Here is a 230,686-nt window from a genome sequence, read left to right as displayed (position 1 = left end):
GGCGTGGGCGGCCTCGGCGGCGTCCCGCGCGCGCTGCAGCCCGTCGAGGTCGGGCTCGGGCCCGGCCGCGGCGGCGACCAGCTCCGGATCGGCCAGCACCGCGGCGACCGCGAGGCGCTCCTTGTCGAGCTCGCGGAGGCGGGCGGCCTTCTCCTCCTGTTCGGCAGGAGGGCGCAGCGCCGCGCGGGCGTCGTCGAGCCCGAGGAATCCCGCCTCCGCGGCGGCACCCTGTGCACGCGTCCGGGCCGCCGCGAGCTCGGCGGCGGTGATCTGCTCCTCCCGGGTGGCCTCGACCGCCTCCTTGAGCAGCTCGGCCTCGTCGGCCAGCCGCTCCAGCCTGGCGGCCAGGGTCGGGTCCTCGCCGCGGGCCCCGTCGATGCGTGCGACGAGCCGCTCGCCGTCGGCGGTGAGCGTGTCCACGTCCGAGCGGCGGGCGGCGAGCGTGACCGCGAGCGCGCGCGAGCGCTCCTCCAGCTCACCGAGTTCGGCCGCGGTCCGGTCCGCCTCCGCCGCCAGCGCCGGTTCGGCTCCGGCCGACTCCCGCAGCCGGGCCAGCTCCGTCTCGGCCTCCCGGAGCTCCCGCGCCGCGTGCTCCGCGGTGAACTCGGTCCTCTCGCTCGCCTCGCGGTGACCGGCCGCGAGGTCGGCGACGCGGACGGCCACGGTGAGGGCGGCACCGAGCAGGGCCGCCTCCTCGGCGAGGCGGCGGCGGCGGGCCTGGACGGTGGGGTCGGCGCCCCGGGCCTCCTCCAGGCGGGCGGTCAGCCGGTCGCGCTCGGCCTGCCACCCTGCCTGGCGGGCCCGCCCCTCGGCCAGCGTCCGGGCGATCTCCGCGGCCCGGGCCTGCGTGCCCTCCAGCTCGGCCGCCAGGCGGTCCGACTCCGCGCTGAGTGCCGTCTCGGCCCCGGCGGCCGCGGTCAGGGACTCCAGCTCCCGCCGGGCCCCGACGAGGATCTCCTGTGCCTGCTGGGCGTTCAGCCCGCCCGCCGCGGTGCGGGCCTCCTCCAGCCGCGAGGTCAGGGCCGTGACGGTGTTCTCGGCGGCCCGGCGCCGGTCCGTGGCGGCGTCGTAGGCGCTCTGGGCGGCGCGTTCGTCCTGCGCGGTGGGGGCCGCGGCGGCGGGGGCAGCCGGGGCCGGGTGGTCGGGTGAGCCGCAGACCGCGCAGGGTTCGCCGGGGGCGAGCTTGAGCGCGAGCTCGGCGGCCATGCCGTCGATCCTGGCCTGGCGGAGGTCCAGGTGACGCTCCCGGAGCCGCTGGGCCTGGTCGGTGGCTCCGGCCTGGGCCGCGCGCGCGGCCTCCAGCTCGGCGCCGAGGGCGTCACGCCGCCGGACGGCGTCGAGCCGGGCGGCGGCGGCGTCCGCCTCCGCCTGTGCGAGGGGGATCCTGGCCGTCCGGGCTCTGACCGCCGCCAGCCTCGCCGAGACCTCCGCCAGCGCGGCGGGCAGCCTCTCCTGACTCTCGCGGAGCGTGGACTCCTGCCCGGCCGCGTCGCGGAGCCCGGCGTGGAGCCCGGCGAGCAGCCCGGCCAGCTCGGCGAGTCTGGCCTCGTCGGCGCGGAGGCCCTCCAGCCCGGCGAGCTCCTCTCTGCGCTCGCGTTCCCAGGAGGCCAGCAGCTCACGGGCCACGGCCCCGTCCGGGACGGCGGGCGCGCCGGTGCCGCCCGTGGCGAAGGACAGGGCGCGGAACCTGGCCGCCAGCTCGTCGCGGGCGGCGGCCAGCGCGGCGGCGAGGCCGTCGCGGTGCTCGGCGGCCCGCAGGCGGCCGGCGGCGGCCTCCCTGGCCGTCTCGGCGGCCGGGATCCGGGCGGCGTCCAGGCGGGCGGCCGTGAGGCGGGCGTCCACGTCGCGGCGGAGGCCGGGCAGGAGCGCCAGGCGGGCGTCGGCCGCGGCCAGCGCTGCGGTCAGGCCGGTGATCTCGCGGGCGGCCGCCTCGCGTTCCTGGACGATCTTCGCCAGGCGCGGCTCCTCGGCCCGCAGCTCCCCCAGCCGGGTGATCTCCCGGTGCCGGTCGCGCTCCAGCTCGGCCAGCCGGTCCGGGGAGACCCGGTGCCCCGCGGCGGCCAGGCGGTCGGGAACAGCCAGGTGGCCCGGAGCAGCCGGATGATCGGGAGCGGCCAGGCGGTCGGGGGCCGCGTCCCGGTCGGTGTGGATCAGCGGGAGGGCGCGGGCCACCGCGTCGGCGGCCAGCCGGTGGGCCTTGGCCGCCGCCTCGGACCGCTGCTCGACCGCCTGGATCAGGGGCAGCACCCGGTCGGCCCGGACCGCCTCCGCCAGGATGGCCTCCAGGTCGGCCCGCTCCTCGGCGCTCTCCTCCAGCGCCCGGCTCCGCGTCAGCGCCTCGGCGTGGCGGCGCCGCCGCTCGGCCAGCGCGGCGCCCCGCTCCAGCTCCGCGCGTGCCTGCCGTACGGCCGCCTCACCTTCGCCGTGGCCCTGGCTCAGCCGGGCGACCGCGCCGGCGGCCAGTTCCTCCAGCGCCCCGGCCCAGCCCAGCGGATCGTCCTCCGCCGAGACCGCCGAGACCGCCACGGCCGGCGGTCCGCCGCCGTCCGCGAGCTGGTCGGACGGGCCGGGCGGGGCCGGTGGCCCGGCCTGCCCGGCGCCGGAGGCCGGCGGGGAGGCGGCGGCCATCGACGCGAGGAGGTCGGGGCCGGCGGCCTCCTCCAGGCGCTTGACGACGAAGTCCACCTCCCTGCGGAACGCCTGCTGCTCGCGGTGGGCCTCGGTCCGGCGCTCGGCGAGCCAGGACTCGGCGGCGGCGTAGATCCTGACGGAGAACAGGCGCTCCAGGACCCGGCGCCGGTCTTCGCCGTCGGCGCGCAGGAACTTGGCGAAATCCCCCTGCGGCAACATCGCGACCTGGAAGAACTGCTCGGCGTTCATGCCCAGCAGGGTGCCGATGAACTCCCCCGCCTCGTCGACCCGCGTGGTCAGCCCGGTCCACTCCCCCGAAGGGGTGAGCTCCTGCAGGAGGGCCTTCTCGTTCTCCCTGGTGGTGCCGGTCCCCCGGCGCTTGGGGCGCTGCCAGGCAGGCGACCGGCTGATCTTCAACCGCCGCCCCCTGACCGTGACCTCCAGCGCCACGGCGGGCCCCCGGTCCGGTGGCGCGTGGTCGCAGCGCAGGCTCTTGGCGCTGTCGCGCTTGCCGGGCACCCTGCCGTAGAGGGCGTAGCAGAGGGCGTCCAGCACGGTGGTCTTGCCCGCGCCGGTGGGACCGTGGATGAGGAACAGCCCGGCCTCGGCGAGGGCGTCGAAGTCGACCTCCTCCTCACCGGGGAAGGAGCCGAACGCGCTGATCCACAGACGGTGCGGGCGCATCTACGCCATCGCCTCCTTGGTACGGCTGGCCTCGACGGCTTCCTGGATCAACCGGATCTCCTCGGCGTCGGCGGCCTCGCCGCGCACCTCGCGGACGAAGTCGAGGGCGACCTCGATCTCGGGGCGCCCGGCCAGCTTCGGCCGCGCCACGGCCTCCCGGACGCCACCCTCGGGTTCGAAGGAGAGCGCGAGGGTGTGCCCGAAACGGGACCTGAGCCGCTCCATGGCGCCCTTCGGCCGGACCGGGTCGGTGAGCGTCACCTGCAGCCAGTGGTCCTCGTACGGGGCGTGCTCGGCCGAGGTCAGCAGGTCGTCGAGGCGGCCGCGGAGCCGGTGGACCGGCCGGGGCACCGGGGCCTCGACGAACTCCGCGCTCACCCGCCCCCCGGGGTCGAGGTCCACCAGCCAGGAGCCCTTCACCTGGCCGGCCTCGGAGAAGGAGTAGGCGATGGGGGATCCGGAGTAGCGGACGGTCTCGCTCATCTTCTGGCGCCCGTGGAGATGGCCCAGCGCCACGTAGTCGACGCCGTCGAAGGCCGAGACCGGGACGTGGGCCACTCCGCCGACGCTGATGTCGCGCTCGCTGTCGCTGGCCTGTCCTCCGGTCACGAACGCGTGGGCGAGGACCACCGACCGGGGACCCCGGCGGGCGAGGTCGGCGCGGATCAGGGACATGGCGTGGCCGATCGCCGCGGTGTGGGTGCGCTCGGGCAGCTCCCACGGCCCGCGCATCAGCTCCGGTTCCAGGTAGGGGATGCCGTAGAACGCCACGTCGCCGACGACCACGGGCTCGCCCACCCGCCCCGGGGCGGTGCGCAGGTGGACGCCCGCGGCGTCGATCAGGTCGGCGCCGAAGCCGAGACGGCGCGCCGAGTCGTGGTTGCCGCTGATCAGCACCGTGCGCACCCGCTCGGCGACCAGCCGCCGCAGGGCCTGGTCGCACAGGTCGACCGCGTCGACCGAGGGCAGCGCCCGGTCGTAGACGTCGCCGGAGACGACGACCACGTCGACCCGCTCCGCCCTGACCGTCTCGATCAGGTGGTCGACGAAGACCCCCTGGGCGGCCAGGAGGCTCTCGCGATGGAACGGACGGCCCAGATGCCAGTCCGATGTGTGCAGCACCCGCATGTCGCTTGAAGCTAACAGGCCCCAGTCACAAATGCGTCCACTCTGACCACACCGACCGCACCCCCTGTCAACCGCTCGCCCTCTGTCGTGAGATCGGGAAGGTGAGTACGCTTATTGATCAGAGGGAACGATACCGGCATACGGTCCTCACGGAGGCGGGCGACGATCGGGGAGCGGATCGGCATGCGGGTTGGCCGAGGCGTGTTGAGCGTGGCCGCGGGCTTGATCCTGGTGGCTCTCGCCACGGTGGGTTACGCTCTGCCGCCTCCCTTCGATCCGCCGCCGCTGACCGTGGACCCGGTCTTCCAGACGCTGCCCGCCCAGCCTGCCGCCGAGACCAGGCCTGTCGCGACGGCCGGGCAGATCGTCACGCAGGACATCACCGTCGACGCCGGTGACACCACCCTCGAAGCCACGATCCGCGCCCCGCTCACCCCCGGCAGGCACCCGGCCCTGGTCTTCGTGCAGGGCGCCGGGCCCGGCGTGCGGGGCGAGTTCACCACGCAGGCGGAGCTGCTGGCCAGGGCGGGCATCGTCACGCTCGTCTACGACAAGCGGACCGTCCGCTACGACTTCCGCAACCGCGACTTCGAGCTGCTGGCCGACGACGCGCTGCGGGTCCTGGCCCGGCTGCGCACGCGCGCCGACGTCGACCCGGCCCGGATCGGGCTCTGGGGGGTGAGCGAGGGGAGCTGGGTGGTCCCGATCGCGGCCGCCAAGAGCGACGACGTCGGCTTCACCGTGCTGGTCTCGGCCCCCAACGTCTCGCCCATGCGGCAGGTCACCTGGGCCATGGGCGAGCAGCTCGACCGGCTGTACGCGCCCAGGGGGGTCCGCGAGCTGATCATCCGGGCGATGAGCGCGGTCCACATGAACTTCCTGCGCTACGACGGCCTGCCCGCGCTGCGCGGAATCCACCAGCCGGTCCTGGCCCTGTACGGCACGCGTGACCCGTCGATCCCGTTCGTGGAGAGCAGCAAGGCGCTCACCGGCGCGCTCGCCGAGGGCGGCAACGCCGACTACACGATCCGCTACCTCGCCGGCGCCGACCACGGCATGCGCATCCACGGCGGGCCGTTCGCGCCCGGCTACCTGGAGACGCTGGCCAACTGGATCAAGGGCCTGCCCGGCACGGCCAGGCCGGTGGTGCACATCGCGGGCGCCACCCCGGTCCAGCGCTACGAGGCCAGCGAGGTCCCCACCGCTCCGTGGTACGCCGGGGGCACGGTCCTCGGGCTCACGCTCTGCCTGGCCGTGGTGGGTTACGTGGTCGGCCCGGTGGCCGAGATGGTGGTACGGCTGCGCGGCCGGCGGTTGTCGGCCGAGGCCAACGCCCTGATCTGGCAGCCCATCCGGCTCCGCTTCCGCCGGATGGCCTGGACCGGGCTCGGGCTGCTGGTCTCGGTGCTGGCCTTCATCACGCTGCTGGTGCTGTTCTCGGTCAACCAGGCCGGAGCCTGGCCGGCGGTGCTCGCCGGCTGGCTGGTCATCCGGATCCTGGCGGTGCTCATGCTGCTGCAGGAGGTCACCGCCGTGGCAGCCGTCGTCTCGGGGCTGCGGGACGGCTGGCAGCCCAGCCGCCCGCAGAGCGTCGCGATCGCCGGCGTGCTGGGCGGCACCGGCCTGCTGCTGGTCGCGGCGGCCTACTACAGCCTCTTCACGTTCCCGTGGTAGCAGGTGAGTTCCCGTGGTAGCAGGTGAGCCAGCGGTCCATCTCGGCGAACACCTGCTTGCGCGCGGGCCCGGGTGACAGCACCAGGTCATGTATGCCGCCCGGCACCCGCAGGCACGTCACGTGGGGGCCGATCCTGGTCGCCCAGTGCGCGATCTGCCCGGGGTCGAGCACGATGTCGGCCCCCTGCGCCTCGGGGGCGAAGTCGCGCAGCCGCAGGCCCTTCTCGGCGCAGAGCACCAGGATCGGGACGTCCGCCTGGAGACCGCCGTGCAGGCGCCGCTGGGCCCGGCGGATCGCGGCCAGCCAGACGGCGTGCACCGCGAACCCGCCGATCGGCTTCCACTCCAGGTCGAAGTCCCATTCCCCGTGGTGGTCGCGGTGCAGGCTCGTGCCGTAGGCGGTGGCCAGCCCGAGGGGCAGGACGGCGCGGGCCGGCATCCTGGACAACGGCCCCTTGAGCAGGTCGGCGGCGATCCGCAGGGGTGAGGGGACGTTGAGGTCGAGGAAGGGGCTGTTGAGCACCAGGCTCTGGATCAGCCCCCGGCCCCGGACCCGGTCGGCCCAGAGAGCGGCGACCAGGCCGCCGGTGGAGTGGCCGTTGAGGATCACCTCGCCGTGGCCGTCGTCCTCACGGATGATCCTGATCGCCTCGTCGATCTCCGGGAAGTACTCGGTGACGCTGCGCACGAACCCCCGCGTCTGGTGCGGCAGCAGCGAGCGACCGTACTTGCGCAGGTCCAGACCGTAGAAGTCGATTCCCTGGGCGACGAAGTGGTCGGCCAGATGGGTCTGGAAGAAGTAGTCGGTGAAGCCGTGGACGTAGAGAACGGCCCTGCCGGTGGGCTCGGAGGCGCGCCGCCGTACCAGCGAGGCGACCACCGCCCCCTCGTAGTCGTCGGCCATGGGCAGGACCGTGAGCTCGTAGTCGGGACCGAGAACGTCAAGCATGCGGTCAGGTTAGTCCGTAGGGGTTGACGGGCCAGGAGGGGACCGCGTCCGGAAGATCCTCGCTGACCTTCATCGGGAACTCCGCCGGGCGCTTCTCCAGGAAGGCCGTGACGCCTTCGGCCGCGTCGGGGGCGGCGCCGAGGGCGTTCATGAGGAAGGAGTCGGCGCGGTGGGCCTCCCACGGGGAGGCTGCCGACAGGCCGGACCACATGAGCCGCCGGATGGCGGCGACCGAGACCGCCGAGGTGTTGTCGGCGATCTCGCGGGCCAGCGCGTAGGCGGCCGGCAGGAGCTCCTCCGGGGTGTGGACCCTGGAGACCAGGCGGCCCTCGAGCGCCTCGGAGGCGGAGAAGACGCGGCCGGTGACCGCCCACTCCATGGCCTGGGCGATGCCGACGATCCGGGGCAGGAACCAGCTGGAGGCCGCCTCGGTCACGATCCCGCGCCGGGCGAAGACGAAGCCGAACCTGGCGGTGTCGGAGGCCAGCCTGACGTCCATGGGGAGCGTCATCGTCACCCCGACGCCCACGGCCGGACCGTTGACGGCGCCGATGACCGGTTTGAGGGAGCGGGCGATGCGGAGCGCGACCGTGCCGCCGCCGTCGCGGGGCGAGCCGTCGACGGTGTCCTCACCGCCGTACATCTCCTCGCTCCTGCGGTGGTTGAAGGTGTCACCGCCGCCACCGAGGTCGGCTCCGGCGCAGAAGGCCCGGCCCTGCCCGGTGACCACCACCGCGCGCACCTCGTCGTCGGCGTCCGCCCGGTCGAAGGCCTCGATCAGCTCGCCGCGCATGACGTAGGTGAAGGCGTTGAGGCGGTGGGGGCGGTTCAGCGTGATGGTGGCGATCCCGTCGGCCACGCCGTACTCGATCTCGGTGAAAGGCATGGCAGAACCTTATTCCAGTGGAAATGTCAGGATAAAGCCGGATTGCTTCTCATACTGTTCACCTATTCGCCGCCCACGGGCTCCGATCCCCGCCTTACCATCTCCCGTGCGACGCCCAAGTCGCGGAGGAATTGGGGAGCAGGTGCGGGACAGATCAAGGCCGTCCGGGGTCGGCGCGGTCATCGGATGGACGGCCCTGTCCGCCATCGCGCCGGGGGCCGCGCACCTGCGCGCCGGATGGCGCAGGACCGGGCTGGTGCTGCTGTCGGTCTACGCCGCGCTGCTGCTGGCCCTGCTGTGGGTGGCACTCACCGCCGACCTCGGCGACCTCGCCGGGAAGCTGGTCGCCTCCTCCTGGCTGACCGCCGTCACCGTGGCCTCCATCGCGCTCGGCGCCGCCTGGTCCGCGCTCGTCGTGCACTCCTTCGTGGTGCTGAACCCGGGCACGCTCCCCCGGGCCGGCCAGGCCGTCGCCGGGACCCTCGCGGGAGTGCTCGCGGTCGTCATGCTGGTGCCCTTCGGCCTGGTCGGGCAGTACGCCGCGGTCTCGCAGTCGGCGCTGGATGAGGTCTTCAGCGCCCCCACCACGGCGCCGCCCTCGACGGGTCCGGCCGGCGAGGAGGACCCGTGGGCGGGCCGGGACCGGGTGAACATCCTGCTGCTCGGCGGCGACGCCGACACCCATCGGGTGGGCGTGCGGACCGACAGCATCAACGTGGCCAGCATCGACGTCGAGACCGGCAACACCGTGCTGCTGAGCCTGCCGCGCAACCTGGAGAACGTCCGCTTCGTCCCGGGCTCGCCGATGGCCAGGCGCTTCCCCGACGGCTTCCGGCTGCCGGCCAACCCGGACGGCTCGCGCGAGGACCTGCTGTTCGCGGTCTGGGAATACTCCGACGCCCACCCGGAGATCTTCGGCGGGCGCAGGAACCAGGGCACCCGGACGCTCATGGAGACGATCGGCTACACCCTCGGCCTGAAGATCGACTGGTATGCCCTGGTGAACATGTGGGGCTTCGCCCGGCTGATCGACGCGATCGGGGGCGTGCGGCTGACGGTGCCGCAGGACGTGGTCTTCGGGAAGTACAACGAGGGCCTGGTCAAGGCGGGCACCCGCAAGCTCCGTGGGGCCGACGCGATGTGGTTCGCCCGCTCGCGCACCAACAGCAGCGACTTCGTCCGGATGGGACGCCAGCGCTGCGTGCTGGGCGCCCTGCTCGCCCAGGCCGACCCGGCGACCGTGCTGTCCCGGTTCAACCGGATCGCGCTGGCCACCAAGGAGCTCCTGCGGACCGACATCCCGCGTCCGATGCTGGAGCACCTGGTCCCGCTGGCCCTGAAGGTGAAGGGCGCCAAGGTGACCAGCGTGCAGTTCGTACCGCCGCTGATCAACACCGGCTACCCCGACTGGGCCAAGATCCGCACCGTCACCGCCAAGGCCGTCCGCGCCTCGGCCGCCACCCGCCGGCACCTCACCGCGACCGCCGGACCCGCCGCTCCGGCCGTCACGCCCGGCCCCGGCCCGGACGGGACCACGGCCACCACGCCCAGCCCCGGTTCCGGCGCCACCCCCACTCCCGCCCCCGGGTCCCGCGCCACCTCCGCCGTCACGCCCGGTCCGCAGTCCAGCGCCAGGACGCCGGACGCGGCCGAGCCCAAGGGGATCACCGACGGCTGCGGCTGACCCGGCCCACCACGCGGCAGATCTTCCGATGACACCCGGCAACGGAGAACCTCAGGCCAAGGTAGACGAGTGTCCCGCCAGCGGTGGTGAAGGGTACGGCGTTGCTCTGATCTCGGCTTGGACCGGCCACCGGGTCTGGACGGGCGGCTTCTCCTAACCGAGAGCAGATCAGCGGTCGAACTCGCCGGACTTGACGCCGCCGACGAACGCTCCCCACTCGGCGGGGGTGAAGAGCAGCTTGGGGCCGTCAGGGTCCTTGCTGTCACGGACCGCCACCACACCGGGCAGATTGGCAGCGACCTCGACACACTGGCCACCATTTCCCGAAGATCGCGACGACTTCCGCCAGATGGCGGCGCTCAGGTCCATTCGCGTCTCACTTCCTCGATCATCTTGAGGGATATGCGCTCAGGATAGGCCCACAGCCGTATCGCCTCATATCGTTCCTGAATGGAAGCTACGAATTCGCAGTCATTCGTGACATGCCCCTGAGCCGGTGAGTCTGCGTGGATGGTGATCGGCTGCCCGTTCGGAAGCTCAGCGATCATGAAAGCGCCCGCCAGGCCGGGGAGACATTCCGGGTCGACGACTTGAACGGAGACAGAGGGGCGCTCAGAAACTTCCAGCAGGTGATCGAGTTGTCCGCACATCACCTCGGCTTCACCGACCTTCCGGCGCAGCACGCCCGCGTCGATAAGCACAAGGACGAAGGGAGGGTTGTCCCGGTCGAGGATCTACTGCCGCCGCATCCGGGCCTCGACCCGTTCCTCCACCGCCTCGGGAGTTGCTCGGGGCTCCCGGTTGAAGATGTGTCGGGCGTAGGACTGCGTCTGCAGGAGGCCCGGCACCAGGAGGGGATCCCAGGAGCGCAGGACGAGGGCGCTGGGCTCGATCTCCTCGGCCCAGCTCCGGAACCAGACCGGGCCGCCAGGCTGGGCGATGATGCGCTGGTAGAGCCGGATGAAGGAGGCACTGTCGGCCGGCCCGAAAAGCCGATCCAGCCTCTCCGCGTCGGACTTCGACGGCGTCCGGGTGGCCTTCTCCAGGCGGCACACCTGGGTCTGGGTGCAGCCGAGTCGGGAGGCAACGGCAGTCTGCGAGAGCTGTGCAGCCTCCCGCAGTCGGCGCATCTCGGCGCCGAACAGCACGCGCGGGGATCCAGGGTCGAGAGAGGGTCCATCATCCATCGCATTTCCTCCCGAATTAGAAAAAACGGACTTAATAACCAGCCGACGACACCAAACTCGATCTGGGTAGACCAACGACTGTCATTATCCGCCCTACCCTGGATTGTCGATCCGATAGTCGACCTGCCATCGGCAAGGCATTCTAGGCACAGAAATTCTCTTCGCGACAGCACGAGAAAGAAAGCAGTTCGCCATCCTCCTTGACAGAAATAGACCAGGCCAAACATGGATACGACAGCGCTCTTTAACGTCTGGATCATAAACATCTGAATGCGCCCGGAAGGGGGGTCATGGCGACAGGCAAGCCGCCAGCCGGACGAATCGTAACTCTGGTCCGTGACGACAAGGCCGCCTTAAGATCGAGAGGCAAGGCCTGCCATCGCCTCAAAGACGGCCATCACCGACAAACGGATGCGGGAAGGGTGTGGCGGAAGCGCGCCGAGTGGGTGAAGATTGGTACGTCCCGGAGTCCGCTGCCCCCGGAGGTACTGAATGCGCGTCGTCCGCCTACTGGCCATCGGTTCAGCACTGATGATGGCGGCGTCTGGATGCACTTCCGAGCCTTCACTGAAGGAAGTAGCAGCGCAACTACAGAAAGACACCCAGCGACTGGAGGCCGACGACGTATTTAAGAACCCACTCAAGAAACTACGCATCCTGCAGCGTCCGGACAAGGACATTCCCTGCGCCAAGGACGGGTTTAGACGGGTACTGCGGGCAACGGCCGATTACCAGCGCAGCAAGGAAGAAGTACTGGACTCTCACCTGGACGGAGCCCAAAGGCTCATGGAAAACACCCTTTCCCAAACCCTGGGTTACCGGATGGAATATGACATAAGCCAGGCAGACGCCCCGGAAGGGCGGTTCATCCATGGCAGCAAGGAGATAGGGATCATCGTGAACGTGTATGTGGCACCAGAAGCCCCGACCTGGCGGCTGCACGCGCAGACCGCCTGTCTGCGACGCTGAGAGAATTGACCGCGTCAGTCACCGTCCCGGGCCTTCAGTAGGTTCTCAGCCAAATCGCTGGTCTGGACCCGTGAGGAGTTTTCAATTTTATCATCGAGCTTTTCATTGCCGTCCATCCAGGCCTCGTAAACGGCCAGCTTCTCCTGGAGCTTCTGCTCCCATTTCCCGTCACCGGCGACCTCACGCTTGGCTTCGGCGACGAACTCGCCATACGTCTTGAGGGCGCCGGTAGTCGTGCTGATGAGCTCCTTGGGAGGTTCGCTCGCCGGGTATCCGCCGTTATGGAGAAGATGCGCTATGTCGTACTTCAGGCGTTTAGCGAGGTCAGACCGTTTCTCGGTAGCCGCTTCGACCTGTGTCTCGAAGCTGTCGGCCCAGTCATCGGAGAGAGAGCTAACGATGTATGCCTGGGCGAGATCCCATCCGAGTTCGGCAAACTGGTCTACGACAGGAATCCCACCGAGGAAAAATCCGGCGGTGTTCTTGGTGAAGTCGCGCGCCAGGTCGGCAACGGCGTCCTCCTCACCGAGCACGTCTACCATCGTCCTGAAGGCGACGCTACCGAAGTCGCCGAACATCATCGAGATGTCACGGAAATAATTGTTGTCGCTCCGCGCGTCCAGACGGGCGGCGGTCAGCAAGGTGTCATGGCGGAACCTCGCCACCGTCGAGTTGAACTCGTCGGCGAGCTTCTTCTCGCCGACGAAGGTCTTCATGAATTGAGAGGTGTCGCCGGGACTGAGGTAGAACGCCGGGGTCACCCCAGGAAGAGGTTTCCAGTGCTCCGGGACTTTCAGCCCCGATGCCCGATCCACGGCCTTGTCGAAGCGCCCGCCCGAAACCAACTCATGCACATACGACTTCGCGATCACTCCCATGGAGTTCTTGGCAGTCGTCGGCAGGTCATCGCCGAAGGAGCCCGCTGCTCTGATCGCGTCCAGGGCGAAGGCTGCGGCGGCCGGGCTGTGCTGGCCGGCCTTCTCGGTCGTGGCCTCGGTGCCCGCCTCCACGACCCGGCCGAAGGCGTCGGCCACCTCGTCTCCGGTGTCGATCGTCTTGGCGTAGTCGAGGAGCTGTTTCATCTTGTCGACCTGGCTCAGCTTGACGTCCGTACCGCCCATCTTGGTGAACGCGTCCCGCACGGCCGCGCCGTCTCCGGCGAGCACCCCCAGTCCCATGGCGACCAGGTCGGAGGAGTATCCGTATGCCTTCGTCTCGGTGTGCCCGACGGCACGGCGGTCCTGGTGGGGATCCTCGGTGAAACCGTCCAGGGCCAGCCCACGGGCCGCCGCGCTGCGGACGCCGGAGGGGGCGTTCGCGCCCTTGAGCAGCGCGAGCCGGTTCCAGGCGGTGGTTTTGTCCGTCGGCTTCACCAGATCGCTTCTGACCTTGGCGAACGCCGGGACGAGGGCGGGGGCGCGCAGGGCGGCGCCGAGGGCCGTGCTGAAGGCGGCCAGGTCCTTCTTGGCGGTCTTGCTGCCGGTGCGCGCTATGCGACTCGCCAGGCTGTCACGGACCTTCGCCGGCAGCAGGGCGAAGAAGGCGGCGGCGGCCTGGGGGTTCTCCGCCAGTTTGGCGATCTCGTCGGCGTGCTCGTGGATGAGCGCGGCCTGGAGCTCGCCGCCGTGGTTGACGAGGATGTCATTGCCGTACATGTTTGCCAGGCCTCGGGCGGTCTCAAAGCCTTCCAGCTCGTCGGGCAGGCGGACGAGCGGCGACCGGTCGCCTCCGCCGCCCAGCTCCGGGGCGCCCTTGCCCAGGTCGTTGATCAGGTCGATCCGGCCGTGGAGCATGGAGACCTGTGTGCCGCCCCAGTCGGCGATGTCGGCGATCTCCCGCAGCGCGGGGGTGCTGATCCCGTGCCGGCGGAGCTTTCCCTCGAACTCCTTGCTGAACGCGGTCAGCCGGTCGGCCGCACCGCTCAAGGAGGTGGCGAGCTGCCCCATTCCCGCAGGATCGATGCCGCAGAACTCGGCGGTGGGTGCCATGGAGCGTTCCCCCTCACGGTCACGACGGTCATGTGCGCCCGGCCATCTCCCGGCGCGCGGCGTTCGCCTGGGACGCGGTCACCAGCGGAGGAGTGCGGCGCAGCTCCTCCTCGATCGCGTCCACCACACGCTGCGCGAGCCGTCCCAGCCGCTGGTGCCGGTCTTCCAGCTCGGTGGTCCACTTGGCGGCGGTCGGCCCCGTCCAGACCTTCCCCGACCGCATCGCCGAGGAGGCGCGCTGATAGGCCTGCCGTACCTCCTGAGTCCTGCCCTCGGCCTCCGCGAGAAGGCGCTGCAGCTCCGCGTGCCGGGGATTGGGCACCATCGGCTCGGCCACGCCGCCCCCGTCCTCTCCAGGACCCCGTGATGAAAGAAAAAAATTAATACCACAATAGGTATAGATCGTCTATGCCGACAAGGCCAAGACGCCACCGGCATCGCGCTTCTTTCGTTGGAGCCATAACCACGAGAGCGGATGGGTCTGATATTTCGGTCATTCCATCTCATGCCGAAACGACCATTCCGTCCGACAGCATCGGAGTAACGGATGCAACTGTTCGAAGAGCACATCGACGATATAGAAATCGCCGCCAAAACCGCGTCATGGGTGTGTTTCATCGCCATTTTCGCGCTGGTCCTCACCCGTCACGTGGGCACGCCTCTGGCCATCGCGGTCGTCATCATCTGGGTGTCCCGCATCACCCTGTACCAGATCAAGGAGACCCGGGTGCGCTGGGACGAGAGGGACGCCGAAGAACGGGAACTCCGTCGTGAGCAGCAGCGCGAGAACCGTGAACGAGAGCTGCGCCTCCAGATCCAGCGGCTACAGCGGCCGGACCGTTGACCACCCGCCGCCACTCCGATCATCCAAGGCCAGGGTGGGAAGGCGCCGTCGCATCACCGCTGAAGGTCTCATGGAGTACAGACGGCGCGATGATCTGAAACGACGGACTGCCGCTGACGATCTCACCACACTCGGCCAAGGGCTTGGCCTCTGAAAATGACCTTCGTTATGATCCATGACGCCGACGCCCTCTACGGCAACACGCTCCGAAACCTGTTCATCTGCGTCACCCAAGCAGGTGTCGCTGCGCAGAGGATCTTCCAGCTCTTCAGCTGCGCGTTCGCGCGTTCACCAGGACCACGGAGCTCGGCGTGGGAGCGGTTGGCCCGCCTTGGGGACTTGGGCTTGTTCTTGCCCTTGTACGGGGTGACGACCGGGTCCTGGGCTCTCTGGTACGCCTTGCCGGCCAGGGTGATGATCCCGGCCGTCTCCAGCTCGCGCAGGATGCCCCAGATCCGGGGGAGCTCAGGTCGTGGGCTTTGCCGGGCAGCGCTCTGGAGGTCCACAGGATCGGACCGTTCACCTTGCGGTGCCGGCGGATCATTCCGGCGACGTAGTTCAGTAAGGGAGCAAATCCGTCCAGCATGCGCTCAACTCAGTGTTTTCGAGGATTCACGCAAAGCGAGGACACCGGTTGCCAGCGACGAGTAGGCACTCTATCCACTTGAAGACCGTCGGCTGCGGCCAACAACACTTCGCACACCGGTCGGCGCCCCGCTGCCGGAGAGCGCCGGCGGCGCTCAGGCGGCGTAGGACTCCTTGGCCAGACGGCGGACGCGGGCCACGTCGACGGTGTGGCCGAGGCCCGGCTGGGTGAGCGGCACGGCCACGACGCCGCCGGAGGCGCCGACCGGCGGGGTGACGATCTGCGCGCTGCGCGGCGGCTCGGCCACGTCGCAGGGCAGGCCGCAGCCGGGCAGGCTGGCCGCGGCCACCGTGGCCGCCCGGGCCAGGCCGGTGCCCTGGCCGCCGGCGCAGGCGATCTCCCAGCCCGCCGCCAGGGCGCGGTCGTGGACCCGCCGCACCTCGCGCAGGGAGCCCAGGACGGCCGGGCGCAGCAGCAGCGCCCGGCCCGCCCCGACGAGGATGGCCTCGTCGAGCTCGGCCAGCGAGGACACCTCGAGCAGGACCGGGGCGGCGACCCGCTCCTGCAGGTCGGCGTGGTCGGCGAGGCCGGCGAACGGGCGCTCGATGGACGAGAGCGTGTAGGCGTCCAGCGCCTCCAGGGCGCCGACGTCGGTGTAGGCGCCACGGGCGTCCACACCGATACCCAGCGCCGGGTACGCCTGGCGGACGGCGCGCAGCGGCTCGATGTCCCAGCCGGGGTGGACGTCCAGGGTGATGTGGGCGTAGCCGGCGCAGACATGGCGGTTGACCCGCGCGACCAGGCTCTCCAGGTTGCGCTCGGCGCCGATCCTGACGGTGGCCATCAGCGAGGTGCGGCTGCCGCCCAGCGCGTGGGAGAGCGGCACCCCGCGCATCCTGGCCCACAGGTCCCAGCAGGCCATGTCGGCCGCGGGGCCGCCGGGGACGGCGCCCAGCTCGTCGGGGTGCTCCCAGTCGACGCCGATCAGCGCGTGGGCGAGCCCCTCCTCCAGGGAGGCCCAGGTCTTCGGGTCGGGGTCGACGACCTCTCCCCAACCGGTCATGCCCCCGTAGTCGGTGAGCCGGACGAGGATGCTCTCCGGCCGCCTGCCGTACGGCAGGACCAGGCGGAACATCTCAAGCTCGCGCACGCGCGGCATGAATTTCCCTCATCTCTGCTCGGAAAACGCGAATCCCGCCCGGAGGCGGGACTCCCCCTCAACGCGGAGGAGGGCGGCGTTCTTCCCATAGTGCCACGGGGTCAGTCCCTGAACCGGCCCGCGACCAGCACGCCCGTGCTCGCCATGAGCGCGGTCAGCGCGAAGCACACGAGGTAGACGGGCCCGGCCGTGCCGAAGGCCGCGACGATCGCGCCGACGACGGCGACCGTGACCACCGTGAAGACCGACTCCCCGATCCCCATCGAGGCGCTGTTCTCACCCTCCTCACCGGGGCGCGACAGCTCCAGGACGAGCACCGACAGCGTCGGGTAGACGATCCCGATGCCGAACCCGAGCACGGCCTCGCCGACGAAGGCCAGGGCCACGGGGACGTCCGCGAAGACGGTCAGGGCCATCAGCACGATGCCCGTGGCGATCAGGGCGGGGCCGGTCCGCAGGATCAGGACCCGGTCGTAGCGCTTGCGCCCGACGACCCACGAGCCGAAGGACCAGGCGAGCGCGCCACCGGTGAGCACCATCCCGGCCTGGGCGGGCGACAGACCGCGCTCCCCGGTGAGCATGAGCGGCAGGAACACCTCGCCGCCGAAGACGGTGCCGGCGGCGATCCCGCGCAGGGCGATCACCGAGGGCAGGCCCCGCGCGGCGCGCAGGGTGCCGGGCGGCAGCAGCCGGGGCAGCGTGAGCACCAGGACGAGCAGTCCGGCGGCCAGCAGGATCAGCCCGGCGCCGCGCGCCGCTCCGCCGTACTGCATGAGCGCGGCGCCCACGGCCGTCAGCGCCGCCCAGCCCAGCCGCCGCATGATGGAGGTGCGCTCGCCCACCTCGGGGCCGTCCCCGGCCGGCGTGGTGGACAGGCCCCGCCACAGCAGCAGGGCCGCGGGGGCGACGAGCAGCGGCACCCCCAGGAAGACCCAGCGCCAGCCCAACTGCTCCACCACGATGCCGGTGATCGCCGGCCCGACCATGGACGGCACCACCCAGGCTCCGGCGAAGACGGAGAAGACCTTGGGGTGCATGGCCGCCGGGTAGATCCGTGACACCAGCACGTACATCGAGACCTGGAAGATCCCTCCGCCGAAGCCCTGCACGAACCGGCCCAGGATGAACAGGTCCATGGTGGGCGCCACTCCCGCGATCACGAGCCCCACGGCGAAGGCGCCCACCCCCGCCCAGAGGGGGGCGACCGGTCCTCGGAGGTCGGCCCAGCGCCCGCCCAGCACGGTGGCGACCATCGCGGCGGCCAGTGACCCGCTGAAGGCCAGGGCGTACAGCGCGAGCCCGTCGAGCTCGCGGCCCACGACCGGCATGGCCGTCGCCACGGCGAGCGCCTCGAAGGCCACCAGGACGATCAATGCGACCATGCCGACCGTCAGGGCGCGGTAGCGCTGGGCGAATATCCCCTCGGATGGGGCGAGAACCGTCGTAGCAGTCATGATCAGACAGTACGGGCGCCACTCCGCCCCGGGCATCGGTCCCGCAGGTCAGCCCTTGGTCGTAGGACCCGCCGCCTCGACATGGGAGAGCAGGCCGCGCAGGATCAGGTCCAGGCCGAACTCGAAGCGCTCGACGCCGCGGGCGTCCACCAGGTTGCCGACCTGGGCGACGAGGTCGGGGAAGCGGTCGGCGGGCAGGCTGCGGCAGAACTCCTCGATCTGGCCGGAGAGCTCCCCCGTGAAACTCGCCGGGTCCTCGCCGCCGGCGCGCCGCGAGCCCTCGTAGGTGTCGGAGCAGACGTAGAGGCCGAGCCGGTCGACCATCAGGGCGGCGACCTTGGGCGGCACCCCTCCGGCGAGCATGATGGCCAGCTGTGCCTCGCCGACCCGCAGGGCGTTGGGCCCGGCCGGGATGGTGGACAGAGCGACCTTGGCGATGTCGGCGTGGGAGCCGAACACCCGGAACGTCTCCATGACCAGCTCCCTGAGCTGCTCCAGCCAGCGCTCCGGCTCGGGCTCGGAGGTCCGGATCTCACCCATGACCTCGTCGTAGACCAGACCGAGCAGCTCCTCCTTGTTCTCCACGTGGGCGTAGAGGGAGGCGGGGCCGGTGCCGAGCTCCTGGGCGACCCGGCGCATGCTCAGCGCGTCGAGCCCCTCGGCGTCGAGGATCCGCAGCCCGGCGGCGACGATGAGATCCCTGCTCAGGACGGGCCGCGGAGCGCTCACCCGGCGAGGCCTGCGCCACGGCGGAGCCGGATGTCGGTCATCCGCCGATCGTATATCGCGCCCACTCCCTCGCGAACGCCGTACGGAAAGGCGAACGGTGTGCATGGCGCGAATGCTGTTCGTCGCCACCGCGACATCGCCGCACGCCGGACGACGCCCATGACAACGCCGCATGCCGGACAGCGCCCACGACATCGCCGCACGCCGGACAGCGCCCGTCCGGCGCCGTCACGGCCCCGGACCGCCCTGGACCCCGCGGACGGCGTGGCGGGCAATCAGTACGGGCAGGACATATCCCGTTAACCGCGCGCACGGGTGGCCGTTCACCGGCGCTTCTAGCCTCGGGACGATCGGGGAACGGTCCTGTTGATCCTCACATGAGAGGTCCGTCAATGGAACGTCGTACATTCCTCCGCGCCTCGGCCCTCGGCGCCGGCACCTTGGCCTTCACCGGCAGCCTCTGGCAGGACGCCCTCGCGGCCCCCGCCCAGAACGCCCCCGGCCCCTACGGGCCCCTGCTGGCCGCCGACGGCAACGGCATCCAGCTCCCGGCGGGCTTCACCAGCCAGGTGATCGCCCGGTCCGGGCAGACGGTCCCCGGCACCTCCTACACCTGGCACAGCGCCCCCGACGGCGGCGCCTGCTTCGCCGACGACGGCGGATGGATCTACGTGTCCAACTCCGAGGTCAACCCCGGCGGCGGCGCCTCGGCGATCCGCTTCGACTCCGGCGGCGTCGTCGTCTCCGCGGTCTCGATCCTGTCGGGCACCCGGCAGAACTGCGCCGGCGGCGCGACGCCGTGGAACACCTGGCTGTCGTGCGAGGAGGTCAGCCGGGGCTACGTCTACGAGACCCACCCCTTCGGCGGCGCCGCGGTGCAGCGTCCGGCCCTGGGCCGCTTCAAGCACGAGGCGGCGGCGGCCGACCCGGTCCGCAAGGTCGTCTACCTGACCGAGGACGAGACCGACGGCCGGTTCTACCGGTTCGTCCCGGCGACCTGGGGCGACCTGTCGTCCGGCAGGCTGCAGGTGCTCCGCGCGGGCTCGACCACCTCCGGCGCCTTCACCTGGGCCGACGTCCCCGACCCCGGCGGCTCCCCGACCGCGACCCGCAGCCAGGTCTCCGGCTCCAAACCCTTCAACGGCGGCGAGGGTTGCTACTACGCCAACGACACCGTGTGGTTCACCACCAAGGGCGACAACCGGGTCTGGCAGGTCGACGTCGCCGCCGGCACCTACGAGCTCGCCTACGACGACAACCTCGTCAGCCCCGGTACGGCGCCGCTGACCGGGGTGGACAACCTCACCGGCTCGGCCTCCGGGGACCTCTACGTGGCCGAGGACGGCGGCAACATGGAGATCTGCCTGATCACCCCGGACGACAAGATCTCCCCCTTCCTGCGGATCAACGGCCAGGGCTCCTCGGAGATCACCGGCCCCGCCTTCAACCCCGCCGGCGACCGCCTTTACTTCTCCTCCCAGCGCGGCACCTCCGGATCCTCCTCCGGAGGGATCACCTACTGCGTCAGCGGCCCGTTCCGCACCTGACGCCCGCCCGGGCCGTACGGAGCCACCGGCCCGTACGGCCCGGGCCGGCCCGCGCGGGTCCGGGTCCAGGCCCGGGAGGAGGCCCGCCCCAAAATAAGTCCGACCGGTCGGTCATATTGTTTGCTAGAGTGACGGCGTGATCGACGGACGGCTCCAGCGCGGTGAGCGGACCCGCCAGGCGGTGCTCGACACCGCCGTCAGGCTGGCCTCGGTGGAAGGGCTCGACGGCCTGTCACTGGCCCGGCTCGCCCAGACTCTCGGCGTCAGCAAATCCGGACTTTTCACACATTGGCCGGATAAGCAGGCACTCCAGCTCGCGATCGTGGAGCAGGCCCGGCAGCAGTGGGTCGAGCAGATCATCGAGCCGGCCCTGCGCGCGCCCGGGAGGGTGCGCAAGCTGTGGGCCCTGCATGAGCACCGCCTGGCCTTCTACGCCTCCGCGCAGCTGCCCGGCGGCTGCTTCTTCCGCGCCGTCGACGGGGAGTTCGACGACCGGCCGGGCCCGGTCCACGACGCCATCGCCGCCGCCGTCGACAGCTGGATGGACCTGCTGACCCGGCTGGCCGGGCGGGCCGTCGAGCTCGGCGAGCTGCGGCCCGGCACCGACCCCGGCCTGCTCGCCTTCGAGATCGAGGCGCTCGGCGCGGCCGTGGTCGTCCACACCCACCTTCTCCACCACGAGCACAGCCACCGATACGCCCGCCGCGCCGTGCTCGACCGGCTCCGGGCGCTCGCGACCGACCCCAGCATCCTCCCGGAGGCCTGACATGACGACCGCCCTGCAGATCGGGCACATCCAGCCCGTGCAGATCCACTTCGAAGACCTCGACGCCATGGGCGTGGTGCACAACGCCCGCTACGTCCTGCTGCTGGAGCGGGCCCTGTCCGGCTACTGGGCGGAGCACGGCTGGGCCTTCGACCCGACCCGCCCCCACTTCGCCGAGATCTTCTTCGTGGTGCGCGAGTTCTCCATCACCTACCACGTGCCGATCAGCACCGTGGGCACGGCCGCGGTGCACTTCTGGGTGGAGCACCTCGGCACGACCAGCGTGGTGTACGGCTTCCGCGTGCTGTCGGCCGACCACGGCGTCGTGCACGCCGAGGGCCGCCGCGTCCAGGTCAGGCTGGACCCCGCCACGCTGCGGCCGAGCCCGATGAGCCCGGCCCTGCGCGAGTCCATCCAGCCGCTGGTCCTGACGGCGGGCCACCTCGGCTCCTGACCGCGACCGTAGGCCGGCGCGACTCCTGACCGCGACCGCGAGCCACCTCGGCTCCTGACCGTGGGCCGCCGCGACCGGGGCGGGAGCTCGGCCGATCATGAAGCGCTAGAGTCCACCCCAGTCCTGAAATTTCATGATTCGGGGAGACGGATATGCGGGGATCCGCACTGGAGCACCTCCTCCCGGCCGGCGGCGAGCTGGCCGAGCACCTGCGCAAGAGCATGGAGGAGGTGGAGACCCGGCTGCGCGCGGTCGCCGCCGACTCCCCCGACCCGCTCATCGCCGAGGCCGCGGGCTATCTCCTCGACGCGGGCGGCAAACGGTGGCGGCCGCTGCTCGTGCTGCTCGGCGCGCAGTTCGGCGACTACGAGACCGTGTCGGTGCTGGACGCGGCGGTGACCGTCGAGCTCATCCACGCCGCCTCCCTCTACCACGACGACGTCATGGACGAGGCGCCGCTGCGGCACAGCGTGCCCAGCGCCCAGGTCCGCTGGGGCAACACGATCGCGATCCTGGTCGGCGACCACCTGTTCGCGCGCGGCGCCACCGTCAGCCTCGACCTCGGCGAGCCCGCCAGGAGAGCGCAGGCGCACGCCTTCGAGCGGCTGGTCAGGGGCCAGGTCAGGGAGGTGGCGGGGCCCAGGCCCGGCGAGGACGCGGTCGAGCACTACCTCGACGTGGTCCGCGACAAGTCGGCCGCGCTGATCGCGCTCGCGGTGCGGCTCGGCGGCATCTGCGCCGGCGCGGACGACCGGGTCGTCGAGGCCCTGACGGAGTACGGCGAGGCCCTCGGCGTCGCCTTCCAGCTCTCCGACGATCTCATCGACATCCTGTCGCCGCCGGTCAGCTCGGGCAAGGCGCAGGGCACCGACCTGCGGGCCGGCCTGGTCACCCTGCCGATGCTGCACGCCCTGCGGGAGCCGGGAGCCGTACGGCTGCGCGAGATCCTGGGGTCCGGGCCCGTGGCGGACCCCGCGCTGCACGCCGAGGCGCTCGACCTGCTGCGGGCCTCGCCGGGCATGGACTCGGCCCGCCTGGAGGCCGAGCGCCACACCGCGCGGGCCAGGGCCGCCGCGGAGCGGCTCCCCGACTCGCCGGCGCGGCGGGTCCTGGAGTCGCTCTGCGACCTGGTGGGCGGGCGTTCCGCCTGACCTCGGAGGCCGAGCGGGATCTGCGTGCAGGAGCTGTCGATGTTGCCCGCATTGTCGATGGCGCGCACGTACAGCGTCCACGCGGAGGAGGAGTTCTCGGGCTTCATGTAGTGGAAGGGCAGGCCGTAGGTCGCGTACGCGGGCCGCTCGGCGGTGTCGCCGGGCTGGAGGGCCCACTCGACGCGCTCGACGCCCGCGCCTCCGGTGTCGTCGGCGCTCGCCATGATGCGGACACGCTTGCGGCCCTGGTACTCGTCGTAGGTGACGGTGGCGCTCCAGGATTCCCGGACGCCGCCCACGACCGCGGACGCCGACGGCGCGTACGCCCTGAACCTGCACCGCCGTGGGCGTGACGCCCACGGGCACCCTGCGCTTCTACGACCCGTTGAACCCCGACCGGTCGTGGGCGAGCCCGTTCTGGGCGTATCCGGACGGACCTGGTGGTCCACGACAGCTCCCCGGTGCTCACGGCGACGGTGGGCCAGGGAGCCGACCGGCGGTCCGTGGTCGAGTGGCGCAACGTCGGGTGTGGCGGCGGGGAGTGCGGGCGCGCGCTCTGCCGCCGAGACCCGTCCGGTGCGACGGCAGGCTCACCGCTCAGCGGCCGAGCGCCGCGCGGACGACCTCCCGGTCCTTCTCCTTCTCCAGCTCCGTCAGCTCCCGGTACGGCAGCCGCTGCTCGGCGGGGGCCCGTTCCCCGTTCCGCCTGAGCCACTCCTTGTGCACTTCCTCGCTGGCCTCCTCCATGAACTTCTCGCTCCCCAGGTCCGCTCCCCGCTTCTCGCCGTCGCGCACCAACCTGACCGCCACGTCCGCGGAGTCCCTGTTCTCCTGCTGCCAGTCGCGCGGCAGGTGCTTGTAGTCGGTGTTGGCGATGTCGACCCGGTCCGTGCCGTGTCTCTTCGCCCACGCCCGGTCCGTGGTCGTCTTGATGCGGGGTTCGTAGCCTCCGCCGTCCAGCCGGCGCGGAGCGCGCCAACGGTCGTGCAGACGGCCGGCCACGGTGTCGACCCTCTTGGCCCGGGGAGTCTTGAAGAGGCTTTCGAGGACGTGCCCGACGCTGCTCAGGACCTTGCGGAGCATGGCCATGAACTTCCCGGCCAGGTCGGCCGGACGGGGCAGCAGGTGCGGAGCGGCGGTGATCCCGTGGCGGCGGCGACCCCGGCGAGCAGCCCCCCGATCCGCTCGGTGGTGTGCTTGGAGACGGTGGTGTGCTTGGCGATCCACAGGCCGTTGGCCGCGGCGGTGAGCCGGTCGGCGGGCTCGGCCGCCTGGGGCGGGGGGCCTCCGTGACCGGTCACACAGGCGTGCGGCACGTCGATGACCGGCCCCTGGTCGGCGCCGGCCGGCCGGTAGGCGTGTCCGCCGTCGGCGGCCGGCTGCCGGTGACGGGCGATCTCGCCGGTCCCGCGGACGTCTCCGCTCCCGTCAGAGAGAGCCACCTGACACCTCCGAACCCCGTGTGCGCGATCTGGGGCAGACCCATTCGATCATGACGGCCCGCCAGGAGGATACCGAGCCCGGATCACGGTATCGATGATCATGGAATGGGATTCGGGACCGATCCCGCCCGGATTCCGGATCATTCCCGACGGCGCCTCCGCGGAACGGCCGGCCGCCCGGACATCCCACCGTCCGGACGGCCCACCGCAGAGCGGGCGTCGCCTGTCGTCCCCAGGCGCCCCCACCGGGCGGCCGGACGTGAGGGCATCGCCGCCGGCCATGGCGCTCTGACAGGGGCGGGCCTCCGTGCCACCCTTGTCAGAGCGAGATCATGTGCGTGCCCCCCCTGTCAGAGCGGGATCATCTGGCCGTGCGCTCCAGCTCCCGCTCGGCCCACTGGCCGATGTCACGTCGTTCGATCGCCGCGGCCATCAGGCCGGGGAAGGCGTCGGGGGTGCAGGCGAAGGCGGGCACCCCCAGCGCCGCCAGGGCGGCGGCGTTGTCACGGTCGTAGAAGGGCGCGCCCTCGTCCGACAGCGCGAGCAGCACGATGACCTGGACCCCGGCCGCGGTCATCTGGGCGACCCTGCGGAGCATCTCCTCCCGGACACCGCCCTCGTAGAGGTCGCTGATCAGAATGAAGATCGAGTCGGTGGGCCGGGTGATGAGGCCCTGGCTGTAGGCGATGGCCCGGTTGATGTCGGTGCCGCCGCCGAGCTGGGTGCCGAACAGCAGCTCCACCGGGTCGTGGAGCTGGTCGGTGAGGTCGACGACCGCGGTGTCGAAGACCACCAGCGACGTCCTGAGCGAGCGCATCGAGGCGAGCACCGCGCCGAAGACGCTCGAATAAACGACGGAGGCGGCCATCGATCCGCTCTGGTCGATGCAGAGCACGACCTCGCGCTGGACGGCCCGCTGCCGCCTGCCGTAGCCGACCAGCCTCGACGGCACCACGGTGTTCCGCTCGGGCAGGTAGTTCTTCAGGTTGGCCCGGATCGTGCGGTCCCAGTCGATGTCGGCGACCCGTTTGGGCCGGTGGGTCCGGGCCGAGCGGTCCAGCGCGCCGGTGACGGCCGCCTTCGTCTTCTGCACGAGCCGCCGCTCCAGCTCGGAGACGACCTTGCGGACCAGCGCACGGGCCGACTCGCGCGCCTTCTCCGGCATCACCCGGTTGAGCGACAGCAGCGTGCCGACCATGTGGACGTCGGGCTCGACCGCCTCCAGCATCTCCGGCTCCAGCAGCAGCCGGGTCAGGTTCAGCCGCTCGACGGCGTCCTTCTGCATGACCTGTACGACGGTCGAGGGGAAATAGGACCGGATGTCGCCCAGCCAGCGCGCCACCCTGGGCGCGGAGGCGCCGAGACCTCCGCTCCGCTCGTCCGCGCTCCCGCCGCCACCGCCGTTGTAGAGCGCGGCCAGGGCTCCGTCCATCTGGGCGTCGGTCCCGGTGAGCGCGCACCCCGTGCCGTCGGCGTCACCGCCGAGCACCAGCCGCCAGCGGCGCAGTCTTTCGTCCATCACTCGGCCTCCGCCTTCCCCAGGATCATCAGCACGGTCCGCACGGCCGCCGCCGCGCGCTCCTCGTCGAGCTCCGCCACCCCCTCCGCGCCGGGGACCGCCCCGGTCACGAGCGAGCGGACCCGCGAGCCGATCGAGCGCCGTTCCGGCGCGGCGAAGGCGCCGAACGTCCGGCGGAGCAGGGGCAGTACGTCCACGAACGTCTCGGGGGCGAGCCCGGTGAGCCAGCCGTCGATCAGCGCGAGCAGCCGGGCGTCATGGACGAGCAGCAGGCCGCCGCCCGACAGGAACCCCTCGATCCAGGCGGCCGCCCGGGCCGGCGGGTGCCCGGCCGACATGGCCCGCGACATCCGCGGGCCCACCTGGTCGGCGTCGAGGTCTCCGGCGTCCAGCAGGATCCTGGTGAGCCGGCCCTCGATCAGCCCGTGCAGGTCGGAGCGGCCGCAGGCACCGCGCAGCGCGGCCAGCCAGCGCGTCTGGGGCGATCCCGCTCCGGAGGCGCCGTCGAGCAGGGCCACGGCGGCCTGCACCCCGTCGATGTGGCGCAGCAGGTCGCGGGCGGCGTCGTCGTCCAGGCCGGTGACCGCCCCGCCCAGCCCGACGCAGACCCTGGTGAGCAGGGCGTCGACGATGGCGGCCAGGCCGGTGGCGGGGGTGCCGCGCACGTCGCCGTAGCGCTGGGCGCGGACCATCGCCGGGAGCGCGGCCATCAGGTGGGTGACGTCGCTGTCGAGCGCGGCCCGCGCCGACAGCGCGTCGAGCACGTACGGCAGCGCGTCCGGCAGGTCGGCCAGCAGACACCGCTCCACCAGCCCGGTGAGGCCGGCCAGCGAGGGCCCGGCGGGGGCGGCCGCCCGTCCGCCGGGCGCCCCGGGCACCGGTCCGGCCGGCCCCTGCCCGGCGGCCCCCTGCGACGTGGGGCCGGCGGGCTGCCCGCCGTCGGCGAGGTCGCGGACACGGGCGGCGGCCGCCGCCGGGACCGTGGTGCCCCAGGCGCCCGCCTCGATCAGGTCGACGTCGAACTCGGGGCGCCAGGCGAGCGTCCACGACTCGCGGAAGGTGCCCTTGCTCCGGCTCTCCTGGGGCGTGCCCCAGTCGACGCCGAGCAGGCGCAGCCGGTGCAGCAGCCTGCTGCGCTCCAGGTCGAGGGGCCTGCGCAGGTCGAGGTCGTGCTCACGGTCCAGGGCCTCGGGCTTGAGCCGCAGCCGGCGCTGCTCCTCGCGGAGGTGGCGCTGGAGGGGGACCATCGGGGTCGCGTCGGGGACGTGGCCGAGCCGCTCCCCCACGACCATGCGCCGCTGGATCAGCTCCACCGGCAGGTCGTCGCCCTCGCACAGGACGGCCCGGACCGCCTCGGTGACCTCCGCCAGCCCCGCCAGCGGCCGTCCCCGGAGCACGGCCAGGCTCTGCGTGAGCCGTACCGCCTCGATGACGTGGGCGGAGGAGACCGGCAGGTCCTCCTCGCGCAGCACCCCGGCGGCGGCGGTCAGCCACCGCTCCACCGGACGGTCGGCGGAGGCGAACAGGTGGTGGTACCAGCCCGGTGAGGTCACTCCCGCGCCGTATCCGCTCCAGGCGGCCAGCCGCCCGTAGGTCCACGGCACCCAGGTCATCTCGGCCTTGACCTTGGGCAGCCCCCGCAGCAGCTCGTCGTCGGCCTTCACCGTGGGCAGCCCCGCGCCCCAGCCGGCGCCCTCCTCCGCCGTCCCGGCCAGCGCGGGCACGTGCCAGGCGCCGCAGACGACGGCGATCCGCTCGAACCCGTCCTTGACCGCCCTGCGGATCGTGCGCCGCATGAAGGCCTCGCGCCTGGCTTCGTAGGCGTCGGCGACGTGCCCGTCGCGGACCGCCGCCATGGCCTCGGCGATCACCCGGAACGGCGTGTCGCCCCGGTGCTCGACCACGTCCTCCCACCAGCGCTCCGGATCGTCGTATCCGGCGGCGCGGGCGAGCGTCCCGATCGGGTCGGTCCGTACGGCCGGCATCCCGGCCTGCGGTCCCTCCCCCTCGGGCGGCTCCGTCCCCGGCGCGTGCCCGGCCGGTCCCCGCCGGTCCGCCGGCCGGCCGTCCTCCGGCCCCGCGTCCTCGGGTGCCGTGTCCGGTGCCCGCCCCTCTCCCGGCTCCTCCTCCGGGCGGGAGGCGAGGCTGTGGGCGGCGGGCAGGTCGCAGAAGCGGACCGGGACGCCCGCCTCCACCGCGTGACGGATCGCCTGCCACTCCGGGGAGAAGACCGCGAACGGCCAGAAGGCGGCCTTGGACGGCTCTCCCGGCACGTAGGCCAGCAGCGCCACCGGGGGTTCGAGACCGGGGTCCTTGGCCAGCTCGACCAGCCCGTCCGCCTCCGGCGGGCCCTCGATGAGCACGATGTCCGGCCTGAGCCGCTCCAGCTCGTCTCTCAGGGACCGCGCCGAACCCGGCCCGTGGTGCCGGATGCCCAGCACGGAGACGCTCACGGGCGGCCTCCGATCGCCGGGGGGCCGGCCGGTGACGGGCCGCGGCGGGCACCACGTGGTGCGGACGCCGCGGGACGGGACGGCCCCGCCCCGGCGCTCCGCGCCTCAGCCCGCGTCACGGCAGGCCCGGTAGAAGTCGCGCCAGTCCTGGCGCTCGCGCACGACGGTCTCGAGGTATTCCCGCCAGACGACCTGGTCGGAGACCGGGTCCTGGACCACGGCGCCGACGATCCCGGCGGCCACGTCGGAGGGGCGGAGCACGCCGTCGCCGAAGTGGGCCGCCAGCGCGATGCCGTTGGTGAGGACGGAGATGGCCTCAGCGGTGCTGAGGGTGCCGCTGGGGGACTTGACCTTGGTGCGGCCGTCCTCGGTGACGCCGGTGCGCAGCTCGCGGAAGACCGTGACGACGCGGCGGATCTCCTCCAGGCCGGTCGTGGTCCGGGGCAGCTCCAGGGAGCGGCCGAGCTGGCCGACGCGGCGGGAGACGATGTCCACCTCCTCCTCGGCGGTGGCCGGGACCGGCAGCACGACGGTGTTGAACCTGCGGCGCAGGGCGCTGGACAGGTCGTTGACCCCCCGGTCGCGGTCGTTGGCGGTGGCGATGACGTTGAACCCGCGCGTGGCCTGGACCTCCTCGTTGAGCTCGGGGATCGGCAGCGTCTTCTCCGACAGCACGGTGATCAGCGCGTCCTGGACGTCGGAGGGCATGCGGGTCAGCTCCTCCACCCGGGCGATGCGCCCCTCGGACATCGCGCGCATCACCGGGCTGGGCGTGAGCGCCTCCCGGGACGGGCCCTCGGCCAGCAGCCGCGCGTAGTTCCAGCCGTAGCGGATGGCCTCCTCGGCGGTGCCCGCGGTGCCCTGCACGAGCAGGGTGGAGTCGCCGCTGACCGCGGCCGCCAGGTGCTCCGACAGCCAGGTCTTGGCGGTGCCGGGCACCCCGAGCAGCAGCAGCGCGCGGTCGGTGGCGAGGGTCGCCACCGCCACCTCCACGATGCGGCGGGGCCCGATGTATTTCGGGGTGATCTGATCACCGTCGCCCAGGATGTAGCGGGTCACCGCCCAGGGGGACAGCTTCCAGCCCGGCGGCCGGACCCGGTCGTCGTCCTTCGCCAGGATCGCCAGCTCCTCGGCGTACTGGTCTTCGGCGTGGGCCCGCAGAACCGTTGTCACACAAGCTCCTTCAACATGTCGTCACGGAAACGCAGGAGGGCGGCGACCTCCTGGATGGGCGGTTCGGGCGAGAGGCGTTCGGCCACGCCGTACAGGGCGGGGTCGATGCGCTCACCGGCGAGCTTGGTCAGCTCGCCGAGGTTCCACGGCTGGGTGCCGGAGACCTCGAGGATCTTCTGCAGCACGGCCTTGGCCAGGCCTGGCCCCCAGGGGGCCGAGGCGCCGCCGAGGACCATGATGAGCTGGCCGTCCAGGCCGTGCCGGCGGACGAAGTCGGCCGCGACGCGCTCCTGCTCGGCGGGGGGCAGCGCGGCCAGCAGGTCGGCGAGCGGGTCCCAGGCGAACAGCTCCCTGGCCCATTCGGGGTCGCCCTGGAGCACGGTGGCCCTGACCCACCCCGCCATGACCTCCCGGCCCCAGTCGACGATCTTCATGCGGACCAGCTCGGCCGGCGGGCGGCCGAGCAGACGGGGCCAGACGGCGAGCGGGGTGCGCGCCACGGCCTGCTGGAGCCACCAGCTCCGCTCGCCCGTGCCCCGGGGCGGCTTGGCCCGGATCCCGTCGCGCTCCATCGCGCCGTCGCAGGCGGCGGGCGGGGTGACCTGGATCCTCCCGTCCTCGACGGAGAGGTAGCGGGCGCCCCGCTCGGCCATCCGCAGGCCCAGGCGGGAGCCGGGCAGGCGGGTGAGCAGGTCGGCGGCCTGGTGGCGGACCTCGCGGCGGCGGTCGTCGAGGGCGGACTCCAGGAACGGCTCGTCGTCGGGCGAGAGCCGCTCGGCGAGGACCTCCAGGAACGCCGCCCGATCGTCGGGGGTCTCCTTCTCCCACGTCGCCGCGAGCAGTTCCCTGGCCTCCGCCGGGTCCGCCGCCCGCAGCGCGGCCAGGTGGGCGCGGCGGTCGCCGGAGGTCCCCAGCTCCCAGACCTCCCGGGCGCCGTCGGCCCCGGTCACGGCGGCCGAGGTGACCTCCTCCAGCAGGAAGCCCCACTCGGGGTTGAGCCCGGCCAGCCAGCGGCCCCGGTTTCCGGCGAGGACTCCGAGGTGCGGGCGGATCGACCGGTCTCTGGCCCCCTGGTCGAGGAGCTCGGGCAGCAGGTGCGGCGAGATCCGGTAGCCGTGCCCGGCCGCGGTCTCCAGCCATTCGGTCAGCAGCCTCGGCCGCTCGCCGCCGAGGATCCGGGCGAGCCGGTCGGCGGCCGCGGGCGAGAGCGCGGGCTGCTCCTCGGGCGGCGCGACGCTCAGCGGCTCGCCCTTCTCCAGCCGGTGACCGGCCCGCATCCGCAGCGTGTGCACGGCGGCGCGTTCGAGGAGCTCCACCTCGCCCGGCGCGCCACCCGGGAGGGGGCGGCGGTCGGTGCCGACGAGCGCGGTGGAGACGAGGTCCTCCCATTCGGCCGAGGCGTTCACAGGACGATCACCCTGCCCTTCTCGTCCCAGGTCGTGAGGGGCCGCAGCCCCCTGGGGGTCCATTCGGCGGCGACGGTCAGCGGGTGGCCGCCGGAGGCCGCGAGCAGCCGCCACGGGGTGCCGGCCGACGGGTGCAGCGCCAGTCCCCCGGAGGGGCCGGCCAGCTGCCAGGAGGAGCCCCTGGCCGGGGTCACCCCGTCGAGGACGACGGGCCAGGAGTCCACCCAGGGGTCTCCCGCCAGCGCCCGGGCCACCTCCTCCAGCGCCCGTTCAGGGGTGGATCCGGGCGCGGGGCCGGCGGGTGCGGCGTCGTGGCGGGCGGCGACCAGGGCCCGCAGCGGTGACGGCCCCGGATAGAACGCCAGGTCGGCGTCGAGTGCCGTGCCGGTGACGAGCGAGGCGTCGAGGGCCTGGCCGACCGGGGCGAAGGAGAGCACGAGCGCCGGCCGGCCCGTGGCCCTGCCGCGGAGCCAGACCCGGCGCGCGATCAGCCGGTCCTGCTCCTCGTCGCGGCGGCCGAGCACGTCCCATACGTCCCTGACCGTCTCCCCCGCGAGCACCTCCTCCTTGGTGACCGGGAAACCGACCCGCTCGCGGACCCGCTGCAGCAGCCCGGCGGCCGCCGGGTGCGGTGCCCCGGCCCGCTCCGGGGCGTCCGCGCCGTCGCCGGAGGCCCGCACCATCTCGGGGAGGCGGCGGTGGGCCACCGACAGCAGGTGCAGGAGGGCGTATTCGCCCAGCAGCCGGGCGGGCCAGTCTTCGGTCGCCAGGACGGCGTTCAGGCGGGAGACGCTGCCGGCGACGGCCGGGGCCTGCGCGTCGATCAGACGTTTGGCGAGGCCGTCCCAGTGGTCGTGCCGCCGGGATCCGGCGATGCCCTGCCTGATCTGGTCGGCGAGCCAGCGCTCCAGCTCCGACAGGCCGGCCGCCACACGCTGCTCGCGCTGCTCGGCCCGGCGGCCGCCGCCCGGCGGGCCGGACTCCGCCGGATCCGCCGTCGCCGCCGCGCGGGTGGCCGCCTTCGCGGCGCGGTCACGCCGCTGGTCGAGCCACTCGGCCACCCAGTCGGCGGGCTCGTCGGCGGCCGGGACGCCGTCGGCCGACCAGAGCAGCAGCAGGCCGAGCGCGTGTTTGCAGGGGAACTTCCGGCTCGGGCAGCTGCACCGGTAGGCGGGCTCGGACAGGTCCACGCACGCCCGGTAGGGCTTGGAACCGCTGCCCTTGCACTCGCCCCACAGCGCGTCCGCCGTGACCCCGATTCCCGACCACTTGCCGGGGGAGGAGACCCCCTGGGCCGCTTTCTGGGATGGGGCGTCGGGCGCGAGCGCGAGCACCTGATCCCGGTTCCATCGTTCGATCACGGTCGGAACGCTAGCCAACCCCTCCGACAAAAGCCGTGGGAAATCGGTCTGGCACATAACCCAGGAAAGCGTCTACTGTATTCAAAACTCAGTATTCACCACGTGATATAGCACTGTTCATCGAGGAGCAACCATGGTGAAGAGGATCCACATCATCGCCGGAGTCGTGATCGTCGGCGGGCTCACGATGGGCGGTTGCGCTACCGGGGGCCTCCCCGCGAAGGACGCGCCGAAGATCTCGCAGAGCTCGGGCGGCACGCTCTCCGGAGAGATCAAGGTCTGGTCCTGGGATGTCGCGGCGAAGGCGCTGCAGCGTATGGCCCCCGAGTTCGAGAAGACCCACCCCGGGGTGAAGGTCCAGGTGGTGGACATCGGCTACGACAACGCCTACGACAAGATCACGGTCGGCCTCAAGTCGGGTTCCGGGCTGCCGGACGTGATCACCCTGGAGGACGACCGCATTTCCGGGTACGTCGAGAACTTCCCCAACGGCCTGGTGGATCTGAGCGGCGTCGCGAGCAAGTACAAGGCCGACTTCGACCAGGCCAAGTGGGCCGCGGCCACCTCGGGCAAGGGCCTGTTCGCATTGCCGTGGGACTCCGCGCCGGTGGGCCTGTTCTACCGCCGTGACTACTTCAAACAGGCGGGAGTCGACCCCGACTCCATCGTCACCTGGGACGACGCGATCAAGGCAGGCGAGAAGATCAAGCAGGTCACCGGGAAACGTCTGTTCGTCGCCGACCTCACGACCCCCGACATGTTCACGACCCTGCTCCAGCAGCTCGGTCAGGGCTACTTCAAGGACGGCAAGGTCGCGGTGAACAGCCCCGCGGCGGTCAGGGCGCTCACCCTGCTCAAGACCCTCAAGGACAAGGACCTGCTGCAGAACGAGAAGGGCTGGGACGGCCGGGTCACCGCGACCAAGCAGGGCAAGACCGCCACCCAGCCGACCGCCGCCTGGTGGAGCGGGACGCTGACCGGGGAGATGCCCGAGCTGTCGGGCAAGTTCGGGGTCGTCCCGCTGCCCGCCTTCGACGCCAACGGCGTCCGCACCTCCGCCAACGGCGGCTCGGCGCTGGCCGTCACCTCGCAGACGAAGAACCAGGAAGCGGCCTGGGCGTTCGTCCAGTGGCTGCTCGCGAGCAAGGACAACCAGGTCGCCATGATGAGGAACGAGGCCCTGTTCCCCGCCTACCTGCCCGCACTGACCGATCCGCTGTTCGACGAGGCGCAGCCGTACTTCGGCGGGCAGCGGGTCAACCGCCTGTTCGCCGACGAGGTCCGGAACATCCCGCCGATCGAGCTGACCGGGGACGACTCCCAGGCCCGGGAGATACTGAAGAAGGCCGTCTCCGGTTCGCTGCTGGACGGCGACGACCCCAAGGCCGCGCTCGACGAGGCCGCCACGCGGATCGCGTCCGCGACCAAGCGGCCCCTCGCGCAGTGACACCTCCGGTGACATCCCCCACGACAGGCATCGCGGCAGACCGTACGGCAGACCCGGCGACTCACCCGGCGACGCCCCTGGCGGCCCGGCGGAGCCGGATGATCCCGTGGTTCTTCGCGGGGCCGGCGGCGGCGCTGTTCCTGATCTTCTTCGCCTATCCGCTGGCCGCGTCGTTCGTGCAGAGCCTGCAGACGACGGACGGCGGAACCGTCGAGTGGGCCGGGGCCGGTCAGTACGCGCGCCTGCTGGCCGACCCGTCGTTCCTGCAGTCACTCGTCAACGTCGCGCTGATCCTCATCGTCCAGGTCCCCGTCATGATCGGCCTGGCCCTGGTGCTGGCCTACGTGCTCAACCAGTCGTGGCTCCGCTTCCGGGCCACGCTCCGGGCCGCCTACTTCCTGCCCGCGGTGACGACCCTGGTCGCCTACGCCGTGGTCTTCCGCGTGCTGCTCAAGACCGAGGGCGGCGCGGTCAACCAGGTCCTGGGCGTGCAGGTGGACTGGCTCAACGATCCGTTCTGGGCCCGGGTCGCACTGATCGCGTCGATCACCTGGCGCTGGGCGGGCTACAACGCGGTCATCCTGCTGGCCGGACTGCAGGCCGTCGGCCGCGAGCAGTACGAGGCGGCGGCGATCGACGGCGCCGGATCGCTGACCACGTTCCGGCGGGTGATCCTGCCGCAGTTGCGCCCTGTGGTGCTGTTCTGCTCGATCACCTCGACGATCGGCACGCTGCAGCTGTTCGACGAGCCGATGGTGCTGACCGGCGGCGGCCCCGGCGACGCCACGCTCACCCCGATCCTCTACCTCTACCAGGTAGGTTTCCGCCAGTTCGACTTCGGCTACGCGGCGGCCATCGCCTGGGTCGTGGTGGCGCTCATCGGCGGCCTTTCCTACCTGCAGTTCCGCTACTTCGGAAGGGAGCGGTCGTGAAGCGGGCCCTGGTGTGGCTGGCGGCGGCGGCGGGCGCGGTCGTCAGCGTGATCCCGTTCTACTGGATGATCGTGGCGGCCACCCACGACGGCGGCGAGCTGTTCGCCTCTCCCCCGCCGTTCCTGCCCGGCGGCGAGCTGATGGCCAACCTCGCCGACCTTGAGGAGACGATCCACTTCTCCCGGGTCATGGTCACCAGTGTCTGGACGGCGGTCGTCTACACGGTGCTCAGCGCGCTGGTATCGGCGATGTGCGGGTACGGCCTGGCGAAGTACCGGTTCAGGGGGCGGGGAGCGCTGCTCGGCGTGGTGCTGGCGACCATGATGATCCCGTTCCAGGTGCTGCTGGTCCCGCTGTTCCAGATGATGGCGAGCATCGGCTGGGTGGACACCTACCAGGCGATCATCGTGCCGTTCCTGGCCAACTCCTTCGGCATCTTCCTGATGCGTCAGGCCTTCATGGACTTCCCCGACGAGTTGCTGGAGAGCGGCCGCCTGGACGGCGCGGGCGACCTGCGGATCTTCTACCGGATCGTGCTGCCGTGCGTACGGCCCCAACTCGGCGCGTTGGTCATCTTCACCTTCATGGGCCAGTGGAACGCGTTCATCTGGCCCCTGCTGATGCTCAACTCCGAGGAGCGCTTCACCGTCCCGGTGGCGCTGAACCATCTGATCGGCCTGTCCCACGTGGACTACGCGGGGCTGATGCTGGGCGCCTTCCTCGCCACGCTCCCGCTGACGCTGATCTTCCTGCTGTTCCAGCGGCAGTTCGTCTCCGGCCTGCTCGGCGGAGCGCTCAAGGGGTGATCCCTCTCTAGTATCTGTGCAATGACGACACCTGCCCGCCCACCGCTCGCCGAGACCCTCGACCTGCTGCCGCACCCCGAGGGGGGCTGGTACCGGGAGACCTGGAAGACCTCCGTCGACCTCGCCCCGCCCGGATACGACGGGACGAGGGCCACGGCCACCGGGATCTACTTCCTGCTGGAGCCGGGCGAGGAGTCGCGCCCGCACGTGGTCCGCTCCGACGAGGTGTGGCTCTGGCACCGGGGCGGTCCGCTGACCCTGGTCCTCGGCGGCCACGAGGGCCAGCCGTCGAGCACGCTGACCCTCGGCCCCCTGGTCGAGCAGGGACAGCTCCCGCAGGCCCTGGTGCCCGCCGGGACCTGGCAGGCCGCCCGCCCGGCCGGGACCGAGGGCGTGCTCGTGAGCTGCGTCGTCTCCCCCGGCTTCGACTTCGCCGACTTCCGCATGGTGTGACGGCGTCCCCGTCTGCGGAGAGAATGCGGTTACACGACATACGAGGAGGTCAACGGTGATCCACGAGATCGTCTCCGTAATCGGGGGAAAGCAGACCGCCAACGGCACGACCTACGACTCGATCAACCCGGCCCGCGTGGACGAGGTGGTCGCGCGGGTCCGGCTGGCCGACGCGGAGACCTTCTCCTCCGCCTGCCGTACGGCCGCCGAGGCCCAGCGCGAGTGGGCCGGCGTGCCCGCTCCCGTCCGGGGGCGGGTGATCGCCTCGATCGGGCGGCTGGTCGAGGCCAACGCCGAGCCGCTGGCCCGCCTGGTCACCCGTGAGATCGGCAAGCCCTACGCCGAGGCGCTGGGCGAGGTCCGGGAGATCGTCGACACGTGCGACTTCTTCCTCGGCGAGGGGCGGCGCCTCTACGGGCAGACGGTGCCCTCGGAGATGCCGGACAAGAACCTGTTCACCTTCCGGGTCCCGGTCGGGGTGGCCGCGGTGATCACGGCGGGCAACTTCCCGGTCGCGGTGCCGTCCTGGTATCTCGTCCCGGCCCTGCTGGCCGGCAACGCGGTCGTCTGGAAGCCCGCCGAGTACGCCGCGGCCTCGGCGCACGCGCTCTACCGGCTTTTCGCCGCGGCCGGACTGCCCGAGGGCGTGCTGAACCTCGTGCTCGCCGACGGCCCCGCGACCTCCGAGGGCCTGGAGGCGGCGCTGGCCGAGGGCACGGTGCACAAGGTCGGCTTCACCGGCTCGACCGAGGTCGGCCGCAGGATCGGCGAGCTGTGCGGACGGCACCTGCAGTCACCCTGCCTGGAGCTCGGCGGCAAGAACCCGATGGTGGTCATGCCCGATGCCGACCTGGACCTGGCGGTGGAGGGCGCGCTGTTCGCCGGGTTCGGCACGGCGGGGCAGCGCTGCACCTCGCTCGGCACGGTGATCGTGCACGAGAGCGTCCACGCCGAGTTCCTCGACCGCTACACGCGCGCCGTGGCGGCCGCGACGATCGGCGACCCCGCGGGAGACGTGCTGTGCGGGCCGCTGCTCGACCACAAGTTCGCCTCCCGCTACGAGGAGTATCTGGGCTGGATCCAGCCGCACCACACGGTCGTCTCCGGGCCGACGGGCCGGATCACCGGTGACAACCCGCGCGGAGACTTCTCCGGCGACGGGGGGCTCTACTACCACCCCGTGGTCGTGGACGGCGTGCGCCCCGGCGACCGGCTGTTCCTGGAGGAGACCTTCGGCCCCATCGTGGGCGTGACCGCCTTCTCGACGCTGGAGGAGGCCGTCGAGCTGGCCAACCGGCCCGGTTACGGGCTCTCCTCCTCCATCTACACCACCGACCCCAAGTCGGCCTTCCGGTTCCGCGCGGGCATCGGCGCGGGCATGGTCAGCGTCAACAACTCCACCTCCGGAGCGGAGGCCCACCTGCCCTTCGGCGGCAACGGCAAGTCCGGCAACGGCAGCCGCCAGTCGGGGATGTGGGTGCTCGACCAGTTCACCCGCTGGCAGGCGATGAACTGGGACTACTCCGGCAGGCTCCAGAAGGCCCAGATGGATGTGGCCGAGATCATCCCAGACCTGGACTTCCGGCTCTGAATTTGCCATACCGGGGGGTTCTCCCCATCGTGATCGCGGCATGCCTCTCCTTGGAGAGGGTGCCGCGACCGCCCGTGTGATCACACGGGTGGCGCGGCCGTCATGGCCGGAGCCGGTCTTCTCGCGACCGGGACACCGGCCGCGCGGATCCCGGTCCGTCACCCCGTCCGCCGGCCCGCGCACCGTGCCCGAGGAGGATCGGCACGGCCCGCGCGAGGCCGCCACCCGCCGGGAAGGCCGTCAGGCCCTGCCGGACGCGTGAGGGGCCGCGTGCTGCGGCGCGGCCTCTCACGGATCCGGCGGCCCGGCGGGCTCAGTGGTGCATGACGACGCGTTCGACGAGTTCGAAGCCCACCAGGAGCAGGACCGCGATCCCGGCGAGGGCGTAGCGCAGGACGGGCGGCCTGCGGCGCCCGGACGCCGGGCCCCGGACGCACACGCGGACCCTCGCCACCCGTGCACGGACCCTCGTCACGCGCGCACGGGTCTTCTCCGCACGCACGGAAGCCCCTACGGGCACGGGGACCAGGTCCGGCACGGGGGCGGGGACCGGCGCCGGGACGGAGACGCCCGGAGGTGCGGAAGCCTCCGGCAGCGCGGGGTCCGGCGCCGGGACGGAGGCGCCCGGAGGCGCGGAGACCCCGCCGGACGCGGGGAGCGGCGCGGGGGTGGAGCCCGCGGCCGGGTCCGGCGCGGGGGCGCCCGGCGCGGCGGCGCGGTGCGAGCGGTCTCCCACGGGGAAGGCCTTCACGCTGCTGTCGCCGCAGCCGGGGCACCTCACCCCCGACCAGGGCGGCTGGACCAGGACCCCGGAGCGCGTCCAGACCACGACGTCGTGACCGTGCCCGTCGGTCAGGCGGCGGACGAGGTATTCCTCCCGCCAGACGTGCCGGCAGTGCAGGCATTCCAGTGGCCAGATCTCGCGAGTGCTGAACTCCTCGTGCACGAGGATCACCCCCATCGTGACACCGATACCGGCCTGAGTGTGAGCGCGGTTCCGGATGTCGGCAAGCGGCGCGGGGGTGCGGATCCACTGCCCCTTCACGACAACCTTCATCTCATGTAATGAGACGATCTTTCTTGATATGTGAGACCACTGCTACGGTTGGCCCATCCGACCGAAGGAGTGATCCGCCATGGCCGCCAAGGACGCCGTATACACCCACGGACATCACGAGTCCGTGCTCCGGTCCCACCGGTGGCGGACCGTGGAGAACTCGGCGGCCTACCTCCTGCCGCACCTGCGGCCGGGAACGTCGCTGCTGGACGTCGGCTGCGGCCCCGGCACCATCACCGCGGAGCTGGCCGGGCGGATCGCACCGGGGGTGGCCACCGCGGTCGAGGTCACCGAGGAGGCGCTCGCCCTGGCCCGCGCGGAGGCGGAGCGGCGCGGGCAGTCCAACATCGAGTTCTTCGTCGCCGACGTGCACGCGCTGGAGTTCCCCGACGACACCTTCGACGTCGTCCACGCCCACCAGGTGCTGCAGCATGTCGGCGACCCCGTCCAGGCGCTGCGGGAGATGCGGCGGGTCTGCAGGCCCGGCGGGATCGTCGCCGTCCGCGACAGCGACTACGCCGCCTTCGCCTGGTTCCCCCGGCTGCCCGCGCTGGAGGAGTGGATGGCCCTCTACCAGCGGATCGCCCGGGCCAACGGCGGCGAGCCCGACGCGGGGCGGCGGCTGCTGTCATGGGCCCGCGCGGCCGGCTTCGCCGACGTCTCCGCCACCTCCTCGACCTGGTGCTTCGCGACGCCGGAGGACCGCGCCTGGTGGGGCGGCATGTGGGCCGAGCGGATCCTGAAGTCCGACATGGCCCGCCAGGCGCTGGAGGCGGGCGCGGCCACCGAGGACGACCTGCGCCGCGTCTCCGACGGCTGGCGGGAGTGGGCCGCGGAGCCGGACGGCTGGCTGTCCCTGCTCCACGGCGAGCTGATCTGCCGGGCCTGACCCACGGCATCGGCCCCCTGGCCGTTCACCGTGCCGGCAGGGCCGTCGGGGCGCCCCGGGCGAGGCCGGGGCGCCCGCTGAGGTGTCAGGGCTGCTGGGTGATCTTGACGTCGTCGATTCCGGCCTCGACCAAGGAGGCGGTGGAGGCGTCGGCGGCTTCGATGAGGATGCGGACGCTCTGTCCGGCGAAGGCGGAGATGTCGGCCTCGGCGGTGGCCCAGGCGCCGTTGCGGTTGGTGGCGGCGCCGAGCTGCTGGAAGACCTGGGTGGTGGTGGAGCCGACGACCTTCACGCGCAGGTAGTCGGCGCTGGAGGCGTTGGAGCCGTGCGCGAGATACCAGGAGAAGCCCAGCTTGAGGGCGCCGGAGGCGGGCAGGGTGACGGCCGGCGACTGGATGGTGGTGGTGCCGCCGTCGACGTCGTGGTCGCCGGCGGAGGCGCCGGCCAGCCGTCCGGTGACCAGGTCGTTGGTGCCGCTGACGGTGGTGCCGAGCTGCTTGGCGCCGCTGGAGGTGGTGGCCTCGGGGTCGCCGCGCTCCCACCGGCCGAGGGTGGCGGTGTCGGTGCCGCCGGGGTCGGCGGTCCAGCCGGTCGCCGTCTCGAAGGTGTCCTGCCAGACGGTCACGGGCGGGGTGCCGGTGCCGCAGTACTGCGGCTCCTTGCCGATGATCCGGTAGACGCAGTCGGAGTACTCCAGGAAGCGGAGCACGGCCTCCCGGTTGCGGGTCGTCTGCGGGACGATCTGCTCGTCGGGCGGGTAGAAGCCCGGGGACCCGGTCGGATACATCTCGAAGGTGTAGCTGAAGATCTTGTGGGCGCCCCACATCCAGTCGTCGATCGAGCCGTCGGTGATGTAGAGGTCGCTGGCCTGCTCGGGGGTGTAGCCGTTGGTGGCGGCCATGTTCCGGCCCAGGGCCGCGAACGCGTCGTGGTCGTCCTGGGTCAGGCCGGGGGCGGTGTCGTCGTTGGTGTAGCCGTAGGGCCACAGGACGAGCTCGCCGTAGGTGTGCCAGTCGATGTGCGCCTTGATCTGCTGCGTGCCGCCGACCACCCGGCTGCGCACCCAGTCGGCGACCGCCCTGACCTCGGGCGCCGACTCGGCGGCCGGTCCCCGGTAGGTGTCGCTGGAGGTGGAGCCGGAGGAGCCGCCGCAGCAGCCCCACTGGTAGGCCCAGTTGCGGTTGAGGTCGGTGCCCACGGAGGAGGAACCGGAGTTGGGCTGCCGGTTCTTGCGCCAGGAGCGGTAGGACCCGGTGGCGATGTCGTACTCGCCGCCGTCGGGGTTGAGGTCCGGCATGATCCAGATCTCGCGCGAGTTCACCAGGCCGGTGATCCTGCTGTCGGTGCCGTAGCCGTCGGTGAGCAGGTTGAGGATGTAGAGCGCCATCTCGACGGTCAGGTGCTCCCGGGCGTGCTGGTGGTGGGTGAACAGCACCTCGGGCTCGTTCTCGTCCGTGCCGACGTTGTCGCTGATCTTGATGGCCATCAGGTCACGGCCCTCGTAGGAGGTGCCGTAGCTGGTCTTGCGGGCGATCGCGGGGTGGTCGGCGACGATCTGGTTGATCGCGGCGGTCATCTCGGCGTAGTTGTGGTAGCCGGAGTCGGCCGGCGGGAAGTCGAAGGTCCGCACGTCCGGGGACGGGGACCTGGGGATCTTCGTGACGGTGTAGCCCAGCTTCTTGATCGCGGCGACCTCGGCCTCGCTCGCGGTCACCACGACCGAGGCGGAGTCCACCTGGTCGATCGCCGCGCCGGTGGCCGCGACCGCGCTCCGCTGCCGGGAGTCACTGGGGCCCTGCACCTTGTACTGGCCGTTCGGCGCCGGTTCGGCCGATGCCCCTGCCCCGGTTGTGCCGAGACATGACAGCGCCAGGACCGCGAGCACCACGATCAGACGGCGTCTCACCTGCGTCCTCCTCAGGCGCGCGCTCTAGGGGGTTTGTCACGCGCCTGCACTGAGAGTCAGGCAAGGATGTCGATCGGCAAAGGCCCAAAATTTCTGGCTTGTACGGCTTCCGCCCCCAAGAAGGCAAAAGTCATCGGGGTCAGAACGAGACCTCGAACCAGAGGGTCCTGACCCCGCCGCAGTCGTCCCGGATCCCCCAGCGGGCCGCGAGCAGGTCCACCAGGAACATCCCCCGCCCGTTCTCGGCCGCGGGGTCGTTGCGCACGTGCGGGGCCGACACCCCCGAACCGGCGTCGGACACCTCCACGAACACCGCGCCGGAGCCCACCGCCACGGTCATCGCCACCCGGCCGCCGCCCCCCGACCCCGAGTGGACCACCGAGTTCGTCACCACCTCACTCACCAGCAGGACGACGTCGTCGGACGCGGGATGCCCCTCCCCCAGGAGCTCCCTGACCCGACGGCGGGCCACCGACACCGACTCCGGCACCCCCAGCAGGGTGACCGTCGATCGAGGCGGAACGGTCCGCTGCTCGAGCGTCATGATTGCCCTCACTCCCCGACATGCACATTCACATGCACATCGCGCTCCGAGATGGCACACTCACTCACGGTGAACTGTTCTATCAGGGACTTCAATAGCTCATATTGAAATTCCACAGTTTCCTCCCCCTGGACGGAGGTACGTGCATGGCTTCCCGGCGCAGCCCCACGGCCCGCCATCGCCGTCTCATGGCGGAACTGACCCGGCTCCGGGAGAGCAGCGGGCTGACGCGGGCGCAGGTGGCCGAGCGGATCGGCTCCACCGACACCACCGTCTGGAGATACGAGACGGGGCTGACCCGTCCCAGACCCTCCGACGTGTCGGCCCTCACCGAGGTGTACGGCGTGACCGGGGAGGCCCGGGCCTCCCTGGTCCAGATGGCCAGGGAGGCCCGCCAGCGAGGTTGGTGGCACCGGCACCGGCAGGCGCTCAAACCTGGTTTCGACTCCTACATCGGGCTGGAGGCGGAGGCGTCGGTGGTGCGCTCGTACGAGCCACAGGTCGTCCCCGGCCTGATGCAGACCGAACCGTACGCACGCGCGGTCATCGAGGCGACCGCTCTCACCCACGCCCCCTCAGCGGTTGACGAGAAGGTCTCCGTGCGCATCTCGCGCCAGCAGTTGCTGCACGGCACCGGTGACCCGATCCAGCTCGTCGCGGTGCTCGACGAGGCGGTGCTCCGGCGTCAGGTCGGCGGTCCGGGGGTGATGCGCGAGCAGCTGGAACACCTGCTCGATCTCGGCAGGCGGCCCAACGTGGAGATCCGGATCATCCCGTTCTCCGCCGGGGCGCACGCCGCGATGGACGGCAAGTTCTGCCTGCTCAGCTTCCCCGAGCCCGAGGATCCCGACCTCGTCTATCTGGAACAGGCCGCAAGCGGGCTCGTTCCGGAGGACCCGGAGGAGGTCCGCCGATACACCCTCATGTTCGGGAGCCTGTCGGCACTGGCTCTCGGCGCGGAGGCGTCGGCCGCCTTCATCGCCCAGGCCGCGGAGAGTTGTCCCACCCAACAGTAAGAACACAGCGGAAAGTAGGTAGAGAGTGCGGGGGTCCACGATGGATCTGTCCAGCGTCGTGTGGCGCAAGAGCAGTCGCAGCACCAACGGAGGCGACTGCGTCGAAGTGGCGGTCGTGCCCGGTGACCCGGCTCTGGCCGGGCACAAGGCCGACGCCGATGAGCTTTATCTCGTCCGTGACTCCAAAGACCCGGACGGCCCGGCGCTGGCGTTCACCCAGCGTGAGTGGGAGGCCTTCGTCGGCGGCGTGAAGGACGGCGAGTTCGGCTGAGCCGTGTCCCGGGGGGCCGGGCCGCCGGCCCCCCGGAAGCGCCGGCGCGCCCCGGGCCCTCAGCGGGCCCGAGGGCCGTCGGTGCCGTCGTAGCCGAGAATCCGCATCGCGACCTCGGGGTCCATCGCCGCGGCCAGGAACTGGGCCCGCTCCACGGCGCGGTCCCGCTGGGCCTCGGCCCTGAGCCGGGCCGCCCGGCCCGCGCGGATCACCGCCGAGACGACGCCGGCGCCCACGAGGGCCGCCACCACGGCACCCGACACCGCCAGGAGCGTGCCGGTCCCCGGCGTGATCGTCACCCCGTCCGCCATCATCGTCCTGCCGTCGAGCGCGTAGACGCCGAGCAGCGTGAACACCGTCAGCGCGGCCAGACTGGCCGCCACCACCGGCACCACCCGGGACCGCCGCCGCCCCGGCGGCGCCACGGCACCCGGCAGGGGCGGGACGGGTGGGAGCGCGGGCGCCCGACCGCCCTCACCCCCGTCGCCCCACGGCACGAAGTCCGGCCCGGCCACGGGCGCCGGCCCCACCGCGGTCGGCAGCGCGGAGCCGTGACCGTTGCCCGTCACGACCGCGCCTCGGACGAGCGACGCGACGGGTCCGGAGCGGGGCCCGTCCGGCGGGACGGGCAGGTCCCGCGCCACGTGGCTGTGCTCGCGGTGCGCCCGGGCGGCCTCCAGGTGATACTCCTCGATCTCGGCGTAGAACTCGTCCGAGGCATAGGACGAACCGTCCACCAGCGTCCCCCGCCGGTGCTCCAGGACGGCGATCACGTCATCGCCGTTGAGCGTCTTGTGGGTCTCCAGCGCGTGGGCCAGGCAGAGCACCTCCCGCCGATGCTCCCTCAGCAGGTCCCCGACCGCCTCCAGCAGGCGGACCAGGTTGTACTCGATCCGCTCGCCCAGCACGTCGGGGGCCAGGGGCTGCCGGCCGCCCGGCGCCCTGGTGAAGCCGGCCCCGCCGCCCCCGCCGGGCTTGGGCATCGACGTGCCGCCCGAGATCTCCAGCTCCTGCAGGGCGGGCACCGAGGTCACCCCGCGCCCCATCCCCCAGTGCGCCTCCATCAGCGCGGTGAGGTAGGTGGCCGAGTAGAGGTCACCCGAGACGCCGGAGGAGTTGTCCTCGGCGAAGAACATCCGCTCCCCGGCCAGCGAGGCGAGCGAGACCATGATGTCGGCCTCGTGCTCGGACTTCCACCGGGTGAACTGGTCCTCGGGCTTGATGCTGGCGACCATGCCGAGATAGTCGGCGCCCTTCTCGATCGTGGCGATGTCGATCTCGAGGTGGTAGCGGGTGCGGTAGGCGGCCACGGCGTGGCATGCCTCGTGCACGGCCACCGCGTGCCGCTCCCGCTCGATGTACTCCACGTCCTCGGGCGGCCCGAGCTGCTTGAGCCGCTTGGCCGTGGTCACGTCCGCCCAGGTGATGACGTTCCGGCCGGCCCGGATCGCGGTGATCAGCGACTCGTTCACCAGGTCCTTGATGGTGGCGCCGGTGGCGTAGGGCGTGATCGTGGCCAGCTTGTCCAGCTGCTCCTCGGTCAGCTCGTGGTCGACCTTGTCGAAGTAGCCCCGGTAGGTGCGGACCCGTCCCGCCTTGGAGGGGTAGCCCACCTTGTAGATGCGGTCGATACGGCCCGGCCGCAGCAGCGCCTCGTCCAGCGAGTTGGGCATGTTGGTCGCCATCATGACCAGGATCCGATACTTGGGCGGTGGCTTGGGCCGCATGCCGAGCAGCCTGCGGACGTGGCGGTTGACGACGCCGCGCGGCTTCTTCAGCCCCGACAGCTCGGTGAGCAGCGCCTGCAGCGTCCCCGGGTCGCCGCCTCCGCCGCCCATGTTGCCGCCCATGAAGAAGCGGCCGCGGCCGGTGCCGGGCTCCTGCCCCTCCCCCGCCCCCCTGCGGGTCAGCAGCCACCGGCTCTCCTCGGCCAGGTAGTCGAAGCCGTGGCAGCCCGCCGCGCGGGCGGAGAGACCCGGGCCGCCCCTGGGCCCCTGCTGCGCCAGCGAGCCACGGCGGCCGAGGGAGTCGGCCTCGTCGAAGAAGACGATCACGCCTCCGTACCGGAGGGAGAGCTTCCGGAGCTTCCTGAACAGTGACTTCACCTTCAGGATGCCCACGCCCATGAACATGTTGACGAACGCGCCGGGGTCCACGAAGACGTACGGCTTGCCCGTCTCCCCCGCCACGGCCTCGGCCATCAGGGTCTTGCCGGTGCCGGGCGGCCCCCACAGCAGCAGGCCGCTGGGCACGTAGCCGCCGCGCTCCTCGATCTCGTCGGGCCGTTCCAGGAAGACGATGTTCTCCTTGACCCGCTCGACCACGTGGTCCTGTCCCCAGACGTCGGTGAAGCGGGTCTTGATGTCGTCGGGGAAGTAGGTCTCCACACCGCCCCGTGACAGCAGCCAGAACAGGCCGACGAACTGGAAGGCGATGAAGAAGAACGCGAAGGCGAGCTGCGCCACGTACGGCAGAGCCTGCCAGAGCAGGGCCGGAGCCTGGAACAGCGCCAGGGCGGGCGAGGTCTCCAGCACCTCGCCGAGCACCAGGGCGAGCAGCGCGATCCAGAACAGCCACTTGACGGCCCGCGCCATCCTGAAGCGGTTCCAGTCCGAGAAGCGGCGGTGCGTCCAGCGCTCGAAGCCGCCGAACACCCCGCGCGTCCAGAACCGGTGGTATCCGGCGGAGCGCTCGCTGACGGAGAAGTGGATCTGCCGCAGGACCTCGGCCCCCAGCAGCCAGAAGATCCACGGTGCGGCGGTCGCGGCCCTGACCGTCGCGTCCCGGACGCTGATGATGCCCTCGTAGGAGGCCATCTCATTCCAGACCAGGATGAGGTAGACGGCCGTCAGGACGAGGACGAACTTGACCCGGTCCCACAGCGGCATCCGTTTACGGGTCCGGGGGTGGGGGTCGGTCGGGCCGGAACCGGGTGCGCGGAGGCCCTCGAAGCCGGGGGCCGGCGGGGGTGACTTCATGTGCGGGCCTCTCCTCACCCGGTGAGTCGCTTGACCTTGAAGGAGTGCGCGATCCTGTCGAACTCGGCGGCACGCCTGCGGTAGCAGCCGGCCGAGCAGCGGATCAGCAGGGTGGAGATCTGCCCGCCGTCTCCGGCCAGGTAGGAGGTGAGGTCGAAGGTCTGCGTGCCGGCGCCCCGGACCGCGTAGTTGAAGCGCACGTGCACCCCACGCAGGCCGTCGCCGGGCTGGAGCACCTCGTCGGCGAGCAGTTCGAAACCGGTCAGCGGGTAGCCGGGGACCTGCGCGTACTCCTTGCGCAGCGGCTCGGTGACGGGGATGACGGAGTTGCGCATGCCGTTCAGGGAGACCGCGTCCCGCGCCTCGGGCAGCAGCGTGGTGACCTTGGCGAAGACGAACGGCTCGTCCCCGGTGCCGTGACCGAGGAGGTGGCCGGCGGAGGGCTCGGCATGGGCGTCGTAGCCGATCGACCAGACGAGCCGCCTGCGCAGCCGGGCGGCCGCCGACTCGGGGTCCTCCCCCGTGGTCGCCCTGTCCAGTTCCTTCTGGTCAACCTTGCGCCAGGTCGCCGGGACCTTGAAGTAGGTGTGGCCGTCGTCGTGGCGGACGTAGGTGAACTCCGGACCCGCGCATCCGGTCAGCACGCCGCACAGGGCGGGGACGACCCCGGCCGAGACCGCGAGGGACCTGGCCCTTGATCTTTTCACCAGGGCTATACCTCCGCTTTACGGGCCAACAGGAGGGTTGTGCCCGTTTTTGGAGTATCTCTCTCCTCTCGCAGCCCAGCCATCCTGGAAATCTTGACCAAATCTTGGCGATAAGTTGGCTCCATCTGTTACGGATCATTCGGGTGAGGTCGCAGGACGGTCACCGCCTCCGGCCTCACCCGCCTGACCGGCGACGTCTAGGTCAGGCTGTCGCAACTCCTGGCGTCGGAGTCCTTGGCCGCCTTCGGCACCCACCGCACGTTGGCGAAGGAGGCGGAGAACGCGCCGTCGGTGTAGACGAGGAACGGCGTGTTGACCGCCTCCAGGTCGAGGCCCGTGGCCGCGAAGCACGCGATCGGGATCTTGACCGTCGCCTTCACCCCGGGCGTGAGCCCCTGGAACAGCGAGGTCGCGGCCACCTCGGAGAAGCACGGATAACCGCAGTGCACGCTGATCACGGTCCTGGCGGCCGGGGCCTGGTGGACGACCGTGTCGAAGACCAGGGCGCCGTCGGCGTTGAGATAGCCCCGCAGGTCGTGGCCGCCCGCCGGGTCCTGCATGTAGATCTGCGCCGGACCGGTGCCGTTCCAGGTCGCCTTGAGGCCGTCCTGCTGCACGTTGACGTCGGACTGCACCACGCCGATCGCCGAGTGCGCCGCCTCGCCGTCGACGCCGATCTCGGTGCCGCCCCAGTTGTCGGCCGAGCCGATGAAGCCCTTGTAGGGCGGGACGTCCATCCGGTTGAAGATCTCCAGGTCCTCGCTCGCCTCGCCGCCGCCGCCCGGCTGGCCGCAGCCCGCCGGAGGGGCGGTCTCGTCGAGGGTCCCGACGGATCCGCTCTGCCCGTGGCGCAGGCCGTAGCCGAGGGGGAAGAGCGGGTCGTAGCCCTCCTCGCCCGCGTTGAGCGGCGTCTGACAGGCGCTCTTCGGCCAGGAGTACGGCAGGGTGCCCGTGTAGCCGGCCCCCCTGCGCGGTCCCTGGACGAGCAGGTCCGCGACGCCGCCGCCCTCGGTGCCCGGCAGCCAGGCGACGACGAAGGCGTCGGAGCGGTTGAGCTCCTTGTTGACCCAGAGCGGGCGGCCGGTGACGTAGACGGTGACCACCGGCGCGCCCTTGCCGCTGACCTTGTCCAGGACGGCCAGGTCACCCGGGTGGAGCTTGGCCGCCTCAAGCGTCCGCCGGGCGAGGTCGCCGACCCCCTCGGCGTACGGCGTCTCGCCGATCACCGCGATGACCGCGTCGTAGGCCGAGGGGTCGACGCCGTCCGCCGTCTCGCTGAAGGTGACGTCCGCCTCGCCCAGCGCCTGCCGCAGGCCGCCGAGGATCGTCGTGCCGCCCGGGAAGTCGGCGTTGGTGTTGCCGGTGCCCTGCCAGGTGAGGGTCCAGCCGCCGGTCTGGTTCTGCATGCTGTCGGCGCTCTTGCCGACCACGAGCACCTTGGAGCCGCCGGCCAGCGGCAGCACCCCGCCCTTGTTCTTGAGCAGGACCTGCGACCTGCGGACGGCCTCGCGGGCGAGCCTCTTGGCCTCCAGTGCGTCGGCCGAGCCGGCCAGGGCGCGCTCGGACGGCTTGGGCGCGCCGAGGACGCCCGCGCGCAGCTTCACCCGCAGGATCCGCGTGACCGCGTCGTCGATGCGCGCCATCGGGATCTGGCCGGCTTCGACCTGCGCGATCGTGTTGGCGATGAACGCCTTCCAGTCGTTCGGCACCATCACGACGTCCAGACCCGCGTTGATGGCCCGCGCGCAGCTCGCGTTGGTGCATCCGGCGACCTGGCCGATGCCGTTCCAGTCGGAGACGACGACGCCGTCGAAGCCCATCTTCTGCTTGAGGATGCCGTTGAGGACGCGCTCGCTGCCGTGCAGCTTGCCCTCGTCGATGCCGAGGTCGGTGTTCGTCCAGCTGTTGAAGGAGGCCATCACGGTCTGGGCGCCGGCCGCGAGCGCGCCGTAGTAGCCCTGGGCGTGAATGTTGATCATCTCGGCCTCGGAGGAGGGGTTCACCCCCTGGTCCACTCCCTTGAGGGTGCCGCCGTCGCCGATGAAGTGTTTGGCGGTGGCGATGACGCCCCTGTCGCCGATGCCGCGCGGGTGCCGGCCCTGCAGGCCGTTGACGGCCTCGTAGCCGTAGGCCCGGGTGATGCGGGGGTCTTCGGAGAAGCCCTCGTAGGTGCGGCCCCACCGGTCGTCCCGGACGACGGCGAGCGTGGGCGCGAAGGCCCAGTCCTGGCCGGTCGCGCGGAGCTGCGCGGCGGTCGCCGAGCCGATGTCGCGGACGAGGCACGGGTCGTGCGCGGCGCCCAGGCCGATGTTGTGGGGGAAGACCGTCGCGCCGTAGACGTTGTTGTTGCCGTGGACGGCGTCGATGCCCCAGATCACCGGGATCTTCGTACGCGTGCCGGTGGACGCCTCCCAGTAGGCGTCGGCGAGGTCGAGCCAGGCCCGCGGCGAGGCGTGCTTGTCCCGGCCGGGCCACGAGCCGCCGCCGTTGAGCACCGAGCCGATGCCGTACCGCCCGACCTCCTCCGGGGTGATCGCGGAGATCTCCGGCTGCGTCATCTGGCCGACCTTCTCGGCCAGTGTCATGCCGGCGAGGATCTTCGCCACCCGCCTCTCGCCGGCCGGGTCGCGCTTGATCCGGCTCTTGACCTTGGGCCACTCGGAGAGCGTTTGCAGGCTCCTGTCGATGCGGGCGCAGCCGCGGGCGTCCAGGGGCGGTCTGCCGATCTCGGGCTGCCGGGCGCCCCCCGCCGCCCCCGCGCCCTCCGCGGCGGCGGTTCCCCCCGCCGTCCCGGCGCCCGCTCCCGGGGCGCCGACAGTGCCTCCGACCAGGAGTGTCAGGCTCGTCAGTGCCGCGAAGGCGCTCCGGCGGGCGCGTGATCGCGCGAGGGGTCCGATCATGGGCAGTCCGTTCTCGAGGCACGGCGGCGGCCCTGGCCGGACCGCATTGCGCAGATCTTGACCCTGTGAGGACGGTCCGGTCAATAGCTTCAAGAGAGCGCTCTCACGGGCGGCGAGGTTTCCGGCGGCGGGTCCGGAGCCCCCGCCCGGCCGTCCGGAATTTGGGTCTAGGCAAGGACCGGCCGCTGAATTACCTTCCGACAGGTGCCCGGCCAGGCGGCAGGCGTCCGGCCGCGGGACCGTCCATGCCCAGGAGCTCGGCGGAGCGGACCGGACAGCGAGGCCACCGGTCGCCGGCGCCCGGACCGGGGCCGTCCGGGGCCCGCCGGCCCCGCCGGCCCCGGCGGGCGCGAGCACCGCTGAGCCGCCGACCACGGAGGTCACATGCCCGGAGCCCTGCACCACCCCGAGCGGCGGCCGGTCCTGGTGACCGGGGCTTCCTCGGGGATCGGCTCGGCCGTGGCCGTCGGGCTGGCGGCGGCCGGGTATCCGGTGGCGCTGGGCGCGCGCCGGACCGCGATCTGCGAGGAGCTGGCGGCGAAGATCCGTGCCGACGGCGGGGAGGCGGTGGCGCTGGCGCTGGACGTCACCTCGGACGAGTCCGTCTCCTTTTTCGTCGCCGAGGCGGAGCGGGCGTTGGGGGAGGTCGAGGTGGTGGTGACGTGCGCGGGCGAGGTGACGCCGGAGAACGCCTACGAGACCGCCACCCCCGACTTCGAGGCGCAGCTCCAGCTCAACCTGGTCGGCACCCAGCGGTTCGTGGCCAAGGTGGCGCCCGCGATGGCGACGAGGCGGCGCGGCGACATCGTGTTCGTCAGCTCCGACGTCGTACGGCTGCCGCGCCCCCGGATGGGCGCCTACGTCGCGGCCAAGAACGGCGTCGAGGGCCTGGCCAGGGCGATGCAGATGGAGCTGGAGGGCACCGGGGTCCGGGCGTCGATCCTGCGGCCGGGGCCGACCCTGTCGGGGGTGGGCTCCACCTGGCCGGTGGAGGTCCTGCAGGCGGTGCTGGACGACTGGGTCAGGTACGGGCTGGCCAGGCACGACCATTTCCTCAACCCCCGCGACGTGGCGGCGGCCGTACTGGCCGTGATCTCCATGCCGCGCGGCGCGCACGTCACCCTGCTGGAGGTCGAGCCGGAGGCGCCCCTGCGCCCGGAGCGGCCGCAACGGCCGGGGCGGTGAACGGCGACGGCCGCAACGCCGGCGCAACCCCCGCCGTGTGACCTTCGGAGGGCGGCCGCATCTGTAACGCCCGGCGATCTTGATACGACATGTTGGTATATGTCAGGACTCTTGACGGGAAGGAGCTATCCCTGGCGGCGGAACCGGCCAAGGATGGAGGGGCCGAGACGCCCCTCACCGCGCTAGCCCCGGATCGGCAGGCTGACGGACTGGGAGTGCCCCATGAACGACCACGCGGACGACGCCGCCCCTGACCGCCGGGCCCGCGGATTGGAGATCATGAAGCGGGTCTACGGCCGCAACCACGTCGGTGACGGCCCCGGCGACTTCTTCGGCATGACCGTCGAGCATCTGTTCGCCGAAGTGTGGTCCAGAGACGGGCTGAGCACGCGGGACCGGCGGCTGCTCCTGCTCGGCCTCCTCGTCGGACAGGGCGCCGACGACATGATCGAGGTCCAGCTCGACGCGGCGCTGCGCACCGGGGAGCTCACCCCGGACGAGCTCCGCGAGATCGTCATCTTCCTCACCCACTACGCGGGCTGGCCACGCGGCGCCAAGCTCAACACCCAGGTCGAGGAGCTGATCGACCGCGTCATGAGGCCCTAGCCGTACTCGGTCATGACGCCCGCCCGGAGACACCCGGCGTCCGGCGCCCCGTGGCACCCGGGGCACCGGACGGGCGGGACGCCGGGCGGGCCGCTCAGAGGCGCTCGACGTTGGGACCCCGGCAGCGGTTGCGCGTGTCGAAGACGAAGGCGCCCATCTGCTCGACCAGCTCGTAGTCGAAGCAGTCGTGGTCGGTGAGGATCACGACCGCGTCGGCCAGGGCCAGCTCCCGGCCCGTGGGCCTGACGATCTCGATCCCCGGCGGGAGCAGGGAGTCGTCCACGTGCGGATCGGCGGCCCGCACGTCCGCGCCCAGCTTCCACAGGGCTCTGGCCACCTCGATGGCGGGCGACTCGCGGCAGTCGCCGGCGTTCTTCTTGTAGGCCAGTCCCAGCAGGAGCACCCGGCTCCCCTTGATCGACTTGGACCGCCGGTTCAGCCCGAGGATCAGCCGGTGCACGACGTGGTCGGGCATGTGGTCGTTGATGTCGTTGGCCAGCTCCACGAACCGGAAGTTGTGCCCCAGGCTGCGCTTGACCTTCCAGGACAGGTAGGACGGGTCGATCGGCAGGCAGTGACCGCCGACCCCGGGCCCCGGGGTGAAGCGCATGTAGCCGAACGGCTTGGTGGAGGCGGCGTCGATCGCCTCCCAGACGTCGATCCCGAGCTGCTGCGCGAAGATCGACAGCTCGTTCACCAGGGCGATGTTGACATGCCTGAAGGTGTTCTCAAGGAGCTTGCACAGCTCGGCCACCTGCAGCGAGGAGACGGGGACGACCTCCTGCACGATCCGCCCGTAGAACGCCCCGATCCGCTCCAGGGAGGCCCCGTCGAGCCCGGACACGACCTTCGGCGTGTTGTCCAGCCGCCATTGGGGGTTGCCCGGGTCGATCCGTTCCGGGCTGTAGCCGAGGAAGAAGTCCTCGGGTGCCTGCAGCCCGGAGCCCTCCTCCAGCAGGGGCCGTAGATACTCCTCGGTGGTCCCGGGATAGGTGGTGGACTCCAGGACCACCGTCGCGCCCCGCCGTACCAGCGGGGCGATGGACTCACCGGCCGAGCCGATGTGACGGAGGTCGGGGACGCCCTCGCGGAGCGGCGTCGGCACCGTTATCACGCATATGTCGAACCCCTCGGCGTCGGCGTAGTCGCCGCTGGCCAGATACCGCCCCGAACGGTGGGCCGCGGCCAGCAGGTCGTCGCCGACGTCTTCGACATAGGACTCGGCGGCGTTGAGCCGCTTGACCCGCCACTCGTCCAGGTCGATCCCCACGACGTCGAACCCGGCGTCGACCGCCCGCATCGCCAGCGGCAGGCCTACATACCCCTGGCCGACAACGACCAGCTTCTCTCTCATGTCAGGACCCCCGTCACTTCGAGTGATATATGACCTGACTTTAGGAGCCGAATGTTCTCACGACATTGATTTGGCGACCCCCTGGGCGTGTCGCCTCCGCGTTCGGCGGGTCCGCCGCATGTCGATTCAGGGCGGCGAGAACGGCAACAGTAAGATCGATTATCCGGGCGCATATTGATTTTGAGTTACCGGACAAAGGGACAATCTCATGATAAATAGCGGCCACCCTCGCGCTCTTCATCGAAACAGCCGTAGCCCCTGGCTGAACGCGGCTCTCGCGGCCGTCCTCACACTGGGCGCCCCCCTCGCGCTGCCGTCCAGCGCGAGCGCGAAGCCGCAGCCGGTGAGTCTCGGAGATGCCGACGACTGCGTGGTCATGGCCGGCAACGCGGTCACAAGCACGCATCTCACCATGATCACCGGTGCGGTCGCCTTGAGTCCGGGCACCACTCTGGTCGGCTTCCCACCGGGGGTGGTGCGCGGAGAGGTGCATCGGAACAACGCGGAGGCGAAGGAGGAGATGGCCGACGCGGTCGCCGCCTACAACGACGCGGCCGGGCGGACGCCCACCGCGACCATCCCCCCTGACCTCGGAGGAGGGGCGACCATCACACCGGGTGTCTACGACACTCCCGGAGGCGTCTTCGAGCTGGCCGGGACGCTCACGCTCGACGCCGAGGGCGACCCGGACGCGGTCTTCATCTTCCAGGCCGACTCCGCTCTCAACACGGCGAGGGTCAGCAACATCGACCTCGAGAACGGCGCCCAGGAGGACAACATCGTGTGGCAGGTCGGCGACTCGGCGACCCTGGGGACGCTCTCCACCTTCCGGGGGAACATCCTGGCACTGAACGGTGTCACGGTGATGAGGGGCGCGGCGGTGTACGGCCGCACCATGGCGCTGAACAACGTGGTCACCTTGAACGGCACGACCACCCTGCCGGCCACCCGTGTCACGCTGCCGAACAACCCGGCGACCGCCACGTCCCTCACCTCGTCGCCGAACCCGTCCCGGACGGGGGAGCCGGTCACCTTCGTCGCCAAGGTCAGCGGGGACTTCTTGGGGGTCAGTCCCACCAACACAGTGCTCTTCAAGGACGGCTCCGTCGTCATCGGCTCGGCCATGCTCGACAAGCTCGGCGTCGCGACGTTCACGACCACGGAACTCACCAGAGGCGTGCATCCCATCACCGCTGTCTACGTGGCCGGCGGCACCGCCGTCGGTGAGGCCTGGGTCGACTTCGCCCCGAGCGAGTCATCCGTGGTGAATCAGCAGGTGCTCCGCCGCAGGACGGCATAGACCAGCACCTTTCTCCCGGCTCCGGCGTTCGCACGTCGCGAGAACGAGGATGCCGGGCGGGACGGCGACCGGTGTCCCGTACCGCCATGTCCGGTGTCTCATCAGCCGAGCACTCCGAACCCTCGGCACGCGCCCGGACCTTGTCTCTCCCGGTAACCGGATAACGACATAACGGTGCGCGATCTCTAAATACGTGGAGATCACGAAAGATACCGACCAAACGGGCGCCTTTTATCTCGGAGTATCGTTTGTTTGCCCCAATCGTAACTTCGATCAAGCATCACCACTTCATGAATGGGCATCTCTCGTTTGCACCGCCATGCAATGCGGTGACTCGAAAATCCGATTTTCGCCGCAGGGAGAACCCATTGATTCCTCGCAGGAGCATGGCGGTCGCCGCATTGGCGATGGCCTGCGGAACACTGGGGTCGCCGGATCCGGGAGCGGCCGCGGCAAGCAGGATCACCAAACCGGCCAGAACCGCTCTCCTGGACCGGCAGACGGGTGGGGGCGCCGCCCTTCACCCGGCCTGCGGACATCGTCACTGGAATTCCTGTCGGTGCTGGTGTGATCGGTGCGGGCACCGGCATGACGGCTGCAGGCGGGGTCCTCGCGGACCGAGAGGACCGAGAGGACTGTCCGGCGAAAAAGGCTCTGACGGGAAACAGGGGCCACCCGGAGAAAGGGGGGCGAACGGACAGAATGGTCCACCCGGGTCGATTTCCAGCATCGACACGACGCTGATTTCACTTACATTTACGCCATTTGATACAAACTTCACGGCCAATGTCGTAGGTGGTACCACCTGGATCAGGGATCCTCGGACCGCCCCGCCGCAGGCATGGCACAGCCTGTCCGCGGTGCCGAACTACCCCACCGGCGTGATCGGCGTCTCTTTGACCGAGGCCGCCACCCCCCTCAGCAGCCTTCTGATCACGGTGTTGACTTCGGACGGCACCCTTGCCCAGACCAAGTGCATTCTCACCGCGCCTCCCCCGCCTCCGGGCCCGGCCTGGGGATCGACCTACTGCTCCCCGTTCACCGTCATCACCCCACCATCCGGCCTGTAGGTCCGCCGAAAACCCCGGCCCGGGTCTGTCGTGGGCGGGATGGACGCCTGTCACCGGGCGGTCAAGGCGGTGGCATCGACATCGAGGCCCGGTTGCCGTCGGCACCGGGCTCGGCCTGTCCCGCCAACGCCCCTGCCCGTTGCCGTGCGAGAGTGCGCCCCTGACCGCCTTGAAGGCCCCGGCCTGGACAGCGGACCCACCCAAGGCACTGGCATGGATGACGTCTGCAGGTAAGTCCTGTTCTGACCACGCGTTCGACCAGGCGCCTGCAGGACTCTCCCCGTGATTCACCATAGGCGTACACCGGGATCGTCAATGCCTTTCCGCTCGCGCGAGCCATGGCGCCTTCAACGGAAACCGCGATATCGGGCCGGCGTTTCTCGCCGCCGACATCTCTCATTTTTCATTAAAAACAGCGGCCGACCGGGCAGAAGTAAGCAGGGATCACGAGATTGATCCATGCCATACGGACTGCGCGCGAGGTCCCGCACCTGAGATCACCGGAGAGTTGGCTCCAATGTCCAAATCCCATTTCGATCCACCCGACCAATCGGCCGGTATGACCTCGCCGGCACAGCTGAAGTGTGAAACCGGTCACCGCGGCTCTCTCTGGCGGAGCGTCGGTCGCTCCTGGCTTGTAGCGCTGCTGACAGCCGTCCTGTCGATGGGCGTGGTCATCGGAACGCCACACAGCGCGAACGCAGATCCGGCACCGGTGAACCTCGGCGACGCCGCCTCCTTCGGCGTTCTGGCCGGGAGCGCCGTGACGAACACGAATCTCACGGCGATCACCGGAGACCTCGGAGTCAGTCCGGGCAACTCGGTGAGCGGCTTCCCGCCCGGCACGGTGAGCGGAACCGTCCACGCAGGCGACGCCACGGCGTCCGGTGCCAAAGCCGACCTGGTCGCCGCCTACAACGACATCACCGGGCGGACACCTGTCGTCACCATACCGACAGAGCTCGGTGGCACGACCAGGGCCCCGGGCATCTACAACTCCGCCAACGGCGTCTTCGGAATAACCGGGACGCTCACACTCGATGCCCAGGACGACCCGGACGCGGTCTTCATCTTCAAGGCGTCCACCCTCTCCACGGCGAACGTCAGCAACATCAACCTTGTGAACGGCGCCCAGGAGGACAACGTCTTCTGGCAGGTCAGCGGCTCCGCGACGCTCGGGACGTTCTCCACCTTCCGAGGAAACGTCCTGGCGCTGACGTCGGTGATGGTGGGCTCCGGCGCCACCCTCTACGGCCGTGCCTTCGCGCTCAACAACACGGTCACGCTCCAAGGCACCAGCAACCCACCGAAAACCCTTGTCATCGTGCCGAACAACCCGCCGACCACGACAACCCTGACCACGTCGGCCAACCCCTCCCAGCGGGGACAGTCGATCACCTTCACCGCCGTGGTGAGCCCGGTCACGGGCTCGCTCGTCCCTCAGGGCGAGGTGGTCTTCAAGGATGGCTCGACCGTCATCGGCTCAGGCTGGCACGACAACTCGGGCCCCGCCACCTTCACGACCTCGAGCCTGGCCGCCGGGCAGCATTCGATCACCGCCGTCTATCTCGGCGGCGACACCCACGACGGTGAGGCCATCGTCCATTTCGCCCCGAGCAGGTCGCCCGAACTGATCCAGACCGTGCGGACCAGCCTGTGGGACAACTCGGCGGTCCCGGCCATCCCGTCCCACATCGATCCCAATGCCAGTACGGCCGGCGTGAAGTTCAGGGCCACCACGGCCGGGACCGTCACCGGCATCCGCTTCTACAAGGGCTCGCAGAACACCGGGACACACGTCGGAGGCCTGTGGACCAGCAGTGGCCAACTGCTCGCGAGCGCGACCTTCACCAACGAGACCGCGTCCGGATGGCAGCAGGTGAACTTCCCCACCCCCGTGAGCATCGCCGCCAACACCACCTACGTCGCCTCGTACCACAGCACATCCGGGTTCTATTCGGTAACGAGACCCTACTTCAACACGCAATACACAAACAATCCGCTCCTCGCGCTCGCGAACGGCGCGGAAGGCGGGAACGGCGTATACAAATACGGCCCCACGAACGCCTTCCCGACCGACGCCTATCAGTCCAGCAACTACTGGGTGGATCTCGTGTTCACCCCTTCCGGCACTCCTTGAACGACGTGGCGGTCCGGCCGTCCGATGTGATCCCGTCTCCAAGGCCGTCACGCTCGGCGTCAAATTCAAGACGACCACGGTCCGTTCCGCCTTGGTCTCGACCTTTCCTGGTCGAAGGTGTGGTCGGCTGACGCCGTAGCCGATCACTGGTTCCGGCGTCCGGGCAGCGTGGTGGCCTGACTCACACCCGCTGGGCGAGGTTCCACGCGTCCGCAGATGTCCTTCTGATCGTCCTGGCGGCTTGCCGCCGGCACGCTGGTGCGGGCAGTGCCCGCAGCCCGCACGACGGCCATGGTGACCTACTCGGCCCAAGGCCGTCGTGCGGCGCGGGGCGGCACATCCGCTGGGGGCACGGCACCAGGGTCGGCCCAGCCGTCGGCGCGGACTGCCTTGACGCGGCCGTCAGGATTGCCCCCTTCAACAGAAGCTCGATAAAGATCCGGCAAGAACACCCCCTGACGGGAGCGTCCCTGGCCCCTTTCGGTCATCAGATCGTCAGGCTTTCAGTCGTCTAGTCATCTATTGCGACGCTTCGACTGAGAGGTTTAAGTGCCAGACGACAAGCAACAGTCCGGTCCGAGGCCGCGGCGGATTCTCCGGAGAATGATCACCTTCGGAGGCTGCGCGGTGGCCACGCTCAGCTTGCTGGGGGCGGCCTTACCTCCTCCCCCCACACCGGAGGCCGCATCGCCGACCATGATGGCGTCGGCAGGCCCGGTGGAGAACGGGATGGAATCCGCCGGGCCGGCGCCGAGCGGTTCCGAGCTCATCCCCTCCCCCTCCCCCTCCCCCTCCCCCGATTCCAAGCTCATCCCCTCCCCCTCCCCCTCCGACGAGATGTCGCCTGTCAAGGGCGCGGCTGACGGCGTACACGGCGCGAGGACCGGGAGCCGGCCTCCCCATGCCCTGAGACGCAGAGCCGACTGCCCTCCCACTTCTGTCATCTGTATAGAGAACAGTCTGCCGGGCAGTCCTCCCAGCGAGTGGGACGTACCGACCCAGAGCGCCAACATCGAGGGGTATGCCACTCAGATGAGCGTGAACAAGGGAGAGAACGCCCAGTTCAAGGTGAGAACCGATGCGACCAATTATCGTATAGATATCTATCGCATTGGATATTACGGCGGTATGGGCGCACGGCTGATAGCGACGATCGAGCCCTCCGTCACCCTGCCCCAGACGCAGCCGACCTGCTTGGGGGACACGACAACCGGCCTGATCGACTGCGGAAACTGGGCGCTGTCCGCCTCCTGGGCAGTACCGAGCAACGCCGTTTCCGGAGTCTACGCCGCGAATATCATACGGGAAGACGGCACACCCGGTGTCAGCCAGATCTTATTCGTCATCCGGGATGATTCCCGCAATTCGGATATCTTGCTTAAAACCTCCGACACCACCTGGCAGGCGTACAACGAATACGGCGGCAACAGCCTCTATGTCGGTAGTCCGGTGGGACGCGCCTACAAGGTCAGCTACAACCGTCCGCTTTTCACGCGCAGCAGTTTCTTCATGGCCGAGTATCCTCTGGTCAGATGGATCGAGGCCAACGGGTACGACGTCAGCTACACCAGCAGTGTCGACATGGCCAGCCAGGGGGCGGAGCTGCTCGAACACAAGATATTCGTCTCCTCCGGACATGACGAGTACTGGTCCAATGAAATGCGGAGCAGTATCCAGAACGCCCGGGACAACGGGGTCAATCTCATCTTCTTCTCCGGGAACGAGGTTTTCTGGAAAACCAGGTGGGAGAATTCTCTGGATGCGACGGGCACCCCTTTCCGGACGATGGTCTGCTACAAGGAGACTCACGCCAACGCCAAGATCGACCCGAGTCCGCAGTGGACAGGGACGTGGCGCGACCCCCGTTTCTCCCCTCCATCGGACGGCGGAAGACCCGAGAACGCCGTGACGGGAACGTTCTACATGGTGAACACCCCGGCGAACGACTCCATCACCGTTCCCGCCGAATACAGCGACATGCGACTGTGGCGCAACACGTCTATCGCCAACCTGCAACCCGGCGAGAGTGCGGTCTTCCCCGCCGGAACACTGGGATACGAGTGGAACGAAGCACCCGACAACGATTCCACACCGGCTGGGACGGTGAAGTTCTCCAGGACGAGCGTGGTCAAAACAACAACGTACCTGCTCAACTTCGGCAGCACCTACGGCGCCGGGGACCCGGTACACAGCCTTACGCTCTACAGGCACAGCAGTGGCGCGCTGGTCTTCGGCTCGGGGACCGTCCAGTGGTCCTGGGGACTCGATGACACCCATGATTTGAAACCCTCCGGCGGCGGCCGCCTGGGCGCTACACCCCCCACGGACATCCGGATGCAGCAGGCGACGGTCAACCTTCTGGCCGACATGAAGACCCAGCCGGCCAGCCTCCAGCCGGGTCTGGTTCCGGCGGTCGCGTCAACAGACACCGCTCCACCCACATCAGCGATTACTTTTCCGGCGAGTGGCAGCACCGTACCCGCTGGAACAGTCATCCCCGTTCAAGGGACGGCAGCTGACACCGGAGGCGGGGTCGTCGGCGGGGTCGAGGTCTCATTTGACGGCGGAACGAGATGGTTCCAGGCAACGGGCCGCACCGGTTGGCGGTACAACTGGCTGACGCCCACCCCTGGAACGGTGACGATCAGATCCCGAGCGGTCGATGACATCGGAAACATCCAGGGAACTCCGACGCAAATAACCGTCACCGTTGTCTCGGAGTGCCCCTCCTGCACCATTTGGCCGTCGTCGGCCGTGCCGGCCATCCAGTCGCAGAACGATCCCAATGCCAGTACGGCCGGCCTGAAATTCAGGACGGCCACGGCCGGGACCATCAACGGCATCCGCTTCTACAAGGGCACGCAGAACACCGGGACGCACGTCGGGAGTCTGTGGACCAGCGGTGGCCAGCTGCTCGCGAGCGCGACCTTCACCAACGAGACCGCGTCCGGATGGCAACAGGTGAACTTCCCCACCCCCGTGAGCATCGCCGCCAACACCACCTACGTCGCCTCATACCACAGCACATCCGGCTTCTATTCGGTAACAAGGCCCTACTTCACCACGCAATACACGAACAGTCCGCTCACCGCGCTCGCGAACGGCGCGGAAGGCGGAAACGGCGTATACAAATACGGCGCCACGAACGCCTTCCCGACCCAGACCTATCAAGCCAGCAACTACTGGGTCGATGTCGTGTTCACACCCTCGAACAGTCTGTGGGACAACACGGCGGTCCCGGCCATCCAATCGCAGCCCGATCCCACTGCCGGTACGGCCGGCGTGAAATTCAGGTCGGCCACGGCCGGGACCATCAACGGCATCCGCTTCTACAAGGGCTCGCAGAACACCGGGACGCACACCGGAAGTCTGTGGACCAGCAGTGGCCAGCTGCTCGCGAGCGCGACCTTCACCAACGAGACCGCGTCCGGATGGCAACAGGTGAACTTCCCCGAACCTGTGAACATCAACGCCAACACCACCTACGTCGCCTCGTACCACACCACATCCGGCTTCTATTCGATAACGAGACCCTACTTCACCACGCAATACACGAACAGTCCGCTCACCGCGCTCGCGAACGGCGCGGAAGGCGGAAACGGCGTATACAAATACGGCGCCACGAACGCCTTCCCGACCCAGACCTATCAAGCCAGCAACTACTGGGTCGATGTCGTGTTCACACCCTCGAACAGCCTGTGGGACAACACGGCGGTCCCGGCCATCCAGTCCCAGCCCGATTCCGCCCCCGTCACACTCGGCGTGAAATTCAAGACGACCACGGACGGGAGCATCACCGGCATCCGCTTCTACAAGGGCATACAGAACACCGGGACGCACACCGGAAGTCTGTGGACCAGCACTGGCGAGCTGCTCGCGAGCGCGATCTTCGCCAACGAGACGGCGTCCGGATGGCAACAGGTGAACTTCTCCACCCCCGTGAAAATCACCGCCAACACCACCTACGTCGCCTCCTACCACACCACATCCGGATTCTGGTCGCTAACGAGACCCTACTTCACCACGCAATACGCGAACGGCCCGCTCCTCGCGCTCGCGAACGGCACGGAAGGCGGAAACGGCGTATACAAATACGACGCCGTAAACTCCTTCCCGACCCAGACCTATCAAGCCAGCAACTACTGGGTCGATGTGGTGTTCACTTCGCCTTAGTAATCCGGCCGCAGATTCCGGCCTGGCCGGGTCCGAGCTTCCACGCGTCGCTCCGGGGGCTGAACCGCTCCGGCTCGTGATGTCGTGGAAGCTCGGGTGCCGTCTCCTCGACCTTGAGGAGGCAGAGGCTCTCCCGAAGTGACTCCGCCGGTGAATTCGCGCTCGCCGAAGACCTCCCGGCCGGTGTCCCGGCGAGCTGCCGGCTCCGTACCTCCTGGGGCGCGGCCAGGTTGTGGGCGCCGCGCCGGTGTTTCTCGGCCAGGGCGTGGGCGACGACGAATATCAGCCCTGGGCGACCGACCGTCGCCACCGGATCTGCGCCAGGGCCGTCCGTCCGGTACGGGAGTCCGCCGGGACGGCTCCACGGACTCGGGGCGGTTTCATGGTGAGCGGCGCCGACGACTGGCGCGGAGGTCCGCCTCCGCCCTCCCTCGGAACGGAAGGCCCCGGACACCGCCCGGCCGATCGCGACAGACCGCCGACGGCTGCCATCGGGGGTGGCTCTGTGTGGCGGTCTACCGGGTGAGGTGGCGTTCGACTCCGCTCGGGACCGAGCCGGCGCTCATCGCAATGCCCGCCCAGAAGCAGCGATCTTCAGGTGTTCGACGGCATTCGGCCCCGTGTTGAATATGAGATCAAGGACGCTCACCCGGTGGTCGAACGGCGGGTGGAGCTGTGGATATTCCGGGTAATTCGAGTAGTCGAACCAGCGCAACTCGATGCCCGCTCTCCGGAAGAGGCTCTCATCGAGGTAGGCCCGCGCAGCCGGACCGGTCAGATATTCATGGGCGCCCGCCTTCTGGCACAGATCGACGAGGCGCTCTGTCTTGGATCCCGTGGTGACGTAGTCGGTGGACCAGCGCAGATCGCCCCGGATACCGAGGACCGAACAGAGCCCTTCGAGGAAATGCCGGTTTATTTCGGAGAGCCGTTCACCCCGGCATCCGAGGTAAAGCCGCTCCAGGACCGGCGCGAACTCGTCGAAATAAGCGGCCCTCCGATAGGCGTGCGTGAGAGCTCGCCAGTGTACGACGTTCCAGTCCGGGTCGGCGATGACCGTTTCGTTGATCAGCTGACTCCGGGGGCCGCGCCTGAGCGGGATCGAGAGCCATCTAGGACCCGTCGCCGTCTTTATACGATTACGATTACGCCAGTCCCTGTCGGTGTATTGCACCTCGTCGAGGAGTATGAACTCGTCGACGTGGGCGATCAGGTCGAAATATCCTTTCCATGGAATATAATTCGACTGCACTATCGCAACCCGTTTCATACGCCTCACACTTTCGACTTGCTCGGGCTCCGTACGGGCCTTCCCGGAAGGCCCTCGGACCTGACTACCGTTCGTGAGCGCCGACTCCCGGGCGGACGAGGGTCTCCGCGTTCACGTCAGGCGTCGCCGAAAGGCGTGAGTCCCGACTTTCGGACCGTTCGCGAACGATGTACGTGGGACGCCCCATGCGCTCCACATGGATCCTGCCGAGATATTCCCCGATGATTCCAAGGGCGACCATCTGGGCAGAGGCGAACAGTGAAATCATGGACGCTATCGACGTGAACCCTTTGAGCGTGCTGTCCCCCCACCAATAATTCCAGAGAAAGACAGTGAGGAGGACCGCGCCGAGAGCCCCCACCAGCAGCCCGAAGTAGGTGACCAGGCGGAGCGGGATGGTGCTGTATCCGATCATCACATGGACCGCATGGCGGATGAGCATCGGAGCGGTGTAATTGGAGCGTCCGATGGGCCGGCGTTCCATGTTCACCGGCACGGTTCCGACCCGCATGGTCGCCCACGAGAACGAGATGTCGATCAGAGCGTGCGGGCCCGCGACTCCGTCCAATGATTCGCGTAAAAAGCTCCGGAAGGCGCGGAACGCGCAAATATCTTGACCCGTTGCCTCGCCGAATCTCCCAGAGAGTCCGATTTTGAGCGACTTGGAGGCGAGATCACGTATGAATCCGTGCGTCCCAGCGCGTGGGACCGCGTAGACGATGTCAAGGTCAGGCTTGAGGCCTGCCAGGAGTGCGGGGATCTCTTCCGGTGGATGCTGAAGGTCATCGTCCATGGTGACCACGGTGTCGTAGCGAGCAGAGCGGATGCCGGCGACGAGAGCGTTGTGCTGCCCGTAGTTCCGGGCCAGCAGCAGCGCGCGGACCGTTTCATGCCGATCGGCAAGCTGTTGGGCGACCTCCCATGTCCTGTCTGGTGAACCGTCGACGACGAGTATGACCTCGGACACGGGGGCGGCGGTTGACAAAACGGCAAGGAGGCGATCAACCAGCACCGGAAGCGTCTGCTCGGATCGATAACATGGAATTACGACGGATACGCTATTCATGGTGCCAGTCTCATGACTGCCAAGTCGGCCGGTCGGGCCCGCGGGCCGGATTTACACTATATTGATGAGACCGAGGACGAATACACGAGTTTCTACGCCCCCCTTGAATATTTCATGATCTTGGAATAATCGACTCGCATCGAGTTGATCTTCTGCGGGGACGGGGTTTGGGTTCGGTCATGCCCGCCGTTCGGTCATGCCCGCCGTTCGGTCATGCCCGCGGTCCGGTCAATGCCCCATGCGGGTCGGTGCCATGAAGCCGGCGCCCTTCCGACGATACGGCTCAGGACACGCCTCCCGCATGTTTGTCTCCGAGAGGTCACGATCCATAACATGGCCCGGTAACGGGAGCCCCGGCCGTGGAGTGGGCATCGGCCAACGCGTTTCGGCTCGCATTCCAGCATGCCGGTCTCACCTGACCGGCTCTGGAAGAGCCCCATGGATTCCTGTCCGGAACGATGTCCTGCGGCCCGCGTCCACCTGGCGCCCACCCGGACCGACCCGTCAGACCGGCCTCCTCCCGAGCCGGCACCGCTGGAACCGCTCGGAACCGCTCTGCCACCAGGCCTGCACAGGCCATACGGAAGGAAGGTCATGGAGGTCATCGAACTGAGGCCGGTCCGCGAGGAGGACCTGGACGTCTTCGAGGCGGAACGGGCCACCCCCGAGCTCAGAGGCGAGCTCCAGTGGTACGGACACCGCTCTTCTCACGGGCTCCGCCAGGAGTTCGCCGAGAACGGATTCCTCGGCACCGACTCCGGCCGCCTCACCATCGACGTCGACGGTGCCCCGGCCGGATGGGTGGTGTGGTGGAAGACCTCCTGGGGACCGGATTCCACGTGTTGGTGCTGGGCGATGGGCATCTGTGTCTTCTCCGACTTCCGCGGCCAAGGCATCGGGACACTGGCTCAGCGCCGGCTCGTGGACTACCTGTTCGCCCACACGCGAGCCGAGCGCATCCAGTCCTTCACCGACATCGCCAACTACGCCGAGCAACGCGCTCTGGAGAAGGCCGGGTTCGAACGCGAGGGAATCCTGCGCCGCGCCCAATGGCGGGACGGCGGCTGGCACGACCAGATCCTCTACTCGGTGCTGCGCCCATGAGGTCCGGCAGGCCCCACGGCGGCGGGTGCGGGTCCGTCCGTCAAGCCGGCTCCGCCGGACCCGGGGTCGTCAGAGTCTCCACCTGGGCCAGGGCGATTCGAACCGCGGCACTCCAGCGGTAGGTCTCGCCCGAGCCCTTGTCCAGCACCGTCACATGGGCATCCTCATGGCCGGGACATCCTCCCGACAGCAGTGATCGCACATAACGGGAGCCGATCACCTGGGACAGGGATTCTCATGCCCGCACCTGGATCCTGCTGTGGTCGCCGACCATGAGTTGATGCGTGTTGGGCACTCCTCTGGCCTGGACGACCTCGACGTTCCGGCCGATCAGGGAGTATGTGAGCCCTGAGACGCCTCTGATGACGGATTCTCCCAGAACTATGCTGTATTGCACCTCGGCGTCCTCCAGCACGCAGCCCTCGGCGATCGAGGTGTAGGGACCGATGTACGAGCCGTTTATCTTGCTGTGGGCACCGACGACCGCAGGCCCTCGGATCACCGAGTTCTCCACCACCGCCCCGGGCTCGATGACGACGCGCCCCGTTACCTCCGAGAACCCGTCAACGGTTCCCCGGATGTCTGGTTCGATCGCCTCCAGGACGATGCGATTGCATTCCAGCATGTCCTGCAGACGTCCGGTATCTCTCCAGTAGCCGCTCACGAAGTGCGAACGGACACGGCCACCGTTGTCGATGAGCCATTTGATGGCGTCCGTGATCTCCAACTCTCCGCGGGCGGAAGGTGTGATCGCGTTGACCGCCTCATGGATGGCCGGGGAGAACGTGTAGACCCCCACGATCGCGAGGTCACTACGCGGGTGCTCCGGTTTCTCCTCCAGCCCGATGATCCCGCCGTCCGGTCCCAGCTCGGCGATTCCGTAGAGTTGTGGCTCGGCGACACTGGTGAGCAGGATCTGGGCGTCGTTGTCAGCCTCGCAGAAGGCCTCCACCAGGTCCCTGATACCGCCCACCAGAAAGTTGTCGCCCAGATACATCACGAACGGCTCGTCGGCGAGGAACTCTCGAGCGATCAGGACACAATGCGCAAGCCCCAGAGGGGCCTCCTGGGGGATGTAGGTCACGTCGAGGCCGAACTTCGAGCCGTCCCCGACCGCTTCCCGGACCTCATGGGCCGTGTCGCCGACGATGATCCCGACGTTGCTGATGCCCGCGTCCCGTATCGCCTCAAGTCCGTAGTAGAGCACCGGTTTGTTGGCGACGGGGACCAGCTGCTTCGCCGAGGTGTGGGTCAGCGGGCGCAGCCTCGTCCCCTTGCCACCCGCTAGAACGAGTGCCTTCATGGTTGTTGGGTCCTTCCACCAAGAGCGCTTGGCCACAGCGACCATCTGCACGCTCAATTTACGCGGAACTCCAATTTAGTAACCCGCCGCCGTCCTTCGCTTTTGTCAAAGAACGTGTGGTAACTTGACAAGACTAGGATTTTTCCCGATTGGGAAACGTCCACATCCGGTGCGTCAGGTAGCTCAACGGCGGACTCACGGCTATCAGCAGGCCCTGTGCCACCATAATTGGAATACCGATGAATTCCACCAGAATCGGGACACCGACAACGGACGTCACCAGGAATCCCAATCCGACCGCGTAGAACCTCAGGTAACCCGCGAGCCATGATTCCCCGGAAACGCGGAAAACCACCAGCCTGTACCATGGATAGACGATCACCGAGGTGAGGAACTGGCAGGCCACAAGCAGGAAGACATAAGGAACCCGGCCTTTGACGGCAAGCAGCCCCAGCCCCAGGAGGGCGCAATAGACCACCGCCGTCATGGCGCTGGCCAGCAGATACGCGACACGCCGGCCCCAAAATGCCGAGACCAGAGCTCCCCACCCGGGGCGTGAATTCTTCTCGTGGGCGGTCCCGCTTTCGACTTCAACCATATGGCAGTCACTCCGGATCGTGATCGGGCGGCGGGATCGAATGAATTACGGTCGGCCACCGGAAATCAACCGGGGGTTGGCGTCAGGGACGGTTCCGGTCATCGCGCGTCACCGTCCGGACGGACTCTTCCGGCGCTCGTGACCCGGTTCGTGTCGCTCGTCGAGACCTGAGAGAACCGGCGAGCATCACGGTCCGGCCGGGCGCGATCGGCTTCACGGACCGTCAGTTCACCTCGTAGGTCCGGACGGCGTCGATCACGTGGTCGACGTCGGCCTCGGCCAGATCAGCGAACAGCGGCAGCCGTACAAGGCGGTCAGCGACCTCCTCGGTGACCGGGCATCCTTCTGGGGCCGCCCGCCCGTATCGCACCCCCGCGGGCGCGGAGTGCAGCGGCTGGTAGTGGAATGCCGCCTGCACATCCCTCTTCGAGAGGTGGGCGATCAACTCCTGCCGATTCACCAGGTCCGGAAGCAGGAGATAGTACAGGTGCGCCGGATGGGCGCAGCCGTCCGGGACCGTCGGCTGGGCGACCCCGTTCGCCGCACCCCAGTCCGCCAGTTCATCGTGATACCTGCGCCACACCGCATGACGCCGGGCCTGGACCGTGCCGAACGACTCCAGCTGGGCGGTCAGCTGTGCGGCGAGAACATCGGACGGAAGATAGCTCGATCCGATGTCGACCCATCTGTACTTGTCCACCTGCCTGCGGAAGAACCGGCTGCGATCGGTGCCCTTCTCCCGGATGATCTCGGCTCGCGCGACCAGATCCGCGTCGTTCAGAAGCAGCGCGCCCCCCTCCCCGCACTGCACGTTCTTGGTCGCGTGGAAGCTCTGGGCGGCCATGCTGCCGAACGAACCGAGAGGCCGGCCTCGATAGGACCCGCCCAGACCGTGGGCGTTGTCCTCGACGAGCGCGAGGTCATACCGTTCGCACAGTTCTCCGATCGCCTCCATCTCGCAGGCGACACCCGCGTAGTGCATGACCACGACGGCCCGGGTGCGATCGGTGATCGCGGCTTCGATCAGCCGCTCGTCCATGTTGAGGGTGTCGGGCCTGCAGTCGACGAAGACCGGCACCACCCCGCGGAGGGTATAGGCGTTGGCCATCGACATGAAGGTGAACGACGGCATGATCACCTCGTCGCCGGCCTGGAGGTCGAGCAGGATCGCCGACATCTCCAGCGCGTGCGTGCAGGAGGTGGTCAGCAGCGCCCGGCCCGCCCCGGTGATCTTCTCGAGAAGCTCGGAGGCCTGCCGGGTGAACGGCCCGTCTCCGCAGGTGGATCGCCGGCGTACGGCCTCGACGAGATAATCCAGCTCGTTCGGCGAGATATGCGTTCGGTTGAAGGGAATCGTCTCCCGATCGGTTACTTTCACAGCCGAAGTGAACAACGGAAGGATCAGCCGGCAGGCGTTGCGCTGCCGTCCATTGGTGATCCATTACGTAAGCCTTAGGTCACGCCGGTCAATCCGGCCGGGCCTCCGCCGGCTTCCGCGCCTCGATCACGAACCCACTGGCCGCCACCGTGGCGTTGGGGTGCCGCGCCAGCAGGACGTCGAGGAACTTGATGGGCGAGAGCAACCACATCAGGGGGGCCAGAACACGATAGAGCCGCCTGCTGCCGAACGAGAGCAGGAGGGCCAGCCACTCCTGAAACGTCCACAGCATGGCCGAGGTGGGACCCGCGCCTATCCGCACGTTCAGCACGTCGAAACGGCTGAAGAGGGTTCTCATCCCCGCCTCGGTGTAGCGCTGGTAGTCGTACGGTGACGCGTGGAACGGCTGCATGAAGGGCACGTAGCACAGCACCCGTCCTCCCGGCCTGAGCACGCGCCACATTTCCCGGATGTGGGCCTGCGGATCCGGCACGTGTTCGAGCACGGCGACGCTGACGATGCCGGCCAGGGCCCCGTCGCCGATCGGCAGCGTCCGCAGGTCGCCCACGATGTCGACGTTGGCGTAGGTCCCCCCGTCCACGCAGAGCACCCTCGGGTCGTAGCGGTTGGTGCCCGACCCGAGATCGGCGACCAGGTCGCGGTCGAGATCGAAGCTCGCCAGGAAGGGGCGGATGAAGCGCCTCAGCAGGACCGGTGAGACGAGCTGGATCGCCAGTGGATACACCGGCCCGAAGCGGCGCTTGACGCTCTCCTTGATCCGGTTGAGCGGGTCGTCCCGCAGCTCGGCGTCTCCGAAGCCGGCGAAACGCAACTGGTCGCCCACCCGGTGGCCTCCGGCGCCGCAGCGCGCGCACGTGTAGGACCCGTCGAGCGGGACGCGGCAGGAGGGGCAGACCAGTACGGCCGCCGCCCGGTCGACCGGGCAGCCCGTCGCCTCCGCCGTTCTCATCGCGTCCTCTCCTTCAGCGGCCGCCACCAGGTCTGGTTGTCCTGGTACCAGCGCACGACCTGGGCGAGTCCCTCGTCGAAGTCCACCTGCGGCCGGTAGCCGATCGAGCGGATCTTGCCGCTGTCGACGGCGTAGCGCCGGTCGTGGCCGAGCCTGTCCTCGGTGTGCTCGACCATCTCCCAGCCCACGCCGGAGGCGGCCAGCAGCCGTCCGGTCAGCTCCCGGTTGGTCAGCTCGACGCCGCCGCCGATGTTGTAGACCTCGCCGGCGGTCCCCTTGTCCAGCACGAGCTGGATGCCCCGGCAGTGGTCGTCGACGTGCAGCCACTCGCGGACGTTCTCACCGTCGCCGTAGAGGGGCACCGGGAGCCCGTCGATCAGGTTGGTGACGAACAGCGGGACGACCTTCTCGGGGTACTGGTACGGACCGTAGTTGTTGGAGCAGCGGGTCACCCGCACGTCGAGCCCGTAGGTCCGGTGGTAGGCCCTGCACAGCAGGTCGGCCCCCGCCTTGGCCGCCGAGTAGGGGGAGTTGGGCAGCAGCGGCTCCTCCTCGGTCCAGGCGCCCTCGGCGATGGACCCGTACACCTCGTCCGTGGAGACCTGGACGACGGTGCGCACGCCGGCTTCGAGCGCCGCCTGCAGGAGCCGCTGCGTGCCGTACACGTTGGTGACGACGAAGTCCCCCGCACCGGTTATCGACCGGTCGACGTGGGTCTCCGCCGCGAAGTTCACGATGACGTCGTGGCCCGGCACCACCTCGGCGAGCAGCCGGGCGTCGGTGATGTCCCCCCGGACGAAGGCGTAGCGGGGGTGCCCGGCGACCGGGCGCAGGTTCTCCGGGTTGCCGGCGTAGGTGAGCTTGTCCAGCACGGTCACGCGGGCGTCCTCGTAGCCGGGGTGACCGCCGGACAGCAGTGACCGCACGTAGTGCGAGCCGATGAACCCGGCGCCGCCGGGGATCAGGATCCTCATGCCCTCACCTGGATCTGGCTGTGGTCTCCGACCATGAGCTGGTTCATGTTGGGCACCCCCACCGCGCGCGTGGCCTCGACGTTCCGGCCGATGAGAGAGTATGTGAGCCCGGAGACCCCTCTGGCGGTGTCGTCTTCCAGGACGACGCGGTGCACTCCAACATGTCCTGCAGGCGCCCGGTGTCCCAGTGGCCTCCGACGCTCCGGCTTGTCGGCGACGGGGACCGGCTGTTCGGCCGATGTACGGGTCGGCGGGCACGACCTCGTCCCCCTGCCGCCCGCCAGAACGAGTGCCTTCACCGCTCTTTGAGCCTTTCCGCGAAGAACTCATGGCCGCAGCGGCCATCTGCCCGATTGAATTTATGCGGAACCCGGATCAGTGGCCCCGTGCCGTCTCCCCCTTTTGCCGAAGAACGGACCACAAGTTGCCGGGGCCATAGCTTTCCACCATGACGGAAGGCCCGTGCCCGGTGGACCGCATGACTGAGCGGCGGGCTCAGGACCATCACCACGCCCCGCGCCGCCATAATCGGAATTCCAGCGAATTCCATTATGTGATGCGATGACTCCCGAAAGCCGAGAGCAGGGTTCTCCATCCGAAAGCGGAGGCGGTCACATCACGTCCTCCGGTAGCTCGTAAACGGCATAGCCGCCGGAGCGGAAGCGGAGGTTCGCGAAGTCCCCGATCCTGGGACTCGAGCTGCCGTACCGCTCGTCGACGAACAGCCAGCGCACACCGTACCCCAGTCGCAGCCGCCGGACCGAAGCCGCCGAGGGTGCGTCGAAAATCTCGTCGTTCGCCCGGATCCGCTCCTCGTCCCAGAACGGGAGGGTCTCCGCCCGTTCGCCGGGATGCCAGCGGCTCATGTTGGTGGCGGTGTACGCCCATCCCTCGACCAGCACGCGCCGCTCCGTCAGAGCCGCCGCCCAGAATCGGCGGCTGTCACACGGATCCCCCGGTCCTCCCAGGCAGCGAGCGTTCGTGGCGACCACGTCGTCCGTGCCCGAGTGGGCGCGCAACCACCGCCCGGCAGCCAGCGCGCCGTCGGAGACCACCGGAGCGGCCACCGCGGATTCCACCCCGGTGCTGTCGCCCGCCGGAGTGTGGAAGGCCGCCGACAGGACACGTGTGCACCAGGCGGCGGGGAAGCCGACGGCCGCGATCATGGTGATCGTGAGGGCGCCGACGACGACGCGCCGCCGGTGGACGACCGCGAGGACGCCCGCCGCCAGGAGCGCGGTGACCGCCAGGACGAGGTAGGGCCGGTAGAGGACGGCGTCGGACTGGCCCGCTCCCAGCGGGACCTCGACGCCGCAGAGCTCGCGGATCAGACAGGCGGCCGCCACGCCGGCGGCGCCCGCGTACGCGAGCGCGCGCGGTGACAGCCGGGCCCGCCGTACGGCGACGGAGAGCCCGTAGGCCGCGACGATCACCAGGTAGGGGTAGGACGCGTCGAAGAAGTAGATCTGGCCCATGTGCGGGTGCCCGAGGAAGAGGACCGCGCCGACGCCCACCGTGCCCATGCCGAGCATCAGGACCACCGGCGGCCGCATGAGCAGCCGGGGCCGGCTGAGCAGCCCGATGATCCCGCACCACTCTATGGCCCAGCTCAGCACGTAGAGCAGCGCGATACCCAGCACCGAGACGAGCGACGGCTCGGCGCGCTCTCCCAGTCCGGTCAGTCCTCCCCAGATCTTCCGGAAAAGGGAGAGGTCATTGATGACCATCCCCAGATTCGCCTGCCTGAACAGCACGGTCTGGGCGAAGACGAAGCAGGCCGCGGTGAGTCCCAGCGCGGCGAGCGTGGGCCAGGACGGCCGGCGGCGCCTGACCAGCTCGACCGCGGCGACCGTCCCGAGTCCGGCGATCAGCAGGGGCAGGTAGGTGGCCTTGGCGCCCGTCACCGCGACGAGGAAGATCCCCAGCAGGAGCCAGCAGCCGGCGCTCGACCGCCGGCGCTCGAGTAGGTCGACCAGGAGCAGGATGACCGGCGCGAACAGGAGAGTCCCGAAGGTCTGGGTGGGGCTCAGCCACGAGATGGCGGCCCGCCAGGTGAAGATCCCGACGTTGATGCCCTGGTAGAGGTTGGGGGCGGCGATGAAGACGGTCCCCAGCAGGGCCAGCAGGGCCACCGCCCAGGAGCCCGTCACCCGCCGGGCGATCATCGCGAGGATGACGGCCAGGGCCGCCAGCATGGGGAGCACGCCCAGTCGGAACAGCAGCACGAGCGGTTCCACGCCGGTGACCCAGCTCGCCGCGGCCAGGTGGGCGTAGACGAACCAGTGGTAGAGCAGCGGCTCACCCGCCACCATCGGCACCGTGGGCGGCATGTGGTGCTTCAGCTCGCCGATCAGCGCCAGGTGGAAGGGCATGTCGACGTAGGAGGTGCCGAGGGCCGGCCAGGTGAGCAGGTTCTTCCTGAAGAAGTTGACGGCGCTCCAGGCGATCAGGTAGCCGATGATCAGGGCCAGGGACCACGACCACCACCGGGGCGTACTGGGCCGGACCCCGCCCCGCCAGTATCCGCGCAGCCGAGGAACGGCGGCGAAGACCGCATACGTGACCACCGGCCAGACCAGCACCAGCAGCGGCAGCCCCACCGCCCGCGCGGCGATGTAGGTCAGCACCTCCAGCGCGTACCCCAGCGCCAGTCCCAGCGCCAGCTCCTCGACCAGGGTCCGCCTGCGGCGGTACAGCACCCGCACCAGCAACACACCCGGAAACGCCAGCCCCGCCGCCACATAGACCCCGAACAAGGCCATGTCCACCGGCGAGACACCGTAGAAACCCAGCACCGCCACGGCGAAGACCGCCACCGGCACCGCCGGCAGCCACCGCCACCTCAGCAGCCGGCCCGGCCCCCGGCGCCACCCCGGACGCCCTCCCCCACCCGGCAGAGCACCGGCCCGCGCCGGCCCGCCACCCTCAGGGGAACCCTCCCGGAGGGAACCCGGCGAAGAACCTTGAAACTGCGGAATCCTGGCCATACGCGCGAGTCTGCCGACACAACGATCTTCACCCCGGCCGGACACCCGCGTTTTCCGATGTCCTTGCCAACCCTTCAGGCAGATCATGGGAGGGCCGCGCCCGGTCGTGCGGGAGCTCCGGCACCGGGACGCCGGCCGGGCCGGCGGGCCCCGCCGCGTGCAGCCGCGCGTGACAGAGCGCGGCCGCGATCACCAGTCCGAGGATGCCCCAGCCGGGCCCGGGGAAGGCGCCGGTGGTGTTGAACCACACCGCGACGCCGGCGAGGACGGCGCGGGTGAGCGGATCGGCCGCGCGCATGGCGAGCCAGAGCAGCAGGGCGAACAGCGCGATCCCCACGATGCCCAGGTAGGCCGCGATGTCCAGATAGACGTCATGGAGGCCCTCGTAGGGGGTGAGGGCGAAGGCGCTCCGGTCGACGGTGGCCCACCCCGAGCCCACCAGCGGGTCGGTCCTGGCGAACAGCTGCCCGAAGACCCCCGCCTGGGCCGCGTGGATGTCCACGGTGGTCGACAGGTCCGGACGGATGACCGGGACGAACGTGACGGCGAGGATGCCGAACAGGACGATCACGAGCGGGTGCACCCGCCTCAGGCGCATTCTCGCGAGCCAGCCGGACCGCGACACCCGGGTGAGCATGACGAGTCCGGCGATCAGGGCGACCGTCGCGGCGATCCCCCTGCTGCCGACGAGCCCTGTCAGCCCGGCCCCGATCAGGAGCAGCTTGACGGCCCGGTTCCGCTCCGCGGCGCCGAGCACCGTCACGACGGCGGAGACGAGCCCGATCTCGTTGGGGCCGCCGGGGAACCCCGCCCACCGGCCGTCGAAGTCGCTGACCAGGGGGACCGTCGCGATCATCAGCACGCAGATCCAGCGCGCGTCGCGCCAGAGGTCCGTGCCGGGCCGCAGGTACAGGCCCACCGCGACCCCCGCGATCAGCGGCTCGACCACGCGGAGGAAGGCCACCGCCCCGGAGAACTCACTCCGCGCCACTCCGAAGACGACGAAGAGGGCGATGACGGCGATGAGCACGTGGCGCGTGCCGGCCTTCGCCCGGACGAGGGCCGCCACGGCGGTGAGGAGCAGGAGGGCGTCCCCGGCGTTGACGTCCACACCTCCCACGGAGGTCAGCGTGGGCCACACCGCGGTCACGCTCAGGACGCAGAAGGCCATGACCCACACGATGAGCCGGGCCGGCGCGGCGAAGACGAACAGCGGGACGCCGACGAGCAGTGCGGCCCAGCCGAGGACCTCGGTCTGCTCCCGCGCGACCATGGCGCTGAGCAGGGCGGCCGACCCGGATATCGCCACGGCCAAGCAGAGGTTGCGCAATCCCCCCGGGACCGTCCAGCGGTGCGCGGTCACCGCCGCACCACCGGCCCTCGGACCACCGCGACCGCCTCGGCGGCCGCCAGCCGCGCCGGGATGATCTGGACCGGCCGTGAACTGCTCCCATCGGGCGCTATCACGAGCCCTCCCTCCTCGGCACCTGCTGTTCGATCAGCACCTCAGCGACTGTACAGAGAGCAATGGCCGTGTACTCTCTGTTTCCTTCGCGTGTCGCCACGGAAGAGACACTCAGGGCACACCCAACAGGGGAATCGCATATATGAATCCGGAACAATCGCATTGGGCCGGACCGGATATATGCCTCCGCGCCACTTGTCACCGGCGCCGGACCAGGCCGGCACCGGCCGGATCAATGACAGCGTAATGATCGCGCAATATCCCTGACAGACGGAGTGCCGTGCCGCTACGAGCATTCCTGATTGCGATGATGACGTCCGTGATCACGACAGATGCCGTGCACTCCCGCGCCCGGCCGAAAATCGTCTACGCCATTCCCCATCTCTCGGTCGACGCGACGGAACACTTCGCGCACCTTCCCGCCTTTCTCAAGGCGCTCGGGGAACGGGCCGACCTGGTCGCGCTGGTCGAGCGGGGCACGCCTCCCGAGAAACTGCCGGGCGTGCGCATGGTCGTCTCCGTGCTGGGCCGCACCCGGCCCGCCCGGCTGCTCAACTGCGTCCGCGCGATACGCACGTGCCACCGGGCCGGCTACCGGACCTACTTCCTGCGCTACTCGCGCCTGCTGCTCATCGTGCTCGTGCTGACCTACCCGATCTTCCGGCCCCGCATATTCCTGTGGCGGAGCGGCACGGCCGACCTGATCGAGCCGGGGCGCAGGAAGACCGTCCGGCGGCGGCTGGACGACGGGCTCAACTACGTCCTCGCGCGGTGCGTCCACGCCTTCGTCACGGGCCCGGAGACGATGGTCCCGGTCATGCGCGGGCGGTGGCGGGTGCCCGCCGGCAGGATGCGCCTGCTGTACAACGACATCGACAGCGATCGCTTCACCCCCCTGGCCCCCGCGCGGCGCTCCGAGGTCCGCCACCGGCACGGGTGGGACGACGGCGACTTCGTCATCCTCTTCGTCCACCGGCTCTCCTTCCGGCGCGGGACGCGGCTGCTGGCCCGGCTCCTCGACGCCGTCGACGCCGCGCTGCCGTACCGGGTGCGGCTGGTCGTGGTGGGGGACGGCCCCGACCGCCGTCACCTCGACCGGCTGGCCGCCGGACGTCCGAACATGCACGTCCTCGGTGCCGTCCCCAACCTCGACCTGCCCGACCTGTACGGCGCCGCGGACTGCTTCCTCATGCCGAGCTACGAGGAGGGCTTCCCCCGCGTGCTGCTGGAGGCGATGAGCTCGGCGCTGCCCGTCGTGACGACCAGCGCGGGCGGCTCGGTGGACGTGGTGGGCCGGGACTACCCCTTCGTCTGCGCCGTCGGAGACCTCGCCGCCCTGGTCGCGGGCGTGGTCGAGCTCGCCGGCCTGCCCCGGGCCGAGCGCGACGCCCTCGGCGGCCGGCTCCGGGACAGGGCCCGGGACAAGTTCTCCCCCCAGCGAGTCGCCCGGATGCTGGAGGACCTCCTGTGAAACCCGTCTCCGTCACCCTGGTCGGTTCCAGCCCCTGGGCCCACGACCTGCACGCCGACGACGTCAACCTACGCCCGGCGCTGGCGCTGGCCGAGCGTCTCGGCGCCCCGTACAACGTGATCGTCCCGGCCGGAGGGGCCGCCGCGGGCTTCGTCGACCTCGACCCCGTGCGCCTGTACCGCGTCCCGGACGGCTCGCGGCCGGTCCTCCTCCGCGAGGCGCGCCACGTGATCGACCACGGCCTGCGCGCCCGCGGTGACGTGCTGATGTCGAGTGACCCGCTGGCCGCCGTCGCGGCGGAGCTGTCGCGCACCCGGCGGACCACCCCGCACATCGTGCAGATCCAGGGGGACGTGCTGGATCCGGGCCCCGAGTACGGCGGGCCGCTCAAACGCGCGGCGCTCGCCGTGGTCTCGCGGGCGGCCGTGCGCCGCGCCTCCGCCGTACGCGTGGTGCGCCGGGGCCTGCGGGAGCGGGCCCAGCGGCTGACGCGGCGCCCGGTCATCCACGTGGCCAGCCGCGTGGACACCCGGATGTTCGTCCCCGCCCCGGCCCCCTGCCTGAAACCGATCCACACCGTCATGGTCGGCAGCCTGCTCCACCTCAAGAACCACGCGACCGTGCTGCGGGCCTGGCCGCGCGTCCTGGAGAACGTCCCCGACGCGCGGCTGGTGGTCCTCGGCGAGGGACCGGCCCGCTCCCAGCTGCTCGGACAGGCACGCGCCCTCGGCGTCGAGGACCACGTCGAGCTCCGCGGCGCCGTACCGCAGGCGGAGGTCGTCTCGGTGCTCCAGCACGCGCGCGTCCTCGCCCACCCCTCCTGGTCGGAGGGCCAGCCCCGGGCGGTGCTGGAGGCGATGGCCTGCGGCCTGCCGGTGCTCTGCTCCGACATACCGGCGCACCGGGAGATCGTCGGCCCCGAGGCCGGCCGGCTGCTGGCCCCGGCGCAGGCCCGCGACTGGGCGGAGGCGATCACCACGCTGCTGACGGACACCGAGCGCGCCCGGCAGATGGGCAACGGCGCGCGCCGCTACGTCAGCGAGCACCACGACTTCGAGCTCATGATCGACCGCTTCGCCGATTTCATCCAGGGCGTCGTCGCCGAAGACTCCCTCAGGAGGAGATGACATGAGGATCCTCCGTGTCGGATACCGGCTGCCGCCCGAGCCCGGTGGCAAGGAACGCCACATCGAGCGCCTGACGCGGGAGCAGATCCTCAACGGGCACCAGGTGGTCGTGGCCCACCGCCGGGGCGAGGCGCCACCGGGGGCCGAGCTGCTGCCGCCGGCCCCGTGCCTCCTCGGCCGGCTGGCCTCCAGGAGGTCCGACGTGGTGGCCTTCGCCGCCGAGTGCGCGCGTGCGCTCCGGCGCGCGCGGCCGGTCGACCTCGTCCACCTGCACGGCGACCACCGCGAGGCGCTCGCCCTCGGGCCCGCCGTACGGCGGCTCGGGGTCCCCTTCGTGGTCACCGTCCACGGCGCCCTCACCGTGCGCCACCGGCGCGTCATGCCCTGGGCCTTCCGCCACGTCGACGGGTTCATCGCCCTGGGCGTCCGCCCGCGGGACGACCTGCTCGCCGCCGGGATACCGGCCCGGCGGATCCGCACGATGTCCAGCGGCCTGGACATCCCCCACCTGGAGGGGTTCCGGGGACGGCACCCCGTCGAGCCGGGGCTGGTCGTGAGCGTCGGCTCCCTGGCGAAGGTGAAGAACCACGCGCTGCTGATCGAGGCGTTCCACGCGCTGCGCGCGGACCTGCCCGGCGCCCGCCTGGTCATCGCGGGAGACGGGGCCGAACGCGCCCGGCTCCGGCGGCTCGCGGGGACCGGCTCCGGGATCGAGTTCGCCGGGCCCCTCTCGGCCGACCAGATCTACGCGCTGGTGAGCCGCGCCCAGGCTTTCGTGCTGGCCTCCCGCCGGCTGCCCGCCGTCGGGGAGGGGATACCCACCGCGGCCCTGGAGGCGCTGGCGCTGGGCACCCCCGTCATCGTGTCGTCGGACGCCTCGCTGGGACCGGTCGTCGCCGACGACGGCGCCTACCTCACCTTCCCCAGCGGATCCACGCCGGAGCTGGTGGCGCTCTTGCGCTCGGTCCTCCAGGACGAGGGACTCCGGCTCCAGATGGTCGAACGTGGCAGGCGGGCGGTGGCGGCACTGGACTGGCCGCTGGTGACGGCGCGGGTCGAGGAATGGTACGGGGAGCTCATGAACGGTCGGAGACCGCGGCGTGCCGGGGCGGCGTCGTGAAAGGCCCGCACATCTGCGAAGTGATCAAGACGCTGGACGTGGGCGGCGCCGAGGTCCTGCTCGTCGAGCGGCTGCTCGCCGCGCCGTCCACCGGCAAGCGCTACACCGTCGTGTGCCGGCGGGCCACCACGCCGAACCTCACCGACCTGCTGCGGTCCGCCGGTGTGGACGTGGTCGACCTCAGCTCGTCGGCGCGCCCGTCCGACCTCGTCCGGACGGTCCGGCGGCTGGCGCCCGACGTGCTCAACTTCCACTCCCCGCTCCCCGCGGCGCTGCTGCGGCCGGCCTCCCGCCTGTGGAGACCCCGCCCCGCGCTGGTCACGACCGTGCACAACGTGCGCTACCGCACCACGACCCTGCTGCTCGACCGGGCGACGGGATGGCTGGACACCCGGACCGTCGCCGTCTCCCCCCAGGTCGCCCGCGCCCCCACGAGCTGGGGCGCCCGCGCGCTGTGCACCCGGGTGCACGGGGTCAGCGTGGACAGGCAGCGCCGCTGGGCCCTGGAGTCGGAGCGGGTCAGGCGGGAGTGGGACGTCCCAGAGGGCGCCTTCCTCATCGCGCACGTGGCCAACTTCCGGCCGGCCAAGAACCACGGGCTGCTCATCGAGGCCGCCGGCAAGGTCCTCGCCGAGGACCCGCGTGCCCTGTTCCTGCTGTCCGGGTCCGGTCCCCTGGGCGGGCAGGTGGCCGGACGCGTCGCCGCCCTGGGACTGGACGGCCTGCGCCTGATCGGGCACGTGCCGGACGCCGGGCGCCTGATCGCCTGCTCCGACCTCCTCGTGCTCAGCTCCTCCCACGAAGGGCTGCCCGTGGTCGTCATGGAGGCGCTCGCCGCCGGTGTGCCGGTGGTCTCCACGGACGTCGGGGGGGTGTCCGACCTGGTGGTCTCCGGCCGGAACGGACTGCTCACCACGCCCGGGGACTCCGGTGAACTCGCCGCGGCCATCCTGCGGGCGATGCGTCCCGAGACCCACGCCTCCCTCCGGCGAGCAGCGGCCGACAGCGCCGACCTCGTCGACGTCAGGCGGACCGCGGAGTGGTTCGACAGGCTGTACGACGAGGTCTGTCCCCGGTCATGACGGCTCTGCTCGAACGCGTGATCCACCACATGCGCTCGCCCGGCAGGCGGCACCTGCGGACCTTCACCTCGCTCACCGCCACCGGCCAGGGCGAGGCGGTGCTGTCCATGGTCAGCCTGGCCGTCCTGATCCGGCTGGGGGGGACCGAGCAGTCCGGTCAGGTCATCTTCGCCCAGGCGCTGTCGGGCGTCTGGTTCCTGCTGCTGGATCCTCGCCTGGAGGACGCCGCGCAACGGTTCGTCCCCATCGAGCAGCAGCGGAGCGGGCAGGGCTCGGCGCTGTTCACCCGGCTGCTGCGCTGGGATGTGGCGATCGGCGCGGCGGCGGGCTGCCTCGGCCTGCTGGCGGTGCTGGCGGCATGGCTGCTGGGGCTGGCCGGCGGCGACCTCGCGCTCATGCTCGCCCTCGCGGCCGTCTCCGGCGGGGCCGCGGCGTCGACCGGCGCGGCGGGGGCGGCCTTCGCCCTGGCCGACCGCCTGCGCGACCTCGGGGTCGTGCGCCTGCGGTGCGCGGTCCTGTCGTCGGCGCTGTCGCTGGGCGGCCTGCTCGCCGGCGGCCCGGCGGCCTACCTGGCCGGTCAGGCCGTGAGCGCCGTCGTGACGGCCGTGGTGCTCGGCAGGCTGTCCCTGCGGGCGGTCCTCACCCATGTGGGGCCGGCCGTGACCCGGGTCCCGCTGCCGGCCGGCCTCGTCGCCTTCACCGCGAAGGCGTCGGCGGGGACGTCGGTGGCGGCGGCCTCCGAGTCGGGCGTCCTCGCGCTGGCGGGTCTGCTCGGAGACCCCGCCCTCGTGACCGTTCTGAAGCTCGCATCGGCGCCCAGCCGCCTCTACACGACCCTGATCAGCCCGGTCGCCTCGATGCTCCACCCCCGGCTGGCCCAGGCCGCCGCGGTGGGAGACAGGGGGCTCATAAGACGGGACGTGGTGCGCGCGTCACTGCTGCTCGCCGCGGTGGGCGTGGTCGCGCTCACCGTCGCGGCCCCGGTCACCGGGGACGTGCTCGGCCTGGTCTACGGCGCCCAGTACGCCGGGGCCGGCGGTACGGCGGTGCTGCTGCTGGGCGTGGCGTGCGTGAAGGGCAGCATGTCGTGGTCGAAGGTGCTGCCCCTGGCACTGGGCCGGCCGGGCTGGCGGCTGACCTACCTCGCCGCCGAGGGCGTCCTCCTGCTCGTCCTGCTGTCGGCCGCCTGCTGGACGGCCACGGGCGCCGTCCAGATCTCGCTCGCCTTCGGGTGGGGGTCGCTGGCCCTCGCCGTCGCCGGCTCGGGCTGCTGGCTCGTCCTGCTGCGGAGGCTGGTGCCCGCCGACGGGTGAGCCCGCCGGCGCGGACCGGGAGATCCGCGCCGGCGGGCCGGGACGGCGGGCAGGACCGATGGGGACGGCGCGCCGCGCCCCGGAAGGGTCCCCGGGGCGCGGCGCGCCCGCGCCCCGCTGCCCGCGAGATCTCCGGGCCCTGTCCCCTCAGGCCGGGAGCGCCTCGTCCAGGAGCCGCGCGTATGCGTCGCCCAGGACGTCCCAGTCGACCTGGGCCGCCGCCGCCCGGGCTCTGGCCGACAGCCTCGCCCGCAGCGGCCCGTCGTCGAGCAGGCGCACCAGTGCCGCCGTGAAGTCGCCGGCCGAGTCCACCGTCAGGCCGCACTCCAGCCGGCTGATCATCTCTGTCGGGACCCCGCGGTATCCGACGACGGGCACGCCGCAGCCGACGGACTGGGCCACCTTGATCGACGAGCGCTCGTGCGCGATCCGGCGGGGGTATATCCCGACGTCGAAGGCTGCCATGCAGGCGGGCACCTGCTCGGCCGGCACGTGCCCGACGAGCTCGATGTCCTGCCTGTGCTCAAGCTTGCGCCCGAGGGCTCTGCCGACGCCGCCGACGAGCCAGAGCCGTGCCCGCGGGCAGGCGGCCACCACCGGGGGCCACAGCTCGTCGATGAGGTGGTCCACGTTGTAGAGGTCGTCGGAGCCCCGGTCCGTCCCGGTCAGATGCCAGGCGGCGACGTAGCCCACGGTCAGCTCGCCCGGCCGCTTCCGCTCGCGCATCTTCCGGGCGGCGACGGGGTCGGGCCCGGACGGGCGCAGCCCGTGGCCTATGACATGGATCGGGCAGGTCAGCCCGAGCTCCCGGTAGCGGTCGGCCGCCGCCTCGTTGGTCACCACCAGGGCGGCGACCTGCCTGGCGGAGCGGAGTGCCGAGACCTCCCGCTCGGTGAAGAACGGATCGTCCATGTCGACCACGACCGGGAAGTCGACATAGGGGAGGTGCCTGGTGTTGGTGACGAATCCATACCGGTAGGCCCGGGCGGCCATGCCGAACAGGGCACGGCCGTGGACGCCGATCGTGGAGTTCAGCGCACGGAACTGGAGGCCGCGCATGACACGCCGGTCGGAACAGACCAGCAGCAGGTTGTCCACGCGGCCGAGATAGGGCAGCAAGCTCTCATAGCGGGCATTATTCACGCTCTTGAACCAGATATTCGTATGGAATATCCGACCCTGCCCGACATTACCGTTTATCAGGTCGGTCACACTGACCTGGTTGAAATTCACAGGCGCCACGGTCCACCAACCGGCATGTCCTATCAAGGACGACACGCTGGATCACCGAGACGACCCACGGCTTACCAAGTGCCCCAAATAAGCTGACTCGATCATGAGCGGGTACGGAATATGGAAACATTTCGCCGCCACCGTGACGGCAGCGATGAAGCGGGGCGAATCCCGGGCTAGCTTCTCCGACGTACCTGGCCCAGTGTCGAGGAGCCCACATGAAGGCAGACGGCCGGATCCGCGTCATGGAGATCATCGCCCGGATGAACGTGGGCGGCCCCGCCACCCAGGTGATGGGGCTGTCCGAGCGGCTGAACCCCGAGGAGTTCGATCACCGCCTCTACACGGGCCACGTCGGCGCCGCCGAAGGCGACCACCTCGACCTGAAGGGGTCGGCGGTGCGCGTTCACCTGATCCCGGGTCTCGGCCGGTCGATCCGGCCCTCCAGCGACTACCTCGCCCTCATCCGGCTGATGAGCGCGATGCGCGAGTTCCGGCCGCACATCGTCCACACCCGGACGGCGAAGGCCGGCGCGCTCGGGCGCGTGGCCGCCTGCCTGTCCGACGTCGGCTCGGCCCGCGTCCACGTCTTCCACGGGCATCTCCTCAACGGATACTTCTCGCGTCCCAAGCGCGCGCTCTACGTCCAGTCGGAGCGGGTCCTGGCCTCCATGGCCGACCGGCTGGTGACGGTCGGCTCCCGGGTCCGCGACGAGCTTCTCGGAGCCGGCATCGGCCGGCCGGAGCAGTACGTCGTGATCGCCCCCGGTGTGCGGCTCGGCCCGGTCCCCGACCGCGGGGCCGCCCGGGCCGCGCTGGGCATCCCCCCGGACGCGCCCGTCGTGGCATACGTGGGCCGGCTGACCCAGGTGAAGCGGCCCGACCGGTTCGTCGACACGGCCCACGCCGTGCTGAGGCGGGTGCCCGGCTGCCACTTCGTCGTCTGCGGCGGGGGCGAGCTGCACGGGCAGGTCGAGCGGGACATCGGGCCGCTCCGGCACGCCTTCCACCTGCTCGGCTGGAGGAAGGACGTGGAGACGGTGTACGCCGCCGCCGACGTGGTCCTGCTGACCTCCGACAACGAGGGCACGCCTCTCACGCTCATCGAGGCGGGGATGGCCGGCACCCCGGCCGTCTCCACCCGGGTCGGGAGCATCGCCGAGATCGTCCGGGACGGGCAGACCGGCCTGCTGGCCGGCACCACCGCCGGCGAGCTGGCCGAGCACGTCGTGAGGTTGCTGTCCGACCCCGCGCTCGCCCGCCGGATGGGCGAGGCGGCCCGCCAGTGGACCAGGGCCTCCTTCACCGTGGAACGCCTCGTCGCGGACACCGAAGCCCTTTACCGATCGCTGGGCACGGGGCACCGCGATCGTCTCGGCACGACAAGGATCATGGGAGGGATGAACAGGTGAGAGTCCTGGTGACCGGTGGAGCGGGATTCATCGGCGCGAATCTGTGCCGGGCGCTCGCGGCCCGGCCCGAGGTCGAGAGCATCACGGTGCTGGACGACCTGAGCAGCGGAGACCTCGCCAACCTCGGCGAGGTCGGGGTGGACTTCGTGATGGGCAGCATCCTGGACCGGGAGCTGCTGGCGGAGGTCGTGGCCGGCGCCACCCACGTCGTCCATCTCGCCGCCCGGCCCTCCGTGCCCCGGTCCCTGCACGACCCGCTGGCCTCGCACTCCGTCAACGCCACGGGCACTCTCCACCTCCTGGAGGCCTGCCGCGCGAGCCGGCCGCACGTGATCCTCGCCTCGTCGTCCTCGGTGTACGGCGACTGCCGGGAGCAGCACAAGCACGAGGATCTCGCCACCCGGCCGCTCAGCCCGTACGGCGCCAGCAAGCTCGCGACCGAGGCGTACGGCCTGGCCTACGCGGAGAGCTTCGGCCTGCCGGTGCTGCCCTTCCGCTTCTTCAACGTCTACGGGCCGATGCAGGCCGCCGACCACGCCTACGCGGCCGTCATCCCGGCCTTCGTGTCCGCGGCCCTGCAGGGCCGGCCGGTGCCGATCCACGGTGACGGGAGCCAGGCGCGTGATTTCACCTACGTGGGATCGGTGGTCGACGTCCTGACCGACGCGGCCGTCCGCCGGGTGACGAGCGGGAGCCCGGTGAACCTCGCGTTCGGGACCTGCGTCTCCCTGCTGACCTTGAAAGACGCCCTCGCCTCGGTCCTCGGCCGGCCGGTCGAGGCGACCTTCCTGCCGCCCCGGACGGGCGACATCCACCAGTCACAGGCCGCTGCCCGCCTGCTGGCCGGCCTGTTCCCCGGCGTGCGCCCGGTGTCGCTGGACGACGGGCTCAGCATGACGGTCACCTGGTTCGAGAAGGCCATGAGCCAAGGCCCCGGCCGCCACGAGGGCTCAGCACGGGCGTCTGACGCCGTGCCCTCGTCATCCACAAGCACGTGTCACACATGAGATCGGAAGAGCCGATGAGCAACTCAGCAGGGAGCACCTACCTGATAACCGGGGGGAGCGGTTTCGTCGGGTCCCATCTGACCGACGCGTTGCTCGCCCGCGGTGACTCCGTCGTGATCCTGGACAACCTGTCGACCGGCCGGTCCGCCAACCTCGCCCACCTGGCCGGGCACCCCCGGCTGCGCGTCGTCCACGGCTCGGTCCTCGACGAGCTCATGGTCGACGAACTGGTCCACCGATGTGACGTGGTCGTCCACCTCGCTGCCGCCGTCGGGGTCAAGCTGATCGTCGAGCAGCCGCTGCGCTCCCTGACGACCAACATCCGCGGCTCGGAGATCGTCATCGAGGCCGCGCACCGCTACCGGCGCAAGATCCTCCTCACCAGCACGAGCGAGATCTACGGCAAGAACTCCGGCGGGCCGCTCACCGAGACCTCCGACCGCATCCTGGGCAGCCCGGCGGTGGTGCGGTGGGCCTACAGCACCGCCAAGGCCGTCGACGAGATCCTGGCCAACGCCTACCACAAGGAACGCGACCTGCCGACGATCGTCGTCAGGCTGTTCAACACGGTGGGGCCGCGCCAGAGCCCGGCCTACGGCATGGTCATCCCGCGTCTGGTCCGGCAGGCGGTCAGCGGTCTCCCGCTCACCGTCTTCGGCGACGGCACGCAGACCCGGTGCTTCGCCCACGTCGGGGACGTGGTCGAGGCGCTGGTGCGGCTGCTCGACCACGACGGCGCGGTCGGCCAGACCTTCAACGTCGGTTCGAGCGAGGAGGTGAGCATCCTGGAGCTCGCCAAACTGATCACCGAGCTCGCCGGGAGCACGTCCGGGGTCGATCTGATCCCCTACGCCGAGGCCTACGAGGAGGGGTTCGAGGACATGGCCCGCCGGGTCCCCGACACCAGGAAGCTCCGCGAACTCACCGGGTGGGTGCCCAAGCGGTCGCTCGACGACGTCCTCACCGAGACCATCGCGGAGGCCCGCGCCGATCTGGCGGCGTCCCAGCGGTGAACGGCGCCACTGTCGTCATCGTGAGCGCGACCGGCGGCCTGTTGGCCGCCGGGGCCACTCCGCTGCTGGGGCGCCTCGCGCTGCGCTGGGACTTCACCGACCGGCCGGGCGGCTACAAGGCGCACGAGCGGCCCATCCCCTACCTCGGCGGCGTCGCGGTCATGCTGGGAACGGTCATCCCGGCAGCCGCCGCGCTGGGCCTGACCGATCTCCGGACCACCGCGATCATGATCGCCGCCGTGGCGGTGGCCCTGCTCGGGCTGATCGACGATCTCTCGTCCCTGTCCCCGTTCACCCGGCTGGCGGTCGAGACGGTGGCGGCCGGCGGGGTCGTGCTGGGCGGGGTCCAGGCGCCGCTGACCGGGAGCTGGCTGGACACTCCGTTCACCCTCCTGTGGATCGTCGTGATCACCAACTCCTTCAACCTGCTCGACAACATGGACGGCGCGCTGGGCGCCATCACGACGGTCAGCGCCGCCTTCCTCGCCGGGACGGCCTTCGTGTACGCCCATCCGGCGATCGGACTGGTCCTGCTGACCCTGTCCCTGGCCAGCCTGGGCTTCCTGCTGCACAACTGGGCGCCCGCGAAGGTGTTCATGGGAGACACCGGGTCGCTGTTCATCGGATTCGTCCTCGCCTGCTCGGCGGCGCTCCTGATGACCGGGCAGGGCTCGGGCACGGTGGTCGCGGGACTGCTCCTGCCGACCTTCATCGCGACCGTCGACACCGGGGTCGTGTTCCTGTCGCGCAAGCGGGCCGGCCGCCCGCTGCTGCAGGGCGGCACCGACCACGTCTCCCACCGCATCCGCCGGCTCGGCCTCAGCACGCGGCTCACGGCCCTCACGCTCGCCGCCGTCGCGGCCGTCACCGGCGCTCTCAGCCTGATGACGGCCCTGGGCTGGGTCTCCCCGATCATCGCGACGATCGCCGCGATCGGGACGGCCCTCATCCTGATCGGTCTGCCGCAGAAAGTGCACGTCTATCCGTCAGGCCGTTCCAAGGCCCATGCGACAAACATCCGCGAAGGGCGGCGATGATCCAGTGGATCTGCTCTACTACATTAGGCTCGCGCGCAGGAACTGGCTGCTCATCGTCTTCTCCCTGCTCCTGGCGGTGGCCACGGCGTCCGTCGTGACCGCCGGCACGCCTCCCAAATACGTCGCGACGATCACTATGCTGGTCTCCGGCCACGACAGGGAGGGCAGCCTCTCCACCGCCTACCAGGCGGGGATGCTCTCCCAGCAGCGGGTGCAGTCCTACGCCGAGCTGCTGACCAGCCGCCGCATGATCAGCCAGATCGCGGCGGGCGAGGACGTCCAGCGCCTCCAGGAGAACATCACCGCGGAGTCCATCCCCTACACCGTGCTCATCCGGGCCACGGTCACCGACACCGACCCCGCGCGGGCGGCGCGGCTGGCCAATGCCCTGGGCGTCGAGTTCCCCAAGCTGATCGACCAGATCGAGCGGCCCACTCCCGCCGGCCGCGCCACCGTCAGGGTCACCATGGTGGACAAGGCAGACGTCCCCGTGGCGCCGGTCAGCCCCAGGCCGCTGGTCAACCTCGGGCTCGCCATGGTGATCGCGCTGTCGGTCGCCGTCGGCTCGCTGATCCTCCGCGACCGCCTGGACACGACCATCAAGTCGGACGAGGCGCTGCAGCAGGCGTCGAAGGCCTCGATCCTCGGGACCATCGGCTACGAGCGGGACGCGCGGCGCCTGCCGCTGATCGTCCGCAGCCGGGGCCGCTCCTCCAGGGCCGAGGCGTTCCGCTCGCTCCGCACCAACCTGCAGTTCATCGGCGTCGACCGGCACCCGAAATCGCTGGTGATCACCAGCTGCCTGCCGGGTGAGGGAAAGTCGTCGACCGCGGCCAACCTCGCGATCACGCTCGCGCAGGCCGGGTGGCGGGTGATCCTGGTGGACGGCGACCTCCGCCGCCCGCGCATCCCGCGCTACCTCGGGATCGAGGGCACCACGGGCCTCACGGACGTGCTGATCGAGCGGGCGCGGCTGCAGGACGTCATCCAGACCTGGGGAGACGCCGAGCTGGCGGTCCTGCCGAGCGGCCAGATCCCGCCGAACCCGAGCGAGCTGCTCGGCTCGCGCGGGATGCGCAACGTGCTCGCCCAGCTCACCGAGAGCTACGACATGGTGATCGTCGACGCGCCGCCGCTGCTGCCCATCACCGACGCCGCGACGCTGGCGGCGGTCTGCGACGGCACCCTGCTCATCGCGCGCTACGGCAAGACCCGGCGGGAGCACGTGGCCCGCGCCGTGGAGATGCTGTCGTCGATCAACGCCCGCGTGGTGGGGACCGTCCTGAACTTCGCTCCGGCCAGGAACAGCCAGTACTACGGCTACGGCTACGGTTACGGCTACGAGTCCGACGCCGAGGCGAAGGGCAGGGCCAAGGCCAAGGGCTCCGACGCCGAGGCCAAGGCGCCGGCTAACGCGTGAGCAGCCGGAGCGGGACGGCGAGCGACGTGGCGATCCTCCGTCCGGCGGCCCGGTAGGCCAGCCGGGAGCCGCCGTAGGGGTCGGGGATGTCGGGCTGGTCCACGTGGACCAGCCCGCGCAGTGCCCGCACCTCGGTGAGCAGCGCGCGGGCCCGCCGTACGGGATCCTCGTGGCAGGTGACCGCGGCGGCCGGCACGGCCCGGGTCAGCGCGCCGAACTCGGCGATGGTGAAGGCCCGGGCGGCCGCCGGCAGATGCTTGGCCACCGATCCGGCGCGATGCTCGGCGGTGGCCGTCAGCACGAGATCGGCGGCGGCCACCAGTTCGGAGGTCAGCGGCTGGGCGGCGAACCCGCTGGGGTCGCCGCCCAGCCGGACCAGCACGCGCTGCGCGCGCTCGGCCATCTGCCTGCCCGGCTCGGCGTGGGTGCCCGCGCTGACCACCTGGAGCGCCGGGCACGGGCCGAGGGCCGCCCGGGTCAGCCGTTCGGCCAGTGGAGAGCGGCAGATGTTGCCCGTGCAGACGTACAGGATGCGGAACCCGGCGTCCTCGGCCGGCGCGGGGAGGGCCTCCGGATCCCGGCGGCCGGAGCCGTCGGGTCCGGGCGGCGCGGGATCGACGGTCTCGGCGCTGTCCGGTGAACCCTGCATGAGGGTGACGGTAGATCGCGCCCGCCGGGCGCCCGCTCACGGCACGCCGCTGTTTACCCTTTGCTGCCTCCCGGCGGCGGGACGGTCCCGCGGCTTGCCGCCTCCCGGCGGCGGGGCGGCCCCGCGGCGGGGGTCCTTCGCGGCGGGGCCGCACCGCCGTCAGGGGGTGCAGCCCCGGGTGTCCGCGACGACCCGGGTGCGCTGGGGACGGACCAGCGGCTGCACCGGGACCAGCGGCGGCGCGCCGGAGGATGACTCCATCAGGTCGAACTCCAGCGTCCGCGACTGCCGGGGGGCGAACTCCAGCAGGGTGGAGTAGACGGGGTGGGACCGTTCGTCCTCCTCGATGACCGGGATCCGGTCGCCGTCGAGCCGGACCGCCCGCAGCTCCGCGCCGACCCCGGCGTACAGCGACACCCACAGCAGGTTGGAGCCGGGCGCGTGGGGGCGTTCGGGGGAGTCGAGCCTGCTGGTGACGTAGCCGGGCAGGCTCCCCCGCGGCACGTCGTTGGTGAGCCGGACCCGCACCGTCGCCGAGCGCAGGCCACCCCAGCACTGGTCCAGCTCGTAGTCGAGGGAGCGTTCCAGGTAGTAGTCGAGTTTGCCGCCGGCCGAGTTGTTGACCACCAGCCCCGCGAACGGCCCCGGCCGCCGCGGCAGCACTCCGCCGACGGCGGTCGCCGCCAGGCGCGACTGCTCGGCCGGCCGCCGGCTCCAGACCTGGATCCTGCGCTCGCCGACCATGCGGAGCAGGACGGGCAGCAGTTTCGAGGGCTCGGCGAAGGACTCCGGCAGCGCCTCGCTGACCGCGCCGGCGACCCTGATGAGGAAGCGCTTGCGCGCCACGGGGTCGGTGTAGCGGGCATAGGCGGTGCGTTCGGTGAGGTCGACGACGTTCTCGGCGGTCACCGTCTCCCCGCCGGGAAGGGTGATCGGGCCGATCACCTGCAGCAGGTAGGACAGGCCGACCGGGTCGGTGGCCAGAGCGCCGTCCAGCCGCCGGCCGGTGTTGTGCTCCCACAGCCCGGTCCAGGTGGCCGCGGCGTACGGGAAGTGCGGGGAGAGGTTGGAGTTGGACAGCAGCGTGACCGCGCTCGGCCCGTAGCGGGCCAGGAAGTCCGGGCCGTGGTCGGCGACGGGGGCGGGGCTCGGCGCGAGGCCGCTGTTGGCCGACAGCCGCTTGATGCCGATCTTCCCGTGGTCGGCCCGCAGGATGCCGAACGCGCCGACCAGGCCCCCGGTCCCCCGCGATTCGGCGTTGGTCTGGAAGGCCAGGAAGTAGTGGCGCGGGCCGTCGCGGCCCAGCATCGGAGGGAGCAGGGCACCGGCGGTCGCGGCGCCGGCGAGCCAGCCCCGCAGCCGGTCGACCTCGTGCAGCGCGGTGTCGCGCGCCTGGTCCAGCAGGTCGACGCCGGTCTCGGCCGGGGTGGCCGCCAGACGGGAGCCCGCCCGGGCGAGCCGGCCGGCCGCCTCGTCCAGTACCGGCGCGGCCGCGCCGAGCTCGGTCAGCAGCTCCGGCGTGCTGTCCGGGGAGTGCGCCTTGACCGTGACGAACGCCGCGGCGGCCCGCTGGACGGCGGTCAGCACATCGGTCAGCTCCGCGGCGGTCTCGGCCAGCCCGCGCACGGTCGTCGCGCCGGCCCCCACCAGCGGGGCGTGGGTCATCATCGTCCAGTAGGCGCCGGCGGTGAGCCGCCGCGCCTCGGCCGCGTGCCGCTGGGCGTCGGCGAGCGCCCGGCCCATCAGGGCGGGGTCGCGGGTGCTCGTCACCGCGCGCAGCTGGAGCAGCGCGCTCCTGGCGGCCTCCAGATGGTCTCGCACGCTCAGGCCGAGATGGGCCGACCAGCCCCCCGCCAGTGCTACCACGGCGACGGGGGCCAGCAGGCCGGTTATGACGACTCGGCGCCGTCCTCTAGAGGGCACTGGTGGATCGGCGGCGCCGTGCGGCGATCGCGGTGGTGGCGGTCCCCGCGGCCAGCAGGCCACCGCCCAGCGTGGCGACCGCCGCCACGGGGGCTCCTGTGAACGGCAGCTCCGGGCCCGTCTTCTCCACGGTCCCCCGGCAGCCGCCACCACCACAGCAGCTGCTGCTGTCGCAGCAGCCGCCGTCGTCGTCGCAGTCGAAGTTCGGATCCCACGGATCCGACGGATCCGACGGGTCTGCACCGTTGTTGTTGTTATTGTTGTTGACGGGTCCCGGCGGATAAGGCCCCGAGACAACGGCGAGCGCCGTCGGCATTTCGGTCTCGGCGGTTGCCATCGTGGCGGTTGCGAGCGCGAATCCACCCCCGATCGCCGCCGCTAGAAGAATAGACATCATCCGTTCTCTGGCCATTCCAGACTCCCCCGTGGCGATGATTCAGGCCGTGGAGAACACCGCTCGGAATACGAGCGACATGTCCACGGAACCCGTTATATCCACCTCGGCATGAGGCGCCCTGTTCAGCTCACCGCCCTTACCGAACGATCGCTGACTGTTCTCCGTCCATTGACGCTCGGTACCGCCGACCGGTGGCCATCCGGCCATATTGTCAGCTGATAATCCGAATTGCCGTAAATTTCCAGGCATGCGCCCCGGCCGGACTCAGCGCTCTCCGGCCTCAAGCCGGTAGACGGGGCCGGACAGGCTGAGCGCGTACAGCTCGCCGTCGTGGTCCTGGCCGAAGGACGACAGCTGCTCGACCCTGCCCACCTCCTGGGCCCGGCGGGGCCGGTCGGCGCGGGCCGCCTTGACCCAGCCCGCGCAGAAGTCGCCGTAGAGGAACCGGCCCCGCAGGCCCGGGATCCTCCTGCCCCGGTAGACGTAGCCGGCGATGACCGAGCAGGTGCCCTCGCGCCCCGTGGCGTACTCGATCACGGGGTCGACCAGCCTGCCCGGCCGGGGCCCGTCCTTGAAGGGGTGGCTGCCCTCCCTGAGGTTCCAGCCGTAGTTCAGGCCGCCCTTCTCCTCGGGCTGGAAGTCGACCTCCTCCCAGGCGTTCTGCCCGACGTCGCCGATCCACATGTCGCCGGTCTTCCGGTCGAAGGAGAACCGCCACGGGTTGCGCAGGCCGTAGGCCCATATCTCGGGTTTCGCGCCCGCCCGGCCGACGAACGGATTGTCCCGGGGGACCTTGTACGGGGTGCCGCGCGGGTCGATCCTGAGGATCTTCCCCAGCCAGGTGCCCAGGTTCTGCCCGTTGCCCTGCGGGTCTCCCCCGCTGCCGCCGTCGCCGAGCGCGATGTAGAGAAGCTCGTCGGGTCCGAAGGCGAGCTGGCCGCCGTTGTGGTTGGGGTACGGCTGCCGCTGGACGAGCACGTCCCGGCGGCCGGTGGCCTTCCCGCCGGTGAAGGCCCACTCCGTGATGTGGGTGTGCCCCTCGCGGTCGGTCCAGTTCAGGTAGAGGAAGTCACCGCGGGGATGGAATGCCACCCCGAGCAGCCCCTGCTCGTTGCCCCGGCTGACCTCCGACGAGAGGTCCACGACGGGATCCGGCACGACCTTGCCGTCGACTATCGCGCGCAGCCGTCCCGTCTGCTCGGCGACGTAGAGCGTCCGGTCGCCCTTGCGCAGGGCCATCGCCACCGGCATCTGCAGCTGGGCGATCTCGGTGAACCGGACACGCGGGACGGCTTCGGCGCTCTCCGGGGCGGTCCCGGTCGGCGGGGCCACGGGAGTGGAGACGGACGGCGCGGCGGAGGCGACGGGGTCGCCCGTGGAGCAGGCCATCAGGACCGCGCCGAGCACGGCCAGCCCAACCCCGCCACGGTAGGAGATCGGCACGGTTCTCACCCTTCATCGATTCATCGATCGGCGACGTACCTCATGATGTCCTGTGACACGGCTCCACCCCGGTTGTCGCCCTCGCCGGGCGCGTCGCCCTCGCGGGGCGCGAGCGTCGCGGGGCGGGAGGGCCGGGGGAACCACCGGGCCGGGCCGCGCGGTCTCTAGACTGCACGCATGCCCACCGCAATGATCACAGGCGCGACCGCCGGCATCGGCGCCGCGTTCGCCCGCCGCCTGGCCGCCGACGGTTTCTCCCTCGTCCTGGTCGCCCGCGACGCCGGCCGCCTGGCCGCCTCCGCCGAGGGACTGCGCCTGCGCTACGGGGTGAAAGCCGAAGTGCTCCCGGCCGACCTGGCCACCGAGGAGGGTCTGACGGCGGTCGAGGGACGGCTGCGCGAGGGGGTCGACCTGCTGGTCAACAACGCCGGCTTCGGCCATCCCGGCAACTTCTTCGACGTCCCGGTCGCCGACGAGCTGCGGATGCTGAAGGTGCACTGCGAGGCGGTGCTGCGGCTGACGCTGGCCGCGCTGCCGGGGATGCGGGAGCGCGACCGGGGGGCGGTGATCAACGTGGCGTCGGTGGCGGCGTTCTTCGCCCGCGGCACCTACAGCGCCTCCAAGGCGTGGGTCGTCAACTTCAGCGAGTCCACCGCCGCCGAGCTGACCGGCAGCCGCGTGCGGGTGATGGCCCTGTGCCCGGGGTTCGTCCGGACCGAGTTCCACGACCGCGCCGCGATGGACGTCTCCGGGATCCCCGGCTTCCTGTGGCTGTCGGCGGACAAGGTGGTGCGGGAGGCCATGCGCGACGTGGCCCTCGGCAGGCGGGTGAGCGTCCCGGACCTCCGCTACAAGGTCATCGTCGGGGTCGGCCGGCTGGTCCCCAAGAACCTCGCGGGTGAGATCTCCCGCCGCCTCGGCCGCCGGTAGGGCGGGCACCCCGCCGGAGGACGGCCGGAGACGACGGCGCCGTGCCCGGGAGATCCCGGGCACGGCGCGTCCGTGTCAGCTCACCGGCCCAGCGCCCGAGCTCAGAGCGGCGGCGTGAGGTTCTCGAAGTCGGTGCAGTTCCCCGGCCACGCCGGGTTGTTGCCGGTCCCCGGAGTGGGGTTCAGCGTGCACTGCGTCTGCCTGACCGCGCCATCGGCTCCCAGCACGGTGACGTGCAGGGTGTTGCCCATGACCGCCAGGGAGATGTCGATCGCCCCGGCGGGGAAGCCGGTCAGCGTCGAGATGTTGTTCCAGGGAGGCGTCGTCCGCGGGTCGCGGATCAGCGCCGTCCCGTTCACCAGCCGGCCGACGAACTTGTTGTTGCCCTGGAACGCCGTGTCGATGCCGGCATTACGTCCCGCCGCCCCCGGCGGGCCCTGCGGGCCCCGGGGCCCCTGGACTCCCTGGACTCCCTGCACGCCACGCCGGCCCCGCCGGCCGTCATGACAGTCGCAGTGGTGGTGGTGGTGATCGTGGCAGCAGTGGGGAGCGCAGGCGCCCCACCAGTAGGGCCCGCAGTGCCCGCCGCCTCCTCCGCAGAGGAGGAAGCCCCGGAACCCGACTCCGGCGAGGTGCCCGTAGGTCTGGACGGCCGCCGGTTTCGCCGTGATGGCGGTGGCCGGCGCCTGGTACGACAGAGCAAGACCCGCTCCGACCAGTGTCGTGACGGCGGCGGTGTTCAGGACGCGCTTTCCCGCGCGGAGGCTGGAAGCGAATTTTCTGATGTGCGAATTCATCTGATTCCCGTGTCGTTCGCGAGTCCGGGGGACCGGATTCTCCCTGCACCTCGCTATGGCGGAGGCATCGATCAGATACCCCGTCACTCGGAACGGCTACACGCTAACGAATTCAGTAAACAGTAACAACCGTCACTGTAAATCAGAAACCGTCGAATTTAATGGCAAATTGCCCGTTTATGGTGGATCTTCATATTAGATGCCACTAATAACAAAAAGCCCGGTCATTACTTATTGCGGCATACCGGAGTGTCGAGCCACACCGAAGGCGCCCACACACGGAAGGGCCCGTGCCACGGGAGGGGGTCGTGGCGCGGGCCCGTCCGGCTTACGGGGTTGGTCAGACGCGGGCGTTGGCCGGGTGGCCGATCGCCAGACCCGAGACCGGGTCGAAGAAGTGCAGGTTGTGGGTGTCGACGACCAGCTCGATGTTCTGGCCGGGACGGACGTGGCTGCGGGAGTTGACGCGGGCGGTCCACAGCGACTTGTCGCCGACCAGCGGGAGCGCCGCCTCCTCGTCGTCCCCGGCGTCGGCGGCGGCGACGGTGTCCTGGTGCTGGACGGGCGGGGCGTCGATCAGGAAGAGGACGTTGATCTCGGAGCCCAGCTCCTCGGTGACCTCCGCGCGGACCTGCAGGCGGGTCCAGCCGCCGGCGGAGCCGTTGGCGGCGACGGCGTCGTCGAAGTCGGAGGGGCGGATGCCCAGGATGAGCTTCTTGCCGAAGTGCTGGTCGAGGCCGGGCTTCTCGGTGAAGGTCTCGGCCGGCACCGGCAGCTTGAAGCCGGCGAAGGACACGTAGGCGCCGCCGTCGCCGCGCACCAGCTCGGCGTTGACGAAGTTCATCGACGGGGAGCCCATGAAGCCCGCGACGAAGAGGTTGACCGGGTTGTCGAAGAGGTTCTGCGGGGTGTCGACCTGCTGGAGCAGACCGTCACGCAGGACGCAGACGCGGTCGCCGAGGGTCATGGCCTCGACCTGGTCGTGGGTGACGTAGACCGTGGTCACGCCGAGGCGCTCGTGCAGGGTGTTGAGGGAGGCGCGCATGGAGACGCGGAGCTTGGCGTCCAGGTTGGACAGCGGCTCGTCCATGAGGAAGGCCTGCGGTTCACGGACGATGGCGCGGCCCATCGCGACACGCTGGCGCTGACCACCGGAGAGGGCGGCCGGCTTGCGCTTGAGGTACTGCTCGAGACCGAGCATCTTGGCGGCCTCGTTGACCCGCTTGGAGATCTCGGCCTTGGGCATCTTGCGGAGCTTCAGACCGAAGGCGAGGTTCTCCTCGACGGTCATGTGCGGGTAGAGCGCGTAGTTCTGGAAGACCATGGCGATGTCGCGGTCCTTCGGAGGCAGGTGGTTGACCACCCGGTCGCCGATGGCGATCTCGCCGCCGCTGATGTCCTCAAGGCCGGCGATCATACGCAGGGCGGTGGACTTGCCACAGCCGGACGGACCGACCAGCACCATGAACTCGCCGTCCTTGATCTCAAGGTTGAGGCCGTTCACGGCTTTTACGCCGCCCGCGTAGATCTTGTCGACGTTGCTGAGAACGATGGATGCCATGGACAGTCCTTAGCGCCTCGGGCCAACCCCGCGTTCACCCGATGTGGATACGTTTTCATGCATCTCACCGGAAACGGACATCCGTGTCAAGGGTCGATCTGGTTCTTCCTTGTCAGCCTGTAAGGGCCTGTCGCTCCGCACTGGATCGGATACGGAAAACATGATGGAATCGTTTCCATGAGCATGCGCCGTACGACCATCAAGGATGTCGCCGAGGCGGCGGGGGTCGGAGTCGCCACGGTGTCGCGGGTCCTGTCCGGCGGATCGGCGAGTCCGGAGACCAGGGAGCGGGTGCTGACCGTCGCCGCCCAGCTCGACTACCGGCCCAGCGCGCTCGGCCGCAACCTGCGCCAGCAGCGCTCGGGCGGGATCGGGCTGCTGCTGCCCGACATCACCGACACCTTCTACGGCCGGCTGGCCGACGGCGTGCTCGCCTGCGCGCGCTCGGCGGGCGAGCCGGTGATCCTGGGGACCACCGGCGACGACGCCGAGCGCGAGGCCGAGCTGATCGGCATGCTGCTGGAGCAGGGGGTGGACCGGGCGATCGCGGTCCCCGCCGGCGACGGGGAGAGCTGGGCGCCGACCCTGCGGGCCGGGCTCACCACGGTCTTCGCCCACCGGGTCGCGGCCGGGCGCGACGACGTGCCGGCGGTCCTGGCCGACGACCGCGCGGGCGTGCGGACCGCGGTGGACTACCTGACGGGGCTGGGCCACCGCCGCATCGCCTATCTCGGCGGCCCCGGGCAGCAGCAGCGCCGGTCCGTCTTCCGCCAGGCCCTGGGCGCTCTCGTGGACGAGGATCTCATCGTCTCCGCGCGGGGCAGCCGCGACTCCGCCTACGCGGCCGCCGCCGGGCTCTTCCAGCGCCGGCCCGACCTGACGGCCGTGCTGGCCGGGGGCAACCTGCTGGGCGAGGCGGCCGTGCTCGCCGCCCGGGAGCTGGACCTGCGGGTGCCCAGAGACCTGTCACTGATCATGTTCGATGACGTGCCCTGGGCCGAGCTGTGCTCCCCGCCGCTGACCGTGATCGCCCAGCCGGCGCAGGACATCGGCTACCGCGCGGCCGAGCTGGTGCTGCGCGCGGGCGGACGGCGCCCGCGCAGCGTGCTGCTGCCCACCGAGCTGATCGTCAGGGGCAGCTGCGCCCCTAGAGGGACTTCTCGATCGCCTCGATGACGGCGGGGTCGCCGGGCTCGACCGCCGGGCGGAACCGGGCCAGCACCTCCCCCTCGCGCGAGACCAGGAACTTCTCGAAGTTCCACTGGACGTCGCCGGCCTGGCCGTCGGCGTCGGCGGCCTGGGTGAGCGCGGCGTAGAGGGGGTGCCGGCCGTCACCGTTGACGTCCGTCTTGGCCAGCAGCGGGAAGTCCACACCGTAGGTGGTGGAACAGAACTCCTGGATCTCCTCGGCGCTGCCCGGCTCCTGGCCCATGAACTGGTTGCACGGCACGCCCACGACGGTGAGACCCCGGTCCGCGTAGTCGCGCTGGAGCTGGACCAGACCCGCGTACTGCGGGGTGAGGCCGCACCTGGAGGCGACGTTCACGATGAGGACGGCCCTGTCGCCGGCCAGCTCGGCCAGCGTGGTGGGGGTGCCGGCGAGGGTGCTCACGGAGATATCACGGATGCTCATGGGCTGCAGCCTAATCGTCTTGTCACGTTTGAGAGTTATGGCGTCCAAAAAGTGAAATGTGACAGACGCCATAGATGAGACGCCGAGCCCCTCACCAGGCGCTTGATCCTTTCTTTACCGATCATTGACACGGGCATTGACAAGCGTTGTCGACTGGCCCGCCAGGGAATCGCTGGGGCATCGTGGCGCCGTCCCCCGACCCCTGCGAAAGGCAATCCCCTATGCCGACGCTACGCCGTACCGGCGTGCTGCTGATCACTACGGCGCTCGCCGTCAGCACCACCGCCACGGTCGCCCAGGCATCCTCCGCCTCCTCCTCGGCCGCCGCCGCACGACAGGGCAACAGAGCCATCGCCGCGCCCATGGTCTCCGCGCGGGGCTGGGCGAAGGGCCAGTTCGGCTGCCTCAGCCGGCTCTGGACCCGGGAGAGCAACTGGGACCACCGGGCACGCAACCGCTCCTCCGGCGCCTACGGCATCCCCCAGGCGCTGCCCGGCGGGAAGATGGCCAGCGCCGGCAGCGACTGGCGCACCAACCCCAAGACACAGATCAAATGGGGGCTGACCTACATCAAGAAGCGCTACGGCTCACCGTGCGGAGCGTGGGCGCATTTCCAGTCACGCGGCTGGTACTAGATCCAAACCCCATGTCGGGGTGATTTTCACTTCCTCCCCCCCTCTAGGCGTCCCGCCCGTGGTAACCCGGTACCCGTCGAACCACCCGTAGACCACGAAGATCGGGCAAACACCTTTCCGCGGCATGTCGCAACCACCGTTCGACGCTCGCCCCGCGTACTAGAAAGCGCCTAGAGAAACCGTCGCGGTGTCTCATGCCGGAAACGGGCCGGCGAGACCACGCGGGCATTTCCACGTCCGAGCCACGGGCGCCGGACTGCCGGGCGCGCGAGCCGGGGCCATGGCCCCCTCGCGCGCCTCCCGCACGCGGCCAGCGGACAAGGATCAACATGAACGGACACCGCGTTCTGCGGAATACAGTCGTGAGCGTGCTCGCCACCTCGGCCATCATCGGATCCGCGGCGGTCGGGCGGGCCGAGGAGATCACCGGAATCGCGGAACCGGCCTGGAACACGCCGGTCAGAACGGTTCACCAGGGCGTCTGGTTCACCCAGGCCCGGCCCAAGGTCGTATTGACCACCAGGACCAGCAGGAGCAGGAACAAGGCGATCGCCTTCCGCCTCGTCTCCCGCCGCATGTGGTCCCACAGCCAGTTCCGCTGTCTGGACAGTCTCTGGACCAGGGAGAGCAACTGGAACCATCAGGCGCACAACCCGTACTCGGGAGCCTATGGCATCCCCCAGGCACTGCCGGGCTCGAAGATGCGCGGCAGCGGCGGGGACTGGCGCTCGAACCCGGCCACACAGATCAGCTGGGGGCTGCGCTACATCAAGAGCCGCTACGGGTCTCCGTGCGGCGCATGGGGTCACTTCCAGTCCAGCAACTGGTATTGACCGCGGGAGTGTCCAGGGGAAGGGAACACTCCTCGGACGTCCGGGGCTCGCGGGCCCCGGACGTCACCTTTTGAGCTGTACGGCTATCGCCTGGATCAGCAGCTCCAGGCCGAACTCGAACTCCGACTCGTGGTCACAGTCGGCCAGCATCGGGGCCAGCCCGCTCACCTGGGGGAACAGCAGGGGATCGACGCTCTCGACCGCGATGTCGGAGCGGTGGACCGGGGCGAACGTCGGGGTCACCCCGACCTCCCGCAGCAGCGAGCCCACGATGTAGGCGATGAACACCCGCAGGATGCGGACCGCCTCGTGGCCGCCGAACCCGGCGCTGCGCAGCGTGGCGAGCGCCCGCTCCACCGGCAGCAGCCCGGCGGTCGACTGGAGCTGACGGCTGACCACCACCATCGTGCAGCGGGGGTAGTGATGGGCGATCTGCCGGAAGGCGAGCGCCTGCATGCGCACCCGGTCGGTCCAGTCGGCGCCCGGGTCGTCGACGAACTCGATCTGCGAGAGCACGGTCTCGGCCACCGCGTCGAGCAGCGCCGACTTGTTGGGCACGTGGTTGTAGAGCGACATCACGCCCACGCCCAGCTCCGCGGCGATCCTGCGCATGGACACCGCGTCGGCTCCCTCGCGCTCGATCAGGGCGATGGCCGCGGCGACGATCCGCGGACGGGACAGCGGCTCTGCAGGCATATCGCCATTGTCTCCTCATCTTGACGCACGTACACCGTACGTGCGACTCTCGCTGGTGTACGTACGGTGTACGTCCCTGGAGGCCGCATGTCGACTCACGATCTCTACACGATCCCGGCCGAGCTCTCCACGTGGGATGTCGAGGCGGCCGGAGCCGCCCGCTTCACGTGGGAGTACGACGACGGCAGGGACCACATGCTCGCCCTGTACCAGAAGGGCAAGGACAAGCAGTGGGACTCCGTCAAGCGCATCGACTGGAGCATCGAGGTCGATCCGTACAACGTGCTCGGCATCCCGGACAACACCATCGCGATCCACGGCACGCCGCTGTGGGACCGGATGGACGCCAAGCAGCGGCAGGACGTCCGCCTGCACGGCGCGGCCTGGCAGTTCTCCCAGTTCCTGCACGGCGAGCAGGGCGCGATGATCTGCTCCGCCCGGATCGTCGAGTCGGTCCCCGAGCTCGACTCCAAGTTCTACGCCGCCACGCAGACCATGGACGAGGCCCGGCACGCCGAGACCTACGCCCGCTTCCTGCAGGAGAAGGTCGGCCTCGCCTACCCCATCAACGAGCATCTCAAGGCCCTGCTGGACAGCACCCTGAGCGACTCCCGCTGGGACATGCCCTATCTCGGCATGCAGGTGCTCATCGAGGGCCTGGCCCTGGCCGCCTTCGGGGTGATGCGCGACATCACCACCAAGCCGCTGCCCAAGCAGATCCTCGCCTACGTGATGCAGGACGAGGCCCGGCACGTGGCCTTCGGCCGGATGGCGCTGCGCGACTACTACAGGCAGCTCACCGAGGCCGAGCTGCGCGAGCGCGAGGACTTCGTCATCGAGGGCTGCTACCTGATGCGCGACCGGCTGCGCGGCCGGGAGACGTGGGAGACCATCGGCCTGAACAAGGCGGAGGTGGCCGAGGCCATGGAGGCCGTCGACCGCTCGGAGTACCTCAAGCTGTTCCGCTCCCTGCTGTTCAGCCGGATCGTCCCGTGCGTGAAGGACATCGGCCTGTGGAGCCCCCGCCTCCAGGCGGCCTACGCCGACATGGGGGTCCTGGACATGGCCGGCCAGAGCCTGGACGCGCTGATGAGGCAGGACGAGGACATCGCCGAGAAGCTGGACGCCGAGCGCTTCGCCGCCGAGGAGGCCGAGCGCCACGCCGAGGTCGCCGAGACCGTGGCCCTGGGCGCGGAGTCCTAGCCGGCGGCCCCGCCGCGGCCGGCTCTCAGGGCTGGTCGAGGACGCTCAGGCCGACCAGGAGGGTCTGCCGCTCCCGCGTGCTCAGGGTCTCGTACGGCAGGGCGGCGCGGCGGTCGGTGTCGGCCTCGACCCGGTCGCGGACCGGCCCCGAGGTGAGGGTGACGATCTGGGCGGCGGTGAGGCCGGCCGCCCGCCAGGCGGCGGCGTGGGCGTCGGCGCGGTGGTAGCGCAGCGCGGCCAGCCGGTTGAACAGCAGCACGCCCGCCGGGGTCCCCGCCGGCTCGTGGGGCGGCGCGGCCTGGGCGAAGGCCGTGCCGCCGCTGCCGGAGGCGGCCCGCAGGAGCCGGCCGGCGAGGTCGGCGAGCTCGGGCAGCCGGTCGGCGTGGGCCGCCCACATCCGGCCGGTCATCACCGCGTGCGCCCCGTACAGGTCCGCGATGAACGCCAGCGCCCTGTCCGTCGCGCGCAGCAGGCCGTCCTCGCCGAGGAGGAGGGCGCCCTGGGCGAGCTGGACCCCGACCTCGTCGTCGTCGAAGGGGTTGTAGCGGTAGAGGGCGGCCAGCCCCTCGGGGGTGAGCGGCCGGGCCGGGAGCACGTAACGCAGATCGATCAGCAGATCGGCGTGGAAGCCCGACCGCTCGACGAGCTCCCGGCTCAGTGGCCGGCTCGCGACATGCACGCCGAGGTGAACGGCGTCGATCAGGGGAGCGATCGACGCCGCGTAGCCGGGCAGATCATCGAAGCGTGACATGCTGCGATATCTTGCCGCATTTTTATCGGATCAGAAGAAAACAGCCCGTCTGTCGGCGGCCCAGCGGACGGAGATGTGTACGGAACTGAGTCATCCGCCCACCGGCCGCACCGCGCCGGGGACTAGCGGACGAGCACGAAGAGGACGGCCCCGGCGGCGACGGCCAGGGTGCCGAGCCAGGCGATGACGGCGTCGGCCCGCTCGTCGAGGGGGGCGCCTCCGTGCAGGGCGCGCTGCACGCGCTGGTAGCGGACGCCGGTGCGGGCCAGCAGGAGCGCGCCGCACAGGGCAGCCAGCGCGAAGGGGGCGACGATCACCGGGGGGACGCCGATGCGCAGCCCGGTCCCGGCGGCGCCCAGCCCGCTGACGGCGAGCACGGCGGCGGTCCGGACCCAGGCCAGCCGGGTCCGCTCGTTCTGCAGGCCCTCATCCCACAGGGGACTCATCGGCCCAACAGGATGAGGATCATGGCGAGCACGGCCACGGCCGCCACGCCGTATCCCAGCAGGGGGGCGATGGCGGGGGGCGGGAGCGGGGCGGCGCTGCGCAGGGCGCGCTGGACCCGGCGCCAGCGGGGGTAGGCCATCGCGGCCGACATCGCCGACAGGCACACCAGGGTGAGCGCGAGCAGGGTCCGCATCCAGGGCACGAAGACCTCCTCGGAGACCGCGGCCATGGCGACGCCGCCCGCGCTCAGCGCGAGCGACGTGCTCAGCCAGGTCAGGAAGGTGCGTTCGTTCGCGAGGGTGAATCGGGGGTCGGGTTCGTTGCCAGGGCTGTCCATGAGGACGACGCTATTTCAGCGACATTCCCCATCGAGAACCCGGGATTGAGCGGAGGCTCAGCCGCAGGCGCCGGTGAGCCGCTCGACCCACTTGACCGAGTCGGTCGCCACCTTCTGCCCCGCGTCGATGGCGTCGTTGGCGCTGGTGACGTTGAGGCCCTCCAGGTCCTTGGCGACCCCGTCGGCGGCCTCCTTGAGCGTGGTGTTGGCCGCCTTGTCGGCCAGGTCGCCGAGCTTGGCGGCCCCGTCGTTCAGCGCCTTCTCCATCGCGGCGGGGTCGTCCATCAGGCCGGTGATCTTCTGCACGGTCTCGGTGACGATGCCCGCGGCCTGCAGGCACTGCTGGGCCTTGTCCACCCCCTCGCTCACCTGCTGGAGCTCGGAGCATCCGGTGGTGATGAGCACAGCGGCCAGCGCGGAGGCGGCGAGGGCGGGAATTCGTCGCGGAAGGGGTCGCATGCCCCGACCCTACCCAACGGGCCGGTACGGCAGGCGCCGCTCATGCCTGTCCGGCCGGAAAACGCGCGGAGTAAGGTAGGGGTAGCTGATCCGTCCGTGCCAGGCGCGGCCCCGGGCGGAGCCGGCAGGCGCCGTGCGACGGCACCGCCGTGGACGGCCTCAGCCTCATCACACCATGATCCTGGCTCTACGACCGCCAGTGATGGCCATATAAGGGGAGAAATGCTTACCTGCGAGCACATCGCCGAGGCCCAGAACCAGCCCCCGCGCACACCTGAGGGATGCGAGGAGTGCCTCAGCGTCGGCATGCGCTGGGTCCACCTGCGCGAGTGCCTTTCGTGCGGGCATGTCGGCTGCTGCGATTCCTCACCCGGCAAGCACGCCACCGCCCACTACAAGGAGAGCGGCCACCCGGTCGTGGCCTCCTTCGAGCCGGGCGAGGACTGGCGGTGGTGCTACGTCGACAACGTCATCGGCTAGACGCGTTCGAGGGTGGCCTCCTCGAAGTCGAGCTCCTGCATGATCCGGTGGAGCACCTCGTCGTCCATCCGCCCCTGGTCGCGGAGCCGTACGAGCACCTCGCGCTCGGCCGCCAGCATCTCCCTGCGCAGCCGCCGGTAGACGGTGCTCGGCGTCTCCTCCCCCTCTGGGCCGGTGCCGCCGCCCAGGCGCTCCCAGGCGGTGAGCGCCCGGCGTTCGGACCGTGACCTGAGCTGCTCCACCACCTCTTCGTGGACGTCGATGACGCCCTCGGCCACCAGCGTCTCCAGCCGGGCCAGCCCGGCGGCGGCCGCCGCCTGCTGGGCGGCGGCCTCGGCGAGGTTGTCGGCGTAGACCTCCTGCTCGTTGGAGATCTTCAGCCGCCGGATGAGCGCCGGGAACGACAGCCCCTGGATCAGCAGCGTGCCGATCACCACCACGAAGGTGAGGAAGACCAGCGTGTCGCGGCCGGGGAAGCCCTGCGGCAGGGCGAAGGCCGCGGCCAGGGAGACCACCCCGCGCATGCCCGCCCAGCTCACGATGGCCACGTTCTGCCAGGACGGCGCGTGGGGCTCCCGCCGGCGGACTCTCCTGGACAGGATCCTGGGCAGGTAGATGCTGGGCACGACCCAGACGATCCGGGCGAGCACCGCGGCGGCGAAGACGGCCAGCGCCATCCCGGTGAGCCGCCACGGATCCTCGCCCCGTAGCTCCTGCGTGATCGGCCACAGCTGCAGGCCGATCAGCACGAAGACCACCGACTCCAGGAAGAAGTCCACGATCCGCCAGACGGCGTTGGACAGGATCCGGGTGCCGAACCCCGCGGTGGACGGCAGCCGGTGGCCGATGTAGAGGCCGACGATCACCACGGCGATCACACCGGAGACGTGCGCGCTCTCGGCCGCCAGGTAGACCGCGAACGGGATGAGCAGCATGACGGTGTTCTCGACCAGCGCGTCCCGCAGGTATACCAGCCCCCGGGCCAGGACCCACGCGAGCGCGACGCCGACGACGACGCCGCCCACCGCCGAGTAGAGCAGCTTGCCGGCCGCGTCCAGCCAGGTGACCCCGGCCCCCACCGCGGCGGCGATGGCCACCCGGTAGGCGGTGAGCGCGGTGGCGTCGTTGAACAGGCTCTCCCCCACCAGGATGGTGACCACCTTGCGGGGCAGCCCGAGCCTGCGGGCCACCGCGACCGCGGCGACCGCGTCGGGCGGCGCCACGATCGCGCCCAGCGCGAACGCGGCGGCCATCGGCAGACCGGGCATGAGCAGGTGGACGACCCAGCCGATGACCAGGGTGGTGAACAGCACCAGCCCGACCGACAGCAGCGCGACCGGCCTGAGCACCGCCTTGAGCCTCAGGTAGGAGCTGTCGATCGCGGCGGAGTAGAGCAGCGGCGGCAGGAACACCAGCAGGACCAGCTCGGCGTCCAGTTCGTACTCCGGCACCAGCGGCGACAGCACCAGCCCCGCCGACACCAGCAGCAGGGGCACCGGCCATCCCCTGCGCCTGGCCACGGCGGCCACCGCGATCGCGATGACCGGTACGACCAACATCTGCAGCACCGACGCCTGATTCATCCCACTCCCACCCGTTATGGGCGATCAGCGTACGGGACCCCTCACGGTGATGCGCACCCGGCACCGGTCACCAGTCGCGGCGCTCGTCCCTGTCGTCGGGGCGGCGCTCGTCATAACGCTGGTCGTCGTAGCGCGGCTCGGGGCGGAGCCGCTCGCCGGTGGAGTGCGGCGGGTCGACGTAGGGGCGCGGCATCCGCTGGTCGGCCTGCTGGCCACCGAGCCCGAGCGGGTCGGAGGGGTCCACGTCCTGCTGGTAGGAGGGCGGCGAGCCGTACAGGTCGCGCAGGTCCGCCGGATGGCCGGCCTGCGGGGCGGGCTGCTGGGCGCCGAAGGCGTAGGGGTCGGGCTGGGCCGGGGCGGGGTAGCCGTAGGCATCGGGCTGCGCGGAGCCGTAGGCGGACTGCTGCTGCTGTTGGGCCGCGAAGCCGAAGGGGTCGGTGGAGTGCTGCTGCTGGGCCGCGTAGGGGTCGGCGTGCGGCTGGCGGGCGGAGGAGGGGAACTGCTCGGCGTGCGGCGCGAAGGGGTCCACCGGCTGCTGCCGGCCGGCCGGAGGGGCGAAGGGATCCACCGGCTGCTGGGCGGGCGCGCCGTAGGAGTCGGGGCGCCGCTGGGCCTGCGTGGCGGCGTAGGGGTCCACCGGCTGCTGGGGCGGCACGCCGTAGGGGTCGGGCTGCTGGCTCGCGTAAGGGTCGGGCTGCTGGGACGGCACACCGTAGGCGTCGGGCTGCTGGGCCGCGTAAGGGTCGGCGGGCTGCTGGGCCGCGTAGGCGTCGGGCTGCTGGGACGGCATGCCGTAGGGGTCGGGCTGCTGGGCCGCGTAGGGGTCGCCGGACATCTGGTAGAGCGGCTCGCCGGGACCCGATCCGTGCGGTTCGACCGGCGCCGCCTGCCCGTAGGGCAGGGAGTCGCCCACGATCAGGTTCTCCCGCGGCACCACGTCGGCCGGGCCGTACCCGGCAGGCGGGCGCTCGTGGGACCGGTCCAACGGCGGTACGGCGCCCCGCGCCACCAGCACGTCGTTGGGTCCGAGGGCCGGGGCCGGGGCCGGGCGCGGCTCGTCGGGCGGAGGGGAGACCTGGGTGGCCGCCGGGTCGGCGTACTGCTGCTGGGCGTAGTCCTCCGGGCGCGGGCGGGCGTACTGGCCGGTGCCGGGGAACTCCCCGTGCTCCTGGTAGTCGCCGGCCGGGGGGTGCTGCTCGCCCACCTCGTCGGGATACTGGCCGCCGGCCTCGACGAAGCCCTCGTCGAGGGTGTCCACCAGGCGGCCCACGTCCTGCATGGGCATGCGGAAACTGGCGCTGCACATCTCCCCGCGCCACAGGCTCAGCACCAGCGTGCCTTCGTGCCAGGTGACCCGGAGCACCCGCTCCTGGCCACGCTCGTCAAAGAACACTTCGCCGAACGACGGCAACGGGACAACTTCCGACATGGAAGACATAGTGCTTTAACCAGCCTTTATTCGTCCACTCGACCTCGGGAAACTCTACCGAACCGGTCTTTCCGTCCCCATCTTCCGTCACTATGACACCAAAACGGGCGATCTTCTTGATCCCTGGAGGCCGGTAAGCCGGGTGATCCCGCCAGTCTGCCACGGGCGCCGGGCGCCGGGTCCCGGAATACCGGGATGCGCCCGGCCGGTGACTCACCGGAGACAGCCGCGATTGTCCGGGGGAGGAGGTACGGTTGGCTGTCGTGCCGACCGACTCCATCACCCCCGCCGAAGACGTCTCCCCGAAGGCGGACCTGCCGCCGGTGGAGGAGCTGCTGAGCACCGCCGTCGAGGCCGTCGGCGGGGTGGAGCGGCCCGGCCAGATCAAGATGGTCCAGGCGGTGCAGCACTCGATCCAGTCGGGTGACCACCTGGCCGTCCAGGCGGGCACCGGCACCGGCAAGTCCCTGGCGTATCTCATCCCCTCGATCCGCCACGCGATGACGGCCAAGGGCGCCGTGGTCGTCTCCACCGCCACCATCGCGCTCCAGCGCCAGCTCGTCGACCGCGACCTGCCCCGCCTCTCCGAGGCGCTCGCCCCGCAGCTCCCGCACGAGCCCACGTTCGCGATCCTCAAGGGCCGCCGCAACTACCTGTGCCGTTACAAGGCCAGCGCGGGATGGCCCGACGACGAGCAGGACCAGCTCTTCGACCCGCGCGAGGTCAGCCTCACCGGGCGGATGGTCCAGCGCATCCAGGAATGGGCCGAGGAGACCGAGACCGGCGACCGCGACGAGCTCGTCCCCGGCGTCAACGAGCAGGCCTGGCGGCAGTTCTCGGTGAGCGCCAGGGAGTGCCTGGGCGCCACGCGCTGCCCGAGCGGGATGGAGTGCTTCGCCGAGCTGGCCCGGGCCCGGGCCGGCGAGTCCGACATCGTCGTCACCAACCACGCGCTGCTGGCCATCGACGCGATGGAGGACTTCCCCCTCCTGCCCGAGCACGAGGTGGTCGTGGTGGACGAGGCCCACGAGCTGGTCGACCGGGTCACCTCGGTGGTGACCGGCGAGCTGTCGGAGACCATGGTCGCGCTGACCGTGCGCCGGGTCGGCAAGCTGATCGAGCAGCACCTCGCCGACCGGCTCATGGAGGCCGGCGAGGACCTGAAGGCCCTGCTCGCCGTCGCTCCCGCCGGCCGCCTCGACGACCTCCCCGAGGTGCTCGGCCTGACACTGGCCCTGATCCGCGACGCGGCCTGGGCGTGCATCACCGCCCTCGGCCCCCGGATGAGCTCCGACAAGGACGACCCCGAGAGCGCGGGGCTGCGCAAGGCCGCCTTCACCGCCCTGGACGAGGTCCACGACACCGCGCAGCGGATGCTGGAGGCGTTCGGCCACGCGGAGGAGGTCGACCGGGCCGAGGTGGTCTGGCTGGAGGCGGGCACCGAGCGCCGCCCTCCCCTGCTCCGGGTCGCCCCGCTGACCGTGGCGGGCATGCTCCGCGACAAGCTCTTCGGCGACCGCACGGTCATCCTGACCTCCGCCACCCTGGCGCTGGGCGGCGCCTTCGACGGGCTGGCCCGCCAGTGGGGCCTGGGCGCCAAGGAGGGGGGCAAGGAGCGCGCCGGGTGGACCGGGCTGGACGTCGGCTCGCCCTTCGACCACCCGCGCAGCGGCATCCTCTACGTCGCCAAGCACCTGCCCCAGCCGGGCCGTGACGGCCTGCCCGAGGCCTACCTGGAGGAGATCACCGAGCTGATCGAGGCCGCCGGCGGCCGGACCCTCGGCCTGTTCTCCTCGATGCGCGCCGCCAAGGCCGCCACCGAGGCCCTGCGGGAGCGGCTGAGCGTGCCGCTGCTCTGCCAGGGCGACGACTCCACGATGCTGCTGGTCAAGCAGTTCGCCGAGGACGAGCCGACGTGCCTGTTCGGCACCCTGTCCCTGTGGCAGGGGGTGGACGTGCCGGGGCCCTCCCTGCGGCTGGTCATCATCGACCGCATCCCCTTCCCGCGCCCGGACGACCCGCTGACCTCCGCCCGCCAGCGCCACGTCGCCGCCAAGGGCGGCAACGGCTTCATGGCGGTGGCCGCCACCCACGCCGCCCTGCTGCTCGCCCAGGGAGCGGGCCGCCTGCTGCGCAGCCAGCACGACAAGGGGGTGGTCGCGGTCCTGGACCCCCGCCTGGCCACGGCGCGCTACGCGGGTTTTCTGCGCGACTCCCTGCCGCCCTTCTGGCCCACCAACGACCCGGCGAAGGTCCGCGACGCCCTCAGGCGCCTGGCGGCCTCCTGAGGTCAGGGCCGTCGGCGCCCGCGGGCGCCGCTCCGGTCAGGAGAAGGCGTCCAGATCCGGGCGCTTGGGGTCGAGGAGGTCACCGGAGGAACGGCCTCGCAGGCGGCGGACGACCCAGGGGCCGAGGTGCCGGCGGACCCACTGGACGTCTTCGCGGCGCTTGACCGCGGGATCCACCCGCTCGCGGGGCGGCCAGACCTTGCGCCAGTCGTCGTCGCAGTCGACCCCGAGCACCTCGCACACCTTGGCGGCCACCATCCGGTGGCCCTCCTCGTTCATGTGCAGGCGGTCGTCGCTCCAGGCGCGCCAGTCGCGCAGGCCCTGCATCGACCACTGGTCGACCAGGCGGCAGCCGTGCAGCTCGGAGATGGACCTGACGTGCATGTAGAAGATCGCGACCGTGCCGCGGACGCGGCGCATGATCGGGGTGTCGCGCGGGTCCACGCCGGTGAACAGCAGAACCTCGGCGCCGGTGGCCCGCAGGTCGCGTACGGCTCCGGCCAGCTTCTTGGCCATCCGGTCGGGGTCGCTGCCCGGCCGGAGCAGGTCGTTGCCGCCGGCGCAGAGGCTGACCAGGTCGGGCCGCATCCCGATGGCCCGCGGGACCTGGTGCTCGACGATCTGGTCGATGAGCTTGCCGCGCACGGCGAGGTTGGCGTAGCGGAAGTCCGGGTCGAGCGCGGCCAGCCGCTCGGCGACCCGGTCGGCCCAGCCCCGGTAGCGTCCGGCCCGCGCCGGGTCCGCGCCGGGCCCGCCCGTCCCGGGGGCGTCCGGCCGGCCGGGGTCGTTCAGCCCTTCGGTGAAGCTGTCGCCGAGGGCGACGAAGGAACGGTAGCCGCTCACCGGGCGTCCTCGGCGATGGCGTGCAGCGCGAGCGCATAGGACCTCAGGCCGAAGCCGGCGATGGTGCCGGTGGCCACGGCGGCGACCACGGAGGTGTGCCGGAACCGCTCGCGGGCGGCCGGGTTGGAGATGTGCACCTCGACCAGGGGCGCGGTGCGCTGGGCGACGGCGTCGCGCAGCGCGTAGGAGTAGTGGGTGAAGGCGGCCGGGTTGAGGACCACCGGCACCCGGCCGTCGGCCGCCTCGTGCAGCCAGGCCACCATCTCGGCCTCGTCGTCGGTCTGCCGGACGTCCACCGACAGGCCCAGCTCCCGGCCGGTCTCGCGGCAGAGCGCGACCAGGTCGGAGAAGCTCTCCGCGCCGTAGACGTCGGGCTCGCGGGCGCCGAGCCGTGACAGGTTGGGGCCGTTGAGCACGTACACGGGTCTCATGGGGTCGATCACCGCTCTCCGCCGGCCGCGCGGCCGTGTCGGCCGGCGTGCCCGCGGCACGGCCGGCGCCCGCCTCCCCGCCTCACCGGGCGACCTCCTCGTAGGCGGCTTCGAGCAGGGCCTCGGGCGGGTCCTCCAGCGGGGACACCTTCGCCAGGCCGTCCAGGACGACGAAGCGCAGCTTGGCGCCGCGGCTCTTCTTGTCCAGGCGCATGTGGTCGCGGAGCTGGGGCCAGGCGTCACGGCGGTAGGAGACGGGCAGCCCGACCGAGGTCAGGATGGACCGGGTCCGGTCCACGACGTCGGCGCCGATCCGGCCGTCCAGGCGGGACAGCTCCGCGGCGTAGACCATGCCGATGGCCACCGCCTCGCCGTGGCGCATCCGGTAGTCCTCGACCCGCTCGATGGCGTGGGCCAGGGTGTGGCCGTAGTTGAGGATCTCGCGCACGCCGCCCTCGCGCAGGTCGGCGCCGACGACGGCGGCCTTGATCCGGACCTTCCGCTCGATCAGCTCGCGGGTGTGCCGTCCCTCGGGGAACCGGGCGCCCTCGGGGTCGTCCTCGATGAGCGCCAGGATCGCCGGGTCGGCGATGAAGCCGCCCTTGATGATCTCCGCGAGGCCGCCGACGTAGTCGTCGCGGGGCACCGAGGCCAGCGTGGTCAGGTCGCACAGCACCCCGGCCGGAGGATGGAAGGAACCGACCAGGTTCTTGCCCTCGGGGGTGTTGATCCCCGTCTTGCCGCCGACCGCGGCGTCGACCATGCCGAGCAGGGTGGTCGGCACCTGCACGACCTTGACCCCGCGCAGCCAGGTGGCGGCGGCGAACCCGGCCAGGTCAGTGGTGGCCCCCCCGCCGACGCCGACCACGGCGTCGGAGCGGGTGACCCCGTAGCGGCCGAAGGCCGACCAGAGCTGGGCGGCCACCTCGACCGTCTTGGCCTGCTCGGCGTCGGGCACCGGCAGCGGGACGACCTCGTGCCCGGCCGCCTCGATCGCGCCGCAGACCGGCCGCGCGATCTCCGGCAGGCTCGCCGGGTGGACCACGGCGACGGTGCGGACCCCCGGGCCGAGCAGGCCCGGGAGCTCACCGAGCACGTCGGCGCCGATCACCACGTCGTAGGGGGCCTCCCCCTCGACCCTGATCCTGGAGACCGTCACGCCGGCAGTCCCTTCACGATCTCCTCGACGACCTCGTCGGGCTTGCGCTCGTCGGTCGCCACGATGACGGTGGCCAGCCCCTCGTAGACCGGGCGGCGGGCGTCCATCAGCTTCTTGAGCTGGCTGCGCGGGTTGAGCACGAGCAGCGGTCGCGCCGAGGCCAGACCGACCCGCTGCACGGCCTGCGACAGGCCCACCTCCAGGTAGACCACCGGGTGGCCGGCCAGCAGCTCCCGGGTGGCCTCGGCCAGGACCGCGCCGCCGCCGAGGGAGAGCACGCCGTCGTGGTCGGCCAGCGCCAGCCGTACGGCCTCCGCCTCCAGCTCCCGGAAGCGCTCCTCGCCGTCCTCGACGAAGATGTCGCTCACCGGCTTGCCCGCCACGGTCTCCACGTCGGCGTCGGTGTCACGGAAGGCGGCCCCCAGGCGGTCGGCCAGCAGCCTGCCGACCGTCGACTTGCCCGATCCGGGAGGGCCGATCAGAACTACGCGGGGACTCACTGCGCCTCCTCCAGCGGCCGGCCGGGGCGGGAGCCGGTCCGGCCCCGCCCGTCGGCTCTCCCGCTCACTTGATCACCATCGACGAAAGGTAGCCGGACAGGTTGCGCGCGACCTCCTCGACGGAGTCGCCGCCGAACTTCTCGATCGCGGCGTCGGCCAGGACCAGCGCGACCATCGCCTCGGCGACGATCGCGGCGGCCGGGACCGCGCACACGTCGGAGCGCTCGTGGTGGGCCTTGGCCGCCTCGCCCGTCAGCACGTCGATGGTGGCCAGCGCCCGCGGCACGGTGGAGATCGGCTTCATCGCCGCGCTGACGCGCAGCGGCTCGCCGTTGGTCATCCCGCCCTCGACGCCGCCCGCCCGGTTGGTGATGCGGCGCACCCCGCCGGCGGTGTTCTCGATCTCGTCGTGGGCCTGGGAGCCGGGGCGGCGCGCGGTCTCGAAGCCGTCGCCGACGGCGACGCCCTTGATCGCCTGGATGCCCATCAGGGCGGCGGCGAGGCGGGCGTCGAGGCGGCGGTCCCAGTGGGTGTAGCTGCCCAGGCCGGGCGGCAGGCCGTAGGCGAGCACCTCGACGACGCCGCCGAGGGTGTCGCCCTCCTTGTGGGCCTTGTCGATCTCGGCGACCATCGCGGCGCTGCCGGCCGGGTCGGCGCAGCGCACCGGGTCGGCGTCGACCGCCTCCATGTCGCCGGGGCCGGGCAGGACGCCCTCCGTGGCCCGCGCCCCGCCGATCGAGACGACGTGGCTGACGATCTCGACGCCGAGCGCCTGCCTGAGGAAGTTTCTGGCGACCTGGCCGAGGGCGACGCGGGCGGCGGTCTCGCGGGCGCTGGCCCGGTCGAGCACCGGCCGGGCGTCGTCGAAGCCGTATTTCTGCATGCCGGCGAGGTCGGCGTGGCCCGGGCGGGGGCGCGAGCGCGGCGCGTTGCGGGCCTGGCCCTCCAGCAGCGCCGGGTCCACCGGGTCGGCGGCCATGACGGTCTCCCACTTGGGCCACTCGGTGTTGCCCACCCGGATGGCGACGGGGCTGCCGAGCGTGCGGCCGTGCCGCACGCCGCCCACGACGTTGACCACGTCCTGCTCGAACTTCATCCGGGCGCCGCGGCCGTAGCCCAGCCGTCGTCTGGCCAGCGCCCCGTCGATGTCGGCCGTGGTCACCTCCACCCCGGCGGGCAGGCCTTCCAGGATCGCGACGAGCTCAGGGCCGTGGGACTCTCCGGCAGTCAACCAGCGCAACATGATGACAAGTCTTCCATGTGCCGCCCACTGGAATGGCCGCAGCTCACCAGGTGAGACGCCGGCCGGTGAGCCCGGCGGTGACCTCGCGCCGGACCTCGGGGGATCCGCTACGAGTACGGCGAGCGGCTGGAGTCCTACGAGGTCGTCGGCCGGGAGGCCAAGGCCGCATGACCGCCCCGGCGATCAGAGGGCGGTGAGAAGGGCCGCGAAGGCCCCCGCGACCATGAAGGGGCCGAAGGGGATCTCGCTCTTGCGGCCCGCGCGGCGCAGGACCATCAGCGCGACCCCGTAGAGGCCGCCCGCGACGAAGCCCAGGAAGGCCCCGGCGACCAGCGTCTCCCAGCCCGCCCAGCCGAGCGCGGTGCCCAGCACCGCCGCGAGTTTGACGTCGCCCAGGCCCATGCCCGCCGGGTTGACCAGGAACAGCGCCAGGTAGAAGGCGGCCAGGGCGAGCCCGCCCAGCCCGGCTCTGAACAGGTCGTCGAAACGGCCTGCGAGCACGGCCGTCACCGTCAGCAGGGCGGCGGTCCCGAGATAGGCGGCGAGGGTGAGCCGGTCGGGCAGCCGGTGAACGGCGGCGTCGACGAAGACCAGCGCGACGGCGACCACGGCCAGCCATCCGTAGGCGGCCAGCTCGGTCCCCGAGGCGAGCTCCGGCAGCGGGCCGGACGGCCGTCCCGCGAGGACGGCGCCGGAGCGGGCGGACGGCGGTACGGCGCGCAGGGCGAGGGCGGCCAGCGCCAGGGCGGTGACGAGCTCCACCGCCAGCGGTGGCGGGCCGATCCGCCCGGAGCAGCCCGCGCAGCGCGCGGCCGGCAGCGGGCCGGCCCACGGCAGGCGCCTCCAACGCTCCGGCGAGGACGGCCGGCCGGTCCGCGCGGGACCGGCGCCCGGGGACTCCCCCGCCGGCCGCGGACCGGCGCCTCCGGTACGCCCCCGGCGCCCCGGGCCGGGCAGCGGGACGCCGCAGTGCGGGCAGTCGCGCCGCGGCGGCTCGCCCTCGGCCACCGAGTGCCGGACCACCAGGACCCGGGTCCAGAGCCCGGCCACCAGGCCGACGACAGCCGCCGCGACCGGCAGGAGGCTCACCGAGCCCCCTCGGCCGGGGCCGCCCACGGACCGCCGCCACCACCCGCTCGCCCACCGCGCTCGTCCACGGGCCGACCATAATCCGCGCGGAGCCTCGGCGTCTCGGGGAGGGCGGAGCCGGCCGGACCGGGTCGCCGCCTCGGCGCAGGACGGCCCGGGGCATGGGACCGGCCCGGGAGGTCAGCTCCGTCCGCGGAAGGGCCAGCCGAAGCGCCGCCGCCGGGCGGCCGGGGCGGCCTCCTCCATCCGCGCCACGGTGACCTCGGGACCCAGCTGGTCGATGGTGCCCGACTCGACCGCGGCGAACGCCCGCAGGACGCTCCCCTCGATCACGAAGGGCACCGGGCCCGCCACGTCGATCACGACGGCGGCCGCGTTCTCGTGCACCGCCGCCTGGCAGACCTGGAGGGTGGTGGCCTGGATCGGCCGGGCGTCGGGGCGCCAGAGCTTCAGCGACTCCGTCCCGGTGAAGGCGAGCACCGCCTCGCGCCCGTCGGCGCCGATGAGCTTCGGCAGGGCCATCTCGCTCTCCTTCTCCTGCCGCAGCCCGTGCTCGCCGACCTCCGACTCGGTCAGCAGGGCCACCACCGGGACGAGCAGCCGGGCTCCGCCCAGCGCGGATATCACCTCGCCGGCGTCCGCCGTACCGGCGGACAGGGCCGCGAGAGCGGACGCCACGGAGGCGTCGGCGCTTCCGTCGTCGTCGGGGACCAGGGGCTGGGGAATGCTCGGCACGGATCCGGAGCCTACCCGGGGCGGGCAGGGAGGAGGGAACGCCGGGACCGGGGTCCCGGGAAAGCCGGGACAACAGCCCCATGACCGCGGGCCGGTGGGCGGGCCACGATCGATCCGTCAGGAAATGCGATGGAAGGAGCGGGTCATGCCGGAGACGATCGAGCGTGGTCGGCAGGCCGGGGAGTCACGGACGGCGCGTACGGTCCGCTACGCGGTCGAGCTGCTGTTCTTCGCCGCGACCCTCGGGATCGTCTACACGCTGTGGGGCTGACCTGTCCGGCACGGGGCGCGCGGCCGTACGGGGGGGCACGGCCGCGCGGGGCGGGTCAGCCGAGGTCGGCGATGGCGGCGACCGGACCGCCGCCGCTGGGGCCCTGGTGGACCGCCGCGACCGAGACGAAGACGGCCGGGTCGCCGGTGACGCTGGCCGCGACGCCGCCGACGGTGGCCTTGATCTGACGGTGCCAGTGCACGTCGGAGTCGTCGAGCATGATGTTGCGGCGTCCCCGGACGCTGCCCGACGGGTCGGCCTCGCACTTCATGAAGACGTTGACCAGCCTGCCGCCCAGGTCCGTCGGGTGGGGCCGGTCGGGCAGGTCGATGCCGCTTCCGCGGATCGCCTCCCAGATGCCGTCGGCGTCCAGCGCGTCCTTCATGACCGAGTGACCGATCCGGTAGCGGCCGCCGATGCCGCGCACGTTGCCGACGACCACGATCTGCGCCCGGTCCAGCTCGACGCCCGAGGAGCAGGACGCGACGGAGGAGTACAGCGACAGGTCGCGGTGGATCTGCTCGGCCGCGGGCATCTCGATCTCGCCGAGCGCGACCGCGACGCCGAGCGCGGTGGTGGAGTTGGAGATGTCCATGGACGGGCCGGTGTCCTCGATGACGACGTCCTTGCCCCGGGACTTGGCGTCGTTGATCGTGGCCAGGGTCAGCAGGGGCGTCTTGGTCTGGACGTAGTGGACGTCGGCGGGGTCGTCGATCCCGGCGATCTTCATGGCCTCGCGCACCCCGGCGGCGACCTTCTCCACCATGGCGGGGCGGCCGATGTCCTCGGGCAGGATCACCTCGCTCATCGCGATGCCGACGCTGACGCGCGGCTCGTCACTCGGCTCCGCGTCCGCCGTGGTGGCGAAGATCGTCGCGTGCGGGCTCAGCACGCCGTCGGTGCCGCCGGACCACACCAGCGGGACGCTCTCGGGGGACGGATGGCCCTTGGCGGCGAGCACCTCGCGGAAGGCACGGTCGGCCAGGATCCGGGTGTAGTCGTTCACCCCGCCGTTGCCCTCGGTCTTGCCGATGACCGCCAGCACCCGGTGAGCCTCGATCACCCCGTCGTCGATGAGCCTGGCCAGCCCGGAGGCGTCGGTCACGCTCTCGATGGCCACCTTGCGCACTTCAATCGGTTCCGGCATTGCTGTCACCTTTCGATAGGTCGTGTCGACAGGTCATGGCGTCGTTTCACTCTTTCCGCACCACGGTGCCGGTCTGCCCGCCGACCGCCGCCCCGATGCCTTCGAGAGAAGTGATCACCGCCCGGCCGCCGCCCTCGACGAAGCGGAGCGCGGCCTCGACCTTCGGTCCCATGCTCCCTCCCGCGAAGTGCCCGGCCGCGTGCAACACGCGCAGCTCCGCCGCGGTGACGGGGCCGAGGGGCCGGGCGCGGGCCGTGCCGAACCCGACGACGGCCCCGGGCACGTCGGTGGCGATCACCAGGACCGTGGCGCCCACGGCGCGCGCCAGCACCGCGGCGGCCAGATCCTTGTCGATCACGGCCTCGACCCCGGTGAGCCGCCCGGCGGCGTCGCGGACCACCGGCACTCCCCCGCCGCCCGCCGCGACGACGGTGAATCCGGCGGCCGCCAGCGCGGCCACCGCGGGCGCGTCGAGGATCTCCAGCGGTTCCGGGGAGGCCACCACGCGGCGCCAGCCCCGGTCGAAGCGGCGCCAGGTCTGGCCGAACCTCTCCAGGCGCCGGGCCTCCGCCTCGGTGAAGTAGCGGCCGATCGGCTTGACCGGGTCGAGGAAGGCCGGGTCGCCGGGGTCGACGAGCGTCCGGGTCACCACGGCGGCGGCCCGGCCGTCGAGGGCGTTCAGCACCAACGTGCCGATCGTGGCCTGGGTCTGCGCGCCGCACCAGTCGAGCGGCACGGGGGGCACGACGTCGGCCGCGAGCTGGTTCTTCAGGATCAGGTTGCCGACCTGGGGGCCGTTGCCGTGGGTGAGGGTCACCTGGTGGCCGGCCGCGATCAGGGCGGTGACGTGACGCATCGCCCCCTCCACCGCCCGGCGCTGGTCGTCGGGCGAGGCGCTCCCGTCGGGAGCGGTCATCGCGTTGCCGCCGAGCGCGATCAGTACTCGTTCGCCCACACGGGCGACGCTAACGGCCTGCCCGGCCCGCCTCATGGGCACTCTTTGCCCAAGGCGGGGCCGTTCTTCGACAGAACTCCACGGTTAGCGGGCCAGGCCAGCCTGTGATCTAGGACACATCCGAAGATCCGACGAATTGGACAAATAGCTATTTATGAGAACGAGCCTGGATATTTCACGGCACAGAATCTCATTCAGTTAACGCGGTGTTTCATCACCCCTCACCCGCCACCTCGCACGGAACTGATAAGTTTGTTTACAGTTGGTTCCACAGACGGAAGTCATCCGTCCCGCGCAGCTGGGAAATCGGGGTCCTACGCATGCACGCACTACTGGAAAAACCTTCTGACGAGGCCGTGCGCCACCTTCCGCGGCCACCCTCGGACGGCGAGCTGAAACTCTATTTCGGCCCGCAAAGGCGTTGGGTATTACTCTGCACACCTCTTTCCCTGACATTAACCACGGGCACCGTTCTCCTTTTCTCGATGCGCCACCCAGCGCTGTGGCCGTTTTTCGCCGCGCTGGCGCTCAACCTGGCGGGCTGGGCGATGTCGTTCGTCGACGGCCAGCGCCAGCGCCTCACCACCTGGGAGTCGCACGACCTGCTGGTCCGGTCCTGGCGGCCGGCGGGGACGCCCGCCGTGGACGTGTTCCTGCCGACCCGCGGCGAGCCGCTGCCGATCCTGGACAACACCTTCCGCCACCTGTCCGCCCTGCGGTGGAACGGTCCGATCACCGTCTGGGTGCTCGACGACGCCGCGCGCGCCGAGGTGGCGGACCTGGCGGAGCGGTACGGCTTCCGCTACAGCTCCCGGGCCGACCGGGGGCACCTGAAGAAGGCGGGCAACCTCAACCACGGCCTGTCGATCAGCTCCGGCGACCTCGTCGCGGTCTTCGACGCCGACTTCTGCCCGCGCCCGGACTTCCTGGCCCACCTGGTCCCCTACCTGGAGGACCCGGAGATCGCCGTGGCCCAGTCTCCCCAGTATTTCGACACCGCACCGGACATGCCCTGGCTGCAGCGGACCGCCGGAGCGGCGCAGGAGATGTTCTACCGGTGGCTGCAGCCCTCCAGGGACGCCGACGGCGGCGCGATCTGCGTGGGCACGAACGTGGTCTACCGCCGGTCCACGCTGGAGGAGATCGGCGGCTTCCCCAGGATCGACCACAGCGAGGACATCCACACCAGCGTCGAGCTGATGCGGCGCGGCTACCGCACCAAGTACGTGCCGGTGCTGCTGGCCAAGGGGCTGTCCCCGGACAACGTCGCCTCCTACGTCGCCCAGCAGTACCGGTGGGCGATGGGCTGCATGAGCCTGCTGTTCGACCGCGACTTCCACCGCACGCCGATGCCCTGGCGGGTGCGGCTGTCCTACTACAGCGGCTTCCTGAGCTACTTCGTCTCGGCCGTCAACATCGCGGCGGTCCCGCTGCCCGGCCTCGTCATGCTCGCCTTCTACCCCGAGGACGTCCGGGCCTGGCACATGATCCCCTTCGTGGCGCCGCTCTGGGTGGCGCTGGTGCTGCTGCCGGCGGTCTCGGTGAGCCGCTGGCGCTTCGAGGTGGTCCGGGCGCAGACCCTCTACTCCTACTGCCACCTGCTCTCCATCGTGCACGCGGTGCGCGACCGGGCGGCGGCCTGGGTGCCGAGCGGGGCCGCCGCGGGCAGGAGCAGGCTGGTCTCCTCGATCAGCCGGACGGCTCTGGCCTGGCTGACCGTCACGACCGCCGCCACCTGGGCCGGCATCGCCCTGCGCGCCCCCGTCCACGGCTGGGACGACTACTGGGCGCTGACCCTCTTCGCCTGCGGCACCACCTACATCACCCTCCCCCTCATCCGCGACCTGTGGAGGACCCTCCGTTGAACCACCGGTTCCGCTGGCCCGAGGCCCTGGCGATCACCGCCCTGCTCCTGCTGGGCGTCCTGCTCGCCTCCGGCTCCGCCGCACTCCCGCCGCTTCTCCCCGCCTCCTAAGGAGCGACCGCCTTGACCCCGCGGTATCACCTCGGCTTCCGGCCCGACATCGAAGGGCTGCGGGCGGTGGCCGTCCTGGCCGTGCTGGCCTTCCACGCCACCGTCCCCGGCCTGGCCGGGGGGTTCGCCGGGGTGGACGTGTTCTTCGTCGTCTCCGGCTTCCTGATCACCGGCCTGCTGCTGCGCGACATCGCCGCCGGCGGGCGCTTCTCCCTGGCCGAGTTCTACGCCCGGCGGGCCCGGCGCCTGCTGCCGGCCGCCGGGACCGTGCTGCTCGCCACGGTGCTGGGAGCCTGGCTGCTGCTGCCGCCCCTGCGCGGCGGCGACATCGCCGGTGACGCGGTCGCCGCCGCCCTGTCGATCGCCAACTGGCGCGCCGTCGCCGCCCAGACCGACTACCTGGCCGCCGCGCGCGACCCCAGCCCCCTGCTGCACTACTGGTCGCTGGCCGTCGAGGAGCAGTTCTACCTCCTGTGGGCGCCGCTGCTGCTGGTGACGGCCCTGGCCGCCCGCCGCCTCGGCCGCGGCGCCGTCCCCGCCATCGCGGTCATCATCGTGACGCTGACCTGCGCCTCCTTCGGCCTGTCCCTGCGCTGGACGGCTCTCAGCGAGCCCCTGGCCTACCTCGCCTCGCCCTCGCGGGCATGGCAGTTCGGCGCCGGGGCCCTCGCCGCCCTGCTCATGCCGTACGGCTCCCGCCTGCGTCCCCCGCGCGGCGCGGTCCAGGACGGCCCGGACGCCGGCCGCGGGGCCGGACGGCGCCCCCGCCCGGCCGCCGGGGCGGTCTCGGCCGCGCTCGGCCTGGCCGGAGCCGCGGCGATCGCCTGGTCGGTCGCGGTGTTCGACTCGACGACCCGCTATCCCGGGACGGCCGCCCTGGCCCCCACGCTCGGCACGGTCGCCGTCATCCTGTTCCGCTCACCGGTCTCGGCCCTGCTGGCGCTGGCCCCCGTCCGGGCGGTCGGACGGCTGTCCTACACCTGGTACCTGTGGCACTGGCCGGTCCTCGTCCTCGCCGAGGCCGCGCTCGGCACCCAGCCCTGGCCGGTACGGCTGGCGCTGGTGCTGGCCTCGGCCGTCCCGGCGGCGCTGACCATGAGGCTGGTGGAGAACCCGCTGCGCACGTCGGAGGTGGTGACCGCGCTGCCCAGGCGCGGCCTGGCCCTGGGCAGCACCGCCGTGACGGTCCCCGTCGCCGCCGCGCTGCTGCTCAACGGCGGGGCCGTGCAGGGCGTGGCCACCACCCGGGTCACCGTGGCCGACGCCCCCGCCACGGCGCTCCAGCCGCCGCCCGCCCAGGCCCGGACCGACTTCCCCCGGTCGAAGGGGTGCGAGGTCGCGCTGACCGCGACGACCAGCCCGGCCTGCCTGTTCGGCGACCCGGCCGCGAAGGACAGGATCGTCCTCGTCGGCGACTCCCACGCCGGTCAGTGGTTCGCCGCCGCCGAGCGCGTCGCCGTGCGCCGGGGCTGGGCCCTTGAGGTCCTGACCAAGCCCGGCTGCCCGCTGCCCAGGCTCACGGTGGTCGACCCCCGCCTGGGCCGGGAGTACCACGAGTGCGACACCTGGCGCGAGTACGCGCTGAAGCGGCTCGCCGCCGGCCCCCCGCCCCGGCTGGTCCTGGTCGCCTCCCTCAACGCCTACGCGACCGACCGGGCCGCGCTGACCCGCGCCTGGGACTCCACCCTCGACCGGCTGACCCGGCTCGGCGCCCCGCTGGTCTACCTGCGCGACACCCCGCTGCCCGGTAAGGACGTGCCCGCCTGCCTTTCGGGCGGGCCGGCCGGCGACTGCGCCTTCCCCCGCGACCGCGGCCTCCGTCCCGACCCGCTGGCCGAGCAGATCACCGCGGGCGAACGCCCCGGTGTCCGCCTGCTGGACGTGACCCCCCTGCTCTGCCCGGCCACCGCCGCGACCTGTCCCGCCGCACTGGACGGCATCGTGCTCTACCGCGACGACGTGCACATCACCGACACCCTCGCGACGCGGCTCGCCCCCCGGATCGAACAGGACCTGGAGGGCCTCGACCTGATCCCCACCGTCCTGTGAGGACCGCCGCGCGGTCCCCCTCATGACCGCCCTCCTGGCCGGGTGCTCGGGGCCCGGCCGGGAGGGCCTGAACCGGAAGTTGTCGCGGGCTGCCAACTCCGCAGGTGGAACCGGCGCGGCCAGGTCATAGACCGCGAGCGGGTGACGGGGAAAGGCTCTTGTTCCGCGTCCTTTCCGGAGGAGTGATCGAGTGGGTCGGCTCCGTCTTGGCCACATCGTCGTGATCGTCCTGTGTGCCGCGGCCGGGCTCGCGGTCCTCACCTTCGCGGCCGGCACGCTGGTGAACCGGGAGACGGCACCTCCGGCGCCGGAGGTGGACCTGGTCGCCGAGGCCAGGAGAATGGCCTCCGACGGGCTGAAGGACGCCAACGACTTCGACTGCCGGCCCCGCGAGGGCTCGCCGTACCCGGTGATCCTGGTCCACGGCGCCAAGAGCACCGGGGCGGTGACCTGGCCGGTGGCGGCGCCGTACCTGAGCAAGCAGGGCTACTGCGTCTTCGCGCTCGACTACGGGTGGAGCAACTCGGTCGAGGTCTCCGCCCGGGCGCTGGGGATCTTCGTCGAGGGGGTGCTCCAGGCCACCGGGGCGGAGAAGGCGGCGATCGTCGGGCACAGCCTGGGCGGGATCGTGCCCCGGGCCTACATGCGGCTGGAGGGCGGGGCGCCCAGGGTGTCGGAGCTGATCACGATGGGCGCCCCGCACCACGAGCTGACCGGGGAGCTGCGCGAGAGCTGCGGGTGGGAGACGGTCTGCGACGAGCTCCGCACCGACTCGCCGCTGATGGAGCGGCTCAACGCCCCCTCCATGGTCGAAGCCGGGGTCGGCTACACCGCCCTCGGCCTGAAGGCCGAGCAGGAGGCGGCCTCGACCTTCATCGACGGGCCCCGGGAGCAGGTCACCAACCGGATGCTCCAGGACGACTGTCCGCTCAAGGGTCTCGTCGAGGGAGCGCTCGGACACAACCTGGAGACGCTGGACCCCGTGATGCTCTCCTACGTCAACAAGGCGCTGGAGTCTCCCGGACCGCTGCCCAAGGGCTACCGGCCCGACTGCTTCGCCCTCATCCTCTGAGCACCCGGAGAACGAACGGTCGCTCTCCGGGTGGCCGTTCTTTGCCGATTCGTCTCGGAGGGGTGGATCCGCCTGAAACTGTGAGCCGAACGGAGCCGGCTCGTCGAATCGTCGGCAACGGCCTTGAGGCCTGACCTGCGAGGCGTAGCATCCGGCACATGGAACTCCTGGAACGGGAGGACGCACTCGCCGTGTTGGCGGAGTGCCGCCGGGAACACGGCCGGGTCGCGTTGGTCTCCGGTGAGGCGGGGATCGGCAAGACAGCTCTGGTCACGGCTTTCGCCGCGCAGGTCGACGGTGGAGTGCTGTGGGGCGGATGCGACGCGCTGCGTACGCCGCGCCCGCTCGGACCGTTACGTGACATCGCGCGGGCGGCGGGTGGTGAGCTGGCCAGGGCGATGGCCGCCGAGTCGGTCCGGTACGACCGCTACGGCGCGTTCCTCGACGTGCTGGCCGCGGGACGGACCGTTGTGATCGAGGACGCGCACTGGGCCGACGAGGCCACCCTTGATCTGCTGGCTTTCGCCGGACGCCGGGTCGGGGGCACGGCAGGTCTGCTGATCATCACTTACCGCGATGACGAGCTGGGTTCCCACCATCCGCTCCTCGGCGTGCTCGGCCGGCTCGCCGGGGAACGGTCCACCCGCCGGATCCCGCTGCGACCGCTGTCGGCCGCCGCGGTCGCCCACCTCGCCGAGCCGTACGGCATGGACCCGCGTGAGGTTCACGCGCGGACCGCCGGCAATCCGTTCTTCGTCACGGAGGTGCTCGGCGAGCCCGGACCGGTGGTCCCCGTGACCGTACGGGACGCGGTGCTGGCCCGCGCGGCCAGACTCGACGCGGACGCCCGGGCAGTTCTCGACGCGGTCGCCGTGATTCCCGATCACGCGGAACTCTCCTTGTTCGACGGGTTCGGTGGAGGAGATGCGCGGACGGCCATCGACGCGTGTGTGCGCGCCGGGATGCTCGTCGGCGAAGGGACCGGCGTCCGCTTCCGGCACGAGCTGGCCAGACTCTCCATCGAGCAGACCATCGCGCCGGCCAGGCGGGGCACGCTGCACGCGGTGGTCCTGGCGTGGCTCGCGGCCAGGCCGGGGTCCGATCCGGCACGGCTCGCCTATCACGCGGAGGAGGCGGGGAACGGCCCGGCCGTGCTGGTGCACGCCCCGGCAGCGGCGGAGCGCGCGGCGGCGGCCGGAGCGCACCGGCAGGCCGCCGATCACTACACCCAGGCCTTGCGCTTCGTCCTGGATCCTCCCTCCGGTCAATCGGCCGGGCTCTCCCTCCGCGAACGGGCCGAACTGCTCGAACGGCACGCCGACGCGTGCGCGAGAGTGGACAGGGACACCGCGGCGATAGAGTCGTCCGGCGTGGCGCTGGAGCTGTGGCAGCGGATCGGCGACACCGACCGGCAGGCGGCGCTGCTCGCCCGACGCTCGCACTACCTGTGGATCTCAGGCCGGACCCATGCCGCCAACGACTCGGTCCGTACCGCGCTGGCGATGATCGACCCGGACCGGCCAGGGCCCGCGCTGGCGGCCGCGTCCACCTGGTCGGCGGCCCTGCTCATGCTCGCGCGGGACATTCCGGGCGCCATCGAAGTCGGCACCCAGGCCATCGCGCTCGCCGAGCAGGTGGGTGACACGACGCTGCTCGCTCGGGCGCTCAACACGGTCGGCTCCGCCCAGTGGTTCGCCGACCCCGAGCAGGCCGAGCCCGCCCTGCTGCGGAGTCTGGAGGTGGCCCGCCGTGCCGGGGACGACGCCGCGGCCGGGGGGGCGATGGCGAACCTCGGCGCGGGAGCGGGCGAGATCCGCCACTATGACCTGGCCGAGTGCTGGCTGCGTGAATGTATCGCGTGGTGCGAGCAGCGCGGTCTGGACCGCGACCATCGGTACGCGACCGCGTGGCTGGGCCGCGTGCTCTTCGAACGTGGCCGGTGGACCCAGGCGGCCGATCTGCTGACCGCGTCACCGCCGGGCCGGATGGCCGGCAGCAGGATCGTCACGCTGACCGTCCTCGGCCGGATCCGCGTACGGAGAGGCGAGCCCGACGGCGCCGCGGCCCTGGAGGAGGCGTGGGAACTGGCCGTGCCGACCATGGACCTGCAGCGCCTGTGGCCGGTCGCCGCGGGGCGGGCCGAGGCCGCGTACCTGATCGGCCGCACCGCCGACATCCCTGCGCTCGTGGCCGAGACCTACGGCCACGCCGTACGGCTCGGGCACCGTTGGGCCGCCGGTGAGCTGGGCTACTGGCTCCACCACGCCGGCATGGACACCGCCGGCGGCGATTCGCCGTACGCACTGGAGACGACAGGCGACTGGCGCGGCGCCGAACGCGCGTGGGAGCAGCTGGGCTGCCCCTACGAGGCGGCGGTCGCGCGCGCCGCGAGCCCGGATGCGGCCGATCTGGTGTCGGCGCTCGACCGGCTGCAACGGCTCGGGGCGCGGCCGATGGCCGAACTGATCGCCCAGCGGTTGCGTGCGCTCGGGGTGGACAGGAGACCGCGGCGGGCGACTTTCGCGCATCCGGCGGGACTGACATCGCGCGAGCTCGACGTGCTCGCCCTCCTGCGCGAGGGGCTGCGTAACGCCGACATCGCGGCCAGGCTGCACATCGCGGACAAGACCGTGGACCACCACGTGTCGGCGATCCTGGCCAAGCTCGGCGTCCGGAACAGGCAGGAAGCGGCCCGTTGGAAAGATGGGGAAGCCCCGCGGCAAAGCTAAGGGCCCGCTCCCGATGCCCGCGCCTTGCCGTCGATCGCAGACTCATCAGTGAAAGAAGCGCGTGACACGCGCGACGGGACGTGACCCGCGGCTCGGGGCCGCACGGCCCAGGGCGGCCGGGCGCGCCGTCGCGGTCCGTTCCCTTCCGACGCACATCGCGTCACACCGTGTCACGCCCTTCCGGCTGAGGCGCCGCCGTCCGATGGCGGCGCCCGGATCACGAGGAGACCCCCCATGTCCACCGGCAACCCCGAATCCCGCAACCGCACCCGTCGCCTCCTGCGCGTGCTGGGCGCCGTCATGGTGCCCGCCGTCGCGATCGTCGCGCTGGCGGTGCCCGCCTCGGCCGATCAGCAGTGCAGGAGCTTCAGCTCAGGCGTCGTGTGCCTGACCATCAATCGGCTCAGCGACGGGCAGTACGCCGTCGACCTCGGTATCGACGTCCACATGAGCCGGCAGGACGCCCAGGCGATCATCGACGCCCCCGGCGACCCGTTCACGGCCAAGGTGGTCGGAGCCGACACGTTTTTCGACAACGACCTCTTCGGCGTCCCCATGGTCGGGATAGGCGCCACGGACGAGTCGGGGCTCAGCGCCGACTTCCACCGTGTCGTCCTCCCGTCCAGTCTCAACGAGGACGACTCCCCCGGCGACCGCGTCGACGAGGTGTTCGGCCGGATCAGGTTCGTCGACCCCCGCACCAACCTGGGCCGCACCTTCGACACCCCTGAGATCCACGCCCTCTTCTAGGGCGTGTGTCGAGGTCCGCTGTGGCGCGGGGGTCGGCCTGACGGCACAGAGCCGGTCAGGGATCGACGAAGAGCGAGGTCTCCGGTAGGTGGTTGGTCGACCAAGACGGACCTGCCTACCGGAGACCTCGTGGCCGTCCTGGCGGTGACGAGGCGGTCCGACCTGACCGATGCGTAGAGGGCGGTGCTGGAACCGCTGCCGCCGACACTCAAGCGGTCAGGGGGTTGGGGCGGAGCCCCGATCGAACACAGCCCGAGCACGGGCCGCGCGGAGCGCGGAGATCCGGCGAGGTCCATGCACGGGCCGTGCTCAGTGGTCTAGGCGCTCATCCGCCGCGCGATCTCGGCGACCACCCGTGCCCGGTGCGGCTGCAGGTAGAAGTGGCCGCCGGGGAAGACCGTCAGGGAGAAGTCCGAGACCGTGTGCGCCTCCCAGGACTTGGCCTGGGCGGCGGTGACCACCGGGTCGGCGTCGCCGACGAGGGCGGAGATCGGGGTGCGCAGCGGGGGGCCCGGACGGTGGTGGTAGTTCTCCAGCAGCCGGTAGTCACCCCGGATGTAGGGGAAGATGAGCTCCCGCATCGCGGGATGGGAGAGGATCTCCAGATCGGTGCCGCCGAGCCGGGTCAGCTCGGCCAGGAGCCGCTCGTCGTCGTAGGCCGAGACCTGGCCTCTCCTCCTGGCCTCGTGCGGGGCCGTGGCCCCCGACACGAACAGCCTCGCCGGGCCGGTCCCCCGCGCCTCCAGCACCCGCGTGACCTCATAGGCGGTCACCGCGCCCATGCTGTGCCCGAACAGCGCGAAACGCCGGTCCAGCAGCGGGGGCATCGCCTCGGCGACCGCGCCGGCCAGCGCCTCCATGCGCTCCGGCAGCGGCTCGGTGTAGCGGTCGGCCCGGCCGGGCAACTGCACGCCGTACACCTCGACCGACTCGGGCAGCAGCGTGGACCAGTCCCGGTAGGCCGTGGCCGACCCGCCCGCGTGCGCGAAACAGATCAGCCTCGTGGTCGCTCTCGGGCGGGGATGGAAACAGCGCAGCCAGCTCACGCGTGCCCCGTGCCCTCGGCCCCGGGGCCGCGTCGGTGCGCGCGGCCCCGCCGGCCTCCGTGTCCGTCGAAGACCGTGCGGCTCATCGATCCATGGCTCTGATCAGGCTCTTGGGCCGCATGTCGGTCCAGTTCGCCTCGATGTGGTCAAGGCAGGCCTGCCGGGTGTCCTCGCCGAAGGCGACCGTCCAGCCCACCGGGATCTCCGCCCAGGACGGCCAGAGCGAATACTGGCCCTCGTCGTTGATCAGTGCCAGGTAGACGCCGTCGGGATTCTCGAACGGGTTGCTCATCCCAATTCCTTTCGGAGCAGTGCGGCGATCTCCGCGATCGGCCCGGGGTTCAACATGCTCTCGTGGTCGCAGGCGACCGTGTGGTCTTCGATCGTGCCGGTGACATAGGGCTTCCAGTCGGCGGCCGTGAGAATGTCGGGCTCCCGGCCGTGGGCGGCGATGACGAGGAGCACGTCGCCGTCGAAACGCCGCGGCACATGCTCCTGAGAGATCTTCACACCGTTACGGTAATTACGGTAGACCGCGAGCAATGTCTGTTCGTCGAGTGTGGCGTACCGCCCGCCCTGACCGCGTACGAACTCCATCACCTCCCCCATCTCCTCCGGCCCCCGGTAACCGGCCGCGGCGAGCAACCCGGGCAGCGCCTCGCCCTCGCCGGCGCCGATCCTCTCGCCGGGGTAGGCGTCCAGCAGGGCCAGCAGCGCCACCTCCTCGCCGTACCCGCGCAGCTCGACGGCCATCGCGTGGGCGATCAGGCCGCCCATGGACCAGCCCGCCAGCCGGTACGGCCCGCACGGCTGGACCTCGCGGAGGCGGCCGAGATAGTCCAGGGCCATCGCCTCGATCGACGGGGCCGTGTAGTCCGGCTCGGACAGGGCACGGGCCTGGAGGGCGTAGATCGGCTGGTCGGGGCCGAGGTGGCGGAGCAGGCCGGAGTACGGCCAGCCGAGCCCGGCGCCGGGGTGCACGCAGAACAGCGGCGGCCGGGAGCCGGCGGCGCGCAGCGGGAGCAGCACCTCCAGGCCGCCGCCCGCCTCCGGCCGTGTCTCCGGGCCGCCGGCACCGGCCAGCGCCTCGACCGTCTGGCGCGCGAACACCTCGCGCGGGGTGATCGTCAGTCCCTCCTGCCTGGCCCGGGAGACCAGCCGGATCACGCTGATGCTGTCGCCGCCCAGATCGAAGAAGCCGTCGTCGACGCCGACCCGCTCCAGGCCGAGCACCTGGGCGAACAGGCGGCACAGCACCTCCTCGGCGGGGGTGCGGGGGGCGCGCGAGGACACCGCGGCGTCCGGTCCGGGGAGAGCCGCGCGGTCCACCTTCCCGTTCGGGGTGAGCGGCAGCGCGGCCAGGGGCACCACCGTGGAGGGCACCATGTACTCGGGCAGCGCCCGCGCCGCGAACCGCCGCAGCTCCTGCGGGGTGACCGTGCCGACCACGTAGGCGACCAGCCGGTGATCCCGGGCGATCACCGACACCTGGGCGACCTCGGGATGCCGCGACAGCGTCGCCTCGATCTCGCCCGGCTCGATCCGGAACCCGCGGATCTTGACCTGGTCGTCGGCCCGCCCCAGATACTCCAGCTCCCCGCCGGCCGACCAGCTGACCAGGTCGCCGGTCCGGTACATCCGCCCGCCGTACGGGCAGGCGACGAACCGTTCGGCGGTCAGCCCGGGACGGCCCAGGTAGCCGCGGGCCAGGCCGGAACCGGCGAGATACAGCTCGCCCGGGGCGCCCGGGGGGACCGGCCGCAGCAGGCCGTCCAGCACGTAGGCCCGCGTGCCGTCCATGGGCCGGCCGATGGGGGGCGCGGCCGGGCCGACGTGGGAGACCCGGTGGTAGGTGGCGTAGGTGGTGGTCTCGGTGGGCCCGTAGACGTGGCCGAGCACGGTCTCCGGGCAGGCCGCCCGGACCCGGCGCATGGCCTCGGGCGAGGCCGCCTCCCCGCCGGTGAGGACCTCGCGGAGCGCCGCGAACGTGCCCGGAGCCTCCTCGGCCACCAGGTTGAACAGGGCGGTGGTGATGAACAGGGCGGTCAGCCGGTGCCGGGCGACGAGGTCGCCGATCCAGCCGGGGTCGAGGTCGCCGGGCGGCGCCACGACGACCGTGCCGCCGTTGAGCAGCGGCACCCAGATCTCGTAGGTGGAGGCGTCGAAGGCGTGCGGCGAGTGCATCAGCACGCGCCGGTGGCCGTCGGCCCATCGGCGGTCGGCGGCCAGGGCCAGGACGTCGCGGTGCCGTACGGCGACGCCCTTGGGCCGGCCCGTCGAGCCCGAGGTGTACATCACGTAGGCGAGCCGGTCGGGATGGGTCCTCACGTGCGGGTCGTACTGCGGCGCGTGGCCGGCCGCCCCGGGGGTCTCCGGCGGGTCCGCGTCGACCCGGACCACCGCGGCGGCGTGCCCGAAGCCGGGCTCGCGGTCGGTGACCAGGACGGCCGCGCCGGTGTCGGCCATCACCCAGCTCATCCGCCCGGCCGGGTAGCCGTGGTGCACCGGGACGTACACGCCTCCGGCCTTGGCGATCGCCAGGGTCGCCACGACCACCTCGGCCGAGCGTTCGAGCAGGACCGCGACGGGGGTCTCGGCCCGGACGCCCAGCCCGATCAGCCGGTGCGCCAGCCGGTTGGCCCGCCCGTTCAGCTCGGCGTAGGTGAGGGAGGTCGCGCCGCTCACGACGGCCTCGGCGTCCGGGGTCCGCTCAACCCGCTCGGCGAAGGCGGTCACGAGCGTCGCCGCGGCGGGGACCGCGGGGGAGTCCCCAGCCGGGGTGGACGTCCCGGTGGGAGGCGCCTCGGCCGGGGCGGGTGTCCCGATGGTGGGAGGCGCCTCGGCCGGGGTGGACGTCCCGGTGGCGGGTGTCCCGGCGGTGGCGGGTGTCCCGGCCGGAACGGGCGCGGCTCCGCCGTTCCAGCCGTGCAGGACCTGCCCGCGCTCGTCGGCGGACAGCAGGTCGAGCCGGGCCAGCGGCAGGTCGGGGTCGGCGGCGACGGCCTTGAGCAGGCGCGTCAGGCGGTTGAGGAGCCCGAGGGCGCCGGCGCGGGGGACGACGTCGGGCCGGTGGTCCAGGCGCAGGGAGAGCCGCCTGCCGGGGACGACGGCCAGGGCGAGCGGGTAGTGGGTGGCGTCGGTGCCCGACGCCCCGGCGAGCCGCAGGCTCCCCCCGTCCCCGGCGGTGCCGAGGGCGGCGGGGTCGAGGGGATAGTTCTCCAGCACGGTCATGGTGTCGAACAGCCGCCCCAGGCCGGGCAGGCGCTGGATCTCGGCGAGCCCGAGGTGGTGGTGGGCGAACAGCTCCGCCTGTTCGGACTGCACCCGCCCGAGCAGGTCCGCCAGGGTCTCGGCGGGATCGATCCGCACCCGCACCGGGAGCGTGTTGATGAACAGGCCGATCATGCGCTCGACGCCGGGCAGCTCGGGCGGCCGGCCGGAGACGGTGCCGCCGAAGACGACGTCGTCGCGGCCGGTGAGCAGGGCGAGCAGCAGCGCCCACGAGCCCTGGACCACCGTGTTGAGGGTGAGCGACCGGGCGCGCAGGGCGGCGGTGAGACGGCCGGTGAGATCCTCGCTGAGATGGGCGCGGACCCGGCCGGGGTCGACGGGCGCGCGGCCCGCAAGGTCGGGGGCGACCAGGGTGGGCCCGGCGATCCCGTCCAGGGCCCGTGCCCAGGCCCCGGCCGCCGCCGCCTGGTCCTGGCCGGCCAGCCAGGCCAGATACCCCTTGTACGGCGGGGCCGCGGGCGGTTCCGTCCCCCCGTAGAGCGCCAGCAGCTCGGCGGCCAGCAGCGGGGTGGACCAGCCGTCGAGCAGGATGTGGTGGTTGGTGAAGACCAGCCGGTGCCGGTCCGGCCCGAGCCGTACCAGGACGAAGCGCATCAGCGGGGGCCTGGTTAGATCGAAGCGGCGGGCCCGCTCCTCGGCGGCCACGCCCTCGGCGTCGGCGGTGGCGACCTCCCGCCAGGGCACCTCGACCCGGCGGTGCACGAGCTGGACGGGCTCGCCGCCGGCCCGCTGCCGGAACGAGACACGCAGGTTGGCGTGGCGGCGCGGCAGTGCCGCCACGGCGTTCCTCAGGGCGGGGACGTCGAGGGGGCCCGCCAGCTCCAGCACGAGCTGGGCGGTGTAGACGTCGGGCGCGGCCTCGTCGAACAGGGCGTGGAAGAACAGGCCCTGCTGCAGCGGCGACAACGGCAGGATGTCCTCAAGCTGACTCACGGGCACTCCACTCCGCGTCGAGTTCCGCCGCGAACGCGTCGATCTCTTCCTGGCTGATGGAGACCATCAGGTCCGAGGGGGTCAGGCCGCCTCCGGTGTGCCGGGACAGCCCGGTGAGGGCGGCGAACCACGCCTCGGCCAGCTCCCTGACCTCGGCCTCGGCGTACAGCCGTCCCGCCCATGACCAGGTCGCCCGGAGCCGGGGGCCGCCGGGCGTGTCCCGGGTGACGGCGTTGACCTCCAGCGCGTGCGGGAGCGCGAGGTCCGCCGCGTGACCGCCACCCACCGCGTCGGACTCGGGGGCCGGGGACCAGTCGGCTCCGGTGGCCGCCACGACCCGGCCGAGATAGTTGAAGGCCAGCTCGGGGACGGGGCTCCGGGCCAGCTCGGGGGCGGTGTCGGGGTTGAGGTGGCGGAGCAGGCCGTAGCCGATCCCGCCGTCGGGGACGGCGCGGAGCTGTTCCTTGACCCGTTTGATCGCCCGGGCCGCCGTGGGGCCCTGGAGGTCGGCCCAGTCCGCCCGCCCGGGGTCCAGCCGGACCGGGTGGAGGGCGGTGAACCAGCCGACGGCCCGGGACAGGTCGGTGCCAGGGAAGATCTCCTCCCGGCCGTGTCCCTCCAGGTCCAGCAGGACCGAGTCCTGACCGCTCCACCTGCTCACGGCCAGCGCCAGCCCGGCGAGCAGCACGTCGTTGACCCGGGCGTGGAAGGCCGCCGGGAGCCGGGTGAGCAGCGGCTCGGTGACCTCCGCGGGCAGTTCGAGCGTGAGATGGCCCTGGGTTCCGAAGGTGTCCAGGACCGGATCCAGCCGCCCGGTCCCGCCGCCGAGCATCCGGGTCCACAGGTCGAGTTCTCCGGCCCGGTCGCGGGCCTCGTCCTGGAGACGACGGGCCCAGGTACGGAAGGAGGTCGGCACCGGCGCCAACGCGACAGCCCCACCACGCACAGCCGCCTGCCAGGCCGCGAACAGATCCGGCAACAGAATCCGCCAGGACACCGCATCGACCGCCAGATGATGCACCACCACCACCAACCGCCCCGACACCCCCGGCCCGGCATCCACCCAGACCACCCCCACCATCCGGCCCGCCCCCGGATCCAACCCCGCCCGCAACAGCCCGGCCTGACCCGCGACCACCCCCGCCAGACCCCCACCGCCGAAGGCACCACCCGCGACGCCGTCGCCCGGAGCATCACCGGGGACGCCGCTGCCGAGGTCACCCCTGCCGGACTTCCCATTGCCGGGATCGCCACCGCTCTCGGCGCCACCACCCGCGACGCCGTCGCCCGGGACGCCCACCTCGACCCGGCGCACGCAGTCGGCCGCCCGGACCGCCCCGCGCGGCAGCACCTCCAGCTCCCGCAGGCTCGGCGCTTTCAGGCGCAGCGCGTCGTGATGGTCCAGTACGGCCTGCACCGCGTCGACAAGGGGATCCAGGCCCAGATCCGGCGGCACCTGAAGGACCACCGTCTGGCTGAAGTCATCGGTCGGGCCGGTGAGACCGTCCAGCCAGGCCATGATCGGGGTGGGCGGCAGCGGACCGACCCCCGCCCCCTCCGGCTCCCCCACCACCGACTCCTCGTCGGTGGCGACGGCGGCCAGCTCCCGCACACTCTGATGCCGGAACACATCCCGAGGACCGAACACCACCCCCACCTCACGCGCCCGCGCCACCAACTGGATCGCGACGATGCTGTCACCCCCCAGATCGAAGAACCCGTCCTCGACCCCGACCCGCTCCACCCCCAACACCTCCGCGAACAGCGCACACAACAGCACCTCCCGCGGCGTGGACGGCTCCCCCCCGGAACCGGTGACCTCCGGCACCGGCAACGCCCGCCGATCCAGCTTGCCGTTGACCGTCAACGGCAACGCCCCCAGCACCACCACCGCCGCCGGCACCATGTAATCCGGCAACACCCCCGCCGCGAACCGCCGCACCTCCCCCGCCTCCAGCACCGCCCCCGGCCCGGCACCCCGGGCGGGAGCAGGCGGCGCCACCCGGTCACCCGCGGAAGCATCCGGCGCCGCACGGTCATGTCCCACCACGGCGGAAGCATCCGGCGCCGCACGGTCATGTCCCGCGACTGACTCCGGGGAGCCCGGAGCGGGGACCACGTAGGCGACGAGGCGACGGTCGCCCGGCCGGTCCTCCCGCACCACCACCGCCACCTGCGACACCGCCGGATGCCGCACCAGCACGCTCTCGATCTCCCCCAACTCGATCCGGAACCCCCGCACCTTCACCTGCGCATCAGCCCGGCCCAGATACTCCAACCGCCCCGCACGATCCCACCGCGCCAGATCCCCCGACCGATACATCCGCCCACCCGCCCCACCGAACGGATCAGCCACGAACCGCTCCGCCGTCAGCGCAGCCCGCCCCACATACCCCCGCGCCAACCCCGCCCCCGCCACATACAACTCCCCCACCACCCCCGGCGGCACCGGACACAACCCCCCATCCAGCACATACACCCGCAAATCCGGGATCCCGGTCCCGATCAGACCGGCGGGGCTGTCCGGAGTCAGCAGCGCATGAGTGACATGCACCGTGGTCTCGGTGATCCCGTACATGTTCACCAGCGAGACGCCCCGGCCGTGCCAGTCGGCGAGCCGGGAGACCTCCAGCGCCTCACCGCCGAAGATCACATGACGGAGCGACAGCTCCATCCCCGGGTTGTCCCGCTCGGCCTGGGCGAACTGGTAGAACGCCGACGGCGTCTGATTGAGCACCGTCACCCCCCGATCGGCCACCAACCGCACGAACTCCCCCGGCGACCGACTCACCTCGAACGGCACCACCACCAACCGCCCGCCGTACAGCAACGCCCCCCACAACTCCCACACCGAGAAATCAAACGCATAGGAATGGAACAACGCCCACACATCGGTCTCATCGAAACCGAACCACCCCTCCGTCGAGGCCAGCAACCGCGTCACCGCCCCATGCGAGACCACCACCCCCTTCGGCCGCCCCGTCGACCCCGACGTGAAGATCACATACGCCGGATGAGCCGGAAGCAGCCGCCCCGCCCCGGCGACGCCCCGGCCGTCACCCGGGCCCGCCGCGCCGGCGCCGTCCCCGGCCGGTCCCTCCACGGCGGGCACCGCCTGCCGCTGCCGCCCGTCCTCCCCGTCGGGCGCCGCGACCGCCGCAGAAGCGTCGCGGGAGGAGACCCCGCGCAGCGAGAACACCGAGAACGGTGACGCGGCGTCCGGCAGCGGCACCCGCCGGCCGTACGGGGCCAGCACCCCTTCGGTGTCCGGGGTGGCCACCCCCAGCACCGGAGCCGCGTCCTCGACGATGCACCCCACCCGATCGGCCGGATAACCCGGATCCACCGGCACATAGGCGCCCCCCGCCTTCAGCACCGCCACCACCGCCACCACCAACTCCACCGACCGCGGCACCGCCAACGCCACACACCGCTCCGGCCCCACCCCCAACCCCACCAACACCTCCGCCAGCGCACCCGCCCGCGCGTCCAACTCCCCGTACGACACCTCCTCATCCACCCCCACCACCGCCACCGCATGCGGCGACCGCGCCACCTGCGCCTCGAAGCGGTCCACGATGGTGGACGGGACGGGGGCGGCGCCGGTGCCGGCCCAGTCGCCGAGAATCGTCAGGCGCTCGGCGGGGGTGAGGATCTCGATCCGGCCGATGGGGGCGCCGGGGTCGGCGACCACGGCTTCCAGGAGCAGGTGGAAGCGGGTGACGATGTCGTCGGCCGTCCGCCGGTCGAACAGGTCGAGGCTGAACTCCAGACCGCCCTCGATGCCCCCCTCGGGACGCTCGGCGAGGGTGAACTGGAGGTCGAACTTGGCGGTGGCCGGGGTGAACGGCTCCACGCCGATGGACAGACCGTCCACTTCCAGGACGGCGGGGGGATTGTTCTGGAAGGCGAGCATCACCTGGAACAGGGGGTGGCGGGCCATCGACCGGACCGGGTTGACGATCTCCACCAACCGCTCGAACGGCAGATCCTGATGCGCGTACGCCGCCAGATCCGTCTCCCGCACCCGGCCGACGAGCTCCCGGAAACTCGGATCCCCACCGGTGTCGGTCCGCAACACCAACGTGTTGACGAACATCCCCACCAGATCATCCAACGCCTCATCGGTCCGGCCCGCGACCACCGACCCGATCGGGATGTCATTCCCGGCACCCAGCCGGGTCAGCAGGGCCGCCAGCGCCGCCTGCACCACCATGAACAGGCTCGCCCCCGCCTCCCGCGCCACCCCGATCAGCCCCCGGTGCAGATCGGGCCCGATCTCGAAACGGACCGTCTCCCCTCGGTACGACGCCACCGCCGGGCGCGGACGGTCGGCCGGCAGCGTGATCTCCTCGGGCAGCCCCGCCAGCGCCGAACGCCAGAACGCCACCTGCGCGCTGACCAGACTCCCCGGATCCGACTCCTCCCCCAGCAACTCCCGCTGCCACAACGCGTAATCGGCATACTGCACCGGCAACGGCGCATACGACGGAGCCCGACCCCCGGAACGCGCCGCATAGGCCACGACCACGTCGCGGGCCAGCGGCGCCATCGACCAGCCGTCCGCCGCGATGTGGTGCAGCACGAGCAGCAGGACATGGGTCGAGGCGTCGACCTCGAACAGGCAGACCCGCAGGGGCGGCTCCACGGCCAGATCGAAGCCCCGCCCCACCGCCGCCATCAGAGCCGGGCCGAGCCGGTCGCCTCCGGCCTGGACCACTTCGACCGGGGGCGCGGCGGGGTCGAGGACCCGCTGACACGCCACCCCACCCACCTCGGGAAACACCGTCCGCAAACTCTCATGCCGCACCACCACATCCCCCAACGCCGCCCGCAACACCCCCACATCCACCCCACCCGACAACCGCAACACCACCGGCAAGTTATAAACCGCCGACCCCGGCTCCAACCGATTCAAAAACCACAACCGCCGCTGCCCCGACGACAACGGCACCCACCCCGACCGCCCCCCCGACCGCACCCCCGGCCGCACCCCCACCCCCGACACCCCCGCCACCCACACCGCCAACCCCGCCACCGACCCGGACTCGAACACCGCCCGCACCGGCACCTCCACCCCCAACACCGACCGCACCCGACTCACCAACCGCGTCGCCGACAACGAATCCCCACCCAACGCAAAAAACGACTCCTCCACCCCCACCCCCGACACCCCCAACACCTCCGCGAACACCCCACACAAAATCTCCTCCACCGGCGTCCGCGGCCCCCGCCCCGAACCCCCCACCTCCGGCACCGGCAACGCCGCCCGATCCAACTTCCCGTTCACCGTCACCGGCAACGCCCCCAACACCACCACCACCGACGGCACCATGAACTCCGGCAACACCCCCGCCACAAACCGCCGCACCCCCGCCACATCCACCTCCAAGGAGGGGGCCGACGAGGCCAGCAAGGCCGACGACGAGGACGACGACGGCGAGGACGAGAACGCCGCCGCTACCGGCGCGGAGACCGCCTCCTCCCGGACCGGACCCGCCGGAGCGGGGACCACGTAGGCGACCAGCCGCCGGTCCCCCGGCCGGTCCTCCCGCACCACCACCGCCACCTGCGACACCGCCGGATGCCGGGCCAGCACGCTCTCGATCTCACCCGGCTCGATCCGGACCCCCCGCACCTTCACCTGAAGATCGGACCGCCCCACATACTCCAGACACCCCTCCGGACGCCACCGCACCACATCACCCGTGCGATACATCCGCTCCCCCACCGCCCCGAACGGACACGCCACGAACCGCTCCGCCGTCAACCCCGCCCGCCCCAGATACCCCCGGGCCAGGCCGGGCCCGGCCAGATACAGCTCCCCGGCCACCCCCACCGGGACCGGCCGCAGCCACGCGTCCAGCACATACACCTGGGCGTCCCGGAGCGGGGAACCGATCGGCGGGGTCTCGCCCGGGGTCAGGGGACCGCTCATCGTCGCGGCGATCGTGGCCTCGGTGGGGCCGTACGCGTTGATCATCAGGCGGCCCGGAGCCCAGCGGTCGACCAGGCCGGCTCCGCAGGCCTCCCCGCCGACCGCCAGGGTCCGCAGCTCCGGCAGCGCCGTCTCCGGCACGCTCGCCAGGGTCGCGGGCGGGATCAGGGCATGGGTTATCCGCCCGCTCTCCAGCACCCCGGCCAGCCCCGCCCCGCCGTACACGCCGTGCGGGAGGATGACGAGCGCGGCCCCCGCGGCGAAGGCCATGAGCATCTCCATGACCGAGGCGTCGAAGCTGGGCGAGGCGGACTGGAGCACCCGGCTGTCCGGGCCGACCCGGAGCCGGTCGGTCTGCGCGGCCGCGAACGCGGCGATGCCCTCGTGGGTCACGACGACGCCCTTGGGGCGCCCGGTCGAACCCGAGGTGTAGATCACGTAGGCGGGGTTCTCCGGCGCGAGCCGTACGTCGAGGTTCTCCGCCGAATACCCGGACACATCTGCATCGGCCAGGAACGCCTCGTCGATCACCGAGGAAGGAGCGGCGTCGGCGAGCATGTGGGCGATCCGCTCCGCCGGATAGTCCGGGTCGACCGGCAGGTAGGCGGCACCCGCCTTGGCCACGGCCAGTGCCGCGACGACCAGGTCCGCGGATCGGGGCAGCACCAGCGCGACCAGACGCTCCGGCCCGGCCCCGCGCTCGGCCAGCAGCCGCGCCAGCCGGTTCGCCCGCCGGTTGAGCCGGGCATAGGTCAGGACCGTCTCGCCGTCCACGAGCGCGGTGGCGTCGGGGACCCGCGCGGCCGTGGTCTCGAAGAGCTCGGGCAGCGTACGGCGGGGCACCGGCGCGCCGGTGTCGTTCCACTCCTCGACGATCTGGCGGTGCTCGGCGGCGTCCAGGACGCCGAGCCGACCGACCGGCGTCTCCGGGGCGGTGACCAGCGTGGTGAGCAGCAGCCGCATGCGCTCCAGCAGCAGCCGGGCCTGGACCGCGGTGAACAGGTCGGGGCGGTGGTCCAGGCGCAGGGTGAGACGGTCACCGGGGATGGCCGCGAGGGCGAGGGGATAGTGGTGGGCGTCCACCGAGCCGAAACCGGTCAGCCGGACGTCGCCGAGGGCGGTGTCCGCGGCGGAGGCGTCGAACGGGTAGTTCTCCAGCACGGTGACCGTGTCGAACAGGACGCCGCGATAGATCTCGGTCAGTCCCAGATGGTGGTGGGGCAACAGCTCGGCCTGCTCGTCCTGGAGGCGTTCCAGCAGCTCCCCGACCGGCTCCTCCGGGCGGAGCCGTACCCGCACCGGCAGGGTGTTGATGAACAGGCCGATCATCCGCTCGACGCCGGGCAGCTCGGGCGGGCGCCCCGAGACGATCGCGCCGAAGACGACGTCGTCGCGTCCGGTCAGCCGGGACAGCAGCACCCCCCACAGCCCCTGCAGCACGGTGTTGACGGTGATCCCTCGGCGGCGGGCCAGCCTGGTCAGCGCGGCCGTCAAGGTGGTGTCCAGTTCGAGGCTCACCTTGTCCGGCGGGACGGGCGTGGCCGCGCCGGGCGCGATCAGCGTGGGCCCCTCGATCCCGTCGAGGGCGCGGTCCCAGGCCCGCCGGGCGGCGTCCCGGTCCTGGCGGGCCAGCCAGGCCAGATACCCCTTGTACGGCGGGGCCGCCGGGGCCGCCACCCCCAGGTAGAGCGCGAGCAGCTCGGCGACGAGGAGCGGGGTGGACCAGCCGTCGAGCAGGATGTGATGGTTGGTGAGGATCAGCCGGTGCCGGTCCGGCGCGAGCCGTACCAGGACGGAGCGGATCAGCGGCGGCGTGGCCAGGTCGAACGGGCGGGCCCGCTCCTCGGCGGCCACGCCCTCGGCGTCGGCCGAGGTGACCTCCCGCCATGACGGCTCCACCCGCTCCGGGATGACCTGGACGGGCCGGCTGAGATCCTGGTGCCAGAAGGCGGCGCGCAGGTTGGGGTGGCGTTCGAGCAGCCTGGCGGCGGCGCTCCGCAGGGCGGGGACGTCCAGCGGACCGTCGAGATCGAGGGTGACCTGGGCGGTGTAGACGTCGTGTTCGTCGTGGAGCGCGTGGAAGAACAGGCCCTGCTGCAGCGGCGAGAGCGGGAGGATGTCCTGAACCTGCGTCATCGCTTCTCCCAAGCGGCCTGGATGCGGTCGATCTCGTCCTGGTCCAGGTCGACCAGGAGGTCGCTCGGCGTGTAGCCGCCCGGACCGTGTGCGGCCAGCCCTTCCAGCGCCCCGGACCAGGTCTCGGCCAGCTCCCTGACCTCGGCCTCGGTGAGCACCCCTGCCGGCCAGGACCAGACGGCCTCGAGGTGGGGGCCGTCCGGCCGATCGTGGACGGTGACGTTGATCTCCAGGGCGTGGGCCACCGGCATGCCGGGGTCGTGCCCGCCGAGCGCGGCCGGGACCAGGTTCCAGTCCCCCTCGGCGACGGCGACCCGGCCGAGGTAGTTGAACACGATCTGCGGCCGGGGCAGCCCGGCCAGCTCGGGGGCGGTGCCAGGGTTGAGGTGGCGGAGCAGTCCGTAGCCCAGGGGGTCGGGCACCGCCCTGAGCTGCTCCTTGATCCTCTTGACCGCCTGCGCCACGGCCCGCTCGTCGGTCCAGCCGGTGACACCCGCGTCGAGCCGGACCGGGTAGAGGGCGGTGAACCAGCCGACGGTCCGGGACAGGTCGGTCCCGGAGGAGATCTCCTCCCGGCCGTGTCCCTCCAGGTCCAGCAGGACCGAGCTGCCCCGGCCGCCGCGTTTCCTGCGCCAGTGCGCCACGGCCAGGGCGAGCCCGGTGAGCAGCACGTCGTTGACGCGGCCGTGGAACGCGGCGGGGACGGTGGTCAGCAGGGGCTCGGTCCGCTCGGGGGGCAGGGTGAGGCGGAGGCTGCGCAGTGTCGCGACGGTGTCGACGCGCGGGTCGAGCGGCCTGCTGCCGACACGCGGGTCGGGCCCGTCGAGGATGTCGATCCACAGGTCGAGTTCTCCGGCCCGGTCGCGGGCCTCGTCCTGGAGACGACGGGCCCAGGTACGGAAGGAGGTCGGCACCGGCGCCAACGCGACAGCCCCACCACGCACAGCCGCCTGCCAGGCCGCGAACAGATCCGGCAACAGAATCCGCCAGGACACCGCATCGACCGCCAGATGATGCACCACCACCACCAACCGCCCCGACACCCCCGGCCCGGCATCCACCCAGACCACCCCCACCATCCGGCCCGCCCCCGGATCCAACCCCGCCCGCAACAGCCCGGCCTGACCCGCGACCACCCCCGCCAGACCCCCACCACCGAAGGCACCACCCGCGACGCCGTCGCCCGGGACGCCCACCTCGACCCGGCGCACGCAGTCGGCCGCCCGGACCGCCCCGCGCGGCAGCACCTCCAGCCCCCCGGGCCTGACGGCTGTCGCATCCGGTGCGGACCCCGGGCCGGACACCCTCAGCCGCAGCGCGTCGTGATGGTCCAGTACGGCCTGCACCGCGTCGACAAGGGGATCCAGGCCCAGATCCGGCGGCACCTGGAGGACCACCGTCTGGTTGAACCCGGCGATCGGCCCACCCCGCTCCGCCAGCCAGGCCATGATCGGGGTGGGCGGCAGCGGACCGACCCCCGCCCCCTCCGGCTCCCCCACCACCGACTCCTCGTCGGTGGCGACGGCGGCCAGCTCCCGCACACTCTGATGCCGGAACACATCCCGCGGACCGAACACCACCCCCACCTCACGCGCCCGCGCCACCAACTGGATCGCGACGATGCTGTCACCCCCCAGATCGAAGAACCCGTCCTCGACCCCGACCCGCTCCACCCCCAACACCTCCGCGAACAACGCACACAGCAACGCCTCCCGCGGCGTGGACGGCTCCCCCCCCGAACCGGTGACCTCCGGCACCGGCAACGCCCGCCGATCCAGCTTGCCGTTGACCGTCAACGGCAACGCCCCCAACACCACCACCACCGCCGGCACCATGTAATCCGGCAACACCCCCGCCGCGAACCGCCGCACCTCCCCCGCGTCCACCTCCGAGGAGCGGACGGTGCCGTGCCCGGGCCGGTCACCGGCCGGAGCCGAGATCCCGTCCCCGTCCCCGTCGCGCCCCGCGACCGACTCCGGGGAGCCCGGAGCGGGGACCACGTAGGCGACGAGGCGACGGTCGCCCGGCCGGTCCTCCCGCACCACCACCGCGACATCGGCCACCGCCGGATGCCGCACCAGCACGCTCTCGATCTCCCCCAACTCGATCCGGAACCCCCGCACCTTCACCTGCGCATCAGCCCGGCCCAGATACTCCAACCGCCCCGCACGATCCCACCGCGCCAGATCCCCCGACCGATACATCCGCCCACCCGCCCCACCGAACGGATCAGCCACGAACCGCTCCGCCGTCAGCGCAGCCCGCCCCACATACCCCCGCGCCAACCCCGCCCCCGCCACATACAACTCCCCCACCACCCCCGGCGGCACCGGACACAACCCCCCATCCAGCACATACACCCGCAAATCCGGAATGCCCGCGCCGATGACACTCCGGGCACCGGGCACCGCCATGCTCCGCTCCAGCGCGACATGAGTGACATGCACCGTGGTCTCGGTGATCCCGTACATGTTCACCAGCACCGGCGCGGTCTCGGGATGGCGGCCGTACCACTCCTCCAGCCGCCCCGGATCCAACGCCTCACCGCCGAAGATCACATGACGGAGCGCGAGGCCGTCACCCGGGTTGTCCCGCTCGGCCTGGGCGAACTGGTAGAACGCCGACGGCGTCTGATTGAGCACCGTCACCCCCCGATCGGCCACCAACCGCACGAACTCCCCCGGCGACCGACTCACCTCGAACGGCACCACCACCAACCGCCCGCCGTACAGCAACGCCCCCCACAACTCCCACACCGAGAAATCAAACGCATAGGAATGGAACAACGCCCACACATCGGTCTCATCGAAACCGAACCACCCCTCCGTCGAGGCCAGCAACCGCGTCACCGCCCCATGCGAGACCACCACCCCCTTCGGCCGCCCCGTCGACCCCGACGTGAAGATCACATACGCCGGATGAGCCGGAAGCAGCCGCCCCGCCGCAGCGGGGAGCGCGACCTCCCCGGGAGCCGGGACCGTCATGGCGCGGGGGCCGTCCAGCACGATCCTCGGCAGACCGGCGGGGAGCACCCCTTCGGTGTCCGGGGTGGCCACCCCCAGTACCGGAGCCGCGTCCTCGACGATGCACCCCACCCGATCGACCGGATAACCCGGATCCACCGGCACATAGGCACCCCCCGCCTTCAGCACCGCCACCACCGCCACCACCAACTCCACCGACCGCGGCATCGCCAACGCCACACACCGCTCCGGCCCCACCCCCAACCCCACCAACACCTCCGCCAGCGCACCCGCCCGCGCGTCCAACTCCCCGTACGACACCTCCTCATCCACCCCCACCACCGCCACCGCATGCGGCGACCGCGCCACCTGCGCCTCGAACTCCTCGACGATCGTCGAGAGGACGCCGGGGGGCGAGCCGGTCCCCGACCACTCGTGGAGGATGGTGTGGCGCTCGCGGGCGTCGAGGATGTCGATCGCGCTCAGGGGGGTGTCGGGGTCGGCGACCACGGCGTGGACGAGGCGGAGGAACCTCGACACGAGCTCCTCGGCGGTCTCCGGGTCGAACAGGTCGGCGGCGTATTCGAGGACGCCGGTCAGGCCGCCGTCCGTCTCGGTCAGGGACATCAGCAGGTCGAACTTGGCGACACCGGTCTCCAGTGCTTCCACCGCGACGGTCAGGCCGTCGAGCCCGAATCTCACCGGCGGGTTGTTCTGGAAGGTCAGCGCCACCTGGAACAGGGGGTGGCGGGCCATCGACCGGACCGGGTTGACGATCTCCACCAACCGCTCGAACGGCAGATCCTGATGCGCGTACGCCGCCAGATCCGTCTCCCGCACCCGGCCGACGAGCTCCCGGAAACTCGGATCCCCACCGGTGTCGGTCCGCAACACCAACGTGTTGGCGAACATCCCCACCAGATCATCCAACGCCTCGTCGGTCCGGCCCGCGATCGGTGCGCCGATCGGCACGTCGGTGCCCGCGCCCAGCCGGGTCAGCAGGGCCGCCAGCGCCGCCTGCACCACCATGAACAGGCTCGCCCCCGCCTCCCGCGCCAGTGCCACGAGCCCGCCGTGAAGCTCCTTTCCGATCTCCACCGGCGCCGTGGCGCCCCGGTACGACGCCACCGCCGGGCGCGGACGGTCGGCCGGCAGCGTGATCTCCTCGGGCAGCCCCGCCAGCGCCGAACGCCAGAACGCCACCTGCGCGCTGACCAGACTCCCCGGATCCGACTCCTCCCCCAGCAACTCCCGCTGCCACAACGCGTAATCGGCATACTGCACCGGCAACGGCGCATACGACGGAGCCCGACCCCCGGAACGCGCCACGTAGGCGGTGATCAGATCCTTGGCGAGCGGCGCCATCGACCAGCCGTCCGCCGCGATGTGGTGCAGCACGAGCAGCAGGACGTGCTCGCCGGAGCCCAGGGTGAACAGCTCCGCGCGCAGCGGCGGCTCCACGGCGAGGTCGAAGCCCCGGCTCGCGGAGAAGAGCAGCGCGTCGGCGAGGTCGGCCTCCCCGAGGGTCGTGTGCTCGACCGGGGGTGCGGCGGGGTCGAGGACCCGCTGACACGCCACCCCACCCACCTCGGGAAACACCGTCCGCAAACTCTCATGCCGCACCACCACATCCCCCAACGCCGCCCGCAACACCCCCACATCCACCCCACCCGACAACCGCAACACCACCGGCAAGTTATAAACCGCCGACCCCGGCTCCAACCGATTCAAAAACCACAACCGCCGCTGCCCCGACGACAACGGCACCCACCCCGACCGCCCCCCCGACCGCACCCCCGGCCGCACCCCCACCCCCGACACCCCCGCCACCCACACCGCCAACCCCGCCACCGACCCGGACTCGAACACCGCCCGCACCGGCACCTCCACCCCCAACACCGACCGCACCCGACTCACCAACCGCGTCGCCGACAACGAATCCCCACCCAACGCAAAAAACGACTCCTCCACCCCCACCCCCGACACCCCCAACACCTCCGCGAACACCCCACACAAAATCTCCTCCACCGGCGTCCGCGGCCCCCGCCCCGAACCCCCCACCTCCGGCACCGGCAACGCCGCCCGATCCAACTTCCCGTTCACCGTCACCGGCAACGCCCCCAACACCACCACCACCGACGGCACCATGAACTCCGGCAACACCCCCGCCACAAACCGCCGCACCCCCGCCACATCCACCTCCAAGGAGGGGGCCGACGAGGCCAGCAAGGCCGACGACGAGGACGACGACGGCGAGGACGAGAACGCCGCCGCTACCGGCGCGGAGACCGCCTCCTCCCGGACCGGACCCGCCGGAGCGGGGACCACGTAGGCGACCAGCCGCCGGTCCCCCGGCCGGTCCTCCCGCACCACCACCGCCACCTGCGACACCGCCGGATGCCGGGCCAGCACGCTCTCGATCTCACCCGGCTCGATCCGGACCCCCCGCACCTTCACCTGAAGATCGGACCGCCCCACATACTCCAGACACCCCTCCGGACGCCACCGCACCACATCACCCGTGCGATACATCCGCTCCCCCACCGCCCCGAACGGACACGCCACGAACCGCTCCGCCGTCAACCCCGCCCGCCCCAGATACCCCCGGGCGAGCTGGGCTCCGGTCAGATACAGCTCCCCGGCCACCCCCACCGGGACCGGCCGCAGCCACGCGTCCAGCACGTAGACGCCGGTGTTCCAGACCGGGCGGCCGATCGGGACGGTCGCGGCGCCCGGCTCGGGGCGGTGCTCCCAGAAGGTGACGTCCACCGCGGCCTCGGTCGGGCCGTAGAGGTTGTGGACCGGGACGCCCAGCCTCGCGACCGCCTGGTCGGCGAGTTCCGGCGGGAGCGCCTCACCGCTGCAGATGATCCGGCGCAGGGATGCCGGCACCGGGTCCCCGGCGAGGAAGGCGGCGAGCATGGAGGGGACGAAGTGGACGGTCGTGACGCGCTCGGTGTCGATCAGCTCGGCGAGACGGACCGGGTCCCGGTGCTCGCCCGGTCCGGCGATCACGAGGGTGGCACCGGCCTGCAGCGGCCAGAAGAACTCCCAGACCGACACGTCGAACCCGGCCGGGGTCTTCTGCAGGACCCGGTCGCCGGCGCGCAGGCCGTACTCGGACTGCGCCCACAGCAGGCGGTTGACGATCGAGCGGTGGGAGACCACGACGCCCTTGGGGCGCCCGGTCGAACCCGAGGTGTAGATCACGTAGGCGGGGTTCTCCGGCGCGGGCCGTACATCGAGGTTCTCCGCCGGATATCCGGACACGTCCGCGGCGGCCAGCCAGTCACGGTCGATGACCAGCACCGGGCGCGCGTCCTCAAGCGTCGAGGCGATCCGCTCCGCCGGATGGTCCGGGTCGACCGGCAGGTAGGCGGCGCCCGCCTTGACCACGGCGTACATCGCGACCAGCAGCTCCAGCGACCGGGGCAGCACCAGCGCGACCAGGCGCTCCGGCCCGGCCCCGCGCTCGGCCAGCAGCCGCGCCAGCCGGTTGGCCCGCGCGTTGAACGCGGCATAGCTCAGCTCCACCCCCTCGAACACCAGCGCCGTCGCGTCGGGGGTCCGCGCGACCTGGGCCTCGAACAGCCCGGCCAGCGTCACGTCGGGTACGGCCGCCGCCGGGCCGTTCCACCGGCGCAGGACGAGCTCCCGCTCGTCGTCGCCGAGCCCGCCGAGGCGCCCGACGGCGGTGTCTGGTGCGGCGGCCAGCTCGGCGAGCAGCCGCCGGAAGCGCTCCAGCAGCCCTCCGGCCTCCGCCCCGGTGAACACGTCGGGCCGGTACTGCAGCCGCAGGCGGAGCCGCTCCCCCGGGACGACCAGCAGCGTGATCGGATAGTGGGTCGCGTCGGCCACGTCCGCCGAGGTCAGCCGGAGGTCCCCGGCCGTGGTCCGCGGGTCGACGGGGTAGTTCTCCATCACCAGCAGCGTGTCGAACAGCGTGCCCCGCCGGATCTCGGTCAGCCCGAGGTGGTGGTGGGCCAGCAGCTCGGCCTGTCCGTCGCGGAGCCTGCGCAGCAGGTCTCCCACCGGCTCGGCCGGGTGGAGCCGCACCCTGACCGGCAGGGTGTTGACGAACAGGCCGATCATCCGCTCGACGCCGGGCAGCTCGGCCGGCCGACCGGAGACGGTGCCGCCGAAGACGACGTCGTCGCGGCCGGTGAGCTGGGCGAGCAGCAGGCCGAAGGCCGCCTGCATGACCGTGTTCAGGGTGGTGGAGTGGGTGCGGGCCAGGGCGGTGAGCGCCCGGGTCAGGTCGTCGCCGAGCTCGGCGGTGACGCGCTCCGGCATGACCGGGTCGGCGGGGGCGTGCGGGGCGAGGAGCGTGGGACCGTCCAGGCCGTCCAGGGCCCGCGTCCAGGCCGCGGCCGCCGCCGCCTGGTCCTGTCCGGCCAGCCAGGCCAGATACCCCTTGTACGGCGGGGCCGCGGGGGGCTGGGCCCCGCCGTAGAGGGCGAACAGCTCGGCGGCCAGCAGCGGGGTGGACCAGCCGTCGAGCAGGATGTGGTGGTTGGTGAGGATCAGCCGGTGCCTGCCGGGCGCGAGCCGTACCAGGGCGAACCGCAGGAGCGGGGGCCTGGCGAGGTCGAAGCGGTGGGCCCGCTCCTCGGCGGCCACGCCCTCGGCGTCGGCGGTGACGACCTCCCGCCAGGGCACCTCGACCCGGCGGTGCACGAGCTGGACGGGTTCCTCGCGGAGCTCGAAGGAGGCGCGCAGGTTGGGGTGCCTGCGGAGGAGGTGTTCGGCGGCGGCCCTGAGCCTGGCGGCGTCGAGGGGGCCGGTGAGGTCCAGCACGAGCTGGGCGGTGTAGACGTCGACGGCCAGCAGGGAGTGAAAGAACAGGCCCCGCTGGAGCGGGGCGAGCGGCCAGGCGTCCTGCAGGTCCGGCCCGAGCGCGTCGAGGTCGTCCTGTGTGAGCGGGGCGGTGACGTCGGAGGGGGTGAGGGCGCCGCCGGTGTGCCGGGAGATGCCGGTCAGGGCCTCCGACCAGGCGGCGGCCAGCTCGGCGATCCGGTCCTCGGCGTAGTGGCCCGGGTCCCAGGTCCAGGTGACGCGGAGGGTGTCGCCGAGAGCGACAGCGGTGATCTCGATGCCGTGCCTGAGCGGGGCGCCGGCGTCCTGGCCGCCGGACAGGCCACCGGACGGGCCGTCGATGTCGGGCTCCCAGTCCCGGCCCGAGGCCGTGATCCGGCCGAGGTAGTTGAAGCCGATCTCGGGCCGGGGCAGGGCCGCGAGGACGGGCGCCGTGCCGGGGTTGAGATAGCGCAGCAGGCCGTAGCCGAGGGAGTCGGGGAGGGCGCGGAGCTGCTCCTTGACCCGTTTGACGGCCTGGGCGGCGGCCGGCCCGCCGTTCCTGAGGTCGCTCCAGTCGACGGGGCCCGCGTCGATCCGCGCGGGGTGCATGGCGGTGAACCAGCCGACGGTCCGGGACAGGTCGACCCCCGGGAAGACGTCCTCCCTGCCGTGCCCTTCCAGGTCGATCAGGACCGGCCGGTGCCCGCTCCACCTGGCGACCGCCGCCGCGAGCCCGGCCAGCAGCACGTCGTCGGCCTTCCCGTGGAAGGCCGCGGCGACCCTGCCCAGCAGCGGTCCCGTCACCTCGGCGGGGAGCTCCACGACCCGCTCGCGCCGGTCCCCCCAGCTGCCCCACCGCCGGGCCGCCGGGCCCGCGCCGCCGCCCGGCCCGGGGTCCAGGAGCGCGGTCCAGATGGGGAGTTCGGCCAGGCGGGCGGGGGTGACGGCCTCGGCCTGGAGCCGCCGTGCCCAGGCGCGGAAGGAGGTGGTGGGCGCGGGGAGCGTATGGGGGGTGCCGGTGGCGGCGGCGGTCCAGGCGGTCAGGAGGTCGGGCAGCAGGATCCGCCAGGAGACGCCGTCGACGGCCAGGTGATGCAGGGTCAGCAGCAGCCGGCCCTGACGCTCGGGGCCCGCGTCGAGCCAGGCGACCGCGGCCATCCGCCCCGCGGCCGGGTCCAGCGCGGCGCGCAGCGGCCCGGCCTGCCCGGCGACCGCCTCGTCCAGGTCCCCGGTGACCTCGACGCGCCACACCTGGCCGGCCGCGTGGACCGCCCCGCGCGGCAGCACCTCCAGCCCTCCCGGAACGGTCCCGCTCAGCCGCAGCGCGTCGTGGTGGTCCAGTACGGCCTGCACGGCCTCGGTGAGGTGGTCCAGACCGAGGCCCGGGGGGACCCGGAGCACCACGCTCTGGGTCAGGCCGTCGGCCGGTCCCTCGCCCTCGGCGAGCCACGCGATGATCGGGGTGGCCGGGACGGCCCCCACGCCGTCGTCTCCCCCGTCGCCGGCGGCGGGCGCCTCCACCACCTCCTCCGCGGCGAGCGCCAGCGCCTGCGGGCTCTGGTGCTGGAAGACGTGCTTGGGGGTGAGTCCCAGCCCGGCCTCGCGGGCGCGGGCGACGAGCTGGATCGCCAGGATGCTGTCCCCGCCCAGGTCGAAGAAGCCGTCGTCGGCCCCTGCCCGGGGCAGCCCGAGCACCTCGGCGAACAGCCCGCACAGCAGCCGCTCCCGGTCCGTGGCGGGCTCCCGGCCGGAGGTCTCCGGCTCCGGCTCGGGCAGGGCGCGCCGGTCGAGCTTGCCGTTGGCGGTGAGCGGCATCTCCGCCAGCACCACGATCGCGGCCGGGACCATGTAGTCGGGCAGGGACAGCCTGGCGTGTGCGCGCAGCTCGTCGGCGCCCGCCGTACCGGTCACGTAGGCGACCAGCCGCCGGTCGCCGGGCCGGTCGGCGCGGGCGAGCACGGCCGCCTGGCCGACGCCGGGGTGGCCGGCGAGCACGCTCTCGATCTCTCCCAGCTCGATCCGGAAGCCACGGATCTTGACCTGCCGGTCCGCCCGGTCCAGGTAGTGGAGCCGGCCGTCGGCGTCCCAGCGGACCAGGTCTCCGGTGCGGTACATCCGGCCGCCGGGCCGGGACGGGTCGGCGACGAAGCGCTCGGCGGTCAGGCCGGGCCGGTTGAGGTAGCCCCGCGCCACGCTCGGACCGGCGACGTACAGCTCGCCGGCCGTGCCGGGCGGCACCGGGCGCAGACCGGGGTCCAGGACGTGGAGGCGGGTGCCGTGGACGGGGCGGCCGATCGGGGTGTCCTCGGGAGAGGTCAGCGGGTCGCTGACGGCGACCACGACGGTCGTCTCGGTCGGACCGTACACGTTGATCATCCGGCGGCCGGCGGACCAGCGGCGGACCAGTTCGGGGCGGCAGGTCTCGCCGCCGACCAGCAGCGTCCGCAGGTCGGGGAGCGGCCGCTCCGGGACCGTCGCCAGCGCGGCCGGGGTGACGAACGCGTGGGTGATCCGCGCCTCGGCCAGGAAGCGGCCGAGCGGCTCCCCGCCGTAGACCCCGGGAGGCGCCAGCACGAGCGCCGCACCCGAGGAGAAGGCCATCAGCCACTCCAGCACCGCCCCGTCGAACCCGATCGAGGCGAACTGGAGCACCCGGCTGTCCTCGGTCACCGCGTACCGTTCGATCCCGGTCCGCGCGTAGCTCGGCAGGCCGGCGTGGGTGACCAGCACGCCCTTGGGCAGGCCGGTCGAGCCGGAGGTGTAGACGACGTAGGCCGGGTGGCCGGGCAGCAGCCCGGTCACCGGGTCGCCGTCGGGCAGGCCGTCTCCGGTCCAGGTGTCCATCATCACGATCTCGGCGCCGGAGCGGCCGTCCCCGGCTCCGTCCCCATCCCCATCCCCGGCCCCGTCCCCGTCCCCGGCGCCGGGACCGGCCGGCGGGCGGAACCCCGCCTCCGCGCAGGTGACCACGATCGGCGGCGCGGCGTCGGCGAGCATCATCGCGAGGCGGTCCGGCGGATACTCCGGGTCCAGCGGCAGGTAGGCGGCGCCGGACTTCAGGATCGCCAGGAACGCCACGACCATGTCGAGCGAGCGGGGCATCGACAGCCCGACGTGGCGGTCGGGTCCGGCGCCCCGGGTGATGAGGTGGTGCGCCAGCCGGTTGGCCCGGGCGTTCAGCTCGGCGTAGGTGATCTCGGCGTCCCCGGCGACGACCGCCACGGCCTCGGGGCGCCGCCGTACCTGCTCCTCGAACAGGGTGACGGCGGTGCCGCCGGCCGTCGCGGGCGCCACCTCGCGCGACGCGCCGCCCCAGCCGGCGAGGAGCGCCCGCTCGGCCCCGTCGAGCAGCTCGACCTCGCCGACGCGCAGCTCCGGCCCGGCCTGGGCGATCTGGGCCAGGGAACGCAGGAACCGGTCGTGGTGGCCGGCCAGTTCGGCCTCGCCGTACAGCTCGGGGTGGCCGTCGAAGTCGATGCGGACGCCGCGCCCGTCGGATCCGTCGTAGAGGTTGATCGACAGGTCCTCGACCGGCCCGGTGGACAGCGCGTGCGCGGTGGCGGCGTGACCGGCGAACTTCAGGTCGTAGTCGAACCGCATGATGTTGACCACCGGCCCGAACAGCCGCCCGCCCACCTCCCGGCGCAGGTCCTCATACCGGTAGCGCTGGTGCACCAGCAGCCGCCCGACCTCCTTGGTGACCTGCCCGGCGAGCTCTCGGAAGGTCGTCTGCGGCGGTACGGCCAGGCGGAGCGGGAGCACGTTGGAGAGCATGCCGGGGGTGCGCCGGGCCGCCGCGGTGGTCCGGGCGGTGACCGCCAGCCCGAGGACCACCTCCTGGGCCCCGGTGAGCCGCCCGACGTAGGCCGCGGTGGCGGCGATCATGAGCCCGGACACGGCCGTCCCGTGGGACAGCGCCGCCTCCGTCAGCGCGGCGGCGTCGCCCTCCCCCAGCCTCGCGCTCCACCGGTGGAAGCGCGAGGTGGCGACGGCGGCACCGGAGGAGAGGACGGGGATGGCGGGCAGGTCGGCGAGCCGGTCCAGCCAGTAACGGCGGTCGGCTCCGAAGCGGCCGGAGGCGCGGTAGGCGGCGTCCTCTTCGAGCAGCGTGGTCAGCGATCCGAGCCCGCCGGGTCCGGGGTCGCGGCCCTCGGCCAGCGCGGTGTAGACCTCGGCCAGACGCTGGGCGATCATCGGCCCGCTGTAGCCGTCCATGATCACGTGATGGCAGCGGAGATACCAGAAGTAGCGGTCGTCGGCGATCCGCAGCAGGGCGGTGGCCAGCAGCGAGTCCCCGCCCAGGGGGGCCGACAGCTCAGCCCGCATCCAGTCGAGCGCGGCCCGCTCGTCCCCGAGGTCGAGGAAGGGGCAGTGCGGCTCCCAGCCCTCGGCGACCTGCCCGCCCTCGACGATCCGGACCTGGATCGCGTCCACCTCCCCGGCCGCCAGGCGGACGGCCGAGGCGAAGACCACCGGGTCCACCGGCCCCGAGATCTCGATGTACTGGGCGATATGGATCGGGTCATCGGGAGCGATCCGCTGGGCGTGCCAAATCCCGCTCTGCGCCGCGGACAATGGCATGAAAGAACGCGGAATAAGCACCATCGCCACGCTTTCCATCTTGGCCGGAGAATGCCTGATGGGTGCGTATCAGCACCTCAGCGGGGTAGAAACGCATTGTGTGCGACAATCTGCCCCACATTTGTTACCTGGCAGTAAACCATAGGTGTGATCTACATCGCAATAATTCAATTTGTCATTTGCCGCTAAACTCGCCCCTCATTTTTTCGCCTTTCCTCAAGACAACGCGACTGGATCTGAGCATGACGCGGGGCCGCACCAGCCCCCGGGGCCGGAGCATGACACGGGGCCGCACCCCGGGGTCCGGCCGCCGGACCGGCCGCCCCGCGCGGTGCCACCAGGACAGCCCCCTGGCCAGCCGGCTCGGCCACCAGACGGCCTCGCCGACGTCCAGGGTCAGCGCCGTCACGAGCACCGAGCGGACGATCATCGTGTCGAGCAGCACGCCCACGGCCACGGCGAAGGCGATCTGCACGGTCTGCGTCAGCGGGAGCACCACGAGCACCGCGAAGGTGCCCGCGAGCACGACCCCGGCCGAGGTGATCACGCCGCCGGTCGCGCCGAGACCGAGGATCGCGCTGTGCGCCGTGCTGTGCCGGTGCGCCTCCTCCCGCACCCGGTGCATCAGGAAGATGTTGTAGTCCACCCCCAGCGCCACCAGGAACACGAAGACCAGCAGGACGAACCCCTGGTCCACCCCGGCGAAGCCGAACAGGTGGGCGAAGGCCAGCGAGCTGATCCCCAGCGTCGCCAGGAACGACACCACGACGGTCGCCAGCAGCAGCAGCGGCGCGACGAGCGAGCGCAGCAGCAGGGCCAGCACCACGAAGACCACCAGCAGCACCAGCGGGATGATCACGGTGCGGTCCCGCTGCGCGCCCCGCTCCAGATCGGCGACCAGCGCCACGTTCCCGCCCACGTGGACGTCCGGGGCGGCCACCGCCCGCAGCCGGTCGCGCAGGGCGAGCACCTGGCGCTGCTCGGACTCCTCCCCGTTGCCGGCGCGCACGCTCACGTTGAGCAGGATGTCGCCGTTGCCCGCCGCGCCCAGCGAGATCGCGGTGACCTCGGGCCGCTGGGCGGTGTCGACGATCACGTCCCTGACGTACTGCTCGGTGGTGACCACCTGGACCGGGTCGGCCGCGCCGGCCGGGAAGTGCCTGGCGGCGGCCTCCTGCCCGACCACCGAGTCCGGCCTGCCGAGGAACACGTCGGCGTTGCTCAGCCCGCCCGCCTTGTAGGAGGCCAGCCCGGAGGCGCAGACGCCCAGCCCGATGACGGTGACAACCCACACCAGCCTTGGATTCTTCGCGATTTTCCGCCCTAAAGTGCCCCAGATGCCGGCGTCGGCGGGAAGACCCCCGGCCGCCCGCGCCGGCCCGCGCGGGCCCTCGCCTCCGGGGGGCCGGCAGCGCGGGACGAGCGGCCAGAACACCCACCGTCCGAAGACGACCATCACGGCCGGCAGCAGCGTCATCATGGCGAGCATCACGCTGGCCACACCGACCGCCGAGACCGGCCCGAGCCCCTTGGTGGAGTTCAGGTCGGCCACCAGCAGGCACAGCAGCCCGGCCACCACGGTCGCCGCGCTCGCCACCACCGCCGGACCGGCCCGGCGCAGCGCGACCGCCATCGCCTCGTGCCGGTCCTCGTGCCTGCCCAGCTCCTCCCGGTAGCGGGCGATGACCAGCAGCGCGTAGTCGGTGCCGGCCCCGATCACCAGGACCATCAGCAGCGACACCGCCACGCTGCTGACCGTGATCGCCTCCGCGGCGGCGAGCAGGTAGTTGACCCCCATCGCGACGACCAGCCCCACCAGCACGACGCCCAGCGGGAACAGCCAGAGGACCACGCTGCGGTAGGTGATCAGCAGCACCACCACCGCCACGCCCATCGCAGCCAGCAGCAGGTCGGTGTCCACGGTCGAGAACACCGCGAGCGCGTCGGCCTGGAAGCCGACCATGCCCGTGATGTGCGCGGCCAGCCCGGCGGGCCGGCCCGCGTCGACGACCCGGCGCACCCGCTCGACGACCTCGGCCGTCTCCCGGCCGCCCTGGTCCCTGACGACGACCACGACCTGGACGGCCTGACCGTCCTTGGACCGCTGCGAGGCGATCAGCTTGACCGTCTTGGCCGGCGCGGGCAGCCGGAGCTTCCGCTCGACCACCCGCAGCGGCTCCGGCAGCCTCCCCTCCGCGTCCCGGTACGGCTTGAGCTCCCGGTCGAACTCCGCCCGCCCGAAGGTCCTGCCGCCGGTCGGCGCGGGCAGTTCCGCCACCACCCCGGCGACCCCGGCGAAGGCCTTCATGTCCCGGGCGATCTCGTCCTCGTCGGCCCGGGTGAGGCCCTCGCGCCGCTCGTAGACGATCGTCGCCGGGGAGAGGCTCTCCCCCTGCATGCCGAGAATGCGCTTGACCGCCTGCGCGGAGTCGGCCTTCTCCGGGAGGTAGGCGGCGATGTCGTCCTTCTGCGCCGACTCCAGCCGCCCGGCGAAGGACCCGGCGATCCCGATGACGCCCAGCCAGATGACCAGCACCACCCACTTCGCGCGCCGGCCGCACAGCAGAGCGGTCATCAGCCCGCGCTCAGCCGTCCCCGGAGGTGGTCGGCCATGGCCGCGACCGTCGGATGCTCCCAGGCGAGGGTCGGCTCGACCTCCAGCCCGTACTCCGCCTCGATGTCACCGCAGAGGCTGAGCAGGTAGACCGAGTCCATGCCGTGCTGGGCGAAGGGCACCAGTGGATCGATCTCCTCCGGCGCGCGCGTCACGTACGAGGCCACCTGGGCCCGCAGCCAGCCCCGAATGCTGTCCAGGTCGGTGGCGATCCCGGCGTCGGCGGACATGCTCACACTCCTTCCGGTACGGCGTGCGCGGCCGGCACGGCTCCTGGTACGGCGTCCGCGGCCGGCACCGTGCCGCCGGCCGCCCCGGCGTCGTCCCCGGCCGGTACGGCGCCCCCGCCGGCGGCCGGGACGAGTCCGGCGACGGCCGGGGTGAGCTCGGCGTGGACGACGGGGAGCGTCCCGGTCAGCAGCAGGTCGCGGGTGCGGGAACGCTGGATCTTGCCGCTGGTGGTCTTGCCGACCCCGCCGCGTTCGACCAGCACGACGCTCATCGACGGCAGGCCGAAGGCGCGGGCGAGCTCTCCCTGGACCCGGCGGGCGACCTCCTCGGCGCCGGCGCCGTCCAGGCGCTGCCTGCGGACCTCCTGGACGAGCACCACGTGCTCCCCGGCCGCCTCGATCCCGAAGGCCGCCGCGGCGCCCAGCGACGGATGCGCCCGCCGGGCCGCCTCCTCCAGGTCCTGCGGGTAGAGGTTGCGCCCGTTGACGATGACGACGTCCTTGATCCGGCCGGTGACGTAGAGCTCGCCGTCGAGCAGGAAGCCGAGGTCACCGGTCCGCAGGAACGGCCCGTCGCCGTCGGCGGTGTGCCCGCCGAAGGCGTCGTGGCTGGCCTCCGCGCGCTGCCAGTAGCCCCTCGCGACGCTCCCGCCGCGCACCCAGATCTCGGCGACCCTCCCCTCCGGCAGAACCGCGCGGGTCCCGGGGTCGACGATCCGTACGGTCATGCTGATCGGCCGCCCGCAGCCGACCAGCTCCACGCCGTCCCGCGCGGGTACCGCCCGGTGCCGCTCCAGCGCGCCGGGGTCGAACCGGCGGATCAGCGGCCCGTGCCCCAGGGGGGTGGCGGTGACCACCAGGGTGGCCTCGGCCATGCCGTACGCCGGCGCCCATGCCTTCTCGCTGAAGCCGGCGGCCCCGAAGCGGTCGGCCATGGCGCGCAGCGTGCCGGTACGGACCGGTTCGGCTCCGTTGAGCGCGAACCGCAGGCTGGACAGGTCGAGGCCGGCGAGCTGCCCGTCGGTGACCCGGGCGGCGCACCACTCGTAGGCGAAGTTCGGCGCGACGGTGTATCCGGCCCGGTAACGGCTGATCATCTCCATCCAGAGCGCGGGGCGCATCACGAAGGCGATCGGCGAGGCGAAGTACAGGTCACCGCCCGCGTAGAGCGGCTGGAGCAGCATGCCGATCAGGCCCATGTCGTGGTAGTGCGGCAGCCAGCCGACCCCCACGCCCTCCTCCGGCGAGCCGATCGCCCGCCAGATCTCCTCCTCGTTGTGGAGCAGGTTGGCGTGGGTGAGCATGACGCCGCGCGGCTCGCTGGTGGAGCCGGAGGTGTACTGCATGTAGGCGAGGGTGTCCGGGCCGGTCTCCGGCATCGTCCAGGCCCCGGCGCCGGGCGGGCTCAGGGCGTCGGTGGCCACGCACTCGACCGTGCCGTCCAGGCCGACGTCGCGCAGCCACCGGGTGAGCATGGCCTGGTTGGCCGAGTCGGTGAGCACCATCCGCACGTCGGCGTCCTTGATGATGCCCTCCGCCCGCTCCAGCGCGCGCGGGTCGGTCTGCGGCAGCGGCGAGGGCACCGCGATCACACGGGAGTACAGGCAGCCGAGGAAGGCGGTCAGGAACTCCAGCCCGGCGGGGTAGAGCAGCAGGGCCGTCTGGTCCGTCATCCGCCGCCCGGCCAGCCACGCCCCCGTGGCCCCGGCCCGCTCGTCGATCTCGGCGAAGGTCAGGCGGGTCTCGGCGAGCTCGCCCCTGCGGTCCTCCACGAAGGTGTACGACCGCCCGTGCCCGTACCGGTCGGCCTGCGCGCGCACCCGCTGCACAAAGGACATCTGGTCATCTCCCGTGACGGCAAGACCACCCAACATAAGAGGAAAGATCAGCCGGTCCCAGGCCTGCGCCGCACAAGCTACCGCTCGGTTTTATGCGGAAATTTAGTATTTTGCCGCCAGCGAATTCTCCCTTCACCTCACGCCAGCGCAGACCGGGAGGTTGCCCTGTTAGGCTTACCTTGCTTAACATCTGAGCAACTGTTCAAGTGTTAGGGAATGGATCTTGCGATGGGTCACGGACACGGCCATGGGCACGGACACGGCGCGGACTCCGACCGCCGCTACCTGGCGGCGGCGCTCGCCCTGCTGGTCGTCTTCATGGCGGCCGAGGTCGTCATCGGCCTCGTCGCCAACTCCATCGCGCTGATCTCCGACGCCGGGCACATGCTGACCGACGCCGCCTCCATCGCGCTCGCCCTGATCGCGATGGGCATGGCCGCCCGTCCCGCCCGCGGCGCCTACACCTTCGGCTGGAAACGCGCGGAGATCCTGTCGGCGGCGATCAACGGGCTGACGTTCGTGCTGCTCGTCGTCTACTTCGTCTACGAGGGCGTGCGGCGGCTCGTCGAGCCGCCCGAGGTCAAGGGGGGCCTGGTCCTCGGCACGGCCCTGGCCGGGATCGCGGTCAACGCGGTCGCCGCCTGGCTCATCGCCAGAGCCGACCGGAGCAGCCTCAACGTGGAAGGCGCCTTCCAGCACATCCTCAACGACATGTACGCCTTCATCGCCACCGCGATCGCGGGCGCGGTCGTCTGGCTCACCGGCTGGGGCCGGGCCGACGCCATCGCCGCCCTGGTCGTGGCGGCCCTGATGGCCAAGTCCGCCTACGGCCTGCTGCGCGACGCCGGGCGCGTCCTGTTCGAGGCCGCGCCCACCGGCGTGCACCCGGCCGAGGTGAGCGCCGCGATCGCCGCCCACGCCGAGGTCACCGCCGTGGAGGACCTGCACGTGTGGACGGTGACCAGCGGCTTCCCCGCACTGTCCGCACACGTGATCGTCAGGCCCGGCGGCGACTGCCACCGGATCCGCCGCGAGCTCGCCGAGCTGCTGCACGAGCGCTTCCACATCGACCACACCACCCTGCAGGTCGACCATGTGCCGGGCACGGCCTGCCGGATCGCCAGAGCCGCCGACCGGCCCGCCGCCGGCCCGCCGCCCGCGGGCATCACCTCCTGAGGCGGGCGCCCCAGGCGGGCCTCGTCCCGGGCGGCCCACAGCCCGAGGCGGGTGCGGGCGCGGCTCACAGCCTGAGGCGGGTGCGGCTCACAGCCTGAGACACGCCTCGAAGACGGCCGTGAGCCGCCGGACCACCGTCTCCTCGTCGGGCGCGTCGATCGCGTCGGGGCCGTAGAGCTGGCTCAGCGTGCCGGAGCCGGTGATGAGGGCGGTGGCGACGGTCGCCCGGAAGAGCGGGTCCGGGCCCGGCAGCCGCTCGGCCAGCGGCTCCAGGATCGCCGAGGTGACCCGGTCACGGATGATCCCGTGGATCTCCGAGCAGGACGACGACCGGATGAGCGCCGCCATGATCGGGCTCCCCCGGTCCGACCGGAGCCGCTCGGCGACGTACTCCGCCAGGCGGCGGGGGAGCTGCTCCTCGGGGACCTCCAGCACGCCGGGGAAGCGCCCCTGCATGGCGAGCACCTCGGCGAACAGCTCCCGCTTGGTGCCGAAGTAACGGTTGATCAGCGAGATGTTGGCGTCCGCCTCCGCGGAGATCAGCCGCATCGTCACCTCGTCGTATCCGAGTTCGGTGAACAGCCGGCGGGCGGCGTCGAGAATGCGCCGCCGGGTGCCCGCCCGGTCGCGGTGCCGTACCTCATCCACCTGACCGATCCTTCCAGATTTGACCAGTAAACAAGCGTCTACTAACTTCATATGTATCGTACATACATTGGGGGATGGTTCATGCTGACCGAACAACAGGCCCAGGCCGAGGCCGCACCACGCTTCACACACAAGCAGGTGCTGGAGATCCTGGCCGGGCTGATGCTCGCCATGCTGACGTCGATGATCTCGACGTCCGTGGTGGGGACCGCGCTGCCGACGATCGTGGGCACGCTCGGCGGTCAGGACCAGCTCGCCTGGGTGGCCAGCGCGACGCTGCTCACCATGACGGCCTCCACCCCGCTCTGGGGCAAGCTGTCGGACCTCTACGGCCGCAAGCTCATGTTCCAGGCCGCCCTGCTGGTCTTCCTCCTCTCCTCCGTCGCCGCGGGCTTCTCCCAGGACATGGGCCAGCTCATCGCGGCCAGGGCCGTGCAGGGCATCGGCGCCGGCGGCCTCGCCGCGCTGCCGCAGATCATCCTGGGCGACGTGGTCGAGCCCCGCGAGCGCGGCCGCTACTCCGGTTACATCGGCGCGGTCTTCGGCGTCTCCACCGTGGCCGGGCCGCTGCTCGGCGGCTTCATCGTGGACAACATGTCCTGGCGCTGGACGTTCTGGATCTGCGTGCCGCTGGCCGTGATCGCCTTCGTCGTCATCCAGAAGGTGCTCAAGCTGCCGCTCATGCGCCGCGACACCAAGGTCGACTGGTGGGGCGCCACGTTCATCACCGGCGGCACCACCGCGCTGATGCTGCTGCTGTCCCTCGGCGGCAAGGAGTTCGGCTGGAACTCCGCGTGGACCTACGGGCTGGGCGCGCTCAGCCTGGCGCTGTTCGGCCTCGCCGTCGTCGCCGAGCGCAGGGCCGCCGACCCGATCCTGCCGCCGCGCCTGTTCCGCAACCACACCTTCATGCTCAGCAGCATCGCGTCCCTGCTCGTCGGCGCCTCGATGTTCGGCGCGCTGATGTTCCTCCCGCAGTACCTGCAGATCGTCAAGGGCATGAGCCCCACCGGCTCCGGCCTGATGACCCTGCCCATGGTGCTCGGGCTGCTGGTCTCCTCGATCCTGGTCGGCCGGTCCGTCAGCAGGACGGGCCGGTGGAAGGTCTTCCCCGTCGCGGGCATGCTGTTGGTCGCGGTCGGCCTGTTCCTGCTCTCCCGGCTGCACGTCGACAGCTCGCTGCTGGTCGTCGCCCTCGACATCGCGGTGCTCGGCGTCGGCCTCGGCGCCTCCATGCAGATCCTGATCCTGGCCGCGCAGAACGCCGTGACCCGCGCCGACCTGGCCTCCACCACCTCGGGCGTGACCTTCTTCCGCTCCCTCGGCGGCGCGGTCGGCGTGGCGGCCTTCGGCGCCATCCTGACCAACCGGCTCAGTGCGGAGCTGGTCTCCCTGGCCAAGGCCGCGCACCTGCCCCTCACCGGCGGCGCGACCCCCAGCCTCGGCTCCCCCGACGCCATCCGCCACCTGCCGGCGCCGGTGCTGGAGGTGATCCTGGAGGCCTTCACCCGGGCCATCCACATGGTCTTCCTGGTGGGCGTGCCCATCGCCGTCCTGGCCGCGCTGGCATCCCTGCTGCTGCGGGAGGTCCCGCTCCGCTCGGCCCAGACCGCCCCCGCCACCCCCGCCGACCCGACCGCTCCCCCGGCCCCGGCCGACTGACCTCCCGCACGACCACGGCGACGAGACGCCAGGGCCCGCCCCTGGCGTCTCGTCCCACGTATCCGGCTCCTCCCCGCGTACGGCGGGCGCTGCCGCCGATGGCTCCCCGCGTACGGCGGGCGCTGCCGCCGATGGCCGGGACGCACCGCGCTAAGCTGAACGGTGTCAGGGGCGCCTCGCCGGCAGGCGGACGCCCGCGGCGGTGGGGCCCGCCGTACCCGAACCGTGGCACCGCGCTGCCGCCAACGGTCCCTACTCGTGAAAGGTCGTGTCCGCGTCCACGGGCACCCGCCACGCGTAGGGAGGGACATGCGTTCGGATCGGATGAGGTCCACGACGGTGACCGAGCCCATCGACCCCGATGTCGATCTGGCCGACGCGCGCCAGCGCCGAGAGCTGCGCCGCTCGCACTACCGTGTGCTGGCGGTGATCGCCGCGGGCGGCTCGATCGGCGCGGGCGCCCGCTACGGCGCCGGCCTGCTGTGGCCGACCGCCGACGACTCCTTCCCCTGGACCACGCTGGGCGTCAACGCCTCCGGCTGCCTGGTGATCGGGGTCCTCATGGTGACGCTGAGCGAGGCGTGGGCGGCGCCGGTCTGGGTGCGGCCGTTCTTCGGCACCGGTGTGCTGGGCGGCTTCACCACCTTCTCCACCTACTGCGTGGACATCGACCGCCTGGCGTCCGCCGGCCGGGCCGAACTGGCGCTCGGCTATCTGGCCGCGACGGTCGTCGCGGCCATGGCCGCGGTGGCGGCCGGCGCGTGGATCACCCGCCGGTTCCTGGCGAGGAGAGGAGGGAGATCGCGATGACCCTGTCCGGACGGGCCCTGCGGCTGACGATCTTCGTCGACGACACCGACACCTGGCATCACCGCCCCATGTTCACCGAGATCGTGCACCGCGCCCACGCCGCCGGGCTGGCCGGGGCGTCGGTCTTCCGCGGCATGGAGGGCTTCGGCGCCACCCAGGTCGTGCACACCACCCGGCTGCTCTCGATGGCCGACGACCTGCCGGTGGCCGTCGTGATCGTCGACACCGAACAGCGGATCCGCGCCTTCCTGCCCCAGTTGGACGAGCTCCTCATCGAGGGGCTGGCCGTGCTGGACGAGGTCGAGGTCGTCCACTACCTCGGCCGCCAGGGGGCGCCGTGAACTGGCTGCTGGTGCTGCTGGGCGGCGCGGTCGGCGCGCCGCTGCGCTACCTGACCGACCGGGCCGTGCAGGCCCGCCACGACACGGTCTTCCCCTGGGGCACCTTCGCCGTCAACGTGACCGGCTCGATGGTCCTGGGCATGCTGACCGGTGCGGTGCTGGCCGGCGCGGTGGGCACCGAGGTGCGGCTGCTGCTGGGCACCGGGCTGTGCGGGGCGCTGACCACGTACTCGACGTTCTCCTACGAGACGTTGCGGCTGGCCGAGACCGGCGCGATGTTCTTCGCCGTCGCCAATGTCGTCGCCTCGATCGTCGCCGGCCTGGGCGCGGTGTCCGTCGGGCTCACGGTCGCTCAGGTGATCTTCGGATGATTCGGCGGGGCAGGACTCCCCGACGACGAGCCCTTCCGCGACGCCGTACGCGGGCATCCGGAGTCCGGCTCGCGGGTGGCCCGGCAGAACTCCCGCGCGGCCACCGACGAGGAGCTCCACCCGCTGCGCGAGGTGCCGCTGTGGACGTGGGAGGAGCCCGAGAGCCGGGCGGAGGACGTCGGTCGCAGGGCTGACGGGCGACGGGCGGGTGTTCCGTGGAACACCCGCCCGTCCGCCGGAGAGCCCGGACCCCGGGCCGGAGGCTCGGCCACGGACCGGGGAGACGGACCTCCGGCCGAGCACTCGGCCCCCGGCCGGAGGCTCAGACCATGGCCAGGGCGGCCTCGGACTCCAGGGTGGCGGCGGTGGCGTTGACGACCGCCGCGATCCGGAGGGCCTCCTGGATCTGCTCGCGGGGCAGGCCGGCCTGGCGCAGCACCTGCTCGTGGGACTCCAGGCAGCGGCCGCAGCCGTTGATCGCCGACACCGCGAGGCACCAGAGCTCGAAGTCGACCTTGTCGACCCCCGGGTTGCCGATGATCGTCATGCGGAGCTTGGCCGGCATGGTGGAGTATGTCTCGTCACCGATCAGGTGGACCGACCGGTAGTAGACGTTGTTCATCGCCATGACGGCGTTGGCGCCCTTGGCCGCCTGGAACGCCTCGGCCGACAGGTTGGCGGCCGCCTCGGCGGAGATCTCGGCGATCACGCGGGCCGACCTGGTGGCCAGCGCGCAGGCCAGGACCGCGCCCCAGAGCTGCTGGTCGGTCAGCGACGAGGTCGTCACGGCCGAGCCCAGGTTGAGCTTGATGTCCTTGGCGTAGGCCGGGAGAGCCTCCTTCAGGGCATCGACGCTCATCCGGCCATCAGCTTCTGCGCGTCCAGGCCCGCCTCGCCCTTGTTCCAGTTGCACGGACAGAGCTCGTCCGACTGGAGCGCGTCGAGGACGCGGAGGACTTCCTTGACGTTGCGGCCGACGGAACCGGCGGTCACCATGACGAACTGGATCTCGTTGTTGGGGTCGACGATGAAGGTGGCGCGCTGGGCGACGCCGTCGGCCCCGAGGATGCCCAGCTCGGTGCAGAGCTCGCGCTTGATGTCCGACAGCATCGGGAAGGGCAGGTCACGCAGGTCCGGGTGGTCCTTACGCCAGGCGTGGTGGACGAACTCCGAGTCGACGGAGAAACCCAGGACCTGAGCGTCGCGGTCGGCGAACTCGCCCTCCAGACGGCCGAACTCGGCGATCTCGGTGGGGCAGACGAAGGTGAAGTCCTTCGGCCACGCGAAGTAGATCTTCCACTTGCCGTCGTAGGACTTGTGGTTGATCTCGGCGAACGCGCTGTCCGCGTCCAGGGAGACGCAGGCGGTCAGTTCGAACTCAGGGAAGTGGTCACCGACGGTGAGCAAGTCCGGATCTCCTTTGCAGAAGGACGTCGTTGTCGGGGCCTACCCTGCCGCATCTAACATTGATCCGAGAAATCGAGCAGTCAGGCCAATGTGAAAAGCTTTTCCTATCAGTCGGCCTCTCCACCCCGAGTCCGACACTCACGGCTCGCCGTTCTGGCCGGAGATCAGACGTCAGGCCGCGCCACCCGGGCCGGGCCGGCCGACGCCTCCGCCCACCCAGCCGGGGGCCCGGAGCCTCCACCTCTCGGCTACCGGTACGCACCGAGCGTAACGCTCCGCGTTCAAGCCTGTCCTCCACTATTCGAAATGATCAAGCCATGACCCGCCGTCCCCCTTTCCCTCCCCGTCCCGAAGGGCCGGCCTCCACGCTGCAGCCGCCCCGCGAGCTCACCCCCACCCTGGCCCAGCTCCGGGCCTTCCTCGCGGTCGCCGAGCACCTGCACTTCAGGGAGGCGGCCACCGCTCTCCGGATGAGCCAGCCCGCGCTGTCGAGTGCGGTCTCGGCCCTGGAGGAGACTCTGCACACCCAGCTGCTGGAACGGACCACCAGGAAGGTCCTGCTGACCCCGGCGGGCGACCGGGTGGCGGTGCACGCCGCCCGGGTGCTCAAGGCGGTCGGGGATCTGATGGGCGAGGTGGCCCACACCAGGGAGCCCTTCCACGGCCCGGCGCACCTGGGGGTGATCCCCACCGTCGCCCCCTACGTGCTGCCCGCGCTGCTGCCGATGTTCGCGCGGAAGTTCCCGCGGCTCAAGCTGACCGTGCACGAGGCCAAGACCGAGACCATCCTGGAGGAGGTGCGCGAGGGCCGCCTGGACCTGGTGCTGCTGGCGCTTCCGACGGAGACGGCCGGCCTGGTCGAGGAGCCCCTCTACGAGGAGGACTTCCTGCTCGCCTGCCCCTCCGGTCATCCGCTGGCGGAGGCCGACGGGCCGCTGGAACGGGATGTGCTCAAGGGGCTCGACATCGTGCTGCTCAACCAGGGCCACTGCCTGCGCGAGCAGGCCATCGACGTCTGCCGCGAGGTCGGCGCCCGCGCCACCGCCGCCACCTACGCCACCAGCCTCCCCACCCTGGTGCAGCTCGTCGCGGGCGGTCTCGGCGTGACCCTGCTGCCGGAGTCGGCCGTCCCGGTGGAGACGGGCAGGCGCGCGCGGCTGACACTGCGCCGCTTCCAGCCCCCCGCCCCCGGCCGCACCATCGGCCTGGCCTACCGCGCCAGCTCCGCCCGGGCCCCCGAATACGCCCAGCTGGCCACGGCGGTCCGCGGCGCCGTCCGCGCCAGACGTCTGCCGGTCCGGATCATCCCGTGATCCAGCCGGTCCGGCCCCGCGGTCCGAGCGCCGCGGCGATCACCCCGAGATCGTCGGCGTCCCCGGCCGCCACGCCGGCGTAGGTCCCGGCCTCAGGTCCAGGTGGCCCGGACCGCCGCACAGATCAGGCCAGAAGGGACACCGCAACCGCGTGCGAGGCGTCGCTCCGGTGGCGGGCGGCGTCCGCCCGTCACCCGGGGCCGCCTCCCGTCCCGCCCAGCCGGGCCAGGCGGCTCACGGCCTCGTCGATGACCTCGTCCTTCTTGCAGAAGGCGAAGCGGACGAAGTGGCCGCCGCGCTCGGGGTGGGCGTAGAAGACCTGGGTGGGGATGGCGACCACGCCGGCCAGGGCGGGCAGCTCGCGGGTGAGGGCGAGGCCGTCGGTGAAGCCCAGGGGGCGGATGTCGGTCTGGACGAAGTAGGTGCCGGCGGGCCGGTAGACGTCGAAGCCCGCGGCCGAGAGCCCGGCCGTCAGGCGGTCGCGCTTGGCCTGCAGGCCGGCCCTGAGGGAGGAGACCCAGCCGAGCTCGTGGCGCAGGCCGTGGGCGACGGCGAGCTGCCAGGGCGCGGCGGCGGTGAAGGTGAGGAACTGCTTGACGGTCTGGACGGCGCGGACGAGCTCGGGCGGGGCGCAGACCCAGCCGGTCTTCCAGCCGGTCACCGAGAAGGTCTTGCCCGCCGAGGAGATCATCACGGTGCGGTCGCGCATGCCGGGGAGGGTGGCCAGCGGGATGTGCTCGACGCCGTCGAAGGTGAGGTGCTCGTAGACCTCGTCGGTGACGGCGACCAGGCTGTGCTCGTGGCACAGGAGGGCGATCTCCTCCAGCTCGGCGCGGGTGAGGACCGTGCCGGTGGGGTTGTGCGGGGAGTTGACCAGGATCACCCGGGTGCGCGGGCCGACGGCGGCGCGCAGCTCGGCGGGGTCGAAGGTGAACCGGCCCTCGACCGGGCGCAGCGTGACCGGCCGGAGCACGGCTCCGGCCAGGGCGACGGAGGCGGCGTAGGAGTCGTAGTAGGGCTCGAAGGCGATGACCTCGTCGCCCGGCTCGCACAGCGCCAGGATCGACGCGGCCACGGCCTCGGTGGCGCCGACGGTGACGAGGATCTCGCCGTCGGGGTCGTAGGCGAGGCCGTAGTGGTCCTTGCGGTGCTCGGAGACGGCCTGGCGCAGCTCGGGGACGCCGGGACCCGGCGGGTACTGGTTGAGGCCGCCGCGGACCGCCGACACCGCGCGTTCCAGCATCTCCGGGGGCCCGTCGGTGTCGGGGAAGCCCTGTCCCAGGTTGATCGAGCCGGTCCGTGCGGCGAGCGCCGACATCTCAGCGAAGATCGTCGTGCCGAACTCGCGCATCCGCGCCACCAGGGGATCGCTCACGCGCCCCAGCGTAACCGGCACGCCGCCCGGCGATCGACATCGGAGCGTCCCCGTGTCCGAGTACGGTTTTCATGACGGCAGGAGGGAGCGACAGTGCCGGTGATCCACGGGGCCTGGCTCGGTGAGAGGCTCGTGCTCTGGGCGGAGGATCCCACCTGCCCCGGCTCGGACGTCTCGCGTGCGAAGATCCGCTCGCACCCGTTCGCGGTCCCGGCGGCCGTCCTGGCCGACGGCCTGTCGCTCTGGGGAGACATCGCGACGACGGCCGCGGAGAAGGCCGTCGAGAAGGAGCTCGTCCTGCTCCTGCCGAGCTCCGCGCGGAGCCCGCTGCCCTCCCCCGAGTCAGGGACGGAGGTCACCGCGCGGCGGCCGAAGATCGGTCCCTGGCGGGTGCCCGCCCTGCTCGTCGAGCCGGGCGAAGCGTTGAACCTGCTCGACCACGTCGAGGAGCCGACCTGCCGTCCCGCCGGATCCGAGTCCCCGGGCGAGGATCCACGGGCGCCGGTCCCGGGAGCCTCCCTGCGATATCTCGCCGTCGTCGCCGTTTACGCCGGTGACCTGGTCCGCCGCGGTCGCGTGCTGCCCCAGCTCGTCACTGAGGACGGGGGTTACGCGGCGCGGTGGCGTCCCGTGCTGACCGGCCCCTACGCCTCCCGCTTCCGTGACCTCTCCGCCGCGATGCCTCCCGTCTGCCGTGCCGTCGCCGAGGAGCGGCCCTCCTCCCACGTGCTGATCGAGGCCCTGGCCGGTCTGGCCGACGCCGCGGTACGGCGGGCGCTTCCCGACCGCCTGCTCGGCGGACGCCGGCCAGGTCTCCGCAGCCCCGCGACGGACCGCTGGATGACCGCCCTCACCGGGGAGACCGCCACGCTTCCCGGTCTGACGCGGGCCGAGGCGGACCGGCTGTCCGGGCCGCTCCAGGAGTGGTTCAGATCCGCGCACCGGCTCGACGGCCCCGCCAGGGTGTGTTTCCGCCTGACCGAGCCCGGCGGCGGCCCCGGACCCGTTGCCTGGCCTGATGCCGGTCTCCTCGCGGAGTACGGCGACCCCCCGGCTCCGCGGGAGGACGGCTCCCGATGGCGGGTGGAGTTCGCCGTCCAGTCGTCGGAGGACCCGAGCCTCTACCTGCCCGCGCCGCTCGTCTGGGCGGGTGAGACCGCTCCCGGCTTCCCCGCCCGACTCGAGGAGACGCTCCTGGAGGGGCTCGGCCGCGCGGCACGGCTGTATCCCGAGGTGGAGGAGACGCTGCGGGGTCCCCGGCCGTCGGAGCTGGCCCTCGATACGGCGGGCGCGTTCGGCTTTCTCCGCCAGGCCGCGCCGCTGCTGCAGGCGGCCGGGTTCGGTGTGCAGCTGCCCGCCTGGGCCGGCAAGACGAGGCTGGGGCTCAAACTCACGGCCCGGTCGAAACAGGCCGGTCCGAGAGCGGCCGCCGGCCAGGGGTTCGGACTGCGCCAGCTCGTGGACTTCCGCATGGACCTGGCGATCGGCGACGAGACGATCAGCGAGGAGGAGCTGGCCGAGCTGGCTCGGCTCAAGGTGCCGCTGGTCCGGATGCGCGGCCGCTGGGTCGAGCTGGACGGTCGGCAGCTCAGCGCCGCACTGAAGGCGATCGAGAGACGCCGGGCGGGTGAGATGACGGTCGGCGAGGTGATCCAGGAGGTCGTCCACGGCCGCGACGGGCTGCCGGTCGTCGCGGTGGACGCCGACGGCCGCCTCGGGGACCTGCTGTCCGGCGAGGCCGACCGCCGCCTCGAACCGATCACCGATCCGGCCGGTTTCCACGGCGTGCTCCGCCCATACCAGCGGCGCGGGCTGTCCTGGCTCGCCTTCATGTCGGACATCGGGCTGGGTGGCGTCCTCGCCGACGACATGGGCCTGGGCAAGACCCCTCAGACCCTGGCCCTTCTCCTCAACGAGCGTGCGGCCGACACCCGGCCCGGACCGACCCTGCTGGTCTGCCCGGTGTCCCTGCTCGGCAACTGGCAGAAGGAGGCCGTCAGGTTCGCCCCCTCGCTACGGGTCCACGTCCACCACGGCACCACCAGGTTGCGCGGGCAGGAGCTGGCCGACCGGGTGGAACAGACGGATCTGACCCTCACCACGTACGGCACCGCCCTGCGGGACCGGGAGGTCCTGGCAGGCTTCACCTGGGCGAGAGTCGTCTGCGACGAGGCCCAGGCGATCAAGAACAGCGGGGCGCAGCAGTCGCGGGCGGTGCGGTCGATCCCGGCCCGCACCCGCCTGGCGCTGACCGGCACCCCGGTGGAGAATCATCTGGCGGAGCTCTGGTCGATCATGGAGTTCTGCAACCCCGGGCTGCTCGGCTCCGCCAAGGCGTTCCGGGAACGCTACCAGGAGCCGATCGAACGGGATGGTGACGGGACGGCGGCCGCCGCGCTCCGGCGGGCCACCGGGCCGTTCGTGCTGCGGCGCCTCAAGACCGACAAGACGATCATCTCCGACCTTCCCGACAAGCTGGAGATGAAGGTCTGGTGCAACCTCACCCCGGAGCAGGCCACCCTCTACCAGGCCGTGGTCGAGGACATGATCACCAGGATCGCCGACAGCGAGGGCATCGAGCGCCGGGGCAACGTGCTGGCCACGATGACCCGGCTCAAGCAGATCTGCAACCACCCCACCCACCTGCTCAAGGACGGCTCGCGGCTGGCCGGCCGGTCGGGGAAGCTGGCCCGCCTGGAGGAGCTGGCGGAGGAGATCGTCGAGGAGGGGGACAAGGCTCTGGTGTTCACCCAATACACCGAGTTCGGCTCCCTCCTGCAGCCCTACCTGGCCGCCCACCTGGACCGACCGGTGCTGTGGCTGCACGGCGGGCTGTCCAAGAACCGGCGGGAGGAGCTGGTGGAGCGCTTCCAGCGCGACGACGAGCCGATGCTGTTCCTGCTGTCGTTGAAGGCGGCCGGCACCGGCCTCAACCTGACGGCCGCCAACCACGTGATCCACGTGGACCGCTGGTGGAACCCCGCGGTGGAGGACCAGGCGACCGACCGGGCCTTCCGGATCGGCCAGACGAGGAATGTCCAGGTCAGGAAGTTCGTCTGCGTGGACACACTTGAGGAGCGGATCGACGAGATGATCGAACGGAAGAAGGCGCTCGCCGAGAGCGTGGTCGGCACCGGCGAAGACTGGATCGCCGACCTGTCCACCGAGCAACTGCGCGAGCTGTTCCAGCTCGGCCCCGGGGCCGTCACGTGAGCAGGCGAGTCCCGTTCCGCGGCGCGCCGGGCGAGGAGAAGACATGAGCAGGAGCGGCTGGTCCGAATACTCCCGGCCGATCCGGGTCGAGGGCGGCATCCGGGCGCGCAGCAGGCGGGGCTCGATCGGCGAGCGGTGGTGGTCGCGGCGGTTCATCGACATCCTTGAGCGGGTCTGCGACCGGGGCAGGCTCAGCCGGGGACGCTCGTACGCGCGCTCCGGCCAGGTCCTCGACCTGGAGCTCACCTCCGGTCGGGTCACAGCGCGAGTCCAGGGATCGAGGACGACTCCGTACAAGGTCAGGATCGAGATCGCGGCCTACGACGCGGAGCAGTGGCAGGCCCTCACCGGGGCTCTGGCCGCACAGGCCCTCTACCGCGCGAAACTACTCGCCGGGGAGATGCCGCCGGAGATCGAGGACGTCTTCCACCGGTGCGGTCTCCCCCTCTTCCCCGACCGGCACGACCTGGGCATGGACTGCTCGTGCCCCGACTGGGGCTTCCCCTGCAAACACCTGTCGGCCGCGCTGTACGTGCTGGCCGAGGCGTTCGACGACGACCCGTTCCTGGTGCTGGCCTGGCGGGGCATGGGCAAGGACGCCCTGCTCGGCGCCCTCCGCGGGACAGGTGACGCCGGCGGGGAGGAGACGGCCCGGCCGGGGCTGCTCGACGTGACCGACGTGCCGTTCACCGAGCGGCTGGCGGACTTCTACGTGCCCGGCGTCTCCCCCGCCCGTCTGCGAGACCGTACGGCGCTGCCCGCCGCCCCGCCCGACCTGTTGTTGCGCACCCTCGACCTGCCGCCGGTCACGATACGGCGGACCCCGATCCTGGACCTCCTCCGGCCCGCCTACCGGTCTTTCGCGGAGGGCGACGGCACCTGGGACGACGCCCCTGACCGCCCCGGACCGGGATCGGCCGCCCCCGGCCGCCGATGAAGTCGCGGTACCGGGTGGTAGCCGGCCTTGGGCGTGCGGACCCGGGTGGCGTGGTCAACAGAGTGCGGCGGCTCGGAGAAGGAGGAGAAGCTCACTTTTGTCAGGGGCCGTATATGCAGGGTGGATTGTGTGGTGGTACGTCTATTTCCTGTGACCCGAAGGCTTCATGAGCTGGACGCTCTCCGCGGCTTCGCGGTGTGCGGGATCATGCTGGTCAACACCTGGCAGCACACCCGCGAGAACCTCACGGCCCCCGAGGACACCGCGGTCGACTGGATGATCGACAACCTCCTGCAGAGCAGGTTCTATCCGATCTTCTCGTTCCTGTTCGGGCTGAGTTTCGTGCTGTTCCTGAGGTCCGCGGCCGGACGGACGGACCACCCCCGGGTGGTGCTGCTGCGCAGGCTGGCGGTGCTGGCCTGCTTCGGCCTGGTCCACCAGCTCGTGAACCCGGGCGAGGTGCTGCTGCCGTACGCGATCTTCGGGGCGCTGGTCCTGCTGCCCGTCTCCTGCCTCCCCCGGCCGGCCGCGCTCGCGCTGGGGGTGGCCGTCACGGCCTGGGCGGTGCACGAGGGGGGTGGGACCAAGCTCATCCCGGGGCTGTTCCTGCTGGGCATGGCCATGATGGAGTATCCGCCGCCCGAGTGGCTGCTGGCGCCCGTCTTCGCGGGCGCCTGCGTGCTGGCGGTGACGCTGGGCTACCTGTGGGCCCGCACCGCCGTCGATCACACGCTCTTCTACCGGGGCACCTATCCGGCCGCCGGGCTGGCCGCCGCGGTGGCGTACTGCACCGGGCTGCTGCTGCTCCTGCGGACCCGGGCGCGCGAGGCGCTGCTGGCCGCGCTGAGCCCGCTGGGCCGGATGGCGCTGACGAACTACCTGGTCAGCACCTTGGTCATCCTGGCGGCGCTGCCGCTGCTGACCGCCGACCCGACCCGGATCACCGGGGTGCTGCTCGCCGCCGCGGTGCTGGCGCTCCAGGTCGTGTTCAGCCGGGCCTGGCTGGCCAGGTTCAGATACGGCCCGCTGGAGTGGGCGTGGCGCTGCCTCACGTGGATGGAGCCCATGCCGAACCGCCGGATAAGGTCGGACGCGTGACACGCATCGCCCTGTGCCAGATCGCGGTCTCCGAGGAGCCCGCCGCCAACCTGCGCGGCGCCCGGGAGGCGCTGGAGCGGGCCGCCGCCGGCGGCGCCGACCTGGCGATCCTCCCCGAGGCCACGCTCACCCGCTACGGCAGGCGGATCACCGACCTGGCCGAGCCGCTGGACGGGCCCTTCGTCACCGGGCTGGCCGAGGCCGCCCGGGCGCACGGCCTGGCCGTGGTCGCCGGGGTCTTCGAGCCGGGAGAGGGCCGGGTCCACAACACCGCGGTGGCCATCGGCCCCGGGGGCGGGATCGAGGCGGCCTACCGGAAGATCCACCTGTTCGACTCCTTCGGCGCCCGCGAGTCGGAGCTGGTCGCGCCGGGCGACACCCCGGTCGTGGTGGAGCTGGCCGGACTCCGGGTCGGCCTGGTCACCTGCTACGACATCCGCTTCCCCGAGCTGACCCGGACACTGGTGGACCAGGGCGCCGAGCTGTTCGCGGTGATCGCCGCCTGGGGGTCGGGGCCGATGAAGGAGGAGCACTGGACGACCCTGGTCCGGGCCCGCGCGATCGAGAACACCACCTGGGTGGCCGCCGTGGGCCAGGCACCGAACCCGCAGGTCCGCGACGGCTTCGGGATCGGCCGGAGCATGCTGGTCGACCCGATGGGCGTGGTCCGCTCCGACCTGGGCCCGGCGCCCGCCGTGCAGACGTGCGAGCTGGACCCTCAGATCACGATTGCCACCCGGAATGCCCTACCGTGCCTGGAACACCGGCGGCTCCCTGTCGGCAGATCGTAAACTGCCACCGTGAGTGAGCCACCTGGTCGTAGAACGCAGATGCAGAAGGTCATCCCGCCCCGGCTGCTCGTGCCCTATCTGGCCGGCAGGCGGACCGTGATATCCGGATATGTCTACCGGGTGCAGGACTGCGCCCGCCTGACCACCCCGGCGCAGCTCTTCACCGGTCTCGACCTGGGCTTCGACGGCTCGGAGCTGACCGTCACGGTCCCGGAGATCTATCTCATGCGCTGGTTCGCCCGCGACATGGACAGCTACGTCGTGCCGTACGGCCCGCACATGGGCGGCGACTGGAACGATTCACCCCCGTTCGCCGGCAACGGCTTCACGACCTCGCGCGAGCACGTCGTGCCGCAGTTCCACACCACGCCGATGCCGATCCCCGCGGGGGCCGAGATCATCCACGTGACCGCCGACGAGGAGCGCCTCTTCGGCCTGTACGACGGACTCAGCTGGAGGCCGGCCGCATGAGCCCCGAGATCGAGCCGGTGGCCTCGGGCTTCGTCGCCCACTACGCCGATCGGACCTACGCGGCCGCCATCGGCCCGGGCGCCGACGAGGTCGTGCTGTTCAACGAGGAGGCCCAGGAGGGCTTCGAGGCCGCCGCCGGCTACTGGCGGACGGTGGTCTCCCGCGCCGACCTCGACTGGCTGGTGCTGGTCCGCACGGTCGGCGCGTTCGGCGGCGAGCCGTGCCTGGTCCTCGACGTCTCGGAGGAGAACGGCGAGGAGAGCCTGCACATCGCCTACACCGGGCACAGCGGGATGAAGGCCGAGGCGCTGGGCTACTGGATGGTCGACCACGGCGCCTACGAGGTCGTCGTCCCGCGCGAGGAGGTCTTCTCCCTCCGGATCGAGCGCCTGCCGGTCTCCCTCAGCCCGTCGGCGCCGGAGCCGTAGGAGCGCCGCGGCGTGCCCTGTCAACCAGCGGGCCGCCCGGGTGTCTCGACAGTGTGACCGTCCTCTCCACAGCAGCGCCTCCCTCGTTCGCCGAGCTGTTCGCGGCGCACCATCTGTCGATGGTGCGGCTGGCCGGACTGCTCGGCGCCGACGACCCGGAGGACATAGCCCAGGAGGCGTTCGCCCGCCTCCACGCGCGGTGGTCACGGCTGCGCGACGACGGCGCGGCCGTCGCCTACGTGCGCTCCACCGTGTGCAACATGACCCGCAACCGGCTGCGCCACCTGCGGCTGGTACGGCTGCGCCCGCTCGCCCCGCCGCCGGCCGCGCCCAGCAGCGAGCACGTGGTCATCGTCGCCGAGGAGCACCGGGAGCTCCTGGCCGCCCTCGACCGCCTCCCCCGCCGCCAGCGCGAGGCCCTGGTCCTGCGCTACTGGCTGGACCTGTCGGAGCGGGAGATCGCCGACGCGATGGGCGTCTCCCCCGGCTCCGTCAAGACTCACACGAGCCGGGGCCTGTCCGCCCTGGGCAGGACTCTCCGGGAGGACTCATGAACGATCTCGAAGAGCGCCTGCGCGCCGCGCTCGACGCCCGCGCCGGCACCTACACCACCGCCCCCGACGCCTACGCGAGGGTCCAGGCCCGCGGTTCCCGGGCACGGCGGCGCCGCTGGGCCGTCCTGGTCCCGGTGGCGGCCGCCGTGACCGCGGTGGCCGCGCTGGCCTGGTCCGCCGTCGCTCCGCCGGCGGGGGAGGGCGAGAACACCAGCATGGTCTCCGTCCGCGGTCCCGAGCAGTCGTTCGAGAAGGCGTTGCGGGACCATCCGCCCATCGGAGAGGTGCTCACGATCCCGCACCCGGACTTCCCGGACGTCCCGATCCGGGTCTGGTACAGCCGCGGGGCGCAGGCCGGTCCGCTGCGGTTCTGCGGGGCGCAACAGATCACGGACACGGGCGGCACCATGGCCGGCTGCACGCCCGTCGAGCAGTGGGACGGCGAGGAGGCCGGGAGGGTCGGCGGCAGGACCGGCGGCATCCCCTTCCCGGCCGAGGTCGTCGTCTTCGGCGCGGCCAAGGAGTCCGTCCACGCGGTCAGGGCGACCGTCGGCGGCCGGAGCTTCCCCGGCACCGTGATCCGCGGCCGGGGCATGCCGCTGCCCGTCTGGACCGTCCGGTTCCCCGGCGACTCCCTCGGCACTCCCCCCGCCGTCAGCTACGCCTTCGCCGACGGGCGCGGCAAGCCGCTCCAGCGGCTGGACGACGTCCTCACACCGGCCTGCCACAAGGACCGCGAGCCCGCCGGTACGGGTGTCCCCCTGCCCGGCGGGGTCAGCGCCCATCTCCACGCCGGCAACTGCCTGGTGTTCTGGCACGACGGCGGGCAGGCGGGACTCAGCGGCGGCGACTCCCGCACGACCTTGGGCGCCGGCCAGGAGCAGAGGAGGCAGCCGGTCACCGCCTGGGCCGGTCCCGGGCAGGCCGTGGCCGGTCGCTGGTACGGCTACACCGGTACGGGAACGGCCCGGGTCGAGCTGCGGCTCCGCGGCGGCGGCCGGGTGTCGGCCGACACGGTCGACGCCTTCCCCGGACAGGGCGTCCGCCTGTTCGGCGGTGAACTGCCCACCGGGGCCGACCCGAATCGGGACGGCGCCGTGTACGTCGGCTTCGACGCCCGCGGCGACGAGCTCTGGCGGCACGAGGTGCCCGCGCGGGGAGCCCGCCACTCCCGTAGGCCGCCGGCGTCTCAGCCCACCCCGAGCCGCCGGTAGCGGGCCAGGCGGGCGGTGAGGCGGTCCGCGGGGGCCCGCCTCAGCAGGCCGGTGATCTCGTATTCGAGGGCGCCGGCCACCCGGCGGCAGAACGCCTCGGGCTCGTAGGCGGCGTCGGGGAGCTCCGGGATGATCCGGTCCACGATGCCGTCGCGGCGCAGGTCGGTGGATTTCACGCCCTGCGCGGCGGCGATCTCCGGCGCGAAGTCCACGCTCCGGTACAGCAGCGCGGAGGCCCCCTCCGGGGGCAGCGGGGACAGCCAGGCGTGCTGGGCGCAGAGCACCCGGTCGGCCGGCAGCAGCGCGAGAGCGCCGCCGCCGGCCCCCTCGCCGAGCAGCAGGCAGACGGTCGGGGCGTCGAGCACCATCAGGTCGGCCACCGACCGGGCGATCTCGGCGGCCAGGCCGCCCTCCTCGGCCGCCTTGGACAGCGCGGCTCCGGAGGTGTCGATCACGGTGACCAGCGGCAGGCCCAGCTCTGCGGCCAGGTGCATGCCCCGCCGCGCGACCCGGAGCCCGGCCGGGCCGAGGGGGGCCACCACCCGCTGGCGGCTGCGGTCCTGGCCGAGCACCACGGCGGGGGCCCCGCCGAAGCGGGCCAGGGCGAGGAGCAGGCCGGGGTCGTTCTCGCCCTCGCCGGTGCCGTTGAGCGGGGTGACGTCGGAGGCCCCGAGCTTGAGCAGCGCCCGCACGCCGGGACGGTCGTCCCGGCGCGAGCGGCTGATCGCGTCCCACGCCTCGGTCGGCTGGACGTGCCCGTCCGGCTCGGGCCCGCGCTCCAGCCCCTCGCGCGGGGCGCACAGCACGGCGAGCGCGCGGATCGCCACGCGCCGGGCGTCCTCGGCGGAGACGACCGCGTCGACCAGGCCGTGGGCGAAGAGGTTCTCGGAGACCTGCACGCCCTCCGGGAACGGGTAGCCGTGCAGCGACTCGAACACCCGCGGCCCCAGGAACCCGATCAGCGCGCCCGGCTCGGCGGCGGTGACGTGTCCCAGCGAGCCCCAGGAGGCGAAGACCCCGCCGGTGGTGGGGTGGCGGAGATAGACGACGTACGGCAGGCCGGCGGTGCGGTGCGCGACCACCGCGGCGGTGATCTTCACCATCTGGACGAAGGCCAGCGCGCCCTCCTGCATCCGGGTGCCCCCGGAGGCCGGGGCGGCCAGCAGCGGGAGCCGCTCGGCCGTGGCCCGCTCGATCGCGGCGGTGAGCCGCTCGGCGGCGGCCACCCCGATCGACCCGGCCAGGAAGGAGAACTCGCAGGCGATGACCGCGACCCGGCGGCCGTCGAGCAGGCCCTCCCCCGAGATCACCGACTCGTCGTACCCGGTCCTGGCCCGGGCCTTGGCCAGCTCCTCGGCGTAGTCCGATCCGGGCTCGGCCGGATCGGCGGGCGTCTCGTCCCACGACCGCCACGTCCCCGGGTCGAGAACGGTGTCGATGAGGGTGCGGGCGTCGGGCCGGGTGCGGCTCATCCCCTGCCCCCGCACGGCGGGATCCGCGTGGGGCGGGCTCTCATCCTTCACGTTCCTCCAGCCAGGCGAGGATCTCGTCGTTGTGCTGGCCCAGCGCGGGCGGGGCGCCGTGGCGGACGGCGGGCTCGCCGTCGAAGCGGAGCGGCGGGCCGGGCAGCTCGATGGCGCCGAGCACGGGGTGGTCGACCTCGACGAGCAGCCCCTGGGAGCGGGTCTGCTCCCAGGCGTAGACCTCGTCGATGGACCTGATCGCGCCGGCGGGCACGCCGATCTCGCCGAGCGCGGCCAGCCAGTGGGCGCGGTCGTGCTTGGCGAGCACCTGCTCCATGTCGGCGATCAGCTCGTCCCGGTGCGCAAATCTCTCCCTGTTTATCGCATATTTCGGGATATCGGGATCGATGTCCAACAGGGCGGCCACCTTCCGCCACTGCGTGTCGTTGGCCACCGCGATCTGGATCATGCCGTCGGCGCAGTGGAAGGCGCCGTAGGGGGCGATGGAGGCGTGGTGGTTGCCGTTGGCCCTGGGCACCTGGCCGCCGACGGTCCAGGCCGTGCCGTGGTAGGAGTGCACGCCGGTCACGGCGGCCAGCAGCGAGGTCCGCACGACCTTGCCCCGGCCGGTCCGCTCGCGCTCGTAGAGGGCGGCGACCACGCCGTAGGCGCCGTGGATGCCGGCGAGCAGGTCGGCGATCGAGGCGCCCACGCGGTAGGGCTCGTCGGCGGACGGCCCGGTGAGGCTCATCAGGCCGGCCTCGCCCTGGGCGATCTGGTCGTAGCCCGGCCGGCCGCCCTCGGGGCCGTCGTGGCCGAACCCGGTGATCGACAGGACGACCAGGCGCGGGTTGAGCGCGTGCAGCCGCTCGACGGGGAAGCCCAGCCGGTCGAGGACGCCGGTGCGGAAGTTCTCGATCAGCACGTCGCTCTGCCGTACCAGACGCTCGATCAGAGCCTTGCCCTCGGCGGACTTGAGGTCCACGGTGATCGACTGCTTGTTGCGGTTGGCCGCGAGGAAGTAGGTGGAGATGTCACCGTCGGGACCGGCGAACGGCGGCCCCCAGCCCCGGGACTCGTCGCCCCCGCCGGGATGCTCCACCTTGATCACTCGGGCGCCCAGGTCGCCGAGCATCTGCGCGGCGTGCGGTCCCGCCAGTGCGCGGGAGAGGTCGAGAACGACGATGTCGCCGAGTGCTCCGTGCAAGATCAACCTCCTGTGGTGGTCGCCGAGCCTAGTCGAATCGGAGCGGGAAGGGCATTCCTCCTGACGCCGGCCTGCCGGGCGATCCGTGCCGCTCCCGCGTCAGGTCCGGCACACGAAGATCCTCCCAGGCGGGGCCCTCCACCTCCAGCCCATCCCGCCGGCGGCGGAGCGGGCCCGCCGGTGTCCGTCCGGCGGAACGGGGGCCTACCCGGGACCTACCCCGTCCGACCGCTTTCCCCCGCTTCCAGCAAAGCTGCCACCATGGGCGGGTGGCTTCAATCGTCTCCTTCGAGGACCTCGCCGGAGCGGTCCGGGGACTGCCGCCGTCGTGCGGGCCGGTCCGCGTCGTGGCGGTGGACGGACCGGGCGGGTCGGGCAAGACGACCTTCGCCGGGCGGCTGGCGCGGGCGCTGGGCGCCCAGGTGATCCACAGTGACGACTTCCCCGTGCCGTGGGACGAGCCGCCCGTGACCTGGTTCAGGCAGGTCGAGGAGCAGGTGCTCGGCCCGCTGGCGGCCGGGCGGCCGGGCGGCTACCGGCGCTACGAGTGGGCCGCCGGCACGTTCACCGACTGGGTGGACGTGCCCGTCGCGCCGGTGCTGCTCCTCGAAGGGGTGAGTACCGCCCGGCGCACGGCCCCGGCCGCCTTCACCGTCTGGGTGGAGGCGCCTGCCGAGCTGCGGCTGGCCCGCGCCCTGGCCAGGGACGGCGCCTCCTACGCGCCGCAGTGGCGCGAGTGGATGCGCGCCGAGGAGGAGTGGTTCGCCGCCGACGGCACCCGCTCCCGCGCCGACCTCCTCCTCGACGGGGCCGCGATCCCCGGCGAGTTCGTCCGGATCCAGCCGTCCTGAGCTAACCCGTCATGCTCCGGCCGCGCTCCCCCGCCGCGCGGGACCGGGGCGGGTCCGTCGCCACGAGGACAGCGCGGACCTCTCGCCATCCAGAATGTAGTGTGATATTTCACATTACATGCCTTCTGACGCACTCCTCGCGCGTTTCACCGCCACCGGGCGGTTCACCTACGGCTCTCCCCGGGCCCTGACCGTCTCCCCCGACGGCTCGCGGGTGCTGTTCCTGCGCTCTGACGGCCCCGAGGACCCCGTCGAGCGGCTGTGGGCGCTCGACGTCGCCACCGGCGCGGAGCGACCGCTGGCCGGGCCGGACGAGGGCCCGCACGTCCTGCCGCCCGAGGAGCGGGCCCTGCGCGAGCGGCTGCGCCTGTGGGCGCCGGGCATCGGCTCCTACGCCACCGACGGCGCCGTCGCCGTGTACGCGCTGGGCGGCCGGCTGTTCCGGGTGGACGTCGCCACGGCCGCCGTCGAGGAGATCCCGGCGGCCGGGCCCGCCTTCGACCCCCGGCCGTCCGGAGACAGGATCGCCTACGTGACGGGCGGGCGGCTCTACGTCCACGAGAACAGCGGCAGCCGCCTGATCGCCGGCGAGTCCCACGTCACCTGGGGCGTCGCGGAGTTCGCCGCCGCCGAGGAACTCGGCAGGCACCGGGGCCACTGGTGGGCGCCCGACGGCTCGGCGCTCCTGGCCACCCGGGTGGACGAGACCCGGGTGCCGCGCCGCCGCCTGGCCGACCCCGCGCGGCCCGAGCAGGTGACGCCGGAGCCCGCCTACCCGCAGGCGGGCGGGCCGAACGCGGCCGTCGAACTGCACCTGCTCGGCCTGGACGGCACGCGCCGGCAGGTCCTGTGGAACGACACCGGGTACCCGTACCTGTCGGCGGTGGACTGGAGCGAGCAGGACCGCCCGACGATCACCGTGCTGGACCGGCTCCAGCAGAACGGGCTGCTCCTCGCGGTCAACCTCGCCACCGCCACGACCTCCTCCCTGGCGGAGTTCGCCGACCCGCTGTGGATCGAGGCCGTGCCCGGCACCCCCTCCCTCCTGGCCGACGGCCGGGTGCTGACCACGGTCGAGGCGCACGACACCCAGGCCCTGGCCGTCGACGGCACCGTGGTCACCCCCTCGTCGCTGTACGTCCGGCGCGTCGCGGGTTCCCTCGGCGACGACCTGCTGTTCGAGGGCAGCGAGGCGGACCCCGCCGAGCAGCACGTCTACCGCCTCAAGGCGGACGGCACGCCGGCCAGGATCACCCACGGGCCCGGCGTGCACAGCGCCCTGACCGGTGGCTCGACCGTGGTCATCACCAGCGGCTCGCTGGAGGCCCCCCGCATCCGCCGGGTCGTGTACCCCGGGGGTCTCGTCCCCGGCTCCGCCGTGGAGATCCGCGACCTGTCGGCGGCGTCGCCGTACCGGCCGCGGCCGGTCCTGGACCGGGTGACCGAGCATCGCCTGCCTTCCGCGGTGCTCTATCCGAGCGGGCACATACCCGGGGAGCGGCTGCCGGTCCTCCTCGACGTGTACGGCGGCCCCGGCTACCAGGCGATCGCCGCCGAACCCGGCCGGTGGATCCGCAAGCAGTGGTGGGCCGACCAGGGGTTCGCGGTCGTGACGATCGACAACCGGGGCACGCCGAACGTGTCGGCCTCCTTCGGCCGGGCGATCTTCCGGCGCTTCTCGCAGGTGGCGCTGGACGACCAGGTCGCGGGGCTGCGTGAGCTCGCGGGCAAGCATCCGGACCTCGACCTGTCCAGGGTCGGCGTGCGCGGCTGGTCCTACGGCGGCTACTTCGCGGCGCTCGCCGTGCTCCGTCGTCCCGACGTCTTCCACGCCGCCTGCGCGGGCGCCCCGCCCACCGACTTCCGCTGGTACGACACCGCCTACACCGAGCGCTACCTCGGCCTGCCCGACGAGAACCCCTCCGGATACGACGGCGACTCGCTGATCGCCGACGCCCCCGGACTCGAGCGACCGCTGCTGCTCATCCACGGCCTGGCCGACGACAACGTCTACCCGCTGCACACCCTGCGCCTGTCGGAGGCCCTGACCAGGGCCGGGAGGCCGCACTCCACGCTCCTGCTCCCCGGCGTCAGCCACATGACCCCCGACGGTGTCGCGGAGAACCTGATGGCGATCGAACTCGACTTCCTCCGCCGCAACCTCCCCCGCTGAGCAGCCGTGCCGGGGGAACGGACCGCCGTCCGCGCCGTGGCCGTGATCACGGCCACGGCGCGGACGGCGGCGCCGCCCCGGCACGGAACCCACCCAAGGGCTCTCACTCCGTTATCAAATCTTGCTCCCCGACGTCCCCTTTTGGGTGATATGAACGTTCAACACATCCACCCCTTCAAGCCGCCGGAGGCTTCCGCAGTGCCGTCAGCGCTGAATATGAACGTTCAAATAGAGAGTTACCTGGCCAGGTTCAGCGAGCCTCCGGGCTACCTCGACTTCGCCAGGATCGGGCCCACCTCGCACGACGTCGCCACGACGCTCATCGAGGCGGCCCGGCTCCTCCGGGGCGACTCGTCCATCGCGCTGGCCGAATTGGAACTGCAGGCGGCCCGGACGCGGGCCGGCGCGGCACGGCTGCTGCGCGCCGCCGAACACGAGGTGGCCTTCGTCTCCTCCACCAGCCACGGCCTGTTCGCGGCCGCCGCGGCCCTCCAGGCCCCGGGCCGCGGCTCCGTCGAGGACGCGGGCGTCGTGCTCGTCCCCCGGGGGGAGTTCCCCTCGAACGTCTACCCCTGGCTGCGGTTCGAGGGGCGCGGCGGGCTCCGGGTGCGCTGGATCGACTCGCCCCGGATCACCCCGGACGTCGTCGCCGCGCACCTGGACGGCGACGTGCGGGCGCTCTCGATCAGCGCCGTGGACGCCCTCACCGGCTACCGCGCCCCGCTGGGCGCGCTGAAGGAGCTCCTCGGCCCGGACCGGGTGCTGGTCGTGGACGCGATCCAGGGTCTGGGCGCCGTCCCGATCGAGGTCGACGCGGCCGACCTGCTGGTCTGCGGCGGCCAGAAGTGGCTGCGCGCCGGCTGGGGAGCGGCCCTGCTCCTGGTCCGCGACCGGGTGGACGGCCGGCTCGTCCCCGGCCTCGGCGGCTGGTCCGGGGTCCAGGACCCGTTCGGCACCGGCGAGAACGTCCCCGTCCCGGACAGCCCGGCCCGTGCTCTCGCCGCCACCGACGGTCCCGGGCACGGCCCGGCCGGCGGGGACGGGGCAGCCCACCCGGGCGGGACGGTCGCGCATCCCCGCCCGCCGCTGCGCGGGGCGATCGCCCATACGCTGACCAACCCGGACTACCCCGCCGTGGCCGCGCTCGGCGCCGCGATCGACCTGGTCCTGGGCGTGGGGGTCGCGGAGATCGGCCGCCGGGTCACCGAGACCCTGGGCGCCCTGCTCGACACGGCCCGCGGCGCCGGGGCGCAGGTCCTGCTGGACGACCTGGACGCCGCCGAGCGCGGCGGCATCGGCTGCTTCCGCCTCCCCGGCGTCGAGCCCGCGGCCGCGCACGCGGCGCTGGCCGGGGCCGGGCTCGTCACCACCCTGCGCGGCGGCTGGATCCGGTTCTCCCCGCACGCCACCACGCCCCACGAGACCACCCAGCGCCTGGCCTCCGCTCTGCGCGCCGCAGGCGCCTCTGAGCCCCCGCCGCCGTCCAGTACGGCACTCACCCCCTGAAAGGAACAGCAGAATGACCATGTCACCGGGGAGTCCCACGCCGGCTTCCAAGCTTTCCGACATCTCCATGAGCCGCCGCCACCTGATGCGGCTGGCCGTGGCCGGAGCCGTCGTCCTCGGCGCCGCGGCGTGCGGTGCCGAGGAGAAGTCGTCCTCCGGAGGGCCGACGAAGATCACCATCTGGAGCTGGACCACCGCGGCCGAGGCGCTGCGCGGCGTGGTTCCCGACTTCGAGCGGGACAACCCGGGTATCAAGGTTGACGTCCAGGACGTCGGCAACCCGGCGATCTGGGACAAGATCACGGTGGGTCTGGCGGCGGGCGGCAAGGGCTTGGCGGACGTGCTGCACATCGGCGTCGACTACCTGCCCGGATACATGGAGAAATTTCCGGGCGGCCTCGCCGACCTCAACAAGCTCGGTGCCGCCAAGCACAAGGACGCCTTCTCCAAGGGCCTGTGGCCGACGGTCACGGGCAAGGACGGCGGCGTCTACGCGATGCCCTGGGAGGTCAACCCGCTCGGCATGTTCTACCGAGCCGACTACTTCGAAAAGGCTGGAGTCGACCCCGAGTCACTCAAGACCTGGGCTGACATGATCGAGGCGGGCAAGAAGGTCAAGGCCGCCACCGGAATCGCCCTGACCGGCCTGAACAAGCCCGGCACCACCCCCGACCTGGACCTGTTCCAGAACCTCATGCAGCTCCAGGGCGCGTTCTACTTCGACCTCGAGGGCAAGGTCACCCTCGACTCCCCGCAGGCCGTACAGGCCATGACGATCATCAAGCAGATGAACGACGCCGGACTGGTCGAGGACACCGCGGGCGAGGGCACCTGGAAGCGGATCATGAGTGAGGGCAAGTTCGCCATCGCGCCCTTCCCCGCCTGGGCGGCGAACTACCTGGCCACCAAGTTCCCCGACCAGAAGGGCAAGTGGCGGCTCATCGCGCCCCCCGCGATCACGGCAGGCGGCAGCCAGTCCGTGATCGTCAACTCCACCTACCTGTCGGTGGCCGAGTCCAGCAAGAACAAAGACGCCGCGTGGAAGTTCGTGGAGTACGCGCTGACCAAGCCCGACTCCATGAACAAGATGTTCAAGGCGGGCGGAGTGTTCCCTGCGCTCACCGCCGCGCACAGCGCCCCCGTCTACACCGAGAAATGGCCGTACTACGGCGACCAGCCGGTGCTCAAGACCTTCGTCGACGTCCTCGGTCAGGGCGCGGGCGCCACCAACTTCACCGGTGACTACGCCAAGGCCCTGAAGGTCGCCTCCGACGCGCAGACGAAGGTGCTGATCAAGGGCGCCGACCCGGCCACGGCGCTCAAGGAGGCCGCCGCCCTGCTCGCCCAGCAGACCGGACGGCAGAAAGCATGACGCTCCTGCTTGACAGGTCGGCTCCGGCGCGGCCCCAGGGGAAGCCGCGCCGGACGCTGATCGACCGTCGTACGCTCCCTTACCTGCTCCTCATGCCCGCGCTGCTCGGCTTCCTGATCTTCAAGGCCTATCCGATCGCCAAGTCGGCCTGGATCAGCCTGACCACGGGTTCGGCGCGGACTTTCGTCGGCCTGGACAACTACGCGCGGCTGATGCACGATCCGGTGTTCTGGACCGCGCTCCGCAACACGGCGCTGATCCTGGTCGTGCAGCTCCCGCTGATGCTGAGCCTGGCCCTGCTGCTCTCCCTGGGGCTGAACTCGCGCCTGGTCAAGGCGCGGGCGGTGTGGCGGCTCGGGGTCTTCGTTCCCTCACTCACCGGCCTGGTCGCCTACGGCGTGATGTTCTCAGTGATCCTGAACAGGGACGGCGGCCTGCTCAACTGGCTGCTCTCCTTCTTCGGCATCGACAGGATCGACTGGCTGGGCAGCCCGGTCTGGGCCCGGATCGGCATCGTGATCGCGCTGAACTGGCACTACGTCGGCTACTACGCCGTCATCTACCTGGCGGGCCTACAGGGCATTCCCAAAGAGCTCTACGAGGCGGCCATGGTGGACGGCGCGGGACCGGTCACCAGGTTCCGCAGGATCACCGTGCCGCAACTGCGGCCGATCCTCCTGCTCACCATGGTGCTCTGCACGATCGACACGCTCCAGCTCTTCGACGAGCCCTATGTCCTCACCAACGGCGGCCCGGACAACGCCACCATCACGGTCACCATGTACCTCTACGAGAACGCCTTCAAGTATTTCGACTTCGGCTACGCCTCGGCCATCGCCTACGTGCTGGCGCTGCTGGTCATCGTACTGGGCCTGATCCAGGCCAAGCTGGCGGGAGAGCGCCGATGAAACGCTGGGCGCTCACCTTCGCGCTGGCCGCGGCCTTCGGGCTCTGCGTCGGCCCCTTCTACTGGCTGGCGATGGCCGCCACCCACGATGACAAGGACATCTTCACCTGGCCGCCGAAGTTCTGGCCCGGCGACCATCTCTGGGACAACCTGGCGGGCCTGGAGGAGTCCATCGGGCTGACCAAAGTGGCGCTCAACTCGGCCGTTGTCGCGTCCACGCAGACCATCGGCGGTCTGGTCGTCTCGGTCCTCGCCGGCTACGCCTTCGCCAAGTTCCACTTCCGCGGCAAGAACATCCTGTTCGTGCTGCTGCTGAGCTCGCTTGTCATCCCCAGCCAGGTGCGGCTGATCCCGCTCTTCGAGATGATGCTCGATTTCGGGCTCCTCGACAGCTACGCAGCGCTCGTCCTGCCGGGCCTGACCGTGCCGTTCGGCATCTTCCTGATGCGGCAGGCGATGAGCGGGCTGCCGGACGAACTGCTCGACGCGGCCCGGGTGGACGGCGCGGGCGAGCTGCGGATCATCTGGCGCGTTGTGGTCCCGGTGATGCGGCCGGTGATCGCAGCTCTGACGATCTTCCTCTTCCTGTGGTCATGGAACGAATTCGTCTGGCCGCTGATCGCGCTGCGCAGCCCGGAGATGCACACCCTGCCGGTGGCGATGGCCACCCTGAACGGCTTGTCCGAAACCGATTTCGGCCAGGTCCTGCTGGCGAGCGCCCTCTCCACGCTGCCGGTGATGGTGCTCTTCCTGTTCTTTCAGCGACAGTTCATCTCCGGCCTGCTGGCCGGAGCCACGAAGGGATAGACATGCAGTTGTGGCTGCCGCACGCCCTGGCCGGCGGCTCCACCGAGGTCCCCGTCGGGGGGCTGAACGTGGAGATCTCCGGAGCTCGCGACATCGCGGTCACGCACGCCGCCGACGGAGTCTGGGTGATCGACGCGCCGGGCGCGACGGGGGCGCAGTGGCGCGTGCCGTGCGTCTCGACGACCGCGTTCTGGACGCCGGACAGCGGTCCCCGGTGGGTACCGCCGATCTGGAGCGGGCCGAAGACGTCCCGGCTGGCCGCCGGCGCGCCGGTGGTCTCCCTGGTCGGCGCGGGCGACGCGAACGTGTGCACCGCGGCGCTCGACGGGTCGGTGGGCCTGTCCCGCTTCAGCGGCGGGCTGATCGAGGAGACCGGCGAGTTCGTGTTCACGATCGATCACGAGGGTCCGGCGTTCCGGCTGCGGCTGGACCTGTCCGACCGCCTGTTCTCGGCGGCGCTGGCCGGGGTGGCGGCCTGGTGGGGCGAGGGCCGGGAGCTGCCGCGGACGCCGCGCGCGGCCCGGCTGCCGGCGTACTCGACCTGGTACAGCATGCACCAGGAGGTCAGCGAGGAGTCGGTGGAACTCCAGTCGCGGCTCTCGAAGGAGCTGGGCTGCGAGACGATCATCGTGGACGACGGCTGGCAGACCGCCGACCGGGCGCGGGGGTACGCGTTCTGCGGCGACTGGGAGCCGAACTCGGCGGCTTTTCCTGATATTTCCGCACACGTGAAGCGAGTGCAGCACATCGGCCAGGCCTACATGCTCTGGTACGCCATCCCGTTCGTCGGCAAGGAGAACGCCGCCTTCGAACGCTTCGAGGGCAAGTTCCTGCGCTACCTCGACCACATGGACGCCGGGGTGCTCGACCCGCGTCACCCCGACGTCCGCGAGTTCCTCGTCGACCGGCTCTCCCAGGCGGTCGAGAAATGGGGCATGGACGGCCTGAAGATCGACTTCGTGGACCGGTTCGCGACGCCGGGCGGCGACCCCGCCCCCGGCGAGGGGGCCGACTGCGAGGAGGTGGACGAGGGTGTGCGGCGCCTGCTGCACGGGTTGGACACCCGGCTGCGCCGTACCCGGCCCGAGGTGCTGATCGAGCACCGCCAGCCGTACACGCACCCGGGCCTGTGGCCGTACGCGAACATGGTCAGGGCCACCGACTGCCCGCTCAGCCCGCAGGAGAACCGGCAGCGGACCGTGGACCTGCGGCTGACCGCCGGTCCCGTCGCCGTGCACTCCGACATGATCCTGTGGCACCCGTCCGAGCCCGCCGAGCAGGTCGCGGTCCATCTGATCAACGCGTTGTTCTCGGTGCCGCAGATCTCCGTGGACCTCACCGCCCAGACCCCCGAGCAGCTCGCCACCATCGGGTTCTGGCTGGGGATCTTCCGGCGGCACCTGGAGACGCTCCAGCTCGGCGTGCTGGAACCGGCTCAGCCGGAGCACGGCTACCCCCTCGTGCGGGCCTACGATGAGCAGACCATGGTCATCGCCCGCTACGGGCCGCTGCCGGTGGAGGTCCCCGCCTCCGGCTGGCGCGAGTTCCTGGTCGCCAACGCCGCCCCGGACTCTCGCGTGGTGCTGCTCGGCACGGAGGCGGAGAGCCTGGAGGCCACCGTGCACGACTGCGGCGGAAGGCCGCTGTCGGCCGCCACGCTGCGCCTGGACGCCGGGGCGAACCTGGTCACCGTGCCGACGGGCGGACTGCTGAGGCTGCACCGCCGTACCGAGGAGGAATAGATGGAGACGCACCGGCCCCGCGGACGCGGCGTCACGATCGAGGATGTCGCCCGCGCGGCCGGTGTGTCCCGTCAGACCGTCTCCAACGCGCTCAACGCGCCCTACCGGCTGAAGGCCGAGACCCTGGAGCGGGTCACCGCGCTCATCGAGGAGCTCGGCTACCGGCCCGACCAGTCCGCGCGCAGCCTGCGCTCGGGCACCCGGCGGATCATCGCCTACCCCACCCCGGAGGACGACCCCACCAACCCCAACCCGCTCATGGGGGGTTTCCTGGAGGCGATCGTCGCGGCCGCGGGCGAGGCCGGCTATCACATCCTGCTGGTCCGGCCGCACCCGGGACAGGACCAGACCCGGGCCCTGGAGGAGCTGATCGCGGCCAGGACCGTGGACGGATTCCTGCTCTCCGACGTGCTGCACGACGATCCCCGCGTGGCCTATCTGGCCGGCCGGGGCTTCCCGTTCGCGGCCTTCGGCAGGACCGCGTCCGAACACCCGCAGAACTGGGTCGACGTCGACACCGTCCAGGCCATGATCGACCTGGTCGGCCTGCTGGCCGCGGCCGGGCACCGGAGGATCGCCTTCCTCGCCTCCTCCTCCAGGCTGCCCTGGATGGACCACCGCCGCGACGGCTTCCAGGCGGGCGTGCGCCGCCACGGTCTGCGCGGCCAGGAGATCTCGGCGCCCGGCGACGACCCCGGCGAGATCGTCGCGGCGACGCGCGAGCTCCTGGGCGGGCGCGCCAGGCCGACGGCCGTGGTCGCCGCCGGCGACTGGCTCGCGCTGGGCGTCTACGCCGCCGCCCGGGCCGAGGGTCTCAGCATCGGCACCGACCTGGCCGTGGCCGGTTTCAACGACCTTCCGGTTACCGCTTTCCTGCAACCCGCCCTGACCACCGTACGGCTGCCGCTGCGCCAGATCGCCGGCGCGCTCGTCACCCGCCTCCTGAAGACCGTCGAGGACGGCGTCACCCCTCAGGCCGGCCTCCTGCTCCCCGGCGAGCTCGTGGTCCGGGCCAGCTCAGGTGGGTAGTCCTCCCCCGAGATCGGAACACCTATGGAAATCAGTTCGTCGTGCCCGGAGATCGTGGCGATGTTCGAATGGGCGCGGGACCGGGCGCTGCGCTGGGCGCATCCCGGCGGCTCGCGCGGGCCGCTGAACGTCGACGAACGGCAGCCGTCCGGCACGGGCGAGGGTGTCTACCTGCCGTCCTACTGGGCCGGATACGCCCACCGCAGCGGCTTCTACTCCCGTGACTTCGCCCACCAGTTCGCCGGCGCCCACCTGCTCGGCCTGGCCGAGGCCAACCTGACGATGCTGCGCCGCTTCGCCGCCTCGGCGACGCCGGAGCACGGCTACTACCCGGTGTGGGCGTTCAACTTCGACGGCTCCTACCTGGCCATCGACTACCGGGGCCCCGACGACTTCGTCCGGGAGGTTCCCGCCGTGTTCGAGCTGGTCGAGCGGGCCGAGCTCGGCCACCGCTGGACCGGCGACCCGGCCTACGTGGACGACCCCGTGCTGCGGGACTTCTACCGGCACGCCACAGGGGAGTTCGTCACCCGGCACGGTGCCGGAGGGCCCGTCGCGCGCGGCACGGGCGGCGGCATCTTCCAGGGTGTCGCCAGCTACAACGAGCTGAGCGGCGAGCCGCTGGCCGAGGCGGGGGACGGGATCGCCGCTCAGTACCAGGCGTATCTGGCGATGGCCGCGCTGTCGCGGGCCGGGGGCGCGGACGGTGCCGCCTTCGAGCGGCGGGCCGCGGAGCTCAAACGGTACTTCAACGAGACCTGGAGCGGCCGGGGCACCGGTGCCGAGATGGTCAGGGCCTACACGGTGGACGGGCGGGCGATGACCGGCTGGGGCCGGGAGAACAGCTGGTTCATGCCGCTCAAGGGCATCGTCGACGACGGCCCGCGCAACGACGACTACCTCGACTTCGTCGACGCCCAGGCGTCCGGCCCCGGCCGGCCGGAGAACGTCGAGGCGCTCACCTACCTGCCCGACACGTTCTTCCGCCACGGCCGCGGCGGCACCGCCTGGAAGTGGATGCGGGAGATCTTCGCCGTACGCGACCGGCCGCACGTGGCCGGCGGGCTGAACGGCGACTACCCCGAGGTGCCGTTCACCCTGGTCGGCCAGGTGGTCGAGGGCCTGCTCGGGGTCCGCCCCGACGCCCCCGACGGCGCCGTCAGCACCCGTTCCCACCTGCCGGAGGGCATCGACCGGCTGGAGGTGAGCGGCATCCCGCTCGGCGACGGGCACCTCGCCGTCCGGCACGACCGGCACGCCAGCACCCTCACCAACCTGTCCTCCCACGTCTCCTACCGCTGGACGGCTCACCTCCCCGGCGGCCGCACCCGTGTCCAGCACGTCCCTCCAGGCCGCACGGTCACCGCGAGCTAGTGGCCTCGGCCGGGCCCGCCGTACAGGGGGCGTCGCCGCAGACGTCGACCACCAGGCCGTCGCGGAGGAAGTGGGCCTTCTGCACGCGGGCCCGCGGGTCGTTGCGCGGGTCCTCGTGGGGATCGCGACCGTACTGCGGGCCGAGCGGCGGGAGGTTGGCCGCCGGGGTCGCCGGGGCGCCGCTGTCCCAGACCACCATGGCCGAGCCGGCGTACGGCCTGCGGGGCATGGACCTGATCCCCCAGTAGGGCGCCAGGTCGGGGCTCCGGCCGGCGGCGACGGCGGGCTGGCGGACCCGCGCCCCGACCGTGCGCGCCTCCACCTCGGCCGTCACCGTGGAGACCTGGTGGTCGCCGAAGGCGACGTGCAGCAGCACGCGGTGGCGGGGCGAGCCGGGCAGGGGGTCGTCGGCCAGGTGCTGGGCGTAGCCGTCGGTCTCGGCGCGGTCCCAGAGCATCTGCATCAGCGCGAAGCAGACCTGCTGGGTCAGCCTGTCGGGGTAGGCGCCGTCCATCAGCCGCTGGAACGGCTGAAAGTCCACACTGCGGTTGAGCAGCGTGCTGTAGTTCATCCCCGGCACGCCGAGCACGGCGTTGCGCACGTCGGGCGAGACGGCGACCAGCGCGCCGCCCGCGATGGCGCCCTGGCTGTTGCCGTCGTAGGCGAGATCGGCCCGCCGGTCGATCAGCGATCTGCCCCGCCCGTCCTGGAAGGCGGCGTGACCGGCGAAGCCGTCCCGGGTGAGCATCGCCCGGCCGAGGAGGACGAAGTTCAGCAGGCTCTGCTGGAGCCGGTCGGTGACCGTGCCGAACCGGGATAAGTCTCCGAACACGCCGGCCACGTGCTGGACGTCCTCGTCGGACATGCCGATCCACTTGGTGGCGCAGAAGGCGAAGCCGTGCTCGCCGGCCATCGCCCGCACGTTGCGGGCGCGTACCTCGGTGGCCTTGCCGAGCAGGCCGTGGCCGTACAGCGCGGGATGCGCGGGCCGCCGGAAGGCCGAGCGCGGGATCTCGCACTGGTACTGGGCCTTCACCGTGTCACCGAGCGGGCGTGGCAGGCCGTCGGGCCCCCGGTTGAGGTTCGAGCCCGGCGGGCCGCCCGGCCTGTCGAGATAGTTGGGGACCAGGATCTCCCCGGTGATCTCGCGGGCGATCGAGGGGTCCTGCTCGGGGGTGAGGTCGGTGACGGAGGAGACCGTGAACTTCGGTGAGCGGCCCCTGAGCCCGCGCAGCGCCTGGTCGCGCATCGTCAGCACGGGACCGGCGATGCCCTGCTCGCTGGCCACGGTGAAGTCCCAGGCCAGGTGGAGTCCCTCGGTGTCCACCCCGGCCCTGGCGAGGTCGGCGAGCGTCCGGTGGAGCGCGTGCTGCCGCGCGGCGAGCGGGTCGCCGGCGGGCAGTTCCTCGCCGAGGAGCCTGGCGAAGGTCTGCGGGACCGGCAGCTCCTGGCCCGCGGCGTCCTTCAGCCGGCGCAGGGCGACGGCGTAGCGGTGGCCCTCGCGGAAGTTCTTCGCCGGCCTGACGATCAGCGCCTGCCGGGCGGGGTCGGCGGCGCCCGCGTCGAGCTCCGCCCAGTACGGCCAGCTCTCCCCGGTCCTGGTGTCGACGATCACGATGGGGGCGTCGTTGCGCAGGGACCACCCGATGTCGGTGACGGGCGCGGCGCCGGTCTTGGCCAGGTCGAGGCCGGGCACGTGGGCCAGGAGCATGGAGCCCGGGGAGAACCCGTCGGCGCCGTTCCATTGGGCCGGGTCGATCGGGGTGCCCGCCGCGTTGCGGGGCATGGCCTCGGCCGAGAGCCTCACCCGCACTCCGGTGCGGGTGCGCGCGGTCTCGGTGAACCAGTCGTTGGGGAACGGCAGCAGGCACTCCGGACCGGCGACGGGATCGCAGCCGCCCGCGGACGGCGGCGGCGGGGCCACGAGACCGGGGACCGGACCGGGGCCGGGGGCGGGACCGGCCCAGGCCGGTGCGGTCGTCGACGTCACGGCCAGCGCGAAAGCCGCCACCATCGTGCGCAGGCGCATGCGCCTCCCTCCTCGAACCTCGACATGATCTAGCCGCAGCAGACCTCAGGACGGGGCGCTCGTCAATGGATGGGGTGGGAAAACGATCTGAAACGCCACCTCTCCCGGACGGCCGACGGCGTTGAGGACCTCCGGGCGCGTCCCCCGCCGGGCGGGGACCGAGGTGATCACGGATGGCGTGCCGCCGGCGGGCCGTCCCGGCTCGGCGACGCCAGGGGACGCCGGGATTTGACTTCCGCCACCACCACCCTTAAACATTTCACTACTCAAATAGTGAAAGGTGTCGGCGGTGATCGAATTCCACCTCGACCGGGGATCGGGGGTGGCGACCTACCTCCAGCTCGTCCACCAGGTCCGGCACGCGCTCCGGCTCGGCCTGCTGCGGCCCGGTGACCGGCTGCCGACGGCCAAGGAGGTCGTGACCCAGCTCGCGATCAACCCGAACACGGTGCTGAAGGCCTACCGGGAGCTGGAGCGGGAGGGGCTGGTCACCGGGCGGCCCGGGCTGGGCACGTTCGTGGAGCGGTCGCTGGGCGCGGCGTCCATGCACGACCGCGCGCGGCTGCGCGCGGAGCTGGTCCAGTGGGTGCGCAACGGCCTCCAGGCCGGCCTGGACCAGGAGGACCTGCGGGCACTGGTCGCCACGGTCCTGACCGACACCTTCCGGGAGGAGATCGCATGAGGGCGGCACTGGAGGCCACCGGCCTGGGCATGCGCTACCGGCGGACCTGGGCGCTGCGCGACTGTTCGGTGACGGTACCGCCCGGCCGGGTCGCCGCGCTGGCCGGACCCAACGGCGCGGGCAAGACGACCCTGCTCCAGCTGGCCGTGGGCATGCTCAGCCCGACCGCGGGAGAGGTGCGGATCTTCGGCGCCCCGGTCCGTGAGCACATGGAGCGGGTCGCGTTCATGGCCCAGAGCAAGCCGCTCTACCCCGGGTTCCGGGTGGAGGAGATGCTGAGGTTCGGGCGCGGGCTCAACCCCCGCTGGGACGAGGCCTCGGCCCGGCGGCGGCTGGCGGAGCTGGGCATCCCGCCGGAGCGCAAGGTCGGCCGGCTCTCGGGTGGCCAGCGGACCCAGGTGGCGCTGACCGTCGCGCTGGCCAAGCGTCCCGACCTGCTGGTGCTGGACGAGCCGCTGGCCGACCTCGACCCGCTGGCCCGCGACGAGGTGATGCGGAGCCTGATGGCGGCGGTGGCGGAGACGGGGCTGACCGTGCTGCTGTCCTCGCACGTCGTCTCCGAACTGGAGGGCATCTGCGACTGGCTGATCGTGGTCAACGGGGGCCGGGTCCAGGTCAGCGGCGACATCGACGACCTGGTCGCCGGACACCGCCTGCTGACCGGACCCGCCGGGACCGCCGACGCGCTCGCCGCCCGGCTGCCGGTGATCTCGCGGGGCGGCACCGGGCGGCAGGCCACCCTCCTCGTCCGCGACACCGGGCCGCTGCCCGACCCGCGCTGGAGCGCCCGCCCGGTGAACCTGGAGGAGATGGTCCTGGCCTACCTGCGCGCCCCCGACCTCGCCGCGTTCCCCCGCCCCGCCCTGGCTCCGGCACGCTGACCCGTCCGGCCCCGCACGGATCCGAAAGGAACCCCTCTTGCTCTGGCTGACCTGGCGACAGCACCGCGCGCAGATCCTGGCGACCGGCGCGCTGCTGCTCGTCCTGGGAGTCCTGCTGCTGGTCTCCGGACTGCGGGCCTCCGCCCACATCGCCGGGCACGCCCCGCCCGGCTGCCCCGGCCCGGCGGCGGCCTGCTCGGATGTGAACACGACGCTCTACCAGGACTACTACAGCCCCGTCTTCCTGGTCTTCGGCCTGCTGCCGTTCTTCGGATCCGCGCTGATCGGCGCGTTCTGGGGCGCGCCGCTGCTGGCGGCCGAGTTCGAGCGCGGCACCAACGCGCTCGCCTGGACCCAGTCCGTGCCGGCCGGGCGCTGGCTGGCGGTCAAGCTCGGCGTGCTCGGCGGCCTGACCGCGCTCGCCGCCCTGGTCCTGTCGGCGATGGTCAGCCTGTGGCTGCCGGTCTTCCGCGGCGTGATCGGCGACAAGTCGATGGAGCCCGGGACGTTCACCATCACCGGGGTCGTCCCGGCGGCGTGGTGGCTGTTCGCGTTCGTCCTGGGCGCCGCCGCCGGGACGCTGCTCCGCCGCACCGTCGCCGCGATGGCGGTCACCGTCGCGGTGGTCTCGCTGGCCGTCCCGGCCGTCTTCTTCTCCCGTGACTCCTACGCCGAGCCGGTGCGGGCCGTCACCGGCGACCGCCTGGCGATCTACGACAGCGGCGCCGATCTGGTCCGCGAGGCGTGGGTCGACCCGGCGGGCCGGGAGGGGGCGGCCCCGCCGGCCGACGTCTGCCCGCCGCCCCCCGGGATGGACGCCCGCTCCGAACGGGCCCAGTTGCTGAAGGACGAGTGCCTGATCGACGCCGGCTACCGGATCGCCGTCTATCACCACCCGACCGACCGCTTCTGGCGCTTCCAGTGGACCGAGACGGGCATCCTGCTCACCGGCACCCTCGCCGTCGGCGGCCTCGCCGTCACCCGCACCCTCCGCCGCCGGAACTGACGGCTCCCCGCCGAGCCGCCGAGCCGCCGACGTACGCGAGGAGCACGCCGGTCGCGTCGACGGCCCGGCGTGGCCGTCCGTCACATGAAGTCCACCTCCGCGTGCGGCAGGCCGCCCGACAGCGAGGGGAAGCCGGGGCCCCGGTCGAAGAACGGGGCCCCGTCCGGCACGAGCGCCCGGAGCTCGGCGCGGCGCAGGGCGGTGGCCTCGGCGTCGACCCGGAGGTCGTCACGGGGACCGCTCAGGACGACCCCGTAGTCGTCGCGGGCCCCCTCGGCCGAGACCTTGCCGTCGCGGACGTCGGCGGCCACCAGCGCGGGGTCGCGCTCCAGCGGCGAGCCCCAGCCGCCGCCCCCGGTGGTGCGCACCCGGATGACCTCACCGGCGCGGACCGGCGAGTCGTCCACCAGGCCCTCCATCTCCCGCCCCTCGATCTCCACGACGAACGGCCGCCCGGCCCGCCCGCCGTTCACACCCCAGCAGGACAGGATCGAGCGGTCGGCGATGGACATGAACGAGGCGTCGCGCAGCATCCGCAGGTGCTTGTCGTATCCGAGGCCGCCGCGGTAGAGGCCGGGGCCGCCGGAGTCCTGGGCCAGGCCGAGCCGTTCGACCCGGAACGGCCAGCGGGACTCGGCGAACTCGACCGGTATGTTGCGCGAGTCGGGGACGACGTGGATGGTGTCCTCGCCGTCGGCGTACCATCGGCCGCCGGAGCCGCCGCCCAGCACCTCTCTCATCAGGTACGGCCTGCCGTCGGCGTCGTCGCCGTAGACGCCGGTGTAGCGGATGGTCTCCTGGTCGGCGGGCATCCGGCCGCCGGTGGCCTTGGCCAGCACCCCGGCCAGCACCCCCAGCAGCCGCAGGATCACGAAGGTGCGGGCGTTCGTCGGGGCCGGGAAGACCGGGGTGAGCAGTGTCCCCTTCTCCGGGAAGCGCATCTCGATGAGCGGGACGACGCCCTCGTTGACGTCCAGCTCCGCCATCCGCTCCGGGGTCTCGGCCAGGTTGCGCAGGATCGGCGCCAGCCATTTCTTCAGGAACACCCCGTCGGCGTAGTCGCCCGCGTGGTTGATCGGCCCCTTGGCCTGCGGTGACGTGCCGGTGAAGTCGATGACCAGCGGCACCCGCGCGCCGTGGTCGACGGTGAGGGTGATCCGCTGGGTGTGCAGGCGGGGCTCGTCCACGCCGTCGTGCTCGGCGTAGTCCTCCCACACGTGCGTGCCCTCGGGGATCCTGGCCAGCAGCTCCCTGCGGAACGTCTCGGTGGTCTTGGAGATGATCGCGTCGAAGCACGCCTCGACCGCCTCGCGCCCGTAGCGGTCGAACAGCTCCCCCAGCCGCCGCGCGCCCATCAGGCAGGCCGAGCACTCGGCGTCGAGATCGCCGGCGAGGGAGTCGGGCATCCGCGAGTTACGGGTCATGATCGTGAGCGCCGCCCGGTTGGGCACGCCCCGGTCCCAGAGCTTGATCGGCGGGACCATCAGCCCCTCCTCGAACACGCTGCGCGCGTGCGAGGGCATCGATCCGGGGACCGCCCCGCCGATGTCGTCGTGGTGCCCGAACGCCTGCACGAAGGCGACCACGGCTCCGTCGTGGAAGACCGGGACCGTCACGCACAGGTCGGGCAGGTGCCCGATGCCGCCCTCGGACAGGTAGACGTCGTTGTGGAAGAACACGTCGCCGGGGTTCATCCCGTCCACGGGGAAGTCCCTGACGACGGGCTGGACCAGCGCCGAGTAGGACCTGCCGGTCAGCTTGCGCAGCCGTACGTCGTGGATGCCCGCCCGGAAGTCGTGCGCGTCGCGGATCATCGGCGAGCGGGCCGTGCGCGCGATGGCGGTCTCGACCTCCTTCTCCACCGACGCGAGCGTGCCCTCCACGATCTCCACCAGCACCGGGTCGGCGCTCGTCGGCTCACCGCGCACGGCGCACCTCCAGATTCCCGAACTCGTCCATGGCGGCCGTGAAGCCGGGGTGCACCGGCAGCGTGGAGCCGTACTCCTCGATGACCGCCGGGCCGGAGACCACCGATCCGGCGCCCAGGTCGGCGCGGCGGTGGATCGGCGCCGGGCCCCACCCGTCGTAGAAGACCTCGCGGGCCGTCACCGGCCGGGGCTCGGCGGCGCCGTACGGCCTGCGCCCGATGGCCGGGCGGGTGATGGGGCCGATGCCGGAGACGCGGAGGTTGACCCACTCGACGTCGTGCCGGGGGTCGTCGCGGTAGCCGTATCCGTAGAGTCTTCGGTGCGCCTCGTGGAAACGGTCCAGCACCTCCGCTCGCCAGGTCTCGTCCAGCGGCCCGGCGGGGGCGGGCACCCGCACCTCGTAGGCCTGGCCGTAGTAACGCAGGTCGGCGCTGCGCGCGTAGATGTGCCGCTCGGCGGCGAACCCCTCGCGGTCGAGGGCCTCGGCCGCCTGCTCCTCCAGGTCGCCGAAGATCTCCGCGGCGTCGTCGAGGGAGAGCTCCCGCGTGACGAAGGTGCGCACGTAGTCGTTCTTGACGTCGACGGTGAGCAGGCCGAACGCCGACACGTTGCCGGGATCGGGCGGGACGATCACCGACGGCAGGCCGAGGATGTCGATGAGCCGGCAGACCAGCAGCGGCCCCGAGCCGCCGAAGGCGACCATCGGGAAGTCGCGCACGTCCAGGCCGCGCTTGACCGTGATCTGGCGGATCGCGTTGGACTGGTTGAACGCGCTGATCTCCAGGACGCCGGCCGCGGTCCGCTCGGGACTGAGCCCGATCTTGCCGGCCAGCGCCTCGATCCCCTGCCGGGCCGCGTCGGCGTCGAGCGGGATCTCCCCGCCGAGCAGGTGCGGGGGGACCCGCCCGAGGAAGACGTGCGCGTCGGTGACGGTGACCTCGGTGCCGCCCCGCCCGTAGCAGAGCGGGCCCGGGTCCGCCCCGGCCGACCTGGGGCCGACCTTCAGGGTGCCCTCCGGGGAGATCCACGCGACGGACCCGCCGCCCGCCCCCACGGTCACGATGTCGATCATCGGGATCTTGCACGGGTAGCGGCCGATGCCGCCCTCGGTGGTCAGCGAGGGCTCCCCGTCGATCACCACCGCGACGTCGGTGGAGGTGCCGCCGCCGTCCAGTGTGATCACCGACGGGTGCCCGGCGGTGGAGGCGATCAGCGCGGCGCCGAGCGCGCCCGCGGCCGGTCCGGACAGCACGGTCGTGATCGGCTGGTGCACGACCTCGGCGGCGGACAGCACGCCGCCGTTGCTCTTCATCACCGAGAACGGCATGCCGAGCCGGTCGGCGAGGTTGGCGATGTAGCGGCGCATGGTCGGCTTGACCGCGGCGTCCACCAGGGTCGTCACCGACCGTTCGTACTCGCGGTATTCGCGCAGCACGTCGCTGGAGATCGAGACGACCGCGCCGGGGTGCTCACGTTCGATGATCTCGCGCATGCGGAGCTCGTGCCGGGGGTTGGCGTAGGAGTGCAGCAGGCACACGCCGATCGCGGTGATCCCCCGCTCGCGGAACCATCCGGCCACGGCCACGGCCTGCGCCTCGTCGAACGGGCGGACCTCGGCGCCGGTGTGGTCGAGGCGTCCGCCGACGGTCTTGACCCGGTGCACGGGGACGATCCGGGGTGGTTTCACCCAGAAGTAAGAGTTGCCGTAGCCGTCGGGGACGCTCTGCCTGGCGATCTCCAGGATGAACTCGAAGCCCTCGGTGGTGACGAAGCCCAGATCCGTGATGCGGTCTTCGAGGAGCTGGTTGGTGGCCACGGTGGTGCCGTGCACGACCGCCGACACGGTCTCCACGCCCGCCTTCCGCAGGACCTTCCGCACTCCCTCCATGAACCCGTCAGCGGGGTTGGCGGGTGTGGAGGGAGTCTTGGTAGTGGTGATCTCACCGGTCTGTTCGTCCACCGCGACCACGTCGGTGAACGTGCCCCCGGTGTCGACCCCTATACGGACGCTACGCATGCCCCCGTGTCTACCCAGTCCTGCGGAGGCGGCAAATCGGCGGACCCTGCCGAAGCTGGGCCGCGTCCTTGGGCACTGTTAGCGGCGGCGCGGACCCATGGTGGAGCCGATCACCGCGTCGGCGTCGTGCGCATGCACCTTCGCGGCGAGCCGGATGGCCATCTCGTTGGTACGGCGCAGCTCGGCCTCGACCCGGTCCTTGCCCGACTGGCCGACCTGGACCCCGAAGTAGGCGCCGATGATCGCACCCGAGACGCCGACCAGGCCGGCGAAGGGGGCCGCGGACTCGCCGTTGCGCATCGCGATCACCACGAAGGCGACCAGGAGGACCACCAGGCCCGTGACGACGACGTAGAACCCGTAGCGCCAGCGGGCCGCCTCCGCCTGGGCGGCGACGGCCTCGTCCTCGGTCATCATCGCCGCGAGCGCGACGGGTATCTCAGCGGTCTCCGCCGTGGACGGCATCGCCGGGGACGTGGCCGCGGGGATCTTGTTGAGAGGTGGAGCAGAGGCTTTGGCGGTCGTCACAGACCCTCCCACTTTCCGATAGGCAAAATGAATCTCCCATGCTTTTCGCAGTCAAGCCAAGCCGGACCAGGCTATGTCACCGCGAGGTCTCCCATTCCTACCAGCGCACCGCCTGCCCAAACGCTCCCGGCCGACCCACTAGGCTGACCCCCCGTGACCGAATCGTCCGCGCTCTCCGCCGTCCCCCTCAAATCCCGTGACGGGGTGCTGCGCTTCTACTTCGGCCCGATGGACTGCGGCAAGTCCACGCTGGCCCTGCAGATGAACTACAACCACGGCCGTCAGGGCAGGCGCGGCCTGGTGCTGACCAAGCACGACCGCTCGGGCGGTCCCCAGCTCACCAGCCGGATAGGGCTGGGCAGCGACGCCATCGAGGTCGTCGACGACCTCGACCTGGTGGCCCTGGTCCGCGGCCACCAGCAGCCCGTCGACTACGTGATCTGCGACGAGGCGTGCTTCTACACGGTCGCCCAGATCGAGCAGCTCGCCGACCTCACCGACGACTTCGGCATCGACGTCTACGCCTTCGGTCTGGCGGCGGACTTCCGGTCGCAGATGTTCCCCGCCGCCCAGCGCCTGTTCGAGCTGGCCGACGAGATCAGCCGCCTCCAGGTGGAGGTGCTGTGCTGGTGCGGCCGTCCCGGCCGGCTGAACGCCCGCGTGGTCGGCGACAAGCTGGTGCGGACCGGCGAGCAGGTGATCATCGGGGACACCGGTGACGCCCCGATCCGCTACCAGGTCCTCTGCCGCCGCCACTACCGCGCGGGCGACCTCGGCCACTCCTGAGCCCCGGCCTCCCGGCCGGGTCCCCGCCGGGAGGTCCGTGGCACCGGCGGACGGCGCGTCAGACCGCGCAGTGGCCGTCGTCGTCGCAGGCCTCCCCGGCGGCCCCGGCCGTCCTGGGCGCCGGGCCCTGGCCGGTCCGCTCGGCGACCTCCTCCAGAGCGGCGAGCAGGGTGTCCTCGGGCTGGGCGCCGGAGACGGCGAACTGCCCCTCGAACAGGAACAGCGGGACGGAGCCGACGCCCAGGGCCCGGGCCCGGGCCAGGTCCTCCTTGACCGCCGCCGTGCCGTCCTCGCCGTCGAGGTCCGCCCGGACGCCGAGCCCGGCGGCCAGATCGGCGAGGACCTCCCGCGAGCCGACGTCGAGGCCGTCGGTGAAGTGCGCGCGGAAGAGGGCGTGGAGCGCCTCCTCCCCCTTCCCCTGCTCGCCGGCGAGCCGGATGAGGCGGTGCGCGTCGAAGGTGTTGGCCTGGACCGAGCGATCGAAGTCCAGCCTCAGCCCGTCTTCGGCGGCGACGCCCGTCACGTGCGCGAACATCTGCGCGGCCCGCTCGGCCCCGCCGAACTTGGCCGCCGCCCACCTGAGGGTCGGCTCCCCGGTGGACTCCACGTCCGGCGCGAGCTGGAACGGCCGGAACTCCACCTCCACCTCGCCCCCCTTGGCACGGTAGCGCTCGACGGCGCGGGCGAAGCGGGTGTGGCCGATGTAACACCAGGGGCAGACGACGTCTGAGTAGATTTCAACCTTCACGGAGTGCTGCAACCGGCACGGCGGCCCGCTGATTCCGCACGGCGCGGTCGCCGGGCACCACGCCCCGGAGGACCAGCCCCACGTGATCGCCACGGCCGTCGCGGAACGGGCCGACAGGCACGGGCTCCACTGACCCCGCCCTGGGGACCGTGTCCGCGCCCCGGGCCTCAGGGGGAGCACCGGGTGGCGGGCGTCCGCCGTCCGCCCGTGGTCTCTCGGGACTACCCGCGCACCCCCTACTTCAGAGCTACCCGGAAGCCCGCCGAGCTACGCGGAAGGTGCGTTCTCCGTGGGGACGCCGGTCACAAGGGATGATCCATAACTTCGGTGCCGGAATCACGACAGAGATCCGGTATGGAAGGACCACCCCATGGCGTCCCGCCTGCGCCGTACCCTGCTCGCCGCACTGGTCACCGCCTCGGTGGCCGTGCCGGTGTCGGGTGCGGCCCGCTCCTCGGCCGTCCCGGCACCCGTCCCGGCGGCCCTCGCCCCGATGCGGTCCGCGACCCCCGCCGCCCTCGCCGAGCGGTACGCCGCCGGCCGCGAGGGCATCCGGGCGGCCGAGCGGATGGCCGCCGGCGACGGCCACCGGTGGCGGGCCGCGACGCTGCGCGCCATGGCTGACCCGGCGCGGCAGTTCCTGTTCTTCGACGGCCGCGGCGGCGGCCGCACCGCGGAGGTCTTCGGCGATCTGTCGGCGGCCGAGCGGATCGCCGTGCTGGTCCCCGGCAGCGACACCAACCTCGACAAGTACGGGCTGCTGCGCGGTGGCGCGCTGAGACTGCGGCAGGAGCTCGGCGACCGGTCCGCCGTCATCGCCTGGCTCGGCTACCGGACACCCAGCCTGATGAGTCTGGCGGTGCTGACACCCGGCCGCGCGGATGAGGGCGCCCCCGCCCTGCGCGCGTTCGTGCGGGAGCTGAGCGCGGCCCGGCCCGCCGCTCGGATCTCCCTGGTGTGCCATTCCTACGGCTCGGTGGTCTGCGCACGGGCCGCGTCCGGGCTGGACGTCGCGGACATCGTCCTGTACGGCAGCGCGGGCGTCGGTGCCGGCAGCGCCGCCGCGCTGCGCACCCGGGCCACCGTCTGGGCCGGCCGGAGCGCCGGCGACTGGGTCGCCGGCGTGCCGCACCTGCGGCTGCGACTGCCCTTCGCGACGGTCGGACTCGGGACCGACCCGGTCTCGCCGGAGTTCGGCGCCCGGATCTTCGCGGCGGGCGACGGCGGGCACAGCGACTACCTCAGATCCGGCTCCACGTCCCTGAGGAACATCGCCCGCATCGTCGCCGGACAGTCCCCGGCCGGTCAGGACCGTGATGCGTGACCTCGCCCGCAGGACCGTCATATGTGACCTCGCCCGGCGGATCGCTCAGGACCGTCATGCGTGACCTCGCCCGCAGGACCGTGATGCGTGACCTCGCCCGGCGGATCACTTCGGCGACTCCGCCCGGCCGCGACGGCGCCGTGCGTGACCTCGTCCGGCGGGTCGACGCGGCGACCCCGCCCGGCCGCGACCGTGCCCTCGACGCGCTACGCGCCCTGGCCATCCTCGGCGTGGTGCTCGGTCACTGGCTGGTGACCGCCCTGGTGGCCGACAGCGGCACGGTGCACACCGCCAGCCCGCTCCGGCACCTGCCCCAGCTCACCCCCGTCTCCTGGCTGTTCCAGACCCTCGCGATCTTCTTCCTGGTGGGCGGGCAGGTGGGCGCGGAGAGTCATGCCTCCGCCCGCGCCCGGGGGACGACGTACGGGCGGTGGCTCGGCGCCCGTACGGCGCGGCTGGCGCGGCCGGTCGTCGCCGTGCCGGCGGTGTGGACCGTGGCGGTGGGCGCGATGCTCGCCTCCGGGGCCGGTCTGGAGACCGTGCACACGCTGGTCAAGCTGGTGCTGTCCCCGCTGTGGTTCCTGCTGGTCTTCGCGGTGCTGACGGCGGCGACCCCGCTGGTGGCCAGGCTGCACCCGCTGTGGCCGCTCGCCGCCGTCGCGCTCGTCGACCTGGGCCGTTACGGCCTGGGCGGGCCCGCCTGGCTCGGCTGGACCAACGTGGCGGCCGGCTGGCTGGTGCCGTACTGCCTGGGCGCCGCCCGGGCCCGCGGCGCCCTGCGGGGCCGGGCCACCGGATGGGCGCTGCTGCTCGGCGGCGGCGCCGCCACCGCCGGGCTCGTCCTGTGGGCCGGCTACCCGGCGGCCATGGTCGGGGTGCCCGGTGCCCGGATCTCCAACCTCGCCCCGCCCACCCTCGCGGCCGTCGCCTTCGGCCTGGCCCAGTGCGGGGCGGCCCTGCTGCTGCTCGGCCCGCTCCGGCGGGTGCTGCGCCGCCCTGCCGCCTGGGCGCCGGTGGCGCTGGTCAACCTGGCCGCGATGACGATCTTCCTCTGGCACCAGACCGCGATGATCGCCGTCACCGCGACCGGCCTGCTCGCCGGCGGGCCCCTGCCCGGCCTGCACACCGCCCCCGACGGTCCCGGCTGGGTGCTCGCCCGGCTGGCCTGGCTGCCGGCGTTCGCACTGGCCCTGCTGGTCTGCTGGGCCGCGTTCCACGCCCACGAGCGGAGACGGCCCGCGACAAGGTCAGGACCCGGCTGACCCCCGGCGGCCGGGACGCCGGGCGCCCTCCGCGGGCAGGTGCTCAGGCGGGGCACGGTCATGTGCCGCGGACCGAACGCCCCAGGCCGGGGATGAGCACCGCGGCGACGATCAGATGCATCCCGGCCAGCACCACCGTGCTCGCGGTGTCGACGGCGCCGAGCGGGCCGGCCAGCGACAGCGCGAGCACGACGGCCGCGATGACCGTCCAGGTCCGCCCCGGCCGTTTCAGGATCCGCTCCAGAAGCGCGAGCAGCGCCCAGCCCGCCAGCCCGGCGAGCAGGCTCGCCGTGGCGACCGCGGCCGGCCCGACGGGCTGAACCGCCCCGTCGAGCCGGACGGACAGGCCGATCCCGGCCACCGGGCCGGTCAGCGCCCAGAGGACGAGGGCCGCAGCCGTCGCGCCGGCCACTGTCAGCGCCCGCCGGGTGGCGGTGCGGCCGGCCCGCTCCGGCACGGCACGGGTGGGGATGGTCTCACCGGACACGCGTTTTCCCCTCTCGGAGTCGGACGGGGCGGGCCGTCCCGCACACCATCCGCTGATGGCGGCCGCGGCGGCCCCGTCTGGTCCATGAGCGTCGCCGTCGCGGCGCGGTCGCCGCATCGGCCGCGCGGCCGCGGCGAGTCCGACCGTGGTAGGGCCGGCCACCGACTTTGGTAGGTGTCGGCGCCGCCGTACCCGGAGCTACCCTTGGTCGGTGCGCGGCGAGATCCACTGCGAGGCGGGGGCGGAGCCCGAGGGGCGACACGCCTCCGAGCCCCTCGCCGTGATCGGCATGACCGTAGGGGTGGGGAGCCTGGTCGCGCTGACGATCTGGGGCCGCTTCGACGCGCACCCGGCGGAGGGGCTGCTCGCTCTCGACGTCGCGGCCGGGGTGCTCGGGTGCGCCCTGTCGCCCTTCCTGCTGCGGCGGCCGGTCACCGGCGCGCTGGGGCTCACCGCGTTGGCGGCGCTGTCGATGGCGGCCACCCCGGTGGCCACGCTGGGCGCGCTGCTGGTCGCTCAGCGGCGCAGCTTCCCCGTCGCGGCCGCGGTGGCCGCGGCGGGGGTCGCGGCGCACGCGGCGCAGGGCGTGTGGCGGCCGAGCGGAGGGATCACCCTCGGCTGGTGGCTGGCCCTGATCACCGTCGGATACGGCGCGCTGGTCGGCTGGGGTGCGCTGACCCGGGCGCGGCGCGCGCTCGTCATCTCGCTGTACGAGCGCGCCCGCCGCGCCGAGGCCGAACAGGGCCGGCGGGTGGCCGAGGCCCGGATGCTGGAGCGGACCCGGATCGCCCGGGAGATGCACGACGTGCTGGCCCACCGGCTGTCGCTGCTGGCCACATACGCGGGCGCGCTGGAATACCGCCCGGACTCCCCGCCCGAGCAGCTCTCCCGCGCCGCCGGCGTGGTCCGCGCCGGGGTGCACCAGGCGCTCGACGAGCTCCGCGATGTGATCATCCTGCTGCGCGACGAGGACGACGGTCCCGACGGATCGCCCCAGCCCGTGCTCGCCGACCTGCCGCGCCTGGTCGAGGAGACCCGCGACGCCGGAGAGGAGATACGGCTGCGCAACGGGGTGGTCGACCCGGCCGCCCTGCCCGCCGCCGCCGGCCGGACGGCCTACCGGGTCGTGCAGGAGGGGCTGACCAACGCCCGCAAGCACGCCGCGGGCCGGCCGGTCCAGGTCGTGCTGGAGGGCCGGCCCGGCGACCGGCTTGTGATCGACATCCGCAACCCGCTGCCGGAGGGCGGGGCCGCCCCGCCGATCACACCCGGCACCGGGACCGGCCTGGTCGGACTGACCGAGCGGGTGCAGCTCGCCGGCGGGCTGCTCGACCACGAGGTGACCGCCGGCGGCGAGTTCCACCTGCGCGCCTGGCTGCCATGGCCGGCGTGAACCGTCCGCTGCGCGTGCTCATCGTGGACGACGACGCCCTCGTCCGCGCCGGGCTGTCCATGATGCTCGACGGGATCCACGGCATCACCGTGGTCGGCGAGGCCGCCGACGGCGACGAGGTGCCCGCGGCCGCCGACGCGCACGCCCCCGACGTCGTGCTCATGGACCTTCGGATGCCGCGGGTGGACGGCATCACCGCCACCCGCAGACTGCGGAGCCGGCGACACCCGCCCGAGGTCATCGTGCTGACCACCTTCGACAGCGACGAGAACATCCTGCACGCGCTGCGCGCCGGCGCCAGTGGCTTCCTGCTCAAGGACACCCCGCCGGCGCAGATCGTCGGAGCGGTCCGCCAGGTCGCCGCCGGAGACCCGATCCTGTCTCCCGGGGTCACCCGCCGGCTCATGGACCGCGCGGCCACCCAGGCCGGCACCTACCAGCGGGCCCGTGCCGCCCTGGCCACCCTCAGCCCCCGCGAGCACGAGGTGGTCCTCGCCGTGGCCCAGGGCCGGACCAACGCCGAGATCGCCGCGGAGCTCTTCATGACCGTGGCCACGGTCAAGGCCCACGTCTCCCACATCCTCAGCAAACTCGACCTCGACAACCGGACCCAGATCGCCCTGCTCGCACACGACGCCGGCCTCGCCTGACCTGCGGCGGGGCGGACAGGGACGGACGCCGCGGCGCGACGGACCGGCGACCGCCTTCCGGCGGCGGAGGTCCGCGGTCCGGCTAGGGCTCGGCGGCCATCTCCTCCAGGCGGGCGGCGAGCCGGTCGGGCTCCCCGTCGGCCAGCGCGGCCGCGGCGCGCCACCAGGCGAACCACTCGCCGCTGCGCCACATCCAGTCGACACGCTCGATGGCGGCGATGACGTCGCCCGTGACCTGCCACGGCCCGCCCACCTGCGCGGCGGTGGCCCCGTGGCGCAGGGCCCAGGCGTGCAGGGTCTCGGCGGCGGCCCCGTCGACCGGCTGCGCGTAGGGGTCGGGGTGCTCATCCAGCCGGTGCGGGCCGAGACCGGCCGCCACGCCCCAGCTCCACTGGGCCTCGGCCGGGCGGGAGTAGCGCAGCGACTCGAAGTCGAGGTTGGAGCCGAGGCCGCCGTCCCGGCGCCTGACCACCACCGCGTCGAGCCGGCCGCCCGCGTCGAAGGAGACCACGATCCGCCGGCCGGGGGCGGCATCCTCGGGCAGCGCGACCCGGTCCTCCACCTGCCAGGAGTTCAGGTCGGTCACCGCGGCGGGCCGGCCCCAGACCTCGTCGGCGGCGTCGTCGGCGATCCAGGCGGCGAGCATCTCCAGCACGGTCAGGTCGGTCCACGGGTCGACGGCGGTCGCGCTGCGGAGCACCTCGTCCGGCGCCGGCAGCTTGCCGCCGCGGGTCCGCCGCCACCACTGCCCACCCAGGTCACGGGTGCCGACCAGCAGCCCGGCCAGCGCGGCGAGCTCGGTGGACCTGCGGGTCAGCGGGGCATAGCGGGCGAGCTCGGCACAGCGGGCGGCACGGTCGGCGCCGAACACGGCCTCCATCTCGCGGAGCAGGGCACCGGCCGCCAGCCGCTCCTCGCCCAGAAGGTCGCGGATCAGTCGTCTGGCCTCGGTCCGGGCATCCTCCGCACGTGCCTCGCGCATACGGGCCACGCTACGCCCGGCGCTCCCCGCACGCGAGAGCCGCCGGCTTCACCCAGGGGGCCGACGGCTCGCGCACGAGGACCGTCGGTTCACGCCGCGAGGCCGGTGGCCCACGCATGACAGGTGGCAGCCCTGGATGATCGATTCCAAGGGGTTCAGTGGTCGCATGCGGTGAGTGCCCGCACGGGCCTGTCGCAGCCACCGGGCCTCGGAGGTGAAGCCGGGCATTGCCCGCATCATCGCCAAGGTGACCAGCTCGGCATCGCTGAGCCGCGGCGTGATGCCCACAGCCGGCCGCCAGGGGGGCGAGCCGCGGTGAATCCTTCAGTAGATCGTCGGTCTTGACGTGAAGTGCGGCCGCGAGGGAGTCCGGCTCTGTCTTCACACACCGACGTCGGACTCCCTCGTCGCATGCGCGCAGACGATGTCCTGAAATCGATCATCTATGTGATCGTGCGTCTGCGGGCCAGTTCCCTGTCCTCCTCGGTCAGCGCGTCAGCGACCAGCAGTCGCGGCAGTAGGTCCGGTTCGAGTGTCATCGCGCGAAAGACAAGCGCGACGGTCACGTCGTGGTCGGGCCGGTGCACGATCTCGACGGGGTCGGAAACCCTGATGTCTCCCGGCCTGATCACGCGCAGATAGGCGCCCGGCACTGCGGCCTGGGTAAACCGCTTGATCCACCCCTCTCGCTCCAGCCAGCCCTGGAACGTCGCGCACGGGATCCGCGCGCACGACACCTCCAGGACCACCTCTGGCCCGATGCGCCAACGTTCACCGATCAGGGCGCCGTTGACGTCGAGGCCGAGGGTCGTGAGGTTCTCCCCGAAGACGCCGTTGGCGAGCGGCCTGCCCAGCTCGGCCTCCCACCCGTCGAGATCCTCGCGGGCATAGGCGTAGACGGCCTGGTCGGAACCGCCGTGGTGCTTCACGTCGTAGACGCGGTCGCCTACGAGACCGACCTCGCCGGTGCCCTTGGGTCCGGGCGCGATGACGGCAACCGGGCCGTCGACAGGCCGCTTGTCGATACCTGTCGCGCTGAGCCCCTTCCACGGGTTGGGTCGGGGCTTGCCGACATTGACGGAGAGCAGCTTCATGCGCGCGACGGTACGGTCTTCTACCCGCCGGGGCGACTCATTTCCCTGCGAACCCCTTGGAATCGATCATCCAGGCGCGCGGGCCGGCGGCCTCACCTGTGGGAGCCGGCGGCCTCACGCGCGGGGGTCGGCGGGCGGGACGGCCGTGCCGTCGTCGCCGGGCGAGCGTGCCCGGTAGGCGGCCCGGCCCACCATGTAGGCGGCCACCGCCGCGGTGACCACCTGGAAGACCGCGACCAGCGCCAGCGTCCCGGCGATCGCCCAGGTGGGCCGGCGCAGCCACATGGCCAGCAGGATCAGGTGCAGGCCGAGCACCTGCGGCTTGGTCGCCGGGTGCATGCGCGACAGGGTGCCGGGAAACCTGACCATCCCCACCCCCGCCACGAACGCGAGCGCGGCGCCCAGCAGCAGGCACGCCGCGGCGGCCACGTCCAGCGCGGTCAACGTGCCCTCCCCGGGAAGGGCCCGGTCGGCGCGGTCAACGCGCCCTCCCCGAGAAGAACCTGGCCAGCGAGACCGATCCGACGAACCCGACGAAGGACAGCACCAGCAGGACCGGCAGCGCCGAGTACTCCCCCACCACCGCCGCCCCCGTCCCGATCCCGCACATCACCACCGCGGTGAGCACGTCCAGCGCGACCGCCCGGTCCAGCATGGAGGGGCCGCGCACCAGCCGGTGGAGCGTCAGCGCCGCCGCGCAGCCGAGCAGCGCCAGTGCCGCCAGATATACCGCCGTCACCGCAGTTCCTCCTGGTCCGCACCGGTGCCGAAGGCCGCCACGATGCCCTTCTCCAGCCGCGTCACGTCCGCCTGGACGGTCGCCTGGACGTCCCCGGTGATGCCCAGGACGTGCAGCACCAGCTCCCTGTCGCCGAAGTGCACCTCCAGCACCAGGCTGCCCGGCAGCGCCGACAGCGCCACGGTGATCAGCACGGCCATCACCTCCGACGACGTGCGCAGCCGTACCTCGACGATCTGGACCGGCGGCATCGTCCCCAGGCGCAGCGCCCAGAACGCGACACGGAAGCTGGAGGCCACCAGGTCCACCGCGAAGCGGACCAGGAAGACGAGCGCCGCGACCGGGTGAATCCGCAGGCCGGTGTCCAGCACCGGCAGGGGCAGCAGCCAGACGACGAGCAGCCCGCCCAGCAGGCCGCCGAGCACGTTGCCCACGCTGAGGTCGCCCCAGAGCAGCAGCCAGACCACCGTGAGCCACGCCACCTGCGACAGCGGGACGGGCCTGCCCAGCAGTCGGGGGGTGAGCCCCCGGCCGCTCACCGCAGGCTCCCGAGCACCGACGAGATGTACGGCTCGCGGGCCATCAGCTCGCCGGCGGTCCGTCGTGCCAGGGCGGACAGCGGCCCGGCCAGCACGGTGAACGACAGGGCCAGCGCCACCAGGGCCATGGCGGAGCCGAGCATCGGCAGCGGGATGCTCGCGCTCGTGACGATCGCCCGGCCGGTGATCCCCTCGGTGCCGGAGGCCCGGACGACGGGGGCCTCCTCGCCCTCCAGCACGGTCCCCATCTTCTTGATCATGCCGGGGGGCGGCGTCCGCCAGAACGCCTTGTTCCACGTCGTGGCCACGGCGTACAGGGTGAGGAGGCTGGTCAGCAGTCCCCCCGCCACCAGGATGAGCGCCATGGGACCGCCGTCGGCCACCCCCGCCTGGATCAGCGTCAGCTTGCCGAGGAAGCCGGACATCGGCGGGATGCCCGCCAGGTTCATCGCGGGGACGAAGAAGAGCACCGCGATCAGGGGCGCCAGCCTCATCAGGCCCCCCAGCCGCTCCAGCGCGGTCGTGCCGGTGCGGCGCTCGATCAGCCCGGTCACCAGGAAGAGGCTGGTCTGCACGGTGATGTGGTGGACGACGTAGAACACCGCACCCGCCAGGCCGAGGACCGAGGAGAGCGCCACCCCGAAGACCATGTAGCCGATATGGCTGACCAGCGTGAAGGAGAGCATCCGTTTGATGTCGGTCTGGGCCACCGCGCCGAACACCCCGACCAGCATGGTCAGCAGCGCCACCCACATCAGCAGGCCGCTCACCGGCCCGCCGGGGAACAGCAGCGCCTCCAGCCGGATGATCGCGTAGATGCCGACCTTGGTGAGCAGCCCGGCGAACAGCGCGGTCGCGGGGGCCGGCGCGGTCGGATAGGAGTCGGGCAGCCACGCCGACATCGGGAAGATGGCCGCCTTGACCACGAAGACCAGCAGGAGCAGGAGCTCGACCAGCAGCTTGACGTGCCCGGGCAGCACGGAGAAGCGCTCGGCGAGCTGGGCCATCGACACAGTGCCCGTCGCCCCGTAGGCCACCGCGATCCCGACCAGGAAGAGCATCGAGGAGGCCAGGCCCATCACCACGTAGGTGGCGCCCGCGCGGATGCGGGACTCGGTGCCGCCGAAGGTGAGCAGCACGTAGGAGCCGCTGAGCAGCATCTCGAAGGCTACGAAGAGGTTGAACAGGTCACCGGCGAGGAAGGCGTCCGACACCCCGGCAATCATGATGAGGTAGGCCGGATGGAAGATCGACAGCGGGGCGATGCGCTCCTGGTCGGCGTAGGCCTGTGAGATGGAGTAGATCATCACGCACAGCGTCACCGCCGAGGAGACCACCAGCATCAGCGTGGCGAGCCGGTCGGCGACCAGGGCGATGCCGATCGGCGCCGGCCAGCCTCCGGCGTAGGTCACCAGCGGCCCCCCTCGGTCGGCCGCCAGCAGCAGGACGCATGACACCACCAGCACGGTCGTGAGCGTGACCACGCTGATGAGCGCCTGCAGCCTGCGCAGCCGCCCGCCGATGGCCAGCTTGAGCCCGGCGGCCAGCAACGGCAGCACCACCGGGGCCGCGACCAGTCCCCCTTCCGGGACCGCGATCAGCTCCGCCACCGGCCCTCCCCGCCCGGCACGGCCCGTGTCCCCGGCGCCCCCCGCCCCGCGTCCGGCAGGGCATGCGGCACAGCCATCAGTCGTCCCCTTCCAGGTCCGGATCCTCTGCCCTGGCCTGCCGCTCCCGGTCGGCCCGGATGGCCGCCCGCATCTCCTTGCGCGCCTCGCGCTGGCGGAGCCGGAACCGCCTGCGGATCTCCCGCTCCCGCTCGGCCTGCTCCCGCTCCCGCCGGGCGAAGTCCGCGCGCAGCTTGTCGATCCGCTCCTGCCGGCTCTCCTTGGACACCGCCTCCTCGCGCCGGGCCTCGGCGAGCCGTTCCTCGATCTGCTCGCTGGACAGGCCGGCGTCCTTGTGCGCCTGGAGCCAGCGGCCCAGGTCCACGTTGACGTCCAGGATCCGTCTCTCCAGCTCCTGGGCCTCCCGGTGTTCCCTTTCGCGCCGGGCGGACTCCAACTGGGCGAGTTCCGCGCGCTGCTCCTGGACCAGCCGCCGGTACGCCTCCTGCTTGGCGAGCACGGCCTGGGTGAGCTCCCCGCGCCGGGCGCGCAGCCGTACCATGCGGTCCTCGGTGTCGTCCTGGACCTCGTCGCCGCCGGTGAGCTGCCAGGACCGGTGGACCACGGCGAGCAGGAACGCGGTGATGCCCAGGGTGATCACGATGGAGGTGAGCACCATCGCCTGCGGCAGCGGGTCGGCCATCCGCGCCGGATCGGACCTGCCGAGGATGGGCGGCTCCCCGGCTGGGCCGCCGACGGTGAGGATCAGCAGGTTCACCCCGTTGCCGAGCAGGATGACACCGACCAGCAGCCGGACCAGGCTCCGCTCCAGCAGGAGCGTCACCCCGGCGGCCGCCAGGGTCCCCGACACCAGCAGGGGCAGCAGCGAGACGGTCACCGCTCCTCCTCGGCGTCGATCTGCCGGTCCAGCTCCGCCCCCAGGCTGCGCAGGACGTCCTGCGCCATGCCGACCACCGTGACGTAGATCCCGATGTCGAACAGCAGCACGGTCGACAGGTGAAGCTCGCCGATCAGCGGGACCGCCAGGTCCGCGGAGAGCATGTCCAGCGGCGCGCCGGTGGCCAGCAGCCCCCAGAGCGCGGTGACGGTGGACAGCAGGAGTCCCAGGCCGATCAGCACCCCGGCGTCCACCGGCGCCGCGACGGCCAGCTCGTAGCGGCCGCCGGCGAGATAGCGGATGACCAGCGCCAGCCCGGCCACGATGCCGCCGGCGAACCCGCCTCCCACCGAGCTGTGCCCGGTGAACAGCAGGAAGAGCGAGATCAGCATCACCGTGTGGAAGGTCAGCCGGGCCACGACCTCCAGGACGACCGCCTGCTCCCCCGCGGGCAGGGTCGCCGCGAGCCAGTGCGTCCGGTCCTCCCGCCTCGCCTCCGCGGGCGGGCGCTCCAGCGCGTACGTACGGCGGCGCAGGAAGACCAGACTGGTCACCCCGAGAGTGAGGACGACGATCACGGAGCTCTCCCCCATGGTGTCCCACGCTCGGATGTCCACCAGCAGCGCGCTGACGATGTTGGAGGCCCCGGACTCCTCGGCCGCGCCGGCCATCAGCCGGCCGACCGGCATCGCCGTGCGCGCGCTCGCCGCCAGCATCCCGGCCCCGACGATCATCACGCCGCTCACCACTCCGAGGGCGACGCGCACGCCGAGGGGCACCCGGGGCGAGCCCTCCCTCGGCCCCACCGGGAGCCTGCGGAGCACCAGCACGAACACCACCAGGCTCAGCGTCTCGGTGAGGAACTGGGTCAGCGCCAGGTCCGGCGAGCCGTGCACCAGGAACAGCAGCGCGACGCCGTACCCGGTCACCCCCGCCAGCAGCGCGAGCACGATGTGCGAGCGCACCCGCGGCGCGACGAGCGCCGTGGCGATGAGCAGGACGCCGATCACGGGCTGCTCGACGCGCTCCCAGGGCACCACGTCCAGCCGGACGTCGCGGACGGGCCCGTACAGCAGCGAGAAGCCCCCGATCCCGGCCATGGAGACAAGGGCGATCATGAGGTAGTCGGGGAGCGAGCCCCGCTGGGTGACGCCGGTCAACTGGAGGGCGGAGCGGTCCAGCGCCCGGATGACGCTCCAGTAGACGTGGCCGGAGTCGACCAGGCGCAGGATCCGCCCGGTCCGCTCCACCGCGGGACCGGCCAGGAGGAGGAGCACGCCCCCGGCCAGGGCGACGGCCGACAGCAGCAGCGGCACGGGCGCGCCGGTCCACAGCGCGAGGTGGGTGCCGTGGCCGGGCCCGGCGAAGGTGTCGGTGTAGCTCTCCATCGCGTGGCCGTACCGCCCGGCGAAGGGGGCGGCGACCAGCCCGAGTACGGCGAGCAGCGCGGGCGGCAGGAACGTCGCGGCGGCGGAGCCGTGCGCGGGGACCGGCTCCCGGCCCGGCCGGTCGCCGAAGGCCCCCCACAGGAAGCGCAGGCTGTAGCCGGCGGTGAGCACCGAGCCGACGACCACCCCCACCAGCGTCACGGTGTCGGCGGTCCGTCCGGTCAGCAGCGACTCGAACGCGGCCTCCTTGCCGACGAACCCCAGGAACGGCGGGATCCCCGCCATCGAGGCCGCCGCCGCCACGGACGTGGCGCAGAGCCAGGGCGCCGAATGCCGCAGGCCGCTCAGCTCGCGCAGGTCGCGGGTGCCGGTGGAGTGGTCGATGACGCCGACGACCAGGAACAGCGACGCCTTGAACAGCGCGTGCGCGAGCAGCATGGCGACGCCCGCGATCGCGGTGTCCCTGGTGGCCGCGCCGAACAGCACGGTCAGGAAGCCGAGCTGGCTCACCGTGCCGTAGGCCAGCAGCCTCTTGAGGTCGTGCTCACGCAGGGCCCGCCAGCCGCCCAGCACCATCGTGAGCAGGCCGAGCGGCACGACGATCAACTGCCAGGCGGGCAGTCCGCCGAATGCCGGGCCGAGCCGGGCGATCAGATAGACCCCCGCCTTCACCATGGCCGCGGCGTGCAGGTAGGCGGAGACCGGGGTCGGCGCGGCCATCGCGGCGGGCAGCCACATGCTGAACGGGAAGATCGCCGACTTCGACAGCGCCCCGACCAGGATCAGCGCCATCGCCACCGGGACGGAGCCACCGGCCGGCGGGTCCGCGACGATCCGCGAGATCTCGTAGGTCCCCGCCGCCTCACCGAGCACGACCATGCCGGCCAGCATGGTCAGACCGCCGAACGTGGTGACGGTCAGCGCCTGCATCGCCGCCCTGCGGCTGGTCCTGCTCGCGGGGTCCTGGCCGATCAGCAGGTAGGAGAAGACCGTGGTCAGCTCCCAGAAGACGTACAGCAGGAGGAGGTTGTCGGCGACCACCAGCCCGAGCATCGCCCCGGCGAACGCCACCAGCACCCCGCCGAACCGGCCGAGCCCCTCCTCCCCGGCGTCGAAGTAGCGGGAGCAGTACAGCAGGACCAGCGCGCCCACGCCGGTGACCAGGAAGGTCATGAGGAGGGCCAGCGCGTCGACGCGGAAGGACAGCGCGAAGCCCAGCGTGGGCGCGTAGGGGTGCTCGGATCCGGCCGGGACGCCGTTCAGCGCCACCCACAGCGCGTAGCCGAGCCCGCAGGCCGGCGGCACGGCGAGCACGGGGAAACCGTTGCGGCCGAGACGGCGCATCAGCGCCGGCGCGCACACCGCCGCGACGGCGTGCAGGATCAGCAGCGGCTCCATGTCCCCCCGGGCAACCGTCGTGGCCGACGTATCCCAAACTGCCAGGAGCCACCCGTTTCACCACCTGAGCACACCAGCGGCTTGACCCGAACACCGCCGGTTCTTCACCGGCGCATGATCAGCTCTTCCGGCCGGTACGGCCGAGCAGCCAGCCGATCACGGCACTGCCGAGCGCGACGCCCGCGCCCATGCCGAACGCGGTCAGGACCGGCCACACCCGAGCGCCCGCGGGGGGCTGCTCGGCGGGGCGTTCGAAGATCCGCGGGACCGTGAGCGGCCCGGCGACGTCCCCGGCGGGGGACGGCGCCACCGGGGACGGCACGGCCGGGGACGTCGCCACCGGGGACGGCGCCCCTGGAGACGGTGCGGCCGGGGACGGTGCGGCCGGGGCCGCCGCGCCGGAGGAGACGGGGACGGCGGAGAGGTGGCCCTCCACCGCGGAGAAGAACTCCCCCGCGGTCTTCTTGGCGACCGAGCCGAGCATGCGCTGGCCGATCCCTCCGATCATGCCGCCGATCACGGCCTCGGCGTCGTAGTCGATCCGGGTGCCGCCCTCGACCTCGTTGAGGCGGATCTCCACGGTGGCGTCCACGGTCCCGGGCGCGCCCTGCCCCCGCGCCCGGAGCACGAAACGCTGCGGGGCGTCGGGCTCGGACAGGGCGACCTCTCCCTGATAGACGCCCTTGATCGAGGCGACTCCGGCGGTGACCGTCATCCGGTAGATGCCGGGCCCCGTCTCCTCCAGGCGCTCGCAGCCCGGGATCGTGCGCACGAGCACGGCCGGATCCTGGAGCGCGGACCACACGCGGTCCCTGTCGATGCCGAGTACGGCACTGCCTGCGAGCTTCACAGCAGCACCATAGGCAATCGCCCGCCGTGCCGATAACAGCAACATCTGCCCGTCGGCGGGGCGCGCGATTGTCACAGGCCCCGCGTGGCGTCGTCGGCCCGCGACCGGTGCCCCCGGCCGGCCCCTCTCACGGCCGGGAATCTCGGTCCGGCCCTTCTCACGGCCTGTGCCCCCGGCCGGCCCCTCTCCCGGCCGGGGATCTTGGCCGGGTCCCTCCTGCCGTCGGGAATCCCGGTTCACGGCCGGGGATCTCGGCCGGACGTCTCTCAGGGACGGGCCGCCGTGGAGGGGCGGCCCCGCAGCGGCGCCCCCACCTCGTGCAGGTGGCGCAGCGCCTGCGCGTAGGAGCTGAGGAGCCCGCTCTCCAGGTAGGGGATGTCCAGCTCCTCACAGTATTCCCGCACGATCGGCTGGGCACGGCGCAGGTTCGGCATCGGCATGCTCGGGAAGAGGTGGTGCTCGATCTGGTAGTTGAGCCCGCCCAGCACCGTGTCCAGCACCCGCCCGCCGCGCACGTTACGCGAGGTCAGCACCTGACGCCGGAGGAAGTCGAGCCGGTCGTCGCCCCTCAGCATCGGCATCCCCTTGTGGTTGGGCGCGAACGTGCAGCCCAGGTAGACGCCGAAGACCGCCTGGTGCAGCAGGAGGAAGGCGATGGCCCGGCCGGGCGACAGCACCGTCAGCAGCGCGGCGAGGTAGGCGGCCACGTGCGCCGTCAGCAGCACCGCCTCCAGCCCGCGGCGCTTCAGCGACGGGCGCGCCAGGGCCCGGAAGCTGGACACGTGCAGGTTGAACCCCTCCAGCGTGAGCAGCGGGAAGAACAGCAGCGCCTGCCGGCGTCCCAGGAACCTGGGCAGCCCCCGGCTGGCGGCGGCCTGCTCGGTCGACCAGATCAGGAAGTCGGGTGAGACGTCGGGGTCGTGGTCCTCGTGGTTGGGATTGGCGTGGTGGCGGGTGTGCTTGTCCATCCACCAGCCGTAGCTCATGCCGATGGCGAGGTTGCCGGCCACCAGGCCGGCGATCCCGCTGGCGCGCCGGGAGCGGAAGACCTGCCGGTGGGCCAGGTCGTGGGCGACCAGCGCGATCTGGGCGAAGACCAGCGCCAGGAAGGCCGCCACCAGCAGCTGGTACCAGGAGTCGCCCACCGCGAAGAACGCGGCCCAGCCTCCGGCGAAGGCGGCGGCGACGAGAGCCAGCCGCAGGGCGTAGTGGCCCGGGCGGCGCTCCAGCAGCCCCGCCTCGGCGATCCGGCGTGCCAGGCGGGCGAAGTCGCTGCCCCGGGCGCCGCTGTCCGCGTCCGCGGTGCCGGCGGACCGGTCCGGGGGATCGATCACGGTCGAATTGGTCACGGTTCTCCTCGGGAGCGCGGACGCCAGACAGGATTGATCGGCTTCAGCGCCGTAGATCGGCGTCAGAGCTGATGTCCTGTCCCAGGATTCCGTGATCATCGTGGCCGCGGACCCCCGCGACCACCCGGATCCGTGGTGGTGCTGACCCTACCCCGGCTTCCGGCCCGACGGCCACGCCGCAGCCGCCTCCGACAGCAGGGCGGCCGTGGTGGCCCAGACGGACACGCCGCAGCCGCCCCGGACCGCCCCGCCCCGCCCCGGACCGCCCCGGACCGGGCCGGGTCACCGTTGGTCGCGCCGCAGGGGGTGGTCGTCGGGGATCTCGACGAGGACGATGGGCAGGCCGTCGGGATCCTCGATCCACATCTCGATCAACCCCCACGGCTCCCGCCGGGGAGGGTGGACCACGCCGACCCCCGCATCGCGCAGCCGCCCGTGCTCGGCCGACAGGTCGCGGACCTGGAGCCAGACCGCGGAGGTCTGCCCCCCGGCCCCGTCGGAGCGGCCGGAGAGCTCCAGGAAGCCCTGGCCGAGGAAGAAGACCAGGCCCGGGTCCTCGGCGGGGCCGAACTCCCGGTATACCGCCAGACCCAGGATGTCCCGGTAGAACCGGCGGCTGCGCTCGGGATCGGAGGGACGCACGAGGATGCGGCTGCTCAGCACCTCCATGTGTCGGCCTGCCCTCCCTCCGGCGCCTCCGTGCCACCCGTCCCCCGATCCGCAGGACGGTCCACGCGGCCCACCCGGGCCGCCTCCCGTGGGCGGCGCGGGGAGCCCGCGCCCCCGGTCTCAGGCCCGGGTCGGCTCCTCATAGCCCTCATCCTCCCCGTAGACGTGCTTGTCGGGATCGCCCTCGGGCTGGTTGGCCGGGTCGGTGGGAGAGGGAGCGGACTCCTCGGCGAAGTCCGGAACGTCATGATCTTCCGGATTCTCCCGGCGGTCGGCCAGTGGCCGGCTCTCATCGGACTGCGACATGTGTCCTCCTCGCTCGTCCTTGCTCGTCGATACCGGGCACCCTCCCCTCCGGCGGACCCGCCTATGCCTTCTCCGGCCGCCGTACCGACGGCGTCTCCCGCACCCGGCCGGTCAGTTGGAGCTCCGGCTGCTGGCAGGATGGTGGCCCATGGCACCGGGGAAATCATGGGCGAGCAGATCGGCGGCGGCGTTCATGGCCCTGGCGGCGGGCGCGGGATGCGCCGGCGGCACCGGCGGCGTCCCGGAGCCCGGCACCGGCCGTGCCTCCTCCGCCCCGGACTCCCCGAATGTCAGCGCCTCGCCGGTCAGCCCCTCCCGGCCGCCGGGGGCACTGCCCAGACCGGGTGAGGTGGGCCGGATCCCGGCGCCCTCCGACGGGCTGCCCCGGGTGATCAGCTCCATCCCCACCGGGCGGAAGGTGGTCTTCCTCACCATCGACGACGGCTGGGAGCAGGATCCGGGTTTCCTCGCGCAGGTCAGGGACCAGCGGATCCCCATCGCGGCCTTCGTCACCCGCGACGCCGTGGAGGCCAGGGGCACGACCGACCCGACCGCGCAGGGCGGCAGATTCCTGGGCGCCGGCAAGTGGGAGTACGTACGCGCCCTGCACAAGGCGGGGGCGACGATCGAGAACCACACGCTGACCCATCCGAACCTGCCGGCGCTCGGCTACCAGCGGCAGAGGGCCGAGATCTGCGGCACCTCCACGCTGATCCGCAAGCATGTGGGCAGCAGGCCCACGCTGTTCCGGCCGCCGTTCGGCAACCACAACACCCTGACCCGCAGGGCCGCCAAGGCCTGCGGCATCGACGCGCTCCTGCTCTGGACCGCGACCGTGCAGCCCGGCGGGAAGATCGCCTACCAGGTGCCCGACAAGAAGCTCCGCCCGGGTGACGTGCTGCTGCTGCACTTCCGTCCGGGCCTGTCACGCGACTTCCGCGTCCTGGTCAACAAGATCAAACGTCGGGGGTTCGAGATCGGCAATCTGGACGCCTACCTGAAGGCCGCGACCCGCTAGACCCGCCCGGCCCCGCTCCCCACGACCCGCACGTCCGGCCGGGCCGGGGGTCAGAGGATCTCGGCGGCCCGCGCGGCTGCGTGGAGGTAGACGGGGTCGGGGGTGCGGGCGTGCTCGCGGAGACATGCCTCCGCGAGCTTGATCGCGTGCTCGTCGCCGTTGTCCACCGCCCGCGCCGCCACCTCCTCGGGGCCGGGCGGCTCGCCGTACGGCGGCGGCTCGGGGGTGGCGCGGGCGGCGAACGCGCTGTGGATCCCGGCGGCCACCTGCCAGAGCGCGTCGTAGGTGGGCCGGTGGAGCGGGCCGGGCAGCAGCGGGAGCACCGACCTGACCGCCGCCGGGGCGGTGACCGCGTGCAGGAACGCGATCGGTGCCCGGCGCCCGTGGGTCAGGAAGATCCTCGCGAAGGTCCGGCTGAGCTCTCCGAGGTCGGCGTCGACGTCCACGGGCGGCCGGAGCGCGCCGACCGCCTCGGGGAAGGCTGCCACGGTGCCGAGCCCGGCCAGCTGATCGGTGATCAGCCCGCCCGCCGGGATCTCGCGCATCGGCGGCAGGCTCCGCACCGCGTCGTCCAGGGAGGCGTTCCCGCCGGTGCGCGGCGTCCCGGGCAGCTCGGCGTAGCGGGCGGCCCAGTAGCCCAGCGCGCGTGCGAGCTCCGCCAGCCGCGCGGGCTCCGGGCTCTCGGCGACGGCCCGGATGGCGTGCGCGGCGCGGATGATCCCGTGGGTGGCCCCGGCGGCGAGTCCCGGGACCAGCCGCGGCCACCATTCGGAGGTCACCTCCAGCCAGGGCGCCTCCTCGAACCGGTGGGCGAAGTATCCGCTCCAGTCGGTCACCCGCCGGAAGTCGCCGAGTGCCTCCCGCCAGTCGCCGATGGGCTCCACCCGCCCCGGCTCCGGCTGCAGCCGGGGGAGGTAGCCCTCCACCCAGCGCTCCACGGCGTCGGCGCGGTCCAGCCTGACCAGGGCCTCCACAGCCATCGGCCCGTGGCTGGACAGGCCGCCGCCGAACTCGGGTCCGGTGCCGGCGAACCGCTCCAGGGCTCCGTCCAGGACTTCCATATTGCCTTCTCTCTATATAGGTATATCTCTATATAGATGAAAGCCTCAGGAATGTCCACATATCCACCCCCACCCCCTCGGCACCGCCGGCATTCTCAAGGCGCCCACCCACCCGGTCCGCACCGTCCGCCGTCCGGCGTACCCCGGAATCACCCCAGCGGCTGATGCCCGGCAGGCACCTCTCGCACCACCATTGGGGTCATGCGCCCCCGGGGCCCGGCAGGCCCGGGGCGCATCAGGCCGGCGGGGCACACACCCCGCCGTCCGGGCCGCCCGGGGCACGACCTCCGGCGGCACAGGGGGGGAGAACAGGCGCCGCGGGCGGAGGGGGCGATCTCGGCCCGTCCGGGAAGTGCGGTCCCGGACGGGCCATGTGACAAAGATCGCAGCAGCTCGCGGCGCCAACCCCGCCCATTGCTCTACAGCTTGTAGTACTACTTTTAGTAGCACTACAGCTTGTAGAGCTCAGGACCCGTGAGGGGAAGATGGACGCACTGGACCTTGCGCGGTGGCAGTTCGGGGTCACCACCGTGTACCACTTTCTGTTCGTACCCCTGACGATCGGCCTCGGCGTGTTCGTGGCCGGCCTGCAGACGGCGTGGCACCGCACGGGCAAGGAGCACTACCTCAGGCTCACGAAGTTCTTCGGGAAGCTCTTCCTGATCAACTTCGCGATGGGCGTGGTCACCGGCATCGTGCAGGAGTTCCAGTTCGGCATGAACTGGAGCGACTACTCGATCTTCGTCGGTGACGTCTTCGGCGCCCCGCTGGCCCTGGAGGCACTGCTCGCGTTCTTCCTGGAGTCGACGTTCCTGGGGCTGTGGATCTTCGGTTGGGACAAGCTGCCCAAGCGTGTCCACCTGGCCACGATCTGGGCAGCGGTCATCGGCTCCAACCTGTCGGCGTACTTCATCCTCGCCGCCAACGCCTGGATGAAGCACCCGGTCGGCTACGAGGTGGTCGACGGCAAGGCCCGCATGACGGACCTGTGGGCGGTGCTCACCAACTCCACCGCGCTCGCCCAGGTGCCCCACGTGGTGGGCGCGGCCTTCGTGGTCGCGGGCGGGTTCGTACTGGCGGTCTGCGGCTACCAGGTCCTGCGCGAGCGGCGCGCCGACCCCGACCGGACCACCCCGGTCCGGCGGGGCGCGGTGGACATGTGGCGGACCCCGATGCGGGCCGCGCTGGTCATGACGGCGATCGCCGGAGTCGTGGTCGCCGGCAGCGGGGACATGTCCGCCAAGCTGCTGTACGAGCAGCAGCCGATGAAGCTGGCCGCCGCCGAGGGGCTCAGGCACGACACCGCGGGCGCGCCGTTCTCCCCCGTGCCGGGGGTCGAGGTGCCCATGCTGCTCAGCTTCCTGGCCACCAACGACCCCGGGGCGGTCGTCCAGGGCACCGAGAACCTGCAGGCCCGCTTCACCGAGGAGTTCGGCCCGGCCGACTACCGCCCCAACCTGCCCGTGGTCTACTGGTCCTTCCGCGTGATGATCACCTTCGGGATGGCCACGGTGGCCCTGTCGGTCCTCGGCCTCTGGCTGACCCGCGGGCGCCGCCGCGACCCGCGCCCGCCGCGCGAGGTCCCCGCGTGGTTCGCCCGGGCCTGCGTGCTGGCGCTGCCGCTGCCGACCCTCGCGATGATCGCGGGCTGGCTGCTCAGCGAGATCGGCCGCCAGCCGTGGACCGTCCAGGGCGAACTGCTCACGGCCGCGAGCGTGTCACCCGGCGTCAGCCTCACCGAGGTGGCCGTGACGCTGGCGGTCTTCACCGCCCTGTACGGCGCGCTCGCGCTGGCCGAGGCCGTGCTGATCATCCGCCATGTCAGGACGGGTCCCGAGCCCGTCTCCCCCGCTCCCGGGACGCCGCCCTCCCGCGACGGTGAGGACGCGGGCGCCCGGCTCCAGCCGACCCTGATGTACTGAGGCGGAAACGATGGAACTCACCACCTTCTGGTTCGCGATCATCGCCTTCCTCTGGACCGGATTCTTCGTCCTGGAGGGCTTCGACTTCGGCGTGGGCCTGCTGGCCCCGGTGCTGTCCAGGAACGAGGCCGAGCGCAAGCAGGTCCTCGGCACGATCGGCCCGGTCTGGGACGGCAACGAGGTCTGGCTGATCACCGCGGTCGGCGCGATGTTCGCCGCCTTCCCCGCCTGGTACGCCGGGCTGCTCAGCGAGTTCTACCTGCCGATCGCGCTGGTCCTCGTCGGGCTGATCGTGCGCGGCATCGGCCTGGAGTGGCGGGGCAAGGTCCACCACTCCTCCGACCGCGCCTGGTGCGACCTGGGCATCCTGGTCGGCAGCGCGCTCCCGGCCTTCCTCTGGGGCGCCGTCTTCGCCGACCTGCTGCACAACAGCGCGCTGGCCGCGCTGGTCGGCGGGGTGTTCTCCCTGTCGCTGTGCGTGCTGCACGGCGCGGTCTTCGTCGCCCTCAAGACGTCCGGCCCGGTGCGTGCCCGGGCCCGCCGTACCGCGATGATCACTTCCGCGGTGGCACTGCCCGCCGCGGTCGTGGCGCTGTCCAACATCCCGGCCGCCGGCACGGCCGTCGCCGACTGGACGGCCGCCCCGTGGCTGTGGGCCTGCGCGATGAGCGCGATGGCCGCCCTGGCCGCCGCGGTCGCGCTGACCTGGCGCGGCCGGGACGGCTGGGCGTTCGCCGCCACCGCCTCGTCCATCGCGCTGGGCTCGGTCGCCCTGTTCGGCGCCCTCTGGCCGGCCCCCCTGCCCGGCCTCACCGTCGCCGAGGCCGCCTCCGGCCCCTACACGCTGGGCATGCTGACCTGGATCGGCCTGATCGCGCTGCCGTTCGTGCTCGGCTACCAGGTCTGGTCCTATTGGGTGTTCCGCAAGCGCCTGGTCGCCGAGGTGTCCTGACGCCTCCCGCCGGAACGGACGGGACCCGCGAGGGCCGGGCGCCGCCGTGGCGCTCCGGGCCCTGGCGGGTCCCGCCTCGCCGCGCGCCGTACGGGCCCCGCGGGAAAGGCGGTTGCTTTCCCCCGGCCGGCTCTGAAGGATTCCCTTCATGAAGCCCCCCAGCCTGTTCCGCCACCGGAACTTCATGCTCCTGTTCGGCGCCGACACCGTCAGCCAGCTCGGCACGCAGATCAGCATGCTCGCGCTCCCGCTGGTCGCGGTGCTCGCGCTCGAGGCGAGCGAGTTCGAGACCGGACTGCTGGTCGCGGCCGAGACCGCGGCCTTCCTGCTGGTGGGACTGCCGGCCGGGGTCTGGGTGGACCGGATGCGCAGGAGGCGGATCCTGATCACCGCCGACGTGGTCCGCGGCGCGCTGCTGGCGTCGGTGCCGATCGCGTGGTGGCTGGACGCGCTGAGCCTCCCCCAGCTGTACGTCGTGGCGCTCGGCATGGGCCTGGCCACGGTCTTCTTCGACATCGCCTACCAGAGCTATCTGCCGAGCCTGGTCGGCCGGGACCAGCTGATGGACGGCAACGCCAAGCTGGAGATCGTGCGGTCGGCGGCGGGCGTGGCCGGGCCGAGCGTGGGCGGCGGGCTGGTCCAGGTGCTCACCGCGCCGGTCGCGGTGCTGGCGGACGCCGTCAGCTTCCTCGGCTCGGCGCTGTTCCTGTGGCGGATCGACGCCACCGAGCAGACGCCGGACCCGGCCGGCCGGCAGGGGCTGCTGAAGGAGATCGGTGAAGGGCTCCGCTATGTGGCCACGCACCGGATCCTGCGGATGATCAGCGCCTCCACCGCCACCGCCAACTTCACGAGCGGGATGATTGCGGCCGTTGAGATGATCTTCCTGACCCGGGTGGTGGGCCTCGCCCCCGGCGCCATCGGCCTGCTGTTCTCCGCGGCGGCCCTCGGCGGGCTCACCGGCGCGGCGATCGTGGGCACGGTCAGCCGCCTCGTCGGCACGGCCAGGATCATCTGGCTGTCCATCCTCGCGACCGCCCCGTTCATGCTCCTGGTGCCGCTCAGCGGGCCCGGCTGGAAGACGTCGCTGTTCGCGGTCGGCATGTTCATGCACGGGGTCGGCGTGGTCCTCTACAACGTCAGCCAGGTCAGCTTCCGCCAGGGCGTCACCCCCGAGCACATGCTCGGCAGGATGAACGCCACCATGCGCTTCGTCGTGTGGGGCACACTCCCCCTGGGCGGCCTGGCCGGAGGAGTGCTGGGCGAGCTCTTCGGGGCCCGCGCCACGCTGTGGATCAGCGTGGTGCTGGCGCTGCTGGCCGTGGTCCCGCTGCTGCTGTCCCCGCTGCGCACGATGCGCGACCTGCCGGCCCCCGACGAGGTCAGCGCCTGACCCACCGGATCAGGACGGCGGGCGCGCGCCAGGCACTGTCCCGGCGGGCACGGGCTCCGGCACCCGCCGTGGCGGGTGCCGGCCGCGTCATGACGGGGCCGGAGGCGAGGGTGTCGCGGAGCGGCGCAGGTCGAACAGCTCCGACGGGGAGATCGGCATCTTGTCGATCCCGATGCCCTCGGCGTCCTCGACCGCCGAGGCGATCACCGCCGACACCGGGATGACCCCCGCCTCCCCCGCCCCCTTGATGCCCAGCGGGTTGAGCGGCGACGGCGTCTGCAGGTGCGCGGTCTCCACGGCCGGGATCTCCGTCGCGTAGGGCATCAGGAAGTCCATGAACGAGGCGTTCAGCAGCTGGCCGTGCTCGTCGTAGACCATCCGCTCGTACAGCGCGCCGCCGACCCCCTGGGCGACGCCGCCGTGGATCTGCCCCTCGACGATCATCGGGTTGATCAGGTTGCCGCAGTCGTGGACCACGGCGTAGCGCAGGATGCGGATCTCGGCCGTCAGCGGATCGGTCTCCACGATCGCCGCGTGCATGCCGGAGGCGAAGGTCGAGCGGAGCGGCGAGTAGTAGTCGCGCCCCTCGAGCCCCGGCTCCTCCCCCTCCCGCACCGGCGGCCTGTCGAAGGACGACGCCCCGGCGAACTGGGTCGCCCGGGCCGCCTCCTCGTCGAAGGCGTAGCGCAGGGGGTTGGACAGCACCGCCACGGTCGCCAGCGGGAGGGAGACGCCGGGCGCGCCCACCACCTTCACCTCGCCGTCGACGATCTCCAGGTCGCGCGGATCGGCCTCCAGCGCGTCGGCCGCGATCCGCAGGGCCTTCTCCCGGACCTTCCGGCAGGCCAGCGCGATCGCGTTGCCGCTCATCACCGCGGCCCGCGAGGCGAACGTGCCGACCGCGTAACCGAACCTGCGGGTGTCGCCGGTCACCACCGAGACCCGCTCCAGCGGGACGCCCAGCTCGGCCGCGGCGATCTGGGCGAAGACGGTCTCATGGCCCTGCCCCTGGGAGGTCAGCCCCGTGGAGACGTGCACCCGGCCGTCGGAGGTGACCTGGACGTGGCCGCCCTCGTACGGCCCGACGCCGGTGCCCTCGACGTAACAGCCGATGCCGATGCCGATCCTGCGCCCCTCGGCCGCCGCCCGAGCCTTCAACCCGGGGAAGGAGTCCCAGCCGATGAGCTCCTTGAGCATCCGCAGCGACTGCGGGTAGTCGCCGCTGTCGTAGATCAGCGGGCGGCCGTCCTGGAAGATGAGGCCCTGGTCGTAGGGGAACTCCTCGGGCCCGATGAAGTTGACCTCGCGCACCGCCGTGCGGTCGGCCTTCAGGTGGGCGGCGATGTGGTCCATCGTCCGTTCCATGCAGAAGACGGCCTGCGGGCGCCCCGCCCCGCGGTACGGCGTGACCTGCACGGTGTTGGTGTAGATCGAGGAGAACTCGACCCGGTAGGCGCCGATCTTGTAGGGGCCCAGGAGCTGGGTGGAGGTGATGATCGGCACGATGATCCCGTACGGCGTGTAGGCGCCGTGGTCGTGCAGGATTGTCACCTCCAGGCCGAGCACCCGGCCGTCGCCGTCGAAACCGACCCGGACGTGCTGCACCTGGGCCCGCTCGTGCGCCGAGGAGACGAAGTGCTCACGCCGGTCCTCGGCCCACTTGACCTCGCGGTCGAGCAGCATGGCCGCCCACGGGACCAGGACCTCCTCCGGCCACGGGTGCACGATCTTGACCCCGAACCCGCCGCCGACGTCGGGCGCGATCACCTCGACCTTGGGCAGCGGCAGGCCGAGCTTGGCCGCGATCGCCATGCGGACGCTGGTGGAGGTCTGGGTGCTCGTGTACACGCGCAGGGAGCGGTCGTCGGCGTCCCAGCGGGCGTACACGCCGCGCCCCTCCAGCGGCATGGAGGCGCTGCGCTCGATGTCGAGCCGGAAGGACAGCGTGTGCGGCGCGGCCTCGATCGCCTCCCGCGCGCCGAGGCCGGCCGCGGAGGGCACCTCCTGCACCAGGTGCGCGCCGACGTTGCCCGGCACGTCGTCGTGGACGAGCTGCGCCGACTGCGCCGCCTCCTCCACCCCGACGACCGGCTTGAGGATCTCGTAGTCCACCCGGATGAGCGCGCAGGCGTCCTCGGCGAGGTAGCGGTCGCGGGCGACCACCATCACGACGGGCTCGCCGACGTGCCTGACCAGGTCGCGGGCGAGCGGGTAGGCGGTGCGGCCGTGGGTCAGCGCGGGGTGCGGGATGAGCAGCGGCAGCGGCTGGGCGAGCAGGGCGGGCAGGTCCTCCCAGGTGTAGATCGCCACCAGCCCGTCCACGTCGAGGGCCGCCGAGACGTCGATGTCACGGATGCGGGCGTGCGCGTGCGGGGACCGGACGAACGCCGCCGCCAGCGCGTCCGGCCCGAGGTCGTCCAGGTAGCGGCCCTGCCCGGTGAGCAGCCGGGGATCCTCCCGCCGCCGCACCGGCTCCCCGAACAGTTTCGTCGTCATGTCGCCCCCGTCCGGCGGCCCGCCGTGCCGTCTCTCCCGGCCCGCCCGCTCACGGTTCCTCCGCCATGATCTCGGCCGCGCGGTGGACGGACTTGACGATGTTCTGGTAGCCCGTGCACCGGCACAGGTTGCCGGAGATGCCCTCCAGCACCTCCTCGTCGGTCGGCGCCGGATTGTCCCGCAGCAGGGCGGTGACCGTGCACAGGAAGCCCGGGGTGCAGAAGCCGCACTGCAGGCCGTGGCACTCGGCAAAGGCGCGCTGCACCGGCGACATCGCGCCGCCGGGGGCGGAGAGCCCCTCCACCGTGGTGATGTCATGCCCGTCCACGGTGACGGCGAACGTCAGGCATGACCGGACCGGCTCCCCGTCCAGCAGGACCGTGCAGCACCCGCACACCCCGTGCTCGCATCCGACGTGCGTGCCGGTCAGGCCGAGGTCGTGCCGCAGGCAGTCCGACAGCAGCCGCCGGGCCGGCACCTCGGCCTGCCGGACCACCCCGTTGACGGTCAGTGTGATCGCGATGTTCATCCTCGGCTCACCGTTCCCCGCCGTCCGCGGCGGCTCCGCTCACGCATCGAGGGCCTCCCGCGCCGCGTCCCGGAGGGCCTGCTGGGTCAGGACGCCGGCGAGGTGGCGCCGGTAGTGGGCCGTCGCGTGGATGTCCGCCTCCGGTTCGATCCGCTCCTGCACGGCGCGGGCCGCCGCGGCCCAGTCGGCCGAGGCCGGGGGGCGGTGGCCGCAGGCGTCGGTGACGTCGACGAGCACCGGGACGGGGCCCACGCTCACGCACGCCACCCTGGCCCCGGTGATCCGGAGGTCGTCGTCCAGGCTGATCAGCGCCGCGATCCCGGCCAGGGCGTAGTCGCCGTGCCGTCTGGCGACCTCGCGGAAGGCGGTGCCCGAGCGCGGGGAGAGCAGGGGGAAGAGCGCGGAGACGGCCAGCTCGCCCGGTCCGGCCGCCGATTCCAGGGGGCCGGTGAAGAAGTCCGCGGCGGGGACGTCCCGGGTGGCGCCGCGCCGGGCCAGCCGTACCGAGCCGCCGAGAAGGGTGAGTACGGCGGGCAGTTCGGCGGCCGGGTCGGCGTGCACCAGGCTGCCCACCACCGTGCCCCGGTTGCGGATCACCGGGTGGGCGACCAGCCGGAGCGCCTGGCGCAGCAGCGGCTGGGCGGCGGCGACCCGCCCGGAGCGCTCCACCTGGGCGTGCCTGGCCAGCGCGCCGACCCGGACGCCGCCGGGCTCCACGTCGACGGTGGCCAGTTCGGTGAGCCGGTTGATGTCGACGAGGCACCCGGGGGCGGCCAGCCGCATGTTGAGCATCGGGATGAGGCTCTGCCCGCCGGCGAGCACCTTGCCGTGCTCGCCGGCCGCGTCGAGGGCGTCGAGCGCCTCGCCGACGGAGCGGGGGGCGTGGTAGTCGAAGGGAGGCGGTTTCACCCGGACGCCTCCTCCCGCCCCGTCCCGCCCTCGGAGGGCCGCGCGGCCGGCCCGGTCCCGGGCCTGCCGGATATCGCCCGCAGCAGGTGGTAGCCGCCCACCACCACGATGGTGCCCAGGGCGATGCCCTCCAGGACGAAGTGCGAGCCGATCATCTGCCGGACCGGGCCGATGGCCAGGATGATGCCCGCCCCGACCGGGACCATGTTGACCGGGCTGGAGAAGTCCACCTGGTTCTCGATCCAGATCTTGGCGCCGAGCAGGCCGATCATGCCGTAGAGGATCACGGTGATGCCGCCGAGCACGCCGCCGGGGGTCGCCGCGACCAGCGCGCCGAACTTGGGGCACAGGCCGAACAGGATCGCGATGACGGCGGCGATGTAGTAAGCGGCCGTCGAGTAGACCCTGGTCGCGGCCATGACCCCGATGTTCTCGGCGTAGGTGGTGGTCGGGGAGCCGCCGAAGGTGCTGGCGACCACGGTGGCGGCGCCGTCGCCGAGGATCGCCCGGCCCATGTACGGGTTGACGTTGGTACCGGTCATCTCCCCGACGGCCTTGACATGGCCGATGTTCTCGGCGACCAGCGCGATCACGGCCGGGAGCACCAGCAGCACGGCGGAGAACCTGATGTCGGGCAGGAAGGTGTCGGGCCAGCCGATCCAGGGGGCCTCCGCCACCGCGGCGAAGCTCACCCGCGGATGCGTGTCGACGGTGGCGGTCGCGGCGTTGTAGGCGGTGATGTCACCGAAGACCCGGTCGGCCGCCCAGGAGAGGGCGAAGCCGATGATCAGCCCGAGCAGGATGCCGATCCGGCCGATGAACCCCTTGAAGAACACAATGATCACGAAGGTGACGAGCATCGTGATCAGGGCGATCCACTGGTCCTGCGGCCAGTAGACGTCGGCGACCACGTAGGCCAGGCCGAACCCGATGAGCATGACGACCGCGCCGGTGACGACCGGCGGGAAGATCCGGTTGATGATCTGCACGCCGAGGAAGTGGATCGCCACGCCGACGAGCGCGAGGACCAGTCCGACGACGAGGATCGCCCCGGTGACGATCGCGTCGGCGGCGGGGGTGTCGCCGCCGTGGATCGCCCGGATGGCCAGAACCCCGCCCACGAACGAGGCGCTCGTCCCGAGATAGCTGGGGATCTTCCCCTTCACGATGAGCAGGAACATGATCGTCGCGACGCCGGAGAACATGATGGCGACGTTCGGGCTCAGGCCCATGACCAGCGGGAAGACGAACGTCGCGCCGAACATCGCGATGACGTGCTGGGCCCCGAAGCCGATCATGCGCGGCCAGGACAGTCTCTCGTCCGGTCTGACGACCTCACCGGGCGCCAGGGACTTGCCGTCTCCGTGCTTGGTCCAACCTGCAACCATCAAGCCCACCTCTCACCGGGCCGTCGGTCGGTGGCCGCCCCGCAGGCATCCCTCCGGCGATCCCCATGCTGTCGTTGCGGGCACATTAGGCCCGTGCTCGCCCCCGTACACCGTCATGATCTGCCAAATCTGAGTCGCCGGCCAGTGACCGCCTCGCTCACCGGCCGCGACGACGTCCGGTGGGGAGATGAGGGACTACGGAGGGTTCCCGGGCGCGGCGGCGCCAAAACCCGGTGCGGGATCACGGCGCGGGCTGTCGCGCCCCGCGGGCCCTCCTGTCCACGGCCCCGGTGACCTGCGGCGTCCCCGGGGCGGGCGGGCCCTCGGGAGCACCGGCGGAGGACCCCCGCACGCCGGGCGGCGGGAGACGACCAGAATGATCGTTCACATCAGGTGATCATAGCCCCTGGCCCTGCTCGGAACGGTCGCAGGCCAGGTCCGGCGGCGGATCGGCGTGGGCGGACCTCCGCCACTCGTCGGCCGACAGGTCGCGGCCGGCGATCTCACACGCCTTCCTCGTCCACGCGGCGGGGTCGACGGCGGTCCGGGCGAGGACGCCTCCCGACGTCGCGGAGAGCAGTTCGCGGCCGTCGGCGGTGAAGGCGAGGGCCGTGGCGTCCCACGGATACCCTCCGCCGCCCGTGACGGGCGGGAGCGGGAAGGCGCCGAGGATGTCGCCGGTGCCGAGGCCCGCCAGCTGCACGCTCCCGTCTCCGCGGAGCCGGGCGACCGTCAGGCCGTCCGGGCTGACCGCGGCCGCCGGCCTGTTGCCCGCGTCGCCCGGCAGGGTCGTCAGCCGGGTCCGGCCCGAGCTGTCCCACACCTCCAGGTCGCCGCCGCTCCGCTGGACGAGGAGCCGGTCACCCGCGAACAGGACCAGCTCGGCGGCGCCCGTCCCGACCGTGCGCGTCCTGCCCGTGCGGGTGTCGGCGAGGACGACGGGGCCGTCGCCGGCTCTCCAGGCCACCGCGGTGCCGTCCCGGCTGATGTCCGCCGTCTCCAGGTCCGCCACCGCGGCGGGCCGCAGGCCGCCGTGCCCGGCCGGCCGGCCGGCGGTCAGGTCCAGCACGCCGTAGCCGCCTCCGTGCAGGATCGCGACGCTCCTGCCGCCCGGGAGCGCCCGCACGGCCGCCGGTCTCTCCAGGGCGGCAGGTCCGAGCCGGATGTCGCGCACCTGCCGCCCGTCGGGGCCGGCGGACCAGACCCGGACGGACCGGGCTGGCTCCGCGCCGACGGAACCGATCAGCAGGACTCGCGGGCCCGAGTCCGCGGCCGCCACGGAGGCGCCGGACAGCCCCTCGGCGTGGACGAGCCTGCGCGGCTCGCGCCCGCTCAGGTCGTATACGTCTCCCCCGGTGTAGAGGCCGCCCACCACCGCGACGGTCTTGCCCTCCGGGGACACCGCCAGGCGGGGCGGCGGGTCGAAGGTGGGGCCGCTCTCGACCTCGATGCCGGTGGACACGGTGATCCGGCTGGCCTCCCGGAGGTCCCACAGGAACAGGGTGTCGCCGGTCGCGGAGACGAGCCGGTCGTCACCGCCGAGGAACCGGATCATGCTGACGCTGCCGCCGCCGGTCAGCTCCAGCGGCGGCCGGAGGCGCTCGACGTCGGCGCTCAGCTCCAGGACGTACATCCTGCCGCTCCGCGAGGCGGCGGCGTACCGGCCATCATCGCTGAGCTCCAGGTTGTCGTACGGCCCGTCGGGCAGCCGGCCGGCCCTGCCCGTCCCCCGGCCCGTCGCCAGGGTGGCGACGCCTCCGTACTTCACGTAGCCGTAGTGGCCCGCGTCGGCCGAGATCCCGTAGGTGTAGTTGCCGGCCGGGCTGAAGAGGTCCGAGGAGGCGCCGATCCTGCGCAGGTCGGTGAGCCTCCTGCGCTCCCACGTCCCGCTGCTGTTGACCAGCGCCACCGACGACTCGCCCCGTATCCCGATCATCTCGGAGTCGGTCGCGGCGCGCACGGCCCGGCCGGTGCGCCGGTCGCGCACCGCCAGCACGCCGGCCGGCGGCGGCTCCAGCACGGCGACGTAGCGGCCCGTGGCCGACAGGGCGACCTTCGCCGCCCGCCGGGACTCCAGCGGGACCGGCCGGGCGGCCGCCCCCGCCCCCGCTTCCAGGACGGAGGCCCGGACCCCGTCCGCGGCGGCGACGGTACGGCCGTCCGAGCTGGTCGCGACGCTTCCGATCGCCCTGTCGCCGACCCTGATCTCGGCACGGGTCCCGGCCCGGAGGTCCCACCGGACCACGGTGCCGGCGGCGGTCCCGGCGACGATCACGTTCCCGTCGGCCGAGGCGGCGAGCGCGGTGATCACGGCGCCCGCCGGCAGGCAGCGGACGAGACGCGGGTTGGCGGAGACGGCCTGGAACAGCGCGGCCCGGGTCTGCGGGTTGCGGTCCATCCGGTACGCCTCGACCGCGAGGAGCTGCGCGAGGTCGAAGCGCGTCCCCAGGCTCGCGATCGCCTCGGCCGCCAGCAGCCGGGAGGTGGCCAGCCTGGCCTGGGTGCGCGCCTGGTCGCGCTGGTCCAGCGCGACCACTCCCCCCGCGACCGCCACCGCCGCCGCCAGCGCCAGGGCGACCACCGCGGTCCACGCCACGCGCATGTTACGGCGGTGCGACCTCAGGTGCTCGCCGTGCAGCTCGTCCTTGTCCATCCCCCGGACCGGCGCGGCGATCGCGGCGATCCTCTCGTCGGGTATCTCCGGCGCCTCACCCCGGGCGCTCCGGACGTCGCTCAGGTCCACCCAGAGCGGCTCCTCGGCGAAGACCCCCCGCAGCACGGGCGGGACGGCCGCGCCGGCCGCCCAGTCGCCGGTCCCGGGATCCCAGGCGAGCCCCCCGCCGGTCGAGACCAGCAGCAGCCGCCGCACGGACCGGTGCTCCAGCCACCAGGCCAGCTCACGTTCCACCCAGACCGAACCGGCCGCCCCGGGCGAGGCCAGCAGGATGAGCCACTCCGACGAGCTCAGGGCCGCCTCGATGGAGGTCCACAGGCCCGGGTTGGCCGCCAGGCTCGCCTGGTCGCGGAACACGCGCAGGGCACGCATCCGGTGCCACGGCTTGGCGAACCGCTGCAGGCGCTCCTGCAGCACCCGCGCGAGCAGACCGTCGTGGCCGTGGCTGTAGGAGATGAACGCGTCGTACGCCGAGCCGCGCGCTGCCGTCATACACGCTCCGTCCGAGCCGCGCCCCGGCTGAGAGGTGTCACCCGCGACCCGGGGACATCGTCAGAGTCGCACGGACGGCGGCGGCGGACCGGCTTTCATCGAAAAATCCCGGCGGCCCGGATGTCAGCTCCGGGCGCCGACGACGCGGATCTCGAAGCCGTCGCCGGTGACGACCTGGCCGGCGCGGATCTTGCAGGTCTTGCGGAGCTCGACCTCGCCGTCCACCATGACGTTCCCCTCGGCGATGAAGTGCTTGGCCTGGCCGCCGGTGTCGGTGACGGCGCAGTATTTCAGCAGGTCGCACAGCGGGATGTAGTCGGTCTCCAGCTCAAAGGTCTCGTTCACGCCCCCGAGTTTAGGGGCCGCGGGTCCGGACGGGGCCGCGGGCTCAGATGCCGCGCATCCGCAGGACGTGCAGCGCGAGGGTGAGGTTCAGCCGCAGATGGGCGTCCTCGGTGAAGTTGCCGAGCATCCGCTCCAGCTTGCCGATGCGGTAGCGCAGCGTGTTGTAGTGGAAGTGCAGCCTGCGGGCCGTCTCTGCGACGTTGAGGTTGGTGTCCAGCAGCACCTGCAGGGTCCGGCGGAGGTCGGCGTTCTCGGCGTCGTCGTCGGAGGCGAGCGGGCCGAGGGTCTCGCGGACGAAGGCGTGCAGCTCGGCGGTGTCGTTGACCAGTGACAGCAGGCGGTAGACGCCGAGCTGGTCGAAGTGGGCGACCGCGCCGGGGCCGTGGAGCTGGCGGCCGACCCTGGCCGCCTTCAGGGCCTGGCCGTACGCCTCGGGGAG

The 230,686-nt window shown here is 71.9% G+C and carries 180 protein-coding genes and 2 pseudogenes (2 of these 182 cut by a window edge); 81 read left to right on the top strand and 101 right to left on the bottom strand.

The features are described from left to right. Together J2S55_RS30660 and J2S55_RS30655 are read right to left on the bottom strand one after the other, a co-directional pair. Positions 1 to 3,315: the 5' portion of an AAA family ATPase gene (locus J2S55_RS30660; RefSeq protein ID WP_306868085.1), read on the bottom strand. The gene continues 666 nt to the left of window position 1, outside the view; only the first 3,315 of its 3,981 coding nucleotides appear in the window; its start codon is at positions 3,313 to 3,315; its stop codon lies off the left edge, out of view. Then, positions 3,316 to 4,443, bottom strand: a complete 1,128-nt coding sequence (locus J2S55_RS30655) for an exonuclease SbcCD subunit D (protein ID WP_306868083.1) — start codon at positions 4,441 to 4,443, stop codon at positions 3,316 to 3,318. A gap of 183 nt (positions 4,444 to 4,626) precedes the next feature. On the opposite strand from J2S55_RS30655, the gene J2S55_RS30650 reads away from it, so the two are divergent. Beyond that, positions 4,627 to 6,117, top strand: a complete 1,491-nt coding sequence (locus J2S55_RS30650) for an alpha/beta hydrolase family protein (protein WP_306868081.1) — start codon at positions 4,627 to 4,629, stop codon at positions 6,115 to 6,117. Here the strand turns inward: J2S55_RS30650 and J2S55_RS30645 are convergent. Then, on the bottom strand, positions 6,101 to 7,066 hold the full coding sequence (locus J2S55_RS30645) for an alpha/beta hydrolase (protein WP_306868079.1): 966 nt from the start codon (positions 7,064 to 7,066) through the stop codon (positions 6,101 to 6,103). The genes J2S55_RS30650 and J2S55_RS30645 overlap by 17 nt on opposite strands. A 4-nt stretch (positions 7,067 to 7,070) precedes the next feature. Further along, entirely contained in the window at positions 7,071 to 7,952 is an 882-nt protein-coding gene (locus tag J2S55_RS30640) for a crotonase/enoyl-CoA hydratase family protein (protein WP_306868078.1), read from the bottom strand. A 142-nt stretch (positions 7,953 to 8,094) separates the two neighbouring features. Between J2S55_RS30640 and J2S55_RS30635 the strand changes: the two genes are divergently transcribed. Next, positions 8,095 to 9,636, top strand: coding sequence for an LCP family protein (locus tag J2S55_RS30635; RefSeq protein ID WP_306868076.1), 1,542 nt, complete (start codon positions 8,095 to 8,097; stop codon positions 9,634 to 9,636). Positions 9,637 to 9,804: 168 nt separating this feature from the next. Here the strand turns inward: J2S55_RS30635 and J2S55_RS30630 are convergent, their stop codons facing one another. Beyond that, a complete protein-coding gene (locus J2S55_RS30630) occupies positions 9,805 to 10,005 on the bottom strand; it encodes a DUF397 domain-containing protein (RefSeq protein WP_306868075.1) in 201 nt (66 codons plus the stop codon). After that, a pseudogene (locus J2S55_RS30625) lies at positions 9,996 to 10,766 on the bottom strand (helix-turn-helix domain-containing protein). The gene J2S55_RS30630 and the pseudogene J2S55_RS30625 overlap by 10 nt, the downstream one beginning before the upstream one ends. A 549-nt stretch (positions 10,767 to 11,315) precedes the next feature. Between J2S55_RS30625 and J2S55_RS30620 the strand changes: the two are divergent. Beyond that, positions 11,316 to 11,792 carry a hypothetical protein gene (locus tag J2S55_RS30620; RefSeq protein WP_306868073.1) on the top strand — a complete coding sequence of 159 codons (477 nt, stop codon included), beginning with the start codon at positions 11,316 to 11,318 and terminating at the stop codon, positions 11,790 to 11,792. A 14-nt stretch (positions 11,793 to 11,806) separates the two neighbouring features. On the opposite strand, the gene J2S55_RS30615 is transcribed toward J2S55_RS30620, so the two are convergent. Then, positions 11,807 to 13,780, bottom strand: coding sequence for a hypothetical protein (locus tag J2S55_RS30615; RefSeq protein WP_306868071.1), 1,974 nt, complete (start codon positions 13,778 to 13,780; stop codon positions 11,807 to 11,809). Positions 13,781 to 13,808: 28 nt separating this feature from the next. After that, positions 13,809 to 14,117, bottom strand: coding sequence for a hypothetical protein (locus J2S55_RS30610; protein ID WP_306868069.1), 309 nt, complete (start codon positions 14,115 to 14,117; stop codon positions 13,809 to 13,811). 210 nt (positions 14,118 to 14,327) lie between these two features. Here J2S55_RS30610 and J2S55_RS30605 point away from each other — a divergent pair, with 210 nt between their 5' ends. Then, complete coding sequence (locus tag J2S55_RS30605; protein ID WP_306868067.1) at positions 14,328 to 14,624, top strand: hypothetical protein; 297 nt, start codon at positions 14,328 to 14,330, stop codon at positions 14,622 to 14,624. Between the two features lie 191 nt (positions 14,625 to 14,815). Here J2S55_RS30605 and J2S55_RS30600 read toward each other — a convergent pair whose 3' ends face one another. The 4 genes from J2S55_RS30600 to J2S55_RS30585 all read right to left on the bottom strand — a co-directional run bounded on the left by J2S55_RS30600 (position 14,816) and on the right by J2S55_RS30585 (position 18,552). Next, entirely contained in the window at positions 14,816 to 15,130 is a 315-nt protein-coding gene (locus tag J2S55_RS30600) for a transposase family protein (protein WP_370879713.1), read from the bottom strand. A 234-nt stretch (positions 15,131 to 15,364) separates the two neighbouring features. Next, positions 15,365 to 16,369 carry an enolase C-terminal domain-like protein gene (locus J2S55_RS30595; RefSeq protein ID WP_306868065.1) on the bottom strand — a complete coding sequence of 335 codons (1,005 nt, stop codon included), beginning with the start codon at positions 16,367 to 16,369 and terminating at the stop codon, positions 15,365 to 15,367. Between the two features lie 101 nt (positions 16,370 to 16,470). Next, on the bottom strand, positions 16,471 to 17,823 hold the full coding sequence (locus tag J2S55_RS30590; protein ID WP_306868063.1) for an MFS transporter: 1,353 nt from the start codon (positions 17,821 to 17,823) through the stop codon (positions 16,471 to 16,473). A gap of 48 nt (positions 17,824 to 17,871) precedes the next feature. Next, positions 17,872 to 18,552 carry a TetR/AcrR family transcriptional regulator gene (locus J2S55_RS30585; protein ID WP_306868062.1) on the bottom strand — a complete coding sequence of 227 codons (681 nt, stop codon included), beginning with the start codon at positions 18,550 to 18,552 and terminating at the stop codon, positions 17,872 to 17,874. 392 nt (positions 18,553 to 18,944) lie between these two features. On the opposite strand from J2S55_RS30585, the gene J2S55_RS30580 reads away from it, so the two are divergent. The 4 genes from J2S55_RS30580 (at position 18,945) to J2S55_RS30565 (ending at position 22,470) form a co-directional block, all read left to right on the top strand. Continuing rightward, a complete protein-coding gene (locus J2S55_RS30580) occupies positions 18,945 to 20,099 on the top strand; it encodes an alkaline phosphatase PhoX (protein ID WP_306868060.1) in 1,155 nt (384 codons plus the stop codon). 136 nt (positions 20,100 to 20,235) lie between these two features. Further along, positions 20,236 to 20,865, top strand: a complete 630-nt coding sequence (locus J2S55_RS30575; RefSeq protein ID WP_306868059.1) for a TetR/AcrR family transcriptional regulator — start codon at positions 20,236 to 20,238, stop codon at positions 20,863 to 20,865. A 1-nt stretch (position 20,866) separates the two neighbouring features. Next, the gene (locus J2S55_RS30570) at positions 20,867 to 21,319 is read left to right on the top strand and encodes an acyl-CoA thioesterase (protein ID WP_306868057.1); all 453 of its coding nucleotides are present in this window, start codon (positions 20,867 to 20,869) and stop codon (positions 21,317 to 21,319) included. A 152-nt stretch (positions 21,320 to 21,471) separates the two neighbouring features. Further along, complete coding sequence (locus tag J2S55_RS30565) at positions 21,472 to 22,470, top strand: polyprenyl synthetase family protein (protein WP_306868056.1); 999 nt, start codon at positions 21,472 to 21,474, stop codon at positions 22,468 to 22,470. A gap of 597 nt (positions 22,471 to 23,067) precedes the next feature. On the opposite strand, the gene J2S55_RS30560 is transcribed toward J2S55_RS30565, so the two are convergent. The 7 genes from J2S55_RS30560 to J2S55_RS30530 all read right to left on the bottom strand — a co-directional run bounded on the left by J2S55_RS30560 (position 23,068) and on the right by J2S55_RS30530 (position 31,824). Further along, positions 23,068 to 23,553, bottom strand: coding sequence for a hypothetical protein (locus J2S55_RS30560; RefSeq protein WP_306868054.1), 486 nt, complete (start codon positions 23,551 to 23,553; stop codon positions 23,068 to 23,070). After that, the gene (locus tag J2S55_RS30555) at positions 23,535 to 23,912 is read right to left on the bottom strand and encodes a hypothetical protein (protein WP_306868052.1); all 378 of its coding nucleotides are present in this window, start codon (positions 23,910 to 23,912) and stop codon (positions 23,535 to 23,537) included. The genes J2S55_RS30560 and J2S55_RS30555 overlap by 19 nt, the downstream gene beginning before the upstream one ends. 361 nt (positions 23,913 to 24,273) lie before the next feature. Further along, on the bottom strand, positions 24,274 to 25,431 hold the full coding sequence (locus J2S55_RS30550) for a VWA domain-containing protein (protein ID WP_306868049.1): 1,158 nt from the start codon (positions 25,429 to 25,431) through the stop codon (positions 24,274 to 24,276). Next, positions 25,431 to 27,884: a DUF5682 family protein gene (locus J2S55_RS30545; RefSeq protein WP_306868047.1), complete on the bottom strand. Its 2,454-nt coding sequence runs from the start codon at positions 27,882 to 27,884 to the stop codon at positions 25,431 to 25,433. The genes J2S55_RS30550 and J2S55_RS30545 overlap by 1 nt, the downstream gene beginning before the upstream one ends. 105 nt (positions 27,885 to 27,989) lie before the next feature. After that, positions 27,990 to 29,057 (bottom strand): ATP-binding protein, encoded by a 1,068-nt coding sequence (locus J2S55_RS30540; protein ID WP_306868045.1) that lies wholly within the window; start codon positions 29,055 to 29,057, stop codon positions 27,990 to 27,992. Further along, the gene (locus J2S55_RS30535; protein ID WP_306868044.1) at positions 29,054 to 30,463 is read right to left on the bottom strand and encodes a DUF5691 domain-containing protein; all 1,410 of its coding nucleotides are present in this window, start codon (positions 30,461 to 30,463) and stop codon (positions 29,054 to 29,056) included. Before J2S55_RS30535 ends, J2S55_RS30540 begins: the two co-directional genes overlap by 4 nt. After that, on the bottom strand, positions 30,460 to 31,824 hold the full coding sequence (locus J2S55_RS30530) for an SWIM zinc finger family protein (protein ID WP_306868042.1): 1,365 nt from the start codon (positions 31,822 to 31,824) through the stop codon (positions 30,460 to 30,462). Before J2S55_RS30530 ends, J2S55_RS30535 begins: the two co-directional genes overlap by 4 nt. A gap of 133 nt (positions 31,825 to 31,957) precedes the next feature. Here J2S55_RS30530 and J2S55_RS30525 point away from each other — a divergent pair, with 133 nt between their 5' ends. The 5 genes from J2S55_RS30525 to J2S55_RS30505 all read left to right on the top strand — a co-directional run bounded on the left by J2S55_RS30525 (position 31,958) and on the right by J2S55_RS30505 (position 37,053). Continuing rightward, positions 31,958 to 33,271 (top strand): ABC transporter substrate-binding protein, encoded by a 1,314-nt coding sequence (locus tag J2S55_RS30525; protein ID WP_306868040.1) that lies wholly within the window; start codon positions 31,958 to 31,960, stop codon positions 33,269 to 33,271. 98 nt (positions 33,272 to 33,369) lie between these two features. Continuing rightward, entirely contained in the window at positions 33,370 to 34,203 is an 834-nt protein-coding gene (locus J2S55_RS30520) for a carbohydrate ABC transporter permease (RefSeq protein WP_306868039.1), read from the top strand. Next, positions 34,200 to 35,009 carry a carbohydrate ABC transporter permease gene (locus tag J2S55_RS30515; protein ID WP_306868037.1) on the top strand — a complete coding sequence of 270 codons (810 nt, stop codon included), beginning with the start codon at positions 34,200 to 34,202 and terminating at the stop codon, positions 35,007 to 35,009. Before J2S55_RS30520 ends, J2S55_RS30515 begins: the two co-directional genes overlap by 4 nt. Positions 35,010 to 35,030: 21 nt before the next feature. Further along, entirely contained in the window at positions 35,031 to 35,462 is a 432-nt protein-coding gene (locus tag J2S55_RS30510; protein ID WP_306868036.1) for a cupin domain-containing protein, read from the top strand. Positions 35,463 to 35,517: 55 nt separating this feature from the next. Then, entirely contained in the window at positions 35,518 to 37,053 is a 1,536-nt protein-coding gene (locus J2S55_RS30505) for an aldehyde dehydrogenase family protein (protein WP_306868035.1), read from the top strand. 313 nt (positions 37,054 to 37,366) lie between these two features. On the opposite strand, the gene J2S55_RS30500 is transcribed toward J2S55_RS30505, so the two are convergent. Further along, complete coding sequence (locus tag J2S55_RS30500; RefSeq protein WP_306868034.1) at positions 37,367 to 38,110, bottom strand: hypothetical protein; 744 nt, start codon at positions 38,108 to 38,110, stop codon at positions 37,367 to 37,369. 79 nt (positions 38,111 to 38,189) lie between these two features. On the opposite strand from J2S55_RS30500, the gene J2S55_RS30495 reads away from it, so the two are divergent. Next, positions 38,190 to 38,999, top strand: coding sequence for a methyltransferase domain-containing protein (locus tag J2S55_RS30495; RefSeq protein WP_306868032.1), 810 nt, complete (start codon positions 38,190 to 38,192; stop codon positions 38,997 to 38,999). Positions 39,000 to 39,084: 85 nt separating this feature from the next. Here the strand turns inward: J2S55_RS30495 and J2S55_RS30490 are convergent, their stop codons facing one another. After that, the gene (locus J2S55_RS30490; RefSeq protein WP_306868031.1) at positions 39,085 to 40,905 is read right to left on the bottom strand and encodes a M14 family metallopeptidase; all 1,821 of its coding nucleotides are present in this window, start codon (positions 40,903 to 40,905) and stop codon (positions 39,085 to 39,087) included. Between the two features lie 139 nt (positions 40,906 to 41,044). Then, a complete protein-coding gene (locus J2S55_RS30485) occupies positions 41,045 to 41,449 on the bottom strand; it encodes an ATP-binding protein (protein ID WP_306868029.1) in 405 nt (134 codons plus the stop codon). A 188-nt stretch (positions 41,450 to 41,637) separates the two neighbouring features. Here J2S55_RS30485 and J2S55_RS30480 point away from each other — a divergent pair, with 188 nt between their 5' ends. Beyond that, positions 41,638 to 42,465: a helix-turn-helix domain-containing protein gene (locus J2S55_RS30480; protein ID WP_306868027.1), complete on the top strand. Its 828-nt coding sequence runs from the start codon at positions 41,638 to 41,640 to the stop codon at positions 42,463 to 42,465. 40 nt (positions 42,466 to 42,505) lie between these two features. Then, entirely contained in the window at positions 42,506 to 42,736 is a 231-nt protein-coding gene (locus tag J2S55_RS30475; protein ID WP_306868025.1) for a DUF397 domain-containing protein, read from the top strand. 59 nt (positions 42,737 to 42,795) lie between these two features. Here J2S55_RS30475 and J2S55_RS30470 read toward each other — a convergent pair whose 3' ends face one another. The 3 genes from J2S55_RS30470 to J2S55_RS30460 all read right to left on the bottom strand — a co-directional run bounded on the left by J2S55_RS30470 (position 42,796) and on the right by J2S55_RS30460 (position 49,321). After that, complete coding sequence (locus tag J2S55_RS30470) at positions 42,796 to 45,714, bottom strand: AAA family ATPase (protein ID WP_306868023.1); 2,919 nt, start codon at positions 45,712 to 45,714, stop codon at positions 42,796 to 42,798. Positions 45,715 to 45,728: 14 nt separating this feature from the next. Further along, positions 45,729 to 46,421: a hypothetical protein gene (locus tag J2S55_RS30465; protein ID WP_306868022.1), complete on the bottom strand. Its 693-nt coding sequence runs from the start codon at positions 46,419 to 46,421 to the stop codon at positions 45,729 to 45,731. 197 nt (positions 46,422 to 46,618) lie between these two features. Continuing rightward, positions 46,619 to 49,321, bottom strand: a complete 2,703-nt coding sequence (locus J2S55_RS30460; RefSeq protein WP_306868020.1) for a glycoside hydrolase family 3 protein — start codon at positions 49,319 to 49,321, stop codon at positions 46,619 to 46,621. Positions 49,322 to 49,705: 384 nt separating this feature from the next. Here J2S55_RS30460 and J2S55_RS30455 point away from each other — a divergent pair, with 384 nt between their 5' ends. Together J2S55_RS30455 and J2S55_RS30450 are read left to right on the top strand one after the other, a co-directional pair. Continuing rightward, complete coding sequence (locus J2S55_RS30455; protein ID WP_306868018.1) at positions 49,706 to 50,506, top strand: SDR family oxidoreductase; 801 nt, start codon at positions 49,706 to 49,708, stop codon at positions 50,504 to 50,506. Positions 50,507 to 50,728: 222 nt separating this feature from the next. Then, complete coding sequence (locus J2S55_RS30450; RefSeq protein ID WP_306868017.1) at positions 50,729 to 51,112, top strand: carboxymuconolactone decarboxylase family protein; 384 nt, start codon at positions 50,729 to 50,731, stop codon at positions 51,110 to 51,112. 94 nt (positions 51,113 to 51,206) lie between these two features. Here the strand turns inward: J2S55_RS30450 and J2S55_RS30445 are convergent, their stop codons facing one another. Beyond that, positions 51,207 to 52,466: a nucleotide sugar dehydrogenase gene (locus J2S55_RS30445; RefSeq protein WP_306868016.1), complete on the bottom strand. Its 1,260-nt coding sequence runs from the start codon at positions 52,464 to 52,466 to the stop codon at positions 51,207 to 51,209. 343 nt (positions 52,467 to 52,809) lie between these two features. Here J2S55_RS30445 and J2S55_RS30440 point away from each other — a divergent pair, with 343 nt between their 5' ends. The 4 genes from J2S55_RS30440 (at position 52,810) to J2S55_RS30425 (ending at position 61,149) form a co-directional block, all read left to right on the top strand. Next, positions 52,810 to 53,766 (top strand): ice-binding family protein, encoded by a 957-nt coding sequence (locus J2S55_RS30440; protein ID WP_306868014.1) that lies wholly within the window; start codon positions 52,810 to 52,812, stop codon positions 53,764 to 53,766. Between the two features lie 860 nt (positions 53,767 to 54,626). After that, positions 54,627 to 54,836 carry a hypothetical protein gene (locus tag J2S55_RS30435; protein ID WP_306868012.1) on the top strand — a complete coding sequence of 70 codons (210 nt, stop codon included), beginning with the start codon at positions 54,627 to 54,629 and terminating at the stop codon, positions 54,834 to 54,836. 715 nt (positions 54,837 to 55,551) lie between these two features. Further along, the gene (locus tag J2S55_RS30430) at positions 55,552 to 56,976 is read left to right on the top strand and encodes an ice-binding family protein (protein ID WP_306868010.1); all 1,425 of its coding nucleotides are present in this window, start codon (positions 55,552 to 55,554) and stop codon (positions 56,974 to 56,976) included. A 1,032-nt stretch (positions 56,977 to 58,008) separates the two neighbouring features. Next, positions 58,009 to 61,149, top strand: a complete 3,141-nt coding sequence (locus J2S55_RS30425) for a DUF4082 domain-containing protein (protein WP_306868008.1) — start codon at positions 58,009 to 58,011, stop codon at positions 61,147 to 61,149. A 562-nt stretch (positions 61,150 to 61,711) separates the two neighbouring features. On the opposite strand, the gene J2S55_RS30420 is transcribed toward J2S55_RS30425, so the two are convergent. Together J2S55_RS30420 and J2S55_RS30415 are read right to left on the bottom strand one after the other, a co-directional pair. Continuing rightward, positions 61,712 to 62,419, bottom strand: a complete 708-nt coding sequence (locus tag J2S55_RS30420; RefSeq protein WP_306868006.1) for a WbqC family protein — start codon at positions 62,417 to 62,419, stop codon at positions 61,712 to 61,714. Positions 62,420 to 62,483: 64 nt separating this feature from the next. Further along, complete coding sequence (locus J2S55_RS30415) at positions 62,484 to 63,485, bottom strand: glycosyltransferase family 2 protein (RefSeq protein ID WP_306868004.1); 1,002 nt, start codon at positions 63,483 to 63,485, stop codon at positions 62,484 to 62,486. Between the two features lie 594 nt (positions 63,486 to 64,079). On the opposite strand from J2S55_RS30415, the gene J2S55_RS30410 reads away from it, so the two are divergent. Further along, positions 64,080 to 64,589 carry a GNAT family N-acetyltransferase gene (locus J2S55_RS30410; protein ID WP_306868002.1) on the top strand — a complete coding sequence of 170 codons (510 nt, stop codon included), beginning with the start codon at positions 64,080 to 64,082 and terminating at the stop codon, positions 64,587 to 64,589. Positions 64,590 to 64,824: 235 nt separating this feature from the next. Here the strand turns inward: J2S55_RS30410 and J2S55_RS30405 are convergent, their stop codons facing one another. From J2S55_RS30405 to J2S55_RS30370, 8 genes are all read right to left on the bottom strand, one after another. After that, on the bottom strand, positions 64,825 to 65,892 hold the full coding sequence (locus tag J2S55_RS30405; RefSeq protein WP_306868000.1) for a glucose-1-phosphate thymidylyltransferase: 1,068 nt from the start codon (positions 65,890 to 65,892) through the stop codon (positions 64,825 to 64,827). A gap of 133 nt (positions 65,893 to 66,025) precedes the next feature. Further along, complete coding sequence (locus J2S55_RS30400) at positions 66,026 to 66,490, bottom strand: GtrA family protein (protein WP_306867998.1); 465 nt, start codon at positions 66,488 to 66,490, stop codon at positions 66,026 to 66,028. A 223-nt stretch (positions 66,491 to 66,713) separates the two neighbouring features. After that, the gene (gene rffA, locus J2S55_RS30395; protein ID WP_306867996.1) at positions 66,714 to 67,868 is read right to left on the bottom strand and encodes a dTDP-4-amino-4,6-dideoxygalactose transaminase; all 1,155 of its coding nucleotides are present in this window, start codon (positions 67,866 to 67,868) and stop codon (positions 66,714 to 66,716) included. Positions 67,869 to 67,956: 88 nt separating this feature from the next. Further along, positions 67,957 to 68,838: a methyltransferase domain-containing protein gene (locus J2S55_RS30390; protein WP_306867994.1), complete on the bottom strand. Its 882-nt coding sequence runs from the start codon at positions 68,836 to 68,838 to the stop codon at positions 67,957 to 67,959. Continuing rightward, positions 68,835 to 69,812: a dTDP-glucose 4,6-dehydratase gene (rfbB, locus tag J2S55_RS30385; protein ID WP_306867992.1), complete on the bottom strand. Its 978-nt coding sequence runs from the start codon at positions 69,810 to 69,812 to the stop codon at positions 68,835 to 68,837. The genes J2S55_RS30390 and rfbB overlap by 4 nt, the downstream gene beginning before the upstream one ends. Beyond that, the gene (locus J2S55_RS30380) at positions 69,809 to 69,967 is read right to left on the bottom strand and encodes a hypothetical protein (RefSeq protein ID WP_306867990.1); all 159 of its coding nucleotides are present in this window, start codon (positions 69,965 to 69,967) and stop codon (positions 69,809 to 69,811) included. The genes rfbB and J2S55_RS30380 overlap by 4 nt, the downstream gene beginning before the upstream one ends. Positions 69,968 to 70,423: 456 nt before the next feature. Further along, positions 70,424 to 72,634: a hypothetical protein gene (locus J2S55_RS30375; RefSeq protein ID WP_306867988.1), complete on the bottom strand. Its 2,211-nt coding sequence runs from the start codon at positions 72,632 to 72,634 to the stop codon at positions 70,424 to 70,426. Positions 72,635 to 72,827: 193 nt separating this feature from the next. Next, complete coding sequence (locus tag J2S55_RS30370; protein WP_306867986.1) at positions 72,828 to 74,162, bottom strand: O-antigen ligase family protein; 1,335 nt, start codon at positions 74,160 to 74,162, stop codon at positions 72,828 to 72,830. Positions 74,163 to 74,583: 421 nt separating this feature from the next. Here J2S55_RS30370 and J2S55_RS30365 point away from each other — a divergent pair, with 421 nt between their 5' ends. Genes J2S55_RS30365 through J2S55_RS30345 form a run of 5 tightly spaced genes read left to right on the top strand, consistent with a single transcriptional unit; the run spans position 74,584 to position 80,377 of the window. Continuing rightward, positions 74,584 to 75,735 (top strand): glycosyltransferase family 4 protein, encoded by a 1,152-nt coding sequence (locus J2S55_RS30365; protein ID WP_306867984.1) that lies wholly within the window; start codon positions 74,584 to 74,586, stop codon positions 75,733 to 75,735. Beyond that, on the top strand, positions 75,732 to 76,862 hold the full coding sequence (locus J2S55_RS30360) for a glycosyltransferase family 4 protein (protein ID WP_306867982.1): 1,131 nt from the start codon (positions 75,732 to 75,734) through the stop codon (positions 76,860 to 76,862). The genes J2S55_RS30365 and J2S55_RS30360 overlap by 4 nt, the downstream gene beginning before the upstream one ends. Before the next feature lies 1 nt (position 76,863). Next, positions 76,864 to 77,982, top strand: a complete 1,119-nt coding sequence (locus J2S55_RS30355; protein WP_306867980.1) for a glycosyltransferase family 4 protein — start codon at positions 76,864 to 76,866, stop codon at positions 77,980 to 77,982. Positions 77,983 to 78,002: 20 nt separating this feature from the next. Next, the gene (locus J2S55_RS30350; protein WP_306867978.1) at positions 78,003 to 79,064 is read left to right on the top strand and encodes a glycosyltransferase; all 1,062 of its coding nucleotides are present in this window, start codon (positions 78,003 to 78,005) and stop codon (positions 79,062 to 79,064) included. Then, complete coding sequence (locus tag J2S55_RS30345) at positions 79,061 to 80,377, top strand: lipopolysaccharide biosynthesis protein (RefSeq protein ID WP_306867977.1); 1,317 nt, start codon at positions 79,061 to 79,063, stop codon at positions 80,375 to 80,377. The genes J2S55_RS30350 and J2S55_RS30345 overlap by 4 nt, the downstream gene beginning before the upstream one ends. A 147-nt stretch (positions 80,378 to 80,524) precedes the next feature. Here the strand turns inward: J2S55_RS30345 and J2S55_RS30340 are convergent, their stop codons facing one another. After that, on the bottom strand, positions 80,525 to 81,475 hold the full coding sequence (locus J2S55_RS30340) for a glycosyltransferase (RefSeq protein WP_306867976.1): 951 nt from the start codon (positions 81,473 to 81,475) through the stop codon (positions 80,525 to 80,527). Positions 81,476 to 81,828: 353 nt separating this feature from the next. Here J2S55_RS30340 and J2S55_RS30335 point away from each other — a divergent pair, with 353 nt between their 5' ends. From J2S55_RS30335 to J2S55_RS30315, 5 genes are read left to right on the top strand one after another with little or no spacing between them, the layout of a single operon-like run. Beyond that, positions 81,829 to 83,022 carry a glycosyltransferase gene (locus J2S55_RS30335; protein WP_306867974.1) on the top strand — a complete coding sequence of 398 codons (1,194 nt, stop codon included), beginning with the start codon at positions 81,829 to 81,831 and terminating at the stop codon, positions 83,020 to 83,022. Further along, complete coding sequence (locus J2S55_RS30330) at positions 83,019 to 84,029, top strand: NAD-dependent epimerase/dehydratase family protein (RefSeq protein ID WP_306867972.1); 1,011 nt, start codon at positions 83,019 to 83,021, stop codon at positions 84,027 to 84,029. The genes J2S55_RS30335 and J2S55_RS30330 overlap by 4 nt, the downstream gene beginning before the upstream one ends. Before the next feature lie 14 nt (positions 84,030 to 84,043). After that, complete coding sequence (locus J2S55_RS30325; protein WP_306867971.1) at positions 84,044 to 85,042, top strand: NAD-dependent epimerase/dehydratase family protein; 999 nt, start codon at positions 84,044 to 84,046, stop codon at positions 85,040 to 85,042. Beyond that, entirely contained in the window at positions 85,039 to 86,079 is a 1,041-nt protein-coding gene (locus J2S55_RS30320; RefSeq protein ID WP_306867969.1) for an MraY family glycosyltransferase, read from the top strand. Before J2S55_RS30325 ends, J2S55_RS30320 begins: the two co-directional genes overlap by 4 nt. Positions 86,080 to 86,083: 4 nt before the next feature. Continuing rightward, entirely contained in the window at positions 86,084 to 87,499 is a 1,416-nt protein-coding gene (locus J2S55_RS30315; RefSeq protein ID WP_306867967.1) for a tyrosine-protein kinase domain-containing protein, read from the top strand. Here the strand turns inward: J2S55_RS30315 and J2S55_RS30310 are convergent. From J2S55_RS30310 to J2S55_RS30295, 4 genes are all read right to left on the bottom strand, one after another. Next, complete coding sequence (locus tag J2S55_RS30310) at positions 87,489 to 88,148, bottom strand: arsenate reductase/protein-tyrosine-phosphatase family protein (protein ID WP_306867966.1); 660 nt, start codon at positions 88,146 to 88,148, stop codon at positions 87,489 to 87,491. The two genes, J2S55_RS30315 and J2S55_RS30310, sit on opposite strands and share 11 nt — an antisense overlap. A 159-nt stretch (positions 88,149 to 88,307) precedes the next feature. After that, the gene (locus J2S55_RS30305; RefSeq protein ID WP_306867965.1) at positions 88,308 to 90,071 is read right to left on the bottom strand and encodes a DUF4012 domain-containing protein; all 1,764 of its coding nucleotides are present in this window, start codon (positions 90,069 to 90,071) and stop codon (positions 88,308 to 88,310) included. Further along, on the bottom strand, positions 90,061 to 90,483 hold the full coding sequence (locus tag J2S55_RS30300; protein ID WP_306867964.1) for a hypothetical protein: 423 nt from the start codon (positions 90,481 to 90,483) through the stop codon (positions 90,061 to 90,063). The genes J2S55_RS30305 and J2S55_RS30300 overlap by 11 nt, the downstream gene beginning before the upstream one ends. A gap of 249 nt (positions 90,484 to 90,732) precedes the next feature. After that, positions 90,733 to 91,911, bottom strand: a complete 1,179-nt coding sequence (locus J2S55_RS30295) for a PQQ-dependent sugar dehydrogenase (RefSeq protein WP_306867963.1) — start codon at positions 91,909 to 91,911, stop codon at positions 90,733 to 90,735. A 177-nt stretch (positions 91,912 to 92,088) separates the two neighbouring features. On the opposite strand from J2S55_RS30295, the gene J2S55_RS30290 reads away from it, so the two are divergent. Next, complete coding sequence (locus J2S55_RS30290) at positions 92,089 to 92,841, top strand: SDR family NAD(P)-dependent oxidoreductase (protein ID WP_306867962.1); 753 nt, start codon at positions 92,089 to 92,091, stop codon at positions 92,839 to 92,841. A gap of 101 nt (positions 92,842 to 92,942) precedes the next feature. Here the strand turns inward: J2S55_RS30290 and J2S55_RS30285 are convergent, their stop codons facing one another. Next, positions 92,943 to 93,638, bottom strand: a complete 696-nt coding sequence (locus J2S55_RS30285; protein ID WP_306867961.1) for a hypothetical protein — start codon at positions 93,636 to 93,638, stop codon at positions 92,943 to 92,945. Between the two features lie 340 nt (positions 93,639 to 93,978). Further along, positions 93,979 to 95,199 carry an ABC transporter ATP-binding protein gene (locus tag J2S55_RS30280; protein ID WP_306867959.1) on the bottom strand — a complete coding sequence of 407 codons (1,221 nt, stop codon included), beginning with the start codon at positions 95,197 to 95,199 and terminating at the stop codon, positions 93,979 to 93,981. A gap of 177 nt (positions 95,200 to 95,376) precedes the next feature. On the opposite strand from J2S55_RS30280, the gene J2S55_RS30275 reads away from it, so the two are divergent. Beyond that, the gene (locus J2S55_RS30275; RefSeq protein ID WP_306867957.1) at positions 95,377 to 96,375 is read left to right on the top strand and encodes a LacI family DNA-binding transcriptional regulator; all 999 of its coding nucleotides are present in this window, start codon (positions 95,377 to 95,379) and stop codon (positions 96,373 to 96,375) included. On the opposite strand, the gene J2S55_RS30270 is transcribed toward J2S55_RS30275, so the two are convergent. Next, complete coding sequence (locus J2S55_RS30270) at positions 96,347 to 96,832, bottom strand: glutathione peroxidase (protein WP_306867956.1); 486 nt, start codon at positions 96,830 to 96,832, stop codon at positions 96,347 to 96,349. The genes J2S55_RS30275 and J2S55_RS30270 overlap by 29 nt on opposite strands. Positions 96,833 to 97,053: 221 nt before the next feature. Here J2S55_RS30270 and J2S55_RS30265 point away from each other — a divergent pair, with 221 nt between their 5' ends. Further along, on the top strand, positions 97,054 to 97,467 hold the full coding sequence (locus J2S55_RS30265) for an aggregation-promoting factor C-terminal-like domain-containing protein (RefSeq protein WP_306867955.1): 414 nt from the start codon (positions 97,054 to 97,056) through the stop codon (positions 97,465 to 97,467). A gap of 368 nt (positions 97,468 to 97,835) precedes the next feature. Continuing rightward, positions 97,836 to 98,300 carry an aggregation-promoting factor C-terminal-like domain-containing protein gene (locus J2S55_RS30260; protein ID WP_306867954.1) on the top strand — a complete coding sequence of 155 codons (465 nt, stop codon included), beginning with the start codon at positions 97,836 to 97,838 and terminating at the stop codon, positions 98,298 to 98,300. A 63-nt stretch (positions 98,301 to 98,363) separates the two neighbouring features. On the opposite strand, the gene J2S55_RS30255 is transcribed toward J2S55_RS30260, so the two are convergent. Next, positions 98,364 to 98,996, bottom strand: coding sequence for a TetR/AcrR family transcriptional regulator C-terminal domain-containing protein (locus tag J2S55_RS30255; protein ID WP_306867953.1), 633 nt, complete (start codon positions 98,994 to 98,996; stop codon positions 98,364 to 98,366). 87 nt (positions 98,997 to 99,083) lie between these two features. On the opposite strand from J2S55_RS30255, the gene J2S55_RS30250 reads away from it, so the two are divergent. After that, positions 99,084 to 100,199, top strand: a complete 1,116-nt coding sequence (locus J2S55_RS30250; RefSeq protein WP_306867951.1) for a ferritin-like domain-containing protein — start codon at positions 99,084 to 99,086, stop codon at positions 100,197 to 100,199. Positions 100,200 to 100,224: 25 nt separating this feature from the next. Here J2S55_RS30250 and J2S55_RS30245 read toward each other — a convergent pair whose 3' ends face one another. The 4 genes from J2S55_RS30245 to J2S55_RS30230 all read right to left on the bottom strand — a co-directional run bounded on the left by J2S55_RS30245 (position 100,225) and on the right by J2S55_RS30230 (position 102,193). Continuing rightward, a complete protein-coding gene (locus J2S55_RS30245) occupies positions 100,225 to 100,950 on the bottom strand; it encodes a hypothetical protein (protein ID WP_306867949.1) in 726 nt (241 codons plus the stop codon). Between the two features lie 122 nt (positions 100,951 to 101,072). After that, positions 101,073 to 101,396, bottom strand: coding sequence for a DUF202 domain-containing protein (locus J2S55_RS30240; RefSeq protein WP_306867947.1), 324 nt, complete (start codon positions 101,394 to 101,396; stop codon positions 101,073 to 101,075). Then, a complete protein-coding gene (locus tag J2S55_RS30235; protein WP_306867946.1) occupies positions 101,393 to 101,734 on the bottom strand; it encodes a YidH family protein in 342 nt (113 codons plus the stop codon). Before J2S55_RS30235 ends, J2S55_RS30240 begins: the two co-directional genes overlap by 4 nt. A gap of 57 nt (positions 101,735 to 101,791) precedes the next feature. Continuing rightward, positions 101,792 to 102,193 (bottom strand): DUF8711 family protein, encoded by a 402-nt coding sequence (locus J2S55_RS30230; RefSeq protein WP_306867944.1) that lies wholly within the window; start codon positions 102,191 to 102,193, stop codon positions 101,792 to 101,794. 222 nt (positions 102,194 to 102,415) lie between these two features. Here J2S55_RS30230 and J2S55_RS30225 point away from each other — a divergent pair, with 222 nt between their 5' ends. Continuing rightward, positions 102,416 to 102,673, top strand: a complete 258-nt coding sequence (locus J2S55_RS30225; protein ID WP_306867942.1) for a ubiquitin carboxyl-terminal hydrolase 14 — start codon at positions 102,416 to 102,418, stop codon at positions 102,671 to 102,673. Here the strand turns inward: J2S55_RS30225 and J2S55_RS30220 are convergent. Further along, positions 102,670 to 104,256: a Na+/H+ antiporter gene (locus J2S55_RS30220; RefSeq protein WP_306867941.1), complete on the bottom strand. Its 1,587-nt coding sequence runs from the start codon at positions 104,254 to 104,256 to the stop codon at positions 102,670 to 102,672. The genes J2S55_RS30225 and J2S55_RS30220 overlap by 4 nt on opposite strands. A gap of 67 nt (positions 104,257 to 104,323) precedes the next feature. Continuing rightward, positions 104,324 to 105,685 carry a hypothetical protein gene (locus J2S55_RS30215; protein ID WP_306867940.1) on the bottom strand — a complete coding sequence of 454 codons (1,362 nt, stop codon included), beginning with the start codon at positions 105,683 to 105,685 and terminating at the stop codon, positions 104,324 to 104,326. 263 nt (positions 105,686 to 105,948) lie between these two features. On the opposite strand from J2S55_RS30215, the gene J2S55_RS30210 reads away from it, so the two are divergent. Then, positions 105,949 to 107,973, top strand: a complete 2,025-nt coding sequence (locus J2S55_RS30210; protein ID WP_306875626.1) for an ATP-dependent DNA helicase — start codon at positions 105,949 to 105,951, stop codon at positions 107,971 to 107,973. Positions 107,974 to 108,009: 36 nt separating this feature from the next. On the opposite strand, the gene J2S55_RS30205 is transcribed toward J2S55_RS30210, so the two are convergent. The 7 genes from J2S55_RS30205 to J2S55_RS30175 form a co-directional block, all read right to left on the bottom strand. After that, positions 108,010 to 108,816 (bottom strand): SGNH/GDSL hydrolase family protein, encoded by an 807-nt coding sequence (locus J2S55_RS30205; RefSeq protein WP_306867939.1) that lies wholly within the window; start codon positions 108,814 to 108,816, stop codon positions 108,010 to 108,012. Continuing rightward, entirely contained in the window at positions 108,813 to 109,247 is a 435-nt protein-coding gene (aroQ, locus tag J2S55_RS30200; RefSeq protein ID WP_306867937.1) for a type II 3-dehydroquinate dehydratase, read from the bottom strand. The genes J2S55_RS30205 and aroQ overlap by 4 nt, the downstream gene beginning before the upstream one ends. Before the next feature lie 82 nt (positions 109,248 to 109,329). Next, on the bottom strand, positions 109,330 to 110,406 hold the full coding sequence (gene aroB / locus J2S55_RS30195; protein WP_306867935.1) for a 3-dehydroquinate synthase: 1,077 nt from the start codon (positions 110,404 to 110,406) through the stop codon (positions 109,330 to 109,332). Further along, positions 110,403 to 110,906 carry a shikimate kinase gene (locus J2S55_RS30190; RefSeq protein WP_306867934.1) on the bottom strand — a complete coding sequence of 168 codons (504 nt, stop codon included), beginning with the start codon at positions 110,904 to 110,906 and terminating at the stop codon, positions 110,403 to 110,405. Before J2S55_RS30190 ends, aroB begins: the two co-directional genes overlap by 4 nt. Before the next feature lie 64 nt (positions 110,907 to 110,970). Continuing rightward, entirely contained in the window at positions 110,971 to 112,149 is a 1,179-nt protein-coding gene (gene aroC / locus J2S55_RS30185) for a chorismate synthase (protein WP_306867933.1), read from the bottom strand. A 183-nt stretch (positions 112,150 to 112,332) separates the two neighbouring features. Next, complete coding sequence (locus J2S55_RS30180) at positions 112,333 to 113,238, bottom strand: prepilin peptidase (protein WP_306867931.1); 906 nt, start codon at positions 113,236 to 113,238, stop codon at positions 112,333 to 112,335. Between the two features lie 180 nt (positions 113,239 to 113,418). Continuing rightward, positions 113,419 to 113,973 (bottom strand): SseB family protein, encoded by a 555-nt coding sequence (locus J2S55_RS30175; protein ID WP_306867929.1) that lies wholly within the window; start codon positions 113,971 to 113,973, stop codon positions 113,419 to 113,421. A 145-nt stretch (positions 113,974 to 114,118) separates the two neighbouring features. Here J2S55_RS30175 and J2S55_RS30170 point away from each other — a divergent pair, with 145 nt between their 5' ends. Then, entirely contained in the window at positions 114,119 to 114,244 is a 126-nt protein-coding gene (locus J2S55_RS30170; RefSeq protein ID WP_306867927.1) for a hypothetical protein, read from the top strand. Positions 114,245 to 114,299: 55 nt separating this feature from the next. On the opposite strand, the gene bar is transcribed toward J2S55_RS30170, so the two are convergent. Both bar and J2S55_RS30160 read right to left on the bottom strand, forming a co-directional pair. After that, a complete protein-coding gene (gene bar / locus J2S55_RS30165; protein ID WP_306867924.1) occupies positions 114,300 to 115,391 on the bottom strand; it encodes a barbiturase in 1,092 nt (363 codons plus the stop codon). 46 nt (positions 115,392 to 115,437) lie between these two features. Continuing rightward, a complete protein-coding gene (locus J2S55_RS30160) occupies positions 115,438 to 116,346 on the bottom strand; it encodes a carbamate kinase (RefSeq protein ID WP_306867922.1) in 909 nt (302 codons plus the stop codon). Between the two features lie 485 nt (positions 116,347 to 116,831). Between J2S55_RS30160 and J2S55_RS30155 the strand changes: the two genes are divergently transcribed. From J2S55_RS30155 to J2S55_RS30135, 5 genes are all read left to right on the top strand, one after another. Further along, entirely contained in the window at positions 116,832 to 118,211 is a 1,380-nt protein-coding gene (locus J2S55_RS30155; protein ID WP_306867920.1) for a glycosyltransferase family 2 protein, read from the top strand. A 122-nt stretch (positions 118,212 to 118,333) separates the two neighbouring features. Further along, positions 118,334 to 120,370 (top strand): acyltransferase family protein, encoded by a 2,037-nt coding sequence (locus J2S55_RS30150; RefSeq protein WP_306867919.1) that lies wholly within the window; start codon positions 118,334 to 118,336, stop codon positions 120,368 to 120,370. A 190-nt stretch (positions 120,371 to 120,560) separates the two neighbouring features. Beyond that, entirely contained in the window at positions 120,561 to 121,442 is an 882-nt protein-coding gene (locus J2S55_RS30145; protein WP_306867917.1) for an esterase/lipase family protein, read from the top strand. A 158-nt stretch (positions 121,443 to 121,600) separates the two neighbouring features. Beyond that, entirely contained in the window at positions 121,601 to 124,171 is a 2,571-nt protein-coding gene (locus tag J2S55_RS30140; protein WP_306867916.1) for an ATP-binding protein, read from the top strand. A 234-nt stretch (positions 124,172 to 124,405) separates the two neighbouring features. Further along, positions 124,406 to 124,921, top strand: coding sequence for a hypothetical protein (locus J2S55_RS30135; RefSeq protein WP_306867914.1), 516 nt, complete (start codon positions 124,406 to 124,408; stop codon positions 124,919 to 124,921). A 317-nt stretch (positions 124,922 to 125,238) separates the two neighbouring features. On the opposite strand, the gene J2S55_RS30130 is transcribed toward J2S55_RS30135, so the two are convergent. The 8 genes from J2S55_RS30130 to J2S55_RS30095 all read right to left on the bottom strand — a co-directional run bounded on the left by J2S55_RS30130 (position 125,239) and on the right by J2S55_RS30095 (position 155,288). Next, positions 125,239 to 125,967, bottom strand: a complete 729-nt coding sequence (locus J2S55_RS30130; protein ID WP_306867912.1) for a thioesterase II family protein — start codon at positions 125,965 to 125,967, stop codon at positions 125,239 to 125,241. Positions 125,968 to 126,049: 82 nt separating this feature from the next. Further along, positions 126,050 to 126,259 carry an MbtH family protein gene (locus tag J2S55_RS30125; protein ID WP_306867910.1) on the bottom strand — a complete coding sequence of 70 codons (210 nt, stop codon included), beginning with the start codon at positions 126,257 to 126,259 and terminating at the stop codon, positions 126,050 to 126,052. Beyond that, on the bottom strand, positions 126,256 to 130,191 hold the full coding sequence (locus tag J2S55_RS30120) for a non-ribosomal peptide synthetase (RefSeq protein WP_306867908.1): 3,936 nt from the start codon (positions 130,189 to 130,191) through the stop codon (positions 126,256 to 126,258). The genes J2S55_RS30125 and J2S55_RS30120 overlap by 4 nt, the downstream gene beginning before the upstream one ends. After that, a complete protein-coding gene (locus tag J2S55_RS30115; RefSeq protein WP_306867907.1) occupies positions 130,178 to 138,265 on the bottom strand; it encodes a non-ribosomal peptide synthetase in 8,088 nt (2,695 codons plus the stop codon). Before J2S55_RS30115 ends, J2S55_RS30120 begins: the two co-directional genes overlap by 14 nt. Further along, entirely contained in the window at positions 138,262 to 150,606 is a 12,345-nt protein-coding gene (locus J2S55_RS30110; RefSeq protein WP_306867905.1) for a non-ribosomal peptide synthetase, read from the bottom strand. The genes J2S55_RS30115 and J2S55_RS30110 overlap by 4 nt, the downstream gene beginning before the upstream one ends. 175 nt (positions 150,607 to 150,781) lie before the next feature. Continuing rightward, the gene (locus tag J2S55_RS30105) at positions 150,782 to 153,181 is read right to left on the bottom strand and encodes an MMPL family transporter (protein ID WP_306867903.1); all 2,400 of its coding nucleotides are present in this window, start codon (positions 153,179 to 153,181) and stop codon (positions 150,782 to 150,784) included. Next, the gene (locus tag J2S55_RS30100) at positions 153,181 to 153,450 is read right to left on the bottom strand and encodes an acyl carrier protein (protein ID WP_306867901.1); all 270 of its coding nucleotides are present in this window, start codon (positions 153,448 to 153,450) and stop codon (positions 153,181 to 153,183) included. The genes J2S55_RS30105 and J2S55_RS30100 overlap by 1 nt, the downstream gene beginning before the upstream one ends. 2 nt (positions 153,451 to 153,452) lie before the next feature. Further along, the gene (locus tag J2S55_RS30095) at positions 153,453 to 155,288 is read right to left on the bottom strand and encodes a fatty acyl-AMP ligase (RefSeq protein WP_306867899.1); all 1,836 of its coding nucleotides are present in this window, start codon (positions 155,286 to 155,288) and stop codon (positions 153,453 to 153,455) included. Between the two features lie 228 nt (positions 155,289 to 155,516). On the opposite strand from J2S55_RS30095, the gene J2S55_RS30090 reads away from it, so the two are divergent. Further along, a complete protein-coding gene (locus tag J2S55_RS30090; RefSeq protein WP_306867898.1) occupies positions 155,517 to 156,464 on the top strand; it encodes a cation diffusion facilitator family transporter in 948 nt (315 codons plus the stop codon). 87 nt (positions 156,465 to 156,551) lie between these two features. Here the strand turns inward: J2S55_RS30090 and J2S55_RS30085 are convergent, their stop codons facing one another. Beyond that, positions 156,552 to 157,112 (bottom strand): TetR/AcrR family transcriptional regulator, encoded by a 561-nt coding sequence (locus J2S55_RS30085; RefSeq protein WP_306867896.1) that lies wholly within the window; start codon positions 157,110 to 157,112, stop codon positions 156,552 to 156,554. Between the two features lie 81 nt (positions 157,113 to 157,193). On the opposite strand from J2S55_RS30085, the gene J2S55_RS30080 reads away from it, so the two are divergent. The 4 genes from J2S55_RS30080 (at position 157,194) to crcB (ending at position 160,296) form a co-directional block, all read left to right on the top strand. Continuing rightward, complete coding sequence (locus tag J2S55_RS30080; protein ID WP_306867894.1) at positions 157,194 to 158,774, top strand: MDR family MFS transporter; 1,581 nt, start codon at positions 157,194 to 157,196, stop codon at positions 158,772 to 158,774. A gap of 309 nt (positions 158,775 to 159,083) precedes the next feature. Continuing rightward, positions 159,084 to 159,584, top strand: coding sequence for a fluoride efflux transporter FluC (locus J2S55_RS30075; RefSeq protein WP_306867892.1), 501 nt, complete (start codon positions 159,084 to 159,086; stop codon positions 159,582 to 159,584). Beyond that, positions 159,581 to 159,925, top strand: a complete 345-nt coding sequence (locus tag J2S55_RS30070; protein ID WP_306867890.1) for a DUF190 domain-containing protein — start codon at positions 159,581 to 159,583, stop codon at positions 159,923 to 159,925. Before J2S55_RS30075 ends, J2S55_RS30070 begins: the two co-directional genes overlap by 4 nt. Continuing rightward, a complete protein-coding gene (gene crcB / locus J2S55_RS30065; RefSeq protein ID WP_306867888.1) occupies positions 159,922 to 160,296 on the top strand; it encodes a fluoride efflux transporter CrcB in 375 nt (124 codons plus the stop codon). Before J2S55_RS30070 ends, crcB begins: the two co-directional genes overlap by 4 nt. 322 nt (positions 160,297 to 160,618) lie before the next feature. On the opposite strand, the gene ahpD is transcribed toward crcB, so the two are convergent. Then, complete coding sequence (gene ahpD / locus J2S55_RS30060; protein WP_306867886.1) at positions 160,619 to 161,155, bottom strand: alkylhydroperoxidase, AhpD family; 537 nt, start codon at positions 161,153 to 161,155, stop codon at positions 160,619 to 160,621. Next, positions 161,152 to 161,703, bottom strand: coding sequence for a peroxiredoxin (locus J2S55_RS30055; protein WP_306867884.1), 552 nt, complete (start codon positions 161,701 to 161,703; stop codon positions 161,152 to 161,154). The genes ahpD and J2S55_RS30055 overlap by 4 nt, the downstream gene beginning before the upstream one ends. A 317-nt stretch (positions 161,704 to 162,020) precedes the next feature. Here J2S55_RS30055 and J2S55_RS30050 point away from each other — a divergent pair, with 317 nt between their 5' ends. Beyond that, positions 162,021 to 163,016: a hydrogen peroxide-inducible genes activator gene (locus tag J2S55_RS30050; protein ID WP_306867883.1), complete on the top strand. Its 996-nt coding sequence runs from the start codon at positions 162,021 to 162,023 to the stop codon at positions 163,014 to 163,016. Positions 163,017 to 163,206: 190 nt separating this feature from the next. On the opposite strand, the gene J2S55_RS30045 is transcribed toward J2S55_RS30050, so the two are convergent. Continuing rightward, positions 163,207 to 164,391 carry a pyridoxal phosphate-dependent aminotransferase gene (locus tag J2S55_RS30045; RefSeq protein ID WP_306867881.1) on the bottom strand — a complete coding sequence of 395 codons (1,185 nt, stop codon included), beginning with the start codon at positions 164,389 to 164,391 and terminating at the stop codon, positions 163,207 to 163,209. A gap of 93 nt (positions 164,392 to 164,484) precedes the next feature. On the opposite strand from J2S55_RS30045, the gene J2S55_RS30040 reads away from it, so the two are divergent. The 8 genes from J2S55_RS30040 (at position 164,485) to J2S55_RS30005 (ending at position 173,097) form a co-directional block, all read left to right on the top strand. Continuing rightward, entirely contained in the window at positions 164,485 to 167,604 is a 3,120-nt protein-coding gene (locus J2S55_RS30040; protein WP_306867879.1) for a DEAD/DEAH box helicase, read from the top strand. A gap of 43 nt (positions 167,605 to 167,647) precedes the next feature. Further along, positions 167,648 to 168,541, top strand: coding sequence for an SWIM zinc finger family protein (locus tag J2S55_RS30035; RefSeq protein WP_306867877.1), 894 nt, complete (start codon positions 167,648 to 167,650; stop codon positions 168,539 to 168,541). 150 nt (positions 168,542 to 168,691) lie between these two features. Further along, positions 168,692 to 169,639, top strand: coding sequence for a DUF418 domain-containing protein (locus J2S55_RS30030; RefSeq protein ID WP_306867875.1), 948 nt, complete (start codon positions 168,692 to 168,694; stop codon positions 169,637 to 169,639). After that, on the top strand, positions 169,636 to 170,430 hold the full coding sequence (locus J2S55_RS30025) for a carbon-nitrogen hydrolase family protein (RefSeq protein WP_306867873.1): 795 nt from the start codon (positions 169,636 to 169,638) through the stop codon (positions 170,428 to 170,430). Before J2S55_RS30030 ends, J2S55_RS30025 begins: the two co-directional genes overlap by 4 nt. Before the next feature lie 9 nt (positions 170,431 to 170,439). Beyond that, on the top strand, positions 170,440 to 170,901 hold the full coding sequence (locus J2S55_RS30020; protein ID WP_306867871.1) for a hypothetical protein: 462 nt from the start codon (positions 170,440 to 170,442) through the stop codon (positions 170,899 to 170,901). Continuing rightward, on the top strand, positions 170,898 to 171,329 hold the full coding sequence (locus tag J2S55_RS30015) for a hypothetical protein (protein WP_306867869.1): 432 nt from the start codon (positions 170,898 to 170,900) through the stop codon (positions 171,327 to 171,329). Before J2S55_RS30020 ends, J2S55_RS30015 begins: the two co-directional genes overlap by 4 nt. Before the next feature lie 53 nt (positions 171,330 to 171,382). Next, positions 171,383 to 171,883, top strand: coding sequence for a SigE family RNA polymerase sigma factor (locus J2S55_RS30010; protein WP_306867867.1), 501 nt, complete (start codon positions 171,383 to 171,385; stop codon positions 171,881 to 171,883). Continuing rightward, positions 171,880 to 173,097: a hypothetical protein gene (locus tag J2S55_RS30005; protein WP_306867865.1), complete on the top strand. Its 1,218-nt coding sequence runs from the start codon at positions 171,880 to 171,882 to the stop codon at positions 173,095 to 173,097. The genes J2S55_RS30010 and J2S55_RS30005 overlap by 4 nt, the downstream gene beginning before the upstream one ends. On the opposite strand, the gene J2S55_RS30000 is transcribed toward J2S55_RS30005, so the two are convergent. Continuing rightward, positions 173,073 to 174,569, bottom strand: a complete 1,497-nt coding sequence (locus J2S55_RS30000; protein ID WP_306875624.1) for a carboxyl transferase domain-containing protein — start codon at positions 174,567 to 174,569, stop codon at positions 173,073 to 173,075. The two genes, J2S55_RS30005 and J2S55_RS30000, sit on opposite strands and share 25 nt — an antisense overlap. 40 nt (positions 174,570 to 174,609) lie before the next feature. After that, the gene (locus J2S55_RS29995; protein ID WP_306867863.1) at positions 174,610 to 175,767 is read right to left on the bottom strand and encodes a CaiB/BaiF CoA transferase family protein; all 1,158 of its coding nucleotides are present in this window, start codon (positions 175,765 to 175,767) and stop codon (positions 174,610 to 174,612) included. Positions 175,768 to 176,036: 269 nt separating this feature from the next. Between J2S55_RS29995 and J2S55_RS29990 the strand changes: the two genes are divergently transcribed. From J2S55_RS29990 to J2S55_RS29950, 9 genes are all read left to right on the top strand, one after another. Continuing rightward, positions 176,037 to 176,618, top strand: coding sequence for a uridine kinase family protein (locus J2S55_RS29990; RefSeq protein WP_306867861.1), 582 nt, complete (start codon positions 176,037 to 176,039; stop codon positions 176,616 to 176,618). Between the two features lie 118 nt (positions 176,619 to 176,736). Beyond that, a complete protein-coding gene (locus J2S55_RS29985; RefSeq protein WP_306867859.1) occupies positions 176,737 to 178,791 on the top strand; it encodes a S9 family peptidase in 2,055 nt (684 codons plus the stop codon). Positions 178,792 to 179,007: 216 nt separating this feature from the next. Beyond that, complete coding sequence (locus J2S55_RS29980) at positions 179,008 to 180,297, top strand: aminotransferase class V-fold PLP-dependent enzyme (protein ID WP_306867857.1); 1,290 nt, start codon at positions 179,008 to 179,010, stop codon at positions 180,295 to 180,297. A 13-nt stretch (positions 180,298 to 180,310) separates the two neighbouring features. Beyond that, complete coding sequence (locus tag J2S55_RS29975) at positions 180,311 to 181,669, top strand: ABC transporter substrate-binding protein (protein ID WP_306867855.1); 1,359 nt, start codon at positions 180,311 to 180,313, stop codon at positions 181,667 to 181,669. Beyond that, entirely contained in the window at positions 181,666 to 182,577 is a 912-nt protein-coding gene (locus tag J2S55_RS29970; RefSeq protein ID WP_306867854.1) for a carbohydrate ABC transporter permease, read from the top strand. The genes J2S55_RS29975 and J2S55_RS29970 overlap by 4 nt, the downstream gene beginning before the upstream one ends. Beyond that, on the top strand, positions 182,574 to 183,383 hold the full coding sequence (locus J2S55_RS29965; RefSeq protein ID WP_306867852.1) for a carbohydrate ABC transporter permease: 810 nt from the start codon (positions 182,574 to 182,576) through the stop codon (positions 183,381 to 183,383). The genes J2S55_RS29970 and J2S55_RS29965 overlap by 4 nt, the downstream gene beginning before the upstream one ends. A gap of 2 nt (positions 183,384 to 183,385) precedes the next feature. Then, entirely contained in the window at positions 183,386 to 185,125 is a 1,740-nt protein-coding gene (locus tag J2S55_RS29960; protein WP_306867850.1) for a glycoside hydrolase family 36 protein, read from the top strand. Next, a complete protein-coding gene (locus J2S55_RS29955; RefSeq protein ID WP_306867849.1) occupies positions 185,126 to 186,154 on the top strand; it encodes a LacI family DNA-binding transcriptional regulator in 1,029 nt (342 codons plus the stop codon). A gap of 24 nt (positions 186,155 to 186,178) precedes the next feature. Beyond that, the gene (locus tag J2S55_RS29950) at positions 186,179 to 187,528 is read left to right on the top strand and encodes a hypothetical protein (protein ID WP_306867848.1); all 1,350 of its coding nucleotides are present in this window, start codon (positions 186,179 to 186,181) and stop codon (positions 187,526 to 187,528) included. Here J2S55_RS29950 and J2S55_RS29945 read toward each other — a convergent pair. Next, the gene (locus J2S55_RS29945) at positions 187,515 to 189,557 is read right to left on the bottom strand and encodes a hypothetical protein (RefSeq protein WP_306867846.1); all 2,043 of its coding nucleotides are present in this window, start codon (positions 189,555 to 189,557) and stop codon (positions 187,515 to 187,517) included. The two genes, J2S55_RS29950 and J2S55_RS29945, sit on opposite strands and share 14 nt — an antisense overlap. Before the next feature lie 289 nt (positions 189,558 to 189,846). Here J2S55_RS29945 and J2S55_RS29940 point away from each other — a divergent pair, with 289 nt between their 5' ends. From J2S55_RS29940 to J2S55_RS29930, 3 genes are read left to right on the top strand one after another with little or no spacing between them, the layout of a single operon-like run. Then, on the top strand, positions 189,847 to 190,239 hold the full coding sequence (locus J2S55_RS29940) for a GntR family transcriptional regulator (protein WP_306867844.1): 393 nt from the start codon (positions 189,847 to 189,849) through the stop codon (positions 190,237 to 190,239). Continuing rightward, positions 190,236 to 191,120, top strand: coding sequence for an ABC transporter ATP-binding protein (locus tag J2S55_RS29935; RefSeq protein WP_306867843.1), 885 nt, complete (start codon positions 190,236 to 190,238; stop codon positions 191,118 to 191,120). The genes J2S55_RS29940 and J2S55_RS29935 overlap by 4 nt, the downstream gene beginning before the upstream one ends. A 37-nt stretch (positions 191,121 to 191,157) precedes the next feature. Then, positions 191,158 to 192,126: an ABC-2 membrane transporter-related protein gene (locus J2S55_RS29930; protein ID WP_306867842.1), complete on the top strand. Its 969-nt coding sequence runs from the start codon at positions 191,158 to 191,160 to the stop codon at positions 192,124 to 192,126. An 80-nt stretch (positions 192,127 to 192,206) separates the two neighbouring features. On the opposite strand, the gene J2S55_RS29925 is transcribed toward J2S55_RS29930, so the two are convergent. The 3 genes from J2S55_RS29925 to J2S55_RS29915 form a co-directional block, all read right to left on the bottom strand. Continuing rightward, positions 192,207 to 194,054, bottom strand: coding sequence for a hydantoinase B/oxoprolinase family protein (locus J2S55_RS29925; protein WP_306867841.1), 1,848 nt, complete (start codon positions 194,052 to 194,054; stop codon positions 192,207 to 192,209). After that, the gene (locus tag J2S55_RS29920) at positions 194,044 to 196,071 is read right to left on the bottom strand and encodes a hydantoinase/oxoprolinase family protein (protein ID WP_306867839.1); all 2,028 of its coding nucleotides are present in this window, start codon (positions 196,069 to 196,071) and stop codon (positions 194,044 to 194,046) included. The genes J2S55_RS29925 and J2S55_RS29920 overlap by 11 nt, the downstream gene beginning before the upstream one ends. Before the next feature lie 78 nt (positions 196,072 to 196,149). Then, the gene (locus tag J2S55_RS29915) at positions 196,150 to 196,599 is read right to left on the bottom strand and encodes a hypothetical protein (protein WP_306867837.1); all 450 of its coding nucleotides are present in this window, start codon (positions 196,597 to 196,599) and stop codon (positions 196,150 to 196,152) included. Positions 196,600 to 196,752: 153 nt separating this feature from the next. On the opposite strand from J2S55_RS29915, the gene J2S55_RS29910 reads away from it, so the two are divergent. After that, positions 196,753 to 197,385 carry a thymidine kinase gene (locus tag J2S55_RS29910; protein WP_306867835.1) on the top strand — a complete coding sequence of 211 codons (633 nt, stop codon included), beginning with the start codon at positions 196,753 to 196,755 and terminating at the stop codon, positions 197,383 to 197,385. Between the two features lie 58 nt (positions 197,386 to 197,443). Here the strand turns inward: J2S55_RS29910 and J2S55_RS29905 are convergent, their stop codons facing one another. Continuing rightward, positions 197,444 to 198,133, bottom strand: coding sequence for a DsbA family oxidoreductase (locus J2S55_RS29905; RefSeq protein WP_306867833.1), 690 nt, complete (start codon positions 198,131 to 198,133; stop codon positions 197,444 to 197,446). Positions 198,134 to 198,503: 370 nt separating this feature from the next. On the opposite strand from J2S55_RS29905, the gene J2S55_RS29900 reads away from it, so the two are divergent. Both J2S55_RS29900 and J2S55_RS29895 read left to right on the top strand, forming a co-directional pair. Further along, on the top strand, positions 198,504 to 199,457 hold the full coding sequence (locus tag J2S55_RS29900; RefSeq protein ID WP_306867831.1) for an alpha/beta hydrolase: 954 nt from the start codon (positions 198,504 to 198,506) through the stop codon (positions 199,455 to 199,457). Positions 199,458 to 199,513: 56 nt separating this feature from the next. Then, entirely contained in the window at positions 199,514 to 200,719 is a 1,206-nt protein-coding gene (locus J2S55_RS29895) for an acyltransferase family protein (protein ID WP_306867830.1), read from the top strand. A gap of 58 nt (positions 200,720 to 200,777) precedes the next feature. Here the strand turns inward: J2S55_RS29895 and J2S55_RS29890 are convergent, their stop codons facing one another. After that, positions 200,778 to 201,206 (bottom strand): DUF6069 family protein, encoded by a 429-nt coding sequence (locus tag J2S55_RS29890; protein WP_306867828.1) that lies wholly within the window; start codon positions 201,204 to 201,206, stop codon positions 200,778 to 200,780. Between the two features lie 211 nt (positions 201,207 to 201,417). Between J2S55_RS29890 and J2S55_RS29885 the strand changes: the two genes are divergently transcribed. Continuing rightward, entirely contained in the window at positions 201,418 to 202,599 is a 1,182-nt protein-coding gene (locus J2S55_RS29885; protein WP_306867826.1) for a sensor histidine kinase, read from the top strand. After that, a complete protein-coding gene (locus J2S55_RS29880) occupies positions 202,587 to 203,249 on the top strand; it encodes a response regulator (protein WP_306867824.1) in 663 nt (220 codons plus the stop codon). The genes J2S55_RS29885 and J2S55_RS29880 overlap by 13 nt, the downstream gene beginning before the upstream one ends. Positions 203,250 to 203,331: 82 nt before the next feature. Here J2S55_RS29880 and J2S55_RS29875 read toward each other — a convergent pair whose 3' ends face one another. The 13 genes and pseudogenes from J2S55_RS29875 to J2S55_RS29820 all read right to left on the bottom strand — a co-directional run bounded on the left by J2S55_RS29875 (position 203,332) and on the right by J2S55_RS29820 (position 215,068). Continuing rightward, positions 203,332 to 204,231, bottom strand: coding sequence for a hypothetical protein (locus tag J2S55_RS29875; RefSeq protein ID WP_306867822.1), 900 nt, complete (start codon positions 204,229 to 204,231; stop codon positions 203,332 to 203,334). A 150-nt stretch (positions 204,232 to 204,381) separates the two neighbouring features. Then, positions 204,382 to 204,616, bottom strand: a pseudogene (locus J2S55_RS48645) (IS982 family transposase); the annotation flags it as partial. Between the two features lie 58 nt (positions 204,617 to 204,674). Then, a complete protein-coding gene (locus J2S55_RS29870) occupies positions 204,675 to 205,325 on the bottom strand; it encodes an MOSC domain-containing protein (protein ID WP_306867820.1) in 651 nt (216 codons plus the stop codon). A gap of 114 nt (positions 205,326 to 205,439) precedes the next feature. Then, positions 205,440 to 205,769 carry a monovalent cation/H(+) antiporter subunit G gene (mnhG, locus tag J2S55_RS29865; protein WP_306867818.1) on the bottom strand — a complete coding sequence of 110 codons (330 nt, stop codon included), beginning with the start codon at positions 205,767 to 205,769 and terminating at the stop codon, positions 205,440 to 205,442. A gap of 34 nt (positions 205,770 to 205,803) precedes the next feature. Then, positions 205,804 to 206,064, bottom strand: coding sequence for a monovalent cation/H+ antiporter complex subunit F (locus J2S55_RS29860; RefSeq protein WP_306867816.1), 261 nt, complete (start codon positions 206,062 to 206,064; stop codon positions 205,804 to 205,806). After that, a complete protein-coding gene (locus J2S55_RS29855) occupies positions 206,061 to 206,603 on the bottom strand; it encodes a Na+/H+ antiporter subunit E (RefSeq protein ID WP_306867815.1) in 543 nt (180 codons plus the stop codon). Before J2S55_RS29855 ends, J2S55_RS29860 begins: the two co-directional genes overlap by 4 nt. Then, a complete protein-coding gene (locus J2S55_RS29850; RefSeq protein ID WP_306867813.1) occupies positions 206,600 to 208,213 on the bottom strand; it encodes a Na+/H+ antiporter subunit D in 1,614 nt (537 codons plus the stop codon). Before J2S55_RS29850 ends, J2S55_RS29855 begins: the two co-directional genes overlap by 4 nt. A 76-nt stretch (positions 208,214 to 208,289) precedes the next feature. After that, the gene (locus J2S55_RS29845) at positions 208,290 to 209,108 is read right to left on the bottom strand and encodes a Na(+)/H(+) antiporter subunit C (protein ID WP_306867811.1); all 819 of its coding nucleotides are present in this window, start codon (positions 209,106 to 209,108) and stop codon (positions 208,290 to 208,292) included. Next, positions 209,105 to 211,894 carry a Na+/H+ antiporter subunit A gene (locus J2S55_RS29840; protein ID WP_306867809.1) on the bottom strand — a complete coding sequence of 930 codons (2,790 nt, stop codon included), beginning with the start codon at positions 211,892 to 211,894 and terminating at the stop codon, positions 209,105 to 209,107. The genes J2S55_RS29845 and J2S55_RS29840 overlap by 4 nt, the downstream gene beginning before the upstream one ends. A gap of 118 nt (positions 211,895 to 212,012) precedes the next feature. Then, positions 212,013 to 212,744, bottom strand: a complete 732-nt coding sequence (locus J2S55_RS29835; RefSeq protein ID WP_306867807.1) for an SRPBCC family protein — start codon at positions 212,742 to 212,744, stop codon at positions 212,013 to 212,015. Positions 212,745 to 213,010: 266 nt separating this feature from the next. Further along, positions 213,011 to 214,093, bottom strand: coding sequence for a fatty acid desaturase family protein (locus J2S55_RS29830; protein WP_370879710.1), 1,083 nt, complete (start codon positions 214,091 to 214,093; stop codon positions 213,011 to 213,013). A gap of 282 nt (positions 214,094 to 214,375) precedes the next feature. Beyond that, positions 214,376 to 214,762, bottom strand: coding sequence for a VOC family protein (locus tag J2S55_RS29825; RefSeq protein ID WP_306867805.1), 387 nt, complete (start codon positions 214,760 to 214,762; stop codon positions 214,376 to 214,378). A gap of 120 nt (positions 214,763 to 214,882) precedes the next feature. Next, positions 214,883 to 215,068, bottom strand: coding sequence for a hypothetical protein (locus tag J2S55_RS29820; RefSeq protein WP_306867803.1), 186 nt, complete (start codon positions 215,066 to 215,068; stop codon positions 214,883 to 214,885). A 148-nt stretch (positions 215,069 to 215,216) separates the two neighbouring features. Here J2S55_RS29820 and J2S55_RS29815 point away from each other — a divergent pair, with 148 nt between their 5' ends. Then, positions 215,217 to 216,086, top strand: coding sequence for a polysaccharide deacetylase family protein (locus J2S55_RS29815; protein WP_306867801.1), 870 nt, complete (start codon positions 215,217 to 215,219; stop codon positions 216,084 to 216,086). A gap of 50 nt (positions 216,087 to 216,136) precedes the next feature. Here the strand turns inward: J2S55_RS29815 and J2S55_RS29810 are convergent, their stop codons facing one another. Further along, positions 216,137 to 217,147, bottom strand: coding sequence for a hypothetical protein (locus J2S55_RS29810; protein WP_306867799.1), 1,011 nt, complete (start codon positions 217,145 to 217,147; stop codon positions 216,137 to 216,139). A 485-nt stretch (positions 217,148 to 217,632) separates the two neighbouring features. Here J2S55_RS29810 and J2S55_RS29805 point away from each other — a divergent pair, with 485 nt between their 5' ends. From J2S55_RS29805 to J2S55_RS29795, 3 genes are all read left to right on the top strand, one after another. Next, positions 217,633 to 219,069, top strand: a complete 1,437-nt coding sequence (locus J2S55_RS29805; protein WP_306867797.1) for a cytochrome ubiquinol oxidase subunit I — start codon at positions 217,633 to 217,635, stop codon at positions 219,067 to 219,069. Positions 219,070 to 219,079: 10 nt separating this feature from the next. Beyond that, positions 219,080 to 220,021, top strand: coding sequence for a cytochrome d ubiquinol oxidase subunit II (gene cydB / locus J2S55_RS29800; protein WP_306867795.1), 942 nt, complete (start codon positions 219,080 to 219,082; stop codon positions 220,019 to 220,021). Between the two features lie 148 nt (positions 220,022 to 220,169). Beyond that, positions 220,170 to 221,414 (top strand): MFS transporter, encoded by a 1,245-nt coding sequence (locus J2S55_RS29795; RefSeq protein ID WP_306867794.1) that lies wholly within the window; start codon positions 220,170 to 220,172, stop codon positions 221,412 to 221,414. Positions 221,415 to 221,501: 87 nt separating this feature from the next. Here the strand turns inward: J2S55_RS29795 and cutA are convergent, their stop codons facing one another. From cutA to J2S55_RS29760, 7 genes are all read right to left on the bottom strand, one after another. Further along, positions 221,502 to 223,910, bottom strand: coding sequence for an aerobic carbon-monoxide dehydrogenase large subunit (gene cutA / locus J2S55_RS29790; RefSeq protein WP_306867792.1), 2,409 nt, complete (start codon positions 223,908 to 223,910; stop codon positions 221,502 to 221,504). A gap of 49 nt (positions 223,911 to 223,959) precedes the next feature. Then, entirely contained in the window at positions 223,960 to 224,439 is a 480-nt protein-coding gene (locus tag J2S55_RS29785) for a (2Fe-2S)-binding protein (protein WP_306867790.1), read from the bottom strand. 39 nt (positions 224,440 to 224,478) lie between these two features. Then, positions 224,479 to 225,348, bottom strand: a complete 870-nt coding sequence (locus J2S55_RS29780; RefSeq protein WP_306867788.1) for an FAD binding domain-containing protein — start codon at positions 225,346 to 225,348, stop codon at positions 224,479 to 224,481. Further along, a complete protein-coding gene (locus J2S55_RS29775) occupies positions 225,345 to 226,736 on the bottom strand; it encodes a uracil-xanthine permease family protein (protein WP_306867785.1) in 1,392 nt (463 codons plus the stop codon). Before J2S55_RS29775 ends, J2S55_RS29780 begins: the two co-directional genes overlap by 4 nt. Positions 226,737 to 227,133: 397 nt before the next feature. Beyond that, a complete protein-coding gene (locus tag J2S55_RS29770; RefSeq protein ID WP_306867783.1) occupies positions 227,134 to 229,902 on the bottom strand; it encodes a TIR domain-containing protein in 2,769 nt (922 codons plus the stop codon). Positions 229,903 to 230,025: 123 nt separating this feature from the next. Beyond that, entirely contained in the window at positions 230,026 to 230,247 is a 222-nt protein-coding gene (locus J2S55_RS29765; RefSeq protein WP_306867781.1) for an RNA-binding S4 domain-containing protein, read from the bottom strand. A gap of 43 nt (positions 230,248 to 230,290) precedes the next feature. Further along, positions 230,291 to 230,686: the end of a PucR family transcriptional regulator gene (locus J2S55_RS29760; protein ID WP_306867780.1), read on the bottom strand. Its footprint extends 1,167 nt past the window's final position; only the last 396 of its 1,563 coding nucleotides appear in the window; the start codon falls outside the window, past its right edge; the stop codon is at positions 230,291 to 230,293.

The organism is Streptosporangium brasiliense (assembly GCF_030811595.1).
In the GTDB taxonomy this organism is placed as follows: Bacteria; Actinomycetota; Actinomycetes; order Streptosporangiales; family Streptosporangiaceae; genus Streptosporangium; species Streptosporangium brasiliense.
Note: the sequence above shows the minus strand (reverse complement) of the source record. Positions and strands in the feature narration are given on the sequence as shown.

What these genes read in the sequence shown, in the direction of transcription:
- J2S55_RS30655 (WP_306868083.1), bottom strand. Translation starts at nt 4,443, where the DNA reads ATGCGGGTGCTGCACACATCGGACTGGCATCTGGGCCGTCCGTTCCAT.
- J2S55_RS30650 (WP_306868081.1), top strand. Translation starts at nt 4,627, where the DNA reads ATGCGGGTTGGCCGAGGCGTGTTGAGCGTGGCCGCGGGCTTGATCCTG.
- J2S55_RS30645 (WP_306868079.1), bottom strand. Translation starts at nt 7,066, where the DNA reads ATGCTTGACGTTCTCGGTCCCGACTACGAGCTCACGGTCCTGCCCATG.
- J2S55_RS30640 (WP_306868078.1), bottom strand. Translation starts at nt 7,952, where the DNA reads ATGCCTTTCACCGAGATCGAGTACGGCGTGGCCGACGGGATCGCCACC.
- J2S55_RS30630 (WP_306868075.1), bottom strand. Translation starts at nt 10,005, where the DNA reads ATGGACCTGAGCGCCGCCATCTGGCGGAAGTCGTCGCGATCTTCGGGA.
- J2S55_RS30620 (WP_306868073.1), top strand. Translation starts at nt 11,316, where the DNA reads ATGCGCGTCGTCCGCCTACTGGCCATCGGTTCAGCACTGATGATGGCG.
- J2S55_RS30615 (WP_306868071.1), bottom strand. Translation starts at nt 13,780, where the DNA reads ATGGCACCCACCGCCGAGTTCTGCGGCATCGATCCTGCGGGAATGGGG.
- J2S55_RS30605 (WP_306868067.1), top strand. Translation starts at nt 14,328, where the DNA reads ATGCAACTGTTCGAAGAGCACATCGACGATATAGAAATCGCCGCCAAA.
- J2S55_RS30595 (WP_306868065.1), bottom strand. Translation starts at nt 16,369, where the DNA reads ATGCCGCGCGTGCGCGAGCTTGAGATGTTCCGCCTGGTCCTGCCGTAC.
- J2S55_RS30590 (WP_306868063.1), bottom strand. Translation starts at nt 17,823, where the DNA reads ATGACTGCTACGACGGTTCTCGCCCCATCCGAGGGGATATTCGCCCAG.
- J2S55_RS30580 (WP_306868060.1), top strand. Translation starts at nt 18,945, where the DNA reads ATGGAACGTCGTACATTCCTCCGCGCCTCGGCCCTCGGCGCCGGCACC.
- J2S55_RS30570 (WP_306868057.1), top strand. Translation starts at nt 20,867, where the DNA reads ATGACGACCGCCCTGCAGATCGGGCACATCCAGCCCGTGCAGATCCAC.
- J2S55_RS30565 (WP_306868056.1), top strand. Translation starts at nt 21,472, where the DNA reads ATGCGGGGATCCGCACTGGAGCACCTCCTCCCGGCCGGCGGCGAGCTG.
- J2S55_RS30560 (WP_306868054.1), bottom strand. Translation starts at nt 23,553, where the DNA reads ATGCTCCGCAAGGTCCTGAGCAGCGTCGGGCACGTCCTCGAAAGCCTC.
- J2S55_RS30550 (WP_306868049.1), bottom strand. Translation starts at nt 25,431, where the DNA reads ATGGACGAAAGACTGCGCCGCTGGCGGCTGGTGCTCGGCGGTGACGCC.
- J2S55_RS30525 (WP_306868040.1), top strand. Translation starts at nt 31,958, where the DNA reads ATGGTGAAGAGGATCCACATCATCGCCGGAGTCGTGATCGTCGGCGGG.
- J2S55_RS30520 (WP_306868039.1), top strand. Translation starts at nt 33,370, where the DNA reads ATGATCCCGTGGTTCTTCGCGGGGCCGGCGGCGGCGCTGTTCCTGATC.
- J2S55_RS30510 (WP_306868036.1), top strand. Translation starts at nt 35,031, where the DNA reads ATGACGACACCTGCCCGCCCACCGCTCGCCGAGACCCTCGACCTGCTG.
- J2S55_RS30500 (WP_306868034.1), bottom strand. Translation starts at nt 38,110, where the DNA reads ATGAAGGTTGTCGTGAAGGGGCAGTGGATCCGCACCCCCGCGCCGCTT.
- J2S55_RS30495 (WP_306868032.1), top strand. Translation starts at nt 38,190, where the DNA reads ATGGCCGCCAAGGACGCCGTATACACCCACGGACATCACGAGTCCGTG.
- J2S55_RS30485 (WP_306868029.1), bottom strand. Translation starts at nt 41,449, where the DNA reads ATGACGCTCGAGCAGCGGACCGTTCCGCCTCGATCGACGGTCACCCTG.
- J2S55_RS30480 (WP_306868027.1), top strand. Translation starts at nt 41,638, where the DNA reads ATGGCGGAACTGACCCGGCTCCGGGAGAGCAGCGGGCTGACGCGGGCG.
- J2S55_RS30475 (WP_306868025.1), top strand. Translation starts at nt 42,506, where the DNA reads ATGGATCTGTCCAGCGTCGTGTGGCGCAAGAGCAGTCGCAGCACCAAC.
- J2S55_RS30470 (WP_306868023.1), bottom strand. Translation starts at nt 45,714, where the DNA reads ATGAAGTCACCCCCGCCGGCCCCCGGCTTCGAGGGCCTCCGCGCACCC.
- J2S55_RS30460 (WP_306868020.1), bottom strand. Translation starts at nt 49,321, where the DNA reads ATGATCGGACCCCTCGCGCGATCACGCGCCCGCCGGAGCGCCTTCGCG.
- J2S55_RS30455 (WP_306868018.1), top strand. Translation starts at nt 49,706, where the DNA reads ATGCCCGGAGCCCTGCACCACCCCGAGCGGCGGCCGGTCCTGGTGACC.
- J2S55_RS30450 (WP_306868017.1), top strand. Translation starts at nt 50,729, where the DNA reads ATGAACGACCACGCGGACGACGCCGCCCCTGACCGCCGGGCCCGCGGA.
- J2S55_RS30445 (WP_306868016.1), bottom strand. Translation starts at nt 52,466, where the DNA reads ATGAGAGAGAAGCTGGTCGTTGTCGGCCAGGGGTATGTAGGCCTGCCG.
- J2S55_RS30425 (WP_306868008.1), top strand. Translation starts at nt 58,009, where the DNA reads ATGAGCGTGAACAAGGGAGAGAACGCCCAGTTCAAGGTGAGAACCGAT.
- J2S55_RS30420 (WP_306868006.1), bottom strand. Translation starts at nt 62,419, where the DNA reads ATGAAACGGGTTGCGATAGTGCAGTCGAATTATATTCCATGGAAAGGA.
- J2S55_RS30415 (WP_306868004.1), bottom strand. Translation starts at nt 63,485, where the DNA reads ATGAATAGCGTATCCGTCGTAATTCCATGTTATCGATCCGAGCAGACG.
- J2S55_RS30410 (WP_306868002.1), top strand. Translation starts at nt 64,080, where the DNA reads ATGGAGGTCATCGAACTGAGGCCGGTCCGCGAGGAGGACCTGGACGTC.
- J2S55_RS30405 (WP_306868000.1), bottom strand. Translation starts at nt 65,892, where the DNA reads ATGAAGGCACTCGTTCTAGCGGGTGGCAAGGGGACGAGGCTGCGCCCG.
- J2S55_RS30400 (WP_306867998.1), bottom strand. Translation starts at nt 66,490, where the DNA reads ATGGTTGAAGTCGAAAGCGGGACCGCCCACGAGAAGAATTCACGCCCC.
- J2S55_RS30390 (WP_306867994.1), bottom strand. Translation starts at nt 68,838, where the DNA reads ATGAGAACGGCGGAGGCGACGGGCTGCCCGGTCGACCGGGCGGCGGCC.
- rfbB (WP_306867992.1), bottom strand. Translation starts at nt 69,812, where the DNA reads ATGAGGATCCTGATCCCCGGCGGCGCCGGGTTCATCGGCTCGCACTAC.
- J2S55_RS30355 (WP_306867980.1), top strand. Translation starts at nt 76,864, where the DNA reads ATGAGGATCCTCCGTGTCGGATACCGGCTGCCGCCCGAGCCCGGTGGC.
- J2S55_RS30345 (WP_306867977.1), top strand. Translation starts at nt 79,061, where the DNA reads ATGACGGCTCTGCTCGAACGCGTGATCCACCACATGCGCTCGCCCGGC.
- J2S55_RS30335 (WP_306867974.1), top strand. Translation starts at nt 81,829, where the DNA reads ATGAAGGCAGACGGCCGGATCCGCGTCATGGAGATCATCGCCCGGATG.
- J2S55_RS30325 (WP_306867971.1), top strand. Translation starts at nt 84,044, where the DNA reads ATGAGCAACTCAGCAGGGAGCACCTACCTGATAACCGGGGGGAGCGGT.
- J2S55_RS30310 (WP_306867966.1), bottom strand. Translation starts at nt 88,148, where the DNA reads ATGCAGGGTTCACCGGACAGCGCCGAGACCGTCGATCCCGCGCCGCCC.
- J2S55_RS30300 (WP_306867964.1), bottom strand. Translation starts at nt 90,483, where the DNA reads ATGGCCAGAGAACGGATGATGTCTATTCTTCTAGCGGCGGCGATCGGG.
- J2S55_RS30290 (WP_306867962.1), top strand. Translation starts at nt 92,089, where the DNA reads ATGCCCACCGCAATGATCACAGGCGCGACCGCCGGCATCGGCGCCGCG.
- J2S55_RS30285 (WP_306867961.1), bottom strand. Translation starts at nt 93,638, where the DNA reads ATGAATTCGCACATCAGAAAATTCGCTTCCAGCCTCCGCGCGGGAAAG.
- J2S55_RS30280 (WP_306867959.1), bottom strand. Translation starts at nt 95,199, where the DNA reads ATGGCATCCATCGTTCTCAGCAACGTCGACAAGATCTACGCGGGCGGC.
- J2S55_RS30275 (WP_306867957.1), top strand. Translation starts at nt 95,377, where the DNA reads ATGAGCATGCGCCGTACGACCATCAAGGATGTCGCCGAGGCGGCGGGG.
- J2S55_RS30270 (WP_306867956.1), bottom strand. Translation starts at nt 96,832, where the DNA reads ATGAGCATCCGTGATATCTCCGTGAGCACCCTCGCCGGCACCCCCACC.
- J2S55_RS30265 (WP_306867955.1), top strand. Translation starts at nt 97,054, where the DNA reads ATGCCGACGCTACGCCGTACCGGCGTGCTGCTGATCACTACGGCGCTC.
- J2S55_RS30255 (WP_306867953.1), bottom strand. Translation starts at nt 98,996, where the DNA reads ATGCCTGCAGAGCCGCTGTCCCGTCCGCGGATCGTCGCCGCGGCCATC.
- J2S55_RS30250 (WP_306867951.1), top strand. Translation starts at nt 99,084, where the DNA reads ATGTCGACTCACGATCTCTACACGATCCCGGCCGAGCTCTCCACGTGG.
- J2S55_RS30245 (WP_306867949.1), bottom strand. Translation starts at nt 100,950, where the DNA reads ATGTCACGCTTCGATGATCTGCCCGGCTACGCGGCGTCGATCGCTCCC.
- J2S55_RS30240 (WP_306867947.1), bottom strand. Translation starts at nt 101,396, where the DNA reads ATGAGTCCCCTGTGGGATGAGGGCCTGCAGAACGAGCGGACCCGGCTG.
- J2S55_RS30235 (WP_306867946.1), bottom strand. Translation starts at nt 101,734, where the DNA reads ATGGACAGCCCTGGCAACGAACCCGACCCCCGATTCACCCTCGCGAAC.
- J2S55_RS30230 (WP_306867944.1), bottom strand. Translation starts at nt 102,193, where the DNA reads ATGCGACCCCTTCCGCGACGAATTCCCGCCCTCGCCGCCTCCGCGCTG.
- J2S55_RS30225 (WP_306867942.1), top strand. Translation starts at nt 102,416, where the DNA reads ATGCTTACCTGCGAGCACATCGCCGAGGCCCAGAACCAGCCCCCGCGC.
- J2S55_RS30220 (WP_306867941.1), bottom strand. Translation starts at nt 104,256, where the DNA reads ATGAATCAGGCGTCGGTGCTGCAGATGTTGGTCGTACCGGTCATCGCG.
- J2S55_RS30215 (WP_306867940.1), bottom strand. Translation starts at nt 105,685, where the DNA reads ATGTCGGAAGTTGTCCCGTTGCCGTCGTTCGGCGAAGTGTTCTTTGAC.
- aroQ (WP_306867937.1), bottom strand. Translation starts at nt 109,247, where the DNA reads ATGAGACCCGTGTACGTGCTCAACGGCCCCAACCTGTCACGGCTCGGC.
- aroC (WP_306867933.1), bottom strand. Translation starts at nt 112,149, where the DNA reads ATGTTGCGCTGGTTGACTGCCGGAGAGTCCCACGGCCCTGAGCTCGTC.
- J2S55_RS30170 (WP_306867927.1), top strand. Translation starts at nt 114,119, where the DNA reads ATGCCGGAGACGATCGAGCGTGGTCGGCAGGCCGGGGAGTCACGGACG.
- bar (WP_306867924.1), bottom strand. Translation starts at nt 115,391, where the DNA reads ATGCCGGAACCGATTGAAGTGCGCAAGGTGGCCATCGAGAGCGTGACC.
- J2S55_RS30155 (WP_306867920.1), top strand. Translation starts at nt 116,832, where the DNA reads ATGCGCCACCCAGCGCTGTGGCCGTTTTTCGCCGCGCTGGCGCTCAAC.
- J2S55_RS30140 (WP_306867916.1), top strand. Translation starts at nt 121,601, where the DNA reads ATGGAACTCCTGGAACGGGAGGACGCACTCGCCGTGTTGGCGGAGTGC.
- J2S55_RS30135 (WP_306867914.1), top strand. Translation starts at nt 124,406, where the DNA reads ATGTCCACCGGCAACCCCGAATCCCGCAACCGCACCCGTCGCCTCCTG.
- J2S55_RS30125 (WP_306867910.1), bottom strand. Translation starts at nt 126,259, where the DNA reads ATGAGCAACCCGTTCGAGAATCCCGACGGCGTCTACCTGGCACTGATC.
- J2S55_RS30115 (WP_306867907.1), bottom strand. Translation starts at nt 138,265, where the DNA reads ATGACGCAGGTTCAGGACATCCTCCCGCTCTCGCCGCTGCAGCAGGGC.
- J2S55_RS30110 (WP_306867905.1), bottom strand. Translation starts at nt 150,606, where the DNA reads ATGCCATTGTCCGCGGCGCAGAGCGGGATTTGGCACGCCCAGCGGATC.
- J2S55_RS30105 (WP_306867903.1), bottom strand. Translation starts at nt 153,181, where the DNA reads ATGACCGCTCTGCTGTGCGGCCGGCGCGCGAAGTGGGTGGTGCTGGTC.
- J2S55_RS30100 (WP_306867901.1), bottom strand. Translation starts at nt 153,450, where the DNA reads ATGTCCGCCGACGCCGGGATCGCCACCGACCTGGACAGCATTCGGGGC.
- J2S55_RS30095 (WP_306867899.1), bottom strand. Translation starts at nt 155,288, where the DNA reads ATGTCCTTTGTGCAGCGGGTGCGCGCGCAGGCCGACCGGTACGGGCAC.
- J2S55_RS30090 (WP_306867898.1), top strand. Translation starts at nt 155,517, where the DNA reads ATGGGTCACGGACACGGCCATGGGCACGGACACGGCGCGGACTCCGAC.
- J2S55_RS30080 (WP_306867894.1), top strand. Translation starts at nt 157,194, where the DNA reads ATGCTGACCGAACAACAGGCCCAGGCCGAGGCCGCACCACGCTTCACA.
- J2S55_RS30075 (WP_306867892.1), top strand. Translation starts at nt 159,084, where the DNA reads ATGCGTTCGGATCGGATGAGGTCCACGACGGTGACCGAGCCCATCGAC.
- J2S55_RS30070 (WP_306867890.1), top strand. Translation starts at nt 159,581, where the DNA reads ATGACCCTGTCCGGACGGGCCCTGCGGCTGACGATCTTCGTCGACGAC.
- ahpD (WP_306867886.1), bottom strand. Translation starts at nt 161,155, where the DNA reads ATGAGCGTCGATGCCCTGAAGGAGGCTCTCCCGGCCTACGCCAAGGAC.
- J2S55_RS30050 (WP_306867883.1), top strand. Translation starts at nt 162,021, where the DNA reads ATGACCCGCCGTCCCCCTTTCCCTCCCCGTCCCGAAGGGCCGGCCTCC.
- J2S55_RS30035 (WP_306867877.1), top strand. Translation starts at nt 167,648, where the DNA reads ATGAGCAGGAGCGGCTGGTCCGAATACTCCCGGCCGATCCGGGTCGAG.
- J2S55_RS30015 (WP_306867869.1), top strand. Translation starts at nt 170,898, where the DNA reads ATGAGCCCCGAGATCGAGCCGGTGGCCTCGGGCTTCGTCGCCCACTAC.
- J2S55_RS30005 (WP_306867865.1), top strand. Translation starts at nt 171,880, where the DNA reads ATGAACGATCTCGAAGAGCGCCTGCGCGCCGCGCTCGACGCCCGCGCC.
- J2S55_RS30000 (WP_306875624.1), bottom strand. Translation starts at nt 174,569, where the DNA reads ATGAGCCGCACCCGGCCCGACGCCCGCACCCTCATCGACACCGTTCTC.
- J2S55_RS29985 (WP_306867859.1), top strand. Translation starts at nt 176,737, where the DNA reads ATGCCTTCTGACGCACTCCTCGCGCGTTTCACCGCCACCGGGCGGTTC.
- J2S55_RS29980 (WP_306867857.1), top strand. Translation starts at nt 179,008, where the DNA reads ATGAACGTTCAAATAGAGAGTTACCTGGCCAGGTTCAGCGAGCCTCCG.
- J2S55_RS29975 (WP_306867855.1), top strand. Translation starts at nt 180,311, where the DNA reads ATGACCATGTCACCGGGGAGTCCCACGCCGGCTTCCAAGCTTTCCGAC.
- J2S55_RS29970 (WP_306867854.1), top strand. Translation starts at nt 181,666, where the DNA reads ATGACGCTCCTGCTTGACAGGTCGGCTCCGGCGCGGCCCCAGGGGAAG.
- J2S55_RS29965 (WP_306867852.1), top strand. Translation starts at nt 182,574, where the DNA reads ATGAAACGCTGGGCGCTCACCTTCGCGCTGGCCGCGGCCTTCGGGCTC.
- J2S55_RS29960 (WP_306867850.1), top strand. Translation starts at nt 183,386, where the DNA reads ATGCAGTTGTGGCTGCCGCACGCCCTGGCCGGCGGCTCCACCGAGGTC.
- J2S55_RS29955 (WP_306867849.1), top strand. Translation starts at nt 185,126, where the DNA reads ATGGAGACGCACCGGCCCCGCGGACGCGGCGTCACGATCGAGGATGTC.
- J2S55_RS29950 (WP_306867848.1), top strand. Translation starts at nt 186,179, where the DNA reads ATGGAAATCAGTTCGTCGTGCCCGGAGATCGTGGCGATGTTCGAATGG.
- J2S55_RS29945 (WP_306867846.1), bottom strand. Translation starts at nt 189,557, where the DNA reads ATGCGCCTGCGCACGATGGTGGCGGCTTTCGCGCTGGCCGTGACGTCG.
- J2S55_RS29935 (WP_306867843.1), top strand. Translation starts at nt 190,236, where the DNA reads ATGAGGGCGGCACTGGAGGCCACCGGCCTGGGCATGCGCTACCGGCGG.
- J2S55_RS29920 (WP_306867839.1), bottom strand. Translation starts at nt 196,071, where the DNA reads ATGCGTAGCGTCCGTATAGGGGTCGACACCGGGGGCACGTTCACCGAC.
- J2S55_RS29900 (WP_306867831.1), top strand. Translation starts at nt 198,504, where the DNA reads ATGGCGTCCCGCCTGCGCCGTACCCTGCTCGCCGCACTGGTCACCGCC.
- J2S55_RS29895 (WP_306867830.1), top strand. Translation starts at nt 199,514, where the DNA reads ATGCGTGACCTCGCCCGCAGGACCGTGATGCGTGACCTCGCCCGGCGG.
- J2S55_RS29880 (WP_306867824.1), top strand. Translation starts at nt 202,587, where the DNA reads ATGGCCGGCGTGAACCGTCCGCTGCGCGTGCTCATCGTGGACGACGAC.
- J2S55_RS29875 (WP_306867822.1), bottom strand. Translation starts at nt 204,231, where the DNA reads ATGCGCGAGGCACGTGCGGAGGATGCCCGGACCGAGGCCAGACGACTG.
- J2S55_RS29870 (WP_306867820.1), bottom strand. Translation starts at nt 205,325, where the DNA reads ATGAAGCTGCTCTCCGTCAATGTCGGCAAGCCCCGACCCAACCCGTGG.
- J2S55_RS29840 (WP_306867809.1), bottom strand. Translation starts at nt 211,894, where the DNA reads ATGGAGCCGCTGCTGATCCTGCACGCCGTCGCGGCGGTGTGCGCGCCG.
- J2S55_RS29825 (WP_306867805.1), bottom strand. Translation starts at nt 214,762, where the DNA reads ATGGAGGTGCTGAGCAGCCGCATCCTCGTGCGTCCCTCCGATCCCGAG.
- J2S55_RS29820 (WP_306867803.1), bottom strand. Translation starts at nt 215,068, where the DNA reads ATGTCGCAGTCCGATGAGAGCCGGCCACTGGCCGACCGCCGGGAGAAT.
- J2S55_RS29815 (WP_306867801.1), top strand. Translation starts at nt 215,217, where the DNA reads ATGGCACCGGGGAAATCATGGGCGAGCAGATCGGCGGCGGCGTTCATG.
- J2S55_RS29810 (WP_306867799.1), bottom strand. Translation starts at nt 217,147, where the DNA reads ATGGAAGTCCTGGACGGAGCCCTGGAGCGGTTCGCCGGCACCGGACCC.
- J2S55_RS29805 (WP_306867797.1), top strand. Translation starts at nt 217,633, where the DNA reads ATGGACGCACTGGACCTTGCGCGGTGGCAGTTCGGGGTCACCACCGTG.
- cydB (WP_306867795.1), top strand. Translation starts at nt 219,080, where the DNA reads ATGGAACTCACCACCTTCTGGTTCGCGATCATCGCCTTCCTCTGGACC.
- J2S55_RS29795 (WP_306867794.1), top strand. Translation starts at nt 220,170, where the DNA reads ATGAAGCCCCCCAGCCTGTTCCGCCACCGGAACTTCATGCTCCTGTTC.
- cutA (WP_306867792.1), bottom strand. Translation starts at nt 223,910, where the DNA reads ATGACGACGAAACTGTTCGGGGAGCCGGTGCGGCGGCGGGAGGATCCC.
- J2S55_RS29785 (WP_306867790.1), bottom strand. Translation starts at nt 224,439, where the DNA reads ATGAACATCGCGATCACACTGACCGTCAACGGGGTGGTCCGGCAGGCC.
- J2S55_RS29775 (WP_306867785.1), bottom strand. Translation starts at nt 226,736, where the DNA reads ATGGTTGCAGGTTGGACCAAGCACGGAGACGGCAAGTCCCTGGCGCCC.
- J2S55_RS29770 (WP_306867783.1), bottom strand. Translation starts at nt 229,902, where the DNA reads ATGACGGCAGCGCGCGGCTCGGCGTACGACGCGTTCATCTCCTACAGC.